The organism is Actinacidiphila glaucinigra (assembly GCF_900188405.1).
GTDB classification, from domain to species: Bacteria; Actinomycetota; Actinomycetes; order Streptomycetales; family Streptomycetaceae; genus Actinacidiphila; species Actinacidiphila glaucinigra.
The window spans coordinates 111,901-338,984 of sequence record NZ_FZOF01000001.1; the positions used below are offsets into that span (position 1 = coordinate 111,901).

Sequence of the window (227,084 nt, forward strand, 5' to 3'; positions counted from 1 at the left end):
GTCGAAGCCCCGGTCGCCGCCGTGCAGGCTGTTCGGGCCGTCGTTGACGGGCAGCTGGTGGGTGCGGCCGTCCAGGGTGAACTTCCCGCCCGCGATGCGGTTGCCGTAGCGCCCGATCAGCGCGCCGAAGTACGGGCTGCTCGCCACGTAGCCGGCCAGGTCGTCGAATCCGAGGGACACGTTGACGCGGCGGCCGCGCCGGTCGGGCAGCTCCAAGGTCTGGACGATGCCGCCGTACGAGAGCACCTTGAGGGTGATCCCGCCGTTGCTGACCGTCCAGATGTCGACCTTGGTGCCGTCCTCCAGGGTCCCGAAGTGTTCCTTGCTCACCTTGCTCCTGCCAGCGGGCCTGTGCCTGGCGTCGGCGGTCTGCCGCGCCGTGGCGGCCTCCCCGGCCGCCCAGGCGTTCGTCCCGCCGATCGCGGGCGCGACCGCCCCGAGTGCCGCGCCCGCGATCAATGTACGTCTGTTCACTTGCGGCTCCTTCTGTAGGTAGCTGCTTTACGAACCGACCTTGCGCTTGTTCCAGACGTCGAAGCCGACCGCCGCCAGGAGCACCAGACCCTTGATGACCTGCTGGTAGTCCGTGCCGATGCCGACCAGCGACATCCCGTTGTTGAGCACCCCGAGCACCAGGCCGCCGATGATGGCGCCCAGCACCGTGCCGACGCCGCCGGTCGCGGAGGCACCGCCGATGAAGGCGGCCGCGATGGCCTCGAGCTCGAAGTTGATGCCGGCCTGCGGGACGCCGGCGTTCAGCCGCGCCGCGTAGACCAGTCCGGCGAGGGCGGCGAGTACGCCCATGTTCACGAAGACCAGGAAGACGACCCGCTTGTCCTTGACGCCGGAGAGCTTGGCCGCCGCCTGGTTGCCGCCGAGCGCGTACACGTGGCGTCCGATCACCGCGTTGCGCATCACGAAGCCGAAGACGATGAGCAGCCCGGCGAGGATGAGCAGCACGATCGGCACGCCGTGGTAGCTGGCGAGGGTCATGGTGAAGGCGACGCAGCAGGCGACGATGGCGAGCAGCTTCAGCAGGAAGAAGTTGCGCGGCAGCACGTCCAGGTCGTACGCGAGCTGCTGGCGGCGGTCGCGGATCTCCTGGACGACGGCGATGGCGATCACCACGAGACCGATGAGCAGCGTCAGGTTGTGGTAGTTCGTGTGCGGTCCGACCTCGGGCAGGAAGCCGTTGCCGATCTTCTGGAAGCCGCGCGGGAAGGGCGAGATGGACTGGCCCTCCAGGAAGATCTGGGTGCCGCCGCGGAAGAGCAGCATGCCGGCCAGGGTCACGATGAACGACGGGATCCCGACGTACGCGATGAAGTAGCCCTGCCAGGCGCCGGCGATCGCGCCGATGAGCAGGCAGGCGACCAGGGCGAGCGGCCACGGGACGTGATGGTGGATGATCATCACGGCGGCGGCCGCGCTGACGAAGGCCGCGAGCGAACCGACGGACAGGTCGATGTGGCCGGCGATGATCACGACCATCATGCCGATCGCCAGGATCAGGATGTAGCTGTTCTGGCCGATGAGGTTGGTGACGTTCTGCGGTTTGAGCAGGATGCCGCCGGACCATATCTGGAACAGCGCCGCGATCAGCACCAGCGCGATGATCATGCCGTACTGGCGCATGTTGCGCCGTGCCGCCTGCAGCAGGAGGCCGGCGGCTCCGGCCGCCGCGCCGCCGTCCTTGACGGCCGCGGCCGCGCCCCCGGCGGGCGGCGGAGGATTCTTGTCGGTCTTCACCGGGCTGCCCATCTCAGTTACCTCGGTCCATGGTCATGTGGCGCATAAGCACTTCCTGCGTCGCGCTCTCGCGCGGGATCTCCCCGGTCAGCCGGCCCGCCGACATCGTGTAGATGCGGTCGCACATGCCGAGCAGTTCCGGCAGCTCGGAGGAGATGAAGACGACGGCCTTGCCCTGGGCCGCCAGGTCGTTGATCACCGTGTAGATCTCGTACTTGGCCCCGACGTCGATGCCCCGGGTGGGTTCGTCGAGGATGAGGACCTCCGGCCCGGCGAAGATCCACTTGCTCAGGACGACCTTCTGCTGGTTGCCGCCGCTCAGCTTGCCCGTGGTCTCGAAGACGGTCGGGGTCTTGATGTTCATCGTCGAGCGGAAGGACTCGGCGACGCGGGCCTCCTCGTGCTGGTTGACGACGCCGCGCTTGGCGACCTTGGACAGGGCGCTGAGCGAGATGTTGCGGCTGATGTCGTCGATGAGGTTCAGCCCGTAGTGCTTGCGGTCCTCGGTGACGTAGGCGATGCCGTGGCCGACCGCCTCCGGGACGGTGCGGGTGCGGATCTCCTTGCCGTCCAGGTAGACCCGGCCGCTGATGCCCCGGCCGTAGGAGCGGCCGAAGACGCTCATGGCCAGTTCGGTGCGGCCGGCCCCCATCAGCCCGGCGATGCCCACGATCTCGCCGCGCCGGACGTTGAGGGAGACCCCGTCGACGACCTTGCGCTGCTGGTCGATGGGGTGGTGCACGGTCCAGTCCTCGACGGCGAAGGCCACCTCGCCGATCTCCGGTTCCCGCTCGGGGAAGCGGTGGTCGAGGTCGCGGCCGACCATGCCGCGGATGATCCGCTCCTCGGTGACGGTGCTCCCGCCGTCCTCGTCGGTGGCCTTCATGTCGAGCGTCTCGATGGTCCGCCCGTCCCGCAGGATGGTGATGGAGTCGGCGACCCTGGCGATCTCGTTGAGCTTGTGCGAGATGATGATGCAGGAGATGCCGTGCTCCTTGAACTCCAGGATGAGGTCCAGGAGTTTGCGGCTGTCCTCGTCGTTCAGGGCGGCCGTCGGCTCGTCCAGGATGAGGAGCTTGACCTCCTTGGACAGCGCCTTGGCGATCTCGACGAGCTGCTGCTTGCCGACGCCGATGTCCGCCACACGGGTGCTCGGCTGGTCGGTCAGCCCGACCCGCTTGAGCAGCGAGCCCGCGTGCCGCAGCGTCTCGTTCCAGCTGATGACACCGCGTGTGGAGTGCTCGTTGCCGAGGAAGATGTTCTCGGCGATGGACAGGTAGGGCACCAGGGCGAGTTCCTGGTGGATGATCACGATGCCGCGCTGCTCGCTCGCGCGGATGTCGCGGAACTCGCATGTCTCACCGCGGAAGAGGATCTCCCCTTCGTAACTGCCGTGCGGATAGACCCCGCTGAGCACCTTCATCAGGGTCGACTTGCCCGCACCGTTCTCACCGCAGATGGCGTGGACCTCGCCCTCGGCGACAGTCAGGGTGACGTCGGAGAGCGCCTTGACCCCTGGGAAGGTCTTGGTGATGGAGCGCATTTCGAGGACGGGTCCGGCCATTCCTGCTTTCCGTTCTCCTCGGGTGGTGGGAAGGGGAAGATCGTCGGTGGTGTGCCGGCTCCGGGACTACTGGAGCTCGGACTCCTTGATGTAGCCGGAGTCGACGACGGTCTCCTTGTAGTTCGACTTGTCGACGCTGACCGGCGGCAGCAGGTAGGTCGGGACGACCTTGGTGCCGTTGTCGTAGGTCTTGGAGTCGTTGGTCTCCGGCTTGCCGCCGGTCAGCACCGCGTTGCCCATCTGGACGGCGACCTTGGCCAGTTCGCGGGTGTCCTTGTAGACGGTCTGGGCCTGCTCGCCCGCGATGATCGACTTGATCGAGGCGACCTCGGCGTCCTGGCCCGTGACGATCGGCAGCGGCTTCTTGCCGGTGCCGTAGCTCACGCTCTTGAGCGCCGAGATGATGCCGCGGGAGATGCCGTCGTACGGGGAGAGCACCGCGTCCACGTCGTCGGACGTGTACGACTTGCTGAGCAGGTCGTCCATGCGGGCCTGGGCGGTGGCGCCGTCCCAGCGCAGGGTGGTGACCTGGTTGAGCTCGGTCTGGCCGCTCTTGACCACCAGCTGCTTCTTCTCGATGTACGGCTTGAGGGTGTCCATCGCGCCGTTGAAGAAGTACTTGGTGTTGTTGTCGTCGGGCGAGCCGGCGAAGAGCTCGATGTTGAAGGGGCCCTTCTTGCTGCCGTCCTTCAGGCCCAGCTTCTCGATGATGTAGCCGGCCTGGAGCTCGCCGACCTTGTAGTTGTCGAAGGTCGCGTAGTAGTCGACGTTCTCCGAGCCCAGGATGAGGCGGTCGTAGGAGATCACCTTGATGCCGGCGTCGTGGGCCTGCTGCAGCACGTCGCTGAGGGCCGAGCCGTCGATGGCGGCGATGACCAGCAGCTTGTCACCCTTGGTGATCATGTTCTGGATCTGGGCGACCTGGTTCTCGACCTTGTCGTCGCCGTACTGCAGGTCGGTCTTGTAGCCCTGCTCCTTGAACTGCTTGACCATGTTGTCGCCGTCGGCGATCCAGCGCTCCGACGACTTGGTGGGCATGGCGATGCCGATGGTGCCCTTGTCCCCGTCCTTGCTGCCGCCGCCTCCGGTGTTGTCGCTCTGCCCGCAGGCGGTCGCGGTGGCGCCGAGGGCGAGGGTGGCCACCATCGCGGCGGCGGTGCGCAGACGTGCGGCTCTGGCGATGCGCATGGCTGATCAGATCCTTTCGGCGGCCAGGCGGGGGTCGGTCGCCTGGTCCGGGTCGGTCGCGATGTCCAGGGGGAAGCGGTGGAGCGGGCCCGGCAGCCGCGCGCCCAGCGGGGACTGCCCGCCGTCCGCGCCCAGCCGGGAGAGCAGGTCGAGCACAAGGCGGCCGCGCCGGACCCGCTCGCGGGCGGTCGACAGGGCGACCTCCCGCAGCTGGCGTCCGTACGGGTAGATGCCGGGGGCCTTGCTGAGCCCGAACTTGAGGTAGATCGGCGCGCCGCGGCGGATCAGCTCCGCCGCGTCGTAGAGGCGTACGAAGCCGCCGAGGTCGTCCGGGGCCTCGATGTAGAAGTCCATCGGCGCCCGGCTGACCCGGCGGATCTCGGTGATCTGCTGGAGGGTCAGGTCGGAGGGGATGTTGATGGAGTCGGCGCCCAGCCGCTCCCACACCGCGTAGGCCGCCGGGTTGACCGGGCCGACCAGCGCCGAGACCTTGAAGGTGGTGTCGGCCGGCAGCAGCCCCTGCTCCCGCAGCTGGTGCAGCAGCCACAGCACGCCCTCGTCGGCGACGAGCAGGCAGCGCACGCCCAGGGCGGCCGCCCGCAGCGCGTCCTCGACGCAGCCGGCCACCTGGTCGTGGCCGCGGGCGCGCAGGCCCCCGCCGCGGGAGTCGGTGCGGGTGGCGGCGCCGATGTCCCAGGTGCCGCGGGGACCGGTGAACAGGCAGAGCTCGACGTCCCGTTCGGCGCACGCGGCGACCATCTCGGTGATCTCCGCGTCCGTCAGCATCCAGATGCCGCTGCCCTGGCTGATCCGGTGCACCGGCACTTCCAGCCGTTCGCTCTCCTCCAGCACGGTGGCCAGGGCCTCCGGGCCCTCCACGGAGGGGATCTCGGTGCGCCAGGTGCCGCCGTCGGGGAAGGAGTGCGGGGAGGAGTCGGCGGGGTCGTCCGCCGGCGCGCCGTGACCGAGGAGTGTGAGCGCGTACTGTCCCGGGTGGCGGGGACCGGAGGCGGTGCCGGCCGTGCCGGGGCTCGGGGTGGGTGCGTCGGTCACGGTGCTCCTTCGTTCTCGCCGTTCGATATTTCGGACGACGTTCGGTTCATTGGGTGTGAGTGGGCACGGATGGGACATCGGGTGTCCGCCGCGCACGGAGCGGTCACGGACGCAGCAGCACCTTCCCCACCTTGGGATCCCGGCTCCCCAGCAGTTCCAGGGCGTCGGCGTACTCCTCCAGGGGCAGGTCGTGCGTGATCAGCGGTGCCGGGTCCAGGATCCCGGCGTCGAAGGCCCGTACGGTGTGGGCCCAGGCGGCGGGCGGCGCCCCGAAGACCGTGTGCACGGTCAGCTGGCGCACCACCAGGTCGGTGGGGTCGAGGCCGAGTGCCCCCGGCGCGGGGATGCCGGTCAGCGCCATCCGGCCGCCGCGGCGCAGCAGCCCCGCCGAGACACGGGCCGCGGAGGCGGACCCGGCGGCCTCGACCACCAGGTCGTACTCCCCCTCGGCATCGGCCAGTTCGGCGGACGTGCGGAACCGCGTGGCGCCGAACGAGGCGGCCAGCTCCTCACGGACCCGGCCGGTGCCCACCACCAGCAGCTCCGCCGGCGACACCGCGGCCAGGAACTGCACCGCCAGCATGCCGAGCGTGCCGGTGCCGACGACCGCCACCCGCTCGCCCGGCGCCGCCGGGGCCTTCAGCAGCGCCGCCGCCACGCACGCCGCCGGCTCCAGGAGCGCGGCGGTGCGCAGGTCGGCGGCGTCGTCCAGGACGTGCAGCAGCCGGGCGGGCAGCGTCAGGGTGTCCGCCATGGCGCCGGGCTGCGTGAAGCCGGTCTCCTCGTACGGGGCGCTGCACAGCGTGGTCTCCCCGGCGTGGCAGCGCTCGCAGACCTGGCAGTTGCGGAAGCCCTCGCCGACGACCTTGCGGCCCACCAGCCCGTCGGCCACCCCGGCGCCGACCGCCTCCACCGTGCCGGACCACTCGTGGCCCGGGGTGACGGGGTAGCGGACGTACCCCTCGGGGCGGGTGCCGGCGTACATCTCCCGGTCGCTGCCGCAGATGCCCGCGGCGTGCACACGGACCAGCGCCTCGCCCGGACCGGGCGGCACCGGTCCGGCCGGCGCGATCCGGTGCCGGCCGGGCCCGTCGAGGACGACGGCGCGGGGGGTGTGGACGGTCACTTCGCGCCCTTCGGCTGCCGGCGCTCCCAGCCCTCGGCCCACAGGTCGAAACGGGCCTGCTGCTGGGGGAACTCGGCGGCGGCGTCGACGTCGAGCTCGACACCGAGGCCCGGTGCGTCCGAGAGGGTGAAGTACCCGTCCTCGCCGACCACGGGGGCGCCCTTGACGACCTTCTTGATCTCGGAGTCCGCGAAGTCGTTGAAGTGCTCGAGGATCTTGAAGTTGGGGGTGCACCCGGCGAGCTGGAGGCTCGCGGCGGTGAGCACGGAGCCGCCGACGTTGTGCGGGGCGACCAGCACGTAGTGGGTCTCCGCGGTGGCGGCCAGCTTGCGGACCTCGTTGATGCCGCCGATGTGCCCGAGGTCGGGCTGGATGATGTCGGCGGCCTGCAGCTCGAACAGCTCGCGGAACTCGTAGCGGTCGTGGATGCGCTCGCCGGTCGCGATCGGCAGGTCCGTGTGGGCGGCCACCTTCGCCAGGGCCTTGAGGTTCTCCGGCGGCACCGGCTCCTCGATCCAGCTGGGCTTGAAGGGCGCCAGGTCCTTGGCGACGCGGATCGCGGTCGCCGGGCTGAACCGGCCGTGCATCTCCACCAGCAGCTCGGTCTCGGGGCCGATCGCGTCGCGCACGGCCTCGATGAGGGAGACGGAGTAGGCGGTCGCCGCGTGGTCCAGCTCGAAGTGGCCGGTGCCGAAGGGGTCGATCTTCAGCGCCCGGTAGCCCCGCTCCACCACGGCGGCCGCGGCCTTGTGGTAGGCCTCCGGGGTGCGCTCGGTGGTGTACCAGCCGTTGGCGTACGCCTTGACCTTCTCGTTCACCTTGCCGCCGAGCAGCTGCCAGACGGGCACGCCGAGGGCCTTGCCCTTGATGTCCCAGCAGGCCATCTCGATGACGGCGATGCCGGACATGACGATCTCCCCGGCACGCCCGTAGTCGCCGTACTTCATCCGGCGGACCAGGTCCTCGACCGCGAAGGGGTCCGAGCCGGCTATGTGGTTGGCCTCCGCCTCGTGGAGGTAGCCGAGCAACGCGTCGGTGTGGCCGAGCATGCGGGTCTCGCCGACGCCCGTGAGTCCCTCGTCGGTGTGGACGAGCACATAGGTGAGGTTCCGCCAGGGAGTGCCGACCACATGGGTGCTGATGCCGGTGATGCGCACGGAAGTTCGCCCCTTACAGGGTGTCGTTCGAGATTTCGTCACACGTTCGAAATGTTGAAGGGAACGTAGTTACGGGCTCCCGGCGGTGTCAATGGGTGTGCCGGGGAGGTGACGGCGATGTTGCCGAAGTGAGTCCGTCCGCCCGTGGCGCGTACCGCGCCGTGTCCGAAACCCCGAACGAGGAGCCGGCTCCTGCCGGCGGGTCCTAGCGTCCGACCGCGCCCGGCCCGAAGGCCGCCGCGTAGACCAGTCCCGCCAGCTTGGCCTGACCCTCGGTGCTCGGGTGGAACCAGTCCCAGGGGCTCAGCTCCTTTTGGGTGAACCGGTAGTCGAAGACCGTGCCGCCGTCGTAGCGGCAGCGCTGGAGGCGCGCGCACTCCTGCCGCAGGACGTCGTTGTACGCCATCACCCTCTCGCGTACGGTCAGCCGCCGTTCGCGGGCGGCCGTGCTCATCGACTGCGCGTCGGAGAGCATCGACGGGCACAGGCCGAGCTTCCAGATCTGCCGCCCCAGCGCGTTCTGCCGGCCGACGTCCCACAGGCGCATCAGGTCGGGCACGCTCGCGACGAAGACCTGGGCCTTGGGCAGTTCGCGGTCGAGAGTCTTCAGGGCGGCGGAGAAATCCCGGCGGTATTCGGCCACCGGGGTCATGCGGTCGGTGCTTTTCGCACACGCGTCGTTGGCCCCCATCAGGATCGTCACCTGCTGCGGCCGTCGTTCGACGGCCTTCTTCGCCTGTGCCGGCAGGTCGTGCATCTTGGCCCCGCTGGCCGCCAGGTTCCAGCTCTTGGAGGCCGGCTTGTCCAGCAGGCGGGTGGCCACGCTCTCCACGGAGCGGCGGCTGCCGGTCGCCCAGGACAGGTCCGGACAGTCCGTCAGGATCCCGCAGGCGTCGAAGGCGCGGGTGATGGAGTCCCCGAGCGCGGCCAGTGAGGCGGGGGTGGTGTCCCACACCGCCGCGGGGCGCTTCGCCGCGTCTGCCCGCCCGGCGGCGCCGGCCTCGGTGCTGCCCGGGCCGTCCTTCGCCGAGCAGCCGGCCGCGAGTGCCGTCGTGAGCACGGTGACCAGCGCGATCAGGGCGCCGCTGACCCCGCGCGAGAGCGACAGGCGCATCCGTTCTCCCTCGGACGAGTGGGTGACTTCTCGCTGATCCCGACAGTACGTCACTCCTCGCCTGACGCCGCGCGGTAGCTTTTTCCCTGACAGGTGGTGCGAAAGAGGTGATCCAAGGTCAGATCTTGTCTCATTCGTTATGATTAGTGCAGAATGTCCACTGCAGTCCCGGATGGCTCGGTTATGGGCATGAGGCCGCTGGGGAAGGCGTACCTCGTCCCACACTGGAGGTTCCGGTGACGACACGTGGAGTTCTGTACGTGCACTCCGCGCCACGCGCGCTGTGCCCGCACGTCGAGTGGGCCGTCGCGGGTGTGCTCGGCGTGCGCGTGAACCTGGACTGGATCCGCCAGCCCGCCTCGCCGGGCACCTGGCGGGCCGAGTTCTCCTGGCAGGCGGAACCCGGCACCGCCTCCAAACTGGCGTCCGCACTGCGCGGCTGGCACCTGCTGCGCTTCGAGGTCACGGCGGAGCCGTGCGCAGGCGCCGAGGGGGAGCGCTACAGCAGCACCCCCGACCTCGGCATCTTCCACGCCGTCACCGGCATCCACGGGGACATCCTCATCCCCGAGGACCGGTTGCGCGCCGCGCTCGCCCGCGCCCGCAAGGGCGAGGCCGACCTGGAGACGGAAGTCGCCAAGCTGCTCGGCAAGCCCTGGGACGACGAACTGGAGCCCTTCCGCTACGCGGGTGAGGGCGCCCCCGTGCGCTGGCTGCATCAGGTCGTCTGACGCTCCGCCACCCGCGGCGGTGCCGCGGCGCCTTCCGGCGCCGGCGGCCCGTCGCCCCGGCGTGCCGCGGCGCCCGGCCACCACACCTTCGGGCCGATGTCCCGTACCAGTGCGGGCAGCAGGAACGAGCGCACCAGCAGGGTGTCCAGCAGCACCCCGAAGGCCACGATGAAGGCGATCTGCACCAGGAAGGCCAGCGGGATCACGCCGAGCGCCGCGAAGGTCGCCGCGAGCACCACGCCCGCCGAGGTGATCACCCCTCCGGTGGCGGTCAGTCCGCGCAGGACGCCCTGCCGCGTGCCGTGGCGCAGCGTCTCCTCGCGGACCCGGGTCATCAGGAAGATGTTGTAGTCCACGCCGAGGGCGACCAGGAAGACGAAGCCGTACAGCGGCACCGAGGCGTCCGTGGCCGAGAAGCCGAACACATGGTGGAAGACCAGCGCCGACACCCCCAGCGTGGCGGCGAAGTTGAGGCCCACCGTGGCGACCATGAGCAGCGGCAGCAGCAGGCTGCGCAGCAGCGCCGCCAGGATCACCAGGATGATCGCGAGGACGACCGGGACGACGAGCGTGCGGTCGCGCTCCGCGGTCCGCTGGGTGTCGAGCTGCTGGGCCGTGTACCCGCCGACCACCGCGTCGGCGCCGGGCACCGCGTGCACGGCCGTGCGCAGCCGCTGCACCGTGGCCTTGGCGGCGTCGCTGTCGGCGGCGTCCCGCAGCGTCACCTCCAGCAGGACCCGGCCGCCGGCGACGAGCGGCTCGCCCCCGCCGGGCCGGCCCGAGGCGGTGAGCGGGGCGACGGAGTCGACGCCGTCGGTGCCGGACGCGGCCCGGGTGACGGGGTCGAGCCGGTCCGCCCGCGCGATGACCACGGCGGGGTTGCCCGAACCGCCGGGGAAGTGCTCGCCGAGGACGCGCTGGGCGGTCACCGAGGGCGCCTGGTGGACGAAGATCTCGTCCAGCGGCACGCCCCGGGCGGTCAGCACGGGGGAGAAGGCCGCACAGCCCAGCAGCAAGGCCAGGCTCGCGGCCCAGACCCGGCGCGGCGCGCGGTCCACCAGGGCCGCGATCCGCCGCCAGACGCCCTCCCCCTCCGGACGCCTCTCCCGCGGCCTGGCGGGCCAGTAGGCGGCCCGGCCGAGCAGCAGCAGCGCCGCGGGCAGGAAGGTCAGGCTGCTCGCCACCGCGCAGACGATCCCGACGGCGCCGACCGGGCCGAGGGCGCGGTTGTTGGTGAGGTCGCTGGCCAGCAGGGCGAGCAGGCCGAGGGCCACGGTCGCCGCGCTCGCCACGATCGCCCCGGCGGAGCGGCGCAGCGCGGCGCGCATCGCCGTGAACCGGTCGCCGCGGGCCGCGAGTTCCTCCCGGAAGCGGGCGGCGAGCAGCAGGGCGTAGTCGGTGGCCGCGCCGATGACGAGGATCGACAGGATGCCCTGGACCTGGCCGTCGACCCGGACGACGCCGTGGTCGGCCAGCACGTAGACCACCCCGCAGGCCAGGCCGAGCGAGAAGACCGAGCCGACGATGATGACCAGGGGCAGCAGCAGCGCGCGGTAGACCAGCAGCAGGATCGCCAGCACCACGCCGAGCGCGGTGAACAGCAGCAGCCCGTCGATGCCCGCGAAGGCCTCGCCCAGGTCGGCCTGCGAGGCCGCGGGTCCGGCGACGTGGGCGGTGGTCCCCGCGACCCGGGCCGCGGTGTCCTGGATCCGGCCGACGGCGTCCCCGATGTCCCGGCCGAGGTCGGGGCGGAGCTGTACGACGCCCTGCAGGGCCAGGCCGTCGTCGGAGCGCAGCGCGGGGGAGGGTTGCCCGCTCACCCCCTCGGTGCCCGTGAGCGAGGCCAGCGCGGCCGTGGCGGCCTGCTGCTGGGCGTCGGTCACCCGGCCGCCGCCGGCGGTCCAGACGACGATCGCGGGCACGGTCCCGTTCCGGCTGAAGGCGGTCCGTTCGGTGACGGCCTTCGTGGACTCGGCGCTGCGCGGCAGGAAGGCCGCCTGGTCGTTGGTGGAGACCTCGCCGAGCCTGCCGGCGTACGGGCCGAGGGTGCCACCGATGCCCAGCCAGGCGACCAGCAGCACTACCGGCAGCAGCCATCGGACGGCGCGCGGCAGGGATGTCATCGCTCTCTCCCGTGGGGTGCGGAACCGGGGGATCTCCCCGTGAGGAAGGATATATCTCAGCGATTGAGTATCTTAATAATCGAGATTATTTACGATGGGGGGGTGCCCGACAACCTCCAGGACGAGTCCCCGACCGGGCTGCACGCCTTCGCCGTGCAGCTGCGCCGGATGAACAGCGAGTTCAACCGCATCGCGCAGGACTTCGCGCAGAGCCAGAAGCTGCACCACACCGACGTGCAGGCGCTGGTCGCGATCCTGGACGGCGACGACCAGGGCGGGGCCATGACCCCCGGTCTGCTGCGCGAACGCCTCAACCTGACCTCCGGTGCCGTCACCGCCTGCCTGGACCGGCTGGAGCGCGCCGGCCACATCCGCCGTACCCGCGATGCCGCCGACCGCCGCGTGGTCCATCTGCACTACGCCCCGCGGGGGGTGGCGGTGGCGCGGGAGTTCTTCCGTCCGCTCGCCCGGAGCACCGACGCGGCGCGCGCCCGCTTCACCGAGGACGAACTCGCCGTCGTGATGCGCTTCCTGGGCGCGATGAACGACGAACTGACCGCCCTGCGCGCCCCCGCCCCGGAGTGAGCGGCCGCCGTCACGGCCCCGCCGCGCCCTCCCGGGCGGCCGCGGCTATGTTGCGCGCCATGCCGCCGAAGACCACCGAGTGGAACGGCGACACGCTCCACCAGTACGCGTGCCCGGCCAGCCCGCGCGGATGGAACAGCGCCCGCTGCCCGTAGACGGTGCGCCCGGCACCGTCCCGTCCGGCCGACAGCTCCAGCCAGGCCAGGCCCGGCAGCCGCATCTCGGCGCGCAGCCGCAGCAGCCGGCCGGGCTCGATCTCCTCCACCCGCCAGAAGTCCAGCGAGTCGCCCGCCCGCAGGTGCGCCGCGTCCCGCCGCCCCCGGCGCAGCCCCACCCCGCCCACGAAGCGGTCGAGCCAGCCGCGCACGGCCCAGGCCGGCGGGAAGGAGTACCAGCCGTTGTCGCCGCCGATGCCCTCGATGACCCGCCACAGCGCCTCGGGCGAGGCGTCCACGATCCGCGTCCGGTGGTCGCAGTAGAGGGAGCCGCCCGCCCAGTCCGGGTCCGTGGGCAGCGGGTCACTCGGCGCGCCGGGCACGGAGGCCGAGGACCAGCGGGTGACCACGTTCGCCTCCCGGATGCGCTGCAGCGCCAGCCGCAGCGCCGGCTCGACGCCGATCATGCCCTCGGCCGGGTCCGGCACCCAGCGCGCGATGTCGTGGTCGCGACAGACGACCTCGTACCGCAGCGACTCCGTCAGGGGCCGCGCGATGCCCGCGGGCACCGGGGTCACGAGCCCCACCCAGTGGCTCGACAAGCGCGGCGTCAGCACCGGCACCGGCACGATCAGCCGCGGCGGCAGCCCCGCCACCTCGGCGTACATCAGCATCATGGCGCGGTACGTGAGCACGTCGGGGCCGCCGATGTCGAAGGCGCGGCTCACCTCGGGCGGCAGCGTGGCGCAGCCCACGAGGTAGCGCAGCACGTCCCGTACGGCGATCGGCTGGATCCGGGTGCCCACCCAGCGCGGGGTGACCATCACCGGCAGCCGTTCGGTGAGGTAGCGCAGCATCTCGAAGGAGGCCGAACCCGAGCCGATGATCACCGCCGCCCGCAGCGCCGCCGTCGGCACGCCGGAGGTGAGCAGCACCCGGCCCACCTCGGCGCGCGAGCGCAGGTGCGGCGACAGCTCCCGCTCGGGCACCCCGGCGGGGGTCAGCCCGCCCAGGTACACGATCCGCCGGACGCCCGCGGCCCTCGCGCGGGACCCGAAGACCTCCGCGGCCTCCCGGTCCGTCCGTTCGAAGTCCCGCCCGCTGCCCAGGGCGTGGACGAGGTAGTAGGCGACGTCCACGCCCTCCATCGCCGCCGCCACCGAGTCCGGGTCGGTGACGTCGCCCTTGACGACCTCCACCTCGCCCGCCCACGGGTGGTCGCGCAGCTTGCCGGGCGTACGGGCCAGGCAGCGCACCCGGTGCCCGGCCTCCAGCAGCTCGGGGACGAGCCGGCCGCCGATGTAGCCGGTGGCGCCCGTCACCAGGCAGGTGAGGCTCATCGCGGGCTCCCCGCGTTCGGGCGCGGGCACGGGTTCATCGCGCTCCCTCCGTTCCCGGGGCGGTCAGCGCCCCCGCCACCTCCGGCGGCAGCGGGCCCAGCCGCAGCAGACCGGCGACCAGGCGCGCCGTCAGGGCGTGCCAGGTGCCCGCGCCGCGCAGCATCGCGTGGTCGCCGCCCGGTACCACCAGGTGGCAGGCCTGGGCGCCCGCGGCCCGCGCCCGGTCCGCCAGGGTCAGCGAGCCGGCCGGATCGGTGACCCGGTCCCGGTCGCCGTGCAGCAGCACCAGACGCCGCCCGGCCAGATGCCCCACCGGCTCGCCCTCGGGGCACCACGGCGCCAGCCCCACGACCGCGCCCACCAGCGGGTGCCCGGCCGCGCGCAGTGCCGCCCGGCCGCCCATCGAATGCCCCACCAGCACCACGGGCACCTCCCCGGCCCGTTGCCGCAGCGCCTCCAGCGCCCGCAGGGCGTCCCGCGCGGCGTCCTCCCGCTCGCCGTTCCAGCCGCGGTGCCGGTAGCGGACCCCGGCCAGGGCCACCCCGTGCCCGGCGGTGGCCCGGCCGATCGCACGGACGAACGGACGCATCCGGGCCCCCGGAAGGTTCAGCGCCGGGGGCGGTTCCAGGCCCTCCGCCCGGCCGCCGTGCAGCACCAGGACGGCGGCGTGCGGCCGCTGGGGCAGCACGTACGGGACCAGCGCCGGGCGCGGCCGCCCGCCGCCCGCTTCGTCACCGTACGTCATCGGATTCGCCCCTCTCGTGTGCTCTCGGTCATTATCCGCCGCCCCCCGCGGCCACGCCCGTCACATACCTCCACCCATGGATTCGCCGCCGCCGGCCCGGCGGATTGCCGTACGGACCAATCCGTCCGGCGACCGGCTCCGAACCACCGGCAGGGAGAGGAACGCGACGAAGGGACGGGATGTGACCGACAGAAGGCGAAGGGTGGCCGTCGTGGGCAGCGGCGTCGCCGGGCTCACCGCCTCCTACCTGCTGCAACGGCACTGCGACGTATCGCTGTTCGAGGCCGACGACCGGCTCGGCGGGCACGCCCACACGCACGACATACCCTCCTCCGACGGCCGGGTCACCGCCGTCGACAGCGGCTTCATCGTCCACAACGAGCGCACCTACCCCACCCTGCTGCGGATCTTCGCCGAACTCGGCGTCCCCACGCAGGAATCCGAGATGAGCATGTCCGTCCGCTGCGAGGGCTGCGGACTGGAGTACGCGGGCGCTCGCGGCCCGTCGGGGATCTTCGCGCAGCCGCGCAACGCGCTGCGCCCCGCCTATCTGCGTATGCTGGCCGAAGTGCCCCGATTCCACCGCCTCGCCCGGCGGCTGCTCGCGGAGGGCGGTACCGACGACACCACCACGCTGGGGGAGTTCCTCGGCGCGGGGGAGTTCTCGGCGTACTTCACGGCCCATTTCATGACCCCCCTGGTCGCCTGCGTCTGGTCCTGCTCGCCGCGGACCGCCGCCCACTACCCGGCGGTCTACCTCTTCCGGTTCCTGGACCACCACGGGATGCTCTCGGTGGGCGGCGCCCCCACCTGGCGGACCGTCACCGGCGGATCACGCGTCTACGTCGAGCGCATCGTCAAACGGCTCACCGCGATCCGCACCGCCACCCCCGTACGCGCCCTGCGGCGGCACGCCGACGGCGCCGACGTCGTCACCGGCGACGGGGAGACCGAGACGTACGACGCGGTGGTCGTCGCCACCCACCCCGACCAGGCGCTGCGGCTGCTCGCCGACCCCACCGCGGACGAGCGCCGGACGCTCGGCGCCCTCACGTACTCCCGCAACCCGACGCTGCTGCACACCGACACCTCGGTGCTGCCCCGCAGCCGTGCCGCCCGCGCCTCCTGGAACTACCTCATGCCCACCTGCGCGCCCGATCCCGGCGGGGTGCGCGTCAGCTACGACATGAACCGCCTCCAGCGGCTGGACACCCCCGAGCACTACCTCGTCACCCTCGGCGACGACGACCGCGTCGACCCGGCCCGCGTGCTCGCCCGCATGGTGTACGAGCACCCCGTCTACACCCCTAAGGCGCTGGCCGCGCGGCGGCGGCTGCCCGCCCTCACCACCCCCGTCACCGCCTACGCCGGGGCCTACCACGGCTGGGGATTCCACGAGGACGGCTGCCGCTCCGGCGCCGAGGCCGCCCGCCGGCTGGGGGTCCGATGGTGACCCCCGCAGGCCTGCCGCCGCAGGTGCCCGCCCTGTACGAGTGCACGATCACCCACGTCCGCACCCGCCCGCGGCGGTACGCCTTCACCCACCGCACCTACATGTGGCTGACCGACCCCGCCCGGCCGCCCCGGTTCCCCGCTGCGCTGCGCCCGCTCGCCCGCTTCGACCCCCGCGACCACTTCGGCGGCCGGCACGCCACCGTACGGGCCGCCCTCGACGCCTACCTCGCCGCGCAGGGCGTCGACCTGCACGGCGGCCCGGTCCGCATGCTCAGCCACGCCCGGGTCCTCGGCCACGTCTTCAACCCGCTGACCCTGTACTGGTGCCACGACCCGGCTGGCACCCTCGTCTGCGTCGTCGCCGAGGTCCACAACACCTACGGCGAGCGGCACGCCTACCTGCTGCACACCGACGAACGCGACACCGCCCGCGTCGCCAAGGACTTCTACGTCTCCCCGTTCTTCCCCGTCGACGGCGGCTACCGCATGCGGCTGCCCGAGCCGCAGGACCGGCTCCACCTCACCGTCCACCTGGAACGCCCCGGCGGCGGCACCCCGTTCACCGCCACCGTGCGCGGCGAACGGCGCCCGGCCACCGCGCCGGGCCTGCTGCGCGCCGCCGCGCGGCACCCCTGGTCCACGGCCGCGGTGTCGGCCGGCATCCGCCGGCACGGCATCCGGCTGCTGCTGCGCGGACTGCCCGTGCGGCACCGTCCCGTCCATGCGCCTCAGGAGGGTTTCGAGTGACCATGTCCACCACATCCGTCCCCCTCTCCGCCTCCGCACCCGCCGCCGGCGTGGACCCGCGCCGCTGGCCCGACGTCGCGGCCCGGCCGCGCTGCTCGCGCCTGCGCGCCGCCGTCGCCGGCGCCGTCCTGCGACGTGCCCTGAGCGGGCTCCCGCTGCGCTGCCGCCTCGGCGAAGGCGGCCCGGTCCTCGGCACCGGCGGCCCCGCCGTGCTGATCGCCGACCCCGACGCCTTCCACCGCCGGGTCGGCACCAACGGCCTCATCGGCTTCGGCGAGTCCTACATGGCCGGTGAATGGGACGCGCCCGACCTGACGGCCGTCCTCACCGTGCTCGCCTCGCACGTCACCGAACTCGTCCCGCAGCCGCTGCAGAGGCTGCGCTCCCTGTGGGCGCACCGGCAGCCCACCGAGCGGCGCAACACCCTCGACGGCGCCCGCGGCAACATCCACGACCACTACGACCTGTCCAACGACCTTTTCGCCCTCTTCCTCGACGAGACCCTGACCTACTCCTCCGCCGTCTTCCGCGGCTTCCCCGCCCGGCGCGCCCAACTGCCCGCCGCACAGCACCGGAAGATCGACCGGCTGCTCGACCTGGCGGGCGTCGGCGAGGGCACCCGGCTGCTGGAGATCGGCACCGGCTGGGGCGAACTCGCCGTCCGGGCCGCCCGCCGCGGCGCCCGCGTCGTCTCCGTCACCCTCTCCGAGGAGCAACGCCGGCTCGCCACGGCCCGGATCGCCGCCGCGGGGCAGCAGGACCGGGCCACCGTGCAGCTGCGCGACTACCGCCAGGTGACCGGGAGCTACGACGCCATCGTCAGCGTCGAGATGATCGAGGCCGTCGGCGCCGAGTACTGGCCGGTGTACTTCACCGCCCTGGACCGGCTGCTCGCCCCCGGCGGCACGGTCGCCCTCCAGGCGATCACCATGGCCGACGAGCGCATGCTCGCCACCCGCCACACCCACACCTGGATGCAGAAGTACGTCTTCCCCGGCGGGCTCATCCCCTCCCTGGAGGCGATCGAGCGGACCCTCGACGAGCACACCGCGCTGCGTGTCACCTCCTGCGACGGCTTCGGCCCGCACTACGCGGAGACGCTGCGGCTGTGGCGCGAGCGCTTCACCGAACGCGCCGCCGACGTCGCCGCCCTCGGCTTCGACGAGACCTTCCGCCGCATGTGGACCCTCTACCTCGCCTACTCCGAGGCCGGCTTCCGCTCCGGCTACCTCGACGTGTGCCAACTGCGGCTGGCCCGTGGGGAGGCCGCCGGGTGAAGGGCGCCGCGGACACCCTCGCCCCGCTGCTGGAGCAGTTCACGGGCGGCCCGCTGCCCGTACGGCTGCGAGCCTGGGACGGCAGCACCGCCGGGCCGCGCGACGCCCCCGTGGTCGTCCTGCGCTCCCGGCGGGCGCTGCGAAGACTCCTGTGGCAGCCCGGCGAACTCGGCCTCGCGGAGGCGTACATCACCGGCGACATCGACGTGCGCGGTGACCTCACCGAAGGACTGCGGGCCCTGTGGCACGCGGTGCGCGACGACGGGCTGCGCCCTCCCCGGCTGACCGCGGCCGACCGGCTGCGCGCCGCCGGCGCCGCCGTACGGCTCGGCGCGGTCGGCCCCCGGCCGCCCACCCCGCGCGGCCGCGCCAGGCTCAACGGCACCCCGCACACCAGGAGCCGGGACCGGGCCGCCGTCAGCCACCACTACGACCTGTCCAACGACTTCTACGAACTCCTCCTCGACCCCTCCATGGCCTACTCCTGCGGCTACTGGACACGCGACGGCGACCCCTCGTACGGCCTCGCCGACGCCCAGCGCGACAAGCTCGAACTCGTCTGCCGCAAGCTGGACCTGCGCCCAGGCACGCGGCTGCTCGACATCGGCTGCGGCTGGGGCGCGCTCGCCCTGTACGCCGCGCAGACCCATCGCGCGCAGGTCCACGCGGTCACCCTCTCCGCCGCCCAGCGGGACTTCGTACGGGACCGGATCCGCGAACGCGGTCTGGAGGAGTACGTCACCGTCGAACTGCGCGACTACCGCGACCTGGAGGGCAGCGGCGGCTACGAGGCGGTCACCGCGATCGAGATGGGCGAGCACGTCGGCGACGCGCACTATCCGCAGTTCGCCGGAGCGATCCACCGCATGCTGCGGCCCCGGGGCAGGGCGCTGGTGCAGCAGATGTCCCGCGGCCGTGCCGCCCCCGGTGGCGGCGCCTTCATCGAGACCTACATCGCCCCCGACATGCACATGCGGCCGCTCGGCCGGACCGTGGCGCTGCTGGAGGACGCGGGCCTGGAGGTGCGGGCCGTGGAATCGCTGCGCGAGCACTACGTGCGCACCGTGCGGGCCTGGCTGGCCACCCTGGAGCGGCGCTGGTCCGACGTCGTCCTCCTGGCCGGCGAGGAGACCGCGCGCGTGTGGCGGCTGTACCTGGCCGGCGGCGCGCTGGCCTTCGCCGAACGGCGCATGGGCGTCGACCAGATCCTCGCCGTACGGCCCACCGCCGACGGCACCTGCGGCACGGCCGGCACGGCCGCCGCCTGGTACGCGGGGTGGTGAGGGCGATGGACGGCTTCCCCTGGGGCGCGTTCGGGGCGGGCGTGGCGGTGGCGGCCGGGGCCGCGCTCGCCGTCATGCTCGTCACCTTCGCCTTCGCGCTGTCCCGCGGCAGGCACCGCTACGTCGACGTCGCCTGGGGCGTGGCCTTCACCGCGGTCGCCGGCTCCGCGTACGGCATGTCCGCCGGGCACGGCGACCCGGTGCGGCGCGCGCTGGTGCTCGCGCTGACCGCCGTGTGGGGCCTGCGGCTCGCCGTCCACATCGCCCGCCGCGGGCGAGGCCACGGCGAGGACCCCCGCTACGAGGCCTTCCTGGCCAAGGCCCGCGGCAGCCGGGCCGCCTACGCCCTGCGCGCGGTGTACCTGCTGCAGGGTGCGCTCGTCCTGGTCGTCTCGCTGCCCGTCCAGGCCGCCTCGTACATCCCCGGGACGGTCGGCCCGGCGGCCGTGGTCGGCGGGCTGCTCTGGCTCACCGGCCTGCTCTTCGAGGCCGTCGGCGACCACCAGCTGGCCCGCTTCAGGGCCGACCCGGCGAACCGGGGCCGCCTGATGGACCGCGGCCTGTGGAGCTGGACCCGGCATCCCAACTACTTCGGCGACTTCTGCGTGTGGTGGGGCCTGTTCGCGCTGGCCTGCGACGCCTGGCAGGCCGCGGCGGTGTCCGTCGTGTCCCCGCTGCTGATGTCGTACCTGCTGACCCGGGGCAGCGGGAAGGCCCTGCTGGAACGGCACATGGCGGACCGCCCCGGCTGGGCCGACTACGCCTCGCGCACCAGCGGCTTCTTCCCCTGGCCCCCACGGAAGCGGGGCGGTGCGCCGGAGAGGTGAGCAGGGGTGGGGCGTTGCCGGCAGCCCGGGATCTCTCCGGCAGGCCTCGCACAGGACGCCGGGGCCGACCGCCGGCATCGAGGCGGGCGATGGGGGTGGCTCCCGGCGGGCGGCACTGCCCGCGTGCCGGGAGCCGTGTCCGTCTCGGGGCGGGTGGCCCGGGGCCCGGCGCGGCCGGGCCGCCGCCGCGGCTCTAGACCCGCGGGGCGGCTACTTGCCGCGGGCACCGCGGAAGCGGGCGAGGGCCTCGTCGAGGTCGACGAGCGGGGCGGGGTAGTCCAGGGCCCCCCTCTCGGCCTCGGGAAGGCGCCAGGGGCGGTGCACGGCGCCGCCCCGCACCCCGGCCAGCTCGGGCACCCAGCGGCGTACGTAGGCGCCGTCCGGGTCGAAACGGCGGGCCTGCACCAGGGGGTTGAGCACCCGGTTCGGGCGCGTGTCGGTGCCGGTGCCGGCCACCCACTGCCAGTTCAGCTGGTTGTTGGCGACGTCGCCGTCCACCAGCAGCTCCAGGAAGTGCGCCGCGCCGATCCGCCAGTCCACGTACAGCGTCTTCGTCAGGAAGCTCGCGGCCAGCAGCCGCGCACGGTTGTGCATCCAGCCCTCGTGCCGCAACTGCCGCATCGCCGCGTCGATCACCGGGTATCCGGTACGGCCCGCGCGCCACGCGTCCGCCTCGGGGCCTTCGCCGTGCCAGCGGTCGCCGCGCGGCCGCAGGTCCCGGGAGGCGGCGTCGGGGCGGGCGGCGAGCACCTGGTGGTGGAACTCGCGCCACGCCAACTGCCGTACGAACGCGTCCGCGCCGGGCCCGCCGGCGTCGCGGGCGCTCCGCACCAGCTCGGTGGCCGACAGACACCCGAAGTGCAGGTGGGGCGAGAGGCGCGAGGTGGCGTCGCCCGCCAGGTCGTCGTGGCGCTCCTCGTACGCGGCGAGCCCCGACGCCCGCCAGGCGCGCCAGCGTTCGCGGGCCCGGGTCTCCCCGCCCGCGGGCAGCCCGGGCGACGTGCCCTTCGGGGCCCTGGGCAGCGGCCGGGACGCCACACCGTCCGGGACACGGACCACGCGCGGCGCGCCCAGCGGGTCGCGCAGGTCCGCGCGCTCCCAGCGCCGGAAGTACGGGGTGAACACCCCGAAGCTCTCCTTGCCCGCCGGGGTCACCGCACCGGGCGGCACCGCGGTCAGCACGGCGTCGTGCACCCGCAGTTCGCGCCCCGCCCCGGCCAGCGCCTCCCGAAGCCGCTCCTCGCGCCGCGCGGCGTAGCGGCTCACCCCGGCGGCGATGTGCACCTGCCCGGCACCGGTCTCCTCCGCGACCCGGCACGTCTCGCGCGCCACGTCCCCGCGGCGCAGCACCAGCCGCCCGCCGCGCTCGCGCAGCCCCGCGTCCAGGTCGGCGAGGCAGTCCGCGAGGAACGCGGCACGGTTCGGAGCGGCGAAGCCCGCGGCCTCGATGGCCTCGTCGAGCACGAACAGGGGGACGACCTGCTCCGCGGAGTCGAGGGCGGCCCGCAGGACGGGGTTGTCGTGCAGCCGCAGATCGGCGGTGAACAGGCAGATCGACGTCATCGTCACGTCCGGTGCACTCCTCCTGGCCGGTATGCGCGCCCGGCGAGCCTATGGCGCCGCCCGCCGACGCGGCGTGAGGCGCCCCGCGAGCGCCGGACGTCACCCGGGGAGCCACGCTTTCCCGTGGGCCCCGGCTCTCCTGGGGCTCCGGGCCTTCGGCCGGTCCGGGGTGTACCCCGGGCGGTCGGGGACGGCTGTGCCGCCCGTGGCGGGGGCTTTCCCGGTCCTCAGCCGGTGCCTCATCGCGGTGTTGCCACGGAGCGGCCGGCGACGCGGTGTGCTGTTCCCTCAGGTGTTCTCGCCGGGTTTCCGGGTTTCCGGGTTTCCTCAGGGACGGAATCCACCAGGGCCCCTGGGTGGCCGTGCCGTCCCCCACGGGGGCCCCGTAGCGCCCTGCGTTGGGCCGGGGCGGCCGGTGTGCGGCGGCAGCGGGCGCCCCCGCGAGGGGGCTCCCACGCTTCGGCAGGCGAGGCCGCACGCGTCGCGGCCCGCCCCTTCCGGGAGCGGCCCTCGGCCGGGCGGCCGGCCGCCGCGCACCGCACCGGACGGGGGCGGTCCGGTGCGGTGCGCGGCGCGGCTACGCCGGGAACTCCATCAGGGCCAGCGGGTCGGACGTGGGCCGGGCGGAGCCGCCGGGGGGTTCGACGGTGATGCCCATGCCGGAGGCGCCGTCGACGGCGCCCTGGAGGAGCACGGCCTGGGTGGCGTCGCGGCCGGCGGGCTTCGGCATGAGGCCCGCGGAGCGCATCGCGCCGCCGTCGGCGTACCAGAGCTGGTAGACCCGGTTCCCGCTCAGCGCGGGCATGCCGTGGGCGAAGAAGACCGCGCGGTCCTGACTGCGGGAGACGACGACCGTGCCGCTGGCGCCGCCCGCGAGCTTCGCGGAGGTCGTGACGGCGTCGGGGGCGGCCAGGACCCGGGAGATCTGCTCCGCCTGGGCCTGGGTCTGCCGGTTCTCCTGGCGCAGGTCGCCGAGCTGTTGCTGCTGCCAGACCGCCACCCCGCCCAGTGCCGCGGCTGCGGCGAGGCAGGCTGCCAGGGCGAAGCGGGCACGGCGCCGAGCGGGCTGCGGGGCGCGGCGCCGCGCCGCGCGTGTGGCGGCGCGCGGCGGCTCGGGCACCGACGGCGGCTCCTGCCGCACGTTGGCGATGAGCCGCATGACGTCGTCCTTCATGCGGGGCGGGACGGGCTCGGCCGCCGCGAGCCCGAGGCGGGCGGCGGTCGCGCCCAGCTCGCGCACCTCCAGCGCGCAGGCCTCGCACTCCGCGAGATGACGTTCGAACTCCGCGCGCTCGTGCCGGGCCAGCGCGTCGACGGCGTAGGCGCCGGTGAGGGTGTGCAGTTCGGCCTCGGTGCTCACGCGGTCACCCCCAGGCAGTCGCGCAGCCGGATCAGGCCGTCCCGGAGCCGGGTCTTGACGGTGCCCAGCGGCAGCGACAGCAGTTCGGCGACCTCCCGGTAGGTCAGCCCCCGGTAGTAGGCGAGCGTCACCGACTGGTGCTGCACCTCGGTCAGGGTGCGCATGCAGCGCCGCACCTGTTCGGCCTCCAGCCGGGCCTCGACCTGTTCGGTGACCTCGTCGTAGGCGGGGGTGCGCTCCAGCAGCGCCGCCTTCTGCTCGCGGTCCGCCGCCGCGCTGGCGGACCGCACGCGGTCCACGGCCCTTCGGTGGGCCAGGGTCATCACCCAGGTCATCGCGCTGCCCTTCTCCGGCCGGAAGCGGGCGGCGGTGCGCCACACCTCCACCAGCACCTCCTGTGTCACCTCCTCCGACTGGGCGGGGTCCCTGAGCACTCCGCGCACCAGCCCGAGCACCGGTCCGCTCACGGCGTCGTACAGCCGGGCGAAGGCCTCCTGGTCGCCGCGCGCGACGGCGAGCAGCAGCTCCGAGAGGTCCGGGCCCTGCCGTGCGGGCCTGCCGAACCGCAGCGGTTCCCTCACCACACCTCCAGCGTTCGATTCCGTGTGTCGCGGACAAGTCTCGCGTCCGGCATTCGGCGCCGCGAGCGTTTCGGATTGGTCCGTCGTACCGTGGCAGTCATGTCCGACACCACCTCAGCAGCAGTTCTCGGCACCGGCATCATGGGTGCCGCGATGGCCCGCAACCTCGTCAAGGCCGGCCTCGACGTCCGTGTGTGGAACCGTACGAAGGAGAAGGCCGAGCCGCTCGGCAAGGACGGCGCACGCGTCGCCGGCACCCCCGCGGAGGCGGTGGACGGCGCCGACGTGGTGCTGACCATCCTGCACGACGCGGACTCCGCCCTCGCGACCATGCGGCAGGCGGCGCCGGCGCTGCGGAAGGGCGCGGTGTGGGCGCAGTGCACCACCGCGGGCGTGGGCGCCCTCGGGGCGTTCGCGCAGTTCGCGCGCGAGCACGGCGTCGTCTTCCTGGACTCGCCCGTGCTGGGCACCCGGCAGCCCGCCGAGAACGGGCAGCTCCTGGTGCTGGCCGCCGGGCCGCAGGAGGCCCGGCAGGCGGTGGCGCCGGCCTTCGACGCGATCGGCAGCCGCACCGTGTGGGTGGGGGAGGACGCGGCCGAAGGCACGGCCAGCCGCCTGAAGCTGGTGATCAACAGCTGGGTGCTCACCGTCACCCACGGCACCGCCGAGGCCCTCGCGCTCGCGAAGGGCCTCGGCGTGGACGCCGCGGACTTCCTCCAGGCCGTCTCCGGCGGCGCCCTCGACATGGGCTACCTGCAGGCGAAGGCGGCGTCGATCCTGGCGGGCGACTTCACTCCCAGCTTCGCCGTGCACACCGCGGAGAAGGACGCCCGGCTGATCGTGGAGGCGGGGGAGTCCGTCGGGGTGCGGCTCGACGTGGCCGCGGCCGGTGCCGAGCGCTTCCGCCGTGCCGCCGAACTCGGCCACGGGGAGGAGGACATGGCGGCCTCGTACTTCGCGAGCTTCGAGAAGTGATCATCCGATGTGCGGGAAGAGGCTGGTGAAGGACGCCGCCGCCTCGGCGGCGTCCCGGCCGAACGGGGCGTCCAGGTCCCAGATGAGGAAGAGCAGGAAGGCGATCAGGGCGCTGTAGAGCCCGGCGAGGACCAGCTCGCGCCGGGAGCGCCGGATCTGCAGGCTGAAGATCAGTCCCACCGCGACGAGGGCGCCGGCGATCAGGCCGAACCACACCACCCCCGGCATGGTCGGTCCGGCGTTCTCGCCGCGTCCGGTGCGCGCGTCGTCGGCGGCCGCGACCTGGTCGACGATCGGCTGGTACGCCTGGTTGGCCAGCGGGGTGCGCGGTTCGAAGTCGGTGACGTCGCGGCGCACCTTGTCGAGGAGTTCCGAGCCGCGCTGCGTGTTCTCCCCGTGCTTGAGCATGTAGGGGATCTCCGTGTGCGCGACGTACGAGACGTACGAGTCCACATCGGCGCGCACCTGGTCGCGGACGGCCGCCGGATAGACCTGGACGCGCTGCCGTACCTCGTGCAGTGCCTGGGTCTCGCGATGGACGGTGTCCTCGGCGCCGCCGCGGGCCTCCCACACGCCGGCGATGGCGAGGCCGAGGACGATGGCGTACACCACGCCGATCATCATCGTCATGTACTCGATGACGTCGGGGGTCTCCGAGGGGTCGTCGTCATCGCCGATGCGGCGTTGGTTGATGAGCACGATGGTCAGCACCACGGCGCAGGCCGCGGCCATCGCGATGCCCAGGACGAGCCAGTCCGACATCGATCACCTCCGTGAGCGGGCTTGGGAGCGGGGCTTGAGCGCCGCGGCGGACAGGACCGCCGGGGCGGTGACGAGCAGCATGAGGTGGACGATGCTCGGCCCCTCGGGCGGGGGCGGCGCGCTCGCCTTGCGGTAGGCGACCGGCGGGAGTTCCGCGCGGTGTGTCGGGGTGGGCGTGGGCGTGGGCGTGGGCGTGGGTGTCGGCGTCGGCGTGGGGGTCGGGGTCGGCGTGGGTGTGGGCGCGGGAGCCGGTGCGCGGCGCACGGGGCGGGCGGGGGTGGGGCGCGGCGCCGGTCCGCAGGGGTGCCGCCAGGACACCGAACCCCGTGAACCACCGCTGTCCGTACGGGCGTTCACCGTCGACTCGTACGCGGGGCAGTGCCGCCGCCGGACGGTCGCGGACGAGCCGCCCTTGCCCGTGCGCGCGTCCACGGTGTCCCCGCCGTGGGTGACCCGGGCCCGTGTCTCCCCCTCGCGGGTCTCCACCCGGACGGCGCCGCCGCCGGTCTCGACACGTACGGTGCCGTCGGGCAGGAACCGGACCACGGGCGGGCCCGGTGGCCCCGGTGGATCGTGCGCGTACGCCGTCCCCCCGGCCGCCCACGGGCCCAGCACCGTCAGCGCCGCGGCCGCCGTGAGGCCGGCCCCCCTCAGCCAGATGCTCATGGACGAGATCCTGCGCGGTGCCGCGCGCGCCCATCCGGAGGACCGGGCCAATCCCCCCGAAGGGCTGATTCGTCAGCTCAGGACGCGCCGCAGCGCACGCCGGGCGCGGTCGGGGGCGGATGCGTCACCGAAGAGCTGGACGGCGTGGTTGAGGGAGAAGTAGATCCCGTTCAGCTCGAAGACGAGCTGTTCCGGGTCGGTGCCGGCGGGCAGTTCGCCGTGCTCGACCGCGGCCCGGATGTCGCGGGTCAGCCGGCGCCGCCAGACGGTGTAGAGCCGGGCGACCGCCTCGCGTACCGGCCCCTCGCGGCCGTCGAACTCCACGGCGGAGGCGGTGAACAGGCAGCCGCCGGGGAAGGCCTCGCGTTCCCGGTCCAGATAGGTCACCCAGGCCTCGCAGATCGCGGTCAGCCGGGCGAGGCCGGGAGCGGCCCCCGCGGCGGGCACCCACACGGCGCGCGTGAAGATCTCCGAGGCCCGCCGCAGGGCGGCGATCTGCAGGGCCTCCTTGGTACCGAAGTGCCCCAGCAGCCCGGACTTGCTGATCCCGAGGTCGGCCGCGAGCCGGCCGATCGTGAGGCCCTCCAGGCCCTCCACGGAGGCGACCGCGACGCTGCGTTCGATGATCCGCTCGCGGGTGTGGCGCGCCTCGGCGGCGGACTTGCGTGGGCTCATGCGGCCATCGTAGCCATCCCTCTCCCTTTAGAGTCCGACCGATCGGTCGCTATAGTGCCGCCATGACTGCATCCCGCATCGCCGCCCTGGGTCACCACCAGCCGCAACGTGTCCTCACCAACGACGATCTGGCCGCCATGGTCGACACCAGCGACGCCTGGATCCGGCAGCGCACCGGCATCGCGACCCGGCACATCGCCGCCGAGGACGAGACGGTCGCCGACATGGCGAGCGCCGCCGCCGGCAAGGCGCTCGCCGCGGCGGGCCTCGATCCCTCCGACGTCGACCTGGTCGTCGTGGCCACCTCCAGCGCCGTCGACCGCTGCCCCAGCACCGCCGCCCAGGTCGCGGCCAGGCTCGGCATGACGGCGCCCGCCTCCTACGACCTCAACAACGCCTGCGCGGGCTTCACCACCGCGCTCGCCGCCGCCGACCACTCGGTACGGGCCGGCGCCGCCCGGCACGCCCTGGTCATCGGCGCCGAGAAGATGTCCGACCTCACCGACTGGAGCGACCGCAGCACCTGCGTGCTGCTGGGCGACGGGGCCGGCGCGGCCGTCGTCAGCGCCGCCGATACCGCCCCGGGGACGCTCCCCGGCATCGGCCCGGTCGTCTGGGGCTCGGACCCCACCCGCGCCGACGCCGTACGGCTGGCCGGCGCCTGGCAGCCCCGCTTCGCCCAGGACGGCCAGGCGGTCTTCCGCTGGGCCACCACGACCCTCGCCCCGATCGCCGAGGAGGCCTGCAGGCGCGCCGGTGTCGCCGTCGGCGACCTCGGCGGCATCGTGACGCATCAGGCCAACCTGCGGATCATCGAGGGCGTCGTACGCCGGCTGGGCGCCCCGCAGGCGGTGGTGGCCCATGACGTCGTCGACTCCGGGAACACCTCCGCGGCCTCCGTGCCGCTGGCCTTCTCCAAGCTCGTGGAGCGCGGCGAGCTCACCCCGGGCGCTCCCGTACTGCTGCTCGGCTTCGGCGGCGGGCTGTCCTGGGCCGGGCAGGTCGTCGGCTGCCCCTGATCCGGGAACGGCGGAGGGCCGGCCGGCCGCGCGAGCGGCTGACCGGCCCTCAGGGGTGCCGTACGGCTCAGGCCTTGAAGGCCATGACCACGTTGTGGCCGCCGAAGCCGAAGGAGTTGTTGACGGCCACGATCGGGCCCTCGGGCAGCTTCCGCGCCTCGGTGGAGACCAGACCGGGGTCGATCTCGTCGTCCAGCTCGACGATGTTGATCGTCGGCGGGGCGATCCGGTGGTGCAGGGCGAGGACGGTGGCGACCGTCTCGATGCCGCCGGCGCCGCCCAGCAGGTGACCGGTCATCGACTTGGTGGCCGAGATGGCCACGTGGTCGAGGTGGTCGCCGAGCACCTTGCGGAGCGCCTTGACCTCGGCGACGTCACCCTGCGGGGTGGACGTCGCGTGCGCGTTCAGGTGCGCGATCTGCGCCAGGTCCAGGCCGGTCGCGGCGATCAGCTGCTCCAGCGCGGCGGCGATGCCGCGGCCGGTGGGCTCCGGCTGCGCGATGTGGTGGGCGTCGGACGACAGGCCCTGGCCCAGCACCTCGGCGTAGACCCGGGCACCGCGCTTGGCGGCGTGCTCGGCCGACTCCAGGATCACGACGCCCGCGCCCTCACCGAGGACGAAGCCGTCACGGCCCTTGTCGTACGGGCGGGAGGCGCCCTCGGGGTCGTCGTTGTTCTTCGACATCGCCATCATGTTGGCGAAGGCCGCGATCGGCAGCGGGTGGATGGCCGCCTCGGTGCCGCCGGCGACGACCACGTCGGCACGGCCGGAGCGGATCATCTCGTACGCGTAGCCGACGGCCTCGGCGCCGGAGGCGCAGGCGCTGACCGGGGTGTGCACACCGGCGCGGGCGTTGACCTCCAGGCCGACGTTGGCGGAGGGGCTGTTGGGCATCAGCATCGGCACGGTGTGCGGGGACACCTTGCGCGGGCCGGAGTTCTTGAGGTTGTCGTACTGGTCGAGCAGTGTGGTGACGCCGCCGATTCCGGAGGCGATGACCGTGCCCAGGCGGTCGGGGTCGACCGAGCTGTCCTCGCCGGCCTTGGCGGTGAAGCCCGCGTCGGCCCAGGCCTCACGGGTGGCGATCAGCGCGAACTGCGCCGAGCGGTCCAGCTTGCGGGCGAGCGGTCGGGGCAGGACCTCCAGCGGCTCGACGGCGATCTGCGCGGCGATGCGCACCGTCAGCTCGGTGGCCCAGTCCTGCTTCAGGGGGGTGACGCCGGAACGCCCGGCGATCAGCCCTTCCCAGGTCGACGCGCTGTCCCCGCCCAGCGGAGTGGTTGCGCCGATACCGGTGACGACCACGGTGTGATTGGTCGGGCTCACAGGGATTGTCTCTCCACGTCTAGAAGGGCGGGCGACAGACACGTCGTCCAGGGGTGGTTCAGGCTCAGGCCTGAGCCTTGAGGATGTAGTCGACGGCGTCGCCGACGGTCTTCAGCTGCTTGACGTCGTCGTCCGGGATCTTGACCTCGAAGCGCTCCTCGGCGGCGACGACGACCTCGACCATGGACAGCGAGTCGACGTCCAGGTCGTCGGTGAAGGACTTGTCCAGCTGGACGTCCTCGGTCGGGATGCCGGCGATCTCGTTCACGATCTCCGCGAGACCCTCGACGATCTCTTCCTGGGTGGCCATGGCGGCGCTCTCCTTCTTCGTGCTGGTTACTACGGGCTGCGGCGGGCGGGAGTGCGCGCCGCGTAGGTGTTGCCTAGGGGAGGGTAACGACAGTCGCGGCGTAGACGAGCCCTGCCCCGAAACCGATGATCAGTGCCGTGTCGCCGCTCTTGGCCTGTCCGGTGGCGAGCAGACGCTCCATCGCGAGCGGGATCGACGCGGCGGAGGTGTTGCCCGTGGTCTCGATGTCGCGGGCGACCGCGACGTGCTCCGGCAGCTTGAGCGCCTTGATCATCGAGTCGATGATGCGCATGTTGGCCTGGTGCGGGATGAAGACGTCCAGGTCGTCCGCGGTGATCCCGGCGGCGTCCAGCGCCTCCTGGGCCACCTTGGCCATCTCGAACACCGCCCAGCGGAAGACGGTCTGGCCCTCCTGGGTGATCGCGGGGAACTTCAGCTCCCCGTCCTCGCCCACCGGCAGCTGCGAGACGTCGCCCACGCGGAAGCGGTCCCACGCCACGGTTTGGGTGATGGTGTTGGACTTGTCGCCCTCGGAGCCCCAGACGGTGGGGCCGATCTCGGGCTCGTCGGCCGGGCCGATGATGACCGCGCCGGCGCCGTCGCCGAAGAGGAAGGCCGTGGCACGGTCCGTCTTGTCCGTCAGGTCGCTCAGCCGCTCGACGCCGATCACCAGGACGTGCTTCGCGCTGCCCTCGGTGACCATGCCCTTGGCGAGGGTCACCGCGTACGTGAAGCCCGCGCAGCCCGCCGAGATGTCGAAGGCGGCCGGCTTGCCGGCGCCGATCCGGTGGGCGATCTCGGTCGCGACGGCCGGGGTCTGCTTGAAGTGGGAGACGGTGGCGACGATGACGCCCCCGATGTCCTCGGCCGAGATCCCCGCGTCGGCGATGGCCTTGCCCGCCGCGGTGACCGACATCTCGGCGACCGTCTCGTCCGGGCCGGCCCAGTGCCGGGTGGCGATGCCGGACCGGGAGCGGATCCACTCGTCGCTGGAGTCGATGTTCTCCAGGATCACCTCGTTGGGCACCACACGGGTCGGCCGGTAGCCGCCGACGCCCATGATGCGCGCGTACGGGGACCCCTTGCTGGGCCTGATCTTCGCCATGTCTGCGGGGACTCCTATTCCTGGGTGCCGTGCTCGGCCACGATCGCGCGGGCGGCCTCGAGGTCGTCCGGGGTCTTCAGCGCCAGGGTCGCGACGCCGGGCAGCGCGCGCTTGGCCAGGCCCACCAGGGTGCCACCCGGCACCAGCTCGATGATCGCGGTGACGCCGAGCTCCTTGAAGGTCTCCATGCACAGGTCCCAGCGGACCGGGTTGGAGACCTGCGACACCAGGCGGGAGACGATCTCGGCGCCGGAGGCGACGACCGTGCCGTCGGTGTTGGACACGTACGGCAGCGCGGGGTCGGAGACCGCCAGCGTCTGCGCCAGCTCGTCGAGGACGGCCATGGCCGGGGTCATGTGGTGGGTGTGGAACGCGCCCGCCACCTTCAGCGGGATGACCCGCGCCTTCTCCGGCTTGTCCGAGGTCAGCTCGGCGAGCTGCTTCATCGTGCCGGCCGCCACGATCTGGCCGGCGCCGTTGATGTTCGCCGGGGTGAGGCCGAGGTTCTCCAGGTGGGCGACGACGACGTCCGGGTCGCCGCCGAGCACGGCCGACATGCCGGTCTCGGCGACGGCCGCGGCCTGGGCCATCGCGGTGCTGCGGGTGCGGACGAAGCTCATCGCCGCCTCGGCGCTCAGCACGCCGCCGACGGCCGCCGCCGTGATCTCGCCGACGCTGTGACCGGCCACGGCGCCCAGCGCGGAACGCGCGGCGGCCGGGTCGCCGAACAGCTGCTCCGCCGCGAGCAGACCGGCCGCGACCAGCAGGGGCTGGGCGACGGCGGTGTCACGGATCTCCTCGGCCTCGGCCTTGGTGCCGAAGTGGGCGAGGTCGAGCCCGGCGGTCGAGGACAGACCGGCGAGACGGTCGGCGACACCGGGTAGTTCGAGCCAAGGATTCAGGAAGCCGGGGGCCTGGGCGCCCTGGCCGGGAGCGACGAGTACGAGCACGCTTTCAACTCTCTCTTGAGCGAGGTGATCCCCGCCCGTGGGGACAGGGACCAAGAACCGACGGGCGATTTGTTGGTGTCCCACAAAAGCCCTCAGTGTATCTACGGTGTGTGCCCCGACTCGGAGAGTCGGCCCAGGATGAGCGCGATACGTAGGGTGAATGCGGAGCGCACGTCCGAGGGTGACCAGCCGGTGACGTCCGTCACACGTCGCAGCCGGTAGCGAACGGTGTTGGGGTGAACGAACAACATCCGGGCGGCCCCTTCCAGTGACGAGGCCTGTTCGAGGTAGACGGACAGAGTCTCAAGCAGTGCCGAACCAGCTTCCTCCAACGGCCTGTAGATCTCCTCCACCAGCTGATCGCGGGCGTGTCGGTCGCCCGCCATCGCGCGCTCCGGGAGCAGGTCGTCGGCGAGCACCGGGCGCGGCGCGTCGGGCCAGGCCGCGCAGGCCCGCAGGCCCGCGGCGGCGGCCTGCGCGGACTTCGACGCCGCCAGCAGGTCGCCCACCAGGGGCCCGGCCACCACCGGCCCGGCCGCGAACGGACCGATCAGCGCCTTGGCCACCCGCAGTGGGTCCCCGTCGCCGCCCGCGACCACGATCAGCCGGTCGCCCAGCACTCCGGTGAGCACCTGCAGCTTGGCGTGCCGTGCCGCCCGCCGGATCGCCTCGACGGTGAGCTCGCTGTCGCCGTTGGGCGCCGTGCCGAGCACCACCGCGATCTTGTCGGGGGAGCTCCAGCCGAGCGCCGCCGCCCGCGACAGCACGCCCTCGTCCGCCTCCCCGGACAGCACCGCGTTGACCACCAGGGACTCCAGCCGGGCGTCCCAGGCGCCGCGCGCCTCGGCGGCCTGCGCGTACACCTGGGCCGTCGCGAAGGCGATCTCCCGCGCGTACACCAGCAGCGCCTCGCGCAGCACCGACTCGTCGCCGGGGGCCGCGACCTCGTCGATCGCCGACTCCATGACCTCGATGGTGGTGCGCACCATCTCCACCGTCTGGCGCAGCGAGATCGCCCTGGTCAGTTCCCGCGGGGCGGTGCCGAAGACGTCGGTGCTGATGGCCTGCGGGGTCTCCGGGTGGCGGAACCACTCGGTGAAGGCCGCGATGCCCGCCTGCGCCACCAGCCCGATCCACGAGCGGTTCTCCGGCGGCATGGCCCGGTACCAGGGCAGTTGCGCGTCCATCCGCGCGATCGCGGCCGCCGCCAGGCGTCCCGAGGACTTCTCCAGCCTCTTCAGCGTGGCGGTGTGGGAGTGGTCGCGGGCGGGGTCGAATGCGTTCAGCGCGGGTTCTGGCACGGGTACAAGCCTGCCTTATCCGGGCGGATGCATGGCACGGACCCCTCATCTCCGTGCACCCGTGCTTCAGAGGCGGCCTCCCGAGGCGGAGTCGGCGGACAGCCGCTGCGCGAGGTAGACGGGGATCACCGACGCGATGATCAGCACCGCGGCCACCACGTTGACGACGGGCGCCTGCTGCGGCCTGGCCATGTTGCTGAAGATCCACACGGGGAGGGTCTGGATGCCGGGACCCGCGGTGAAGGTGGTGACGACGATCTCGTCGAAGGAGAGGGCGAAGGCGAGCAGCCCGCCCGCCAGCAGCGCCGTGCGCACCAGCGGGAAGGTGATGTCGCGGAAGACCTGGAAGGTGTTCGCCCCCAGGTCCATCGCCGCCTCCTCGTACGAGCCGGAGGTGCGCCGCAGCCGGGCCACGACGTTGTTGAAGACGACCACGACGCAGAAGGTGGCGTGCCCGACGACGACCGTGAACAGGCCCAGCCCGACGCCGAGCGGCTCCAGCACCGTGCGGAACGCGGTGTTGAGGGCGATGCCCGTGACGATGCCGGGCAGCGCGATCGGCAGCACGACGACGAAGGAGAGCGCCTCCCGCCCGAAGAAGCGGTACCGGGCGACGGCGAAGGCGATGAGGGTGCCCAGGACCAGGGAGACCGCCGTCGCGCCCAGGCCCGCCTTCACCGAGGTCCACAGCGCGGCGCGGGCGCCGGAGCTGTGCCAGGCGTCGGCCCACCAGTGCAGGGTCAGGCCCGAGGGGGGCCAGCCGAAGCCGCGGGCGGCGTTGAAGGAGTTGAGCAGGACGAGCAGCAGCGGCACGTAGATGACGGTGAAGCCCAGCGCGGCCGCGACGCGCAGGGCGATGCGGGCGGGACGGGAGAGTCGCATGGTCAGGGGCCTCACAGACTCCGGAGCGCGCCGGTGCGCCGCACGGCCAGCAGGTAGAGGACGATGACCGCGACCGGCACGGTGCCCAGCGCCGCGGCGAGCGGCAGGTCGAGGGTGATGTTGGAGTAGACGACGTTGCCGATCAGCTGGGTCTTGCCGCCGACGATCTGCACGGCGATGTAGTCGCCGAGGCTCAGCGAGAAGGTGAAGACCGAGCCGGCCGCGACCGAGGGCAGCACCATCGGCAGCACCACCGACCGGAAGGTGCGCCAGGTGCGGGCCCCGAGGTCGGCGGAGGCGTCCAGCAGGCCGGCCGGCAGCTGCTCCAGCCCGGCGTGGATCGGCAGGATCATGTAGGGCAGCCACAGGTAGGCCAGCACCATGATCGCCGCGGGCAGGCCGTAGCCGGGACCGCTCAGGCCGAGCGGCTTCAGCGCCCAGTCCAGCGGCCCGTCCTCGGAGAGCATGATCCGCCAGGCGTACGCCTTGACCAGGTAGCTCGCCCACAGCGGGGTGAGCACGGCGACGACCAGCAGGTGCCGGTACCGCGGGGCGGCCACCCGGGCGGTGTAGAAGGCGATCGGGAAGGCGATGACGATGTCGATCACGGTCACCGCGACGGCGACGCCGATGCTGCGCAGCGCGACGTCCCGGTAGACGTCCGTGGTGAGGACGGTGCGGAAGGTGTCGGTGCTCCAGACCTTGACCACGTCGGAGGTGAAGGGGTCGGTCGTCCAGAACGCGGAGAGGAAGAGCGCGGCCAGCGAGCCCAGATAGGCCAGGACCAGCCAGAGCAGCGGGGCGGACAGCAGCAGCGACAGCCGCAGCCGCGGGCGGCGGTGCAGGGAACCTGCCAGCCGCCGCCCGAGGATGCCGCCCGCCGCGGTGGACGTGGTGGACGTGGTGGTCACGGACGGCTCAGCCCTTGATCTCGGTCCAGGCCTGGACCCACTTGGCGTAGGGCACGCAACGGACGTCGGTGCGGCCGTCCAGGCACTGCGGGATCGGGGTGTTCCAGAAGTGGACCTGCTTCCAGTAGGGCTCGTCGGCCGCGTGGAAGACGGTGCAATGGTTCTTGTCCGAGGTCAGGGCGCAGGACTTCTCGTTCGCCGGGGCCTCGCCGAACCACTCGGCGACCTGGGCGTTCACCTTCGGCGAGACGATCCAGTCCAGCCACTTGTAGGCGCAGTTGGGGTGCTGGGCCTTGGCCGAGACCATCCAGGTGTCGGACCAGCCGGTGGAGCCCTCGCTCGGCAGGACCGCCTCGACCGGTGCCTTCTCGGCCTTGGCGAGGTTGGCGATGACCTGCCAGCTGGTGCCGATGACGGAGTCGCCGCTCTTGAAGGAGGAGATCTCCTTCAGGTAGTCGCTCCAGTACTCGCCGACGTTGGCGTTCTGCTCCTTCAGCAGGGCGACGGAGGCGTCGAACTGCTTCTGGTCCAGCGCGTACGGGTCCTTGATGCCCAGTTCCGGCTTGGTCTTCATCAGGTAGAGCGCGGCGTCCGCGAGGTAGATGGCGGAGTCGTACGCCGTGACGTGGCCCTTGTACGGGGAGGCCTTGTCGAAGACCGCCGACCAGGAGGTGGGGGCGGGGGAGACCTTGTCGGTGCGGTACATCAGCAGGTTGGCGCCGCGGCCGTGCGGGACGCCGTAGGCGACCCCGTTCACCGAGTTCCACTTCTGCATCTTCAGGCTGGCGAAGACGTCCTTGTAGTTGGGGACGAGGCCGGTGTTGACCGGTGCCGCGTCGCCCGAGGCGATGAGGCGCAGCGAGGCGTCGCCGGAGGCCGACACGGCGTCGTACTGGCCGGTCTTCATCAGGCTGACCATCTCGTCGGAGGTGCCCGCCACCTTGGTGTTGACCTGGCAGCCGGTCTCCTTCTCGAACGGGGTGACCCAGTCGACGGACTTGTCGTTCGAGCCGTCCTCGGCGTAGCCGGCCCAGGCGATCAGGTTGACCGCGCCCTCGGTCTCGCCCAGGGCCTTCGGCGCGCTGAGCTTGGGCGGGGTGAAGGCGCCGCCGGAGGAGCCGCCGCCCTTGCCGGGGGAGGACGACCCGCCGCAGGCGGTGGCCAGGGCGAGGACGGTACAGGCTGCGAGGGTACGGGTCAGGCGCACGTGGGCTCCGTTTCCGGGTGGGGGGACTGGACGGTGACGTTGTGCCTGCGGTGCCACTGGAGGCGCACGCGGGTTCCCCGGTAGGCGGCGACGTCGGCCGAGGAGGTCTCCTGGTTCTGCTGGAGGGCGGTCAGCCGGCCGCCCTCGTCGAGGTCGACCAAAAAGCGCGTGGTGTCGCCGAGGTAGATGACCTCGGCGACGGTGCCGGAGACGGTGCGCAGCTCGCCGTCCGGGGCGTCCCCGGGGTCCGAGGGGCCGCCGGGACCCAGCAGGCGGATCTTCTCCGGACGGACGCTGTAGGTACCGGTGCCGTCGGTGAGCAGGTTGGACGTGCCGACGAAGCCTGCGACGAAGGGCGTCGCCGGCCGCTCGTACACCTCGGCGGGGGTGCCGACCTGCTCGATCCGGCCCTGGTGGTAGACCGCGATCCGGTCGCTGAGGGTCAGCGCCTCCTCCTGGTCGTGGGTGACGAAGACGAAGGTGATGCCCACCTCCCGCTGGATCGCCTTCAGTTCGACCTGCATCTGCTCGCGCAGCTTGAGGTCGAGCGCCCCCAGCGGTTCGTCGAGCAGCAGCACCCGGGGACGGCCCACCAGGGCGCGGGCCAGCGCGACCCGCTGCCGCTGGCCGCCGGAGAGCTGCGCCGGGCGGCGCGCGCCGAATCCCTCCAGCCGGACCGAGGCCAGCGCCGCGCGGGCGCGCTCGATCCGCTCCGCCTTCGGCACCCTGCGGACCTTCAGCCCGTAGGCGACGTTCTGCTCCACCGTCATGTGCGGGAAGAGCGCGTAGTCCTGGAAGACGGTGTTGACGTCCCGCTCGAAGGGGGCGAGCCGGGTGACGTCCCGGCCGGCCAGCTCCACGGTGCCGGCGGTGGGGGCCTCGAAGCCCGCGATCATCCGCAGCACCGTGGTCTTGCCGGAACCGGAGGGGCCCAGCATCGAGAAGAACTCGCCGTCGGCGATCTCCAGGTCCACCCCGGCGACCGCGTGCACCTGGCCGAAGGACTTGCGCAGGTCCCGCAGGCGTATGGCGGGTGCGCCGGTGTCGGTTTCCTTGGCCGTTCCCTCCATCGGCGGGGGACCTTTCTCTTCGGCTGGAGCGTTGACCGGAAACCTATGAAGTTATATTTCAGAGGACAAGGCCTCGCCGGGGTAAAACTTTCGCCAAGTGAGAAGGTGTGCGGGTGAGCAAACTTTCGAATGGCGCACTGCACGCCGTCTTCGCACCGGTCGGCAACCTCGCCCGGGTCGACGCGGTCGTACGGCGTCTCGCGGACGCCATCGAACTGGGCCTGCTCGCCGACGGCGAGCAACTCCCGGGCGAGAGCGAGCTCGCCACCCGCCTCGGGGTCTCCACCGTGACCCTGCGCGAGGCGCTCATGGCCCTGCGCCAGCAGGGGCTGGTCACCACCCGCCGCGGCCGCGGCGGCGGCAGCTTCGTCACCGCCCCCGACCAGCCGCGCACCGCCCGGCTCGGCCACCGGCTGGCCGACTGGAGCACCGAGGAACTGCGCGACCTCGCCGACCACTGGGCCGGCGTCGCCGGCACCGCCGCCCGGCTGGCCGCCCACCGCACCGAGCCGGAGGACCTCGTCCCGCTGCAGCGCTCCCTGGAGGAGTTCGAGGCGGCCCGCGACCCCGCCGCCCGCGGCCGCGTCTACGGCAGGCTGCATGTGGAACTCGCCGCCGCCGCCCAGTCGGCCCGTCTCACCAAGGAGGAGATCCGTATCCAGGCGGAGATCGGAGCGCTAATCTGTCTCGCACTCGGGGAGGACGACGCCCGCGCGGCGGTCGTCGAGCTGCACCGCGCGCTGCTCCGCGCCGTGCGCGACGGCGACGCGGAGCTGGCCCGGTCCCTGGCCGAACGGCGGGTGCAGGACGCGATGGAGCGCCTGATCGGACTGCGTCTGACCGTCGCCGGCTGACCCGGGCGTCCGCACCTCCCGTCCTCCCGCACCGGAGGCAGCCGCCGTGGCCGTCAGCTCAACCGCCCTCGTCGACGAGGTCGTCGCCGACGTCGTGGACCGGGTCCGCGGCACCCTGGAGGACGTCTTCGCCGCCGTCGCCCAGGTCGCCGAGCGCACCACCGCCATCGCCGCCGTCCGTGCCGCCGGCCGGGCCCCCACCACCGCCGACCTCGCCGCCCTGCGCCCGCTGCTGCACGAGCGGCTGCGGCGCCGGCACGACCTGATCTCCGGCATCGGCTTCATCGCGGAACCCGGACTGCTCGGCGACGTACCGGCCTGGCTGGAGTGGTGGCAGAACCACGGGGAGGACGGTCTGCGGCCGCTCCTGCCCGACCTCGACCCGGGCACCTCGGCCTACTCCGACTACACCCACTGGGACTGGTTCGCCCTGCCCCGCGCCACCGGCGAGCGCGCCGTGGCCGGACCGTACGTGGACTACCTGTGCTCCGACGAGTACAGCCTCACCCTGTCGGTGCCGGTCCAGCACGGCGGGCGCTTCCTCGGCGTCGCCGCCGCCGACGTGTACCTGCGCCACTTCGAGGCCGCCGTGCTGCCCCTGCTGCGCCGGCTGCCCGCGCCGGCCGCCCTGGTCAACGCCCGCGGGCGGGTCGCGGCCTCCACCGACCCCCGGCACCTGGCCGGTTCCCTCCTGCGCAGCGTCAGCGGCCGGTCCTGCGGACCGATCCCGCTGACGCTGGTCACAGCTCTGCCAGCACCGCGTCCGTGAGCGCCGGCCACAACGGCAGGGCCCACTCGCCGAAGTCACGGTCCGTCAGGACGACGCAGGCCGCCCCGGCGTCCGGGTCGATCCACAGGAAGGTGCCGGACTGGCCGAAGTGGCCGAAGGTGCGCGGGGAGGACGAGGCGCCCGTCCAGTGCGGGGACTTGTGGTCCCGGATCTCGAAGCCCAGGCCCCAGTCGTTGGGGTTCTGGCCGCCGTAGCCGGGCAGTACGCCCTTGAGGCCGGGGAAGGCGACGGAGGTCGCCGCGGCGACGGTCTCCGGGGCCAGCAGCCGCGGTGCCTGCACCTCGACGGCGAAGCGGACCAGGTCGTCGACGGTGGAGACCGCACCGGCGCCCGCCGAGCCCGGGCAGTCGGTGGCGTGCATGCCGAGCGGCTCCAGTACCCCCTGCCGCAGGTACTCGGCGAAGGGGATCCCGGTGGCCTTGGCGATGTGGTCGGCCAGTGCGTCGAAGCCGGCGTTGGAGTAGATCCGCCGCGTGCCGGGGGCCGCCATCACCCGGTGCTCGTCGAAGGCGAGGCCGGAGGTGTGGGCCAGCAGGTGCCGTACGGTCGAGCCCTCGGGGCCGGCCGGTTCCTCGAGTTCCACCGCGCCCTCCTCGACCGCGACCAGCGCCGCGTAGGCGGACAGCGGCTTGGTCACCGAGGCCAGCCGGAAGCGCCGCCCGGTCTCGCCGTACGTCCCCAGGACCGTGCCGTCACGGCGGACGACCGCCGCCGCGGCCGTCGGGACAGGCCAGTTCTCGATCGCGCTCAGGCTGCTCAGGCTCCGCATGACCGTGAGCCTAACGAATGGCCTTGCCTGGAGTGCACTCCAGGGTTTTAGCGTGGAACCCATGACCGTGACGCAGGTGGCCAAGAGCAAGCCCGGAAGCGTGCCCGACTGCTCCGACGAGGCGCGGCAACCCCTCCCGGACGGCCGGGACCGCTACACGATCAGCGAGGTGGCGGCCTTCACCGGCCTGAGCGCGCACACGCTGCGCTGGTACGAGCGGATCGGGCTGATGCCGCACGTCGACCGCTCCCACACCGGGCAGCGCCGCTTCACCAACCGGGACCTCGACTGGCTGGCCTTCGTCGGCAAGCTGCGGCTGACCGGGATGCCGGTCGCGGACATGGTCCGCTACGCCGAGCTGGTGCGGCTGGGGGAGCACACCTTCTCCGACCGCCAGGAGCTGCTGGAGTCGACCCGGCGCGACGTGCTGCGGCGGATCGGCGAGCTGCGGGACACCCTCGCGGTCCTCGACCACAAGATCGACACCTACGCCGACGCCCGCCGGGCGTCCGAGAGGGCATGAGGCGCATGAGCGACAACAACGAGCCGATCGCCAAGGTCACGCTCGGCACGGGCGGCCCCCTGGTCGGCGTGCAGGGCCTGGGCTGCATGGGCATGAGCGAGTTCTACGGCCCCACCGACGAGGCCGCCGCCCGCGCCACCCTCGACGCGGCGCTGGACCTCGGGGTCACGCTCTTCGACACCGCCGACGTGTACGGCCTGGGCGCCAACGAGGAGTTCATCGCCCCCTTCGTGCGCGAGCACCGGGACGAGATCACCCTCGCCACCAAGTTCGGCATAGAGCGGAAGGCCGACGACCTGCGGTACCGCGGTGTGCGCAACGACCCGGAGTACATCCGCCGGGCCGTCGACGGCAGCCTGCGCCGCCTCGGCGTGGACGTCATCGACCTGTACTACATGCACCGCCGCGACCCCGCCGTGCCGCTGGCGGAGTCCGTCGGCGCGATGGCCGAGCTGGTGCGGGCCGGCAAGGTGAAGCACCTGGGCCTGTCGGAGGTGACCGGGGCCGAGCTGCGCGAGGCGCACGCCGTGCACCCGATCGCGGCCGTGCAGTCGGAGTGGTCGCTGTTCAGCCGGGACGTCGAGATCTCGCTGACCGGTGCCGCCGTCGGGCTGGGGGTGGCCCTCGTGCCGTACTCCCCGCTGGGCCGCGGCTTCCTGACCGGCTCCTTCCAGGACGCCTCCCAGCTGTCGGCGGACGACTTCCGCCAGAACCAGCCCCGCTTCTCCGGGGAGAACGCCAAGCGCAACCTCGACCTGCTGGAGCCGCTGCGCCGGGTCGCCGAGGCGCACGGCGCCACGCCCGCCCAGATCGCCCTGGCCTGGGTGCAGCAGCGGGCGCGGGCGCACGGGCTGGCCGTGGTGCCGATCCCGGGCACCCGCAGGGCCGAGCGCCTGCGGGAGAACACCGCCGCCACCCGGATCGTCCTCGACGAGGCCGAACTGGGGTGGCTGGAACCGCTCGCCGGGCAGGTCGCGGGTGACCGCTACCCGGACATGTCGTCCACGTCGGCGGCGCGCGAGTAGCCGTCCCGGTCCAGGGCGGGCCGCGTCCGCGCGGCCCGCTGGACCGCCGCCACGACCGCCGCCGCCAGCGGCAGCGACTCGTGGACGAGGCCGTAGCCCAGGCCGAACACCACGGTCGCCGGGTCGTCGTCGGGGTTGCCGGCGCGGTGGCCGTCGGCGTCGCGCGGCAGCAGCCGCAGGTGACCGCCGAGCATCTCGGGGGAGCGCCAGTCGACCCCGGACAGCTCGGCGACCGGGAAGTGCTGGTCACCCGCCTTCCACTTGGCGGTCGAGGCGCCCGTCCAGAACCAGCGGAAGGACACCGTCTCGCCGTCGAAGGACGCTTTGCCGTCGTACGCCTTGAACGACTGGGGCGCGGACGGCACCTCCACCAGGTGGCGCGGTGCGGGTTCGGCGTCCGAGCCGCCCCCGGCCGCGCCGATCGCGGACAGCAGCTCCTCGGCGTAGTACTCGGCGAGCAGCTCCCGCTCGGCGGGCAGCACCAGCCGGTAGGGGTCGGCGGCCTCCTTGAGCTGGCCCTTCGCGGCCTCCATCAGCGGATCGGCGCCCCGCCGCGGGAGCGCGCGCAGCACGACCGTGCCGCGCCGACCCGGGGCCAGCTCGACGCCCGCCAGGGCCTCGTAGGGCACACGCCGCCGCCCAAGGGTCTGCAGCAGCTTCGAGTTGCGCATCCCCCGCTCGTAACGGATGAGCACCGCGTCGGCATCGAACTCCCATACGGCGTTGGATCCGGCCAATACGTCACCCATACGGGTCATCGTAGGCCGCGCCGCCGTTTCGGGAACCGGCCGGGCACGGCCGGACTAGGCCACACCCGCCGTGCAGTCGCTGCCGTCGGCGCACCGGACGTCCGGGTAGCGGCCGAGGGCGATGCTGGTGAAGTTGGCGAGGCTGTCGGTGCCGGGGCGGAAGTAGCCCGCGTGCCCCTCGGCGGCCTCGGAGGTCACCACGCGGGCGCCGAAGGACCGGGAGACCGGGTCGGCGCCGTGGCCGAGCCCGGCGAACTCCATGTGCGGCACGTCGCCGATCCAGTCGGTGCTGTCCCGCGTGGCCCACACCCGGGCGGCCGTGCCCAGGTCGGCCGCCTTGTCCACCCGCATGCCGGGGCTGCCGAAGACGGCGATGTCGGAGACCCGCCCGGAGGGCAGGTCCGGGGCGGCGACGCCGCACAGCACCGAGCCGTAGGAGTGGCAGAACAGCGAGACGCCGCCGTGTGCCGGCAGGGACCGCACCAGTGAGGCCAGCCGGACGGCGCCCTGCTCGGCCAGTTCGCCGGTGGAGGCGTCCAGGCCGACGCCCTGCGGGGTGGTGTAGTCCGCCCAGGCGATGACGGCCGTGCGGGTGCGCGGGGCGGCGGCGTGCTCGGCCGCGTACAGCGAGCGGGCCATGCCGACGGGGGCGCGGGTCGGATCGTCCTCGCGTTCGAAGGAGAGCACGTCGGTGTCGACCCCGGGCACGACGAGCGACACCCGTTCGGCGGTGCCGAGGTCGCCGAAGACCTCGGCGGCGCGGCCGCGGCCGGTGGGGTCGAAGGCGAGGATCTGCCGTCCGCCGTCGAGCAGGGAGGCGTAGCGGTCGGCGCGTCGCGCGGCGTCCTGGCGGCCCTCGGTGGTCAGCAGGGAGCTGCGCGAGCGGGCGGCCTCCTGGGCGCGGGCCTTGACGAGCGAGCGCCGGTTGGCCTGGTAACGCAGGGAGACCGGGGCGCCGTTGAGGTTGCCGACGACGAGCGGGTAGCGGCGGGCGAGCAGTTTGGCCCCGTCCGGTCCGACCGAGGCGAAGAAGCGCGCGATGACGCCGGGGGCCGCCTGGGGGTCCGGGAGCGGACGTCCGCCGACCGTGCCGTGCCGCCACGCGGCCGTGGCCACCGCCAGCGCGTCGCCGCCCCCCTTGTGGTGGCGCAGCGCGGTCCAGCCGGTGGTCGCCAGCATCACGAAGACCACGGCCAAGGCCAGAAGGGCGCGCAGGGAGGGGGAGCTGAAGCGCTCGTCGACGAGGTTCACTGGGGGACACCCTAGGAGACGCCGGAGAGGCCCTGGGCGCGCCGTGACCCAAGTCACGTTTGGAACAAGGAGATTCCGGACACACCCTGGTGTTCGTCCCACGGTTGTGCGAGGACCGGGACCAGCATGTCCAGGTGTTCCTCGGTGATCCGGCGGATGGACTCCACGCTGGTCTCGTCGCCGTCGCCCCACAGGCGCTGGGCCACCCGGATGACCCCGCCGACGGCCGCCACGAGCACCCGCGGCCGCGGGTCGGCCGGGTCGAGGCCCTCGCGGGCGGCGATGACCGAGGCGAGCCGTCCCTCGACGAGCGCCGAATGGCGCATCTGGGCGGACAGCAGCGTGGGCGTGGACTCGATCACCCGGTACATCGCCATGTACGTGGACAGCGGTACGACGGCGGCGATGACGGCGCTGATGCTGTGCCAGGACTCGTCCAGCGCGGCGCGCAGCGCCTCGAAGGGCGGTTCGCCGGCCGGGCGCTCGGCCACCGCGGTGACGAAGGCCTCCTCGACGCTGTCCTCGAGCGCGAGCGCGACCTCCTCCTTGCCCGCGAAGTAGCGGAAGAAGGTGCGCTGCGAGACCTCGACCTCGGCGGCGATCTCGTCGACGGTCGTGCGCTCGTAGCCCTTGACGACGAACAGCTCGATCGCGGCCCGTATGAGCGCGTCGCGCGTGCGCTGCTTCTTGCGTTCGCGCAGGCCGCACACGGGCGTCGCGCGCATCGCGTGCTTCATCTGCCGTCCACCTCCAGGGGGCCCCACGATACTTCCGTGCTTCCTGACAGTTACCGACGGATGACTGCTTTGGTCAAATGTCAGGCACTGACATAATCTCTTGCCCATGACCCAAGGCTCCGTCGTCACCGACAAGGCCCCGGACTCGATACCGGCGCCTTCCAAGAAACCCCTTCGCGGCCACCCCTGGCTGACCCTGTTCTCGGTCGCCATCGGCGTCATGGTGGTGGCGCTGGACGGCACGATCGTCGCCGTCGCCAACCCGGCCATCCAGGCCGACCTGGGTGCTTCCCGTGAGCAGATCCAGTGGATCACCACCGGCTACATGCTGGCCCTGGCGGTGTCGCTGATCACCGCGGGCAAGCTCGGCGACCGCTTCGGCCACCGCCAGACCTTCCTCGTCGGCCTCGCCGGCTTCGCCGTCACCTCCGGCCTGATCGGCGTGTCCAGCGGCGTCGGCATGGTGATCGGGCTCCGTGTGCTGCAGGGCGTGTTCGGCGCGCTGCTGCAGCCGGCCGCGCTCGGCCTGCTGCGCGCCACGTTCCCGGCCGAGAAGCTCAACATGGCCATCGGCATCTGGGGCATGGTCATCGGTGCCTCCACCGCCGCCGGGCCGATCGCGGGCGGTCTGCTGGTCGAGCACGTCAACTGGGAGTCGGTCTTCTTCATCAACGTGCCCGTGGGTCTGGTCGCGCTGGTCCTGGGCCTGGTCATCCTCAAGGACGTGCGCGCCGAGAACGCGCCGCGGTCCTTCGACGTCCCCGGCATCCTGCTGCTCTCCAGCGCGATGTTCGGCCTGGTGTGGGGCCTGATCAAGGCTCCGGAGTGGGGCTGGGGCGACCCGCTGACCCTCGGCTTCCTGGCCGGCTCGGTCCTGCTGTTCGTCTTGTTCGCGTTCTGGGAGACCAAGGCCTCCGAGCCGCTGATCCCGCTGCGGATGTTCCGTTCGGTGCCGCTGTCCGCGGGCACCGCGCTGATGGTGCTCATGGCCTTCGCCTTCCTGGGCGGCCTGTTCTTCGTCACCTTCTACCTGCAGAACGTCCACGGCATGTCGGCGGTGGAGTGCGGCGTCCACCTGCTGCCGCTCACCGCGATGATGATCGTCAGCTCGCCCGTCGCCGGCGCGCTCATCACCAGGTTCGGCCCCCGGGTGCCGCTGGTCGGCGGCATGGTGTGCACGGCGGTCGCCATGTTCGGCATGACCGGTCTGGAGGCCGACTCCGGCACCGCCGTCATGTCCCTCTGGTTCGCGCTGCTGGGCCTCGGCCTGGCCCCCGTGATGGTCGGCGCCACCGACGTCATCGTCGGCAACGCGCCGCTGGAGCTGTCCGGCGTGGCCGGCGGCCTCCAGGGCTCCGCGATGCAGGTCGGCGGCAGCCTCGGCACCGCCGTGCTGGGCACGATCATGGCCTCGCGGGTCGACAGCGTGCTGCCCGAGAAGTGGGCCGGCGCCGGCCTGCCCCCGCTGAAGGGCGAGCAGGCCGCGCAGGCCGCCGACGCGGTCGTGGTCGGTGTGCCGCCGGTCGCCAAGGACACCCCGGCCGAGGTCGTCGCGCTGATCACGAAGGTCACCAACGAGACCTTCCTCTCGGGGATGGGCCTGGCCTTCACCGTCGCCGGCGTGGTGGCCGCCTTCGCGGCGGGCATCGCGTTCCTGACCAAGCGCGGCGTCAACGCGGACGCCGCCGGCGGCGGGGTGCACATCTGACACCGGACGTTTCCCTATCCGGGTGAACGAGGCCCGGGGCCCTTGGCGGCCCCGGGCCTCGGCGTTCACCGTGGAGCTCCGACCACCACGGGGGAGTGATCCACATGCGCAGTGCCGTCCTGACCGCCCTGACCCTTGCCCTGACCGCGGCAGCCGCGGCCCTGGCCGCCCCGGCGCCGCCCGTCGCGGCCGCTCCCGCGGCGGCCGGCCCCGCAGGGCGCTGCGACCCCGGGGAGCTGTGCCTGTGGGGCAAGCCGGGCTACCGCGGGGCACGCCTGGTGCACGAGCTCGCCGACACCGACGTCAACTCCTGCGTGCCACTGCCACCGGGGGCCTCCGCGAAGTCGTTCGTCAACCGGACCCGCAAGCTCGTGACGACCTATCAGAGCGCCGAGTGCTCCACCGAGGGCGACTTCGAGACGTTCCCCTCCGGTACCTGGGTGCCGGAGTCCCGGCACACCGTCCGCGCCTTCCAGATCGTCGACCAGTGACACGAGCCCGCGGGAAGCCGGGAAAGGCCGGGGCCCCCGCCGCGCGGAAGCGCGACGGGGGCCCGGTCGGGACGACGGTGTTACGCGTCGCCGCCCGCGGCACCGGGGTCGGCGGCGGCGACGTCGAGCAGCTGGTAGCGGTCGATCGCCTGCTTCAGCACGGAGCGGTCGATCTTCCCCTCCTTGGCGAGCTCGGTGAGCACGCCGAGGACCACCGACTGGGCGTCGATGTGGAAGAACCGGCGCGCCGCGCCACGGGTGTCGGCGAAGCCGAAGCCGTCGGCGCCGAGCGACTGCCAGGTGCCCGGCACCCAGCGGGAGATCTGGTCCGGGACGGCCCGCATCCAGTCCGAGACGGCCACGAACGGGCCCTCGGAGCCGCTGAGCTTCTGCGTCACGTACGGGACGCGCTGCTCCTCCTCCGGGTGGAGCAGGTTGTGCGCCTCGGCCTCCACGGCGTCGCGCCGCAGCTCGTTCCAGGAGGTCGCGGACCACACGTCGGCCCGGACGTTCCACTCCTCGGCGAGGATCCGCTGGGCCTCCAGGGCCCACGGCACGGCCACGCCGGACGCCAGGATCTGCGCCGGGATCGCGCCCGCCTCGCCCGTCCGGTACCGGTACAGGCCCTTGAGGATGCCCTCGACGTCCACGCCCTGCGGCTCGGCCGGCTGGACGATCGGCTCGTTGTAGACGGTGAGGTAGTAGAAGACGTCCTCGTTCGCCTCGGGGGTCCCGCCGTACATGCGGCGCAGACCGTCCTTGACGATGTGCGCGATCTCGAAGCCGAACGCGGGGTCGTACGCGACGACGGCCGGGTTGGTCGAGGCCAGCAGGTGCGAGTGGCCGTCGGCGTGCTGCAGGCCCTCACCGGTGAGGGTGGTGCGGCCCGCCGTGGCGCCCAGCACGAAGCCGCGCGCCAGCTGGTCGGCCATCTGCCAGAACTGGTCGCCGGTCCGCTGGAAGCCGAACATCGAGTAGAAGACGTAGACCGGGATCAGCGGCTCGCCGTGGGTCGCGTAGGACGACCCGGCGGCGATCAGCGAGGCGGTGCAACCCGCCTCGGAGATGCCGTCGTGCAGCATCTGACCGGTCGGGGACTCCTTGTACGCCAGCAGCAGCTCGCGGTCGACGGACTCGTACGTCTGGCCCAGCGGGTTGTAGATCTTGGCCGACGGGAAGAGCGAGTCCATGCCGAAGGTGCGGTACTCGTCCGGCGCGATCGGCACGAAGCGCTTGCCGATCTCCTTGTCCCGCATGAGGTCCTTCAGCAGCCGGACGAAGGCCATCGTGGTGGCGATCGTCTGGTTGCCGGAGCCCTTGCGGGTGCCCGCGTAGGCCTTGTCGTCCGGCAGCGCCAGCGGCTTCGCGCGCACGACGCGGGTCGGGACGTAGCCGCCCAGGCCCTTGCGCCGGTCGTGCATGTACTGGATCTCCTCCGAGTTCCGGCCCGGGTGGTAGTACGGCGGGGCGCCGGACTCCAGCTCCTTGTCGGAGATCGGCAGGTGCAGCCGGTCGCGGAAGCGCTTGAGGTCGTCGACCGTCAGCTTCTTCATCTGGTGGGTCGCGTTGCGGCCCTCGAAGTTCGGGCCGAGCGTCCAGCCCTTGACGGTCTGGGCCAGGATCACGGTCGGCTGGCCCTTGTGCTCACGGGCCGCCTTGTACGCCGCGTAGATCTTGCGGTGGTCGTGGCCGCCGCGGCCCAGGTGCAGGATCTGGTCGGCGGTGAGGCCCTCGACCATCTTCCGCAGCCGGTGGTCGTCACCGAAGAAGTGGTCGCGGATGTACTCGCCGGTCTCGGTGGCGTAGGTCTGGAACTGGCCGTCGGGCGTGGTGTTGAGCTTGTTCACCAGCACGCCGTCGCGGTCCTGCGCGAGCAGCGGGTCCCAGGTCCGGTCCCAGATCAGCTTGATGACGTTCCAGCCGGCGCCGCGGAACTGCGACTCCAGCTCCTGGATGATCTTGCCGTTGCCGCGCACCGGGCCGTCGAGCCGCTGCAGGTTGCAGTTGACGACGAAGGTGAGGTTGTCCAGGCCCTCGCGGGCGGCCAGGGAGAGCTGGCCGAGCGACTCGGGCTCGTCCATCTCGCCGTCGCCGAGGAACGCCCACACGTGCGACTGCTCGGTGTCGGCGATGCCGCGAGCCTGCAGGTAGCGGTTCATCCGGGCCTGGTAGATCGCGCCCAGCGGGCCGAGGCCCATGGAGACGGTCGGGAACTCCCAGAAGTCCGGCATGAGCCGCGGGTGCGGGTAGCTCGACAGGCCGTACGGCGCCTTGGACCTCTCCTGGCGGAAGGCGTCGAGCTGGGTCTCGGAGAGCCGGTCCAGCAGGAAGGCGCGGGCGTACACGCCGGGGGAGGCGTGGCCCTGGAAGAAGATCTGGTCCCCTCCCTTGCCGTCGTCCTTGCCCCGGAAGAAGTGGTTGAAGCCCACGTCGTACAGGGAGGCAGAGGAAGCGAAGGTGGCGATGTGCCCGCCGACGCCGATACCCGGCCGCTGCGCCCGGGACACCATGACCGCCGCGTTCCAGCGGGTCGCGTTGAGGATGCGCCGCTCGATGTCCTCGTTGCCGGGGAAGAACGGCTCGTCCTTGGTCGCGATGGTGTTGACGTAATCCGTGCTGCGCATCTCGGGCACGGCAACCCGCCGCTCGCGGGCTCGCTCGATCAGGCGGAGCATGAGGTAGCGGGCGCGCTCGCGTCCGCGTTCGTCGACGGCGGCGTCAAGCGAGTCGAGCCATTCCGCCGTCTCCTCGGGATCGAAATCCGGGACCTGGCTGGGAAGGCCGCCAATGATGATCGGGTTGCGATCTGATCCGGAAGCCACGCTATTCCTTCGCTTCTAGGGTCTTGCTCTGCTGGGTCGCGCCGCCTCCATCGTGTACCGCGCGTTCGGGATACGTCATCTCTACTGAGTGGTAACCATCACTAAGTGAGACAGACCCCTCTTACAGACCCTCTTGAGGCTCTCGCATGGCTGTCCGGTGGCCGTTCGACCAAACCGCAACTCTACGCCCACTCGGACGTACGACCGACCGCAACCCCGATTCGGGAGAAACCCTGGCATAGTGGAGTGAGCCACGTCACCCCTCACGGTTCGGGTTGCGGTGACACGTCAACGTTTGGGCGGGATGGGCGGCTGGGTACTTGCGCGAACCGCCGCGCCCGTGTGGACTACCGCCCATAACCCCGCACAGGAGCGGGAAGACAACCCCCATGACAGGAGGCAGAGCGTGAGCGCGACCGCGGGCCACGCGGAGGAGCAGACCAACCCGGCAAGCCGGCTTGGTTTTGAGCCCGGACAGGTGGTCCAGGAGCTCGGCTACGACGACGACGTCGATCACGAGCTCCGTGAGGGTATTGAGGGGATCACGGGCGAGGAACTCGCGGACGAGGAGTACGACGACGTCGCCGACGGCGTCATCCTCTGGTTCCGTGATGATGACGGCGATCTGACCGACGCCCTGGTCGACGCCACGTCCGCCATCGACGAGGGCGCCCAGATCTGGCTCATGACCCCGAAGACCGGCCGTGACGGGCACGTCGAGCCGAGTGACATCGGAGAGGCCGCGCAGACCGCCGGCCTGGCTCAGACCAGCAGTGTCAACGTCTCCAAGGACTGGACCGCCAGTCGTCTGGTGACTCCCAAGACGGCGAAGGCCGGCAAGCGCTGAGCCCTGCCGACCGGCACCGCGCCCCCGTGACCGAGCGTCGCGGGGGCGCGGTGCGTTGTGTGCCCGTGGCGGTGCGAGACTGACGGCGGGGCCCGGCCGCGGGTCCCGTCACCGTCCACCGGAGAGGTGTGTCCACCATGGCGCTCGCCGTAGGCGACCAGGCCCCCGACTTCGCGCTGCGGGACCAGCACGGCCGGACCGTGCGGCTGTCCGACTTCAAGGGCGCCAGGAACGTGGTGCTGCTCTTCTTCCCCTTCGCCTTCACCGGGGTCTGCACGGGCGAACTGTGCGCGCTCCGCGACGAACTGCCGGCCTTCCAGAACGACGACGTCCAGCTGCTCGCGGTCTCCAACGACTCGATGCACACCCAGCGCGTCTTCTCCGACCAGGAGGGCCTGGAGTACCCGCTGCTGTCCGACTTCTGGCCGCACGGCGAGGTCTCCCGGGCCTACGGCGTCTTCGCCGAGGACAAGGGCTGCGCGGTGCGCGGCACCTTCGTCATCGACAAGGAGGGCGTGGTCCGCTGGACCGTCGTCAACGGCCTGCCGGACGCCCGTGACCTGAACGACTATGTCAAGGCGCTCGAAGCCCTGTAGTCCCGGGGAACCGGGTACTAACCTCAGGGCGTTGATCCTGATACGAGCAGCACGCGATGACATGGGAGGACCCGTGGGAGTCAGCCTCAGCAAGGGTGGCAACGTATCGCTGACGAAGGAGGCCCCCAACCTCACGGCCGTCATCGTCGGCCTCGGATGGGACGCCCGCACCACCACGGGCTCGGACTTCGACCTCGACGCCAGTGCCCTGCTCACGGGCACCGAGGGCAAGGTCCTCTCCGACCAGCACTTCGTCTTCTTCAACAACCTCAGGAGCCCCGACGGCTCCGTGGAGCACACCGGTGACAACATCACCGGTGAGGGCGAGGGGGACGACGAGCAGATCAAGGTGAACCTGGCCGGTGTGCCGGCCGAGGTCGCCAAGATCGTCTTCCCGGTGTCGATCTACGACGCCGAGACCCGTCAGCAGTCGTTCGGCCAGGTGCGCAACGCGTTCATCCGCGTCGTCAACCAGGCCGACGACAGGGAACTGGCCCGTTACGACCTCACCGAGGACGCCTCGACCGAGACGGCGATGGTCTTCGGAGAGCTGTACCGGCACGGTGCGGAATGGAAGTTCCGGGCCATCGGCCAGGGTTATGCGTCCGGCCTGCGCGGCATCGCGCAGGACTTCGGCGTCAACGTCTGATTCGCCGGGGTCGCGCGGTCCGCGTCCGGCGGACCGCGAGCCCCCGCGGGGGAGGAGAACAGCATGGGCGTGACGCTCGCCAAGGGGGGCAATGTCTCCCTCACCAAGGCCGCACCCAATCTGACCCAGGTCCTGATCGGGCTCGGCTGGGACGCGCGCTCCACCACCGGCGCGCCCTTCGACCTGGACGCCAGCGCCCTGCTGTGCGCCTCGGGCCGGGTGCTCGGCGACGAGTACTTCGTCTTCTACAACAACCTCAAGAGCCCGGAGGGCTCGGTCGAGCACACCGGCGACAACCTGACCGGTGACGGCGACGGCGACGACGAGGTCCTGCTGGTGGACCTGTCGGCCGTACCCGAGCGGGTCGACAAGATCGTCTTCCCGGTCTCCATCTACGAAGCCGATGCCCGCGGCCAGACCTTCGGTCAGGTCAGCAATGCCTTCATCCGGGTGGTCAACCAGACCGACCAGAGCGAACTGGCCCGCTACGACCTCTCCGAGGACGCCTCGAGCGAAACGGCGATGATCTTCGGCGAGCTGTACCGATACGGCGGCGAATGGAAGTTCCGAGCCGTTGGCCAGGGGTATGCATCAGGGCTCCGGGGCATCGCCCTAGACTTTGGGGTCAACGTTTCGTAAAGGGATTGGATATCCAGTGCTCCTCCGAACTTTCGGCTGGTCGTTCGGTGTCACCGCCGCCGGCCTCGCCCTCGCCGGTTATCTGTGGGGTGCGGAGGGGCTTGCCCTCGTCGCCATCCTGTCGGTGCTGGAGATCTCGCTCTCCTTCGACAACGCGGTGATCAACGCCGGCATCCTGCGGAAGATGAATGCCTTCTGGCAGAAGATCTTCCTCACCATCGGCATTCTGATCGCCGTCTTCGGCATGCGCCTTGTCTTCCCGATCATCATCGTGTCGATCACGGCCAAGCTGGGACCCATCGAGGCCATCGACCTGGCGATCAACAACAAGGAACAGTACGAGCACCTCGTCACCTCCGCGCACCCGGCGATCGCCGCGTTCGGCGGGATGTTCCTGTTGATGATCTTCCTCGACTTCATCTTCGAGGAGCGTGAGCACAAGTGGCTCGCCTGGCTGGAGAAGCCCCTCTCCAAGCTCGGCAAGCTCGACACGCTCTCCGTGGTCGTCGCCCTGGTCGCCCTGCTGATCACCGCCACCACCCTCGCCACCGCCGTCCCGCACGGCGGCGGCGACAAGTCCTCCACGGTGCTGCTCTCCGGCATCGGCGGCCTCATCACCTACCTCGTCGTCGGCGGCATCTCGAGCTACTTCGAGGACAAGCTGGAGGACGAGGCCGAGGAGGCCGACGAGGAGCTCGAGGAGATGAGCTCGGGCGGCAAGCCGGCCGGCAGTGGCGCATCGGCCGTGGGCCTGGCGGGCAAGGCGGCGTTCTTCCTCTTCCTCTACCTCGAGGTCATCGACGCGTCGTTCTCCTTCGACGGCGTCATCGGCGCGTTCGCGATCTCCAACGACATCTTCATCATCGCCCTCGGCCTCGGCATCGGTGCGATGTACATCCGGTCGCTCACCGTCTTCCTGGTCCGCAAGGGCACCCTGGACGACTACGTCTACCTGGAGCACGGCGCGCACTACGCGATCGGCGCGCTGGCGGTCATCCTCCTGGTCACCATCCGGTTCGAGATCAACGAGGTCATCACCGGCCTCATCGGCGTCGTCCTGATCGGCGCCTCCTACTGGTCGTCGGTGGTGCGAAACCGCCGTCTCGGGGAAAGCTCCGAGCAGCGGGACGACAAAGCGGAGGTGACGAGCGGGGTCTGACCCCCGTCTCGTCACGGCAAACGGCTCACGCCGCCCCTCGCCGACCCGGCGGGGGGCGGCCTGCGTCCTGGGGAGGGACGGACATGTGGAACTTCCTGCGGCCGAGCGGCGGCATCAACACGCAGTTCGACATGGCGAACGCGCACACCATCGAACTCACCCGGCGGCACCAGGTCGTCTCGCTGTCCAAGCAGGGCGCGGCCGTCGGCAATCTGCGCATCAACCTGTCCTGGCAGATGCGCACCTCCGACACCGGCGGTTGGAACCAGCGCAGCGGCTCCTGGCTGAGCCGCCAGATGCACCTGTTCAAACCGGAGCCCGTGCAGGCCGCCGGCCCCGCCATGGTCAACGTCGACCTCGACCTGGCGTGCATGTACGAGCTGACCGACGGCACCAAGGGCGTCGTGCAGCCGCTCGGCAACTTCCTCGGCGACCTCGACGCCCCGCCGTACATCCAGATGACCGGCGACGACCGCTTCGGCGGCTCGTCCGGCGAGACGCTCTACATCAACCTCGACAAGCACGAAGAGTTCAAGCGCATGCTCGTCTTCGTCTACATCTACGACGGCACGCCGGCCTTCGACCGCACCCACGCCAAGGTGGAGATCTTCCCCAGTTCGGGCCCGCGGATCGAGATCCTGCTCGACGAGCGCGAGCCGCAGGCCCGCTCCTGCGCCGTGGTGCTCATCGAGAACAAGAAGGGCGACCTGACCGTGCGCCGCGAGGTGAAGTACGTCTACGGCTTCCAGGCCGAGCTCGACCGGCTCTACGGCTGGGGCCTGCAGTGGGGCCGCGGCTACAAGACCAAGGTCTGACCGCGCGGCCCCCTGCCGGGAACGCTCAGCGGCGTTCCTGGAACTGCGGGCCCATCGGCGGCAGCCGGAACCCCTGCACCGGCTGCGGGTAGCCGTACGCGGGAGCGGGGGCCGCGGCGGTCGGGGCCGGCTGCTGCGGCGGGTAGCCGTAGCCGGGGGCGGGTGCGGCCACGGTGGGCTGCGGCTCCTGGGGGTAGCCGTACGCCGGGGCGGCCACCGTCGGCTGCGGCTCCTGCGGGTAGCCGTAGGCGGGCGGCGCGGTGGGCTGCGGGGGCACCGGCGCCGGGGCCTGCAGGGTGTACGCGTCCGGCTCGCCGGTCACCGCGACGGTCGGCGGCACGGGCTGCGGCGCCGGGGCCTCGCCCTCGGGCCGCGGCGGCGGCGCCTCGTCGAGGTCGCCCTCCTCCACGGTGATGCCGAACTCGGTGGCCAGCGCCTCCAGCCCCGAGGCGTAGCCCTGCCCCAGCGCACGGAACTTCCAGCCGCCCGCCCTGCGGTACAGCTCGCCGCAGATCAGCGCCGACTCGTCGCCGGTGTCCGGGACGACGTCGAAGAGCGCCAGCGGCTCGGCGTCGGAGCCCGCGGCCGTGTCGTAGAGCAGCACCGTCAGGTCGGAGACGAGGGCGAAGGGGCCGCCGTCCGAGGAGGCCGCGACGACCACCCGCTCCACGCCCGCCTCGAGCGCGGTCAGGTCCACCTCGACCGCGTCCGTCAGCCCGGCCGGCTCGCTGCGCTTGGGCAGGTGCCGGGCGGCGCCCCCGGGGTGCCGGGGCTGGTTGTAGAAGATGAAGTCCTCGTCCGAGCGCACCCGGCCGTCCGCGCCCAGCAGCAGCGCCGAGGCGTCCACGTCCGGCACACCCGCCCCCGGGCTCCAGCGGAGCACCGCCCGCACCGCCGAGGCCGTCACCGGGATGTTGGAGCCCTTCACCATCGCCTGCGTCATGCGCGTAATCCTGCCCTCCCGGGGGCCGCGTCCACAACGCGGGGCGTGTGACGGGTGTGCCGGAGGGGAGAGATGCGGACAGGCCGACATGTACCGGACCCGAGGGGGTTACCTGATTTTCACGTACGCCGGGAACGTCCGCAGGGGGCTCGCACGTACGATAATCGGCCACACGGCGTCGGGGGACGCTTCCCACCTCTCCAACCACCACCTGCCACGGGGGAACGCATGCGCCACTTCGGGCACCTCGCACCGGACGTACGGAACGAGCTCTTCCACCGGGAGCCCGCGGAGTTCACCGCGGCCTCACCGGCCGGCACGCTGGCCGTCGCCCTCGGCGCCACCCTCTACTGCCCGGCCACCCGCTCGCGGCTCGCCGACGACGTGCTCAAGCAGGCCGCGCGCGGGGTCGTCTCGATGGTGCTGTGCCTGGAGGACTCCATCGACGACCGCGAGGTCGAGACCGCGGAGGAGAACCTGGTCCGCCAGTTCGGCGAACTGTCCCACCGGATCCCCGACGGCGACCCCCCGCTGCTCTTCATCCGCGTCCGCACCCCCGGCCAGATCACCGACCTCGTGCGCCGGCTCGGCGACGACGTCCGCCTGCTCTCCGGGTTCGTGCTCCCCAAGTTCACCGAGGAGTCCGGGGTCCCCTTCCTGGAGGCCCTCGCCGCCGCCGAGGCGGACTGCGGACGGCGGCTGTTCGCCATGCCGGTCCTGGAGTCCCCGCAGCTGCTCCACCTGGAGACCCGCACCGAGACGCTGTACGGCATCTCCCGCACCGTCGACAAGTACCGCGACCGCGTCCTCGCGCTGCGGCTCGGCGTCACCGACTTCTGCTCCGCCTACGGGCTGCGCCGCTCGCCCGACATGACCGCCTACGACGTCCGCATCGTCGCCTCGATCATCGCCGACGTGGTCAACGTCCTCGGGCGCGCCGACGGCACCGGCTTCACCATCACCGGACCGGTCTGGGAGTACTTCAAGCACTCCGAGCGCATGTTCAAGCCACTGCTGCGGCAGAGCCCCTTCATCCCCGCGGCCGTCGACCTGCGCGAGGCCCTGATCCAGCGGGACATGGACGGGCTGCTCCGCGAGATCGAACTGGACCGGACGAACGGCCTGCAGGGCAAGACCTGCATCCACCCCTCGCACGTCCAGCCCGTGCACGCGCTCAGCGTCGTCTCCCACGAGGAGTGGAGCGACGCGGCCGACATACTCCACGAGGACCGCAGCGGCGGGGGCGTGCTGCGCTCGGCCTACACGAACAAGATGAACGAGGTGAAGCCGCACCGCGCCTGGGCCGAGCGCACCGTGCGGCGCGCCGAGGTCTTCGGCGTGGCACGGGAGGAGATCGGCTTCGTCGAGCTGCTCTCCGCGTGCGTGCCGTCGTGACCGGCCACGAGAGGGAGAGTGCCGAGCGCATGGCAGTAGAGGACGTCTGGTCCGGGCAGTGGGTCGCCGACCGGCTCGGTGTCACCCTGCGGGGAGAGGGCCTGAGCGGACTGCTCGGCCTCGCCCTGCGCCGCAACCCCAAGCGGGCGCACCTGCTGGTCTCCAATGTGCTGGGCAAGCACGTGCCGCAGCGCCCGCAGGTCGTCTACGACGCCGGGTACGGGCTCGGCGTGCGTGTGCGAGAGCTGCTCGGCGAGGAGGAGGCGGCCCGGGCCGTGGTGCTCGGCTACGCCGAGACCGCGACCGGCCTCGGGCACGCCGTGGCCGACGGCGTCGGCATCGCCCCGTACCTGCACTCCACGCGGCGCCCCGTCCCCGGGGTCGAGGCGGTCGGCGGCTTCGAGGAGGAGCACAGCCACGCGACCTCGCACCTGCTGCTGCCCGAGGACCGCGGCCTGCTGGCCGGGGACGGGCCGCTGGTGCTGGTCGACGACGAGTTCTCGACCGGCCGGACGGTGCTCAACACGGTGCGCGCGCTGCACGCCCGCCACCCGCGACGCCGGTACGTCGTGGTCGCCCTGGTCGACATGCGCTCGGAGGCCGACCGCGCACTGCTCGCCCGCTTCGCGGCGGACCTCGGCGCGGGCGTCGACGTCGTCGCCCTGGCCTCGGGCACGGTCGGCCTGCCGGACGGGGTGCTGGAGCGGGGCCAGGCGCTGGTGGCCGCGCACGGCGCCGCGGCACCCGCGCGCCCGGCCGCGGCCGCGGCGCCGCACCGGGTGCACCTGGACTGGCCCGCCGGGCTGCCCGACGGCGGCCGGCACGGCTTCACGCCCGTACACCGCGCGCGGCTGGAGGCGGCGCTGCCCGCGATGGCGGCCCGCCTGGCGGAGGGCCTGGGCGTCGTCGGCGACGGCCCGGCACCCCGCGTCCTCGTCCTCGGCAACGAGGAGCTGATGTACGCCCCGCTGCGGCTGGCGCAGGCCCTCCAGGACGCCCTGCCCGCCGTGGAGGTGCGCTTCTCCACGACGACCCGTTCGCCGGTCCTGGCCGTGGACGACCCGGGGTACGCGATACGTACCCGGATCACCTTCCCCGACCACGACGACCCGGCCGACGGGCCCGGTGAGCGCCACGCGTACAACGTGGCGGGCGCGGGCTTCGACGCCGTCGTCGCCGTCGTGGACAGCGCGGGCGACACGCCCGCCCTGCACGCTCCCGGAGGGCTGCTCGCGCAGCTCGCCGGCCACACCGAAAGGCTCCTGCTGGCCGTGGTGCCCTCGTACGAACCCCGCCCGCCCGCCCCGACGCTCCCGGAGCCGCTGCGCGGGCCCGCGTTCTCCTCGTACGCGCCCGACGAGGTCGGCTGGCTGCTGAAGGACCTCTCCGACGTCGAGCTGGAGGCGCCCACCGAGGAGCGCGAGGAGGCCATCCAGAGCGGCGGGGCGCACTACGCGGAGTCGCTGCCGGTGGAGTACCAGCCCAGCGCGGAGTACCAGGAGCTGTTCCGGAACGCGCTGGCGGACTCCGCCGGCCGGATCGCCCGCGCCGTCGGCGCCGTGACCGAGCTGGTGCTCGCCGAACGCGGCCCGCAGGCCGTCCTGGTGTCGCTGGCCCGCGCGGGCACCCCCGTCGGTGTGCTGATGCGCCGCTGGGCCCGTCACGCGCACGGCCTGGACCTGCCGCACTACGCCGTGTCCATCGTCCGCGGCCGGGGCATCGACACCACCGCCCTGCGCTGGCTGGCCGAACACCACGACCCCGCACGGGCGGTGTTCGTGGACGGCTGGACGGGCAAGGGCGCCATCACCCGCGAACTGGCCGACGCCGTGGCCCCGTTCGGGGGCTTCGATCCGGAGATCGCGGTGCTGGCCGACCCCGGGTCGTGCGTCCGCACCTTCGGCACCCGCGACGACTTCCTCATCCCGTCCGCGTGCCTGAACTCCACCGTCTCCGGCCTGGTCTCGCGCACCGTGCTGCGCGCCGACCTCATCGGCCCCGACGAGTTCCACGGCGCCAAGTTCTACCGCGAGCTGGCCGGTTCGGACGTCTCCGGCCTCTTCCTGGACGAGGTCTCGGCCCGCTTCGGCGCCGTGGCCGACGAGGTCGCCCAGGACGTCAAGGAACTCCAGGCCGGCGACCGCACGCCCACCTGGGAGGGCTGGGCCGCGGTCGAGCGGATCAGCGAGGAGTACGGGATCGGGGACGTCAACCTGGTCAAGCCGGGCGTCGGCGAGACCACCCGGGTGATGCTGCGCCGCGTGCCGTGGCGGGTGCTCGCCCGGCGCGGCGCGGGAGCCGACCTGGCGCACATCCGGCTGCTCGCCGAGCAGCGCGGCGTCCCGGTGGAGGAGGTGGACGACCTGCCGTACTCGTGCGTCGGGCTGATCCACCCGCGCTTCACCCGGGGCGCGACCGGCACGGACGGCAAGGCGGTGGAGGCCAAGTGAAGCAGCGCCCGGAGATCGTGAAGTCCCTCGTCGCCAGCGACCTGGACCGCACCCTCATCTACTCGCCGTCGGCCCTGGCCCTGTCCATGGCCGACGAAGAGGCGCCGCGGCTGCTGTGCGTCGAGGTGCACGAGGGCCGGCCGCTGTCCTTCATGACCGAGACCGCCGCCGCGCTGATCCAGCGGCTCGCGGCAGCCGCCGAGTTCGTCCCGGCCACGACCCGCACCCGCAAGCAGTACCGGCGCATCAACCTGCCGGGCCCGGTCCCGCGGTACGCGATCTGCGCCAACGGCGGGCACATCCTGGTCAAGGGCCACACCGACCACGAGTGGAACGCCGAGATGCGCCGCCGCCTCGCCGAGGGCTGCGCGCCGCTGGACGAGGTCCGCGCCTACATGGCCCGCACCGCGGACGAGTCCTGGCTGCGCAAGGAGCGCGTCGCCGAGGAGCTGTTCGTCTACCTGGTCGTGGAGCGGTCGCTGCTGCCCGAGCTCTGGGTGAAGGACCTCGCCGAATGGGCGGACGAGCGCGGCTGGACGGTGTCTCTGCAGGGCCGCAAGATCTACGCCGTGCCCAAGCCGCTCACCAAGTCCGCGGCCCTGGCCGAGGTCGTCCGCCGCACCGGCGCCGACCACGTGCTCGCCGCGGGCGACTCCCTCCTGGACGCGGAGCTGCTGCTCGCCGCCCACACCGCCTGGCGTCCCGGCCACGGCGAACTCGCCGACACCGGCTGGGGCGCGCCGCACGTCGACGCGCTGGCCCTGCCGGGCGTCGCGGCGGGGGAGGAGATCCTGCGCCGGATGCTCAGCGTGGCGCGCCGCTGACCCCGTCCGGCCGCACCACCCGCGTGCACGCGCTGCGCGTCGCCTCGACGCGCAGCGCGTTCGGCCGTTCGCTGGCCTCGATGAAGGCCCGGGCCTCCGTATCCGTGCGACCGCCCGTCACATGCCGTGCCAGCAGCCGCTCCTCGCGGACCGCGGGATCGGCCTCGACGAACCACAGCTCGTCCAGCAGGTCCCTGACCTCGTGCCAGCCGGCGGCGTCGTCGGCCAGGTAGTTCCCCTCCGTCACCACCAGCCGGGCCTGCGGCGGCACGGCGATCCCCGCCGCGACCGGCTCGTCCAGGGCACGGTCGAAGTCCGGCGCGTAGACGGTGCGGTCACGTGACGAGCGCAGCCGCCGCAGCAGATGGACGTAGCCGTCCACGTCGAAGGTCTCCGGCGCGCCCTTGCGGCCGCGCAGCCCCAGCCGGTCCAACTGGGCGTTGGAGAGGTGGAAGCCGTCCATCGGCACGTACGCCGCCGTGCCCGCGCCGAGGCGCGCGTCGACCCCCTCCACCATCGCCCGGGCCAGGGTCGACTTGCCCGCCGCGGGCGCGCCCGCCAGCCCCAGCAGCACCCGCCTGCCTGGCATGCTGGGCACCAGGGCGAGGACGTCATCCACGTACATGCCGCCACCTTAAGGAGCAGCCGTGCCCGAGACCAAGAACCCGCAGCTCACGCCCGAACTGTACGCGTATGTCCTCGACCACAATCCGCCCCTGGACCCGGTCCAGGAGGAGCTGGTGGAGATCACGCGCGCCCGCTTCGGCACCGCGGCGGCCATGCAGTCGGCGCGCGAGCAGGGCCCGCTGCTGGCCTTCCTGGTCCGGCTGACCGGGGCGCGGCAGGTCGTCGAGGTCGGCACCTTCACCGGATTCTCCGCGCTGTCCATGGCGCAGGCGCTGCCCGCGGACGGGCGGCTCATCGCCTGCGACATCTCCGAGGAGTGGACCGCGGTCGCACGTGAGGCCTGGGCCAAGGCCGGTGTCGCCGACCGTGTGGACCTGCGGATCGCGCCCGCGCTGGACACACTGCGGGCGCTGCCGCGCGAGCCGTGGATCGACCTCGTCTACCTCGACGCCGACAAGGGCGGCTACGTCGACTACTGGGAGGAGCTGGTGCCGCGGATGCGGCCCGGCGGGATCATCGCCGCCGACAACACGCTCTTCCACGGGCGGGTCGTGGACCCGCGCCCCACGGGTGACACGGCGGGGATCCGGGCGTTCAACGACCGTGTCGCGTCCGACGGGCGCGTCGAGGCGCTGCTGCTGACGGTGGCGGACGGGCTGACCCTGGCGCGCAGGCTGTGAGCCGTGGTTAATCTGTGCCCATGCCCCGTTACGAGTACCGCTGCCGCTCCTGCGGCACCACGTTCGAGCTGAGCCGGCCGATGGCCGAGTCCTCCGCGCCCGCGGAGTGCCCCGCCGGGCACGACGACACCGTCAAGCTCCTGTCGACGGTCGCGGTCGGCGGCACCGCCGCCGGCTCCGCGGCGACGGCCCCTCGCCCGGCCGCGGGCGGCGGGGGCTGCTGCGGCGGCGGCTGCTGCGGCTGAGGGGCCGCGGGATGCGGTGACGCCGGCGGGAGTGCTGCCGGCGGTGGTGGTTCGGCTGTCCCGCCGTCTCGCGCCCTTCGGGTGCAAAGCGGCCGGCTGCGGACGGGGAGGGTGGATGCCTGGGGCCGGCCTTCGCTGTGCGGGCGGTGGGCGGCCGGGGGCCAGGCGCCGGAGCGGGGCCGGTTGTTCGTACGGTGCGGTCTTGTTGCCGTCCGCGGGTGCGGATGGCTGGTTGCCACGCCCACCGTTCGTGGGTGGTTCGCCCGCCGCAACCGGCGTCTGCGGGTGATTCCCCGACATCGGGTTCTGTTCCGCCGTGTATGCCGGCGAAAGCGAGCCCGATGTCCCTCAGCTCCCTCAACAGCACCCCGAAGCACCCGCAGACGCCGGTCACGGCGGCGCGCCCACCACCGGGGGTGGGCGTGGAAGCGACCGACTGCACCCGCGGACGGCAACGAGACCCCCGCCAACGGAAAGGCGACCGGACCTGCGCCACACCCGCAGCCCGCTGCTTTGCGCCCGAAGGGCGCGGGACGGCGGGACAGTCGAACGGGCGGGGGCGGTCAGGGGCGTTTCGAGGCGCGGTCCTCGCGGATGGCGGCGGCGACCCGGGCCGCTGTGCCGCGTACCGCCGGCCGGCCAAACGCCCCACTCTCCCCTTCCGTAGCCCGCATCCTTGCACCCGAAGGGCGCGAGATGGCGCGGACAGCCGAACGGCCGGCGCGGTCAGGGCCGCCCCGTGGCGCGGTCCTCGCGGATCGCGGTGACGACGCGGGCCGCCGTCTCGCGTACCGCCGCCGTCTCCGTGAGGAAGTGCCACCAGTCGGGGTGCCGGCCCTGGAGGCCTTCGACGGCGCGGTCGAGCCGGGCGACCGCCTCGTCGAGGGGGCGCGCGTGCCGCTGCTCCGGTGTCGTACGGCCCTGCATGGCCAGCCGCTGCGCGTCCCGGACGGCGAACCGGGTCCGCTCGATCTCGCCCTGCGGGTCCTTGCTGACCTCGTTGAGCCGCCGCAGCCGGTCCCCGGCCGCGGACACCGCCGCGTCGGCGTCGTCGAGCAGCGCCCGTACCGTGCCGAGCAGGGCCGTCGCGTCCGGCCAGCGCTGCTCGTCCCGGGCCTTCGCGGCCTCCTGGAGCTTCTGTTCCGCGCGGCCCACGGCCTCCGTCGCCCGCTCCGGCACGTGCTGCAGGTCCTGCCAGCACGCCATGCTGAAGCGGCGGCGCAGCTCGCTGAGGACCGGATCGACGCCCTCGGTGCGGGTGGCCAGGGCCTGGGTCCGGGTGCGCAGCGACACGATCCGCTTGTCGATCTCACGGGCCCGCTCGGGCAGCCGCTCGGCCTCGGCGCGGATGGCTTCGGCCGTGCGCAGCACCTCGTCGCCGCGGCGGATGGTCTCCTGGACGCCGTGCGTTCCGGCGCCCTGGTTGAGTTTGGTCAGTTCCGGGCCTAGGGCGGCCAGCCGGGCCGCGAGGTCGTCCGCGCGAAGGCCCGAGGCCCGTACCGCGTCCAGTGCGTTGGACGCGGCGAGCAGGGCCTGCCGGGCCCGTTCCACGGCCGGGGCGAGACGGGCGAGCTGGGTCTCGGCCTTGTCGAGCAGCGGGCCGAGCCCCCGGGCGAAGGCGTCCAGGTCCTTCCTGGCACGGACCAGGTCGTCCTTCGCCTTGGTGAGCTCGGTGCGGGCACGGGCCGCGGTGGCGGCCTCCAACTCGTCGCGGTCCAGGTCGTAGGCGTCGACCGCCGCGATGTAGGCGGCGCTGACCTGGTCGATGCGTTCGCCGAGGGCCCGGAAGTCCTCGCTCGCGCGCCGCGCGGCGGGGGAGCTGTCGACCGCGGTGATGGTCTCTATGGAGATGACCAGGTCGCGCTGGGCCGTGTCCAGCTCGTAGAACGCCTCGGCGGCGGCGTCCTTCGCGGCCTGGGCGTCGGCGCGCAGATTGTCCCCACGCCGCCACCACGAGCGTGCCGTCGTCACAGTCGCCCTCTCCCGCAGGTCCGCCGCCGGTGGTTGTCCGCTCCAGTCTCCCACCTGGCTGGGACGAATACACGGGCCGGGCGGTTGCGGTCAGCGGCCGGCTTCCGTGACGCTCACCGAGCCGTCGCCCGTACGGACCGTCACGACGTGGCCGCTGGTGTCGTCACGGGGAACGTCGACACTGACGTGCCCGTCGCCCGAGCGCGCGGAGACCCTGTAGTTCTCGTGGGGCAGCGCGACGCTGACCCGGCCGTCGCCGCTCGTCGCCTCGACGAGGTCGGGCACCTTGTCGAAGGCCAGCTTCACCGAGCCGTCCGAGGTGTGGGCGCTGACCTCGCGGGAGCCGATGCCGCCCGCGTCGATCCGGCCGTCACCGCTGGAGAGCCGGAGCGGTCCGGTCACGTCCCGGACGACGACCGAGCCGTCGCGGGTGGTGAGCTTCAGCGGGGTGCTGAAACCGCTCGCCTCCACGCTGCCGTCGCCGTTGACCACCGTCAGGCGGACCCCGCGCGGCACCAGCACCTCGTGGCGCACCGAGCAGTTCTGCACCGCGCCCTGGCACTTGGTGCGGAAGGTCAGGGTGTGGCCGTGCATCGACCAGGTGGCCTTCGGGGTGTCGCCGAACACGGCCCAGCCGTCGAACCACCGGGTGACCCGGACCTCGTCCACGTCGGCCGGCCGCACCACGACCTTGCTGTCGGAGGAGTCGATGGTCAGCTCGCTCCCGTCGAGCGCGAAGCTCTTGCGCTCCGGCTCGCTGTCGTCGGAGGCGTTCGCGCAGGCGGACGCCGTACCGATCAGCGCCACGACGCCCGCGGCGGCGGCGAATGTCCTCAACGTGCGGGTGCTCTTCGTCATACCCAGGACGCTACGGAGCGCCCGTTGTGCCCGGAATCAGGCCGCCCACCGGAAGCGGGGTGGGGAAAACCCCCGCCCCGTCCGGGGGTTCCGCGAGCACGCGGCCGCCGCTCCCGCCGGCCGCGTGCCGGCCGGGGCTACGCTCCGGGACGTGCGATGTCCACGTTCTCCAGGACGCCGAGGGCGTCGGGGACGAGGACGGCCGCGGAATAGTAGGTGCTGACGAGATAGGAGATGATCGCCTTCTCGTCGATCCCCATGAAACGCACCGAGAGCCCGGGCTCGTACTCGTCCGGAATTCCCGTCTGGTGCAGGCCGATCACACCCTGGTTGTCCTGGCCGGTACGCATCACCAGGATCGAGGTGGTGTTCTCACGGGAGATGGGGATCTTGTTGCAGGGGAGGATCGGGATTCCACGCCACGACGGAACGTGCTGGCCGTGGAAATCGATGCTGTGCGGTACGAGACCGCGGCTGTTGAATTCCCTTCCGATGGCCGCGATGGCCCGCGGATGGGCCAGCAGATACTGGGCGTTGCGGCGCCGGCTGATCAGTTCGTCGAGGTCGTCGGGGGTGGGCGGGCCGGAGTGCGTGGTGATGCGCTGCCGGTAGTCGGCGTTGTGCAGGAGCCCGAACTCCCGGTTGTTGACCAGTTCGTGCTCCTGCCGTTCGCGCAGTGCCTCGATGGTCAGCTTCACCTGCTGCTCGACCTGGTTGTAGGGCTGGTTGTACAAATCGGCGACGCGGGTGTGGACCTTCAGCACGGTCTGGGCGACGCTCAGCTCGTATTCGCGCGGGGAGAGGTCGTAGTCCACGAAGGTGCCGGGCAGGTCCGGCTCCCCGACGTGGCCCGAGGCCAGTTCGATGGCCTTCTCGCCGTACTTGTTCTGTGCCTGCTGGGTTCCGGTGACGAAGCCCGCGACGTGCTCGCGCAGCCCGTCGGCCTGCTGCATGACGGACTGGAAGGCCTGGCGCGGCAGCGCGAGCGCGGTGACCGGGGTGGCCGCCCTGGCGGTGTACTCCCAGGTGCTGTCGGGGCCGGCCAGGCCCTCGGAGCCGAAGTGGTCGCCGTCGGCGATGCTGCCGATCACGCCCTGGCCGTCCCACTTGGCCGGGGCCAGCTTGTTGATCTTTCCGTGGGCGACGAGGAAGACGTGGTCGGCCGGTTGCCCGGCGGCCACGATCGTCTCGCCGGCCGCGTACTCCCGTTGCTCGAACTGCCCGGCGAGCGAGGCCAGTACCGCCTCCTCGGTGAAGCCGCGCAGCAGGGGCAGTTCGCCGAGCTCCGCCGGGATCACCCGGACCTCGGAGCCGGTCTGGATGAAGTCCACCCGCCCGTCGCCCACCGAGTAGCTGAGCCTCCGGTTGACCCGGTAGGCGCCGCCGGCGGCCTCGACCCACGGCAGCACCCGCAGCAGCCAGCGCGACGTGATTCCCTGCATCTGCGGCGCGGATTTGGTGGTCGTCGCCAAATTCCGCGCGGCAGCGGTGCCCAGACTCCGCTGCGACTGGCCGTTCTCCGTCGCCGCCTCCGGCGCGACACCCGGCTCAACCGTCATGAATGGTCCTTCCCTTGCGGCCTGATGGCCCACGCCCACAAAGGCGCGGTTAGAACAATCAATTCACGCTGAAACGAGGTTTGTTGTGCGGTGGTCCCCCTGCCTTCGGCCGCTTTCCTCTCGGAAACTACCCACCGGGCGGAGTGCCCTGCACTCACTCATTCGGGTGAGCGTGGATTTCCGGGCCGCCGGAGCGGGCCGGCCGGTCCGCAGGCGTACTCGTGTGCGACTTCCGGGCGCGGGCCGGCGGGGCGCCGAATGTGTGGCATGTCCATGATGTGAACCGGGACCCGGGCGGAACATCTCGTTCCGGGGACGTTCTGTCCTCCCTCCCGGTTAATCGCGTGCTATTCCCGATGCTCACCATCGAAGATGAGGAAAACGTCACGCGCCCCCGAGGGGATCACAGGAGCATGGCTGGCGTACGCTGTACGGCTGAGAGCGGATCGCAGAAGAACCGCTTCTGCGCGACACCGCCTCACACCCCGAAGGCGCCGCGCACTCGCCGGGAGAGGAGGACGCGGTGTTCATCGGAGCAGGTTCCCTGTTCGATTCACCGTGGATCTACGCCCTGGTAGCCGCATCCATCGTGCTCGACGTCTTCCTGCCGGTGATGCCGAGCGGCGTCCTGCTGATCTCGGCCGTCACGGCGGGCACCGCCGCCGGCGGCAACGACCTCCTCGATGTGCTCGCCCTGCTGATCTGCGCTGCCGTCGCCTCCACCCTCGGCGACCTGGCCGCGTACCGCCTCGCCTGGCGCGGCGGCGACTGGATCGACCAGCACGTGGCGCACTCCCGCCGGCTCTCCACCGCCCAGGAGATCCTCGGCGCGGTCCTGTCCCGCGGCGGCGGCGCGCTCGTCGTGCTCGCCCGCTTCGCCCCGGCCGGCCGCTCCGTCGTCAGCCTCAGCGCGGGCGCCGCGCACCGCCGCATCCGCGAGTTCCTGCCCTGGTCGGCGCTGGCCGGCCTGGCCTGGGCCGCGTACAGCGTCGGGCTGGGTTACGCGGGCGGTCAGTGGCTCGGCGCCGGCTGGCTCGGCACCGCCACCTCCGCCATCGCCCTGGTCGGCTCCGGCTCCCTCGCCGCGTACGTCTTCCGCCGGGAGCGCCGCGCCCAGACGGTCGTCCAGGTGACGCTGCCCGCGCAGGCCGCGGCCACGCCCGAGCGGGCCGCCGTCGCCGAGGCCCTCTGAGCCGTACCGGACCCGCCCCGGGTGGGCGCCGCCGGTGGGCGGCCCCACACGAGCCGTGACAGCATCGGTACGGACATCCACCGGTCTGGGGGGCCAACGGACGGATCGGAGACCCCCGATGCGACTCGGACCGCTCACCGGCTTGGCGGCCGTGATCCTCGCCGCCGTCTCCTACGCGCTCCAGGGGGACACCCCGGGGATCGGCAGTTCCGGGGTCGCGGTCAGGGCGTTCTACCTCACCCACGACACCAGGCAGGGCGTCGGCCTCTACCTGCTGCTCGTCGCCGGACTCTTCCTGGCGTTCTTCGCCGGCTACCTGCGGCACGTCCTGGCCGCGTCCGACCGCACCGGCTGGCTGCCCCAGGTCGCCTTCGCCGGCGGCATCCTGGCCGCCCTCGGCTTCTGGATCAGCGCCGGGCTCACCCTCAGCCTCGTCGAGGCCAGCGACCGCCCCCTGGTCGGCGGGGGCGCGCTCCAGGCACTCAACGCCCTCGGCAGCGACCTGTTCATGCCCATCCTGGCGGGCATCGGCGTCATGCTGCTCGGGGCGGGACCGGCCGTCTCCCGCAGCGACGGCGGTCCGCTGCCGCACTGGCTGGGATGGGCGGCCTTCGTCCTGGGCGTGCTGATGTTCATCCCGTTCGCCGGCTTCATCGGCCTCGGGCTCGCCGGGCTCTGGGTCATCGCCGTGTGCGTCCTGCTGCTCGCGCCGGGGCAGCGGCAGCCCGCGCCGGGCGGTCCCGGCGCCGCCGGTCCCGACGGCCCGGGCCGGCCGCGGGACAGCGCCACCCGCTGACGGCCGGACCGGCCCCGACCGAGTCCGCTCGGGCCTCGGCTCAGCGCTTCCGGCGGTACGCGGACCCGTCCGCCGACCGTTCCAGCCAGCCGCCCTCCACCAGGTAGCGGCGCAGGGCCGCGCAGTCGTCGTGCACCGTCCGCAGCGCCTCGTTGACCTCGCGCTCGTGGTAGTCCCGTCCCGGCCGGAACAGGGTCTCGGTCAGATGCCGCAGCAACTGCTCGCGCCGCGCCGCCCGGCGCGGGACGACCGTGAGCCGCCCCTGCGAGAACAGGGCCGACACCGCATGCGAACCGCTCTCGGGCACAGCGCACTCCTCCAGGTCGGGGACGACGACTCCGCCGGGCAGCGTGACACGCGGGCCGGCCGTGAGCACCCGATTTTCCGCCGGCACGGGTGCTCACGGCGCGCGGACGCCGAGGCGGTCGGCCGCCTCGATCACCTCACCGAGCAGCCCGAGCCACCGGTCGACGTCGGCGGCCTGGAGCCCCTCGTCGAGCCCGAGGCCCTGGCCGCCGGCGAGGTACACCTCGGTCGCACCGCTCTCGCGGGCGGCCATGAGGTCCTCGGCGACCTGCCGCGGCGATCCGCCGAGGAAGGGCCGGCCCTCCCCGATCGGTTCACGGGTCAGGGGGGTCGGCCAGGGCGCCTGGTTGACCACCATGAGGTCCCCGGGGTCGCGGCCCGCCTCCTGGGCGGCGTCGTGCAACGTGGACACGATGCCGCGCAGTTCCCCGGCCGAGGAGGTGATCGGGATCAGTCCGTCCGCGATCCGGCCGGCCCGCTTGACGGCGGCCGGCGCATTCGCGGCCAGCAGTACCGGAACGCGGGCCTGGACCGGCTTGGGGTTCACCTGCGACGGCGCGATCCGGTAGAACTCGCCTTCGTGCCGGACCGGGTCCGGGCCCCACGCGGCCCGCATGGCCGCGATGAATTCCTCCGTGCGGGCGCCCTTGCGGGCGCTCGGCACGTTCGCCGTCTCGAACTCGATGTGCTGCCAGCCCTGCCCCAGGCCGGCGACGACCCGGCCGCCGCTGAACCGGTCCAGGGTGGCGAGCCTGCGGGCGAGCATCACGGGAACGTGCAGCGGCGCCACCAGGATCGCGGTGCCCAGCTTGATGCGCTCGGTCACGGCGGCGACATGACTCAGCGTCTCCAGCGGCTCGTACACCGAGCCGTAGAACTCCGGCAGCATCGCGGGTTCGCCCCCCGTCCACAGCACGACCTTTTCGAGCGGGCGGAGCAGGCGCTCGAACGTCCACAGGGAGGAGTAACCGAGCCGTTCGGCCTCCCTGGCGACCTTGACGATGGTCTCCGGCGAGGTCTGCGGCCCGGCGGTGGGCAGTGCGAGACCGATGTCCATGGGTCCTCCAGCAGGTGGAATCGGGTTGTCGGAGATCGGCGGTCCCGACGGGCCGGTTCTGCCGGCCGGGCACGGTGGCCGTGCCCGGCCGCCTTCTTTCTTATATAGTAGAAGCTGTGTCCAATATAGTAGATCCGCTGGTCGCGCAGATCGCAGCTCGCATCCGCAGTGAACGGGAGCGGCACCGGTGGACCCTGGCCCAGGTCGCGGACGCCTCCGGTGTGTCCCGCGCGATGATCAACCGGATCGAGCGCGCCGAGAGCAGCCCCACCGCCGTCGTCCTCGGCAAACTGGCCGCCGCCTTCCAAATCCCCCTCTCCGCCCTGCTCACCCCCGCCGAGGCCCCCGGGGTGCACCGGACGGCCGACGCCGCGGAATGGCACGATCCGGCCACCGGATACCGCCGGCGCCAGATCACCGGGCCGAGGTTCCCCGCCGACATCGCCGAGGTCCACCTGCCACCCGGCGCCCGCGTGCCGTACCCGGCGGCGTCCCTGGCCTTCCAGCGGGTGGCCGTCTGGGTGCTCGACGGCCGGCTGACCTTCCACGAAGGCGATGCGGTGCACGAACTCGACGCGGGCGACTCGATCGAGATCGACGAACCCGTCCCGCACGTCTTCGCCAACACCGGAGATGCCGAATGCCGCTACGCGGTCGTCCTCACCCGCGTCGCGCAGCCGTGACCGACGCAGCCGGACGACTTGCCGTCGCCCTCGCGCTTCCCGGGCCGCCGGATGTAGGAGACTGCACGCACATGGTCCGGATCGGGCGCCCGACCGGGTCCCTTCTTGGTGAGAGGTGTCATGTGCCCAGCGTGGTAAAGATCAACGTACTGACCGTCCCGGCCGAGCAGCGCGAGGTCCTGGAGCAGCGGTTCGCCTCGCGCGCGGGCGCCGTCGAGAGCTCGGACGGCTTCGAGTGGTTCGAGCTGCTGCGCCCGGTCGAGGGCACCGACCAGTACCTCGTGTACACGCGGTGGCGCAGCGAGGAGGACTTCCGCAACTGGATGTCCGGCCCGATGCAGGCCGCGCACCGCGAGGGCGGCGAGGGCGGCGGCGAGCGCCCCAGGCCGGCCGCCACCGGATCCACGGTGTGGTCCTTCGAGGTCGTCCAGCAGGCCGCGCCGAAGCAGGCCTGAACCCGCGTGGCGCCCCGTCCCCGGGGCGCCGCCCACCGGTCGCGGAAATCGCCTTGCCGTCGGCGATCACCGGACGCCAGGCTGTGGCCATGGAAAGGCCGCTGCTCTTCCTCGACGTCGACGGGCCGCTCAACCCGTACGCGGCCAAGCCAAGCCGGCGCCCCGAGGGCTACACCACGCTGCGCGTCCCGGTTTCCGGCATCGCCTCCCGCCCGCTGCGGGTGTGGCTCAACCCCGCCCACGGCGAGGCCCTGCTCGGGCTGGGCTTCGAACTGTGCTGGGCCACCACCTGGATGGCGGAGGCCAACCACTGGATCGGGCCGGTCGTCGGCCTCCCCGAACTGCCGTACGTCGACTTCGGCGCCGCGCTGTCGGCCCACCGCCCCGACCTCGTGCACTGGAAGACCGAGGCGCTCGTGGCGTACGCCGCGGGCCGCCCCTTCGCCTGGGTCGACGACGAGCAGAGCCCCGCCGACAGGGACTGGGTCGCCGCTCACCACCCCGGCCCGGCGCTCCTGCACCACGTCGACCCGCGGGTCGGGCTGCGCGAGGCCGACTTCACCGCGCTCGCCGCCTTCGCCGCGTCACCCCGGTGACCTTCCCGGCTGTCCTGGCTGCTCACGCCGCCGGGCGGCGGGGGCCGGGGCGGTCCTGGTCCTGGCCGCACAGCTCGGTGGTCAACCGGGTGAGCAGGGCCGCCAGGTCGGCGTGGCGTTCGGGGTCCCAGTCGCCGAGGAGTTCGGCCAGCACCTTGCGCCGGGCCTCGGTGAGCAGCGCCACGACCTCCTGGCCGCGTTCCGTGAGGTACAGCGGGTTGCCGCGGCGGACGGCGTAGCGGCGTTCCTCGATCTCGAAGGCGGCGCCCTCGATGACGTTGTACGGCACCGTGGTCTGCACGGCGAGGTCGACGGGGTCCGCGGAGCCGGTGCGGGCGATGTACAGCAGCAGCCAGCCGGCGGCGGGCTGCAGGCCGAGGCCGGTCAGCTCGGTGATCCGTGCGTACAAGTCGCGGCGGGCCTCGCGGCTGCCGAGGACGCTCAGGCCGCGGGCGATCTCGTCGAGGGAGGAGCGGTCGACGGGGTTGGTGCCGATCGTCTCGCTCGCGTCGGGCACGGTGACCGTGCGCCGCAGCGGCTGCTCCTTCAGGAACCAGGCCAGGACGAAGGCCAGCGCGCAGACCGGCACCGCCCACAGGAAGACGCTGGTGATGGCGGTGGAGTAGGCGTGCAGCACCGGGTCGCGCAGGGACGGCGGGAGCTGCCGCACACCGCGCGGATCGGACTGGACCATGGCCGGGTCGAAGCCGGGCGGCAGGGTGAGCCCGGTGAGGGCGGCGGTGATCCCGCGGGCGAGGTTGCTCGCGAAGATCGCGCCGAAGATGGAGACGCCGAAGGCCGCCCCGATGGAGCGGAAGAAGGTGGCGCCGGAGGTGGCCGCGCCCAGGTCTGCGTAGCCCACGGCGTTCTGCACGGCGAGGATCAGCACCTGCATGACCAGGCCGAGCCCGAGGCCGAAGACGAGCAGGTACACGCTCAGCACCCAGACCTCGGTGGTCTCGTCGAGCCGGTGCAGCAGGAACAGCCCGAGGATCGTGACGGCGGTCCCGGCGATCGGGAAGACCTTGTAGCGGCCGGTGCGGGAGACGATCTGGCCGGAGGCGGTGGAGGCCACCAGCATGCCCACCACCATCGGGATCATGTGCACGCCGGACCAGGTCGGCGAGTAGCCGTGCACGACCTGCAGGAAGGTCGGCAGGAAGGTCAGCGAGCCGAACATGGCGAAGCCGATGACGAACGAGATCACCGAGCACAGCCAGAAGGTCCGGATGCGGAACAGCCGCAGCGGCAGCACGGGTTCCTCGGCCCGCCGCTCGACGAGGACGAAGAGCCCGACCAGCAGCGCGCCCAGCACCGCGAGCCCGACGACCTGCCAGGAGCCCCAGGCCCAGGTCGTACCGCCCAGTGACGTCATCAGCACCAGAGCGGTCGCCGCGGCCGCCACCAGCACCATGCCCCGGTAGTCGATGCGGTGCGTGGTCCGCCGGACCGGGATGTGGAGCACGGTGGCGATGACGGCGAGCGCGACGATGCCGAGGGGGAGGTTGACGTAGAACACCCAGCGCCAGCTGAGGGTGTCCACGAACAGCCCGCCCAGCAGCGGACCGAGCACGCTGCTCGCGCCGAACACCGCCCCGAACACGCCCTGGTAGCGCCCCCGGTCGCGCGGCGGCACGATGTCGCCCACGATCGCCATCGACAGCACGATCAGCCCGCCGCCGCCGAGGCCCTGCAGCGCGCGGAAGGCGATGAGTTCGCCCATGCTCCGGGAGAGGCCGCACAGCGCGGAGCCGATCAGGAAGATCACGATGACGGACTGGAAGAGCTTCTTCCGCCCGTACATGTCGCCGAGCTTGCCCCACAGCGGGGTGGCGGCGGTGGAGGCCAGCAGATAGGCGGTGACCACCCAGGAGAGGTGCTTGAGGCCGCCCAGGTCGCTGACGATCGTCGGCAGCGCGGTGGAGACGATCGTCTGGTCCAGGGCGGCGAGCAGCAGACCGAGCGCGAGCGCGCCGATCGCGACGTACACGGCCCGCTTGTCGGTCACCTCCGCCGGGCCGTCCGCCGTGGCCCGCCCCCCTGGGGCAGCGGTGTCGTCCTGCGCCATAGGGACTCGTTCCGCTCGGGTACCGGGGGCTCCGATACCGCGTTCACGTCACTTCTTTATAAATATTCACACCCTTTCCACGAGATTGGCTCCGTTTGTACGACCGTCGGGGCCGGAGGCGCCTGGGCAGCGGGCCGCCGCGGTCTGCATAATCACTGCGTCTGTCAGGGGATGGGGAGGGGGCGCCGGTGGCGTCTGACAAGCCGGGGTCACCGGCTTCGCAGGAGGAGCACGAGTACGAGTCACTCCGGGTGCGGCCGTACGTGCCGGGACCCGAGGACTACGCGGACGAGCCCGTCCCGGCCGCCGTGTCGGCGGGGGCCGCGGAGGCCTTCCCGCCGCAGGCCGCGGATGATCCGCCGACCGCGCCCATGGCGCCCGTGCCTCCCATGCCGCCGGAGGGGGCCGGCGGGGCGGCGGGGCAGGAGGAGGACACCGACCTCATCGACCTCGGCACGGTCTCCTCGGACCGGCTGCTGCCGGTGCCGGTGGCCGCCACGTCGCGTGACCTCGTGCCCTACCCCTCCCGTGCCGAGGGCCGGCGCCGCGCGGGGGCCCATCGCCGCCGCCGCGGCGCGCTCGTCGCGGGCGCGGGCATCGGGGCCGTCGGACTCGCCGTCGGCGCGGTCTTCCTGACCGCCCAGCTGACCGGCATACCGGACCGCACCGAGGCGGCCCCCGACCGGGGCGCCTCCGAGCCCGCGGTGGAACTGCCCTCCTCCGCGCGGCCCTCGGCCTCGGCCTCCGCCTCGCGCTCGGCCTCACCCAGCGTCAGCCCGTCCACGCTCGCCTCCGCGAGCGCCTCGGCGTCGGCCACGACCGGCGCGCCGACGCCCAGCGTCAGCGCGTCCCGGCCGACGGCCTCCGCCAGCGGCCAGGTCTCCCAGGCGCCCAGTTCGCCGCCCCCGCCGGCCCCGCCCGTGACGCTGCAGCGCGGCGACACCGGTCCCGCCGTCGTGGACCTCCAGAACCGCCTCAAGGCGGTACGGCTCTACTACGGCCCCTCGGACGGCGACTACAGCCGGAAGGTGAGCGACGCCGTCGCCCGCTTCCAGTTCTTCAACGGGGTCAAGGGCGACCCGCAGGGCGTCTACGGGCCCAACACCCGTGCGGCCCTGGAGGCGAAGACCGGCACCACGCCGGGCGACGACGACAACAACGGCAACGGAAACGGCTGGGACTGACCGGCCGCCGCATCCCGCGCACGGCGCCCGCCCGGGACCCGGTCCCGCGGCGGGCGTTGTCGTGCCCGGCCTTCCGGGCGCTCCGGCAGGATGGGGGCGTGGCGATCGACGACTTCGGGCCGAGGGGCTTCCAGCTCGTACTGCTGCGGCGCATGGCCGACCACCGGCCCGAACTGGTGGAGGAGGCGCTGCGCACGCTCGGGGCGAGCCGTACCGAGATGCGGGAGGCGAACCGCCGCTGGCAGGCCTGGGGGCACGCCAGGGGCTTCCCGCGCGGCGAGCGCCGCTACCGTGCGGTGCTGGGGCCGCCCGAGGCGGTGCTCAGGCGGGCGGTGGGGGATCTCACGTGCCCGGCGCTGCTGTGGCCGGTCCCGCTGTGGCCGACCCTGCGCTTCGAGGTGCTGTGTGCTCCGGGCGGCGGGGCGGTCTGGAACGAGTGGCTGGTCCGCGCCCCGGGGGAGCAGGGGCCGCGGCTGTCGGACCTCGACGACCTCACGCCTTGGTCTTGCACCGTCGACGAGGTGGCCCGGGCCTTCCCGCCGGCCCGGCCGCTGGAGGGCGACGCCCCCACCCGCTGGCGGCTGGAGTTCACCGACCCGCAGGCCCCGCCCGGGGCCGCCCGCCGGAGCGCCGGCTTCACCTACGGACTGCTGCAGTACGTGGACGGGACGGGCGCCGCGCCGTGAGGCCGGCGGGGCGCGGGCGGGCCCCGTCGCCGGCCGCGTCACGGCACCCCCCCTGGCGGAACCACCGCACGGTTTTGTATCGTGTAGGAACAAAGTGGTTCCGCCCGTTTCCCCTGACCGGCGGGCGGGCCACTTGCTTGTACGTCCGAGGGAGTTCCATGCTGTCGCCGTCCACCGTCGTCCCCGCCCGCGCTCTGCTGCTGGACATGGACGGCACGCTGGTCAACTCCGATGCCGTGGTCGAGCGCTGCTGGCGCCGGTGGGCCGCGGCGCACGGGCTCGACGGCGACGCGGTGATGAAGGTCGTCCACGGCCGCCAGGGCTACGCCACGATGGCAGTTCTGCTCCCGGACCGCCCGATGGCGGAGAACCACGCCGACAACGCCCGCATGCTCGCCGAGGAGACCGCCGACGTCGACGGCGTGGTCCCGGTCGAGGGCGCCCCGGCCTTCATGGCCGCCCTGCAGGGCCGCCCGCACGCCCTGGTGACCTCCGCGGACGACGCCCTCGCCCGGGCCCGCATGGGTGCCGCCCGCCTCCCGCTGCCCGCCGTCATGGTCACCGCGGAGAGCGTCAGCGCCAGCAAGCCGGACCCGGAGGGCTTCCTCAAGGGCGCCGCCGAACTGGGCTTCGGCCCCGAGGACTGCGTGGTCTTCGAGGACTCCGAGGTCGGTATCGCGGCCGCCAAGGCGGCCGGTATGCGCGTGGTCGGCGTGGGCCCCCGTGCGGCGGCCCACGAGCCGACGGTTCACGTGGACACCCTTGCGGAGGTCCGCGTCGAGGTCGCGGCGGACGGGGCGCTGCTGCTGCACGTCGGGTAGCGCCTTCGGCGCCCGGACCGGGGTGCGTTCTTGTGTGCCGGTCCGTGGTTGTGTGCGGGTGCGTTGCGCCTGCGGGCGGCTGCGCCGGGCTGCCCGGTGGGTGTGTGCGGGTTGTTTGCGCCTGCGGCGGGCTGTCTCCCGCCCTCCCTCCCTCCCCCAGCCTTCGGCCGGGGGGACCCCCATCCGGCGCGGTCAGTGCGGGTCCCGCAACGTGTGCCTGGGTCGGGGCCGCGCCGGCGCGCTCCCCCAGCCTTCGGCCGGGGGGGACCCCCAGAACGCTCGCGGTTTACCCCTGCATCATTCGGCGCTGGGTCCGCCGCTCGTCTCCCCCAGCCTTCGGCCGGGGGGACCCCCATGGGCGCACCCCGCCACACCCCCTCCGGTGGTGTGGGCGCATGACGGCCGGTGGGGGGTGATGGGGTGCGCCCCTCCCCGGATCGCTGGGAGCTGCCCTCAGCTGGGGTCCCCGGCCGGAGGCCGAGACGGGGTGCGCGCCGTGGCGGGGGCGTCATCCGCCCGAGTGCCCCGAGCCCTTCTGGTCCGCAGTGCGCCTGATGGCCGTGGGCGTCCAGTAGGGCGCGTGCGGCAACCCCGGACCGCTCTCACCCCATCCGGCCGTTGGTCGCCCGACGATACGGAGGGGGCGGGGTCGGAGGGGTGGGCGTTCTGGACGCTGACGTGTATTTGTTGTGCGGCACAGACGGCACCGACCTGGACCGCCCGCCATGCACATAAATATGCGGTACAGAATGCCCAGCCCCGGAGGCCCCGACCCCGGCCCACCACGAACCGCGCGAGGCCCGCACCAACCGCCCGGGCAATCGGGAGGGCGGGCGGGGAAACAGCCCGCCGCAGGCGCAAGCAACCCGCACACAACCACCGGCCGCAACCACGGAACCCCCCGGCCAACCCGCCAGGGTGACATCCTGGCGGGGTGAGCGTCTTGAACGGACCCGAGATCGGCATCAGCTTCGCCTCCGCGCTGCGGCTCTTCGCCGCGGCCCCACGACGGGAGGGGCGGACGACCGTCGTCACCGACGGGGTGTCCACCCTCGGGCACGTCGTGGAGTCGCTCGGGGTCCCGCTCACCGAGGTCGGCCGGTTGCTGGCCGACGGCCGCGAGGTCCCCGTCTCGTACGTGCCGGCCGCCGGCGACCACGTGGAGGTCGAGCCCGTCACCCGGCCGCAGTCGGTGCCGGGCGCACCCCTGCGCTTCCTGCTGGACGTCCATCTGGGCACGCTCGCCCGGCGGTTGCGCCTGCTGGGGGTCGACGCCGCGTACGAGAGCGAGGACATCGGCGACCCCGCGCTGGCCGCCCGGTCGGCCGCCGAGCGCCGGGTGATGCTCTCGCGCGACCGCGGCCTGCTGCGCCGCCGGGAGCTGTGGGCGGGCGCGTACGTCTACAGCGACCAGCCCGACGAGCAACTGCGCGACGTGCTCGGCCGGTTCGCGCCCGCCCTGGAGCCCTGGACGCGCTGCACGGCGTGCAACGGGCGGTTGCGGGAGGCCGACAGGGAGGCGGTCTGGGAGAAGCTGGAGCACGGCACCCGGCGCAGCTACGACGTGTTCGCGCAGTGCGCCGAGTGCGAGCGCCCGTACTGGCGCGGCGCGCACCACGCCCGGCTCGAGGCCATCGTCCGTGACGCGGTGACCGAGTTCGGTGCCGCGCAGGCCGCCCCGCACGGCCGGCTCGCCGACTGAACGACGGCTTACAACCGGTCGCCGATGCGGACCGGCGCCGGGGGGTGCGGCCCGCCGCCGTCCTTGATGTCCTGCTCGCAGGTTCGCCTGTCGTAGGACCGGTCGTTGGGTATCAACAGCACTCCGGCAACCTGCTCGGGGTGCCCGACGGCGAGCCAGTCGGTGCCGGTGGGGTCGCCGTTCGGTCCGAACGCCTGGGACGCGGAGACCGTCTGACACCCCAGCGCCACGCGCTCCTCGTCGACCGCGCAGGCTTCCAACACGGGGTCGGATCCCCCGTCGGCGCCGTCGAAGCGGTAGCGGAAGCGGACCCGGTCGCCTTCGGAGGGCACCTGCGGGTGGGGCTGGAGGCGCCAGCCGACGACCTCGGCGGTGACGCCGAGAGGCTGCCCGTACGTGTCCTCGACCCGCACCCTGACTCCGGCCTCACCGCGCTCCGCGGTCGTGTCGGTGCAGCCCCAGGGGAAAGAGCAGCCGGACAGGGCGAGAATCACCAGAGCCGACGTGACTCCGGCACGCAGCCGTGCGGGGAACACCCGGGTGACCTCCAGTCGGGGCGGAGCGGGGCAGTGTATCCCGGCTCGCCGGGCTTCTGACGCTCCGGCACATACGCCCACCGCGTCCGGTCCGTAGGGGAATCGGCCCGCGCGTGGGGCGGATCCGGTGCGGTCCGACCTCTAGACATGACGTGTCCATGTCGCCAACCTGTTACCTGCCGCTTGTCCCGCAGAAACGTCCCAGCAGAAGGATGGCCAGCGGTTTCAGCGGCCAAACACCCCCACAGCAAAGGGAGTTCCCTATGTCCCGGATACGCAGTGCTCTCGCGCGGCGCAGTGTCTACGCGCGTCGACGCCTGGGCTTTCTCATGGCTCTCACCAGCCTGTTCGCCGGCTTCGCGACCCTGAACGGCTCCGCCGCCCAGGCGGCGCTCCCCACCCCCGTCAGCGCGGCCACCGCCCGCACCTACCTGGCCTCGCTCAAGGTGGCCACCGAGAACCGCACCGGGTACAACCGCGACCTCTTCCCCCACTGGATCACCATCAGCGGCGCCTGCAACACCCGTGAGACCGTGCTCAAGCGCGACGGCAGCGGTGTGGTCACCGACTCGGCCTGCGCCGCCACCAGCGGCTCCTGGTACTCCGTCTACGACGGCGCCACCTGGAGCGCCGCCTCCGACCTCGACATCGACCACCTCGTGCCGCTCGCCGAGGCCTGGGACTCCGGCGCCTCCGCCTGGACCACCGCCAAGCGCCAGTCGTTCGCCAACGACCTGACCCGCCCGCAGCTCATCGCCGTCACGGACAACGTGAACCAGGCCAAGGGCGACCAGGACCCGGCCACCTGGATGCCGTCGCGCACCGCCTACGCCTGCACCTACGTCCGCGCCTGGGTCCAGGTCAAGTACTACTACGGCCTGTCGGTCGACTCCGCCGAGAAGAGCAAGCTCAGCAGCGTGCTCAGCGGCTGCTGATCCCGCGTCCCGGCTCCGCCCCGGCCGCCGGGACCACGGCCGGGGCGCGGTCGGGAACTCACGCCTTCCCTCCGACGTCCACAACTCACGACGACGGAGGGAAGGCCGACCGCCATGGCACAACTGCGCCTGGGCCCGCTGCTGAGGTACGTGGACGAGGACACGGCCACCGTGTGGGTCGAGGCCGACCGCCCCGCCACCGTGACCGTCGTGTGCGACGACGGGGCCGACGGCACCGAGCACACCTGGCAGATCGCCGGCCACCACTACGCGATCGTCACCGTGGGCGGGCTGCGCCCCGGCACCACCACGGCGTACCGCGTCCTCCTGGACGGGCAGCAAGTCTGGCCGCTGCCCGACTCCCCGTACCCGCCGAGCACCATCCGCACCGCGGCACACGACGGCGAAGGGGACGCAGAGGCGGACGGACGGCCGCTGCGCGTCGCGTTCGGCTCCTGCCGCTGGGCGGCACCGCCCCCGGACGAGCCCGACCCCCTCGGCCCGGACGCACTGGACACCCTGGCCCACCACATCGCCTCCGGCGACGCGCCCCGCCCCGACCTCCTGCTGCTGCTCGGCGACCAGATCTACGCCGACGAGACCTCCGCGGCCACCCGCCGCTGGCTCGCCCGGCGCCGCGACCTGAACGAGCCGCCCTGGGACCAGGTCGCCGACTACGAGGAATACACCCACCTCTACTACGAGTCCTGGCTCGACCCGGACATCCGCTGGCTGCTGTCCACCGTGCCCAGTTGCATGATCTTCGACGACCACGACGTCATAGACGACTGGAACACCTCCCACACATGGCGCAACACCATGCGGGAGACGGCCTGGTGGCACGAACGCGTCACCAGCGGCCTGACCTCGTACTGGGTCCACCAGCACCTCGGCAACCTCACCCCCGCCGAACTCGCCGCGGACAAGCTGCTCGCGGCGGTACGCGCGGCCGACGACGGCACCGAGACCCTGCGCGCCTTCGCCGCCCGCGTGGAGGCCGACCCGGCGCACACCCGCTGGAGCTACCGCCGCGACCTCGGGCGCACCCGCCTGCTGATGGTCGACTCGCGTGCCGCCCGCGTCCTGGACGAGCACGAACGCGCCATGCTCGACCCGGAGGAGCTCGACTGGCTGCGCCAAAACGCCCGCCCCGACGGCAGCTTCGACCACCTGCTTGTCGGCACCTCCCTGCCCTGGCTCCTCCCGCACGCCGTCCACGCCGCCGAGGCCTGGAGCTCCGCCCTCTGCCGAGGCAGCCGCGGCCACCGCTGGACCCACCGCGGCGAACGCCTGCGCCAGGCCGGAGACCTCGAACACTGGTCGGCCTTCCCCGACTCCTTCGACGACCTCGCCGGGATCCTCACCGACGCCGCCGACGGTCCCGAGGCCCCCGCCACGATCTGTGTCCTGTCCGGCGACGTCCACCACGCCTACACCGCCGAGGCCCACCGCTCCGGCACGCCCCTGCGCTCGCGGCTGCTGCAACTGACCTGTTCCCCCGTCCACAACACGATCCCCGGCTACATGCGGCTCGCCTTCCGCTTCGCCTGGACCGGCCCCGCGCGCCTCATCGGCCGCGTCCTCACCCGGCACGGCCGTGCCGACGCCCCCGCGCTGAGCTGGCGCAAACTGGACGGCCCCTGGTTCGGCAACCAGCTCATGACCCTGACCCTGCGCGGCCGCGCCGCGGCGCTGCGGCTCGACCAGACCCGTGCGCCGAAGGGGGCTTCGCAGCGGGCGGCGCTGGTGACGGTGATGGACACGCACCTCACGACGGACTGACCCACGGCAGGAGGGCCCGCGGGGAACGCGGGCCCTCCTGCCGTGGTGCGCTTACGGGATCAGAACCTGCTGGTGCTGTTGAACTTCGCGGTCGCCCACAGGTACCCGAGGACGGTGAGGCCGACACACCAGGCGGTGGCGATCCAGCCGTTGACGCCGATCGGGGTGCCGAGGAGGAGGCCGCGGAGGGTCTCGATGGCGGGGGTGAAGGGCTGGTACTCGGCGACGGGCCGGAACCAGTCGGGCATGGCGTCGAGGGGGACGAAGGCGCTGGAGAGGAGCGGGAGGAGGATCAGGGGCGTGGCGTTGTTGCTGGCGGCCTCGGCGTTGGGGCTGACCAGGCCCATGCCGACGGCGATCCAGGTCAGCGCGGTGGCGAACAGGACCAGGAGGGCGAGGGCGGCGAGCCATTCCAGGGGCGTGGCGCCGGTGGAGCGGAAGCCGATGGCGACGGCGACGGCGCCGACGAGGACGACGCTGACGACGGACTGCAGGACGCTGCCGACGACGTGTCCGACGATCACGGAGCCGCGGTGGATGGCCATGGTGCGGAAGCGGGCGATGATGCCCTCGCTCATGTCGTTGGAGACGGAGACGGCGGTGCCGATGGTGGTGCTGCCGATGGTCATCAGGAGCAGGCCGGGGACGAGGTAGGCGATGTAGGCGGAGCGGTCGGGGGTGCCGCCGCCGATGCCGGCGCTCATGGTGTCGCCGAAGACGTAGACGAACAGCAGGAGCAGCATGATCGGGGTGAGCAGGAGGTTCAGGGTGAGGGAGGGGTAGCGGCGGGCGTGCAGGAGGTTGCGGCGCAGCATCGTCGAGGAGTCGCGCAGGGCGAGGGACAGGGTGCTCATCGCAGGGCCTCCGTGGGCTGGTGCGGGACGCGGGTGTCGTTGCCGGTGAGGGCGAAGAAGACGTCGTCGAGGTCGGGGGTGTGGACGGTCAGTTCGTCGGCGTGGACGGCGGCGGTGTCGAGCCGGTCCAGGAGGGCGCGCAGGGCGTGCTGGCTGCCGTCGTTGGGGATGTGCAGGGTCAGCGCGTCGTCGTCGCCGGTCGCGGTGGGCAGGGCGGTGGCGGCGTCGCGGTAGGCGGCCGGGTCGGTGAAGCGGAGGCGGACGTGTCCGCCGGGGATGAGGCGCTTGAGCTCTTCGGCGGTGCCCTCGGCGGCGATGGTGCCGTTGTCGAGCACGGCGATGCGGTCGGCGAGTTCGTCGGCCTCGTCGAGGTACTGGGTGGTGAGGAGGACGGTCACGCCGGTGGTGACGAGTTCGCGGATGATCTGCCACATGGTGTGGCGGGAGCGGGGGTCGAGGCCGGTGGTGGGTTCGTCGAGGAAGATGATGCGGGGCCTGCCGACCAGGGTCATGGCGATGTCCAGGCGGCGTTTCATGCCGCCGGAGTAGGTGGAGGCGGGCTTGCCGGCGGCGTCGGTGAGGTCGAAGCGCGCCAGGAGTTCGGCGGTCACCCGCCTGCCCTCGCTCCGGGACAGGTGGTGCAGGTCCGCCATGAGGAGCATGTTCTCCTCGCCGGTGATCAGCCCGTCGACGGCGGAGAACTGGCCGGTGACACCGATCGCCGCGCGTACGGCCTGCGGTTCGGTCGCCAGGTCGTGGCCGGCGACCTGCGCCTGCCCGCCGTCGGCGGTGACGAGCGTGGACAGGATCTTCACGGCCGTCGTCTTGCCCGCACCGTTCGGACCCAGCAGCGCGAACACGGAACCGGCGGGGATGTACAGGTCGATGCCGTCGAGGACGGTCTTGTCGCCGAAGGACTTGCGCAGTCCGACGGCGGAGACCGCGGCCGGCGACGCGTGGCCGTCGTGCTTCCTGGGCGTGGGCATGACAGATGAAGGCATGGGGCCCTCCGATCGAAGGCTGGAGTGGGTGGGGGACGGGCGAGGTCGGCGTCGTGCGGCTCAGACCTGGGCGCGGTGGATCTCGATGTTGCCCCAGCGGGTCCTGGCGTGGACCTCGACGGTGTCCTCGGTCTTCTGCGGGGGTTCGGAGCCGGCGAGCGTGTTGCGCACCTGTCCGCGCTCGGAGCTGACGTCCAGCCAGGCGGCCGTGCCGTCGCGGACGCCGATCTCGATGGCGCCGTACGAGGTCTCCAGCCGGACGGCGCCGCGGGCGACCTCGGCGACGCGCAGGTTGCCGTGGGCGACGGTGGCCGTGACCGAGCCCTCGGCGCGCGCGATGTCGACGTTGCCGTGCGCTCCGCGCACCCGAAGCTCGCCGAGGGCGGCGCCGACGGTCGTGGTGCCGTGCGAGTTCTTCATGTCGGCGGGGCCGTCGATGGTGCCGACGCGCAGGCTGCCGGAGCTGGTGGTGATCTCGGCCGGACCCTCGACCCGATCCACGGTGACCGTGCCGTGGGAGGCGGTCAGCTGCAGCGGGCCGGTGGTGTCGAAGCGCACGTCGTTGGACGAGGTCTTCACCCGGACCTCGCCGAGCCGGCCCTCGCCGAGCACCTGGGTCCAGGAGCCGGTCACGTCGACGCCCGAGCCCGTGGGCAGCTCGACCGTCACGTCGACGACGCCGCTGGGCCCGATGAGGAAGCGCTCCTTCGTCCTGACGGTCAGGACACCGCTCGCGTAGGTGACCTCGGTCTGCTCGGCGGCCCGTACGTCCTTGTCCCGTTTCGGCTCGCGCGGCCGCACCTCGACGACGGTGTCGGCGCGGTCGCCCGCGGCGAACCGGATGGAACCGGCGCCCACGTGGGCGGTGACCGAGATCGGTCCGGGGGTGTCGAAAGTAGGCATGGCTGTCCCGTCCTTCTGAGTCCTTGGGTCGTCCCCGCTGGTGGGACGTGGTGTGGGTGAAGTGGGGCGCGGTGCGGGCGCGGTTAGCGCACCCAGCCCCGGAAGCTCTGTCCGGTGGTGCGGGCCTTCTCCGTCGCCCGCGGCTGGGGCGCGCCGTCGACCGCGGCCGACACGGCGCGTACCAGCCACGCGTTGACCGACAGGCCCTCGCGGCTCGCGGCCTCCTCGGCGCGGGTCTTGAGGTGCGCCGGCAGGCGCAGGTTGACGCGGGCGGTGCCGCCCTCGTCGCCCTCGGCCGGGGCGGGGGTCCTGAGCGGTTCGACGGGCGCGGCGCCCGACTCCGCGGGGCCGCCGCCGGTGGGCGGCAGCGTCACCACGAAGTCGGGGTCCAGTCCGCGAAGCCGTACGTCGACCGAGCCGGGGGCGAGTTCGCGGGTGATCTCGTCCATCGCCGCGGAGAGCACGTTGAGCATGGTCAGGCGGGTCGCCGACTCCAGGGGAGCGGTGAGCCGCTCGGCCAGCTCGCGGGCTTCCTCCCCGCCGGCTTCGGCGGCCACCGCGAGTTCGCGGCGGAGGGTGTCGACATACGGGGTGAGGTCCATGACGCCATCATGGCACCACTATGGCGCCATGCGCAAGCCCCCGCGGTGCCATGTGGGGCGCGGGTGGGTTGTTTGGTGCTCTGAGCTGGGAATATGCAGTGGTGGCAGCCTGAGTCACCGTGGTGCCATGCGGGCCGGATACGCCATCCGTGGTGCGATGTGGCGCCAGCTGGCACCAGATGGCACCGAGTGGCATCACGTGCTGCCATGTGGCGCCACCACGGGCGCGCGATCAGCCCGCGCGCTCCGAGGCGACGGCGCTGCGCACGGGCGTGGCCCGCCACATGGCGGCCAACTGCGGATAGGACTGGATCAAGCGGAGCGTCTCCGCGAGCGCGGCGGTCCTGGGCGCACCGATGGCGTGGTGGTCGAATCCGGTGTCCTGGAGGCCCAGGTCGTCCAGTTCGGCCCAGGCCGGATCCTCGGCGAAGCAGAGCTGCAGCTCCACCTTCCAGTACTCCGGTTGCCGGTGGGCGGAGTCGCCGTCGCCGCCGGTGTCCCGGACCGCGAGCAACCGCCCGAACGAGAGCGCGGGCAGGTCGTCGTTCCAGTCCCACCGGCCCCATTCGACGATGAAGCCGTCGCCGTCGGCCTCCATGACTCCGTCGACCTCGACGGCCAGGAATTCGGCGAACGCATCCCAGGCCGCGCCGACGTCGTGGACGGCGTCCGGTGCGGCGTCGTGGCGGCGCAGGGTTTCGGCCAGGGCATCGGCGGCGGATCGCCAGGGGACGGACACCGGGGGATGCTAGCCCGCGTGCTCGTCCAGCCAGAGGACGATCCCGGTCACGCCGCCCAGCACGGCCGCGACGCCCGCGCGGATCGCCGCGGCGCAGCGGGCGGGGGTGAAGGTGGCGGGGTCGTACGTCGAGGACATGCCGAGGCCCTCGCCGCGGAACGACGCGCCGGACCAGTCGACAGCGGTGACGTTGGCGGTGGGCTCGGCCAACTCCGCGCCCACCACGAGGAACTGCTGGGAGAGGTGGTTGGGGGTGACCGTGGCGAGGGGGTCGATCAGGGTGTTGCCCGCGCTGACGATGAGGTCCGCGTGCATGTCCAGGGCCCGGGTGACGGTGGGCAGGAGGTCGGCGGGGTGGTCGGCGACGACCTTCCTGAGGTCGACGTGCTCGGCCTCGGCCCACTCCTCCACGGCGGCCACGAGCCGCTTGGTCGGGCGGTCGTCGCCCGAGGTGAGCAGGACGACGCGGTAGCCCTTCGAGGGGTGGACCCCCGACCAGGATCCGGGCCGCGGGGTGGCGGTGGCCTCGGGGGCGGGCGGGGCGGCGCGGTCGACGAAGCCGGGGCCGGGCGTTCCGACGGCGCTGGGCCGGGGATGCGGTTCCGACCAGTCGTCGCCGGAGCCGCATCCGGTGAGCAGCGCGGCGGCCGCGGCCAGGGTGGCGGCGGCCCGAAGCGGGGGGCGCAAGGCGATCGACCTCCGGGTGGTGACGGGTGGTGCCGCCCCCATCCTGCAATCCGTCCCGCTTCGACTCCATCCGCGGGGGCCTGTTCTCGAACTTGTTTTCGCACGATTCGCCGACCGGCCGGTTCCGGTTCACCCATGACGTGCACCGTGCAGTGGCAACCTGAAGGAGCCACATGTCACATCGCCTCCGCCGCACCCTCGTCGGGATCACCGCGGCGGTGATCGCCTTCCTCGGCCTCGGGCAGCAGTCCGCGTTCGCGCACGGGTTCACCTCGACGGTGTACGCGGACGTCGCCCCGGCCGACGGGGGCCGCATACGGACCACCCTGGAGCTCGAGTACGACCTCTTCGTCGTGTCCGCCGCCGACTACCAGCACGACGACGCCCTCTTCCGTGAGGGGACCGCCGCGTTCGACGCCGGCGACTCCGCCGCGCAGGCCGCGGCGCTGGAGGCGCACGCGAAGTCCGCCGTCGCGTACGCCAGGGACCGCTTCACGGTGGCCTCGGACGGCAAGGCCTGCACCGCGACCCCGGCCGGCGGCTTCACGATGGGCAGCCGGGAGGGCGTGCCGTACGCCACCCTCCGGCTGGACTGGAACTGCCCGCAGGGCGAGGACCGCGAGGTGCGCAGCGGACTGTTCCCCGACTCCGAGGGCTACGTCAAGGGCACCAAGACGATCGTCACCTACGCGCTCGACGGCGGCTCGGGCAGTGCCGCGCTCGACGCCGAGCACCCGTCCTTCTCCCTTGGCCAGTCCTGGTACGAGCGGTTCTGGGAGTTCTTCCGGCTCGGCGCCGAGCACCTGCTGACCGGCATCGACCACATCCTGTTCCTGCTCGCCCTGATCGCCGGTTCGCGGCGGCCGCGCGAGATCGTGCTGGCGGCCACCAGCTTCACCCTGGCGCACTCGGTGACGTTCATGCTCGCCGCGCTGGGCGCGGTCGACGTGCCCGCGCGGATCGTGGAGCCCGTCATCGCGCTGTCGATCGCCGTGGTCGCCGGCTGGTACCTGTGGCGGATCTGGCGGCGCGGCGACCACGCGACCGAGCTCGAGGCGCCCGGGCAGGGGCACTTCAGCCTGGACCGGGCCGGCTGGACCCGCCTCGGCGTCGTGTTCTGCTTCGGCCTCGTGCACGGCCTGGGCTTCGCGGGCGCGCTGGGGATCGACGAGGCGTGGTCGTGGACGCTGCTGTGGTCCCTGCTGGTGTTCAACGTGGGCATCGAGGCGGTCCAACTGGCCATCATCGCCCTCGTCTTCCCGCTGCTCATCGTGCTGCGCCGCCGCTCGGCGCGGGCCGGGCTGTGGGCCACGGGCGGGATATCGGCAGGGGTGTCCGTGATGGGGCTGGTGTGGTTCGTGCAACGAGTGTCCGGATTCTGAGACTCCGTCCAGGGCTCCTGCGTTGTTCAACTATCACGTAGCTCGCATTTATGTTCGCTTTACCTGCCGAGGTGAGCGTGGGGTTCTCCACTCGATGCACACGATTCGTGCACAGAAGGAAAAGACAAACATGAGATCGAGCAACTCCTCGCGGACCCCCGGGTCCGCGCGGCGCCGTGTGGCCACCGGGGCCACCGCGGCGTTCCTCGGCCTGACGGTTGCCCTCGGCAACGGGCTGGTGACCCAGGCGTCCGCCGCCGACACCGCCACCCTCAGCGGCATCGTCCTCGGTGTCGGCGCCAACGAGACCCAGCGCACCGTGACCTGGTACTCCTCCGCCGACACGGCGCAGCAGATCCAGGTCGCCCCGACCGCGCAGGTGACCGACGGCCAGTTCCCGGCCGGCTCGGCCACCTTCGACGCCATCGGCGCCGCGAACATCGCCACCAGCGGCGGCTTCAACCGCCACGCGACGATCACCGGCCTGAAGGAGAACACCCAGTACTCCTACCGCGTCGGCAGCGAGGGCAACTGGTCCACCGCGTACTCCTTCAAGACGCAGGACTTCGAGGGCGAGTACGACTTCCTGTTCTACGGCGACCCGCAGATCGGCTCGTCGGGCAACCTGGCGAGCGACCAGGCCGGCTGGCAGGACACGGTCGACGTCTCGCTGCGGGCCAACCCGAACGCCGAGATCCTGGTGTCGGGCGGTGACCAGGTCGAGACGGCCAACACCGAGTCCCAGTGGAACTCCTTCCTCGCGCCCGACGGACTGCGCCAGTACCCGTGGGCCGCCACCATCGGCAACCACGACGTCGGCGGCAAGGCCTACGAGCAGCACTTCACCACCCCGAACACCGACCGCTCGGCCCCGTACTACGACAACGGGAACCCCGCGGGCACCAAGTCGGGCGGTGACTACTGGTACATCTACAAGGACGTGCTGTTCATCGACCTGAACAGCAACAGCTACAACTCCGCCAACGGCGGCGGTGACGCGGCGCACGTCAACTACGTGACCGACGTCATCAACAAGCACGGCAACGAGGCCAAGTGGAAGGTCCTCGTCTACCACCACGCCATCTACTCGCCGGCCTCGCACGCCAAGGACGGCGACAACAAGCTGCGTCGTACGGACTTCCCGACGACCTTCTCCAAGCTGGGGGTGGACCTGGTCCTGCAGGGCCACGACCACAGCTACTCCCGCAGCTACCTGATCAAGAACGGTGAGAAGGAGAACCCGGCCGAGCAGCCCGGCGCCTCCGACGTGTACCCGGGTCCCGGCGGCGTCCTCTACGTGACGGCCAACTCCGCCTCGGGCTCGAAGTACTACGACATCACCAAGCCGGACAGCAGCGGCACCAGCGGCGCGGGCAACGGCGCCGACCCGCTGAACCCGGACAGCTACTGGTACAACTCGGTTCAGAACCAGGAGCACGTCCGCACCTACGTCAAGGTCCAGGTGCGCAACGACAAGCTCGTGGTCGAGAACATCCGCAGCGCCGCCAACGGCCCCGACCAGCCGGTCGGTTCGCACGTCGACGACGTCACGGTGCACCCGTACCACGGGGACAAGCAGGACCTGCAGGTCGACGTCCCCAACCCGGCTCCGGGCGAGTTCGGCTGGACCATCGACGGCTACAACGGCCTGGTGGACCTCGGCACGGCCAAGGAGGAGAACGGCGACCACTTCGTCGCGGGCGGCAAGATCAACCCGATCCTCGTCTCCGACAGCCGCCGTTCGCTCGCCCCGTGGTCGATCTCGGCCAACGTGGGTGACTTCAAGGACGCCGACAAGACGTTCTCCGGCTCCTACCTCGGCTGGACGCCGTACGTCCTGGACGGCGGCGCCGGTGCCAAGGCCGGCGACCCGGTGACCTCGGGCTACGACGACCACGGCCAGGGCCTGTCCGTCTCGCGCGGCCTCGGTTCCGCCGAGCAGGGCCACTCGCGGGGCTCCGCCAAGCTCGGCGCCGACCTGGATCTGAAGATCCCGGACAGCGTCGAGAAGGGCGGCTACCGCGCCACCCTCACGATCACTGCGCTGAGCAGCTGACCGTACCCGTTTGACGGCGGGGCAGGCACCGTCGGTGCCTGCCCCGCCTCCCGCTCCAGGAGAACCCCGACATGCTCCCGTCCGCACCGCGCCGCACGACGCCCTTCGCCCGCACCGCCGTCCTGGTCCTGCTCGCGGCCCTCGCCCTCGTGGGCCTCCACGCGGGCCCCGCCCGGGCGGCCGACGGCGACGTCACCTGGACGGTCAGGACGGCCGCGAACGGGTTCGGCGGCGACCGGTCCAGCTACAGCTACTCCGCGAACCCCGGCGGACAGGTCAAGGACGCCATGGTGGTGGCCAACCGCAGCACCACCCCGCTGCGGCTCGCGCTCTACGCGTCCGACGGCTACACCACCGACACCGGGCAGCTCGACCTGCTCACCAAGGACAAGAAGTCCGTCGGGATCGGCGCCTGGGTCCACGCCGACCGCGACAGCGTCGTCATCAAGCCCGGCAAGACCGCCGAGATCCCCTTCACCGTCACCGTCCCGGACAACGCCACCCCCGGCGACTACGTCGGCGGCATCCTGACCTCGCTCAAGCAGTCCGACGAGGCCCAGGGCATCAACGTGGACCGGCGCCTGGGCATCCGGGTCAAGCTGCGCGTCAGCGGCGCGCTCAAGCCGAAGCTCGCCGTCGAGGACCTCCACGTCGACTACAGCGGCCCGGCCAACCCCTTCGGCACGGGCGACGCCACCGTCACCTACACGATCCACAACACCGGCAACGCGATGCTTTCGGCACGCCAGTCCGTCTCGGTGGCGGGCCCGTTCGGATGGCTGCGGGCGAAGGCCGGCGACATCGCCGCTCCGCCGGAGCTGCTGCCCGGGGAGAGCTGGAAGGTGAAGGTGCCCGTCCACGGCGTGGCACCCGCGGTCAGCCTGACCGCCACCGCCACCCTCACCCCGCTGCTCACCGACGCGTCGGGCTCCATCAACCCCCTGGACCCGGTCGAGGCCACCGCCCACGGCTGGGCCGTGCCCTGGATCCTGCTCCTGCTGCTCGTCCTCCTCGCCGCGGCCGTCGCCGCCGCGATCGTCCTCGGGCGCCGCGGCCGCGCACGACGCAAGCAGCGCGAGGACACCCGGGTACGGGACGCCGTGGAGAAGGCACTCCGCGGGCAGGACGCGCAGCCGACGCAGCCGGAGAAGCCGACGCAGCCGGAGCAGAAGGCCTGACCAGGCCGGTCAGTCCCTGACGACGGCGGGGTCCCAGGGCCACGAGGCATCCCGCCCGGCCTCCAGGAGCGGGACCAGCCGGAACGCCGCGTCGCCGAGGCCGCCGAAGGTGTGCCGGTGCGGCCCGGTCGCGCCGTGGCCCATGGCGTACCCCGCCAGGTTCCACGTGTAGACCGGGACGTGCCTCGGGACGGCGGCCAGCGGGTCGCCCAGCGGCGACCAGAAGGCCTGTTCGTCGGTGACCACGACCACCCGGTCGTGCCCGGCGTAGTGCCGGGTGACCGCGGCGGCGGTGTTCGTGCCGCCGAGGTCGCCGAACCGGTCCAGCGCCCGCAGGACGGACTCGTCCCGCGCCGGTTCGACGCGCAGGCTGGCGGTGCCGAACTGGACGAGGTCGGCCCGTTCGGCCCGCATCGCCAGCGCGGTGCCGAAGATCGCGGCGGAGTCGGCCCGGTTGAGCTCGGTGTCCGCGCTCGGCCGGTCGAACATCGAGCCCGACCGGTCGACCAGGACCAGCGTCCGGCCGGGCAGCGCGGGCACGTTCGCCAGCGAGTGCCCGAGGGCCGTCTCCAGGGCTTCCTCCCACCGCCGCGAGGGAACGTTGCGGTGCGCGGCCAGGTAGCGGAACGGGAACTGCCGGGAGCGGAGCACCTCGGCGGGGTCCGAGATCCGGCGGGCCACCTCGGCGGCCGCCTCGTCGCCGATCCCGGCGAGATCGAAGTTGCGCAGGTTGCGGACGAGCGCCATCGCCCCCATCGAGGGGATCACGGCCTCCCACACCGCGGCGTCCAGCGGCCCCTGCAGCCAGCCCGCCAGCGCCTCCCAGGTCATCCCGGCCGCGGCCAGCCGCTCGGCCCCGTCCGCCCCGGTGACCAGCGCGTACCGCCGCTCGAGCGGTACGGAGAGCAGCGCGTGGTGCGCGGCGAGTAGCGGTTCCCCGGCCGGCGGTACGGCGCGGTCCGGACGGTGCCGCCGGTCCAGCGCGTACCGGAACAGCCCGCCCTGCCACGGACGGCCGGGCGCGGGGGCGGGGTGGGTGAGCTCCAGCACGTCACCGAAGCGGAAGGCGTGCGAGGCGGTGTCGAACTTGAGCAGCGCGCGGCCGGTGTAGAGCCGGCGCACCGCGTCCGCGACCCCGCGCTTGAGCGGCTGCGGCAGCTTCCGCCCGTACCGGGAGGTCCAGTACGCCAGCAACTCGCCCGGCTCGTCGGGGCGTTGCAGCACGGCCTCGACGGCCTGCCGGGAGGAGCCGGCGGCCTTGGCGTCCAGCCGGCCGCGGACGAACTCGGCCGCGCCGACCACCGCCGCCGTTCGTATGTGGGCCTGCGTGCGGAGCCAGCGCAGCAGACCGAGAGTCCACTGCGGGTCCTCGACGGCGAGTTGCCGCACCAGCCGGACGTAGCGCTCGTCGCGGGACCCGGCGTCCTCGTAGAAGCTGCTCTGACCGGCCATGTGGGAGACGGCGAGCAGGAACAGCTCTGCCTTCGGCTCCCGCGCGTACCCGGCGCCCGCCTCGTGGTTGAGGCCGGGCGGGGGGAACACCGTCCGGAACACGGCCCGTGCGGACCGGGGAGGCGCCACGACCCAGCGGCCGTGCGTGGAGAGCGGGGAGGTGGCACCGCCCGCGGTGACGCCCGGCATCTCGGCCCGGATCTCCTCCCTGGCCTCGGTCTTGGCCCGCTGACGGTTGAACCGGGTCATGCAGATGTCCCCCTGGCGGGTGGCGGTCGGAGGGCGCGCGGCGGGAACACACGCGCGGCACGGAACACGCGCGATCAGGGGCATCGCCTGACGCACGCGAGAACGCCGCCTCCCGAGATCAGGGGTGTGCACCGGTGGGTACTTTTTTCGCAGGAAGTAACCGGGGCACGGCGCATCGGAAGGCGTCGGACCGGGACGCTACCGGGCCCGGCGCGCCGGCGCATCCGAATTAACGCGGCGGCGTCGCGCGGCGATTCCGCCCCGCGCGCTCTCCACCGACGCGATGGCGCACGGGAGTTGTTCGCGGCCTCCCCGGCGGTTCGAACTCGGCGTTCCCGCCGCGGGGTTGGAGCGATACGCGGGCGCCGGGCCCGCGGCCGTCGGGCGGTCCTCCGCCCCCGGCCGGTGCCCGGCGCCCGCATCGTTCGTGTCAGAGGATGTACTCGCCGAGGGCGTAGCCCTTGGGCTCCGTGATCAGTTCGATCCTCAGCCCGTTGGGGTCGGCCAGGAACATGCTGTCCGCGACCTCGGTCGGGAAGACCGCGTACGCGATGCCCTGCTCGTCGAGGCGTGCCTTCACGGTGGCGAAGACCTCGGGTGTGACGGACAGCGCGACGTGGTGGCCGCCGCCGACCGTCTCCGCGTAGTCCGGGTGGGGGTGGCCCGGGAAGTCGAAGAAGGCGAGCATGTTCTCGCCGCCCATGTCGAAGAAGAAGTGCGTCGACCCGCGGTAGTCCCGGTTCTCGATCAGGTCCACCAGCGGGAGTCCGAGGACGTCCCGGTAGAAGAGGATGGTCTCCTCGACGTCCCGGGCGATGAACGCGGCGTGGTGGACACCGAGCGTCGTGGGCGCGGGGCGTTCCCCGGCCGGGAGGAGGTAGCGGTCCCTCAGCTCCGCCTGACGCTCCAGGATCGCCTGCAGTTCCTCGCCGTGCGGCTGTGCCATGGTCGTGACTCCTCATCCTGCGGACTGCGCGGAGTGCGCGGGCTGCACGGGCGGGCCCCCGGGCGACGGTGCGGGGCCCGCCCTGCTCCATTTGTGCTTGACGCGTCAACCGAACTTAGAGGTATTTATTTGACACGTCAAGGACGAGGAGGGCGGCCGGGGACGGACGGCCGCCGCCGCCCGTCCCCGGCCGCGGTCAGATGACGGTGAGCGTCAGGACCGACGTGTAGGTGCCGGGCCGTGTGCCGGTCGGTGCGTCGAGGTCCAGCCTGGCCCCCACGTCCACGGTGCCGGGACCGGACCCGGTGGCCAGGGTCCGGGCCCGCCCCAGCCCGTCGCCGTCGCCGGCGGGGACCGGGGGGCCCGCCGTGACCTCCCGGATGTTCCCGGGATCCACGACCACGGGAGCCCAGGTCAGGCTGCTCGCGGGGATGCCGGCGCCGGCCGGGCCCGCGAAGTCGCCGGCCTGGCCGGAGGCCGTCCAGCCGACGTTGCCGGGACGGCTGTCGGTGACGGTGACCGGGGTCATCGGCCCCGAGGTGTGCAGGTGCTCGCCCGACGGGTCGGGCACCGGAGCCGGCAGCACGACGTGCGGGCTGCCCTCGATCGAGATCACCAGCGCCCCGGGCTCCACGGTCGTCACGATCGACTGCTCGTGCCCGCCCGGGGCCGTGCTCCCGCACGCGGGGACGCCCACCCGGTCGCACGCCCGCGGCTGCGGAGCGCCGCGCAGCGCCGCGGCGGCCGAGGCGGCACAGCCCGACGTGTCCACGTCGCCGGGCACGGCGCCGGGGATGCGCGCCGTGGTGCGCAGGCCGTCCCCGACCAGGTTCGGCGGCAGGGGGCTGTTGCCGAGGTACGTCGAGGTGTCCTGGTCGCACAGCGCGAGTGAGGCGAGCGAGGCGAGCGTCCGCCCCTTGGCCGTGGAGAAGTAAGTGCCCGTCGCCGTCGGGACGATCAGATGGGCGACGATCGGCAGGGGATACGTCCGTGGATCCGGGTCGGTGTACGCGTCGCCGGTCCTGACGAAGCCGGACGGGTCGGTCGCCGCCCTCGCCAGCCCCGCCGTCACCCCGCCCTGCGTGGGGGAGGTGTAGAAGCCCGCGTGGTTGAGCACCCTGGCCATCACCGTGCGCCCGGACTGCGCGTAGCTGGACTCGGCATACGTGATCGCGCCGTCGGACCCCGGCCGCGAGACGTAGCCGGTCACGCCGTTGGAGCCCGCCACGGCCACGTCCCCGGGGGCCGTCGGGAACAGCGAGGTCGTGCCGCAGCCGGCGCCGCGCCCGGCCGCCGCGCAGTAGGCGCCCCACACCGCCGGCTGCCGGTCGGCCAGCCACTGGGTCAGCGCGGCCGTGGTGCCGCTAGCGTCGGCGCGGACGACCGGGACGACCGGGGTGGCGGGCAGCCGGGTCCCCGGGTTGTCCGCGCGGATCGCCGGGTCGTCCCACCGGGTGATGGTCCGGGTGAAGATCCCGGCGACCGTCGCGGACGACAGCCGCAGGTCCGTGACGGGCTCGCCGTCGACCCGCAGGTTGTAGTGGAGGCCGAGGGCGCCCGCCACCACCGGCACATAGGCGAAGGGCCTGGTGGGCGGCTTCTCGGTCACCCCGCCCTCGGTCAGGCCGTACGGCAGTTCCGACACCGCGTAGTCCAGGATGCCGTACCCGAACTGTTTCCGCCCCTCGGCCGAACCGAGGCCGCTGTAGGCGACGATGCCGTGTCCGGAGGCCGCCATGGCGTACCGCCACTCGTCCATCGGGTTCAGCGCCCATGTGGAACCGGCCCCGGCCACGGGCGTGCCCGCCGCCGCGCGCGCCGGGAGCGCGGTGCCCAGGGCGACCAGGAGCAGCGCCGCCGCCGAGACGACGGCCCCCCTCATCCGGCCGCGTGGGCGCGTCCGCGGGCAACCACCCCGTACCGCCGCCCGGTTCACTCGTGCCACGTCCGGTCCCCCTCCCGCGGCACGGCGCTCCGGTCCGCACCCGCACGTCCGCGCGATCCCCGGCCCGGGCCTCGATCGCATCGCGCAAGAGTGCGCGTCGCGCCGCAACCCGGCGCGACGGGGGGATGAAGGACGAACGAACGCGCCGTCACGTCACCGGCGTCGGACACGGTGGATCGCGTGCCGCGGCCGACGGCGGCACGGGTACGGCCGGCGGCCACGGAGGGTGACACCGGACCCCTTGCCATGGCCATGGGATGCTCGTGCGTGACCGCCCTCCCGGGCGGCCCGAAGATTTCCGGCGAGCCGGTCACACAGGCTCTGACCTGCGGAAAAGCAGCCCCGATGACGCTGCGTCGCGGCGCTTTCTTTTGACTCCGGGCCCCACCCGTGTCACGGTCGTTTCCTCGGCGTTTGCCGCCTTGCATCACGGCGTCCCTGCCCGGTGAGCGAGAACGCGTGGGTCACGTGCCCCTCGTCCTACCGGCTCCAGGCACACGAAGCCGGTTCGACGACGGTCGGAAATGGCACGGCCGTTGTCCACCAATCTTCCCGTACGAAGGAGATTGACATGCGCGCAAACATCACCGTCCGCCGGACTGTCGCCGCGGCGCTCGCGGCACCGATGCTCGCCTTTGTCGCGGCGGGCACCGCCGAAGCGGCACCGCAGACCGTGACCTCAGTCGCCCCCCAGGCAGCCGTGACGAACTACGTCCAGGGCGGCGGTGGCTTCGGAGGCGGCTTCGGAGGCATCGGCGGCTTCCGCGGCAACGGGTTCTACGGCAACAACTTCTACGGCGGCTTCGTCCCCGCCGTCGTCGTCCCCGTGGTCGTCCCCGTCGGCGGCTTCGGCGGAGGGTTCTTCCCCTTCCGCTAAGGGCTCGCCGCTCCTGGCGGCCAACGCGGCACGCCCCACCCGGCCGGAAGCCCCGTGACGAACGCCACGGGTCCTCCGGCCGGCGCCGCGCCCGCGTCGCGGGTACAGCCAGGCCGTCCGGGCCGGCGAAACGCGTCACATCTCAGGGCAGTTGTCCCACGACAGCGCCGACGCCCTCATCGGGAGCGGTGACTTCGAACCGCGGATGAGGACGACCCTCGGCAACCTCGACCGCGTGCTGGAGCACTTCGGCGCCCGCCGCGACCAGATCGTCGAGACCACCGTCCTGGTACGGGGTCTGCGGGACCACTTCGGCACCGTCGCCCGCCTGCACGCCGCGTACTGCGGCGACGTCGAGATCGGCGCCGCCGTCCGCCTCGACGTCGACCACTGACTCACGCCCGCGCGCGGGCTAGGATCCGGGCCATGGCCCTGACCCCGCACGACGTGGAACGGTTCGAGGCGTCCAGGCCCCGCCTGGAGGCCGTCGCCTACCGTCTGCTCGGCTCCGCGAGCGAAGCCGAGGACGCCGTGCAGGAGACCTTCCTGCGCTGGCAGGCCGCCGACGTCGACCGTGTCGACGTCCCCGAGGCGTGGCTGACCAAGGTGCTCACCAACCTGTGCCTCAACCAGCTCACCTCGGCCCGGGCACGGCGCGAGACCTACGTCGGCGAGTGGCTCCCCGAACCGCTGCTCGCCGGGGACCCGATGCTCGGCCCGGCCGACACCGCGGAGCAGCGCGAATCGGTCTCGTACGCCGTCCTCGTCCTGCTGGAGCGCCTCACCCCCAACGAGCGCGCCGTGTACGTGCTGCGGGAGGCCTTCGCGTACCCGCACCGCGAGATCGCCGAGATCCTCGACATCACCGAGGCCGCCAGCCAGCAGATCCACCACCGCGCCAAGAAGCACGTCGCGGACGGCAGGGCCCGCGGGGCCGGCGCCGGGATCGACGAGGCGGCGGCCCGGCGGGTCGTCGAGGAGTTCCTGGCGGCCGCCACCAGCGGCCGGACCGAGCCGCTGGTGCGGCTGCTCACCCAGGACGCCGTCGCGGTCGGCGACGGCGGCGGGAAGGTGCCGGCCCGCGCGAAGGCGTTCGAAGGCGCCCTCGCCGTGGCGAAGTTCCTGCGGGGCCTGTTCAAGCCCGGCACGGCCAAGCGCACCCTGGTCGGCGGCACGGCCGAGATCCACGCGACGGACGTCAACGGCGCCCCGGCCGTTGTGGCGGTCGTCGACGGCCGGGTCGTCGGCGTCATGTGCCTGGAGGTCACCGCCGACGGCGTCGCGGCCGTCCGCAACCAGGTCAACCCCGACAAGCTCGAACGCGCCACCCGGCGATGGGCGGCCGGCGACCACGGGGAACCCCTGCTCCACGCCTTCTGATGCCCTTTTGATCCCGTTCCGATCCCCGTGTGACGTGTGTCACATCACATTCCTGTCAGGAAACGGCGGGCCGCCCGGTTCAAGTGGCGAATCCGCTGGAGAGCAGACAGGAGCCAGGCCATGCAGCACCGCATCGTCGTCCTCGGAGCCGGGTACACCGGAGCCAGCGCCGCCGGGCGCCTCGCCCGGCGGCTGCGCCGCGAGGACGTCGCCATCACCCTTGTCAACGCCGAGCCCGACTTCGTCGAGCGCGTCCGGATGCACCAGCTCGCCGCCGGCCAGGACCTCACGCCCCGGCCCCTCGGCGAGATGTTCGCGGGCACCGGCGTCGAACTGAAGGCGGCGAAGGTCACCGGTGTCGACGCCGACCGCCGCACCGTCGCCGTCCACGGCGCCGACGGCACCGAGGAGTTGGCGTACGACACCCTCGTCTACGCCCTCGGCAGCGGCTGGAAGGACCAGGGCGTCCCCGGCGCCGCCGAGCACGCCCACGAGATCGCCGGCCGCGCCGGGGCGCTGCGCGCACGCGAGCGCCTGGCCGGCCTGGAGGCCGGACGCCCCGTCCTCGTGGTCGGCGGCGGCCTCACCGGCCTGGAGGCGGCGACCGAGCTCGCCGAGGCCCGCCCGGACCTCGACGTCGCCCTCGCCGCCCACGGCGGCCTCGGCGACTGGCTCTCCCCGAAGGGCGCCCGGCACCTGCGCAAGGTCGTCGACCGCCTCGGCATCACCGTGCACGAGCACACCACCGTCACCGCCGTCGAGGCCGATCGCGTCACCACCGCCGACGGCACCTCGCTCCCGGCCGCGGTCACCGTGTGGACGACGGGCTTCGCCGTCCACCCCATCGCCGGAGCCACCACCCTGGAGACCGGCGAGACCGGGCAGATCGTGGTCGACGGCACCATGCGCTCGGTCTCCCACCCGGACGTCTACGCCATCGGCGACGCCGCCCTGGCGATGGGCGCCGGCGGCAAGCCGCTGCGGATGTCGTGCGCCTCGGGCATCCCCACCGCCTGGCAGGCCGCCGACGCCATCGCCGCCCGCCTGACCGGCGGCAAGCTCCCCGACATGCCGCTGCGGTACTTCAACCAGTGCATCTCGCTGGGCCGCAAGGAGGGCCTGATCCAGTTCGTCACCGCCGACGACCGCGCCGTCGGCGCGGCCATGACCGGACGGTTCGCCGCCGTCTACAAGGAACTCGTCTGCAAGGGCGCCGCCTGGGGCGTCGCCAACCCGACGATGGGCATCCCCACCCGCCGCCGCCGCGTCGCCCCCCGGCCCGCCGCGGCAGCACCCGCCGTCCGTACGCCGGCCTGACCCGGCCCACGGGCCACCCACCGTCACCAGGGGGATCAGGAGTTGGCGATCAGCGCCGCCGTCGGCAGGAGCGTGGCCAGGGCGCTGAGCAGCCAGAAGCCGCGCGCGGTGAGCGCCGTCCGTGCGGCGAGGGGCCGGTTCGCCATCCACCAGAGCACGGCGTACAGGAGCACGACCGGCCCGAAGAGCACCAGCGCGGGCATGATGCCGTCGTTCTCCGTCGGCTCCCGCCGGGTCAGCCCCAGCTCGGCGAGCGGCCAGTTGGAGGCGATGTACCAGAGCATCCAGAAGGGGACCACGCCCGGGATCCCCAGCAGCAGGTTCACACCCAGGGCGGTGTACCACCGTCTCGCCATGTCCCTCGCCCCCGTGATCGTCTGCCGAGACGGTACACCGGGGGAGACGGCAGCCGACCGCCGCGTCCACAGCGGGCATCCCGCGTGGAGCGGCGGTCGGGACACGCGAACCCGCCGACGGGCGGGTGGTCAGCCGATCTCCACCGCCATGCCCTTGACGTTGGTGGCGTCCAGCGCCTTGCGGATCCCCTTGGCGAGCTTGACCGCGTCACCCACGGCCCAGAAGTGCACGAAGAAGAGCCTCGGTTCGTCCACGAGCCCGTGGTTGTGCAGCTCGACGAGCTGGCACCCGGCCTTCCTGAGGGCCGCCAGGACGTTCTGGACCTCACTGGCGATCATGGCGCAGTCGCCGCTGACCGCGGCCCGGCCGTTGCCCAGCGGCTGGTAGTTGATCGCACTCGTGGATCCGAGGCCCGGCGGCAGCACCATGCCGGCGTCGGTGATGGTCTCCCGGCGCACGAAGGTGTTCTTGTAGACCCCGTCGTCGATACCGCCCTTGACACCCATCACCTTGTCGATGGCGGCCACGTCCATGTCGAGCTCGCGCGGCTTGCTGTGGTCCGGCCGTCCCGGGGGCGGGGCGCCGGTACGGTCGAGCGCCGCGCGCAGGCCCTTGGCGATGGCCACGGGGTCCTTGCCGTGCGCGTGGACGTGGACCCACCAGATCTCGGGCGTCTGGGACAGCAGGTGCTTGTGGATCGCGGTCTGCTCGATCTTGCGTTCGTGCAGCACGTCGGCGAACGACTGCATCTCCTTCTCGGTGACGACCACGTCGCCCATCAGCAGCGTGTTCCCGTCGGCGTACCGGACGAAGGACACGTGCGAGCCCAGCGCGAGCCCCGGTTTGACGGTGACGCCCTGCGAGACCACGTTGAGGTCCCGGCGCGGCAGGCCCGTGTGGTACATGAACTCGCGCCTGATGTCGCCCGTCCGTCCCAGCGCGAGGGCCACCTCCTTCCAGTCCGTCAGGGCGGTGCGCACGGGCATGACCGACGGGTGGTTGTGCTGCTTCGACGTCCCGGTGGGCGCGCACGCGGAGATCGCCCCGCCCAGCAACGGCGCCAGAGTGGCCGCGGCGAGCAGATGCCGCCGTGACGCACCTGCCTGCGGGTGGGTGTCCTGCTGTCGGTCCTCACGCATCATGTGTGCCTCCTGACGGGATGGAAGCACGGCGAACGGCGGACACACCCCAGCACCGCCAGCACTGCGGCCAGGTGGGTGAAGCGCCCGTCGGCAAACGGGTGAGCCCACCCGGCGGAACGGCTTCCGGGCCGGGTCGCCCGCGCGGGCGCCGAGGCTCCCCGGGACGGCACTCTGGGACCCTCCGGTCATGCCGACGCACCGCTTCACCGAGATCCCCGCCGACGCCCTGGCCGTCATCGAGACGCACACCGGGCCCGTGCGGAGGACGCAGCCGGTCCCGACGGGCCTCAACTCGGAGATCGCGGCCCGCGTCCACACGGCGACCGGCACCGTCTTCGTCAAGGGCCTGCGGCTGGAGCACCCGCGGGTGTGGACGCAGCAGCGCGAAGCCGCCATCGCCCCGTACGTCGCCCCGACGGCCCCCGCCCTGCTCTGGCACGCCCGGGGCGACGGCTGGGACCTCCTCGGCTTCGAGGACCTCGCCGGCCCCCACGCCGACTACGCCCCCGGCTCGCCCCACCTGGCCCTGGTCGCCGAGGCGATGGGGACCCTCGCCGGGCTGCCGCTACCCGGCCTGCCGCTCAGGACCATGGCGGACCGGATGCGGGCCTACGCCGGCGATGACGCCGCGCTGTTCCACGGGGACCGGCTGCTCCACACCGACTGGAACCCGCACAACGTCCTCATCGCGGGGCGGGCCCGGATCGTCGACTGGGCCTGGGCGGCACAGGGCGCGGGATGGATCGACCCCGCCCTCTGGGCGATCTGGCTCATCGCCTGCGGCCACACTCCCGAGGGGGCCGAGCGGTCGGCCGCCGGACACGCCGCGTTCGCCGACGCCCCCGCACGCGGACTCGACGCGCTCGCGCGAGCCCAGCACCGGCTCTGGGACGAGATCGCCGGCGATTCCCCCAACGACTGGACAGCGCGGATGCGGACGGCGGCCGCCGCATGGCACCGCCACCGACACGGCTGACGGACCCCGCACCACCCGCCCCGCACGGCCCACCCGTCCCGCACCACCCGGGCGTGAACGCCGGAGGCCCCACCGCGTGCGGTGGGGCCTCCGGCGTTCCCCGGTCCCCGGGGTTCGCTGACGCGGCATTCCGGGCCGGGACGGGCCTACTTGGTGAAGACGAAGTACTTCCAGGCGCCGTGCGTCGTGGAGTTGACGTTGTCGCCGGAGGAGCCGTTGACGTACGACGAGCGCATCCGGGCGCGGATGCCGGACTCGCCCGCCGCCTCGAGGCGCACGGCCGACTTGCCGTTCTTGGCCAGGGCGAAGTACTGGGAGCCCGCGCCGTACCAGGAGCCCTGGTAGTACACCTGGAGCTCGAAGCGCTGCTTCCGGCCGGTGTAGTAGTTCATCGTCGTGGTGAACACCGGGTCGGTGTTCTTGTGGAACCAGTAGTACGTCGTGGAGCCAATTTTGCCCGTCTTGTAGTGCTTGGAGACGGCCGTGGAGACCTTGGCCCGGGCGTACGACGTCGACTTCACGGTCTTGGAGGCCGAGCGGGCGTCGCCGGCGAAGACCGCGGTGACGTTGGTGTCACGGGTCATGTCGACCGTCACCGACACATTGCCCTTGGAGTTGACCTTGGCGCTCTTCAGCAGCCTCTTCGGCTTGTCCGTCCCGAAGGGGTCCGCGTAGATCGCCACGGTGCGGCTCTTGTACGTCGTCCCGAGGTGCGCGGTGAAGACGACGTCCTTGCCGTACGAGTACAGCTTGCCGTTGTTGTTCAGGGTGAGCGCGGTGGCCTTGCGCGAGACCTCCACCGCGTCCGAGCCGGAGGCGGCCGTGTGCGTGGCGTCGCCCGCGTAGGAGACCTTGTAGGTGACCTTGCCGCCGGCGGTGGGGGTGTCCGTGAAGGAGAAGCTGCCGTCCGCCTTCGTCGTCACGGTGGGCAGCGCCCTGCCGTTCGGCGACTCGATGTCCGTGCGGGTCACCTTCAGGACGGTGCCCGCCGCCAGGAGCGTCTTCGAGGTCAGCTTGCCCGTGACCGTGAGCTTCTTGGCCCGCTCCGACTTGCCGGGGGCCGACACCTTGAGGGTGGGCAGCTCCTTGGTGGGGTCGGTCAGGGCGCGAAGGGTGTAGGTGCCATAGGTGTTCACGGAGACGGCGAAGAGCCGGCTCGCGTCCGGCGCCCAGGCGAGTGCCCCGTCCACGAGGGTGTCGGCGCCGCTGCTGTTGCCGGTGTTGGGGAAGTCGTACTCCCGCGTCGGCGTGGGGTCACCGGGCCGGTGGATGTGGACGTCGGGTTCGTACCAGGAGAAGCTGCCGCCCGCGACGCTGCCGTCGGGTGCGACCCGCACGGCGTTCGGATAGGCGTCGATGGGGTAACCGGCCTGCTCGGTGAGGTCCGTGGTCGAGTAGGCGCCGATGGCGTACCCCATGTCGGGGTCTCCCCACGACGTGAGGACCTGGCTGCCGTCGGGTGTCAGGTCCAGTTGCCGCACGGCGGTGTCCATCTCGCCCTTGACCCGCAGCGTGGCCCCGTCGGCGGAGACGTCGTACACCGCGAGGTCGCCGCCGTTGCCCGCCGCCAGCACGCCGGGGACGGCCGGATCGGACGCCAGGAACATCCCGAAGGCGCCGGAGAAGTCGATGTCGCCCCGCTGGGCGAGGTGGACGACGGGCTCCGCTCCGGAGACGTCGAGGGAGCCGAAGTCGGTGCCGTAGGCGAACCAGATCCGGCCGTCCACCACCTCCAGGTCGAGGGGAGCCGCGCCGACCGGGTAACTCGCGGTCTGGGTGTAGGTGCCCGTCTCCACCGAGATGATCCGGTTGGCGTTCTTCACGGCCGCGTACACCTGGCCGGAGTCGGCGGACAGCGCGAGGCCGGTCACGCCGGAGAGTCCGGTCAGCGTCGCCTTCACGGTGCCCGCGTAGTCCGTGACGACGATCTTGCCGCCGGTCGGATCGGAGACATACACCCGCTGGTGGGCGCCGTCCACGACCATGGCGCCGATCGATTTCACGGGAAGGGTTTTCGCGGAGTCGGCCGCGGCCGGCCCCGCCAGGCCCGTTACCAGGGCCGCGGAGCTGAGAACGAGCGCGAGTGCCGTCGCGGTCGAGATGCTGCGCCTGCGCACAGTGATGTGACCCCCACAGAAGAAGCCCGGTGCTCGCCGGGCGGAGAAGAACAGGCCGCGCGTCCCCCCTCGCACCGACACAGGTGCGCGGACGCCGGAGTGGCAGCGTATGGCATGCGAGTGACAATTGAAGACTGGAATACCGCGACCCCACGGTATGGGCGGAGCGCACCCGCGCCCCGGTGACCAGGGATTCGGGCCCATCGCCGCCCGCGATGCGACGACGCCCGCCGGGCTTCCGTGCGCGCCGCCGGCGCGGCGGGCACGTGAGCTTCTGCGCCATGCTCTTCTCTGCGGCAGCGTGGCCCACCTGAGGCGTGACCCGGATTCTTCGAAGCCGGCGGTCCGCGGATGTCGAGAACGTGACACCGGCTCCGTCCCAGGGGCATCAGCGGCCACCACCGGCCGCACGAGGAAGAAGGAGAGACCAGCATGGCGATTCAGCGGATGGACAACGTCGGCATCGTCGTCGAGGACCTGGACGCCGCGGTCGCGTTCTTCGTGGAACTCGGTATGGAGCTGGAGGGCCGGGCGGAGGTCGAGGGCCTCGTCGCCGACCGGTGCACCGGACTCGACGGCGTCCACTGCGACATCGCGATGGTCCGGACCCCGGACGGTCACAGCCGGCTCGAGCTGGCGAGGTACCGCAGCCCCGCGGCGACCAGCGCCGGGCCGCGCGACCGGCCGCACAACATCCTGGGCACGCACCGCGTCATGTTCGCCGTCGACGACATCGAGGACACGGTTGCCCGCCTGCGCCCTCACGGCGCCGAACTCCTCGGCGGGATCGCCCGGTACGAGGACAGCTATCTGCTCTGCTACGTCCGCGGCCCGGAGGGCATCATCGTCGGACTGGCCGAGCAACTGGGCTGAGGGGGAAGATGCTGCCCATGACACGCATACGAAGGAGCCGTGCCGCGTAGAGGACCGGCTTCGCTCCGGTCGCGAGATCGCGGACGGGGAGGGCCCTGGATCCGTTATCGCGATGTTCCGGGTCTGTCGGGGGCGGCGAATGCCGCCATCCGTGTGCTCGAACGGGAGCGGTTGGCTCCGGGGATCGTGTCCGTGGCGCTGAGTGTGTGGTCCGTGCGCGTCCACGGCACCAAGCGCCGGTGGAGGTGTTGGGAGGCGGAGTTCACGTGCCCTTGCTGTGGCGAGGGCTGGGCCCGGGACAAGCTGCAACAGGCTCTGCTTCTGCTTCCGCGGGGGGCCGCCACCGAACTCCGAGGGCAGGTCGAGCGCCTGGACGCGGTCCTGCTCAGGCGAACGCACCACGAGCCTTCGGCGGATCCGGATCTGGCGTGGTGGCATCGCAGGTGCTGAACCCGTCCGTGTCGGTGGACCGGGCGGTCGACGGGGGCACGGCGGGGCACGGCGGGGCCCGGCTTCCATCGTGATCAGGACTGAGCGGCGGCGACTCGGCGGTCGGTGGAGCACGAAAGAGACGGAAGCTCACGTTCTATGACATCGGTCACAGCGCTCCGCCCACCAACCGGTGCACTTAGTAGATACGACATGGCAGAGATCTAGGTATTTGTCCATCTTTGCCCGAATGCGGATCCTGCCGCGCATCCCGGAACTCCACCCGGCCGACCCGCATGTCCACGCCCCGGTGACGTAAGGCTTCTGACGGTACGCCAGCTTTTTCCTCCCGCCCCGACGCGCGCACCGGCGGCCCGCGCACTGCCCTGGCGAGGTCCCGGGACCTACGAGGCGACGTAGTGGCGGGACCCTTTGCGCTCCCTGTCGAGCCGTCCTAACAATGACCACCCACAGGACGTCGCTGCAGTTCGGAACCGGTGTTCACGCGGAGTCGACCGCGCACCGGGCGCTCGATGTCACCGAGTGAGTAGGAGCCCTCACATGAAGTCGTCACGAACGTCCGCGAGGCTCCTCGCCCTCGCTCTCGGCCTGGGTCTGGCCTCCAGCGCTCTGGGTGCGGTGGCGAGCGCCCAGACGGCCGCCACCCCGTCCGCCTCCGCCGATGGCTCCGTGGCCCGGTACGACGGGTCGGTCGGGGAGGCCGCGAACAACAAGGCGTTCTTCGACGCTGTGCTCAAGTCGGTCGCCGACAAGCGCGCCGCCCAGCCCAACGCGCAGGCCGTGACCATCTACTACGACGACTCCCGGGCACCGAGCTTCCGTTCGCAGATATCGAGCGCGGCCTCGATATGGAACAGCTCCGTGTCCAACGTCAAGCTCCAAGAGGCGTCGAGCGGTGCCGACTTCTCCTACTACGAGGGCAACAACTCGCGCGGGTCGTACGCCTCCACCGACGGCCACGGAAGCGGCTACGTCTTCCTTGACTACACGCAGAACCAGCAGGACGACTCGCTCCGTGTCGTCACCCACGAGACCGGGCACGTGCTGGGCCTGGCGGACGACTACAGCGGGCCGTGCAGTGAGCTGATGTCGGGCGGCGGCCCCGGCCCGTCCTGCACCAACCGCTATCCGGACGCCACCGAGCGCTCGCGCGTCGACCAGATGTGGGCCACCGGAGCCGTGCAGTCCCCGGGCACGGTGAACCAGCCCGGCGACCACCTGAACCCCGCGCCGCCGGCAGGGACCGTGCCCCCGGGCAGCCAGGATCCGGGGCGTCCGCTCCACGGCCGACCCGGAGGTAATCGCATTCCCACGTGGGAAGCGGCTCGCTGACGGCGTCCGAGCACTCTCGTAGAGCGGCCGACAGGCGGCTGGTGGCTTGAACGGCCTTTCGGGGCGGCGGACTTGGCGGGTCATCTCGCCGGGTCCGCCGCCCCGGCGCGTACAGGTCCGGTCTTCGCCGGGCCGTACCGGGGGAGCGCGACGGCGAGAGGCGGGAAGGGCCGCGGGAGCCCGCTCGCTCGGTGACCGTTGAGCGCCGCCGGGCTCCGTGCCTGTCCCCGGCCTCCGGGACGGGGCCTTGCCCGACCAGGTCGCCGACGGCGTGGCGTTCCGCTCCCTCACCCAGCCGCACGCGTTGGGCGGATCCGGTCGCCCACCATGCCGACTTCGCGCCATGTCGTCGGAGCCCCGGTCATCCGAGGGCCCGGCGTTGGTGCGTTCGCTGTTCGTCCTTCACCCGCCTGTCGCCCCGGCTTGCGGTGATGCGCGCATTGTTGCGCGATGCGATCAAGGATCAGGGGGCCCTCGGTCGCGCTCCGGGCACGGACACCGTGCTCCGTGACAGGGGGGAGCGATGAAGCCTTGGCAGCGGTCGGCAATCAACGGCACCGGCCTGTCCCGGCCCCGCGCCGGGACGCCGAGCGCATGAGTAGCCGAGCCCACCTCAAGTCCGAAACCACCGCCCCGGGCGCCGTGTAATCGCTCCACCGCCACGGCCCGCTCTCATCACCACTGACCAGGAGTCACCAGCCATGCCCGGATCGCCTCCGGCACCCTTCGCACGCCTGACAGTCGTCAGTGCCCTCTCCCTTCTGGCCGCCCTTCTGTTCGGTGCCACCCCGGCGGTCGCCGCGACATATGTGCCGATCTCGGGTGTCGGGTCGACCTGGAGCCAGAACGCTCTCGACCAGTGGCAGGCCAACGTCCGCCAGTACGGCATGTCCGTGAGCTACGCCGGCACGGGCTCGTCGGACGGCCGCGACCAGTTCCGCAACGGCACCGTGGACTACGCCGTCTCCGAGATCCCCTACGGTGTCGAGGACTCGAGCGTCGTCGACTCGCCGCCGTCCCGCAGGTACGCGTACGTGCCGAACGTGGCCGGTGGTACCTCGTTCATGTACAACCTCACCATCGGCGGCAAGCGGGTGGACAACCTGCGGCTGTCCGGCGAGGTCATCGCCAGGATCTTCACCGGGCGGATCAAGGTCTGGAACGACCCCGCCATCAAGGCCGACAACCCCGCGCTCGCCTCCGTGCTGCCCGCCCGTCCGGTCGTCCCGGTGGTGCGTTCCGACGGATCCGGTACCACGGCGCAGTTCAGCACCTGGATGAGCAAGCAGTACCCGTCGCTGTGGGACGACTACTGCGGCCGGGCCGGCCGCAGCACCCCCTGTGGGACGACCTCGAACTACCCGAAGGTGCCGGGCGGCACCTTTGTCAGCCAGTTCGGCTCGAACGGCGTCTCCGGCTATGTGGCGCAGACCCGCAACGTGGGCACCATCACGTACGTCGAGTACTCGTACGCGGTGTACACGACCCGTTTCCCGGTCGCCAAGGTGCTCAACAAGGCCGGCTACTACGTCGAGCCCACCGCCCGGAGCGTGGCGGTGGCGCTGCAGAAAGCGCGGATCAACGAGGACAGCTCCTCGCCCGGTTATCTGACGCAGAACCTCGACGACGTCTACGACACCACGGACCCGCGCGCCTATCCGCTCTCCAGCTACAGCTACATGATCGTCCCGACCGGGCTGCAGTCGAACTTCACCGCCCAGAAGGGCAAGACCCTCGGTGCCTTCGCGTACTACTTCCTCTGCCAGGGGCAGCAGCACGTCGACAGACTCGGCTACTCACCGCTGCCCGTCAACCTCGTGCAGGCGGGCCTGGACCAGGTCCGCAGGATCCCGGGCGTAGACGTCCAGAACATCGACATAAAGAGCTGCCACAACCCCACCTTCTCCACCGACGGATCCAACACGCTTGCCACGACGGCGCCTTACCCGTCCGCGTGCGACCGGGTGGGCGGTCCTGTGTGCGACGGCACCGCCCCCGGCGGCGGGAGGCAGTCGATCACGACGACCCTCGAGCCCGGGGCGCTGCTGATCTCCGTCGAGGGCAACCCGCACGTCGAGTTGCCCAGTCCGGTGCTCGACCCGTCGGGCGAGTTCCTGCACACCTCGGGGCAGATGACCCCGGTCACCGTCACCGACACCCGCCCGGGCAACATCGGCTGGACGGCATCCGGCCAGGTCGGCGACTTCACCGGCCCGGCCGGAAGCGTCATCGACGGGAGCAGCCTGACCTGGGCCCCCACGATCGTCGACCGCGGCAATGTCCCGTCCCTCAGGCCGGGCGCCCCGGTCGTACGCGGCGACGGCTACGGGCTCAAGGAACCGAGGACGCTGGCCACCGGCATCGGCCCCGGCACCGCGGATGCCGGAGCCGGGCTCGACCTCGACGCACCGACCTCCACGCCGCCCGGTACGTACACGGCGGTCCTGACGCTGACCGTCATCTGATCCCAATCCGCGGGAGGGCCGGCCGCGGCTTCTCACGCACGCCACGCGGCCGGAGCCCGGCCTTGGCGGTACGAGGCCCAGGCTTCCGGAATCATCCCGGTTGACCTGGGCCTTCGCCATGCGCTGGGGCGTGGGCGTGGACGGCTTCGAACCGCCGACATCGGTCTTGTAGGTTCGGGTCAGGCTCCGTGTGACCCGCCGGCCGGACCGGGCCGGCGGCGACATGCGGCGGACGGGTCGGTAACCGCCCCGAGCAAATCCGATGGCACCGACAGCGTTCCGGCGACAAGACTGCCCCGGTGAACACCCTGCCGCCGGTGCCCGGCCCGCTCTCTACACCCCTGCCGGACCCACGTGGCCGCGACATGGTTCCGGACTACAGCGGCATGCACGCCCTGGTCTCGGACCTGGTCTTGCCTCGTGGGGCGTCGATGTATGTCATGAGCGCGATGGAGACGTCCCGTGAGCTCATCCGGCACTCCTACTACCGGTACGAGTTCGCCACCGTAGCCGTCACACACTCCCTGTTCGCCCTGGAGCACGTCCTAGCCGAGCGTCTGGGCTCGAACGACCCTCTCCACGCCCTGATCCAGCGGGCCACCAACGCAGGGCTCATCACGGCCGGACTCGCCGCCGAACTCGACCGCAGCCGACAACTGCGCGACCGGCTCACGCAGGGCGCCGTGTCAAGTGCCGCCATCGGCCAGGCCCAAGCGGTCGTAATGGTGCGTGCCGTCTTCGATGCCGTCGCCCTGCTCCTTCGCCCACCGTCCGCAGCAGAGGCGACAGCCACCCCGGTGGGCGGAGCACAGCCCGCCGGCGGACTCGCGCGGCTGTGGAAGGACCACCTGCGCGCTCTGTTCCCCGACGGCTTCCGCGGCGTGGACTTCGACGGCGTGGACCTGGTCCTCCTGGACGCCGACGTCGCCGGCCTCGTGCACAGAGAACTGAACGGCGGACTTGACGACAGGGGCATCGCCTCCCTCTGGCGCTGTATCGCCGACCTGGACAAGATCGTGCCCCTGATCAACGAGGAGTACTGCGCCTCCTACTTCACGAAACTTCGGACGATGGCACAGGTCGCAGCATCGCCCCACACCCCCACGGCGATCTGACTGCGGGGTTGAAACAGACTCGGGTGTGTTCCCACGCCCCTTGTCAGGGTCTGGCCAGGTCCCGCTCCATCAGGCTCTCTGGACGCAGGGGCCGCGTGAAGTTGGTCAGCGGCTTTGGGCTGCAGCTGCGATGGCGGCGAGATCCGGGGCCCGTAGGCTGCCAGCGAATCGGGCCGGCTCCTTGCCTGGCGGCCCTCACCCAAGCAAAAGGTCACGGCCCAGGCACCCCGAGCCATATCGGTTCACCTGGGTCTTTGCCACGCGCGCTGGGGCTGGTGGGCGTGGACGGATTCGAACCGCCGACAGTTGCCTTGTAGGCCTGGCGGTCAGGGTCGCCGAGGGTGCGCAGGTCAAGCCAGGTTTGCAGGCATCCCAGCTCAGCGGGTCGTGTCGACTGCTGTCTGCGCCCACGAGACGTCCACGATGACGCTGCGTGAAGCGCAACAGAAACATTCCTGAGCTCATGAGAGAAGTCCCGGGAACCGGTCACGTTCAGCGCATTCCGGCTGGCAGAGCACCGTGGCGGCCCAAAGGATGTGCATTGACGGACGGCGGGGCACTTATTTCTGCTCAGCCGTCGCAATTCATCATGACGGCTCCCAGGAGCCGACCGGCCTGGAGAAACAATGTCCCTCATCTCCCCTGCGCTCATATCCGGCGGCGTCTTCGCAGACTTACGCCGTAGCGCACGGCACCAGTGGCTCACCCGGTTGAGCGTCATCCTGGCAGCCCTTTCCCTCGCCCTCCTGCCCACCGCTGCTCCTCACGCCTTCGCAGCAACACAGAAAGACCTGCCCCGCAATCGCTTGAACCCCGCGGGTGGATCTGAGGTGCCCGCTGTACAGGGGCGTGTGGCCGCGCCGTTGAGCGCGGCGTTCTCCACAGTGACGATCCCGGCGGGCACGACCCCGATCCCGGTGGCGGTGGCGCAGAACGGCAACGTCTACGTCGGCAACGCCAATTCCGGCAACGTGACGGTGATCAGCAGCACCACGAACACCGTCTTGGCCACCGTCCCCGTCGGCTCAGACCCGGCCATGATCGCGGTGGCGGCGAACGGCAACGTCTACGTCACCAACCAAAGCTCGAGCAACGTAACAGTGATCGACAGCACCAGTAACACGGTCCTGGCCACTGTTCCCACCGGCGGGGGCCCGTTCGCGTTGGCGGTGGCGCCCAACGGCAGGGTCTACGTCGCCAACTCGACGTCGAACAACGTGACGGTGATCGACAGTACCAATAACACGGTCCTGGCCACCGTCCCCGTCGGCGCGGTCCCGGACGCGGTGGCGGTGGCGCAGAACGGCAACGTCTACGTCGCCAACCGAAACGCGGGCACCGTGACGGTGATCGACAGCGCCACGAACACCGTCCTGACCACCCTCCCCACCGGCGGGTTCCCCGGCGCGGTGGCGGTGGCGCAGAACGGCAACGTCTACATCGCCAACCAGACCTCGAACAACGTGACAGTGATCGACAGTGCCACGAACACCGTCCTGGCCACCGTCCCCGCCGGCACGGTCCCGGGGGTGGTCGCGGTGGCGCAGAACGGCAACGTCTACGTCACCAACACCGTCTCGAACAACGTGACGGTGATCGACAGTGCCACGAACACCGTCCTGGCCACCGTCCCCACCGGCGGAGGCCCGTTCGGGATAGCGGTGGCGCCGACCGGCAAGGTCTACGTCGGCAACTCAAATTCGAACAACGTGACGGTGATCGACAGTGCCACGAACACCGTCGTGACCACCGTCCCCGCCGGCGCGTTCCCGTTCTACGTGGCGGCGGCGCAGAACAGCAACGTCTACGTCACCAACGCCAATTCGGCGAACGTGACGGCGATTTCGCCATTGACGGTGACGACCTCAACCACGTCGCCGAAGTGCGAGCAATCGGTGACGTTCAGCATTTCCGGGGGCACTCCGAGCGGGACAGCGGTGGTGGACTTCGGGGACGGCAGCCCCACGGTCACCGTCGCCCTGGACGCCACCGGGAGCGGGCAGACCAACCACACGTACGCCGCCGGTACGTTCACCGCGACCGTGAACGGCAACCCCACCTCCGTCACCGTGGCGAGCGGATCCGACAAGCCGTGCTGTCGCGGTTGGTCCCCCGCGGGCGATGACGCGAGGCCTTCGCAGTCACCCCGACCGCACTGCTGCGCCGGCATGGGCAACTCGCCGCACGCAGACGGACCTTCGTCCAGCACCGTCGCCCCGGCCGCCCATCCGTCACCCCGGCCGTCCGGTTCATCCTGCCCTCGGCCCGCGAAAACAGCAGCCGGGGCCACCGCCGAACACAAGGCGAACCCGCCTGCCCCGGCTACCCGATCGCCCCGTCCACAGTCTGGGAAATCCTTCATGCAGCCTGAATCGACCCTGCCCCGCAACGCTCCGGCCCGACCGGGCGCCAGTTCCTCACCGACCAGGCCCGCGGCATCATCGCCGCCGACTTCCTGAACCTCGGCACCGTCTCACTCAAGCGCCTGTACGCCTTGATCTCCATCGAGATCGAGCACGGCACGCGGCGCGTCCACCTCGCCAGGCGTCGCGCCTCGCGTAGTGGTGGAGATCCCCGGGCACTCCCGGATCGCCGTCACGATGAACGTCCACACCCACGTGGTGCAGGACACCCGGCGTGAGGCCGTGAGCCACATGGACCGGCTGCTCCGGAGGCATCCCGGCCGCGAGTGAGCGTGGCCGTTGATGTCGGATCCGGATGTCGAAGACCCCCAGCCATGACCGGCTGGGGGTCTTCTCATGGGTGGGCGTGGACGGTTTCGAACGGCCGACATCTGCCTTGTAAGCCTGGTGGTCAGGGTGGTCGAGAGTATGCAGGTCAGGACAGCCTTGAAGGCTCCCCAGCTCGGCCGGTCTTCGTGACTGCTACGAGCCGCTGGTGACCGTGACTGACCGCTCGATGTGGCACGGTTGTGGCACGCGCAGGTGTCGAGAGCCGGCCTCCAAGCCGGTGAGAGTGGGTGCGCCTGCTAAGACCGCTCGGCTTCGGGGCTGGCTCAGCGAGCAAGGAGTCGCGCTGGTGCGCCTCTGCCCCGCATATTCACGCTCAAGAACATCGAGATCACCTGCGTGAGCTTCACATTTCACCGGCATCGATCTTGTGGTGGGGAGCTCTCGGCTCGACCATGGGCGGAGACCAGGTCAGAACTCGTGTTCGTGGGGGGACTCTTGTGATCGCTGCGAGGGAAGCAGGCACCGTGCTGATGCTCGGCAGACTGGTAGGGGTTTTCCTCGGGGCGATCGGGCTCATCAGTCTGCTGTTGGCACTCCTTCTCCTGGCCTCGGCGCGACGCGACAAGGCGGAAGGGGCCTTCGAGACCGCGAAGACCGTGAGACGAAACGGCTTCATCGCCCTGACGCTGGGGGGCCTGCTCGTCGGCGTCGACACAGCCCTGTGGGTCCTGTAGGACGCTGCCCATCGACCGCGCTGATCTGCCCCTGCGCCGTGACCACAGCCTTGTAAGTTCGGGCCGGGCGCCGTACGAACTGCCAGAAGGCGCCTGCATGGGCGGTCTCTGGCCGGTCTTCGGCTGCCTCGTTCCGTGGCTGTCCATCGGCGTTGATGTCATCTGGTGATGTCAGCTCCCACCCGAGTCGGCGCTGATAAGGCACTGCAAGCGGCGTCACCCCGCTCCAGTCGGAGCTATCAGGAGTGCGTCGATCAGGAGACCTTGACGACCCACTGTCGACAGTCGGGGACGCTCATGAGCCCGGCACCGGGCAGGCGGCCCACACCCTTGATCTGCGAATGCTGGGAGAGGCGGATCGGCTCGCCGCCCGCGGCCCGGTTGAACACCAGGGAATTGGCCGTGATCTCGGAATGGAAGTCGAAGCTCACACCGGCCGGTCCGCCTTCGTAGCGGAACACAGCGGCTCCGTTGCCGGACACCGTTCCTGAAAGAAGCGGCAATTCCGCCCCGGAGAGCACCGTCAGCCGCCAACGGGCGAACCCACCGACACTGCGCCCCGGGCACCGGCGCACCACCCGCAGGGAGTTGAAGCCGGCGGGCACGACGGCTCGGATCGGCCGGGCACCCCTGGTCCAGCCCAATTCGCCTCCCGTGACGATCTCGTGGGACGCCTTTCGTACCGGAAATATCTGGAAGTTACTCGTCCACCCTCCTCTTATCTCCACCGGTAGCGGGCTTTCCAGCATGTTCTCCGCGATCTCGATCTCCCGGCTGCGCCATCCACCCCACCTGGTACGCGCCTCATTACGGTTCATATCCCCGCCTCTCGGTGAAGCCGCCACCACACGCGCCGATTGCTGCACTTCCACAGCCACTCATCAGCTGGCCGCACTCGGGGCAGGCGAGGGCATCGTTGGTCACGTCGACACCCTAACTGAGCGGCCTCTTCGTCCCGAAGTAACGGGAGCGCCTGTGTGACCTGTGGCCGGAGTGCCGGTGACCTGCGCGAACTGTACGCGAGTGTCCGTGGTTGTGCGCCTGCGTGCGGGGCCGTTGTAGCGCAGTTAGACACTCAGCCAGCGCTGGCCATGCTGCTCGTTTAGATGAAATCATTCTCCCCGCGCGGCGACATCGCGGAACAGTTCTGCGAGCGTATGCAGCTGCTGCTGTCGTGCTTGCTCAGCCTTGCGCCTCGCTTGCCGCGCGTGAGCGATGAGGCCGCACAGCCATACAACGAGAGACGCGATCACCAGAACGCCGGCCCAGAACACGAGGTCCTGCAACGTACCGTCGAGGTCAAGCGAGTCATGGGCCCAGAGTGCATGTACAAGAGCCCCCATGACCCCCTGGAACGCATCCCAACAGGCCAGCACCGCCAGGACGGCCACACAGCCCCAGCCATTGTTTCGCCTTTTCCCAGTCACGGTTTGTTGCTCCGCTTCGCCACACCCCACGCCTTCGTCGACGGCAAGGCCCCTCTCGGCGGCACACTACCGTGCGGCTGGTGCGGAGAGGCTTTGGGCTGGAGCTGGCGTGGGGCGAGAGATCGGGGCCCGTACGCTGGCCGCGAATCGGGCTCGCTCCTTGCCTGCCCGCAATAGCCCGATGTGGGCCCCGATCTTTGAGGCTCGCCCCACGGTGGCTGCGTAAAGCATCGGAGCGCCGGCCGCCCCAGCCACCGCGGTTCTGACCTCATGCCCGGGCCTACCTATGTGGGCGCGCGGCGGGGGACGGCCGTGCCGAGCGCGACGGAGGCAGGAGCGTGGGCGCGGCCGGACGCGGGCCGCGCGCCCGGCGGAGCGTGAGCGACGCCGGGTGTCTTGATGAAGTAGAGAAAGTCTTACCGCACTACGCGCAGGGAGCCTTGTCCTGACACGTGACGCGTGACGCGTGACGCTGGTGGTGCCGCAGTTGATTGCGCGGTCGTCGCAGGAGAGATGGCTCTGACAGGATGCCGTCATGGGGAACACACGTGCGTGGCCCGTGTTGCGGACCACGAACCTCGGAGAGGCGCTGAGTCTCGCTGAAAGGCTGCTGTCGGTTGCGTCCTGGCGCGATCCGACCAGCTTCCTGCATGCCTCGGCGAGCAGTGATGATGATCTGCTGCGTCTTACCGCAGCTCTGCCTGGAGCCGAGATTGAGTCTCGCGGGAAGGGTGGCGTCGGTCTGCCGGTCAGCTTTCTGGGATATGCCAGGACATTTGCAGAGGCCGGCGAAGCGCTGCGTACCTGGGCGGACGTCACCCAGTGCTACCTCCTCTGGTCCGATATGAAATGGCCTGCTGTGCCCGAGCTTGGGCTGGGCGAGGAGTACAAGTACGCGGAATTGGAGATCGCTTGCCACGGCAGTGACATTCACTGTTTTGACTGGGCTGCCGAGCACACGGTCTTCGTCCATTCACGTCCTGGGGATGACGACCGGGCTGCTTGGCTGGCGGCGCAGGTTGGTGCCGGCGTTGTCGGACCGCCTGAGTTCGGGTGGTAGGCCGCTCTGCTTCCGAAGGATGGTCCAAGCGGTCTCAAGCATCCCGACCGTGACCGTCTGTGGACTATCGAGGCCCTAGACCTGGTTCAGTCGTTTACCGTCGTGGCTCCTGACGTGCGGAGCGTTAGCGTCGAGGGCGTCGAGCAGTCGGACCGCGAAGACCTCGGACATGCGCTCTGCTACCTCTTCGGGCATGAGCCAGTCGACGGCTGTGGACTCCTCGGAGGTGCGCTCGGTGCCGCCGGAGGGCTTGCATCGGAAGACCAGGGCGACGATGCCGCGGGTGGTGTTCTTGTAGACGCCGGTGAGTTGGTCGACCTCGATATGGACGCCGGTCTCTTCCCAGGCCTCGCGCTTGACGCCGTCCTCGGGTGCCTCGTCAAGTTCGAGGACTCCTCGTGGGAGCTCCCAAGTGCCGTTGTCGGCACTGCGGATCGCCAGTCCTCGCGTACTACGGCTCCGGCCACGGCGCATCTGGCTGCGGGCCATCGCTACGGCCGGCCTCGGGGACGTCCACTTCCACGATCTGCGGCACACCGGCAACACCCTCGCCGCGACGGGCGGGGCCTCCACGCGGGAGCTGATGCACCGCATGGGGCACTCGTCGGTGCGGGCCGCGCTGATCTGTCAGCACCTCGTCAACGGCTGCGACCACGAGATCGCGGGGCACGTGGACGACCAGATCCGGCGGGTGAAGGGGCCCGGCACTGATCCATCTGGCACGTGAGTGGCACGGCGGCCCTCACGCGACGCAAAAGATCAAGGCCCAGGCATCCGGACTCACACCGGACGACCTGGGCCTTTGCCATGCGCTGGGGCTGGTGGGCGTGGACGGTTTCGAACCGCCGACATCTGCCTTGTAAGGGCAGCGCTCTACCGCTGAGCTACACGCCCGCTGGACATGCGAAAGCACACCCTACCCTGCCATACCCGGTGACCGGTAAACGCACGCCCGGGGTCAGGTGTAGGTCACACGGAGTTCCTTCACGCCGTTGAGCCACGGGGAGCGGAGGCGGCGGGGCTCGGCCGCGAGGCGGATGGCGGGGAGGGTGTCGGCGATGGCGTTGAAGATGAGGTCGATCTCCAGGCGGGCGAGGCTGGCGCCGAGGCAGAAGTGGGGGCCGCCGCCCCCGAAGCCCAGGTGGGGGTTGGGGTCGCGGGTGATGTCGAAGGTGTCGGGGGCCGTGAAGACCTCGGGGTCGTGGTTGGCCGAGGCGTAGAAGATGCCGACGCGGTCGCCCTCGCGGATCTTCGCGCCGCCCAGCTCCGTGTCCTGGGTGGCCGTGCGCTGGAAGGACGTCACAGGCGTGGCCCAGCGGACGATCTCGTCCGCGGCCGTGCGCGGGCGCTCGGCGCGGAACAGGTCCCACTGCTCGGGGTGGGTGAGGAAGGCGTGCATGCCGTGGGTGATGGCGTTGCGCGTGGTCTCGTTGCCGGCGACGGCCAGGACGAGGACGAAGAAGCCGAACTCGTCGGTGGTGAGGTTGCCCTCGTCCTCGGCGGCGACGAGCTTGGTGACGATGTCGTGCGCGGGGCAGGCCTTGCGCTCGCTCGCCATGTTCATCGCGTAGGAGATCAGCTCGATGGAGGACTCGGTGCCGACCTCCTCGGTGATGGCGAGTTCCGGGTCGTCGTAGCCGATCATCTTGTTGGACCACTCGAAGATCTTGCTGCGGTCCTCCTGCGGGACGCCGATGAGTTCGGCGATGGCCTGGAGGGGCAGTTCGCACGCGATGTCGGTGACGAAGTCGCCGGAGCCGTGGGCGGTGGCGCCGGCGACGATGAGTTCGGCGCGGCGGCGCAGGGTGTCCTCGAGGGCGCGGATGGCGCGGGGGGTGAAGCCGCGCTGGACGATCTGCCGCAGGCGGGTGTGCTCGGGCGGGTCCATGTTGAGGATGATCAGCTGCTGGGCGTCGATCCGGTCCCGCTGCATGTGCTCGTTGAAGCGGATGATCGCGGTGTTGGTGCGGGAGGAGAAGGTCTCGGGGGTGGTGGAGACCGTCTTGACGTCGGCGTGGCGCGTGACGGCCCAGTAGCCGTCGTCCCCGAAGCCCGCGATGCCGTGGGGCTGGGGGATCCAGGAGACGGGCGCGGTGTGCCGGAGCGCGGCGAACTCCGGGAGCGGTATGCGCTCCTGGTTGACGTCCGGGTCGGTGAAGTCGAAGCCGTCGGGGAGGGCGGGGCAGGAGGGGGGCGGCGGCGTGGCGGACATCGGCGGCTCCTGGTCCGGGTGGTCCGGTGGTCCGGGTGGTCCGAATCGTGGTCCTGGTCGTGCTCCGGCTGGTCCGGTGGCCCGGATCTCCGTGGTGGTCTCCGGGGTCTCCCCGGGTGGCGGTCCGCGAGCGTCCCCGCACACCGTTCCCTGACGCCCCATCAGATGTGCCTGTGGACGGTAGCCCCGCCCCCTTCAAGTCGCAAGGCCCGCGACGGTGCGGATCGGCCGGTTTGGTGCACGACCCTTGCGCCCGCGTACCGCCGGTAATCAGACTGCTGGGCGGAACTAGAACGCGTACTAGTTCTGCCGTGGGCGCCGGGACGCCCCGCGGCCGAGGAGAGGACGAGGTACATGGCCGCTGAACCCGTCATCGTCGAAGCTGTACGCACCCCCATCGGCAAGCGCGGCGGCGCGCTCGCCAATCTGCACCCCGCCTACCTGCTCGGTGAGACGTACCGCGAACTGCTCGGCCGCACCGGCATCCAGCCCGACGCCGTGGAGCAGATCGTCGGCGGTACGGTCACCCATGCCGGGGAGCAGTCGATGAACCCGGCGCGCAGCGCCTGGCTGGCCTGCGGGCTGCCGTACGAGACGGCCGCGACGACCGTGGACTGCCAGTGCGGCTCCTCGCAGCAGGCCAACCACATGGTCGCCAACATGATTGCGGCCGGCGTGATCGACATCGGCATCGGCTGCGGCGTCGAGGCGATGTCGCGGGTGCCGCTGGGCAGCGGCTCCAAGAACGGGCCGGGCAAGCCCTTCCCGGACGAGTGGAACGTGGACCTGCCCAACCAGTTCGAGGCCGCCGAGCGCATCGCCCGGCGCCGCGGGCTGACCCGGGAGCACGTGGACCGGCTCGGGCTGCTGTCGCAGGAGCGGGCGGGACGGGCCTGGGCCGAGGAGCGCTTCAAGCGGGAGACCTTCGCCGTGCAGGTGCCCACGACGGAGGAGGAGCAGCTCGCCGGCCAGGGCATGTGGCGGCTGGTCGACCATGACGAGGGCCTGCGCGACACCAGCATGGAGGCGCTGGCCGGGCTGAAGGCGATCATGCCGACGGCCGTGCACACCGCGGGGAACTCCTCGCAGATCTCGGACGGCGCTGCGGCCGTGATGTGGGCGTCCAAGCGGATGGCGCGGGCACTGAAACTGCGGCCGCGGGCCCGGATCGTGGCGCAGGCGCTGGTCGGCGCGGACACGCACTACCACCTGGACGGACCGATCGACGCGACGCGCACGGTGCTCGGCAAGGCCGGCATGACGCTGAACGACATCGACCTCGTCGAGGTCAACGAGGCCTTCGCCTCGGTGGTGCTGTCCTGGGCGCAGGTCTTCGACCAGGACCTGGAGAAGGTCAACGTCAACGGCGGCGCGATCGCCCTCGGCCACCCCGTGGGCGCCACCGGGGCCCGGCTGATCGCCACGGCGCTGCACGAACTGGAGCGTGCCGACAAGGAGTTCGCGCTGATCGTGATGTGCGCGGGCGGGGCCCTCGCCACAGGCACCATCATCCAGCGGATCTGACCCGGCGGGGCCCGCCCGCCCCGCCCTCCCGCCCGCCCCCTCCCGGCCGGCACCGGACCGTCCCGCCGCCGAACCGTCCCTGCCGCAGAACCGTCAGCGCGACCGCGGCGGCACGCCCGGCGCACCGGGCACGTCCCCCTCGCCGAAGGCCACCGGCGCGCCGAACGCGGCGCGCCGGGTGGCCCGGCGCAGGGCGCGCAGCACGAACGGGCCCAGGGTCAGGACGAGGACCGCCGTCAGCACCGCACGCGGGACGTCCCAGCCCAGCGAGGTGGCCAGGCAGTACGCGACGAAGCGGGCGAGGTTGTCCGGGAGCGGGTCGCCCGGCACGAACGAGACCCCGGAGGACGCGCCGCCGAGGTACGGCCAGCCCTGCAGGTTCATGATCGTGCCGTACGCGATCGAGGACGCCGCCCCGTACCCGGCGAGGAGGGCGAGTTCGCCCCGGCCGCGCAGCCGGGCGGAGCCGGGGAGCAGGCCCGCGCCGAGCGCCACCCAGCCCATCGAGAGCATCTGGAACGGCATCCACGGCCCGACCCCGCCCGTGAGCAGGGCCGAGGCGAACATCGTCAGCGCCCCCAGCGAGAAGCCGAAGCCGGGGCCGAGCACCCGGCCGGACAGCACGACGAGGAAGAACATCGGCTCGATGCCCGCCGTGCCGCCGCCGAGCGGCCGCAGGGCCGCACCCGCGGCGGCCAGCACGCCCAGCATGGCGACGGACTTGGCGCTCAGGCCGTCCCCGTCGTCGGCGATCGTCGCCATGACGACGGCGAGCAGCAGCGGCAGCAGCAGCGCGAACAGCCAGGGCGCGTCCTCGCTGTGGGCGAGTCCGGAGCCCGGGTCGGCGAGCAGCGGCCAGCCGAACGCGGCGACGCCGATGGCGGAGACCAGCGCCAGCGCGGCTACGGCCCGTCCGCCCAGCCGGACGGCGCGCGGCGGACGCGCGGTCACGCCGTACCCGCCAGGGCCGCCCCGACCTGGCCGACCGTCAGCCAGGGCAGCGGGCCGAGCACCTTGGCCACCTGCGGGGCGAAGGCGGGGGAGGAGACGACGACCTCGGCGGTGGGGCCGTCCGCGACGAGGTCGCCGTCGGCGAGGACGACGACGCGGTGCGCGAGTTCGGCGGCGAGTTCGACGTCGTGGGTGGCGAGGACGACGGCGTGGCCGTCCGCCGCGAGCGCGCGCAGGTGCGCGGCGAGACGGGCCTTGGCGGCGTAGTCCAGGCCGCGGGTCGGCTCGTCGAGCAGGATCAGCGGGGGCCGGGCGGTCAGTACGACGGCGAGGGCGAGCGCCAGGCGCTGCCCCTCCGACAGGTCGCGCGGGTGGGTACCGTCGGCGACCCCGGGCAGCAGTTCGCCGACCAGGGCGCGGCAGGTGCCGGGCGTGGCGCGGGCGTCGGCGTCGGCGGTGGCGCACTCGGCGGCGACGGTGTCGGCGTACAGCAGGTCCCGGGGGTCCTGCGGGACGAGGCCCACGCGGCGGATCAGCTCCGCGGGCCGGGCGCGCGACGGCTCCAGGCCGCCGACGCGCACGCTGCCCGAGGTGGGGGCCCGCATCCCGGCGAGGGTGGACAGCAGGGTGGACTTGCCCGCGCCGTTGCGGCCCATGAGGGCCACGGTCTCGCCGGGCCGTACGGCCAGGTCGACGGCGCGCAGCGCCTCGACGCGGCCGCGGCGGACGGTGAGCCCGGAGACGGCCGCGACGGGCTCGCCTGTGGCGGGCTTCGGCGGCGCGGGCGGGGTGCGGCCGGCGAGGCGCTCGCGCAGCGGGGCCGCGGCGCGGCGGGCGTCGCGCACCGACAGCGGCAGCGGCGACCAGCCCGCGAGGCGGCCGAGCGCGACGACCGGCGGACGCACCGGCGAGAGCGCCATCACCTCGGCCGGCGGTCCGGACACCGGGGCGGCGCCCCCGCCGGGGAGGAGGACGACCTGGTCGGCGTACTGCACGACCCGCTCCAGGCGGTGCTCGGCCATCAGCACGGTCGTCCCCAGGTCGTGGACAAGGCGCTGCAGGACGGCGAGCACCTCCTCGGCCGCGGCGGGGTCCAGCGCGGACGTCGGCTCGTCCAGCACCAGCACCCGCGGGTGGACGGTGAGGACGGAGCCGATGGCGACGCGCTGCTGCTGCCCGCCGGAGAGCGTGCCGATCGGGCGGTCGCGCAGGTCGGCGAGGCCGAGCAGGTCGAGGGTCTCCTCGACGCGGCGGCGCATCACGTCGGGGGCGAGGCCGATCGACTCCATGCCGTAGGCGAGTTCGTCCTCGACGGTGTCGGTGACGAAGTGCGCCAGCGGGTCCTGGCCCACGGTGCCGACGACATGGGCGAGTTCGCGCGGCCGGTGGGTGCGGGTGTCGTGCCCGGCGACGGTGACCCGGCCGGTGAGGACGCCTCCGGTGAAGTGCGGCACGAGGCCGGAGACGGCGCCCAGCAGCGTGGACTTGCCCGTGCCGGAGGGCCCGACGACCAGGCACAGCTCCCCCTCGGGGACGGTCAGGTCGACACCGGCGACGGCGGGCCCGGAGGCGCCGTCGTACGTGACGGAGACCTGCTCGAAGCGGATCACGGGCGGGCTCCCTTCAGGTGCGCGGGCAGCAGCCCCAGCAGGACGGCCGCCGCGGGCCACAGCGGCAGCGAGGGCGCGGTCAGCGGCACCACGGGCGGGTCCAGGCCGGCGGGGGAGGCCGCGGCGGCCCAGATCGTCAGCGCGGCGACGGCCACCCCCGAGGCGGTGATCAGCCATGCCGTCGCGTCCCAGCGGTCGGGGCGGTAGCGGGTGCGGACGGAGCGGCGCCCGCCGAGCCGCAGCCCGGCGACGGCGGCGGCCAGTCCGGCCAGCAGCAGGGGCAGGCCGTACGCGGCCCCGGTGGCGGCCAGCAGCGCGTACGTGCCCGCGCACAGTCCGAGCAGCCCGCCGAGGGTGAGCGCGGCGGTCGCCCGGCGCACGGCCGTCGGCACCGCGGCGGTGCGTCCGTATCCGCGGGCGTCCATGGCGGCCGCGAGGGCGACGGAACGCTCCAGAGCGCCCTCGAGCACGGGCAGGCCGACCTGGAACAGCGCCCGGACGCCCTTCTCCGTGCGGCCCCGCAGTCTGCGGGCCGTCCGCAGCCGCCGCACGTCGGCGACCAGATGGGGCGCGAACGTCATCGCGACGACCACGGCGACACCCGCCTCGTACAGGACGCCGGGCAGCGACTTCAGCAGCCGGGCCGGGTTGGCCAGGGCGTTCGCGGCACCGAGGCACGCCAGGAGGGTGGCCAGCCGCATGCCCTCGCGGAAGGCGAACCACAGCCCCTCGGCGGTCACCCGCCCGCCGAGACGGACGCCCTGCGCCCAGTCGGGGAGCGGCACTTCGGGGAGGGTCAGCACGGTGTGCGTGCCGGGGACCGGCGATCCCAGGACGACGGCGAAGACGAGCCGGATGGCGACGACCACCAGGCCCAGGCGCAGGAACGCGGCGTACGACCGCGACCAGGGCGTGTCCGGCACCCGGCACACGGCCACGACGTAACCGGCGACGGCGGCGAGCAGCGCGAGCAGCGCGGGGTTCGTCGTCCGCGACGCGGCGGTGGAGAGCCCCAGCGCCCACAGCCACCACGCCCCGGCGTGCGGCCCGCGCGCCCGGCCTCCCCGTCCGCCTGCCGGGCCCGCACCACCTGCGTGGTCAGGCCGCCGTAGCCGCGACAGCGCGCGCAAGCGGGCGGAACCGCCGCCGTCCACGCCGCGGGCGACGGCGTGATGGCCGGCCTCCGCAGGCGGCGTGAGGATCCGTCGGATCCGCACCGTCGCGCTCCGCACGGCGGTTGCGCTGCCCGTGGCGATGGCCTCCGGCAGGAGCCGCGCCGCCGTGACGGCAGCGCGGGTGGCCGGGGTGGGCGAGTCGCCGTGGCTCCGCGCCGCGGCCCGCGGGATCGATGCCTGGGTGCCGGTGTGGGGTGACCGGCTTGCGGCAGCGACCTCCGCCGGGGCGGGCGGTATGACTGACCGGCCGCAGGCACGTGCCGCGGCCCGCGCTTGGGGTGGGGTCCGCTTTGCCGTGACGGCAGTATGGGTGGCCGGGGTGGGCGAGTCTCCGCGCCCGCGCAGCCGGGCGAGCAGGGCGAGGGCCCGCGATGCGGTGGCCGGCGTGATGGCCGGCCCGTCCGCGCGTCCGCCGGTGCCGGCGCGGTGGCGTCGGCCCTCACCGGCGGGCGCCGCGGGCGGTCGCTCCGGCGCCGTCGGGCCTGCCGAGTCCTCCCGGGTGCGCGGATGCAGCCGGGCGAGGGCGCCCGATACCTCGGCCTGCGCGGCGGTTGCGTCGCCCGTGCGTGGTTCGGCGGGGGTGCCGGCGGAGGGGAGGTCCGTCCGCCGGGGCCGGGTGGCCGGGCCGGTCAGGTTGTCGCGGTCGCGCGGGCGCAGCCGAGCCGGCAGCGTGAGGGACCGGGGCGGGCGGGGCAGGGGTGTTGGGGCGGTCACGGGCGTTCGCTCCGGCGGCGGCGGACCTGCCAGGCGGCGGCCGCGGCGACGAGGAGGACGACTCCGGCGGCGCCGTACGTGCCGAGCGCGGGGCCGGGGGAGGAGGTGGGGGCGGGGGGTGCGGCGGCGTCGGCGACCTGTTCGCCGCAGCCCTTGGCGGGGTAGCCGGCGATGGCGCAGACCAGGCCCGCGGAGTTGTAGCGGAGCGGGGGCGCGACCGCGGCCAGGGCGTCGGCGGAGGTGGCGTCGGCGGGGACGCGGGCGCAGGCGGTGCGGGCGGCCGGGGCGTCGGCGGCGGTGCCGAAGTCGAGCAGCAGGGCGACGCGCTTGGTGCCCGGGCGGGCCGGGGTGCCCTCGCAGACGGCGGCGAACCGGGCCGCGCCGCGGGGGCGGGCGGCCGAGTCGGCGTCCGGGCTGACGCCGAAGCGCCAGCCCTCCACGGCACCGTCGGCGGGGCGGCTGAGTGCGGGCCCGGTCGTGGCGTACGTCCAGGCGCCGGTGGCGGCGTCACGCTGCCAGAAGGACCAGTACCGGTAGCTCGCCGCCTGCGCGGGCGTCGCGACGAGGGCGGCCAGCAGGGCCATGAGGAGTGCCGCCGCCGTGAGGGGCGGCCGCCTCACAGCCGGTGCTTCCGGCCGGCGAGCAGCACCCCGATGCCGATGCCGGCGACCAGGCAGGCGCCGACGATCCACCACACCGAACCGCCGCCCGAGGAGTCGGGCTTCTGCTGTTCGACCGGGCCGAGGGCGCTGAGCCGCGTGATGTGGTCCCGCATCGGGTTGCCGGTGGCGTACGCGGCGAGGGAGAGCTGCGCGAGGGCGGTGGGGTTGTCCTTCGCCCAGGCGCCGGAGTTGGCGGCGAGCCAGTTGTAGGCGCCCTTGGCGGCGTCGAGATGGCCGCCGGCGGAGAGGGCGACGACGGCGTCGGCGGTGGTGCCGAAGTCGGGGGTCTTCTCGTCGGAGCCCGGGGTGACGGCGTCGAAGTGGCCGCCGCCGGCGGTGAGCCGGGCCGCGAGCCAGGCGGCGCCCGCGTCGGAGGCGCCGCCGCCGCACCCGTCGCGCACGGGGACGTCCCGGCCGGGGGCCTCCACGACGAGGCCCGCGCCCTCGGCGCCGCGCACGGCGTCGGCGGTGGCCTTGGCGTTGGCCGCGAGGTCACCCGACGTGGGGTCGGGCTGGTAGGCGAACGCGCCGCCGTCCTTCTTGCCGCAGGCCAGCTGGAGGGAGCGCAGCGCGTCGTAGGGCGACAGGCCGTCGGTGGTCACGGACTTGACGTCGGCGCCGGCGGCCTTGAGGCCGCCGATGACGACACCGGTGGAGTCGGCGTCGGAGGCTCCGCCGGGGTTGTAGGACCAGCCGCCGTCGCGGTTCTGCACCTTGGCGAGCCACTCGGCGGCGCGCTTGACGGGGAAGTCCTGCCCGTGGACGGCGAGCGCCTGGACGGCTAGGGCGGTGGCGTTGGTGTCCTCGGTCTTCGGGTCGCAGGGCGCCGTCGGATCGGCACGGTACGAGGCGAATCCGCCGTCCGCGCACTGCTGCCCGGCCAGCCACTTCACCGCGTCACCGGCCGGTTCCGTGTCGGCCGCGTGCAGCGCCAGCAGCGCGTACGACTGGCGCCACACGCCGTCGTACGTGGGATCGGCGTCCCCGTACAGCGCGGCGGGGGCCGCCGCGGGCGAGGGTGACGGCGACGCGGCTATGAGGAGCGTGCTGAAGGCGGCCAGGGCGGCCGCGGCGGTGCGGCGCAGGTGCATCGGGTGGTGCCTTTCGGGTGAGCGGTCGCGCAGACGGATGCGGGCGCGCGGTCACGGCACCGGGCTCCGGCTCCGTGTACCTCGACGGAAGAGCCGCTCCCGTCCGCGCGGGTGCTCCGGCTGGGCCCTCCCCGGGCGGGGACGGCTCACGGTTGCGGGTCAGCGCCGGATTCGCACCGGCTTCCCCCGCTCGGACGTGATTGGACTTGGTTGTGTCGAGCACACCTTAGCCGGGCCCGCGTGCCGCGCCGTGCCCGGCCTTGTGCGGTCTGCCTCACACCGCGGTGTACGCGACCGGGTCGGATCCGGGAACCGGTTCGGCGTGCCCGAGCTTGACCAGCCGGCGCAGGTGGGCCTCGGCCTCGGCGACCGCGATGTTCCGGGAGGGGAAGGGGATCTGCTCCCAGGGGCGGTTCCACTGCATCGCCTCGGCGAGCTGCCACGGGGTGCGGGGGGCCTCGGCGATCAGGGCGCGGAGCGAGGCGAGGCGCGCGGTGTGGTGGTCCAGCAGCTCGCGTACCCGGGCGCCGGCGCCGGTGAAGGCGTGCTCGTGGGCGGGCAGCACCTCGGCGGGGTCGAGCCGGGCGACGCGTTCGAGGGAGTCGAGGTAGTCGCCCAGGGGGTCGCCGGCGGTCGCGTCGTCGGGGTCCTCGTACAGGCCGATGTGCGGGGAGATGCCGGGCAGCAGGTGGTCGCCGGAGAAGAGACGGCGGCCGTCCTCCTCGAAGAGGCAGACGTGGCCGGGGGTGTGGCCGGGGGTCCACATGGCGCGGACGGCGCGGCCGGCCAGCGGCACCCGCTCGCCGGGGACGATCTCGCGGTCGGGGAGGGCGGGCCGCAGGCCGGGTACGTCGGCGGCGCGGCGCTCGGCGCGCACCGCCCGCAGCGGGGCGAGGTGCTCCTCGGGGGCGCCGGCGGCGGCGAGTTTGGTGGCGAGGTAGTCCAGCCACAGGCCCGGCCGGGCGCCGCGGGCCCGGCGGACGACGGCGGTGTCGGCGGGGTGCATGGCGATCCAGGCGCCGGAGGCCTCGCGGACCTTGCCGGACAGGCCGTGGTGGTCGGGGTGGTGGTGGGTGACGAGGACGCCGTGGACGTCGGCGAGAGAGGTGCCGAGCGAGGTGAGGCCGTGGGCGAGGGCGTCGTAGGAGGCGGGGTCGTCCCAGCCGGTGTCGACCAGGACGGGGCCGCGGTCGGTGTCGACGACGTAGACGAGCGTGTGGCCCAGGGGGTTGTCGGGGATCGGGACCGGGATGCTCCAGATGCCGTCGCCGTGCTCCATGAGGTCCCCTCTCAGCTCCGGTCGCGTGCATTGCCCACCATAACTAGAACTGGTATCAGTTCTGAAGCAGAGTCACTTTCTGACGAGGCATCAGCCAAAGGCGGGACGGGACAGGCATGGACGGGAACGGGATCGTCGCACACGAACAGCTCTTCATCGGCGGGCAGTTGGTGGACCCGCTGGGCACCGGCACCATCGAGGTCGTCTCGCCCCACACCGAGCAGGTCTTCGCGCGGGTGCCGCACGCCTCCAGGGAGGACGTCGACCGGGCCGTCGCCGCGGCCCGCAGGGCCTTCGACGAGGGCCCGTGGCCGCGGGCGACCCTCGACGAGCGCATCGAGGTCGTCACCCGGATCAAGGACGCGATCGCCGTACGGCACGAGGAGATCGCCCGCGTCATCAGCTCGCAGAACGGCTCCCCCTACTCCTGGAGCGTGCTCGCCCAGGCGCTCGGCGCGATGATGGTCTGGGACACCGCGATCACCGTCGCGCGCGGCTTCACCTGGGAGGAACGGCGGGCCGGTGTGCTCGGCCCGATCCTGGTGCGCCGCGAGCCGGCCGGCGTCGTCGCCGCCGTCGTCCCGTGGAACGTCCCGCAGTTCACCGCGGCCGCCAAGCTCGCCCCCGCGCTGCTCGCCGGGTGCGCGGTGATCCTCAAGCCGTCGCCGGAGTCACCGCTCGACGCCTACCTGCTCGGCGAGATCGCCGCCGAGGCGGGGCTGCCCGAGGGCGTGCTGTCGATCCTGCCCGCCGACCGGGAGGTCAGCGAGTACCTGGTCGGACACCCCGGCGTCGACAAGGTCTCCTTCACCGGCTCGGTCGCGGCCGGCAGGCGCGTCATGGAGGTCGCCTCCCGCAACCTCACCCGCGTGACCCTGGAACTCGGCGGCAAGTCCGCCGCGCTGATCCTGCCGGACGCCGACCTGGACACCGCCGTCCCCGGCATCGTCTCGGCCGCCTGGATGAACAACGGCCAGGCCTGCGTCGCCCAGACCCGCATCCTCGCGCCCCGCTCCCGCTACGACGAGACCGCCGAGCGGCTCGCCTCGGCGGCCTCGGCCCTCGTCGTCGGCGACCCCCTCGACCCCGCCACCCAGGTCGGGCCGCTCGTCGCCCGCCGCCAGCAGCAGCGCTCCCTGGACTACATCGCCCTCGGCCAGCAGGAGGGCGCCAAGGTCCTCACCGGCGGCGGCCGCCCGCAGGCGCAGCCCACCGGCTGGTACGTCGAGCCCACCCTCTTCGGCGACGTGTCCAACTCCATGCGGATCGCCCGCGAGGAGATCTTCGGCCCGGTCATCTGCCTGCTGCCCTACGAGGACGAGGCCGAGGCCGTCCGCATCGCCAACGACTCCGAGTACGGGCTGTCCGGCAGCGTGTGGACCGGTGACGTCGAGCACGGCATCGACATCGCCCGCCGGGTGCGCACGGGCACCTTCAACGTCAACACCTTCAGCCTCGACATGCTCGGCCCCTTCGGCGGCTACAAGAACTCCGGGCTCGGGCGCGAGTTCGGGCCCGAGGGGCTGGGCGAGTACCTGGAGCACAAGATGGTCCACCTGCCCGCCGGCTGGGAGGGCTGACCCCGTGGGGGACCGCTGGCACATCGAGGTCGACCGGGGGGTGTGCATCGGCTCGGGCATGTGCGTGAGCTCCGCGCCGGGCGGCTTCACCCTCGACTCCGCCCGGCAGTCCCACCCCGCGGCCCCGGACACCGACGCCGCGGAGGCGCTGCTGGCGGCGGCGGAGGGCTGCCCGGTGGAGGCGATCAGCATCACGCTGGCCGACTCCGGCGAGGCCGTCTTCCCGCCCGAGGAGTGACCGGGCAGGAGGGGTCAGGGCTGCGCGCGGCGCGGATCGGTGAGGTCGATGAGGCGGCAGACGGTCTCGATGTCGATTTTGACCTGGGCGATCGAGGCGCGCCCGGACAGCCAGGTCACCAGGGCCGAGTGCCAGGTGTGCTCGATCACGCGCACCGCGGAGAGCAGTTCGGGCCCGGGCGGCCCGTCCAGCCGCATCGCGTCCAGCACGATCGCGGTCGTCAGCCGCGACACGGCGTCCACCTCCGGGCTGACGGAACGGTCGGCGAAGGTCAGCGCCCGCACCATGGCGTCCGCGAGATGCGGCTCGCGCTGCATCGCGCGGAACGCGCGCATCAGCGTCTCCGCCACGCGGTCCGCGGGCTCGGCGGCCGAGGGCGGACGCTTGCGCAGCGCCTCGTGGAGGTGCTCCAGCTGGTCGCGCATCGTGGCGACGAGCAGATGGATCTTGGACGGGAAGTAGCGGTAGAGAGTGCCGAGCGCGACGTTCGACTGCTCGGCGACCTCGCGCATCTGGACGGCGTCGAAGCCACCCCGCACGGCGAGCTCGGCGCTGGTGCGCAGGATGCGGCGGCGCCGGGCTTCCTGACGTTCGGTCAGCGGCACGGGGGACGGCGTCGGCTGAGGAGCTGCGGTCATCTGTCCCAATCCGAATCTGTGCGCCGTGCGGAACCGTCCCCCAGCGTACTGCGGCCCTTTCTGCGGGGGGTGCGTCTGTGCGGGTCCGGGTGCCCCGGGGTGCCTCTTGCGGTCGGTTGTTGTGTGCGGGTTGTTTGCGCCTGCGGTCCGGGTGCCGCGGGGTGCCCCTTGCGGCCGGTTGTTGTGTGCGGGTCGTTTGCGCCTGCGGCGGGCATCCCCCGCCCTCCCGCCCGATTGCCCGGCGCGGTCAGTGACCGCCTCGCTGCGTACGTTTGGGGTCGGGGCCGCGCCGGCGCACGTCCTCAACGCTCGCGGTTTGGCCCGACATCATTCGGCGCCCGGGTCCGCCGCTCGTCGTTTCCGGGCGCACCCCGCCACACCCCCTCCCGTGGGTTGGGGCGCATGACGGCCGGAGGGGGGTGATGGGGGGCGCTCCTCCCCACACCGTTGGGAGCTGCCTCCAGCAGGGGGTCTCCCGGCGGGAGGCCGAGCAAGGGTGCGCGCGGCACCGGTGGCCGCTGGCGGCCGATGGGGATTCAGCAAGGCGTGTGCGGCACCCCCGGACCGCCTTCTCACCACCCTCCGGCCGTTGTCGCCCGGCGATACGGAGGGGGCGGGGTCGTAGGGGTGGGCGTTCTGGACGCTGACGTGTATTTGTTGTGCGGCATCCGGGGAACCGAGCGCGGGTGCCCGCCATGCACATAAATATGCGGTACAGAATGCCCACCCCGGAGGCCCCGACCCCGGCCCACCACGAACCGCGCGAGGCCCGCACCAACCATCCGGGTGGGGGTCCCCCCGGCCGAAGGCTGGGGGAGGGAGGGCGGGTGGGCGAACCCCCCAACCGCAACCACGACGGCGTGGCGGGAATCACCCGCACCAGCCAGAACCCCCCGCACGGCTACAGGTATCTTCGTGCCTCTCGGGCCAACTCCCGAGTAACCGATTCTGAAACTTGTTCTACCAACGCACGGGCGGCTACGCTCCCGCTGAAGTGCAGTGAGAAGGGGGCCGTGAGTGACCGCAGAGGCCAGGCCGCTCCGGATCGCGCTGCTCACCTACAAGGGGAACCCGTTCTGCGGGGGCCAGGGCGTCTACGTGCGCCATCTGTCCAGGGAACTCGCCCGCCTCGGCCACAGCGTCGAGGTGATCGGCGCCCAGCCCTACCCCGTGCTCGACGAGCTCGGTGACGGGGTACGCCTCACCGAGCTGCCCAGCCTGGACCTCTACCGCCAGCCGGACCCGTTCCGCACCCCGAAGCGCGGCGAGTACCGCGACTGGGTGGACGCGCTGGAGGTCGGCACGATGTGGACCGGGGGTTTCCCGGAGCCGCTGACGTTCAGCCTGCGGGCCCGCCGCCACCTGGCCGCCCGGCGGGGGGCCTTCGACGTCGTCCATGACAACCAGACCCTCGGCTACGGCCTGCTCGGCGGCCCGGACGCCCTCGGCGCGCCGCTCGTGACGACGATCCACCACCCCATCACCGTCGACCGGCAGCTCGAACTCGACGCCGCACAGGGGTGGAAGCGCCGGGCGTCGGTCCGCCGCTGGTACGGCTTCACCCGGATGCAGAAGCGGGTCTCGCGCCGGCTGCCGTCCGTGCTCACCGTCTCCGGCAGTTCCCGTCAGGAGATCGTCGACCACCTCGGGGTGCGCGAGGACCGGGTGCACGTGGTGCACATCGGCGCCGACACCGGGCTGTTCTCGCCGGACCCGTCCGTGCCCGAGGTGCCGGGGCGGATCGTGACCACCTCCAGCGCCGACGTGCCGCTCAAGGGCCTGGTCCACCTCGTGGAGGCGCTCGCGAAGCTGCGCACCGAGCACCCCGACGCGCACCTCGTCGTCGTCGGCAAGCGGGCCGACGACGGCCCGGTGGCCGCCGCCATCGAGCGGTACGGGCTCGGCGGCGCCGTCGACTTCGTCAAGGGCATCAGCGACGAGGAACTGGTCGACCTGGTGCGCGGCGCCCAGGTGGCGTGCGTGCCGTCGCTGTACGAGGGCTTCTCGCTGCCGGCCGCCGAGGCCATGGCCACCGGGACGCCGCTGGTCGCCACCACCGGCGGCGCCATCCCCGAGGTCTCCGGGCCGGACGGGGAGACGTGCCTCGCCGTGCCGCCGGGGGACCCGGGCGCGCTGGCCGCGGCGCTGGGCCGGCTGCTGCGCGACCCGGAGCTGCGCCGCCGCCTCGGCCTGGCCGGCCGGCAACGCGTACTGGCCCGCTTCACCTGGGAGCGGGCCGCCATCGGCACCGCCGAGCACTACCGTGCGGCGATCGAGGCCGCCGCGGGGCCGCGGCCCACTGTCCAGTCACCGTCCCGGACGAAAGCAGACTCCACGTGCTGACCGTCGACTTCACCCGCTTCCCGCTCGCCCCGGGCGACCGCGTGCTCGACCTGGGCTGCGGTGCCGGCCGCCACGCCTTCGAGTGCTACCGGCGCGGCGCGAACGTGGTGGCCCTGGACCGGAACGGCGACGAGATCCGCGAGGTCGCCAAGTGGTTCGCCGCGATGAAGGAGGCCGGGGAGGCCCCGGCCGGGGCGACCGCCACGGCCATGGAGGGCGACGCGCTGAGCCTGCCGTTCCCCGACGACACCTTCGACCGCGTCATCATCTCCGAGGTCATGGAGCACATCCCGGACGACAAGGGCGTGCTCGCCGAGATGGTGCGCGTCCTCAAGCCGGGCGGGCTGATCGCGGTCACCGTGCCGCGCTACGGGCCGGAGAAGATCTGCTGGGCGCTGTCCGACGCCTACCACGAGGTCGAGGGCGGCCACATCCGCATCTACCGGGCCGACGAACTGCTGGGCAGGATCCGCGAGGCGGGCCTGCGCCCGTACGGCAGCCACCACGCGCACGCGCTGCACTCCCCGTACTGGTGGATCAAGTGCGCCGTCGGCGTGGACAACGACAAGGCCCTGCCGGTGAAGCTCTACCACAAGCTGCTGGTCTGGGACATCATGAAGAAACCGCTGGCCACCCGGCTCGCCGAGAACGCGCTCAACCCGCTGATCGGCAAGAGCTTCGTCGCCTACGCCACCAAGCCGCACACCCCGAAGGCGGGCGTCGACGCGTGAGGCGGACCGAACACCTCGTCCTGCCCGGCGTCCTGACCTCGGAGCAGGCCGCGCAGACCGTCGCCGGGATCCTCGCCGTCCAGCGGCCGGACGGCGCCATACCGTGGTTCGAGGGCGGCCACCTCGACCCCTGGGACCACGTCGAGGCCGCCATGGCGCTGGACGCCGCGGGCGAGCACGAGCACGCCGAGGCGGCCTACACCTGGCTGGCCCGCCGGCAGAACCCGGACGGCTCCTGGTACGCCGCGTACGGCTGGGCCGACGGCGCCGAGGGCGAGCCCACCGACCTGGGGCGGGAGAGCAACTTCTGCGCCTATGTCGCCGTCGGCGTGTGGCACCACTACCTCTCCACCGGTGACGACGCCTTCCTGGAGCGCATGTGGCCGGTGCTGTACGCGGCCGTCGAGTACGTCCTGGAACTCCAGCTGCCCGGCGGCGAGATCGCCTGGAAGCGCGAGGACGACGGGACGTATCCGCAGGAGGCGCTGCTGACCGGCTGCTCCTCGATGTACCAGGCGCTGCGCTGCGCGCTGGCCGTCGCCGAGCACCGCGAGGACCCGCAGCCCGACTGGGAGCTGGCCGCCGGTGCCCTCGGGCACGCCATCGCCCACCACCCCGAGCGGTTCCTGGACAAGGACCGGTACTCGATGGACTGGTACTACCCGGTCCTCGGCGGGGTGCTGCGCGGCGAGGCCGCGCGGGAGCGCGTGCTGTCCCGCTGGGACGAGTTCGTCGTGCCCGGCCTCGGGGTCCGCTGCGTGGTGCCCAACCCCTGGGTCACCGGCGGTGAGAGCGCGGAACTCGCCCTCGCCCTCTGGGCGATGGGCGAGTCCGACCGCGCCGTGGACATCCTGGCCGAGATCCAGCACCTGCGCGCCGAGGACGGCATGTACTGGACCGGGTACGTCTTCGAGGCCGACGCGCAGGCCGGCACCGAACCCTCGGTGTGGCCCCGGGAACGCACCACGTGGACGGCCGGGGCCCTGCTGCTCGCCGTCGCCGCCCTGGGAGGGGACGAGGCGACGACGGCGGTCTTCGGGGGCGACCGGCTGCCGCTCGGGCTGGCGCCCGAGGCGGCGGGGTGCTGCGCCGGCCGGTGAACGGGCGTCAGGCCCGGTTGACGCGACCCGCCACGGCATGCCCGACGATCAGGTAGACCGCCGCCGGCAGGCCGTAGTTCAGCAGGGTGCGCGCCCATGCGGACTGGGTGGAGAAGATGTTGTGGGCCCAGCCACCGAGCCAGGACGCCATGTCGTGGATCCACTCCACGAGGTCGTTCGCCCGGTTGGCGTCGAGCATCCACAGGACGATCCACAGGATCAGGATGAATGCCGCCACGTCCGCGGCCACCATGATGATCGTGGCCGCCAGATTGCCGCGATATCGTCTGGACATACCTGCCGTCTTGCCCCGATCGGCGGACTGAAACGTCGTCGGCGTCACACCGCCTGACGCCCCGTACGGCCCTGTGCGGTGGCCGGTGCCGGGGCCCCGGGCGAGGATGCGATCACCCACCGCATCCTCCCGGGAGAGACCGTCATGCCCTTGCGCCGCGCCCTGACCGCCCTCCTGCTCTCCGGTGTGCTGCTGCTCGTCCCCGCCTGCGGCGGCGACTCCGGTGACACCGCGAGCGGCGGCACCGCGAGTCCCACCTCCTCCGTGCAGAAGCAGAAGCTCGCCAAGACGCGCTTCGTCGCCAACGCCGGACTGGCCGCCGGCGCGACCTACCAGTGGATCGTCAAGCCCTACCGCGAGGGCAAGTTCGAGAAGGAGGCCGACGGCCGCAAGCTGACGCTGGTGAAGGCGGGCCTGGCCGGGGCCTTCGCCTACAACCGGCTCAAGGCGGCCGCGGAGAACGCCAAGGGCGACCCGACCCTCTCCAAGCTGGTGGCGCCGCTGACCGCGGGCATCGACTCGCTCAAGGACCTGCCGGCCAAGCTGCGCAGCGGACAGGGCACGGACGACATCGTGGGCACCTTCCAGGACACCATCAGCGGCGTCAAGTCGGCCGGCGAGGGCGCCGGCGCCAAGGTCACCGACAAGGTGCCCTCGCTGTCCCAGCTCAGCGGCGGATGAGCTCGGCCAGCACCCGCAGGGTGGCCGGGTCGGGCGCGGTGACCAGCAGGTCGGTCACCGGGCCCGACCGCCACATCTCCAGCCGCTCGGCGATCCGCTCCCTCGGGCCGACGAGCGAGATCTCGTCGGCGAAGGCGTCCGGCACCGCCGCCACGGCCTCCTCGCGCCGCCCGGCGAGGAACAGCTCCTGGATGCGCCGGGCCTCCTCCTCGTAGCCCATCCTGGCCATCAGGTCGGCGTGGAAGTTGCGGGAGGCGGCGCCCATTCCGCCGATGTAGAAGCCGAGCATCGCCTTGACCGGCAGCAGCCCTTCCGACGGGTCGTCGCAGAGCTGGGCCCGCGCCATCGGGGCGATCATGAAATCCTTCGGGGCGTCCGCCAGCGACACCTCGTACACATCCGTGCGGAAGGGCGACCAGTACAGCGGCAGCCAGCCGTCGGCGATGCGGGTGGTCTGCGCGATGTTCTTCGGGCCCTCGGCGCCCAGCAGGATCGGCAGCCCGGCCCGCAGCGGATGGGTGATCGGCTTGAGCGGCCTGCCGAGACCGGTCGCGTCGGGCCCCGCGTACGGCAGCGGATGGAAGCGCCCGTCCAGTGCCACCGGGCCCTCGCGGCGCAGCACCTGCCGTACGACGTCCACGTACTCGCGGGTGGCGGTCAGCGGACTGCGCGGGAACGGCCTGCCGTACCAGCCCTCCACCACCTGCGGCCCCGACAGCCCCAGCCCCAGCGCGAGCCGGCCGCCGGAGAGGTGGTCGAGGGTCAGCGCGTGCATCGCGGTGGCCGTGGGGGAGCGGGCCGCCATCTGGGCGATGCCCGTGCCGAGCCGGATCCGGCTGGTGTGCGCGGCGATCCAGGTGAGCGGGGTGAAGGCGTCCGAGCCCCAGGCCTCGGCCGTCCACACCGAGTCGTAGCCGAGCCGCTCGGCCTCCTGCGCCAGGGCCAGGTGGCCGGGGGAGGGGCCGCGCCCCCAGTAGCCGAGGGCCAGACCGAGCCGCATGCGCACGCCTCCCACCGGAACTGACGGTACGTCAGTTGTACGGTACGGCAACCGCACCCCGCCCCGGAAGGGAAACAGCCGTGCCCCGGACCGTACGGTCCGGGGCACGGCTCGTGCGGAACGCGCGCGTCAGCCGTTCTGCGCCGGGTTCCCCACGGGGGCGGCGGGCGGAGGCGGCATGTCGGGAGTGCCGTACGCGGGCGGCGCCGGAACCATCTGCTGCGGGGCGGCGGGGGCGCTGCTCCGGGCGGCCATGGCGCGGAAGAAGTTCACCACCACCAGGCCGGGCACGATGAACGCCTTGAAGAAGATGAAGTACTCGCCGCCCTCGAAGATGAATCCGAGGTAGATGCCGTAGCCGGTGAAGGCGAGGCCGGCGATCACGTTGAAGGCGCGCCAGCCGTTGCTGAGGCCGGAGGAGTTGACCGCGCCAATGATGATCATCGCGATACCGCTGATGATCAGGAGTACGACGTACCAGGAGAAGAGCGGCTCGGCGCTGAAGTCGAGGTTCACAGACATTCCCGTGTGCAGACGTGGCGATCACATGATCGGGGGGCAGTCGCGCACGTTACTGGCCGCACGAACGTATGTGCGTATTCTTTACCCGGGCTTTGGACAGCACTTCGCCCCACCGGCCGAGCCGGTGGGGCGAAGGGTGTCCGGGATCAGCCGCGCTGGAGGCCGCTGACGTCCTGCAGGACGCCGCGTCGGCCGTCCTGGGTCTGGGCGACCAGGGCGCCGCCCCGCTGCTCCACCGCCAGGTACCAGGTGCCTGGGGTCAGCTCGGCGATCTGCTGGGCCGAACCGTCCTCCGCGTACAGCGGCCGCGCCACGGGCACCGCGAACCAGAAGGCCGCGAACTCCGCCGAGGGCTGCTGCGGGGCCTGGGGCTGCTGGGCCTGCGGCTGCTGCGGCTGCTGCTGGCCCTGCGGGTAGCCGTACTGGCCGCCGCCGAACGACTGGTCGGCCGGCGTGCCGTGCCCACCGGTCTGCTGCCCCGGGTACCCGTAGCCGCCCTGCTGCACGCCCGGGTACGGCTGGCCCTGCTGGCCGCCGTACGGCTGCGCCTGCTGGGGCTGCTGCGGCCGGGGAGCGGGCAGCAGCGGCGCCTTCAGCACGGGAAGGCCCTGCAGGGTGAGCAGCATGGCCGCGGCGAGAGCGGCCGCGGCGACGAAGGAGAGGTAGGCGCCGGCGGCCAGCTCGAAGGCCTCGCTCCCGTGGAACAGCGACCACAGCGCGTCCCAGGCGGCGGCGACGGAGAGCACCGCGCCCCAGTGCGCGAGCCCGATGCCGAGCAGCTTGCGGCCCTCGGGCTGGAAGCGCGAGGCGACGAAGAGGCCGGCGGCGATCAGGCCCAGGAGGTGCACCGAGGGCAGCAGCGGGAACAGCTCGCTCTTCCACGCGCTGGCTCCGCACTCGTCGGAGCTGCATCCCTTGAACGTGTAGAAGTTCAGGAACGAGGCGATCAGCAGCAGCAGCGCCGCGCCGATCACCGCGCCGTCTCCTCGGGTGAGGGAGCGGTTATTCACTAGGAGTCCTTGTCAGTCGTCTCGTTGTCGCTGTCGCCGAGCGGTTCCCCATCGTATGAGGGCCGTTGTCGCCGGGTGGGACCGGTACGCCCCTCGGTGACACGATCGGGACCCAATGCTCACCGGCCGATCACTCGCGGTCTTCCAGGAATGCGCTGATGCCGTCCGCGATGCCCTCCGCGGCACGCTGCCGCCAGGCCGGGCTGGTCATCAGTACCGCGTCCTTGGGGTCGCGCATGTTGCCGCACTCGATCAACACCTTCGGCCTGGTGCTGAGGTTGAGCCCGCCCAGGTCGCGGCGGACGTCCAGGCCGGTGCCGCCGCCGATGTAGTTGGACGGCCGCGTGCCCGTCTCCGCCGCGAAGTGCCGCTTGAGGGCGGTGCCCAGCAGCTTGGACGGCCCGCTGATCGTGCGGGTGTCCGCGATGCCGCGGTGCACCGGGGCGGGCAGGATCACGTGGAAGCCGCGGTTGCCGGCCGCCGAGCCGTCGCCGTGCACCGACACCACCGCGTCGGCCTTCGCCTTGTTCCCGATCCGGGCCCGCTCGTCGATGCAGGGGCCGTAGGCGCGGTCGCCGTCGTACGTGAGCCTCACCGTGGCCCCGCGGGCCTCGAGCAGCGCCCGGGCGCGCCGGGAGACGTCCAGGGTGAACACGGCCTCGGCGTAGCCCGCGTTGGTCGCCGTGCCCGTGGTGTCGCACTCCTTGCGGGCGGTGCCGATGTCGACCAGGCGGTTGATCTCGGAGGTGTGCCGGCTGTTCTGCGCGTTGTGCCCCGGGTCCAGCACGACGACCTTCCCCGCGAGCGGCTTCGCGGCGCCGGAGGACGGTGCGGCCGAGGACGGCGCGGAGGCCGCCGCGGAGCGGTGCGGGCGCACGTTCTGCGGGAGGTCGCCGTTCCGTCCGGGGTCGTCCGGTCCGCTCGTGGCGTCCCACACCAGCCACGCGGCCGCGCACGCCGGCACCAGCGCGGCCACGACGACCACGGTGGAGCGGCCTTTCCTCTTGAACACGTCAGCGATGCTATCCGCCGTCTCAGGTCCCGGCGCCCGTACGCCGGAGGACGTGCAGCGAACCGGTCACGGACACTTCCGTGAACGCGCCCGAGTCCAGTGCCCGCCGGTAGATCCGCCAGGGCGCCTGGCCGCCGTCGGCCGGGTCCGCGAAGACGTCGTGGATGACCAGGAGGCCGTCCTGCGCGAGGTGCGGCACCCAGCCCTCGTAGTCGTTCCCGGCGTGCTCGTCGGTGTGCCCGCCGTCGATGAAGACCAGGGCGAGCGGCTTCCCCCACACCGCCGCCACCTGCGGGGAACGGCCGACGACCGCGACGACGTGGTCCTCCAGCCCGGCGGCGTGCAGGGTGCGCCGGAAGGCGGGGAGGGTGTCCATCAGGCCGACCTCGGGGTCGACGAGCGTCGTGTCGTGGTACTCCCAGCCGGGCTGCTGCTCCTCGCTGCCGCGGTGGTGGTCGACGGTGACGGCGACGGTCCCGGCCTCGCGGGCGGCGGCGGCCAGCAGGATGGTGGAGCGCCCGCAGTACGTGCCGACCTCCAGCAGGGGCAGGCCCGGGAGGCGCGCGGCGGCGCCGGCCGCTGCCGTGTGGAGGGCGAGGCCCTCGTGGGTGGGCATGAAGCCCTTGGCCGCCTCGAACGCGGCCAGTGCGTCCGCGGGGACCTCGGCGGGGGGTGGCGTGCTCATGCCCTCCATCGTCCCGCACGGCCGCGGTGCCGTTCCGCGCGGGGTGCGCCTGGCGGCGGGCGGTCCGGGGCGCGGGCCGTTCTGGTTGAATGGTCACCATATGACTGATCTGCTGCCGGGCGGGGTGCCGTCGGACCTCGATCTGGTGCGGGCCGCGCAGTCGGGCGACGCGGCGTCCCTCGGGCTGCTGCTCGCCAGGCACCGGGCGGCCATGTACGGGGTCGCCCTCGCCATGCTGGGCCACGGCCCGGACGCCGAGGACGCCGTGCAGGAGGCGGCGCTCATCGCGCTGCGGCGCATCGGTGACCTCCGCGACCCGGACGCGGCCGGCCCATGGCTGCGGATGGTGGTCCGCAACGTCTGCCGCGCCCAGCTGCGCAGGACGTCGGCGGTCCCGGTGGCCGAACTCGAAGGACTCGTCGCCATGGACCGCTCGGGCGGGCCGCCCGACCCGGCGGACGTACTCGACGGGCAGGTGCTGCGGGACTGGATCTGGAGTGCGCTGGAGCAGCTGTCACCCGGGCTGCGACTGGTGACGATGCTGCGATACTTCACCGACGTCACCTCCTACGAGGAGATCGCGCTGCTGTGCGGCATCGCCGTCGGCACCGTGCGCAGCAGGCTCAACCAGGCGCGGGCCAAGCTGGCCGCCGCGCTGCTGGACCTGGGCGACCGGGTCCACGACGACGCCGCCTCCCTCACCGCGCACCACCGCCTTCTGGCCGAGCAGACCTTGGTCGCGGCCCATCGCGGCGAGCTCGCCTCGGCCTGGGCCGGGTGGCGGTCATCCCGGCTGGAGGTGACCTGGCCGACCGGCAAGCGCTCCGACCTCGGCTACCTGGGATTCTCCTTCGGCCGCGACGTCTCCGAGGGCGTCCGCCAGCGGCTGCTGAACGTGGTGGCGAGCCGCGAGGTCGTCATCTGGGAGACGGCCATCGTCAATCCGCCGGAGGACCCGTTCCACTGCCCGCCCGGCGTGGTCTGGGTGCATTTCCTCGACCGGGACCGCGACGACAGGCTGCGTCTGTACCACCCGCGCCGCCGTCGGACCGGCCTCGCAAAAGATCATGGCGGCTGATCGAACCTTTCCGCTCCTCACCGCATCGTGCGGGTATGAACGTCATCCATCACGAGGCGGAGCACGGCACACGTGCCGCCACCTCTCCAGCACGCCCGGCCCGCACACCGGCGCGGTACCGCAGCGGTGCGGCGCCGGCCCCGCTGCCCGCCGGCGGCCACGGCTTCGTCACCACCGAGGACAAGGGGAGCACGGCATGAGCACCACGGTGCCGACCGGCCTCGCCGAAGAGACCGAGATCGCGGCGTACTTCGATTTTGTGAGCGGTGCGCCGGAGGACGTCCGCAGGACACTGGGCATCGGCACACGGCGGATCGGCTCCGTGCGGGCGCTCGCCGTTCGCGAGGACCCGAGCCGCTTCTTCAACCGGGCCGGGGGTTTCGGGCCCGACGCACCGGTCACCGCGGACGTCGTGGAGCAGGTGTGCGGCTTCTACCGCGAGCAGGGTGTGCCCGCCGGCTCGTTCGCGATCGCGCCGTCGCTGCTGCCCGCGGACTGGGCCTCGATCGCACAGAAGTGGAATCTCGCCGAGGGCGGGCGTCTCGCCAAGCTCGGCTGCGAGGCCGGGACGGTCCTGGCCGCCGCGGACGGTGTCACCGCGCTCGACCCGGGCCTGCGTGTCGGCCTCGTCGGGCGCCACCAGGCGCACGAGTGGGCCACCGTGATGATGACGACCTTCGGTTTCACCGCGCCGGCCATGATCGACATGGCGGCGGCGTGCGTGGGCAGGCCGGACTGGCGGCAGTACGCCGTCTGGGAGGGCGAGCGGATCGTCGCCGTCGGCAGCGTCTTCCTGAACGGCGACTGCGCCGACATGTTCGGCGGGGCGACGCTCCCGCAATGGCGCGGCCGCGGCGCCCAGTCGGCGCTCCTCACGGCCCGCGCCCGGGCGGCCCACGACGCCGGCTGCCGATGGCTCGTCGCCGAGACGGGAGCGGAGGGCCCGGGCGACCGCAACACCTCCCTGCGCAACATGCTGCGCGCCGGCTTCGAGCCGCTGTACGAGCGGGTCACCCGGGTGTGGCACGAGTGACGGGGTAGGCGGCGCGGTCAGAGCCAGCCGTTGTGGCGGGCGGTGCGGACCGCCTCCGTGCGGTTGCGGGTGCCGGTCTTCCCGATGGCGGACGACAGGTGGTTGCGCACCGTCGACTCCGACAGGTGCACGCGCGCCGCGATGTCCGCCACCGTCGCCCCGTCCGCCGCCGCGTTGAGCACGTCCTGCTCGCGCGGCGTCAGCGGGCTGGGCCCGGTGCTGAGGGCGGCGGCGGCCAGCGCGGGGTCGATGACGCGGTGCCCGTCGAGGACCCGCCGGATCGCGGCGGCGAGGTCCTCGACGGGGCCGTCCTTGACCAGGAAGCCGCGGGCCCCGGCCTCCATGGCGCGGCGCAGATAGCCGGGGCGGCCGAACGTGGTCAGGATGAGCACCTTGCACTCCGGGAGGCGCTCGCGCAGTTCCGCCGCGGCGTCGAGCCCGCTGCGCCCGGGGAGCTCGATGTCGAGGAGCGCGACGTCGGGCCGGGCCGCCAGCGCCGCGGCGACGATCTCGTCGCCCGCCGCGACCTGTGCGACGACCTCGATGTCGTCCTCCAGGTTCAGCAGCAGGGAGAGCGCCCCGCGCATCATGCCCTGGTCCTCGGCCAGCAGGACCTTGATGGCGCTGCTCATGCGGTCTGCTCCTCCTCCACCGGCAGTTCGGCGACCACGCGGAACCCGCCCCCGGGTCCCGGGCCGGTGCCGAGGGAGCCGCCGACCGCGGCGAGCCGCTCGGTGAGCCCCTTCAGACCGGAGCCCGAGCCCGATCCGGGCGCCGAGCCTATGCCGTGGCCGTCGTCGGTGATCCGCAGGCGTACGTGCCCGCCGGTGCCGGCGAGCTCGATGGCGCAGCTGGTCGCCCCGCTGTGCCGTACGACGTTGGTCACCCCCTCCCGCACCACCCAGCCGAGGAGCGCCTCGGTCTGCGAGGGCAGCGGCGGGCCGGACTCCTTGACGACGGCCTCGATCCCGGCGGCCGCCAGGGCCGAGCGGGCGCGGTCCAGCTCGGTGGACAGGCTCCCCTCGCGGTATCCGGTGACGGCCTCGCGGATCTCGGTGAGCGCCTGGCGTCCGACCGCCTCGATGTCGGCGACCTGGGCGAGGGCGGCGTCCAGGTCGCGCGGGGCGAGCCGGCGGGCGGCCTCCGCCTTGACGACGACCACGGACAGGGTGTGCCCGAGCAGGTCGTGCAGGTCGCGGGAGAACCGCAGCCGCTCCTCGGCGACGGCGTTGCGGGCCAGCTCCTGGCGGGTGGCGCGCAGCTGGGTCACCGCGTCGAAGAGGGTGAGCATGGCCGCGGTCACCAGGCCCGAGATGAGGCTGCCGTACCCGATGGACACGCCCTCCCAGATGTCGCCGCTGCGCAGCCCGGAGACGATCCCCGCGGACACCGCGAGGGCGACGAGTACCGGACCCATCCGCCGGCCGCGCACCACGATCCCGACGGCCAGCGACAGCAGCGGGAAGAACACCAGCCAGCTGCCGCCGTAGCCGATGGCGAGGGCGTAGGTGACGGCGGCCAGCGCGAGGAGGTAGCGCCGGGGCACCTTGCCGCGGGCGGTGCGCGGGTCGAAGGAGGTGAAGACCACGCCGATGTAGAGGGAGTTGAAGGCCAGCAGGCCGAGGCCGCCGAGCCAGGGGTTGGCGGCCTCGCCCTGCAGGAGGTGCGACAGGGCGCCCACGCCCATCAGCAGCCAGGGCAGGAAGGTGAAGCGGGTCGGGGGCTTGAGGTCCTCGATCTCCTCGGAGAAGGACCGGGTCACCCGCAGCTGCCGCCACTCGCGCCAGATGCGTGTCGGCAGCGGGGGCCGGGATTCCGTCGTGGTCGCCATGTCCGTCGTCTCCTCCTCTTCCGCGGTGCGGGCGGGACTCACGGGGTGCGTGCCGAGCGGCGGTAGGCGTACACGGCGTACGCGCCGAAGAGGGCCGTCCACGCGGCGAGCACGGCGACGGTACCCGCCCGGGGGGCCGCGCCGTCCGCGATGCTCCAGCCGAGCTGCCCGAAGCGGTGGGACGGGGTCCACTCGGAGACCGCCCGCAGCCAGCCGGGGAAGACGGCCGAGGGGATCCACAGCCCGCCGACGACGGACAGGCCCAGGTTGCAGGCCATGTTCACCACGCCGGTGGTCTGCCCGGACAGCCGGTAGCCGTTGCCGAGGCCGAGCAGGGTGAAGGGGGCGGTGCCGATCCACAGCAGCCCGCCGACGGCGGCCCACTGCCAGGGCTCCAGTTCGACGCCGTTGACGAGCCCGCCGGCCAGCAGGACGGCCAGGATGGCGGGCAGCACGGTGACGGAGCCGCTGATGCAGCGGCCGGTGACGACCAGCAGCGGCGACATCGGGGTGATCCGCAGCTGGCGGAGCCAGCCGAGGCCCTTGTCCTCGGCGACGCTCGACCCGGTGGACACCGCCGAGCCCAGGGCGCCGTACGCGGCCATGCCGATCATGGCGGCCAGCGAGGCGGCCTTGTCCTCCTCCGAGCCGGAGACCCCGAGGTTGGTGAAGAGCAGGTACATCATGACGGGCATGCCGACGCCGAAGATCACGAATCCGGCGTCCCGCAGGGTGCGGCGGATCTCCAGCGAGACGTAGGCGAGCAGCATCAGACCTTCTCCTCGGCGAGGGCGGTGGTGTTCTCGACGGTGGTGTCCGCCGCGGGGGCGGGGGCGGCGTCCTCGCTTGAGGACTGCGCGGTGAGGGAGAGGAACGCGTCCTCCAGGCTGGCGGCGGTGACCGTCAGGCCGCGGACCATGCCGCGGTCGGCGAGGGCGAGGACGGTGGCGTCGGAGTCCGCGGAGCGCAGCAGGGCGCGGTCCCCGCGGACCTCGACGGACACCACCCCGGGCAGCTGCCGCAGGCCCTCGGTGGGGGTTCCGGCCAGGTCGAAGGAGACGAGGTTGCCGCCGACCGCGCGCTTGATGCGCTCGCCGCTGTCGTCGGCGACGACCCGGCCGCGGTCGATGACGACGATGCGGTCGGCGTTCTCGTCCGCCTCCTCCAGGTAGTGGGTGGAGAACAGCACCGTGTTGCCGCGGGCCGCGTAGGCCCGCATCGAGTCCCAGAAGGCGCGCCGGGCCTCGACGTCGAGGGCGGCGGTGGGCTCGTCCAGCACGATCAGCTCGGGGTTGCCGGCCAGGGCGACGGCGAAGCGGACCCGCTGCGCCTGGCCGCCCGAGAGCCGGTCGGCGCGGCGGCCGGCGACCTCGGTGAGGCCGGCCAGTTCCAGGGCCTCGGCCACGGGCAGGGGGGACGGGTAGGTGCGCGCCACGAAGGTGATCAGCTCCCGGACGGTCACCCGGGGGATCGGCCGGCCGTCCTGCAGCATCGCGCCGACCCGGCCCGCGCGGACCGCGGTGTGCGGGGTGCCGCCGAAGAGCCGGACCTCGCCGTCGTCGGGCTCGTTGAGCCCGAGCAGCAGGCTGATCGCGGTGGACTTGCCCGCGCCGTTGCGGCCGAGCAGGGCGACGGACTCCCCCCGCCGGATCTCCAGGTCGACGCCGTCCACCGCGCGTACCGCGCCGAACGCCTTGACGGCCCTGGTGAAGCTCACTGTCGTCGTCATGTCACCGACACTACGGCCGGGCAACCCCGCGGGGTCAGTGGGGAATGTACGGACCCGGGCAGGACAAATGTCACTGGCGGAACGCTATTCTGACGGTGTGTCAGCTATTCCCAGGGCCCGGGCGATGCGTTATACATGGGCTGGCTAGAACGCGTTCTAGTGCACGCCCTGGCGGGGCCGACGGTGCGGACGGCCGCGCCAGGGCCCACCGCGCAGCGAAGGAGCCGCCGGACATGCCGATCGACGTCGCAGCCGCCACCTCGGCCGAACCCCGCAGCGCCGAACTCGTCTGGGACCACAGGGACGTCATCCTCTACCACCTGGGCCTCGGCGCGAACACCCTCAACTACGCCCTCGAAGGCCCCGGCCTGCAGGTCCTGCCCAGCTTCGCCACCGTCGCCGGCGGCTCGGCGGCCGCCGGGGAGGCGCGCGGCGGGCTGTCCCTGCCCGGCATCGAGGTCGACCTCGCCGCCGTCCTGCACGGCGCCCAGCGCATCGAGGTGCACCGCCCGGTCCCCGTCCGCGGCCGGGCCGTGCAGACCTCGCGCGTCGCCGACGTCTACGACAAGGGCAAGGCCGCCGTCCTCGTGCTGCGCCGCGAGGTCGCCGACGAACAGGGCCCGCTGTGGACCTCCGACGCGCAGATCTTCGTCCGGGGCGAGGGCGGCTTCGGCGGCGACCGCGGCCCCTCTGCCCGCACCACGCCGCCCGGCACGGCCCCCGACCGCACCGTCCTGCGTGCCACCCGCGAGGACCAGGCCCTGCTCTACCGGCTCTCCGGCGACTGGAACCCCCTGCACGCCGACCCCGAGTTCGCCAAGCACGCCGGCTTCGACCGGCCGATCCTGCACGGCCTGTGCTCCTACGGCATCACGCTCAAGGCCGTCGTCGAGACGCTGCTCGGCGACGACGCGGGCCGCGTACGGTCCTGCTCCACCCGCTTCGCCGGGGTCTTCTTCCCCGGCGAGACCCTGTGCATCCGGATGTGGTCCGAACCGGGCCGCGTCCTGGCATCGGCGACCGCCGTCGAACGCGACGACGCGCCGGTCCTCGCCGACACCGTCGTCGAGCACTCGTAAGTCCTTGAGGGGAGAGGGGAACACCCATGCGCGCAGCACTCCTGCAGGAGATCGGCCAGGACAAGCTCGAGGTCGTCGACGACATCGAGACGGTGGGCTTCGGCCCCGGCAAGGTGCGCATCCGGCTGCGGGCGACCGGGCTGTGCCACTCCGACCTGTCCGCCATGAGCGGCGTCCTGCCGCAGCCCGCGCCCTTCGTCCCCGGTCACGAGGGTGCCGGGGAGATCACCGAGACCGGCGAGGGCGTCACCGGCCTCAAGGCCGGCGACCGCGTCCTGGTCTGCTGGCTGCCGGCCTGCGGTGCCTGCCCGGCCTGCCGGCGCGGCCAGTCCCACCTGTGCCTGGCCGGCTTCATGAACGCCGGCACGCCCAACTTCCGCCGCCCCGCCGGGGACGTCTTCGGCTTCGCCGGCACCGGGACCTTCGCCGAGGAGGTCGTGGTCTCCGCCTCCTGCGCCGTACCCATCCCCGACGACCTGCCGTACGAGATCGCCGCCCTCATCGGCTGCGGCGTCACGACCGGCATCGGCGCCGCGCTGAACACCGCGCGGGTCACCCCCGGCTCCTCCGTCGCCGTCATCGGCTGCGGCGGCGTCGGCATCAGCGTCATCCAGGGCGCCCGCGCCTCCGGCGCCTCGGAGATCATCGCCGTCGACCCGGTGGAGTCCCGCCGCGACGCGGCGCTGCGCTTCGGCGCCACCGACGCGGTCGCCCCGGAGGAACTGGCCGACGCCAAGGCCCGGATCACCGGCGGCGAGGGCTTCGACTACGTCTTCGAGGTCGTCGGCCGCAGCGCCACGGCCCGCACGGCCTACGAGAACACCCGCCGCGGCGGCACGCTCTGCGTCGTCGGCGCCGGCGCGATGGACGACCTCCTGCAGATCAACATGTTCGAGCTCTTCTTCGACGAGAAGCGCATCCTGCCCTCGCTGTACGGCGGCGGCGACGTCCTGCGGTCCTACGACCGCGTCATCCGCCTCTGGCGCGCCGGGCGCGTGGACCTGGAGGGGCTCATCACCCACCGCGTACGGCTCGACCAGATCAACGAGGCCGTCGGCCAGATGCGCAGCGGCGAGGCCCTGCGCACCTGCATCGCGGTCTGACACCGGGACGGGGGAACCAACCCATGGGCGTGCTGGACGGCAGGACCGCCGTCGTCACGGGGGCGGGACGCGGCCTCGGCCGCGCCGAGGCGCTGGAACTGGCGCGGCTGGGCGCCAACGTGGTCGTCAACGACTACGGGCAGCCCGGCCGCGACGGCTCCGGCGAGGCGTCGGCGAGCCCCGCGGACGAGGTCGTCGCCGAGATCACCGCCGCCGGCGGCCACGCGGTGGCGCACCACGGGGACGTCGCCGACTTCGACCAGGCGCAGGACCTGGTGCGGCTGGCGGTCGGCACGTACGGGGCGCTCGACGTCCTGGTCAACAACGCCGGCATCCTGCGGGACCGGATGGTCTTCTCGATGACCGAGGACGAGTGGGACTCCGTCGTCCGGGTCCACCTGCGGGGCCACTTCGCCACCACCCGGTTCGCCGCCGCCCACTGGCGCGAGCGCGCCAAGACCACGGACGCCCCGGTCTACGGCCGGATCGTCAACACCTCGTCCGAGGCGTTCCTCGCCGGCTCGGCCGGCCAGCCCAACTACGCGGCCGCCAAGGGCGGCATCGTCGGCCTCACCTCGTCGACGGCCGCCGCCCTCGGCAGGTACGGCGTACGCGTCAACGCCATCTGCCCCCGGGCGCGCACGCGGATGACCGAGGACGTCTTCGCGGGCCTCGGCCGGCCCGAGGACGGACCGGACCCGCTGGGGGTGGAGCATGTCGCCCCGCTCGTCGGCTACCTGTCGTCACCGGCGGCCGACCGGATCACCGGCCAGCTGTTCGTCGTGCACGGCGGGATGGTGGCGGTGATGGACCGCCCCCGCGTCGCGGCGAAGTTCGACACCGCCAAGGAGGCGTTCACCCACGACGAGCTGGACGACCTGCTCACCCCGTACTGGGCGGGCCGTGACCCCGGTGACACCTTCGCCGCCACCGACGTCCTGGCCCTGCGCCACGAGGGCTGAAACGGGCCCGGGGCCCGTCAGACCTCCATGGCGGACGGCCCGGAGGGGCGGCGGTGGCGGCCGTGCGGCGCCTCGACCACCTGGGTGTTGTCGTCTTGGGCGGAAGCCGTACCGCGGTGGCGGCCGGCGTGCGGGCCCTCGGCGGAACCGTCCTCGAGGCGGGCCTCGGCGGCGGTGTCGTGTCGGGCATCGGACATGGGAAGACTCTCCGTCGACTAGCTTGCAGGGTGCGCGGAACGCCGGAGGAGTTTACCGTTTCAAGATCCTGTGGCCAGCGGCGCCTTCTGCAACGGGAGCACGGGGCTGGTCCTGCCGCCGTCCGGGAAGGCCGGGGGAGCGCCCTCCGCCGCGCTCCCCGCCGGGGACGGCGAGGACACCGCGGCCGGCGCCTCGTACTCCACCGTGCCGCACGGGCAGTGCGCGCAGGCGTACGGCAGGCGCAGCACGCCCCGGGCCGACCACAGGCCCGCCCCGGCCAGCCATCCCTCCGGCGCCGACAGCCAGGAGGCGCGGCGTTCCCCGGGGCGCCAGACCGCCAGCGACGTCCCGTGCGGTCCGTCCGCGCGCAGCGCCACGGCGCACGCCTCGGGCATCAGCACCTGGCCGGGCTGCGCCGCGAAGGGGGTGAGCACCGCGTCCGGGACGCGCAGGCACTCGGCGAACCGCATCGGCTGACGGCTGCCCAGCACGCCCCAGCCGATCCGGTCCTCGCCGGTGGCGTCGCTGCGCACTATCAGCAGCCCGCTGTCGGGCTCCGCGAGCAGCAGCCGGTCGTTGCTCTCCTCGGTGATCTGCAGCAGCGGGCTGACCGCACCGGCCCGCTCCAGGTCGACGGCGACCGTCTTGACCGTCCCCTCCGCCTCGCGGTCCAGCGCGAGCAGACGTCCCGCACGGTCCAGCCACGCGCCGCCCCCGCAGCGGCCCGGGACCTCCGCGAGCCGGCGCGGCCGCAGGTCCCGGTCGTCGTGCACGAGCCACACCGCCGACACCTCGCGCGCCGGGTCGTAGGTGAGCGCGTACGCCTCGCCGGAGGCGATCGGAGGCAGCAGCCGCGCCTCCGCCTCACCGCCCGGCAGCGAGCCGACGAGCAGTTCGCCGGTGCCGGGACCGGTCGGGTAGAGCAGGGCGAGGTCGAACCGGTCGGCGACCCGCCGGCGGATCAGCACGCGGCCGTCGGGCAGCGGCATGACCTCGGAGCACTGTTCCTCGGGCTGGTTGCCGGGCAGCGGCACGGTGTACGGCTCGGGCCCGCCGAGCGTCCAGCGCTCGGGGTACCAGCCGTCGTCCCCTTCGGGTCCCTGGGCCAGGCAGGCGGCGTAGGAGCCGTCCGCGGCGATCGTGAACCCGGCCCGTCGCACGGTGGTGGTCTCGGTGGCGCAGGCTGTCATGGTGTGGCTCACCTCCGGGCCACGACGCTAGTTTTCGCACGCCCGGGCGTCCGACACGAGTTGGTGGTCTTCACACGTAAGGGTGGCTCTCGTCCCGTTCCGTCGGACTTCGGATGCTCGGTGTGCTCATGACCAGCCCGGGATTCCGGCCGTCCGGCACCGGCGCGGTAACCTCGACCCGTGCCGAAACTGTCCGACGTCATCGCCGCCCTCGAAGCCCTCTGGCCCCCGGCGTGGGCCGAGCAGTGGGACGCCGTCGGGCTCGTCTGCGGGGACCCGGACGCCGAGGTCGGACGGGTGCTGTTCGCCGTCGACCCGGTCCGTGAGGTCGTCGACGAGGCGATCGCCACCGGCGCCGACCTGCTGGTCACGCACCACCCGCTCTACCTGCGCGGTACGACGACGGTCGCGGCGACCGGCTTCAAGGGCCGCGTCGTGCACACCCTGATCAGGAACGACATCGCGCTGCACGTGGCGCACACCAACGCCGACCGGGCCGACCCCGGGGTCTCCGACGCCCTCGCCGAGGCCGTCGGCCTGCGCGTCACCGGCCCCCTCGTGCCCGACCCCGCCGACCCGGCCGGGCGCCGCGGCCTCGGCCGCATCGGCGAACTGCCCGAGCCGATGTCACTGGCGGACTTCGCCCGCCGGGCGGCGGCCGGCCTGCCGGCCACCGCGACCGGCCTGCGCGTCGCGGGCGACCCCGGGCGGCCGGTCCGCACCGTCGCGGTGTGCGGCGGCTCCGGCGACAGCCTCTTCGACGACGTACGCAGGGCCGGGGTGGACGTCTACCTCACCGCCGACCTGCGCCACCACCCGGCGTCCGAGGCGCAGCAGGCGGGTCCGCCGGCACTCGTCGACGCCGCCCACTGGGCCACCGAGTGGCCCTGGTGCGAGCAGGCCGCGCGCCGGCTCGACGAGGTCTCCGAACGGCACGGCTGGGCGCTGCGCACCTTTGTGTCACGCGCCGTCACCGACCCGTGGACGGCCCATGCCCAGGCACTTCCCCTTGACGAACCCACGACCTCAGGAGCCCCCCGCTGAAAGCCGCGCCCGCAGACCAGATCCGACTGCTCGAGGTCCAGGCCCTCGACTCGCGCCTCGCGCAGTTGGAGCACAAGCGCAAGACCCTTCCCGAGCACGCGGAGATCGAGCGCCTCGGCTCCGACGTGACCCAGCTGCGCGACCTGCTGGTCGCCGCCCAGACCGAGGAGAGCGACACCGCCCGCGAGCAGACCAAGGCCGAGCAGGACGTGGACCAGGTGCGCAAGCGCGCCGTCCGCGACCAGGAGCGGCTGGACTCCGGAGCGGTCTCCTCCCCGAAGGACCTGGAGAACCTGCAGCGCGAGATCGCCTCGCTCGCCAAGCGGCAGAGCGACCTCGAGGACGTCGTCCTGGAGGTCATGGAACGCCGCGAGGGCCTGCAGGAGCGGGTCCAGGAGCTGACCGGCCGCCTGGAGTCCGTGCAGGCCAAGGCAGGCGAGTCCGAGGAGCGCCGCAGCACCGTGCTGCAGGGGATCGATGCCGAGGGCTCCACGGTTGTCAAGGAGCGCGAGATCATCGCCGGTTCGGTCCCCGCCGACCTGCTGAAGCTCTACGACAAGCTGCGCGGCCAGTCCGGCGGCGTCGGCGCCGCCCGGCTCTACCAGAAGCGCTGCGAGGGCTGCCGGCTGGAGCTGAACATCACCGAGCTCAACGAGGTGCGGGCGGCCGCGGCCGACGAGGTCGTGCGCTGCGAGAACTGCCGCCGCATCCTCGTCCGCACCCCCGAGTCGGGCCTGTAATGGCCCGTACGTTGGTGGTGGAGGCCGACGGAGGGTCCCGGGGCAACCCGGGACCGGCCGGGTACGGCGCCGTCGTCTGCGACGGCGCCACGGGCGAAGTGCTCGCCGAGGCCGCCGAGTTCATCGGCACGCACACCAACAACGTCGCCGAGTACCGGGGCCTGATCGCCGGGCTGCGTGCCGCGCACGCGATCGACCCGCAGGCCCGGGTACGGGTGCGGATGGACTCCAAGCTGGTCGTCGAGCAGATGTCCGGCCGCTGGAAGATCAAGCACCCGGACATGCGGCCGCTGGCCGCCGAGGCGAAGACGGTCCTGCCGGCGGAGCAGGTCAGCTACGAGTGGATCCCGCGCGAGAAGAACAAGCACGCCGACCGGCTCGCCAACGAGGCGATGGACGCCGGCAAGCGCGGCAAGCAGTGGGAGCCCGGCCGCTCCTCCGCCGCGCTGGTCACCGCGGCGCGCCAACCCGCGGACGAGGCCGTGGACGAGGCCCCCAAGGCCCCGCCCGTCGGCTGGGCCGAGGCGGCCGACCTCGGCACGCCGACGACCTTCGTCCTGCTGCGGCACGGGGAGACCCCGCTCACCGCGGAGAAGCGCTTCTCCGGCAGCGGCGGCGACGACCCGGACCTCTCGGAGAAGGGCCGCTGGCAGGCCCAGCGTGTCGCCGACGCCCTCGCCGCCCGCGGCACCGTCCAGGCCGTCGTCACCTCGCCGCTGGCCCGCTGCCGGCAGACCGCGCAGACCGTCGCGGACCGGCTCGGCCTCGACCTGCGCGTCGACGAAGGGCTGCGCGAGACCGACTTCGGCGCGTGGGAGGGGCTGACCTTCGCCGAGGTGAAGGAACGCCACCCGGCCGAACTCGACGCCTGGCTCGGTTCCGCGAAGACCGCCCCGCCCGGCGGGGAGAGCTTCGCCGCCGTCGCCCGCCGGGTCTCCCTCACCCGGGACAAGCTCATCGCCCGCTACGCCGGCCGCACGGTGCTGGTGGTCACCCACGTCACGCCGATCAAGACCCTGGTCCGGCTCGCCCTCGGGGCCCCGCCGGAGTCGCTGTTCCGGATGGAGCTGTCGGCGGCGGCGCTGTCGGCGGTGGCGTACTACGGGGACGGGAACGCGTCGCTGCGGCTGCTCAACGACACGTCACACCTGCGCTGACGGCGCACCCAGTGCGGCCGCCTCGCGGGCGAGCCGCTCCACCCGGTCCCAGTCGCGGTCCCGCAGGGCGTCCTGCGGGACCATCCAACTGCCGCCCACGCAGGCGACGTTCGGCAGGGCGAGGTAGGCCGGCGCGCGGGCCGCGTCGATGCCGCCGGTCGGGCAGAACCGGATCTCCGGCAGCGGGGCGGCCAGCGCCCTGAGGTACGCCGTGCCGCCGGCCGCCTCGGCGGGGAAGAATTTCAGCTCCCGCACGCCGCGTTCGGCCAGGGCGACCACCTCGGAGGCGGTCGACACCCCGGGCAGGAACGGCAGCCCGGACGCGGCCATCGCGTCCAGCAGGCCGCCAGTCCACCCCGGGCTCACCAGGAACCGCGCCCCCGCCCGCGCCGCCGCCCCCACCTGCTCCGCCCGCACCACGGTCCCGGCCCCCACGACCGCCTCCGGCACCTCGCGGGCCGCCGCGGTGATCGCCTCCAGCGCGGCGGGCGTCCGCAGCGTGATCTCCACCGCGGCCAACCCCCCGCGGACCAGGGCCCGGACGAGCGGGGGTGCGTCGGCGGGGTCGTCCAGCGTGAGCACGGGGATGACGGGGGCGCGGGGGCCGGGGCTCAGCACCCCCGCATCGTGCCGCCCCCGCACGCCCCCCGCAACGCGGGTTGCACCCGGTGCAACGGGGTGCCCCTTGCGGCCGGTTGTTGTGCGCGGGTCCGTTGCGCCTGCGGCGGGCTGTCCCCCGCCCGCCCTCCCGATTGCCCGGCGCGGTTGGTGCGGGTCTGCGCGCGTGCGTGGTGGGCCGGGGGCGGGGCCTCCGGGGCTGGGCATTCTGTACCGCATATTTATGTGCATGGCGGGCGGTCCAGGTCGGTGCCGTCTGTGCCGCACAACAAATACACGTCAGCGTCCAGAACGCCCACCCTCCCCCAGCCTTCGGCCGGGGGTGCCCCCAACTCCCCCGCCCCCTCCGTATCGCCGGGCGACAACGGCCGGAGGGTGGTGAGAAGGGCGGTCCGGGGTCGGCCGGTGTGGAGGTGGGCGCCCTCGGCGCGCGCATGACGGGCGGCGGCTTCGGTGGTTCGGCGATCGGTGCTGGTGGAGGAGTCCGCGGCGGAGATGACCGCCGAGGCGATCGTCGGCGCCTTCGCCACGGCCGGTCACCGTGAGCCGCGGGTCTTGTCCGGCTGTCGCGCCGTCTCGCGCCCTGCGGGCGCAAAGGCGCCGGCTGCGGAGGGGAGGGTGGGGGCGGGGCTTGTCCGCCGTGTGCGGGTCGTGGGCGGCACGGGTTCAGGCGCCGGAGCGGGTCTGGTTGCTCGTCTGGTTCCGGTCTCGTTGCCGTCCGCGGGTGCAGACGGCCGGTGACCACGCCCACCCTTGGGTGCGTGGCGCGCCCGCCGTAACCGGCGTCCGCGAGTGCTTCGAGGTGCTGTCGAGCGATCGGAACGACATCGGTGGTTGCCACACGCGTCACTCGACGCCCACACCATCCGGCTCGACGCCGGCAAGTCGGCCACGCCACCGGTGCACGCACCCTTGCCCGGCCTGCGGCCGAAAGACCCCCCGCTGAGGGCAGTTCCCGGCGGTGCCGGGAGGGGTGCCCCCCATCACCCCCCTCCGGCCGTCATGCGCTCATACGACCGGAGGGGGTGTGGCGGGGTGCTCCCATGGGGGTCCCCCCGGCCGAAGGCTGGGGGAGACGAGCGGCGGACCCGGCGCCGAATGATGTGGGGTTCAACCGCGAGCGTTCTGGGGGTCCCCCCGGCCGAAGGCTGGGGGAGTGCGCCGGCGCGGCACCGACCCAGGCACACGGTGCGGGACCCGCACTGACCGCGCCGGGCAATCGGGAGGGCGGGCGGGGGACAGCCCGCCGCAGGCGCAGACAACCCGCACACAACAACGGGCCGCAACCACAACCCACCCGCACAAAACTCAGTGGACGTCGGTCACCAACACGTCGAGCCGCCCCGGCGCAGCCACCTCCACCGTGAAGCCCAGATCCCGCAGTGCCGCGACGAGCGCGTCGGGGTTCTCGGGGCGCGCCCCGGACTCCAGCAGGGCCCGCACGATCCGCCCCTTCGTCGCCTTGTTGAAGTGGCTGACGACCTTCCGCGTCTCCGCCTGCACCACCCGCACCGTCGCCGTCCGCCCCGCCAGCGCGCTGCGCGGCGCCGGCTTCCACGCCGCCCCGTACGCCGACGACCGCAGGTCGAGCAGCAGGCCGCCGCCCGCGGCCTCCGCCGCGTCCGGGAGGGCCTCGGCAAGGTGCGTGCGCCAGTACGTGGCGAGCGCCCCGAGCGCCGGCAGTCTCACGCCCATCGAGCAGCGGTACGCGGGGATCGCGTCGCGGATGCCGACCGCGCCCCACAGCCCGGAGAAGACCAGCAGCGACCGGGCGGCGCGGCGCCGGGCGGCGGCGTCCAGGGTGTCGAGGCCGAGGGCGTCGTAGAGCACGCCGGTATAGATCTCGCCGGCCGGCCGGGTCCGTGCGTCGCGCAGCCCCGCGTTGCGGGCGATCTCGCCGCGCAGCCCGGGGCTGAGCCCGAGCACATCCGCGGCCTTGTCCTCGTCGCCGCCCGCGCAGAGCCCGACGAGCTCGTCCAGCACCGTCGCGCGGGCCGTGGTGAGCCCGGGCAGGGAGAGGGAGCCCAGGTCGACGGCGGGGCCCGTGCCGTCGGTGGCCTTGCCCTCGGACGGCGGTAGCAGGACGAGCACAGTTGTTCTCCTTCGCGTTTCCCCGGTGCAGTGCAGCCTACGACCGTGCGACTTACGCTCGCTCCATGCCTCGTCGTCCCCTCCGCGTCACCACCGCCGACGGAGTCCGGTTGCGGTCCGCGCTCGACGCGCTCCGCGCGGACCTGCATGTACGGCGGGACTTCCCGGCGGGTGTGCTCGCCGAGGCCGAGGAGGCCGCGCGCGACCCCCGGCTGCCGGGGTACGACGCCACCGACGTGCCGTTCTTCACCGTCGACCCGCCCGGGTCGCTCGACCTGGACCAGGCGATGCACCTCGCGGTCCGCGAGGGGGGCCGCGGCTACCGGGTGTCGTACGCGATCGCCGACGCCGCGGCTTTCGTCGCCCCCGGCGGCGCGCTGGACGCCGAGGCGCACCGGCGGGTGCAGACCCTGTACTTCCCCGACGTCCGGGTGCCGCTGCACCCGACGGTGCTGGGCGAGGGGGCGGCCAGCCTGCTGGCCGGGCAGGACCGGCCCGCCGTGCTGTGGCGGATCGACCTCGACGCGGACGGGGCGGTCACCGACGTCGACGTCCGCCGTGCGCTCGTCCGCAGCCGCGCGCGGCTCGACTACGCGGGTGTGCAGCACGCGATCGACGCCGGTACCGCCGAGGACCCGGTGGCCCTGCTGCGTACCGTCGGCCGGCTGCGCGAGGCGCAGGAGCGGGCCCGCGGCGGCATCTCCCTCAACGTGCCCGAGCAGGAGGTCGTGGAGCTCGACGGCGGCTACGCGCTGCGGTACCGGGCGCCGCTCCCCGCCGACGCCTGGAACGCCCAGATCTCCCTGCTCACGGGCATGGTCGCGGCCGGCGTCATGCTCCGCTCCGGCACCGGCATCCTCCGTACGCTCCCGCTGGCCCCGCACGGGGAGGTGGCCAGGCTGCGCAGGGTCGCCGCGGCGCTGCGCATCGACTGGCCGCACATGACCTCCTACGCCGAGCTCGTCCGCACCCTGGACCCGGAGCGCACCACCCACGCGGCCTTCCTGCACGAGGCCACCAGCCTGTTCCGCGGCGCCGACTACACGCCCTTCTGGCCCGGCCACCCCGCCGAGCCGGCCGTGCACGCCGCCGTCGCCGAGGCGTACACGCACTGCACCGCGCCCCTGCGGCGCCTGGTCGACCGCTACGCCGCCGAGTTCTGCCTCGCCGCGGTGGCCGGCCAGGAGCCGCCAGAGTGGGTCGAGGCGGCCTTCCGCGACCTGCCGGGCGCCATGCGCGGCGGCTCGCACTTCGCGGGCACCATCGAGAGCGCCTCCCTCGACCTCGTCGAGGCCGCCCTGCTCAAGGACCGCGTCGGCGAGGTCTTCGACGCGTACGTCATCGACGTGAAGGACTCCGACCCGACCGCGGGCACCGTCCACCTCCGCGACCCGGCCGTCGTCGCCCGCGTGCGCGGCGGCACCGCCCCCCTCCCGCTCGGCGAGCCGCTCGCCGTCCGCCTCACGCAGGCCGACCCCGGCCGCCACACCGTGCTTTTCACCCCGGCGTGATCGGCCGGTAGCATGGTCGCCACGGCAGACGAGCCGAGCGGGCGGCCGCGTCAGGACCCTGGTCCTGCCGAGGAACGTCCGGGCTCCACAAGGCAGGGTGGTGGGTAACGCCCACCCGGGGTGACCCGCGGGACAGTGCCACAGAAAACAGACCGCCGGGGCCGCGAGGCTCCCGGTAAGGGTGAAACGGTGGTGTAAGAGACCACCAGTGCCCAGGGTGACCTGGGCAGCTAGGTAAACCCCACCCGGAGCAAGGTCAAGAGGGTCCGTCGCGAGACGGACCTGCGCGGACGATCGAGGGCTGCCAGCCCGAGTCCGCGGGTAGACCGCACGAGACCGGCGGCAACGCCGGTCCTAGATGGATGGCCGTCGCCCGGCCGGCCGCGAGGCCGACCGGGAACAGAACCCGGCGTACAGCTCGACTCGTCTGCCTCACTCCTCCCCGCCGGCTCCGCCGGTCCCGGCCAGCAGTGCGGCGCACTCCGCGGCCAGCCGTGCCATCCCGTACTCCTGCGCGACAGCGTGGGCCGGGCGCAGCAGGCGCGGGGCCTCGGCGGCGGCGCCCGGACGGCCGGAGGCGCCCAGGGCGCGGGCCTGCCAGAGGCGCAGGCGGGCGAGTTGCGGGGCGGAGGTGCGGGCCGGAGTGGCCGCCTGGCGGAAGTGCGCGAGGGCGGTGTCCGGTTCCCCGGCGGCCAGGGCGAGCACACCGCACGCCTGGGCCGTGGGCGCGACCAGCACCGTGGGCCAGCCGGCGAGGGCGATGCCGGTGCCGTTGTGCGGGGCCAGCCGTTCGCGCAGCCGCGCCACCAGGGGCCGCAGCTCGGCCCGGTCGCCGATCGCGGCGCAGGCCTCGGCGAGCAGGGCGAGGGTGGGCACCGCCCAGCCGTGCGGCGGCAGCGCGCGGAAGCCGTCGGTGTCGTCGGCGAAGGCCTGCAGCAGGTCGGCGGCCTGCTCCCGGGCGCCGGTCTCGCACAGCGCGAGGACGAGCCCCGCCCGCCAGACCGGGAAGTAGCCGTGCTCCTGCACGTCGTCCGCGAGTCCGCCGGCGAACAGCTCCCGCATCCGGCCCTGCTCGCGCAGCAGCCAGTACGCCTGGCCCATCCGGGTCTGCCGGAAGTTGCCGGCCGGCACGTCCAGGTCGGCCGCGAGCCGCTCGGCGTACTCGGCGGACTCCCGCAGGATCCAGTCGGCCGCGGCCGCGAACCGGCCGTGCCACAGGTCGAGCGTGGTGTCGAGGGTGCGCTGCTGCCAACGGGCCAGTTCACTGCGGCTGGCGGCGGCGTGCCTGCGGTGCTCCTGGGCCGTGGACAGCGCCGGGTAGACCCTTCCCATGCGCAGCTGGTCGACGGCCAGCGCCATCAGCGACTCGCCCCGGAAGTGCGCGGAGCCGTGGCGTACGGCGGCGTCGCGCAGCCGTTCCGACAGCGCCAGGGAGGCGGCGGCGGGCGCGAAGTCGTACAGGCCCCAGCGGCACTCGGTCAGCACCTCGCAGCGCACCTCCTCGCCGAGGCCGGCGACGCCCGCGGAGTCCGCGCGTTCCAGGCCGTGCAGCGTGTGCCGGGCCAGGGCCGCGCCGCTGTCCGGGCCGGCCCGGGCCACGGCGGTGTCCGCGCTGACCGCCATGGAGAGCTTCTTCGCCCGGTGCGCGTTGAGCTGCAGGCGCAGCGCCCCGGCCTCGGGGCCGGGGTCGTCGCGCAGGGCGGCCAGGCTGTCGCCGATCAGGTGCAGCAGCTCGCGGTCGACCTGGCCCGGGTCCGACCAGCGGCGGCAGATCCGCACCACGGCCAGGGCCTGGGCGCGCGGCCGCCCCTCGGCCAGCCGGTGCGCCTCCCGGTAGCAGCGGTCCGCCTCGCGCATCCGGCCCGCGGCGTGCCGCAGGTCGCCGCGCCGGACGAGCCGGTCGAACTCCTCGCCGTGCCCGGAGGCCGGGGAGGGGGCGTCGGGCGGCACCGCCGCGGCGCGGTCGACCAGCTTGGACGCGGTACGGGCCGGGCCGCGGATGCCGTCCCGCTCCTTGCCGCCGCGGGGCTCGCGGGCGGGACGCGGTCGCGGGGCGAGGCTGAGGAGTTCGCCCCCGGCCTCCAGGAAGTCGTCGCACCTCTCGGCCAGTTCGTACGTCGGGCGGCGCCGGCCGTTCTCGACCCGGCTGAGGAAGCTGCGGCTGCACGGCACACGCTCCGCCAGTTCGCTCAGCGACCTGCCCGCCTCCTGGCGCCTGCGGCGCAACTCCTGCCCGAAGCCGTTCTCCTGCGCCTCCAAGGGCCGCCTCCGTCTTCCTCCGCCGGTGCCCGCCCGGCCGCTGTTGCCAAATATGCCCTGGCAACACCCGGGCCCTCCGGATAACTGCGGAATTGGGACAGCCTGTCAGGTGCGGGGCGGGTACGGACGCCCCATGACCGGGGGGAGTTGACCGATGAGCGGCTTCGACACGTCGGGGGCGGCGGGCAGGCCGAAGGTGGTGGCCGCCGTCGACTTCGGCACACACGGCACGGGCTTCGCCTGGTCGGTGGTGACCCCGCTGAACGACGATCCGCAGTCCCGGCGGATCACCTTCTACAGCCGGTTCCCCGAGCACCGCGTGGACTACCCGAAGAACCTGACCGCGCTGCTGGTCGACGCGGACGGCGCCACGGTGGCCTGGGGACACAAGGCGCGCAAGCAGTGGTCGGACGCCTCCGACGGCGGCCGGACGGACGGACTGGGCTACGCCTACGCGTTCAAGATGGCGCTCAAGGACGACGGGGGCCCGGCGGACATGCCGACCACCGGCGGCATCGTCGACCTCGGCGACCGCGGCCGGGTGCGCGAACTGATCACCGCCTATCTGCGGGAGATCAGGGAACTGGCCGTGGCGCAGATCAAGGACGCGGGCTACACCGAGCGGGAGATCCGCTGGTGCATCACCGTCCCGGCGATCTGGGACGACGAGGACCGGGCCGCGATGCGGCGCGCCGCGGTGGACGCCGGCTTCCCCGACGACCCGGAGCGGCTGCTGCCGTCCATCGAGCCGGAGGCCGCGGCGCTCTACTGCTACCTGCGGATGGCCGACCTCACCGACGGCACCGGCATGCGGGACCGGCTGCAGCTCAACGTGGACGGCTTCCGCTTCATGGTCGTCGACTGCGGCGGCGGCACCGTGGACATCACGGCGTACGAGACCTCCAGCGACGCGGCCGAGCTCATCGCGCTCCGCGAGATCGGCGTGGCCACCGGCGGCCGGCTCGGTTCGGAGTACGTCAACCAGGCCTTCCGCGAGCAGGCACTCGGCAAGCGGCTGGGGCCCGAGCTGCTCAAGCGGCTGGAGCGGGAGCACTCGGGCGACCTGCTGGAGCTGTCCGAGCAGTGGGAGCGGGCCAAGACCACCGCCGAGGTGGAGTGGGACGAGGACGGCACCCCGCACATCATGGACACCGTCCGGATCGATCTGCCCGTCACCGTATGGCAGTTGCTGGACGAGGGGACCCGGGCCCGGCTGGCGGAGGAGGCGGGCGGCCGCCCGCAGCGGCTGGTGCTGGCGCCCGAGGAGGTGGAGGTGCTCCTGGACAGCGTGGTCGAGGGCATCCTGGACAAGGTCGAGGAGCAGCTCGCCGCCATCCGCCGCACCAGCGGCGAGGCCGCGGGCGCGGGTGCCACGGGGTCGGAGACCCTGGTCCTGGTGGGTGGGTTCGCCAAGTCCCAGTGGCTGCGGGAGCGCATGCACCGGCACTTCGGCTCCCGGCACCGCATCCTGGTGCCGCCGGACCCGGCGCTGGCGGTGCTGGAGGGCGCCACCCACTTCGCGTACAACCCGCGGGTGTTCCTGTCGCGGCAGGCCAAGTACACCTACGGCTTCGAGACCTCGAAGCTGTTCGAGGAGAGCGTCGACTCGCCGATGCGGATGTTCCGCGACGACGACGGCGACATCCTCTGCGTCGGCCGCTTCGCGGTGGCCGTGCGGCGGCTGGACAGCGTGCGGGTCAAGGACGCGTTCCCGTTCACCATCCTCCCCACCCGCGAGGACCAGACCCAGATCGAGCTGCGGGTCTACCGCACCGTCAAGGCCGAACCCCGCTACGTGGACGAGGACGGCTGCGAGGAGATCGGCCGGCTCACCGTCGACATCGGGGAGACCGTGGGGCGGCCGCTGCGGGAGCGGCCGATCCGGCTGCTGTTCTACTTCGGCCGCTCGGAGATCGAGGTGGAGGCCTTCGACCCGGCGAGCGGCGGCAGCCACAAGGTCCGTGTCGACTTCGACCGCATGTAGGGACGAGCGCAGATGAGCGGTGCGGACCCCAGGGAAGAACGCGCCGAGGACGAGGGGGACAGCATGTTCGGTTGGTTCCGCAGGACGGAGCCGGCGACGCCCGCCGGTGAACACGAGGGCGGCGGCCGAGGTGGTCGCGGCGGTGACGGCGGTGACGGCGGTGACGCGACGGCGGAGCGGCGCACACCGCCGCGGACGGGGCAGGGGAGCGGGGCGGGCACCGGAACGGCGGCCGCCAGGCCCCCCGGGACGGTGGCGGTGCCGCGCGCCGAGTGGGAGCGGCTGTCCGCACTGCTGGACCGGATCGCCGAACTGGACAAGCTGGAGAGCCGGCTGACCGCACTGGAGCAGGACGCCGCACGCCGCGAGGCCCGTCTCGGGGCCCGCATCGGCGCCCTGACCGGGCTCCCCGCCCGCACCGAGAGCGCCGAGGCCGCACTGGAGGAGCTGGCCGCGCGCGTGGAGTCGGGACTGAGCCGGATCGACGGGCTGTCGCGCCTGCACGAATCCCTGTCCGCACGCATCGGGGCCGGCGAGGCGGCGGCCGAGGCCGCGGCGCGCAGGCTCGCGGAGCACGACGAGGTGCTGGACCTCATGCGGGCCGGCCAGGTCAGCGAGCGCACCGACCTGACCGACGAACGGGCCCTGAGCCACTACGCGTTCGCCGACCGGCTCAAGGCGCTGTTCACCCAGCGCCTCCCCGAGGTGATCGGCCCGCGCACCGCCGCCGACGGCGGCGACGACGTGGTGCTGCGGGAGGCCGAACTGGTACGGCAGATGTGCGGCGCGCTCTTCGGCACCGGCACCGGAGAGCCGGACCTGGCGGAACTGAACCGGATCGTCACCGACGGCGGCCGGATCGAGCCGGACCGGCGCGGCCGCAGGCTGCTGGACCGGGTCGGGCAGGAGGCCGCCGACCTGATGCGGGCGATGTCCGCCACCGGCCACCCCACCGAGTTCGTCTTCGACCTGCCCGCCGGCACCACGGCCGACCCCGACCGGCACATCCTGTGGCCCACCTGCGAGCCGGGGCGGCCCGTCGCGTTCGTGGTGTGCCCCGCCTACCGGGCGGCGGGACTGCGCGTCCTGGAACCCACGGTGTTCGCCCTGCGCGGCGGGCAGGGCTGATCCGCCGTGCGCGACGTCGACCTGCGGGAACTGCGCAGGCGCATCCCGATCGCCGGCAACCGGGCGCTGGCCGAGATCGTCGACGGCCTGGAGACGGCCGAGAACCTGACCGCCGCCCGGGTGGAGCACGGCTTCTTCAGCCGGGTCATCCTGGGCTGGAACCGCAAGGACCGGCAGCGCGCCCTGGAGTCGCAGGCCGCGCTCGCCCTCACCCAGCGGCGGATGGTGGCCTGGGCCCAGGAGACCGCCCGGCACCTCGCGTTCACCGACCTCACCGTGGGGCTGCTCGCCATGGAGGTCGAACAGCTCCAGGACAGCGTGCTGGAACTGCGCGAGGCCAACCGCCAGGCGTTCCGGGAGATCCGCGAACTGGCCGCGGTGCTCGCCGAGTTCATCGACGCCGTGGACCTCCGGTTCGCCGAGATCGACGAGCGCCTCGACGGACACGAGCGGATCCTCGACACGCACGCCCGTGCCCTGCTGGAGCTGGACCGGCGGGTGCTCGCCACCGAGCTGTGGCAGTCGGCCTGGGCCGACGGGGACCTGGCGGTGCGGCGCTGGCGCCACCAGGGCGCGTACGCCGGGCTGCCCTGGCCGTGCCAGGTGCTGCTGCTGGCCCGGGAGTGCGCGACCGGACGGCAGGGGCTGCACGAGTTCGTCACGGGCGACGAGGCCTGGCGGGAGCGCCTGGCCGACGACGTCCTCGCCGACCCGCGCGCGGCAGCGGCGGCGCAGGCCTACTGGCCGGCCAGGCCGGCGGCGGATCCCGGGCCGGGGACGGGACCGGCGGTGCCCGCGGCGCCGTCCTACCGCGAGGTCGCGGAGTCCGTACGCCGGGCGCGGGGCCCGCGCCCGGCGCCCGGCGGCCGCACCCCGGCGGACGATCCGCTCCCCGTGCCGCACCGCCGGCAGGTGCGGTCCCTGCTGGAGCGGATCATCGCCGACATGCCGGACGCCGACGAGCGGCGGATGGTCGCGGAGGTCGCTGGCATCGGCCTGTCCGCGCGGCTGCGGCCGCCGCACCGGCCGATCGGCTACGCCGTCGCCCGCGCGCTGGACCTGTCCACCCGGCCGCCCGCGCGCCGTCCGGAGGACCCGGCCCGCGTGGCCGTCGAGGACGCCCGCCGCGACTGCGGCCACGTACCGGCCGTGACCCAGGAGGAGTTCGTCCGCGGCGTCGTCCACGAACAGGCCGACGCCGCCCGTCAGGCGCGGGCCGCGCTGCGCACCGAGACCGAGAAGCGACGGGGGACGGGGGAAGGGGGAGGGCCCGATGCCTGAGCACCAGGGGGAGGTCCGGGGGGCGGGGGCCGTGGGGCCCGCCGGACCCGGTCCGGGCATCGGGCCCCACGGCGGGAGCGGTCCGCGGCCGGACCGCTTCGGGGACCTGCGGCGGCGCGCCGCGGGCATCGGGTCCGCACCGCTGCCGCAGTACGGCACGGCCGCGGACCCGGGCACGGGGGCGGTACCGGCCCCGGACCGGTGGGAGACCGCACAGGGGACGGCCTCGCACCGGTTCGGGCTGGTACTGGCGGGCGGCGCCGCCAAGGGCGCCTACCAGGTGGGCGCGGTCGAGTGCCTGGCCCACCACGGCGCGCGGATCACCGCGATCGCCGGGACCAGCATCGGGGCGCTCAACGGGGTCGCGCTGGCCGGCGCGCCCAACCTGCGGGAGGGGGCGGCGCGGCTGGCGGACCTCTGGCGCGACTTCACCTCCCGCATGGGCGACGCCCCGTTCGGAGGCCGGGCCGCAGCGGACGGGGCCGTCTCCGAGTCGCTGCTGCAGCGGTTCGGCAACCTCGCGCCCCGGGTGGCGCGCCTGCTCGGCGCGCACGGCGACCTGGAACGGCTCGCCGACCGCGCCATCGACGCGGCCGCGCTGCGGCACCCCGCGGCCGTCACCATGAGGGTCGCGGCGTACCCCGTCCTGGCCCCGCACCCGCTGCCGCACCTGCGGGCCGGCCAGATGGCCGCCGAGTGGCTGGCCGGACTCCTCGGCAGCCGCTCGCGGATCCTCCACCTCAACGGCCTGGAGCACGCGCAGATCAAGGAGGCGGTGCTGGGCAGCGCCGCGCTTCCGTTCCTGTTCGCGCCGCGCCAGGTCGCGGGGGAGTACTACCGCGACGGCATGCTCGGCCGGGACAACACGCCGATCCGGGCGCTGGCCGATCTCGACCGCTGCGACATCGTCGTCGTCGTCCAGCTCGCCCCGGGCGAGACCGTCCGGCAGATCGAGCACCCGGGGCTGACCCTGCTGCGCGTCCGCCCGTCCCGCCCGCTCACCCCCGAGGGCACCCTGGGCACCCCCAGCGGGCTGCTGGACTTCTCACCGGCCGCCTTCGAGCGGCTGCGGGCCCGCGGCTACGAGGACACCGAGCGCCTGCTCGCCAGGACCGCCGGCCTGCTGGGCGCGGCGCACGAGGTGCGGGCGGCCGAGGAGTTCATGGCGGACGCGGTGCAGCGGGTCGTCGACAAGGGCCGCCGGCTGCGCGGCGGCCCGTGAGGCGCGGGGTCACGGGGGCCCTGCCGCAGGTTCCGCGGTGGGTGCCCGGAAGCCGGGGGCGGGCGGTCACCGGGCGGTGGACGCCGTCGGTGACGTGCGCAGGCCGGTCCGGGGGCCGGGGCCGGGGCCGGCGCCGTTCGCCGCCGATCCGGCGCCGGGCACGCGTGCACACTGCCGGGAACGGGCAATGCCCGCGGGCACGCGGACCTGCCACCCTCGCCGTGGCGGCGGCGCAGGGGGAGGAGCCCAGATGGCAGGCGGCGGTGACGGCGGCGCGTTCTTCTCGGTGATCTGGGGGCTCGGGGCGAGCGGCTTCGGCTGGATCCTCGTGACGGACTTCCGGGGCGCGGCACGTCGCTTCCACGCGATGTCCGCACGGTCGGTGCCCTTCGGCGGAGACCGGCCCCCGGTCGTGGGCGTCGGGTTCGTCCGCTTCGTCGCCGGGGTGTTCGCCCTCGCCGGACCCGTGGTCCTGGTCACCGGCCTGCTCGACCTCGTCCGGGACCCGGCGGCGCCGGAGCCGATGCCCCGGCCGCCCCTTCCCCTGGCCGTGTTCGCAGTCCTCGGTGCCGGGGTGGGGCTGTGGACCTTCTGGCGGCGCTCCGGCGTGCTCCGCCCCGAATGGGCGCAGGGCGGAACCCTCCGGCGGGCGGCGGCGGTCGTGCTCACGGGGGTGCTCGTCGCCTTCCCGGCCCTGCTCGTGCTCGGCCGGACGACGCCGATGCTCCTGGTCTGGCTGCTCGGCGGAGCCGCGGGCGTCGTCCTGCTGCCCGGCCGGCGGGACGGGACGGGGTCCGGTCCCGGCGCGGACGACGTCCGGGCGCCGCGCTGACTCAGCGGGCCCCGGCGGCCCGGCCGCGGGCCCGCCGGCCGCGTTTCCTGCCGCCCGCCGGCCACAGGCGCGGCCGGCGCCGTGAGGCGAGGTCCTCGGTCCAGCCGACCAGCACGACGGCCGCCCCGATGAGCGGCCAGACGACGAGGAACTGGAACCAGGTCGCGTCGAGCGGGAGATGGGCCTCGAAGAAGGGCACGTCCCACATCAGGTCGATCAGCGGGACGCTGGCGAAGAGCGCGACCTCGTGCCACAGGTAGACCGTGACGGCGCGGGCGTTGAGCAGGCCCACCGCTCCGTCCGCGCCGGGCACCCGGCGCATCCGGCGCGGCCGGAAGCGCAGCAGCAGAAGGACGAAACCGGCCGACCACAGTGCCTGGGCCAGCGGGATCTCACCGAGGTCGATGCCCTCGTCGGTGGGGTGGGTGTACGCGAACCAGCCGCCCGCGACGAGGCAGAGCGCGGCGGCGGCGACCACCGTGCGGGCCCGCAGGGCGTCCAGCAGGCCGTCGCGGTGCGCGAAGCCGAGCAGCCAGCAGGCCGCGAAGGTGACGAGGTCGACCACCGGCGTGAGGGCCGGCTCGGCGAGCGGCAGCCGGTCGTACTGGGCGAGGACGACGAGTGCGCCGCACGCCGTCAGGCACGACCGCGGCGCCGCCCGGAAGGCCTTGAGCAGCCACGGGGAGAGCAGCACGAGCCACAGGTAGGTGCGGATGTACCAGAGCGGGGCGATGATCTGCTCGGCCCAGGCGGTGCCGGGCGGGTCCGCCAGCGGCAGGATCCACAGCAGCATCCGGTGCCAGGAGTGCGGCCGCCAGCCGTGGAGCAGCATCAGGACGGTCACGGCCGCGGCGAACAGCCAGAAGGGCACCAGCAGCCGCCGCAGCCGGCCGCGTACCACGGACAGCGCGGGCCGCTGCAGCGAGTGCGCCGCCAGGGACCCGGCCAGGGCGAACATGATGCCGATGGACGGGAAGAGCAGGGTCAGCCAGGCCCAGCCGAAGGTGTGGTAGACGACCACTCGCACCAGGGCGAGGGCGCGCAGCAGGTCGAGGTAGCGGTCCCGGCCGCCGCCCCCGCCGCCGCTCCCGGAGGAGGCGGCGGCGGGGGCGGCCGGGGCGGCGCCCCGTGGACCCGGCAGGTGCGTCCCGGCGCCGTCCGCGGGCCGGGGCGGGGCCGCCGGGGCTCCCGCCTCGCGTGCTTCGGGCATGGGGTGACTCCTCGGGAGGGTACGGGTGTTCAGACGCGGCCTGCGGTGCCGCTGCCGACGGTCGGCGCGCCGACCTCGCCGGTGCGCCGCAGCTTGTGCCAGCCCAGCCGACCGCCGTTGACGGCCGTCACACAGGACTGCAGCAGCACCAGGTACATCAACTGCCGGTACAGCACCTGCTGGAGGGGCAGCGGCCACAGGTCCCGCAGCGGTTCGCCGTCCAGCCGGAAGGCGTACGCCGCACAGGCGGCCTGCACAGCGAGCACGCCCGCCCACGCGAGCGCGGTGCGAAACGGGTCCATGAAGACCAGCCCGTAGATCGCGAACACGTCGATGAGCGGCGCCAGCAGCGGCGCGAGCACCTGGAAGAGGACGACCAGCGGCAGCCCGACCCGGCCGAAGCGCCCGGAGTGGCCGCGGTCCAGGACCGCCCCGCGGTGCTTCCACATCGCCTGCATGGTGCCGTAGCTCCAGCGGTACCGCTGCTTCCACAACTGCCGCACCGAGGACGGAGCCTCGGTCCAGGCGCGGGCGTTCTCCGCGTACACCACGTGCCAGCCGGCCCGGTGCATCGCCATCGTGACGTCCGTGTCCTCGGCGAGGGTCTCGTCGCTCATGCCGCCGACGTCGCGCAGCGCGTCCCGCCGGAAGGCGCCGCACGCGCCGGGGATGGTGGGCATGCAGCGCAGCAGGTCGTACATGCGGCGGTCGAGGTTGAAGCCCATCACGTACTCGATGTGCTGCCAACGCCCGATCATCCGGGTGCGGTTGCCGACCTTGGCGTTGCCGGCGACCGCGCCGACCCGCGGGTCGCCGAAGGGCTGCACCAGTTCGCGGACGGTGGCCGGCTCGAAGACCGTGTCGCCGTCCATCATGACGATCAGGTCGTTCCTGGCGTGCGCCACCCCGTTGTTGAGGGCCGCGGGCTTGCCGCTGTTGGGCTGCCGCACGACGGTGACGCCGGGCAGGTCCAGGGCCTCGACGATGTCGGCGGTGCCGTCGGTCGAGCCGTCGTCGACGACCACGATCTCCACGGGGTGGTCGCTCGCGGCGAGGGAGCGCACGGTGTGGGTGATGCACTCCTTCTCGTTGTACGCGGGCACGATGACGCTCACCGGTTCGGTGACCGTCGGCCCCCAGGTGAAGCCGGGTGCCCGTCGCCGCCGCGCGTGCCGGCGCGCCAGCACCAGCATGGCGGCGAACCGGGCCAGGACCAGCAGGCCCACCCCGGCGAGCACGACGGCCAGCGTGGGGACGGCGGCCTCGGAGAGCTCCACCGCGGCGACGAAGACCCGCCCCTTCCACAGTTCCGAGCCGGTGACCTTGCCGTTGGTGGACGTGGCGCCGACCGCCCCGCCCACGGTGTCGAAGCGGTAGCCGCGCTCCTTGAGCAGCGGGATCAGCCGGTCCAGCGCCGCCACGGTCTGCGAGCGGTCGCCGCCGGCGTCGTGCAGGAGCACGATCGCGCCCTGGCCCGGCTTCGCCGGCACGGAGGCGTCCACGATCGCCTGCACGCCGGGCCGCCGCCAGTCCTCGGCGTCGCGGTCGATGAAGGCGGTCACGTAGCCCTGCCTGCCGACCCGCTGGACGACCGGCCAGGACAGGTCGTCCAGCGCGTCGGCGGTCGAGGAGTACGGCGGACGGAACAGGGAGGTGTGGATGCCGGCGGCCCCCGCGAGCGCCAGCTGGGTCTGGGACAGCTCCCGGTCGATCCGCCCCGGCGACTGGTACACCAGGTCGGGGTGGGAGAAGGTGTGCACGCCGATCTCGTGGCCCTCGGCGACCATCCGCCGGATCAGCCCCGGGTGCCGGGCGGCCATGCCGCCGGTCACGAAGAAGGTGGCGCGTACCTGCTGCCGCTTGAGCACGTCGAGCACCTCCGGCGTCCAGACCGGGTCGGGTCCGTCGTCGAAGGTGAGGGCGATGGTGCGGTCCGGGGTGCGGTACGAGCGGGGCTTGTCGCCGGTGGCGTCGACCACCGGGCCGCCCTCCAGCACCGCCTCCGGCACCTTGTCCGCCGAGACCGGCGGGTGGACCCGGTGGTCGGCCTCGAAGTCGCCGCGTACGTAGCCGCCGAGCAGCAGGACGCACACGAGCACCACGAGGGCGAGCAGGGGTATGACGAGGCGGGGGCGCAGGGCGGTCACTGTCCGCCCTGCGGCTGCTGGTCGACCGGGGCGTCGGAGACACCCGGTGCGGGGGACGCGGAGGTGCTGGGCTGCCCCGACGGGGAGCCGGACGGCACCGGTTCGGTCGCGGTCGCGACGGTGGTCGGGGTCGGGGCGGCCGGGCTGCCCGCGGTCGCCCGCGGGGTGCCGGGGGCCCCGCCGCCCTTGGCCGGGCGCTTGGTCGGGGAGGCGCTGGGGCTGGCGGAGGACACGGAGCGGACCGCACCGGACGGGGACGGCGCGGCCGCCGCCCCCGCCCGGATGAAGCCCGCCGTCGCCGGGGGTGCGGCCTGGTCGGCCGGTTCGTCGAGTTCTCCCGTCCCCGAGGAGCCCGCGTCGTCCGGCGCTGTGCTCGGCACCCCCGGCAGCGGCAGCAGCGTCTTCGGCGCGATCGGCGTCGCGCCGGAGAGGCTGAGCCCCAGCGCCGCCGTGTAGACGGAGCATGCCGCGGCGACCAGCCAGCCGGCCCTGCGTACCGCGCGGGCCCGTCTCCCGCTGGAATCGACGAACACGGGACCGGGCAGCGCTATCAGCTCGGTCTCCGGCTCGGGGGCCCCGGCCTCGGACCCGACTTCGTCTGCGGGTGGTTCTGACCATACGTCGCGGTGGTGCTTGGAGAGCATGCCGCAACGTAACGCGACGCAAGCAGTCCTATGGGACGTATTTCGGACTTGACCATTTTCGGGGGTGAAGTGGTCGAATCCGGCCGCGGGTGGCTGTGGCCCGACCCCTGCCCCGGGCCCTGCCCACGGCCGCGCCCCTCGGTCGTGTCCTCAACCGCGGCCGATGTAGGGCATGTTCGTCGCCATCACGGTCGCGAACTGCACGTTCGCCTCCAGCGGGAGCGAGGCCATGTGCGCGACGGTACGGGCCACGTCGCCGACGTCCATCCGCGGCTCGGTCGTCAGCCGCCCGTCCGCCTGAAGGGTCCCGGCGGCCATCCGCTCCGTCATCTCCGTGGCCGCGTTGCCGATGTCGATCTGGCCGCAGGCGATCCGGTACGGGCGGCCGTCCAGCGACAGGGACCGCGTCAGCCCGGTGACGGCGTGCTTGGTCGCCGTGTACGGCGCGCTCAGCGGCCGCGGCGCGTGCGCGGAGATCGACCCGTTGTTGATGATCCGGCCGCCCTGCGGCCGCTGCGCGCGCATCGCCCGGAAGGCGGCCTGCGCGCACAGGAACGCCCCGGTGAGGTTGACGTCGACGACGCCACGCCACTGCTCGTACGTCAGCTCGTCCAGCGGAACGGCGGGCGCGCCCGTACCGGCGTTGTTGAACAGCAGGTCGACGCGGCCGAAGCGGGCGTCCACGGCGGCGAACAGCGCGGCCACCGCCTCCGGGCGGGTGACGTCCGTCGGGATGACCGCCACCGCCTCGTCCGGCAGCCCCTCGGCGGTACCGCGCAGCGCCGCCTCACGCCGGCTTGCCAGGGCCACGGCCCAGCCCGAGGCCGCCAGTTCGCGTGCCACCGCCCGCCCGATGCCGGACCCGGCCCCGGTGACCACCGCGACCCGGAGCGCCGCGCCCGTTCCATTTCCCGCGATCTCAGTCATGGCTCCGCAGGGTATGCGGTGCCACGATGAAACCATGTCACCCTACGCCGAGCCCCTGTCGCACAAGGAGATCGAGGACCGCCTCGCCGAGCTGCCCGGCTGGTCCCTCACCGAGGACGGCATGAGCCTGCAGCGCACGTACCGGCTGCCGCACATCCCGGCTGCGGTCCTCGTGATGCACATCGCGCAGATCCAGGACGAGCTGAACCACCACAGCGACCTGACGCTGGGTTATAACTCGGTCGACGTCTCCGTCACCACGCACGCGGCGGGCGGCCGGCTCACGGAGCGGGACTTCGGCCTGGCCCGGCGCATCGAGGACATCGCCCCGGCCCACGGGGCCGCGTAGCGGCGCTGTCCGCGGCCTGGGGGTTCTTCCGGTCGTCCACCTCTTCCGGGCGCGAGGTGTGCGGTGCCTTGGCGGCGGTGCGGTCCTTGCTCCGGCGTGGCCATGCCGTGGTCGCCCGAGGGATGTACCGGCTTTCCGGCCTCCGCGCCGGCGAGGGACGGGGTGGCCGGTGACGCCCGCGCCGCTGTGCCGGCCGGCGTCCGCGCAGCGGGATTCGGTCTGGCCCACGGGGCCGCGTAGCGGCGCAGTCCGCGGCTCGGGGGGTTCTTCCGGTCGTCCACCTCTTCCGGGCGCGAGGTGTGCGGTGCCTTGGCGGCGGTGCGGTCCTTGCTCCGGCGTGGCCGTGCCGTGGTCGCCCGAGGGGTGTACCGGCGGGGTCGCCCTCGCGGTCCGGCCGCACCATGCGCGCCCAAGGGGAGGTCGGGACCGCCGGTCCACCGTCGCCTTCCGCACCCTGCGCCCTGTATGCGAGCCGTCGCGTACTCGCCGTCCTCGACGTCGGTCGCCACGCGATTCGTGACGTACCGTCACCGACACTGTCAGGACCGGGCCGGAGGTCCGCGGCCGGGGGCGGGCGGGCCCGCCCCGTGCATCCGATCCCGCGCCACACGCGTGGTGACGACCCGTCATGCCAGTCCCCCGCAGGGGTGACCTGCGGCGCCCGCTGTCACCGGTCGGGGTGATCTTGGCCGGGGCGTCCCGCCCGACGTGCCAAGTGGGGGGCTCCCCGGACGGAGGGCTTCGCGTCGCGGGGGTGGAGCGCGGCGGTTAGGGTGGCCGTTCCGGGTCGCCGAGGTGACGCGGCGTCAACAGCGTGGCAGGGGCGCCGTGGTCCGAACGGGGGGTTCCGGGAGCTCGTGCGCACGTGAACATCCCCCTGGCGACCGGACCGGGGCCGCGCAACCGATCGCCGGGGAGGGGCACATGACGCACCCGCAGGGTCACGGCCGTCACGACCGCATCCTGCGCGCCGCCGCCGCGCTCCTCGACCGCCGCCGCTTCCTGACCGTCACGGGGGCCGCCGCGACCCTCGCGTTCAGCACGAACCTGCCCGTCGCCGGTGCCGCCCAGGCGGCCGAGGCGGTGCCCGGGGCGCTCACCGAGTACCCGTTCACGCTGGGCGTCGCCTCGGGCGACCCCACACCCTCGGGGGTCGTGCTGTGGACACGGCTCGCGCCACGCCCGTACGAGCCGGCGCCGGGCAACGGACTCCCCGAGGCGGCCCGTGTGCCCGTCCAGTGGGAGATCGCCCGGGACGACCGGTTCAGGCGGGTCGTCCTGCGCGGCATCGCGACGGCGCACCCGGAGTTCAACCACACCGTGCACGTCGACGCCCAGGGCCTCGCACCCGACCGGGTGTACTACTACCGCTTCCGCGCGGGCCCGTGGATCAGCCCCCCCGGCCGTACCCGCACCGCCCCCGCGCCGGGCTCCCTCCCGTACGAGATGCGCCTGGCCGCGGTGAGCTGCCAGGCATACCACGACGGGTACTTCACCGCGCTCGGCCACCTCGCGGACGAGGACGTCGACGCCGTCTTCCATCTGGGCGACTACCTCTACGAGTACGCCGTCGGCGCCACCGGCGGCGCCCGCGCCTACACCGACCGCACCTTGCCCCCCTGGTTCGCCAAGGAGACGGTCACGCTGGAGGACTACCGGCTGCGGTACGCCCTCTACAAGTCCGACCCCGACCTGCAGGCCGCCCACGCGGCCTTCCCCTGGTTCGTCACCTGGGACGACCACGAGACCGAGAACAACTACGCGGGCGGTTCCGACGAGAGCGGCGGCCCCGGCGACGAGTTCCTCGTCCGCCGCGCCGCCGCCTACCGCGCCTACTGGGAGAACCAGCCGCTGCGCCTCCCGCAGCTCCCGCAGGGCCCGGACATGACGCTCTACCGCCGCTTCCACTACGGACGGCTCGCGCAGTTCGACATCCTCGACACCCGTCAGTACCGCACCGACCAGGCGTACCGCGGCCGCTGGCACCCCCCGGGACCGGAGTCGCAGGACCCGGCGCGCACCATCACCGGGGCGACCCAGGAGCGCTGGCTGCTGGACGGCTTGCGCAACTCGCACGCCACCTGGAACGTGATCCCGCAGCAGGTCGTAATGTCCCGGCGGAGGAGCGGCACCGCCGCCGCGTCCCCGCTCAGCATGGACGCCTGGGACGGCTACCCCGGCTCCCGGGACCGCGTGCTGGCCGGGGCGGGCGCCGCCGGCGTCGAGAACCTGCTGGTGCTCACCGGGGACGTGCACGTCCACTACGCGATGGACATCAAGGCGGACTGGGACGACCCCACCTCGCGCACCATCGGCACCGAGCTGGTCACCAGCTCCGTCACCAGCGGCCGCGACGGCTCCCCGCGCCCGTCCGACTGGTCGGCGGTCATGACGGCCAACCCGCACCTGCGGTTCTACGACGGCCGCCGCGGCTATGTGACCGTCCGGCTGGACGCCGAGGAGGCGCGGGCCGACTTCAAGACCGTCGACTCCGTGACCACCCCCGGCGCCGCCCTGACCACCGCCGCGTCCTTCGTGACCGAGGCCGGGGACCCCGGTCTGCGGGAGACCTGACGGGGGTCAGTGCTCGCCGGGGTAGCGGACGCCGATCCGGTCCCGGACCGTGTCGAGCGTCCGCATGACGGCGAGGCTGCCCTCCAGCGGCACCAGCGGGGACTCCCGCTCGCCCGCGCGCAGGCAGCGCATGACCTCGGCCGCCTCGTGCTGCAGCCCGCGCAGGCCGTCGTCCGGGGCGCCGAACTCCTCGGGCTCGCGGCCCTCGCGGTGCAGCACGAAGCGGTCCGGGTGGAAGAAGCTCGCCGGAACCTCGATCCGTCCCGCGGAGCCGGTGACCACCGCGGTCTGGGCGGTGTCGGCGGTGAGGGAGCAGCTGAGCACCGCCATGGCCCCGCTGTCGTAGCCGAGCAGCATGCCGGTGTTGTCGTCCACGCCGTCCTCGGTCAGGTGGGCCCAGGCCTGGACCTCGTCGGGCTCGCCGAGCAGCAGGTGGGCGAAGGAGACCGGGTAGACGCCCAGGTCCAGCAGGGCGCCGCCGCCGAGTGCGGGGTCGAGCAGCCGGTGGCCGGGGTCGAAGGGACCGGCGAGGCCGAAGTCCGCGTGCACGCTGCGCACCTCGCCGATCGCCCCGTCCGCGACCAGCTCGGTCAGCTGCCGCACCACGGGGTTGCAGTAGGTCCACATCGCCTCCATCAGGAAGCGTCCGTGGGCCCGGGCGAGGTCGGCCAGCTCGCGCGCCTCGACCGCGTTGACGGTGAAGGGCTTCTCGCACAGCACCGACCGTCCGGCCCGCAGGCACAGCCCGGCCGCGACGCGGTGCGCCGAGTGCGGGGTGGCGACGTACACCACGTCCACGCCCTCGTCGTCGGCGAGTTCGGTCCAGCTGCCGTACGCGCGCGGGATGCCGAAGCGGTCCGCGAAGGCACGCGCGGAGTCGAGCCGGCGCGAGCCGACCGCGACGATCTCGGCCTCGTCCTTCAGCTCGCGCAGGTCCTCGGCGAAGGACGCGGCGATGCCACCGGTGGCCAGGATGCCCCAGCGCACTTTCCTACCGGAACCGACCGATTCCGTCATGAATCTGCCCCCACCTGGCCTCGACCACCTCGTGATTGCTGAGAGCATAGAGAACGATTCACACACCACGGAGAGAGACCCATGCCGGAAGCCGGCGCGACCCCGCCCGACCAGATATCCACACCGGGGCCGTCAACCCCGGTACGACGCGCCGGAGAGATCCCAGGAGCTCGCACCAGCCTGATGGTGACGTTCCTCCTCGGCGCACTCAGCGCGCTCCCCGCACTCTCCATGGACATGTATCTGCCGGCCCTGCCGCAGGTCACCGAGGAACTGCGCAGCCCCGCCGTCACGGTGCAGCTCACGCTCACCGCGTGCCTGGCCGGACTCGCCCTGGGCCAGCTGGTCGTCGGCCCGATGAGCGACCGCTGGGGCCGCCGCCGCCCGCTGCTGGCGGGGATGGTGCTCTACGTCCTGGCCACCGCCGTCTGCGCCCTCGCGTCCACCACGGAACTGCTGATCGGCTTCCGGCTGCTGCAGGGCCTCAGCGGCGCGGCGGGCATAGTGATCGCCCGCGCGATCGTCCGCGACCTCTACGACGGCGTCGCGATGGCGCGCTTCTTCTCCACCCTGATGCTGATCTCCGGGGTCGCGCCGATCGTCGCGCCGCTCATCGGCGGCCAGGTCCTGCGGCTCACCGACTGGCACGGGGTCTTCGTCGTGCTGACCGTGGTCGGGGTGCTCCTGACCCTCGTGGTGTGGCGCTGCCTGCCGGAGACGCTGAACCCCGGGGAGCGGCACAGCGGCGGGCTGGGCGAGACGCTGGGGGCGATGCGCGGCCTGCTCGCGGACCGCGCGTTCACCGGCTACATGCTCACCGGCGGCTTCACCTTCGCGGCGCTGTTCGCGTACGTCTCCGCGTCCTCGTTCGTCGTCCAGGAGATCTACGGGGCCTCCCCGCAGACCTACAGCCTGCTCTTCGGCCTCAATTCCGTGGGCCTGGTCGCGCTGGGCCAGGTCAACGGCAAGATCCTGGTCGGGCGGGTCAGCATGGACAAGGTGACCGGGGTGGGCCTGGCGGTGATCACCGCGGCCGCGGCGGTGCTGCTGGCGCTGACCTCGGGATGGTTCGGGCCGGTGGGGCTGCTGCCGGTCGCCGCGGGGCTCTTCGTGCTGATGGCGGCGATGAGCCTGGTGCTGCCCAACACCAACGCGCTCGCGCTGATGCGCACCCGGCACGCCGCCGGATCGGCCTCCGCGCTGCTCGGCACGACCTCCTTCCTGGTGGGCGCCGTCGCCTCGCCGCTCGTCGGCATCGCGGGCGAGCACACGGCGGTGCCCATGGCCGTGGTGCAGCTGGGCAGCGCCCTGGCCGCGGTGGTCTGCTTCGCCGGGCTGTGCCGACCGTGGCGACGTAGTGTGGATGCACGGTGATTCGTGCCGTCATTGCCGCGCCGACTCAGGAGGCAGCGATGTCCGAGCCGATCGACGAGAGCAAGTGGGCCTGGAAGACCGCAGACAGCTGCCTGCACACCGGGTCCGAACATATGATCGATCCGGAGGACCTGGTCATGGCCTCCGGCCGCGAGCCGACGCCGGCCCTCATCGAGAAGGCCCGCAAGTTGCTGGAGGAGCATGGCCCCGCAGCTGTCGAGAGGTACCTCCCGTGATGCGGAGCTGCGCGGCGACGAGCTGAGCCGGCTCGTCACGGACATCACCCCATATCTGGAGCCCGTGCCCCCCTCCGTGCATCCCTGGTGCGCGGGCGCGGTGGTCCTCGCGGGCCGCGGCGGCACGGTCGCCGTCCACGAGGCGGTGGGCTGGGCGGAGCGCTACGCCTCCTACGACGAGAACACCGACCGCGGTGTCGAACTGCCGCGTGAGCGGTGGGTGCCGATGCGGCCGGACACCGTCTTCGACCTGGCGTCGCTGACCAAGCTCTTCACGGCCGTCGTCGCGGTGGGACGGCTGGAACTCGGCCGGGAGGTCGCGGCCTACGTGCCCGAGTTCGGCGCGGCGGGCAAGCGGCGCATCACCGTGGGGCAGCTGCTCGACCACACCTCGGGGCTCCGTCCCGAGCTGCCGTTCCACGACCACGCCGACGCCGAGTCCCGGGCGAAGCTGCTCTGGGAGGAGGCCCCGGTCGTGGCGCCCGGCACCGAGCGGATCTACTCCGACCTCAACCTCATCGCGCTCCAGCACGTCCTGGAGCGGACCACCGGCGAGGCCCTGGACGCCCTCGTGCGGGAGGACGTCACCGACCCGTTCGGGATGTACGACACCCGCTACAACCCGCCCGCCTCCTGGACCCCGCGGATCGCCGCCACCGAGGACCAGCGCAGGCCCTGGGCCCGGCTCGACCGCGGCCCGCTCCGCGGGACCGTGCACGACGAGAACGCCCACGTCATGGGCGGGGTCGCCGGTCACGCGGGCCTGTTCTCGACCGCCTGGGACCTCGCCCTGTTCTGCCGGGCGCTGCTCGACCGCGGCGGCCCCTACCCGGGCTTCGAGGTGGACCGGCCCTGGTTCATGGGCGCCCTCGCGGGGCGCGGCGCGGCCGGCCACACCGGGTTCACCGGCACCAGCCTGGTGATCGACCCCGGTACCGGCGGCTTCCTGGTGCTGCTCGCCAACTCGGTGCACCCCTGCCGTACGTGGCGCGACGGGAGCGCGCCCCGGGCGGCGGCGGGTACCCGGTTCGCCAGGGCCCTCGGCGTGGCGTGAGCCCGGTGGGGCGCATGGGGTGTGTGGGGCATGTGGGGCCACAGGGGCGCGGCGTGCACGGCGGGCGGCGGGGCCGGGCGCCCGAAAGGTGAACAATGCTGTTCATCGGGTAGTTTGGCAGCTGACGTGGGGTGGGGATCCTTCCCGGCAGCCGCGTCGGCCGGCCGGCCCCCACGGCGGAACGGAGGCGCAGGAGGCGATGGTCCCCCAGGTCAGGACGCGACCGGGCCCGGCGACGGCCGGAGGGCGGTGAGGGCATGGCGCCGGAGCTCGCCGGTCTCGTCGCCGCGGACCCCGGTCCGGCGCTGCTGGACTCCCCGCTGAGCCAGGTGGTGCGCGACACGGGCGCCTCCATGGGCCTGATCTACCTGATGACCCCCGAGCAGGACATGCTGCGGCTGACCGTGGTCGTCGGCGTCTCCCGCAAGATCGACACCATCTGGGGACGGGTCGTGCCCAGCGCCTCGAGCCCGGTCGCCGACGCGGTCCGGGAACGGCGCATGGTGCTGCTGGGCGGCCACGAGGACACCGCGCGCGCCTACCCGAGGCTCGCCCTGGTCCTGCCGTACGACTTCCCGCTCGCCGCGGCCCCGATCACCAGCGGCTCCACCATCTGGGGCGCACTGTGCCTGGTGTGGCCGGGCGGGCACCACGGGCACCCCGGGCGGATCACCCGGCGGACCCGCGACGCGTACCGCGGGGCCTGCGACCGCATGGGGCGGCTGCTGCGCAGGGCCGCCGAGGACGGCAGGCCCGTGCTGCCCCCCGACGAGCCGAGGGTGCTGCCCGTGCTCCGCAACCGCACCCACGGCCCGAACGAGGCGATGGCCGCGGCCGACCTCGCCGAACGGCTCCCGGAGGGCTCCTTCGCCCTGGACCTGGAGGGCCGGATCACCTTCGTCACGCAGACCGCCGCCGCGCTGCTCGGGGCCCAGGTGCCCGACCTCCTGGGCACCGAACCCTGGGAGCTGCTGCCCTGGCTGGACGACCCGGTCTTCGAGGACCGCTTCCGCGGCGCGATGATCAGCCGCCGTCCGGGCTCGGCCACGGCGCTGCGCCCACCGGACCGCTGGCTCACCTTCGAGTTCTACCCGGACGGCACGGGCGTCAGCGTCCGCGTCACCCCCGCCCCCACGCCCGAGGCCGCGGAGACGCCCGCGGCGCAACTCCCCGCGGGCCCCACGCCGGACCGGGCCATCGCCCTGTACCACCTGCTGCACATGGCGGCCACGCTCACCGAGGCCGTCGGCACCCAGGACGTCATCGACCTGGTCGTCGAGCAGATGCTGTCGGTCTTCGGCGTGCAGGCCGTGGCGCTGATGACGGCCGAGGAGGGGCGGCTGCGGGTCATCGGGCACCGGGGCTACCACGAGGACTTCATGGAGTCCGTCGACGCCATGCCGATGGACGTCGACAACCCGGCCGTGCGCACCCTCAAGACCGGCGTCCCGGGCTTCTTCGCCAACGTCGACGAACTGCTGCGGATCTACCCGGAGACGGTCGTCCGGGACCGCAAGGCCGCCTGGGCGTTCCTGCCCCTGATCACCTCGGGCCGGCCCGTCGGCTCCATGGCCCTCGCCTACGACCGCCCCCACCCCTTCTCCTCGGGCGAGCGCAGCGTCCTCATCTCGATCGCCGGCCTGGTCGCCCAGGCCCTGGACCGGGCGCGGCTGTACGACGCCGAGCACAACCTCACCATCAGCCTGCAGGCACGGCTGCTGCCCCGGGCCCTGCCGGACGTCCCCGGCCTGGAGGTGGCCGCCCGCTACATGCCGGCGACCCGAGGCATCGACATCGGCGGCGACTTCTACGACGTGATCCGGCTCGACACGACCACGTGCGCCGTGACGATCGGCGACGTCCAGGGTCACAACGTCAACGCCGCCGCGCTCATGGGGGAGGTCCGCACCGCCGTGCGCGCCGTCGCGGGCGCCTCCCCCAGCGAGGTGCTGACCCGCTCCAACCGGCTGCTCGTCGACCTCGACCCCGGCCTGCTCGCCAGCTGTCTCTACGCCCAGCTGGACCTGGAACGGCACACCGCCTGCATCGCGACCGCCGGCCACCCGCCGCCGGTCCTGCGGCATCCCGACGGCAGCACCGAGGTGCTGCCGCTGCCGCCAGGACCGCTGCTGGGCGTGGACCGCGACGCCCGCTACCCGACGACGGAGATCGCGCTGCCGCCCGGAGCGGTGCTCGCGCTGTACACCGACGGCCTGGTGGAGACCCCGGGCGTCGACCTCGACGCCTCCGCCGCCGACCTGGCGGCCCAGGTCGCGCGGGCCGGGCCGGACGCCTCGATGGACGCCCTCGCCGACAGCCTCCTCGGACACGCCCAGCGGTCCGGCCCGCGCAACGACGACATCGCCCTGCTGCTCACCCACGTGACGGGACCGGCGAACCGGCCGCCGGAGTGACGGCCCCTCAGGAGACCGACCGGCCCCCCACGCGGGGCCGCGTCCTGCCATGATGTGATGCGCACGAATGTCGCATTGCTGGGGGATCACGTGACGCTGACCATCGGTGGCGCGCTGCGCGAGCTGCGCACGGCCCAGAAGTCCGCCAAGGGCGTGTCGCTGTACTCGCGCCACATCAACCGCCCGGCCGGCCGGGTGCTCGCCGCCGGCGCCTACCGGGCACGGCTGACGCCCAACCAGGTCACCCTGGTCAGTGCCGCCTTCAGCCTGGGCGCGGTGCTGGCGCTGGCGCTGGCGCGGCCGTCCTGGCCGCTGGCTCTGGCCGTGTACCTCGGGCTCGTCGTCGGCTTCGCCTTCGACTCCGCGGACGGGCAGCTCGCCCGGCTGCTGGGGCGGGGCAGCCCGGCGGGGGAGTGGCTGGACCACGTGGTCGACGCCGGGAAGATCACCGCGATCCACGCGGCCGTCCTGATCTCCTTCCACCGCTTCTTCGACCTGCCCTCCGAGGGCTGGCTCCTGCTGCCGCTCGGCTTCCAGTTCGTCGCCGTGATGATCTTCAGCGGCGGCCTGCTGGCGGACAAGCTCAAGCCGAAGCCCCCCGCCTCCGCGCAGGCGGTCCCGGCCGCCGCGCCGTCACGGCTGCGCGCCGTCGCGCTGCTGCCCGTCGACTACGGGGTGTTCTGCCTGGTCTTCCTCACCCTCGGAGCGCCGCGGGTCTTCCTCGTCGCGTACGCCGCGCTGTTCGCCGTGCACGCGCTCTTCCTCGTCGCCTTCCTCGCGAAATGGTTCCGCGAACTGAGCGCGCCCGCTGCTGGCATCGAGGCATGATCGCGAACCCGCACCACCGGCGAATGACGGCCCCCACCCGGGGCCGCTGACACCGGACGCGTCCGCGTCTTCCGAGGCCCCCTTCCGGGGCCTCGTTCCTTTTGTGCTCGGAGCCCCGCCCCCGTCCCTCCCGGAGGTTCCGATGACCGCACCCCAGACGTCCCGTTTCTACGTCACCACCACCATCCCGTACGTCAACGCCCGCCCCCACCTGGGCTTCGCTCTCGAACTGGTGCAGGCGGACGTACTCGCCCGGCACCACCGCAGGCGCGGCGAACCGGTGCGCTTCCTCAGCGGCACGGACGACAACTCGCTGAAGAACGTGCTGGCCGCCGAGGCCGAGGGCATCCCCGTCCAGGACCTGGTGGACCGCAACGCGGCCGCGTTCGCCGCACTGGACGCCCCGCTCGCGCTCTCCCTGGACGACTTCATCCGCACCAGCCGCGACCCCCGCCACCGCGCCGGCGTGGAGCGGCTGTGGCGCCGCTGCGCCGCCGCGGGCGACCTCTACCGCGAGCACTACGAGGGCCTGTACTGCGTGGGCTGCGAGCAGTTCTACACCCCGGACGACCTGGTCGGCGGCCGCTGCGCCGAGCACGGCACCGAGCCGCAGACGGTCGCGGAGGAGAACTGGTTCTTCCGGCTGTCCCGTCACACCGACGCGCTGCGCGCGCTGATCGAGGACGGGCGGCTGCGGATCGAACCGGCCGCGCGCCGCAACGAGGTGCTCGCCCTGCTCGCCCGCGGGCTGCGCGACTTCTCCGTCTCCCGCTCCCAGACCCGAGCCCGCGGCTGGGGCATCCCGGTGCCCGGCGATCCGGGGCAGGTGATCTACGTCTGGTGGGACGCGCTCGGCAACTACGTCACCAGCCTCGGCTACGGCGGCCCCGACGGGGACGGCGGAGCCGCGTACGACCGGTGGTGGGCGGGCGACGGGCGGCGCGTGCACCTGGTGGGCAAGGGCGTGCTGCGCTTCCACGCCGTCTACTGGCCCGCGATGCTGCTGTCGGCCGGGCTGCCGCTGCCGACGGACATCCTCGTCCACGACTACCTCACGGTGGAGGGGCGCAAGATCAGCAAGTCTTCGGGAACGACGGTCGACCCGGAGGAACTGGCCGCCGAGCACGGCACCGACGCGGTGCGCTGGTGGCTGCTGCGCGAGGTGCCGCGGGTCGGCGACGCCGACTTCACGCGCGAACGGCTGGTCGCCCGCGCCGACGCGGACCTGGCCGGGGGGCTCGGCAACCTGGTGCACCGGGTGGTGACCATGGTCCACCGCTTCCGCGACGGGGTGGTCCCCGCGGCGGAGGGGCCCGGCGAGCCCGGTACGGAGGCCGTGCTGGCGGCCTGTCAGGAGGCGCCGGACGCCGTCGCGGCGGCGCTGCACGACGTGGACTTCCGGCGCGCCACGGCCGCCGTGTGGCGGATCGTCGACGAGGCCAACCGCTGCATCGACGAGACCCGGCCCTGGGAACTGGCCCGCGCCGAGCGCCGCCACCGCAGCGTCGGCGCCGGACGCCGTCTCGACGCGGTGCTGGCCGCCCTCGTACATGCCTGCCGCACCCTCGCCGGCGAGCTGGAACCCTTCCTCCCCGACGCCGCGGCCCTGATCGCCCGCCGCTGCGCCGCCGGCCCGGGCGAGCGGCTTCCGCCCCCCGCCCCGCTGTTCCCGCACTCCACCCACCGGGAGGCCGCCGCGACACCCGGCCCGTGAGGTCGGGGCGGGCCCGTCCGGGCCGGGGCTCGTCGGCGTGTGCGGGTACGCCAAAGCCTTTTTCGCGGCCCTTGCACGGCAGCTCGACTGGGCGCAGGTTGTTCCGCTTCGGAAGCCCGTCCGTACCCGCGGACGGCGACGGGACCCGAGGCCACCGGAAAGGTGACCCGCTCCGGCGCCTGAACCCCGGCCGTCAACCCGCCCGCACCGCCTCCGGGAGCGCCGGACCCCGCCCTCCCGCCCACGCCCCCGCGGTGCGCTACGCGGGGGCGGGTTCGGTGCGGGTTCCGGGGTCGTCCGCCGGGGCGGACTCGCGGCGGACGACGGCCACACGGCCCCAGAGGACCAGCGCCTTGAGGGTCGAGCCGAGGGCGAGGCCCCAGGCGGCGCCGAGGACGCCGCCGAGGGCGTAGCCGCCGATCATGAAGCCGACCGAGGCGAGGGAGAAGACCACCTGGATGGGCAGGGTGGCCTTCGGGCGCAGGACGCGCAGGGTGAGCAGGGCGCTGGTGCCGGCGGCGATCGCGGCGTACTGCGTGCCCGTGGCGGGCAGCAGGCGGGACGCCGCCGACCAGGTCTCGCCGAGCAGTTCACGGCCGGCGCGGTCCGGCAGGGCCATGAGGACGGCCGTCCAGCCGGCGGCGACGCCCGCGAGGACGGCGGCGAGGACGGCGGTGGCCCTGACCTGGCCGCGCATGCTCGGGACGCGGCCCAGCAGCGGGGGCCCGAAGGCGGTGGCGGAGTTGAAGAGCACGTTCATCGGGCCGAAGAGCGTCGTCGTACCGCGCAGCGCGCCCACCGCCAACTGGCTGGCGAAGACGCCGAGTCCGACCACCGCGAGCTGGCTGGAGGCGTTGCCCACGCCGTACTCGACGACGAAGCGCTGCCCGAGGTGGCCGCGGCGTACGAAGCGCCGCAGGTCGGCCCTGGTGCCGCGCAGCCTGGGGGCCAGCAGGGCCGCGCCGACGAGCAGCGCGGGCACCGCGGACAGTCCCCACACCGCCACCAGCCGCGCCGGGCCGGTGCCGTGCGGCTGCAGCGCGAGCGCGGGGAGCGCGACGGCCAGCCGCAGCACGTCGCTGGTGAGGGCGAGATGGGGCAGCCGCAGGGTCGAGAAGCAGTAGCGCAGCCCGTCCTGGGTGAGCACCAGCGGCAGCACCATGCCGAGCACCGCCAGCGCCCAGGCCGTCTCGCCGGGGACGAAGGCGAGCACCGCCGCCATGGCTCCCCCGGCCACCGCGGAGGCCACGGCCACGAAGGACGCCGCCGAGCGGCAGGCCGCGGCCACCGACGCCGCCTCGCCCCGTTCCAGCACCAGGGCCTGGCCGACGTACGACACGCTCACGCCCAGCAGCACGGAGAAGACCGTGTAGACCATCGAGAAGACCGAGAACCCGGCGGCGCTGGACAGCCGGGCGGCGACCACGAGCACCAGGATGTTCGTGAGCGCCGCCACGCCCTGGTCGAGCACGGAGCAGACGATCGCGGTCTTCGCGCCCGGCGCCGGGCGCACCGTCACCGCGTCACCGTGCGCAGCGGGATGGTGTCGGTGGTCGGCGCCGGGGTGTCGTCACCGGAGGGGAGGGACGTCCTGGCCGTGGCGGCCGTCGCGACCGTGACGCCGCCCTCCGGGGCGGACGCCGTCCCGGCTGCCGGGGCGGCGGCCGGGGCCGCGGCCTCGGACCGCGCCGCCGCGGCGTTCCGCTTGCGCGCCGCCCTGCGGGACCGCCGGGCCCACCAGCCGCGGCCGGGCGAGGTGTGCAGGACGGCGCCGAGCACGGTGCTGCCCGCGCCGCTGATCAGCTGGCGCACCCGGTCGAGGTCGGCGCGGTGGACCGCGTGCGGGTCGGCGACGACCAGGACGCCGTCGATGCGGTCGGCCAGCGCGAGCGCGTCGGCGTACGTGAGGACCGCCGGGGCCAGCACGATCACCGCCGCTCCCGGGGCGTCCGCCTCCGCGAACAGCCGGCTCGCCGCCGACGAGGTGAGCGCCCGCGCCACGTTGCGCACCCGGCGCCCCGGCACGAGGTCGAAGGAGCCGGACTCGCCCGCGTCGATGGGCACCTGGAGACCGGCCGGCCAGCCGCCCTCGCTGAGGTGCGGGGAGCGGGCCCAGCCGGGCCGGGAGCCGTCCGCCGCGCGCAGCCGCGCCGACAGCCCGGGGGTGCGCAGATCGGCCTCGATCAGCAGCACCTCCATGCCCATCTCGGCGAAGGACGCGGACAGGTTGACGGCGACCGAGGCCGCCGTGTCGCCGCCGCCGCGCGGGGCGACCACGAGCAGCCGGCGGTGCTCGGCGAACCGCTGGTCGTACGCGAGCCGGAAGGCGACCGAGCGGAACTCCTCGGCCAGCCGGGGGTCGGCGTGGTCGACGGCGAGCAGCGGCCCGCCCTTGCTGCGCGGCAGGGTGCCCAGCACGGGTGCGCGCAGCGCCCGCACCACGTCGCCCTCGGAGCGCGCGGTCGGGTCGAAGACCAGCCGCACCCAGGCGGCCAGCAGGCCGATGGCGACGCCGACGAGCGCGCCGAGCCCGAGCATCATGGGCAGCCCGGGGCCGGAGGCCGCCGCCGGCGGGGAGGCGACCCGGATCCACTTGCCGGGCGTGGTGTCGAGGGTCTGCAACCTGGTGATGTTGGTGCTGAGTTCGGAGATGCGGCCGACGAGGGTGGCCTGCACGGTGGTGGCCGCGTCGAGGGTGGGGCCCTCGCCCAGCCGCAGGATCTGCTCGTCGAGTTCCTTGCGCTGCTTGACCACCGGGTCGAGCTGCTTGCGCAGGTTGTGGACGGTGTTCTTGATGGTGTTCTCGGTGGCCTCCTGGCGCGCGTCCATGAACGCCTGGGCGAGCGCGTTGGCGCGGCGGGCCGCCTGGTCCGGGTCGGTGTAGGTGTACGCGAAGCGCAGCACCAGCGTGTTGGGCGGGTTGGTGACCTGGAGGTCGGACTGGAGCGCGGAGACGGAACGTGCGCTCAGGTGCAGCTTCTTGGCGGCGCGCTTGGCGATCTCGTTGCTCATCGCCGTCTGCCGCTCGGTGCCTATGTTGATCGCCTTGTCGGGCGCCGTGCCGCCGGCCGCGAACTCGTCGACGGTGGCCGCCCGCAGCACGACCTCACTGGTCGCCACGTAGGTGTCCTTGCCGGAGACGGCCAGGTATCCGCCGCCGAGCAGCCCGATCAGCACACCGGCCACCAGCAGCGCGCGGTAGCGGACGAGCTGACGGAACTGGTCCCGCAGGAGGTCCGGTTCGTCGTGGGCCTCGGACATCTGCGATGCGTGCGGTTGATCACTCACGTGCGTGGAACCCCCCATACGTCCGATCCCTCAGGATCGACAGCTTCTGCGGCCGTGTCCAGTGCCTCCGAGAGGAGCGCACTGATCCGTGACAATCCGGCCTCACGACTCAGGTGCGCCGCCACGTACGCGGGCCCCCGGCCCCCGAGTTCGGCGGCCGCCCCCGGGTCCTGGGCGAGGGCGCGCACGGCCTTCAGGAACGCCCCCGGGTCCTCCGGTTCCACCAGCAGCCCGGCCTCGGAGCGCAGCACCTCCTGCGCGGTGCCGCCCTCCGCGGCGACGGAGGCGACCACCGGCCGCCCGGCGGCGAAGTAGGAGGTGAGTTTGGACGGGATGCTCATGTCCAGCACCGAGGCGCGCTGGGTGACCGCCAGGACGTCGGCGGCGGCCAGCACGTCGGGGAAGTCGGCGTCGTCGGCGGGCGGGGCGAACTCCAGGTTCGGCACGTCCGCCGCGAGGTCCCGCAGGTGTTCGCGCTGGTTGCCGTCGCCCATCAGGACGATGCGCACCGAGGGGTCGAGACGGGCCGCCTCGACCAGCACCTCCAGGCCCTGCTTGAGCCCCATGTTGCCGGAGTGCAGCACGACCGTCTGCTCCCGGCCCCAGCCCAGCCGGGCCCTGGTCTCCTCGCGCGGCCGCGAAGGGCTCGCCACATGGGACCAGTTGGGGACCAGCCGGATGCGTCCGCGGTCCACGCCCATCGCGGCGACCTTGTCCACGAAGCTCTCGTGGATCACCCCGACCAGCGTGGCCCGCTTCAGCGCGTATGCCTCCACGGCCCCCGCGGCCGCCGCCGCCCGGTCGCCGCCGCGGATGCCGCTCTGCGCGGCGGCGGCGCCCATCAGGTCCTGCACGATCGGCACGTACGGCACCTTGTGCCGGGCGGCGATGCGCGCGCCGATCACGCCGCCGGCCAGGCTCGGCATCTGCGCCACCACCGCGTCCGGCCGGACGCGGGGCGCCGCGACCAGCCCGTGGGCGAGGATCGAGGCCTCGAACAGGGCACGCTTGAGCGCCGTCTGACGTGGCGGCACGGTGTGCCGCCGACGGTGCACGCGCACCCCGGCACGCCGCTCCTCGATCCGCCACACGCCCTTGTACGCCGGGTCGAGCCGCCACGACGGGTAGTGCGGCATCCCGGCGAGCACGTGCACCTCGGCGCCGCCGCCGTCCGCGGCCGCCCAGTGCTCGGCGATCTGCGTGGCGTACGGGCCGATGCCCGCGTGCTCGGGCGCGTAGTTGGTGGAGACGAGTAGCAGAGTGCGGCCCTTGAACTCGGGCACGGAAGGACCCCTTCCCCCCAGAAGTGACCAGATGCTCACCTTATCCGTTCACCAGAGAAACACACTGGCTTCACGCTAATGTCTGAGACTCCGCAACTCGCGGAACGGTTGTATTCCTGTGGGGGGATTCGCAACATGGCGCACCGTGTGGGGTATGCACCTGGTGTCTACGACCTGTTCCACGTCGGCCACCTGAACATCCTGCGGCACGCCCGCAGCCAGTGCGACTACCTGGTGGCCGGAGTGGTCTCCGACGAGATGGCCGCCCTCGCCAAGGGGCGCAAGCCGGTCGTCCCGCTCATCGAACGGCTGGAGATCGTCCGCAGCGTGCGCTTCGTCGACGCGGCGTTCGTCGAGACCGTCCCGGACAAGCTGGAGACCTGGGAGCAGGTCCGGTTCGACGTCATCTTCAAGGGCGACGACTGGCGCGGCACCGAGAAGGGCGCCAGGCTCGAACGGGACTTCGCCACGGTCGGCGTCGAGGTCGTCTACTTCCCCTACACGGTGCACACCTCCAGTACGCAACTGCGCCGCGCGCTCGACGCGCTGACGGCCCCGGCGGCGGGTGCGGCCGGGCGCTGACCCCGGCCCGGCCCGCTCAGGCCCGCTCCGGCGCGGCCCGCTCAGCGCAGTTGCTTGCCCTCGTCGGAGCGCAGGGTCGTGACGAGGGCGAAGCAGATCAGGGCGACCCCGATGCGGCCCGAGGCCTGGAGCAGCGGCCCGCGCAGGAGGATGAACGAGTAGCCCGCGACCAGCGGGATGACGATCGCCATCACATTGCCCGGACGCGGGTCCACCGAGGTGCGCAGGGCGTAGCGGCGGTCACCCCGGGCGGCGAGGTAGCCGAGGGCGACGAAGCCCACGACGACGCCGCCGGAGCCGAAGTCGATCCAGACCTCCGCCCACATGGGGGAGGAGAGGTTGACGTTCTTCATCCCCATCCACTGGCCGATCATGACGCCCGTGTCGCGGGGCTTGCCCTGCCAGACAGACCGCGGCACGAAGAAGAACACGGAGCCCGCGAGCTGGCGGCCGTAGAAGTGGCCGGGGCCGGTGTCCGAGAAGGTGATCGTGTTGGCGAACATCCCGACCTGGTCGTAGTCCTTGATCGCCAGCGGCTCGAAGACGGACGTGGTCTGCACCGGCTTGTAGCCGCCGTCGTCGTAGCGGAAGCGGTCGGCGAACGGGAAGACGACCAGGGCGGCCAGCACGCCCAGTGCCAGGGCCGTCCGGTACATCGTCGGGCTCTTGGGGAAGGCGGTGAACAGGAACGAGAACAGCACCGTCAGGAACCAGTAGCGCGGATTGCTGATCGGGTTGTTGACCACCCCGTTGAGCAGCAGCAGCGCACCCCAGGTGGCGATCACCAGCGGCCGCCGGCGGGCCCGTCGCGAGGTCACCAGCCAGCGGGTGAAGACGAGCAGCGCCAGCAGCGCCGGGACGGTGCCGAAGCCGCGCAGGAAGGCGGAGCCGACGTTGGACTCCGCGGAGGCGGCGCCGTCGGCCCGGATCGTGTCGGTGATGGCCTGACGGCTGCTGAAGAACACCGCGGGACCGCCCAGTTTGACCACCAGCAGCGCGCTGCCGACGAACGCGATCGCCGCCAGCAGGAACACCCGCCTGCGGTGGAAGGAGGCGGAGCGGTCCTTGCGCCGGGCCCGGCGGATCGGCCGGTGCCGCGACAGCAGGGCGCCGACGTCGAAGGCCGCGCAGCCGATCAGCACCAGCGCCACCGCGACCAGCAGGTCGGCGCGGGTCCCGACGACCGGCGTCGGCGTCTGGTCGAGGACGTTCTGCACGAGCGGGGCGACACCCATCGCCACGTACACGAAGAGCCAGAACGAACCCTGGATCAGCTTGCGGTGGGCCGTCAGCGCCATCACCGCCAGCCGCGTGCCGGAGTAGCAGGTGAGCACCATCTGCAGCCAGAAGACGCCGTCGCGCACGCCCGGACCCGGCTGCACCGCGACCACCGCGGGCAGGAACAGTCCCAGGCCCAGGATCAGCGGTACGGCCAGCGCGCGGGAGAGCAGCGCCCGCGGCGAGACCGCCGGGACCTCGACGTCCCCCGCCGCCGGACCGGCCGGACCCTCCGGGCCCCCCGGCCCCCGCGACGGGATTCCGCGCGGCTGGATTTCGTGTGCCTGAACGGCCATGCAACAGCCCCCCAACGATTCCCCTCGCGCAGTCTATAGATCCTGCCTCCCCGGAAGCGTGTCCACGGATAATCTGTGCGAACGGTGCCGGGGAGGGCACACGGGACGGGGGTTCTTGGGGGTGCGTCCGTGACGGCACGTGATCTGTCGGCCTTCACACTGGCCGGGTACGACAAGGGGCGGAGCAAGGCCGTCCAGGCGCTGTGGTTCGCGGTGATGAACACCGTGTTCTCCGCCTGGTTCTGCCCGGCCCGGCTGCGGGTGGCGATCCTGCGGGCCTTCGGCGCCACGATCGGCGAGGGGGTGCTCATCCGGCACCGCGTCCGGGTGCTGTGGCCCTGGAAGCTGACCGTCGGCGACCGGACCTGGATCGGCGAGGGCGCCTGGCTGCTCAACCTGGAGCCCGTCACCATCGGCGCCGACGTCTGCGTCTCCCAGGAGGCGCTGCTGTGCACCGGCAGCCACGACCACCGCACCGTCGACTTCCGCTACCGCAACGCGCCGATCACCGTGGAGGACGGCGCCTGGGTCGCCGCCCGCGCCATCGTGCTCGCCGGGGTGACCGTCGGCCGCCACGCCGTCGTCGGCGCCGGCACCGTCCTGTCGAAGGACCTGCCCGAACTCACCCTGCACACCGCCGACGGCACCCGGACGCTCAAGGAGCCCCAGCAGTGAAGGAGCCCCAGCCGTGAAGGTGCTGCACGTCGTCACCCTGCACACGCCCACCAACGCCTTCGGCGGCCCGACCCGGGTCGCCCTCAACCTCGCCCGGGGGCTGCGCGGCCGCGGCGTCGACGCCGAACTGGTCACCCTGGGCGACGGGTTCCCCGAAGGGGCGCTGCCGGACGAGGTGGAGGGCGTGCCGGCACGGATCTTCCGCGCCCGGCACGTGCTGCCCCGCTTCGAGGTCTCCGGGATCACCTCGCCGTCCCTGCTCGCCGGCGCGCGGCGGCTGGTGCGCTCGGCGGACGTCGTCCACGTCCACCTGATGCGCGACCTGATCACCCTGCCGGTCGCCGTGGCGGCGCTGCAGTGCGGGCGGCCGCTGGTGCTGCAGACCCACGGGATGGTCGACCCCAGCGACAAGCCGCTGGCCAAGGTGCTCGACGCGCTCGCCACCAAGCGGCTGCTGCGGCGCGCCGACGCCGTGCTGCACCTGACCGAGTGGGAGCGCACCGACCTGGAGGCGGTCGTCGGCGAGGGCAACCTGGCCCGGCCGGTACGGCTGCCCAACGGCACCGCACTGCACCAGCCCCGGGTCCGCAGCGGCCCGCCCACCGTGCTCTACCTGGCCCGCTTCCAGACCCGCAAGCGCCCCAAGGCGTTCGCCGAGGCGATCCCCGAGGTGCTGCGGCACTACCCGGACGCGCGTTTCGTCCTCGCCGGGCCGGACTCCGGGGAACTGGCCGGCACCCTGGAGACCGTGCGCACGCTGGGTGTCGAGAAGTCCGTGCGGCACGTCGGCCCGCTCAGCCACGCCGAGGCGCTGGAGGCCTTCCGCGCCGCCGACGTCTACGTCCTGCCGTCCGTGGACGAGCCGTTCGCGATGTCGCTGCTGGAGTCGATGTCGGTGGGCACGCCGGTCGTCGTACGGGAGTCCAACGGACTCGCCCCCGACATCGAGCGGTCCGGCGCCGGCCGGGTCGTGCGGCGCCCCGAGGACGTCGGCAAGGCGGTCCTGGAACTCCTCGACGACGGGGCGAACCAGGCGGCCTCGCAGGCCGCCTGGCGCCTCATCCGGGACGAGCTGTCGCTCGACGCCGTCCTCGACGTCCTCCAGGACGTGTACGGGACGGCTACGAGGGAACGTTCTCCCGCGTCTTCACCCCGATCTGCCAGCGGTAGAAGCTGAGCGCGAGGGCGTAGTCGAAGCCGGCGCGGCCGTCGAGGAAGCCGCGCCGGGCGAGGTAGGTGTAGCCGAAGAACAGCAGCGGCTTGAAGGGCACCTTCTGGAAGATCCGTCCCTGCCGGGTCTTCAGCCCCCGCACCTGTTCCTTGGCGCCCGGGTGGTGCTCCAGCCAGGCCTCCCAGTCCGAGTAGCGGTTGTGCCGCTCGAACCAGGTGCGCACCGGGTCCAGGTCGCGGTGCTCGATCCGGGCCTTGAGCTGCCCCACCGGCCCGTCCGCGCGCGGCTGGTAGTGGCCCTCCTGCTCCCCCATGCCGGGTGCGCCCAGGTCGTCGACCTCCGGGTACGACACCCGGGTGCGGTCCAGCAGCGACCGCTTGACCACGGTGTAGCCGCGCCGCAGCGGCCGCCCGGCGAACCAGTACAGCAGCGGGATGTCGAAGGCCGCGGGCAGGACGGGCTGCCGGGCGAAGACCTCGCGGAGTTCGTCGATCAGCTCCGGCGTGGGCACCTCGTCCCCGTCCAGGAAGAGCAGCCAGGGGATGTCCGGATGGACGTTGTCCAGGCACCACTGCTTCTTCTTGGGGTACTTGCCGTCCCAGGTGTACGGGACGACCTGGGCGCCCAGCGACTCGGCGATGGCGCGGGTGTCGTCGGTGCTGTCCGAGTCGACGACCACCACCGCCTCGAAGTGGCCGATGACCGATCCGACCGTGGCGGCGATGTTCTCCGCCTCGTTCTTGGTCGGGATCGCCACCACGACCGGGAGCCTGCTCTCGAGTTCCGTCATCGGCCCTCCCGTGCCCAGGCGAAGCAGCCGCGCGAGTCGAAGGTCTTCGTGCCCGCGGTGATGGTGACCTTGTGGGCCGTGCCGGTCTTCGTCCCGGCCGTCCACGTGCACTCCTTGGTGGGGGTCAGGGCGCGGTAGGTGCCGGGCACGACGACGCTGCCGGCCTTCGCCCTGGCCCCCACGGCGTAGGAGCCGTCGGCGAAGCCGGTCTCGGCGGCCGCCAGGACGTCCTCCTGGTCCGGGCACAGATGGGTGACGGCGCCCTTGGCGCCGCCGATCTGCCCCGTGATGATGCCGCCGATCGCGGCGTCCTCGTCGACCTCGGCGACGCGTGCGATGCGGTCGCAGGTCTCCTGGCCCAGTTGCAGGACCGCCGCGGGATCGGTGCCCTTGGGTACCCGCCCCGACAGATAGTCCTTCTGCTTCTTGGTGAAGGAGCCGGTGACCGGGGTCAGTTCGCCCTTGGGGACCTTGGGCCCGCTGGGGACCGCGTCCGAGGCGGGGTCGGTGGGCGTGGCCGGCTCGTCCGGGACCGGCACCGAGGTGGCGGCGGTCGGCGCGGGCGTGGCCCCGGCCGCGGTGTTCTTGCCGTCCGAACCGCTGGAGCAGCCGGTGAGCAGCACCGCCGCCGCCGTCACGAGGACGGCGGCGGCGGTGGCGACCCGGCGGGGCGGGTGGGTCATCCGTTCTTCCCCAGGTTGTAGTGCTGGGCGATCTGCGAGGCGGACAGCACGCTCGGGTAGATCGCGGTCTCGTCGATGGAGCCGGCGAAGTAGTTGCTCGTCGGGCGGCTGGTCCAGCCCGACAGGTTGTCGCCGCCGACGTGCCAGTAGCCCACGTAGTCGTTGCCACCGGTGATCAGGAAGTTCGACGCCTGCAGCGAGCCGTCGACGTACAGCCGCATCCCGTTGGACCCCTGGGTGGCGACGACGTGGTGCCACTCGCCGTCGTTGTAGGCCCCGGAGGTGGTGATGGTGCGGTTGCTGCCGCTGCGCACGCCGAAGATCAGCCGGCCGGCGTTGGTCATGTAGACGTGCTTGTCGGTGGTGGCGCTCGCCTCGGTGGTCCGGTCGCCGAAGCCGACGATCTTGCCGCCGGTGGTGGTCGTCGTCCGGAACCAGGTCTCGATGCTGTACGAGTTCGGCCGGTTGCGCTTGGCGTCGCTGTACGACCACTGGGTCGTGCCGTTGTAGGTGACGGCGGTGCTGCCGTTGCCGGCGATCGCGCCGGGGCTGACGCCGCGGGTCGGGCCGCCGACGTGGTTGCCGCCGTCGTCGGCGGGCGAGTTGTCGGCGACGAAGGTGTTGGCGGTCTCGTTGTAGCGCCAGTACAGCGTCGCGCCGTCCGTGAGGACCTGCGTCGGGTACGCCTCGGGCGTGGTCGCCGCCGTGACGGTCTGGGTGGGCGACTTGACCGTGGTGTTGGTGCCGTCGCTCGCCGTGACCCGGTAGGTGTAGGTGGCGCCGGCCGTCACGTCGGTGTCGGTCCAGGTCAGCTGCGGCCGCACCCACGGCAGCGAGGAGGCCGTGGTGGTGTACACGGGCGTGGCGGCGCCGTTCTTGTACACGCGGTAGGTCAGCGAGCTGTCGTCCAGGTCCAGGCTGGTCTGGATGCGGACCTTGACCGAGCCCGGGGTGACGCTGGAGGCGTTGACGTTCGGAGTGGTCGGCACTCCGGTGTCCGGCCCCGAGGAGAAGCGGGTCAGGCCCTGCTGGGCCACGCCGTTGACGGTGGTGAACTCCCCGCCGACCCACATGTAGTCGGTGCCGCCGGACGAGGAGACGGCCATGACGCGCGGGCCGATGCCCTCGCCCAGGCCGTCGTTGGTGTCGGGGAACCAGCCCAGCTTCGCGGGGTTGTCGACGGACTCCGCGAGCAGGTGCTTGCGCCGCTGGTTCGGGTACTCGTTCATGGTGCTGCAGTCGTGCGCGTGGGAGCCGCTGTACAGCACGGACTTGTAGACCTCGACGGACTGGGTGGCGCCGAGGCAGGTGTCGCGCCAGCGCTGGTTGAAGTCGCTGAGGTTGAGCGCGATGCGGCCGTCGAAGACCCCGCCGCCGGTGCCCTCGTTGCCCGTGTAGACCCCGGTGGCGTCGGTCGTGATGTCCTTGACGACGGACGTCGACGGGATGAAGGAGGACCCGTAGCCCTTCACCACGGTGCCGGTCGTCGCGTCGACCACGGCCAGGGCGTGCGAGGAAGTGCCGTTGACGCGGTCGAAGTCGCCGCCGATGACGACGTTCGCCCCGTCCGGGGTGATCTCCAGGGCACGGCCCGGCGCGTCGCCGTTGGCGGTGAAGGAGGTGGCGTCGCCGGAGGTGGTGACGGCGGCGAAGTTGTCGTGCGGCTGGCCGTCGACGGAGCTGAAGTCGCCGCCCAGGTAGACGGTGTCGGCGGTGGCGGCCAGCGCGCGGACGGTGGCGTTGACCGCGACCGCGAAGTCCGTCCTGACGGTGCAGGTGGCGATGTCGATCGCGGCGAGGCTGCTGACCGGGGTGCCGTTGACAGCGCCGAAGAAGCCGCCCGCGTACAGCGTGGCCCCGTCCGGTGACACGGCGAGCGCCCGCACGGTGGCCGTGCCGGAGCCGACGGTGAAGGACAGCCTGCAGTCCGTGGGCGCGCCGGTGGCCGCGTCGAAGGCGGCGAAGTTGACCGCCTCCCGCTCGTTCGGGCCGCCCGCCGCCTCTCCGGACGGGCGGACCGAGGAGAAGGTGCCGCCGGTGAAGACGGTGCCGTTCGCCTGCGCCATGGCGAAGACGATGCCGTTGGTCTGCCAGGTCGGCAGGCTGTCGGCCGTCATCGCCACCGGCGGCGTCAGCGCCACCGCCGGCTGCGGCGCCATCGCCCCTGCCGCCAGGGACCCCGCCGCCATGGTCAAGGCGGCGGAGATGGATCTGAGCTTGCGCATGTGCCCCCCAAGGCCCCAATGCCCCCGAGCGTGCCCCTTGGCCGCCCGTGCACCGCAGGGTATGGGTTGACATACGGCTGATGGACGGTGTTTGAAGAAAATGTGAGCACTAAGGTGCGCCGAATGTCAGTACGAGTACGGGGTGGTTGCCCGCTCCCGCCGCCTCGCTCGACCACAGCCACAGCGCGTCGGTACCCGCGCTGGTGAGCGCGAGGTCGTAGGAGCCGCCCAGGGCCCCCGCCAGCGCACCGGCGTCCAGCGCCGTCTCGTAGCCGCTCTGGGCCGCGGTGGCCCCGGTGAGGGTGCCGAGCACCGTGGAGGAGAGCGCGGGCCGGCCCGTGTACGTCACGCCGGTCTCGCTCCAGCTCCCGGTGACCGGCACGACGCTCTGGCTGTCGGCCGATCCGGCACTGGCCTCGGAGCTGGTGTGCACCCGCAGCCGCGCGCTCTTCAGCACCGTGCCGGAGGGTGCGGCGGGCAGCGGGAAGCGCAGGTAGGTCAGGTACGCCGAGCTGCCGCGCACCGCGAGCGAGCCCGAGGTGCCGTAGTTGGCGGACGGCGCCCCCGCGTTGACGTACGAGTCCTCGGCGGCCTCGACGGTGACCTCGGACTCGGGGGGAGCGCCGCCGCCCCCGGTGCCCAGCGAGTGGTGGTCGGCGACCTGGGCGGCGGTCAGCGCCGACGGGTACACGGCCGTCTCGTCCAGCTGCCCGGCGAAGTAGTTGCTGCTGGGACGGTTGGGCCAGCTGCTGAGGTTGTCGCCGCCGACCCTCCAGAAGCCCGAGTAGTTCTGGCTGGTGGTGGTGGGGTCGGTGCCGGCGAGGGCGCCGTCCACGTACAGCCGCATGCCGCCGCTGCCCTGGGTGGCGACGACGTGGTGCCAGCCGCCGTCGTTGTAGGTGCCCGTGGTGGTGATGGTGCGGGCCCCGCCGTTGTAGACGCCGAAGGCCAGGCGCCCGTTGTTGGTCATGTAGACGTGCTTGTCGTAGCTGCCGCTCAGGTTGTCGTCGACGTTGCGGTCGCCGAAGCCGACGAGCTTGCCGCCGGCCGTGGTCGTGGTCCGGAACCAGGTCTCGACGCTGAACGCGGCCGGACGGCTGTGGCGGGCGTCGCTGTAGGCGTAGTCGTTGGTGCCGTTGAAGCCCATGGCGGTGCTGCCGGCCACGGCGCCCGGGGTCTGCCGGTACGACGGGCCGTTGAGGTAGACCGCGTTGTCGTTTCCGGGGGAGGAGTCGGCGCCGAACTGGCCGGACGCCTCGTCGTAGCGCCAGTACAGGGTGGCGCCGTCGGCGAGCACCCGGGCCGGGTAGGCCTGGGTCGCCGACGCGGCGGTCACCGACTGGGCGGGGGACAGGGCGCTGGTGTTGGTGCCGTCGCTCGCGGTGACCCGGTACGAGTAGGTGGTGCCGGCGGTGACGGACGTGTCGGTGAAGGCCAGCTGCGGGCGCGCCCACGGCAGGGAGGACCCGGTGGCGGTGTGGATCGGCGTGGCCGAGCCGTTGCGGTAGACGCGGTAGGTCAGCGGGCCGTCGTCCAGGTCGAGGCTGGTCCGCCAGCGCACGGTGACCTGGCCCGGCCGGATGCTCGCCACGTTCACCTCGGGCACGCTCGGCGCCCCGGTGTCCGGGCCGGAGGCGAAGCGGGTCAGGCCCTGCTGGGCCGCCCCGGCGACCGTGGTGAACTCGCCGCCGACCCACAGGTAGTCGGTGCCCCCGGAGGAGGCCACGGTCATCACCCGCGGGCCGAGGCCCTCGCCGATGCCGTCGTTCGTGTCGGGGAACCACGGCAGCAGCTTCGGGTCGTCGACCGACTGCGCCAGCAGGTGCTTGCGCCGCTGGTTGGGGAAGGCGCCCATGCTGCTGCAGTCGTGGGCGTGCGAACCGCTGTACAGGACGGTCCTGTAGACCTCGACGGACTGTGTGGCGCCCAGGCAGTTGTCCCGCCAGCGCTGCCCGAAGTCACTGGTGTTCAGGGCGATGCGGCCGTCGAAGACACCGCCGCCGGTGCCCTCGTTGGCGGTGAAGACCCCCGTGGCGTCCGCGGTGAGGTCCTTGGTCACCGAGGTGGCCGGGATGAAGCCCACCGGGTAGGCCCTGGTCAGGGCACCGGTGTCGGTGTCGACCACGGCCAGGGCGTGCGAGCCGGTGCCGCCGACGGTGTCGAAGTCACCGCCGAGCACCGCGTGCGCGCCGTCCGGGCTCAGCTGGACGGCCCGGCCCGGCTTGTCGGCGTTCGGGTTCCACGCGCGCAGCGCGCCACCGGTGGACAGCGCCGCGAACCGCGACCGGGACTGGCCCGCGACCGAGGTGAAGTCACCGCCGACGTAGACGGTGTCGTCGCTGACGTCGATCGCCCGTACGGTCGCCGAGAACGAGGGCCGGAAGGAGGCGTTCGGCGTGCAGCTCGCGATGTCGATCGCGGCGAGGCTGCTGACGGCCACTCCGTTGACGGCGTTGAACCAGCCGCCCGCGTAGAGCGTCCGCCCGTCCGGCGAGACCTCCAGGGCGCGCACGGTCGCGGTGCCCGAGCCGATGGTGAAGGAGAGCCGGCAGCCGGCGGGGGCTCCGGTGGCGGCGTTGAACGCCGCGAAGTTGACGGCGGACTGCGTGGTGCCGCCGGAGCCGGAGGACCTGACGGTGGAGAAGGTCCCGCCCGCGAAGACCGTACCCCCCTGGTGGGCCATCGCCCACACCACGCCGTTGGTCTGCCAGGTCGGCAGTGGATCCGCGGTGATGGCCACGGGCGGTGTGAGCGCCCCGGCGGTCGGCGCCGCCGCCATTCCCGCGCCGGCCAGTGAGGCCGCCGTCAGAACCAGTGCAGCGGACAGTCTTCCCCAAGTGCGCATGAGCCCCCCAGCCCTCGCCGCCCCCGGCGGTGCGGGAACGGACCGCCTGCCACGGCAGCGTACGCCGTGACGGGCGGCCCGGAGGAGACCCCGGCGGGCACTTTCGGCCTCAGGCGGTGTGCGCGTCCCGGCCCTTCTCCCAGCGGCTCGGGAAGGGGAAGTAGCTGTCGAGGAACGTCCGCACGCGGGAGCTGACCGTCTCGCGCAGGTCGGCGGGGGTGTCGGACTCGTTGAGGCAGAAGAAGTCGAAGCGGCGGGTGGCCAGGAGGTCGTCCAGCCTGGTCTCGGCGTCGGGGCGGGCGACGTCCACGTAGCGCAGCTTGTACTCGCCCGGGACGGCCCGTCCGGTCATCAGGGCGCGGTGGTGGTGGAAGCTGGCGCCCATGGCGATGTCCGTCGTCGCCCGGAACCGGGAACCGCTGGTGGCACGCACCTGCTCGGCGAAGTTCTCCTCGATGTCCCGCATGACGGAGCGCAGTTGCGGGTGCGGGGTGTGCATGAACTTGTTGGTGATCAGGCGCTCGTGGGCGTCCCAGAGCAGTGCGCGCACGTTCTTGCCGGCCGAGTTCGGTGCCGGTTCGTCGGCGTGCCCGGCGCCCAGCCCGAACTGGAAGGGGGAGAAGGGCAGCTTGGCGATGCCGTTGGCGTAGAAGAACTGTTCGGCGGTGGCGGGGCGGCCGAGGAAGACGTCGTCGTTGAAGTACAGGTAGTGGTCCGACAGCCCGTCGATGTGGTGGAGCTGCGTGCCGATGGCGTGGGAGTTGAAGACCGGGAGCACGCTGGGATCGGCGAAGATCTCCTTGTGGTCCACGACCCGGACGCCCGGTGCCGAGGTGTCCAGCCAGGAGGGGGTCTGGCCGTCGGTGACGATGTGGATGTTGCGCACGAACGGCGCGTACATGTCCAGCGAGCGCAGGGAGTACATCAGCTCGTCGTGGCTGGCGAAGCGCGAGGCGCCGGACGCGAGGGCGTTGACGGTGCGGACGTTGCCGCCGGGGCGGTGCAGTTCGCGCTTGGCCGCCAGCTCGGGGTCCGCGCCGTCGACCCAGGTGTAGACGACGTCGATCGGGAAGGCGACCTCGTGGACACCGCGCCGGAAGAGGTCGCGGTAGGTGGGGTGGCTGCGCCCGGCCACGGTGCGGGTGGCGGGGACGCGGCCGTCGGCGGGTATCGCGTCCGCGACGGCGTTGGGGCGCGGGGCGATCAGCGCACCGGGCATCCGGGACTCGGGCAGCTGGGTCTTCAGGGTGCCCAGGCGCCACTTGGCGCGGGCCGCCTTCTCGAGGTCCTCGTCGGCGATCCTGGCGAGCAGCTCCTCGCCCTCCAGCCAGAACTCGACGTCGCAGCCCTGGGTGAGGTCGGAGAGGATCTGGCCGCCCGGGCCGAGCAGGATCTCCCCGAACCGCAGCACCCACTGCTTCTTGAGGAACGTCGGCAGGGAGCCGTCGATGTACGGGACGGCCTCGACGGGCCAGTCCATGTCCTTGTTGAACTTGGCGGCGTACAGCGGGGTGTCCGGGTACAGCTTGCGCATCGAGGACAGGAACGCCTTGCGGTCGTGCAGCCGTACGGCGACCACGTGGTTCATCGGGGAGCGGCTGGGGATCAGCAGGTACTCCACGCCCGCTTCCTGCAGCGCGTCGGTGACCAGGTGCAGGTTGCGGGCCCGGGCCTCCGCGGCGTTGAACGAGGTCACCACACGGCCGTAGTAGGTGATGCCCTCGACCTCCAGCGGGCGCACGGCCGGATCGGCGGCGAGCATCGCCTGCCGCCGCGCCATGCGCTTGGCCTCCGCCGCGGCCTCCTTGCGGAGGGCGCGAGCCTCGGCCCGCCGGTCACGGACACGGGCGGGGACGAGACGCTTGGCGAGGGCGGGCGCAGGGGCAGCGGGCATGGAGGGTCCCAGTTCTCGATGCGGTCATCCGCGGGCGGATGGACAAGGGTCGGATTGCAGCTGAACGACAGGATAATTGAGAATCCGGCCCGTAAACCCGGTGCCGCTTGTCACGGCTCCGTGACATCCCAGGTCAGGACCTTCCCTGGAGCCGCTGTCCCCGAGGTGAAAGCGGAGGTAAAAGGGGAGGTAAAGGGGAATCTGCGCCATTGGTGCAGGTTGCACCTGCCCTCGGCGGCCGGGTGTGACTTTCTCCACACAATTCTTGTGAAGCGGAAATTCCGGTTCGGCGTGCGGGCGCGACGCACGTGCGGCCCCCGGCGGATCGGACACGATCATGGTGATCTGTCCCCGCCGGGGGCCGCAGGTGTCGGGCAGGACGCCGCTACGAGCCGAAGGTGAGCACCAGCCGCGGCCCGTTCGCCTGGGACGCGGCCTGACGTGACCAAAGCCACATCGCGTCCGTGCCGGTACTCGTCAGCGCCAGGGCGTACGAGCCGCCCAGCGAGCCGCCGAGCTGGGAGACGTCCAGCGGCACCGTGTACGAGGTCGAGACCGTCGTCGCGCCGCTGAGCGTGCCCAGCACGGTCGAGGACAGCGCCGGCCGGCTGTTGTACGCGACCCCCGTCTCCGTCCACGCGCCCGTGACGGGCACGACGGAGACGGTGTCATTGGTGCCCGCCGTCGGGTCGCTGCTGGTCATGACCCGCAGCACGGCGCTCTTCAGCGTCTGGCCGGCCGGGGCCGGCGGCAGGCTGAAGCGCAGGTACGTCAGGTAGGCCGAGCTGCCGCGGACGGCCAGCGAGCCCGAGGTGCCGTAGTTGGCCGACGGGGCCCCGGCGTTGACGTAGGTGTCCTCGCCCGGGGTGAGCGTGGTGACGGTGTCGGCCGGCGCGCTGGCCAGGGTGAAGTGGTTGGCGACCTGGGCGGCCGTCAGCACGGACGGGTAGACGGCGGTCTCGTCGATCTGCCCGCTGAAGTAGCCGCTGGACGGCTGGTCCGGCCAGCCGTTGAGGTTGTCGCCGCCCGCCCGCCAGTAACCGGTGTAGTTCTCGTTGGAGGTCTGCGGGTTGCTGCCGACGAGCGTGCCGTCGACGTACATCTTCATGCCGTCGGCGCCCTGGGTGGCCACCACGTGGTGCCAGGCGCCGTTGTTGTAGGCGGCGCTGCTCGTGACGGTGTTGGTGGCGCCGGTGTAGACGCCGAAGACCAGCCGGCCGTTGTTGGTCATGTAGATGTGCTTGTCGTACTGGCTGCTGGTGCCGTTGGTGGTGTTGCCGAAGCCGACGATCTTGCCGCCCGAGGTCGTGGTCGTCCTGAACCACGACTCCACGCTGAAGGCGGCCGGACGCGGGTGGCTGCGGTCGCTGTAGACCCACTGGTCGGAGCCGTTGAAGCCGATCGCCGTGCTGGAACCGCTGACCGCCCCCGGGCTCTGGCGGTAGGACGGGCCGCCGACGTAGTCGCCGTTGTCGTCCGCGGGTGAGGCGTCGGCGGCGAAGGTGCCGCCGCTCTCGTCGTAGCGCCAGTAGAGGTTGGCGCCGTCGGAGAGCACCGCCGCGGCGTAGCTGTTGCTGCCGGAGGCCACGGTGGCCGTGGCGGTGGAGGAGAGCGGGCTGGTGTTGGTGCCGTCGCTCGCGCTGACCCGGTAGCTGTGGGTCGAGCCCACGGTCAGTCCGGTGTCGGTGAAGCTGAGCTGCGGCCGCACCCACGGCAGCGAGTTGCCGGAGGTGGTGTACACCGGGGTGGACGAGCCGTCCCGGTAGACCCGGTACGTCAGCGCGCTGTCGTCGTCGTCCAGGCTCGCCTGCCAGCTCACCTTGACCTGCCCGGCCGCCAGGCTCGCCGCGCTCGCCTCGGGAGTGGTCGGGTTGCCGGTGTCGGGGCCGTTGGAGAAGCGGGTCAGGCCCTGCTGCGGGGCGCCCTGGACGGTGGTGAACTCGCCGCCCACCCAGAGGTAGTCCTTGCCGCCCGCGGACGACACGGACATCACCCGCGGGCCGATGCTCTCACCGAGGCCGTCGTTGGTGTCCGGGAACCAGCCGAGCAGCTTCGGGTCGTCCACCGACTGCGCCAGCAGGTGCTTGCGCCGCTGGTTCGGGAAGGCGCCCATGCTGCTGCAGTCGTGCGCGTGCGAACCGCTGTACAGCACCGTCTGGTAGACGGCGAGCGACTGCGTCGCGCCGAGGCAGGTGTCGCGCCAGCGCTGGTCGAAGTCGCTCAGGTCGAAGGCGGTGCGGCCGTCGAAGACACCGCCGCCGGTGCCCTCGTTGGCCACGTACAGGCCCGTCGCGTCGTCCGTGATGTCCTTGACGACCGAGGTGGCCGGGAAGAATCCCACCGGGTACGCCTTCGTCAGCGCGCCGGTGCCGGTGTCGACGACCGCCAGGGCGTGCGAGTCGGCGCCGCCGATGGTGTCGAAGTCACCGCCGATCATCACGTGGGAGCCGTCCCGGGCGGCCTGGACGGCCCGCCCCGGCTCGTCGCCCTGCGGGTCCCAGGCCTTCAGCGCCCCCGCAGTGGTCAGCGCGGCGAAGTACCGCCGGGACTGGCCGGCGACGGTGGTGAAGTCGCCGCCCATGTAGACGGTGTCCGCGGTCACGTCCAGCGCCCGTACGGTCGCGGAGATCCCCGGGTGGAAGGAGGCGACCGGCGTGCACGTCGCGATGTCGATGGCGGCCAGGCTGTTGACCTGGACGCCGTTGACGGAGCTGAAGTATCCACCCGCGTAGAGGGTGTCGCCGTCCGGCGAGACGGCCAGGGCGCGCACGGTTGCCGTGCTGCCCGGGCCGATCGTGAACGACAGGTGGCAGTCGGTCGGTGCGCCGGTCGCGGCGTCGAACGCCGCGAAGTTCACCGCGGACTGCTCGTTGGTGCCCGCGGCGCTGCCGGGCGGACGGACGGTGGAGAAGGTCCCGCCGGCGAAGACGACCCCCTCCGACTGGGCCATCGCCCAGACGATGCCGTTGGTCTGCCAGGTCGGGAGTTCGTCCGCGGTCATCGCCACCGGCGGGGTGAGCGCGGTCGCGGCCGGAGCCGCGGCCACCCCCATCCCCGCCAGAGCCCCCGCCACCAGTGTCCCGGCGGCGGTCATCGCCCCAAGTCTTCGCATGTGCCCCCCAAGGCCTCACTCGTGCACAAGCGGCCCATTCGCCCGCCTGTGGACGGCAGCGTAGGGGGATGTGAAGCTCCTCACGTGAAAGTTTGACGAAATTGTGTTCACTCTTGGCTCGACCGGTCGTTGCCAGGGCTTAACTCGGCATCCCCCGGCGCGTGTTCAGCGGTCGATGCGCACGGTCACGCCGGCGAGCTGGTCCTCGACCTGCTTGCGGTCGGCGTCGACCATGATCCGGGCCAGCTCGTCGACCCGCACGGAGGGCTTCCAGCCGAGCAGTTCCTCCGCCTTGCTCGCGTCGCCGATCAGGGCGTCGACCTCGCTGGGGCGCTCGTACTTGGGGTCGTAGCGGACGTACTCCGCCCAGTCGAGGTCCACGTGCGCGAAGGCGGTCTCCACGAACTGCCGTACGGTGGCGGCCTCGCCGGTGGCGACCACGTAGTCGTCCGGCTGGTCGCGCTGGAGCATCCGCCACATCGCGTCGACGTACTCGGGGGCGTAGCCCCAGTCCCGGACGGCGTCGAGGTTGCCCAGGTAGAGCCGGTCCTGCAGACCGGCCTTGATGCGGGCGACGGCGCGGGTGATCTTGCGGGTCACGAAGGTCTCTCCGCGGCGCGGGGACTCGTGGTTGAAGAGGATGCCGTTGACCGCGAACATGTCGTACGCCTCGCGGTAGTTGACCGTCGCCCAGTAGCCGTAGACCTTGGCGCAGCCGTACGGGCTGCGGGGGTGGAAGGGCGTCTGCTCGTTCTGCGGCGGCGGGGTGGCGCCGAACATCTCGGAGGAGGAGGCCTGGTAGATCCGGGTCTCCACGCCGCTGGCCCGCACCGCCTCCAGCAGCCGCATCGAGCCGAGGCCGGTGACGTCCCCGGTGTAGAGCGGGGCGTCGAAGGACACGCGGACATGGGACTGGGCGCCCAGGTTGTAGACCTCGTCGGGCCGCAGGTCGCGCAGGAGGTTCACCAGGGCCACGCCGTCGGAGAGGTCGGCGTGGTGGAGCACGAAGGAGCGGTTGGCCTCCTGCGGCCCCTGGTATATGTGGTCGATCCGCTCGGTGTTGAAGCTGGACGACCGTCTGACGAGGCCGTGCACGGTGTACCCCTTGCCCAGCAGCAGCTCCGCCAGATAGGAGCCGTCCTGGCCGGTCACGCCGGTGATCAGGGCGCTCTTGCCCATGCGATCTCCCCCCTTGGGTCGGTTATGTTTCTTTTGCGTACTGATGTTTGGAATCACCCCCGGTGGGGTGAACCCTCCTGGCAGAATTCGCTTCCATGAGCGAAGCGAACGCACTCCTGCCCGACCGCGCCCGGATCTTCGTCGCGGGCCACCGCGGTCTGGTCGGATCGGCGGTGACCCGGCGGCTGACCGCCGACGGGCACGAGGTGATCACCCGCGGCCGCGGCGAACTCGATCTGCGCGACGCGGCGCGCACCGAGGCGTTCCTGAGGGAGCAGCGACCCGACGCGGTGGTGCTGGCGGCCGCCAAGGTCGGCGGCATCATGGCCAACAGCACCTACCCGGTGCAGTTCCTCGAGGACAATCTGCGCATCCAGCTGAGCGTGATCGCCGGGGCGCACGCGGCCGGGGTGGGCCGGCTGCTCTTCCTGGGCTCCTCGTGCATCTACCCCAAGCACGCGCCGCAGCCGATCAGCGAGGACGCCCTGCTGACCGGCCCGCTGGAGCCGACCAACGAGGCGTACGCGCTCGCCAAGATCGCCGGCATCGTCCAGGTGCAGTCCTACCGGCGGCAGTACGGCGCCTCGTTCGTCTCCGCGATGCCGACCAACCTGTACGGTCCCGGCGACAACTTCGACCTCGAGACCTCGCACGTGCTGCCCGCGCTCATCCGCCGCTTCCACGAGGCGCGGCGCGACGGCGCCCCCGAGGTGGTGCTCTGGGGCTCCGGCAGCCCGCGCCGCGAATTCCTGCACGTCGACGACCTCGCCGCCGCGTGCGCGGTGCTGCTGCGCGCGTACGACGGCGAGGAGCCGGTCAACATCGGCTGCGGCGACGACCTGACGATCCGTGAACTGGCCGAGACCGTACGGGAGGTCACCGGCTACGAGGGCGCCGTCGCCTGGGACACCTCCAAGCCCGACGGCACCCCGCGCAAGCTGCTGGACATCTCCCGTCTCTCCTCCCTCGGCTGGAAGCCGCAGATCCCGCTGCGGGACGGGATCGCCGCCACCTACCGCTGGTGGAGGGACGATTGCGCTGTCTGACATTCAGTACGCTCCGCGGCCGTCCACGACGGCCCGGAACGTGCGGGCCATCACGTCGACGTCGCTGGTGAAGGTCCAGTTGTCGACGTACCGGAGGTCCAGCTGAAGCGTTTCGTCCCAGGAGAGGTCCGAGCGCCCGCTGACCTGCCACAGGCCCGTCAGGCCGGGCTTCACCGACAGCCGGCGCAGCGCGATCTCGTCGTAGCGGGCGACCTCCTCCGGCAGCGGGGGGCGCGGGCCCACGAGCGACATCTCGCCCCGCAGCACATTGATCAGCTGCGGCAGTTCGTCCAGTGAGCAGCGGCGAAGGATCCGCCCGATCCGTGTCACGCGCGGGTCGCGGCGCATCTTGAACATCAGGCCGTCGCTCTCGTTGGCGGAAGCCAGTTCGGGCTTGCGGTCGTCCGCGTCCGTCACCATCGTGCGGAACTTCCACATGGTGAAGGGCACGCAGTCCACCCCGTGGCGGATCTGCTGGTAGAACACCGGCCCCTTGGAGCCGAGCCGGATGGCCGCCGCGATGAGGCCGAACAGCGGGGAGAGCAGCAGCAGTCCGACGCCGGCGCCGGCGCGGTCCAGTACCTCCTTCAGGCCCACCTGGACCCCGCGCCGCAGTGGCGGGCTGATGTGCAGCAGGGTGAGCCCGGCGGCGGAGGTGAGTTCGACCCTGCGCACCGCGACGTCGGTGAGGCCCGGGAGCACGGCCAGCGGGATGCCCGCGTCGTGCACGGCCCACGAGAGCTGCCGCAGGCGTTCACCGGCCATCCGCGGTCCGGGTGCGACCAGCACCAGGTCGGCGCCGAGTTCCCGCGCCGCGGTCAGCACCGCGCCGGAGTCGGCGCTCGGCCGCGCCGGTGCCAGCGACTCCAGCCGGGCGGCCACGGGGGCGCCGCACTCCAGATTGGCCAGCCCGACGGGGATGGCGCCGACCACGACGTACTCGTGGTCGGTGCGCGCGGCCAGCTGGTCGACGACGTAGTCGGCCGCGCTCGGCTCGCCGATCACCAGGATGCGGCGCACCGCGTGCGCCTCACGCCGGGAGGCCAGCAGGTGACGGTAGGTCAGTTTGCGGCAGGCTGTGGTCAGCAGCAGACCCGGGGTGAGGGCGAGGAGGGCCACGGACGGTTCGGACTGTTCGCCGAGCAGCGCGCGGACGACCGCGAGCACGCCGAGCAGGACCATCCAGTCGTAGACCACGGACAGTCCGCTGCGCGACTCGCCGAGTGCGCGCTGGGTGTACCGGCGCCGGGCGGTCTGGACGATCAGCCAGGCCGCCGCGGCGGTCACGGCGCACAGCACCGGGTGCGGCTGGAACGTTGCGTCGAAGACGGCCCCGACCGGGAGCGCGATCCCCATCGCGTCCGTGACGAGCGCCGCCGGCAGATACCAGCGCGCCTTGTCGCTCAGCCCGCGCGGGGTGGCCGTGCGGCCGCGCGCGGGAGACGTATCTATCGGGCCTGAATTGGGTATACCGACACGCCGCATGGACCCCCCTGGCACAACGCGACAAAAGTGGCACACCCGCTACTTCCCCAAGCAGCCGTGCGCCGTAGTAACCCGGAACGCTATGCCAAACAGTTGTGCGTTCGCTGCGGTTTACGAAATTTCGGAGGCCAGTTGTCCTGAAGTTCACATTCGGCTTGATCTGTCCGCTGGAGGGTCCTGTGATGCGGTACGTCGCCGTCTGGGGATCGTTCCTGATCGTAAGGGGTTGAGGGCGCCCTGTCCGCGCTCCTGACACGCTCCGGCGGGCGGTTCGCGCGCCCCCCGCCCGAGGGCGGTGCCCGCCGCCCTTTCGTATACGGGCGCGCGCTGTCGGAACCGCTCGTTCCGGGACGGGTGGGGGGAGGGTGACAGAGCGGACGGACCGGGTCAGTATGGTGTGGCCATGCCAGGCAGTCACACTGCTCCCACCGCCAGGGACATCGGCAGTCCGGTCCGGTTCCTGTGGTGGCTGGTCGTCAGCCAGCGCCGCCGCGTGGCCCTCGGCGCGCTGCTGGGCAGCACATGGATGGCGAGCCTGGCCCTGTCGCCCTACCTGCTCTCACGCGCCGTCGACGACGGCCTGCGCGCCGACGACCGCGGCGCCCTCGCCGGGTGGTCCGCGGCGCTCCTCGCCGGCGGCGCGGTCACGGCGTGGCTCGGCATCGCCCGGCACCGGACCATGACCAAGGTCCGGATGGACGCCTCCTTCCGCACCGTCCGGGTCACCGTGGCGCACGCGACGCGCCTCGGCGCCACCCTGCCGCGCCGGGTCACCGCGGGCGAGGTCGTCGCCATCGGCATGAGCGACGTGCAGGCCATCGCCCAGTCGCTCACCGTGACCGGACCCGGGCTCGGCGCCGTCGTCGCGTACGTGGCGGTCGCGGTGCTCCTGCTGTCCATATCCCCGCTGCTCGCCGCCGTGGTGCTGGCCGGAGTGCCGCTGCTGGCCGGCACCGTCGGGCCGCTGCTGCGCCGGCTGCAGGGCGTCGGCGCCGGCTACCGCGAGCAACAGGGCGCGCTGACCGCTCGGTTGGTCGACGTGGTGACCGGACTGCGGGTACTGGGCGGCCTCGGCGGCAAGGAGGCGTACGCCGTGCGCTACGGCGCCGACTCCGCGGCGCTGCGCGAACAGGGCTACCGGGTCGGCGCCGTGACCAGCTGGGTCGGCGCCCTCGGCAACGGGCTTCCCGCGCTCTTCCTCGCGGTCGTGACCTGGCTGGCGGCGCGGATGGCCGCGGAGGGCACGATCAGCGTCGGCGACCTCGTCGCCGTCTACGGCTACGTCGCCGTGCTGGTCGTCCCGGTGGCGTCCTTCATCGAGGGCGGCGCCGACCTGGCCCGGGCCACCGTCGCCGCCCGGCGGGTCACCCGCTTCCTCGCCCTGCGGCCCGAGCACGCCGACGACCCCGAACGGGCCCCCGCCCCCGCCCCCGCCCCCGTCCCCGGCGCACCCGCCGTCCTGCGCGACCCCGGCTCCGGCGTCGAGGTCCGCCCCGGACTGCTGACCGCGCTCGCCGCCACCCGCCCCGAGGACGCCGTCGCCGTCGTCGACCGGCTCGGCCGCTTCGCCCCCTCCGACGCGACCTGGGGCGACGTCCGGCTGGACGCCCTCCCCGTCGGGCCGCTCCGCGACCGGGTCCTCGTCGCGGACAACGAGGCCGACCTCTTCGCCGGCACCGTCCGCGAGGTCGTCGCCGGACGCCACGAGCCCGCCGACGACGCGATCCGCGCGGCCGTACGTGCCGCCGCGGCGGGCGACGTCGTCGACGCCCTGCCCGACGGCCTCGGTTCCGCCGTCGCCGCGCAGGGCCGCGACCTCTCCGGCGGCCAGCGCCAGCGCCTGCGGCTCGCCCGCGCCCTGCACGCCGCCCCGGACACCCTGCTCGCCGTCGAACCCACCTCCGCCGTCGACGCCCACACCGAGGTCGCGATGGCCGCCGGGCTCCGCGCCGCACGGCGGGGCCGCACGACCCTGGTCACCACGACGTCCCCGCTCGTGCTCGAACAGGCCGACGTCGTCGTGTTCCTCGTCGACGGCAAGGCGGCCGCCACCGGCGCGCATCACGACCTGCTGCGCGACGAGGCCGGCTACCGGGCGCTGGTGGCGCGGGGCGCGGGCGAGGTGGCGGGGTGATGGCGGACGTACTGCCGGTCGCCGACCGTGCGCGGGTCCGCCGTGCGGCCCTGGGCGAACTCCGCGCCGACCGCCGCGCTTTCATCGGCGTGCTCGTCCTCAACGCGCTGGCCGCGGCCGCCGGCCTCGCCGGGCCGCGGCTGCTCGGCGCGATCGTCGACACCGTCAAGGACGCGCCCGGCCGGGCCGCCCTCGCCTCCGTGGACCGGCTGGCGCTCGCCATCGCCGCCTGCACGGTGCTGCAGATCCTGCTGTCCCGGCAGGCGCTCAGGGCGGGCGCCCGCTTCGGCGAGCGCACCGCGGCCCGGATCCGCGAACGCTTCCTCGACCGCACCCTCGCGCTGCCCGCCGCCACCGTCGAGCGGGTCCCCACCGGCGACCTGGCCGCACGCGGCACCACCGACGTCACCGCCGTCGCGGTCACGCTGCGCGACGCGGTGCCCGAGGTCCTCGTCTCCTGCGTGCAGGTGCTGTTCGTCGTCGGCGCCGTCGTCCTGCTCGACCCGCTGCTCGGGCTGTGCGGGTCGGCCGGCATGGCGGTGATGGGGGTCGCCCTGCGCTGGTACCTGCGCCGGGCCCGCGCCGCCTACCTCGCCGAGGGCGGGGCCAACTCGGCGCTCGCCGAGGAACTGTCGGCCACGGCGGCAGGGGCCCGCACCGTCGAGGCGCTCGGTCTGCAGGCACGCCGCGTCGCGAAGGCCGAGACGGCCATCGAGGAGGCCCGCCGCACCCGGCTGCGCACGCTCCGGCTGCGCACGGTGCTCTTCCCGGCCGTGGACGTCTCCTACACGCTGCCGGTCGTGTGCGTGCTGCTGGCCGGCGGCGCCCTGCACCAGCGGGGCGCCGTGTCCCTCGGCACCGTGATCGCCTCGGCGATCTACCTGCGGCAGCTGGCCGGGCCGCTGGACAACCTGCTGCTGTGGGTCGAGCACCTGCAGGGCAGCGCCGCGTCGTACGCACGCGTCGAGGGCCTGGCGATGGTCCCCGCGGCCGGGCCGCCCACCACGGCCGTGCCCGCCGGCGGCCGCATCGAGGTCACGGACGTCCGGTACGCGTACGGCCACGGCGGCGACGTGCTGCACGGCGTCGACCTGGACGTACGGCCCGGGGAACGGCTCGCCGTGGTCGGCCCGTCCGGGGCCGGCAAGTCCACCCTGGGGCGGCTGCTCGCGGGCGTCGACCGCCCCCGCAGCGGGGCGGTCACCGTCGGCGGCGTGCCGGTCGCCGACCTCGCCCCGGACGAACTGCGCCGCCAGGTCGTCCTGGTCACCCAGGAGCACCACGTCTTCCACGGCACGCTCCGCGACAACCTCCTCATCGCCGCGCCGGCCGCCGCCGACACCGAGCTGCGCGCGGCGCTCGCCGCCGTCGACGCGGCCTGGGCCGACGACCTGCCCGACGGTCTCGACACCGCACTCGGCGCCGGCGCCCACTCCCTCGGCGGCGCCCAGGCGCAGCAACTCGCCCTGGCCCGGGTCGTCCTGGCCGATCCCCACACCCTGGTCCTGGACGAGGCCACCGCCCTGCTCGACCCGACGACGGCGCGCAGCACCGAGCGCGCCCTCGCCGGCGTGCTGCGCGGCCGCACGGTCATCGCCATCGCCCACCGGCTGCAGACCGCCCACGACGCGGACCGCGTGGCCGTGATGGACCGCGGGGTGGTCACCGAACTCGGCACCCACCACGACCTGGTGGCCGCCGGCGGCGCCTACGCCGCGCTGTGGCGCTCCTGGCACGGTACGGCGGACGCCCCGCGGACCTCGGCCCAGGGCGCCCGCCCGGTCTAGCCGACCAGCCGCTTGCGCCAGTCCATAGGGGTCACCGTGATGACGTCGTCCGGGTCCCCGTCCCACTCCGACGGCAGCCCGGCCGCCGCGAGCGCGGCGACGACCTCCCGGCCGATCGCCGTGGTCGTCCCGGACGAGCCGTCGAAGCCCCCGTAGAAGAGGGGCAGTCCGCGTCCGGCGGCCGCCGAGTCCGTGCACCCGGAGTGGAAGTAGACGAATCCCCGGGCGTCCGGCGCGCCCACCGCGCGGATCCCGGAGTCACGGGGCGATCCGGTGGCGGCGAAGTCCTCCCGCGCCGTGATGCCCGCCCGCTCCAGCGCCGCGAACGCGCCGGTGAGCCGCTCCGGGTCGGTCTCGCCCTCCCAGCGGGCCTGCTCCGCCAGGCGCTCCAGCCACATCCGGTCGACGAGTTCCCACGCCTGCTCGGGGGAGACCCTTCGCCGCCACCCGGAGACGGGGAACCGCTCGGCGGCCTCCACCAGTTGAGCCCGGGTGGCGTACCCGCCGACCAGCAGTTCGCGGACCCGCCCCTCCAGGCGCGCCCGCTCGTGGTCGTCGAGCTTCAGCGGGCGGACCCGTTTGGGGGCCCGGAGTTTCAAGCGCTCCCAGGCGAGCCCGTCACCCCACCCCTCCTCGCCGCGGGCCCAGCCGGCCATCGCGGCCACGACGTCCGCCACGGGATCCGGGGTGTCCACGAACACCACGTGGTGACGGTCGTGCCCGCCGTCGCGGTGCTCCAGCTGGTAGTAGTCGTCCCCGGCCATGTGCCACACCTGCAGGAAGTGGTTCGGCAGGTCCGGTATCCGCTGGACGACCAGGAACAGATCACCGCCGGCCCCGATCCCGCCCACCAGTTCCGCCAGTTCGCCCACGGAGACCCGGACGTGCCGCCGCCCGTCCTCCCTGCACACGGTGATGGGAAGCATGCGCCCCACCCTGGCACGGACCGCCGCCCCGGGGCCATGCCCGCGGAGCGAGGACACTCACGCCGAGGCGGGTTTTCCCGTGGGCTCGTTCTCCTCCCGTGCCCCCGCCCGCCCGGCGCCGCCGGCCGCTGACGGCAGTGCACGCCAGGGCAGGAGCAGAGCGCTGGCCACGCACAGCACCCCCGCGACGAGGATCGCCACACGGACACCCCCCACGGCGGCGACGGCTCCGCCGACCAGCATGGACAGGGGCTGGGCCGTCTTGGAGCCCACCGACCACGCGGTGACCACCCGGGTCATGACGCCGTCGTCCGTCGCGGCCATGCGGTACGTGGTGAAGGACGGGTTGAAGACCCCGGCGGCCAGCAGTAGGAAGGTGTCGGCGGTGATCATGACGACGGGCCCGAGAGCGCCGGCCGGCGCCCAGGCGAGCAGCAGGAGCCAGGGTGTGCGCAGCACCCCGAACAGGAGCAGCACCCGGTGCGGGCCGAGCCGGCGGGTGAGCGGGGCGGTGAGCCGGGCACCCAGGGCGCCGCCGAGGCAGGGCAGCCCGAGCGCCAGACCGTACTGCCAGGGGGTGAAGTGCAGTTCGCGGAGCATCAGGACGGTCAGCAGCGGACTGCCCATCATGATGGCTCCGCCGAAGAGCATGGCGTTCCAGAAGAGCGGCCGCAGGCCCCGGTGCCCCAGGACGTAGGCCCAGCCGGCCAGGAGGTCCCGGCCGCGGCCGGGCGACCCGGCCCGCGCCGGGGGTTCCGGCTCGGGCCGGCGGATCAGGCGGACACCCAGCGCGGACAGCAGGAAGGAGAACGCGTCCACGGCCAGCGTGACCGTCGCCCCGAAGGCGGTCACCAGCAGCCCGCCGAGCGGCGGGCCCGCGCTCAGACTGAGCCAGTTCGTGGTCTCGAACCGGGAGGCCGCCCGGAGGCGGTCGCCCGGCGGGACGAGGCCCTTGAGGTGCGCGGTGCTCGCCGCGCCGAACATCATGGCCGCGGCCGCCTGGACGATGCCCACCAGGCACAGTTGGGCGAAGGTGAGCACGCCGAGCGCCGCCGCCACCGGGACGCTGAGCAGCGCGAGGCAGCGGAGCAGATCGGCGGCGATCATCACGGGGCGCTTGCGGCGGTGCTCCACGCGGCCGCCCAGGGGGAGGGTGATGGCGGCGGCCGCGAGCGCGGACAGCGCCGCGAGGAGGGAGACCTGGAAGGTCGTGACCTCCAGCGCCAGGACGGCGACCAGCGGCAGGGCCCCGGCGCCGATCGCGCTCCCCGCCGCACTCACCGTGTAGGCGCCCCACAACCGGCCGAAGTCACGGCGCACGTCATCCGATTGATCATCCGACGAGGTCATGGCGGCTGAGCCTAGGGCCTGGCTTCCGGAGTGCCCGGGCGCCGGGCGCCGGATGCCACACCTTGTCGTGCGGCTGTCCCACCGTCTCGCGCCCTCCGGGCGCACAGCGGCGGGCTGCGGAGGGGGAGGGGTGCGCGCGGGCCTTCGCCGCGGTCTGCGGGTGGGTGCGGGGCGGGGTTCAGGCGCCGGAGCGGGGTGCGTTGACGGTGGCTGGGGTCTCGTCGCCGTCCGCGGGTAGAGACAACCGCTTCCACGCCCACTCGTGGTGGTGGGCGCGCCCGCCGTAACCGGCGGCCGCGGTTGCTTCGAGGTGCTGTCGAGGGGACATCGGGCTCCCTTTCGCCGATATAGGTGGCGAAACAGAGCCCGATCTTGGAGCGGAGGAAGATCGGGCCCGCTTTCGCCGACATGTTCGGCGGAGCAGAGCCCGATCTCGGAAAGGCCCGCGGGGGAAGCACCCGCAGACGCGGGTCGCGGCGGGCGCGCCACCCACCAAGGGTGGGCGTGGCAACCGGCCATCCATACCCGCGGACGGCGACGAGACCCCGGCCGCCGTAAAGCCCGCCCGCTCCGGCGCCTGAACCCCCGCCGACCACCGACCCGCACACCGCCGAGAAGGCCCGCGCGCACCCTCCCCGTCCGCAGCCCGCATCTGTGCGCCCGCAGGGCGCGAGACGGCGGGACAGCCGAACGCGGCTCGAAGCCCCGTCCCGCCTGCCCGAACGGTCGCCAAGCCCGGGCTCGGCCCGTCAGCCGCGGCCGTGGAGGCGCAGGCGGTGCCGCCGAGCGGCCCGGTCCGCGTCCCGGCGAGCCTTACCCTTGACCTTTGTGTACTCTCTGCAATCCGCCCTCGCCGGACTCCTCGACGGGCTCCCGCCGGGCCGCGCCACCCAGGCCGTCGACCGGCTGATCGCCACCTACCGCGGGCGTACGCCCAGCAGCACCCCGATCCTGCGCGACCGCTCCGACGTCGCCGCCTACGCGGCGTACCGCATGCCGGCCACGCACGCCGCGGTCGGCGCGGCGCTCGCTGAGTTCCGGGCCCGGGCGGGGGAGTGGGCGCCGGCGAGCCATCTGGACGTGGGCGGCGGGACCGGCGCCGCGACCTGGGCGGTCGCCGACGCCTGGGAGGACGGGACGCACACCAGCACCGTGCTCGACTGGTCGGACGCGGCGCTCTCGCTCGGCCGCGAACTGGCCGCGGACTCCGAGTACGCGGCGGTGCGGGACGCGCGCTGGCAGAAGACACCGCTGGGCAGCGGCGCCCGGCTGCCCGAGGCGGACCTGGTCACGCTGTCGTACGTCATCGGCGAGCTCACGGGCCCCGACCGCGACGCGGTCGTCGCCGAGGCCGCCAGGGCGGCGCGCGGCGCCGTGCTCGTCGTCGAGCCGGGCACGCCCGACGGCTACGCGCGGGTCCTCGCGGCGCGCGAGAGGCTCGTCGCGGACGGCTTCCACGTCCTCGCCCCCTGCCCGCACGACGGCACCTGCCCGGTGCAGGCCCCGGACTGGTGCCACTTCGCGGCGCGGGTCGCCCGGACCTCGCTGCACCGGCAGGTCAAGGGGGGCTCGCTGCCGTACGAGGACGAGAAGTTCAGCTACGTCGCCGCCGCCCGCTTCCCCGCGGCACGGGCCGGCGCACCGGACCGGGTCGTCCGGCACCCGCAGATCCGCAAGGGGCAGGTCCTCATCGACCTGTGCACGGTCGAGGACGGCCTGCGCCGCGACACCGTGACCAAGCGGCAGGGGCCGCTGTACCGCGCGGCCCGCGACGTCGCGTGGGGCGACGCCTGGCCGCCCGAGGCCGAGCAGGAGTAGCGCCCGGCGTCAGGCGCCCAGCACCGCCATGGCCGCGTTGTGGCCCGGGACGCCGCTGACCCCGCCGCCGCGCACCGCGCCCGCCCCGCACAGCAGCACGTTCGCGTGCCCGGTCCCCACGCCCCAGGCGCCGCCGCCCGACTCCGCGTACGGGAACGCCAGGTCCCGGTGGAAGATGTGCCCGCCGGGCAGGCCGACCTCCCGCTCCAGGTCGAGCGGGGACTTCGCCTCGATGCACGGCCGCCCGTCCGCGTCCACCGCCAGGCAGTCCGCCAGCGGCTCCGCGAGCACCGCGTCCAGCTGCGCCAGGGTTGCCTTGAGCAGGGACTCCTTCGCCTGCGCGGGGTCGTCCGCGAAGAGCCGCGCCGGGGCGTGCAGGCCGAAGAGGGTGAGGGTGTGCACGCCCTGGGCGGCCAGCTCGGGGGAGAGGATCGAGGGGTCGGTCAGCGAGTGGCAGTAGATCTCGGAAGGCGGCGCCGTGGGCACCGTGCCCTCGGCCGCCTCGCGGTAGGCCCGGTCCAGCTGGGTGTACGACTCGGCGATGTGGAAGGTGCCGGCGAAGGCGTCGCGCGGGTCCACCGCGGTGTCGCGCAGCCGCGGCAGCCGCCGCAGCAGCATGTTCACCTTGAGCTGGGCGCCCTCCGGTTTCCGCGGGGCGGGTTCGCTCAGCAGCCCGGCCAGCGCGTACGGGGAGGCGTTGACCAGCACGTGGCCCGCGCCCACCAGGCCGCCCTCGAAGGACACCTCGGCCCGGGTGCCGTCGGTCTCGACGGCCGTGACCTCGGTGCCGGTCACGATCTCCGCCCCGGCCGACCGCGCCGCGTCCGCCAGGGCGTCGGTGAGGGCGCCCATGCCGCCGACGGGCACGTCCCAGTCACCCGTGCCGCCGCCGATGACGTGGTAGAGGAAGCAGCGGTTCTGCAGCAGGGAGGGGTCGTGGGCGTGGCTGAAGGTGCCGATCAGGGCGTCGGTCAGCACCACGCCGCGCACCACGTCGTCCTCGAAGACGGACTCGACGGTCTCGCCCAGCGGCCGTTCGAACAGCGCCGACCAGGCCTCCGGATCGGCCACCGTCCGCTCCAGCTCGGCCCGGGAGGGCAGCGGCCCGGTCAGCGTCGGGAAGACGCGCTCGGCGACCCGCTGCGTCATGCCGTAGAAGCGCTGCCAGGCCTCGAAGTCGCGGTCGGAGCCGGTCAGCCGGACGAAGCTCTCGCGGGTCGCGGACGGCGACTCGGCGTCGACGAGGAGCCCGCCGTCGCCGTGCGGGGTGTACGAGGAGATGCGCCGCCGCCGCACGGCGAACCGCAGCCCCAGGTCGTCGACGATCTTCCGGGGCAGCAGGCTCACCAGGTACGAGTACCGGGACAGCCGTGCGTCCAGACCGGTGAACGCCCGCGTGGAGACGGCGGCGCCGCCGGTGCCCGGCAGCCGCTCCAGCAGCAGCACGGAGCGGCCCGCGCGGGCCAGGTACGCGGCGGCGACCAGGCCGTTGTGGCCGCCGCCGACGATCACGACGTCGTACGAGGTGCGGAGGGGCAGCTGCTGCGACATGCGCCCCTTCGTATCACGCTCAGTCGCGCAGCTCCATGGTGCAGCACTTCACGCTGCCGCCGGCCTTGTGCAGTTCGGACATGTCCACCGGCACCGGCTCGTAGCCGCGCTCGCGCAGCCGCCGCAGCAGCCCGGTGGCCCCGGAGGGGACCAGGACGTTCAGGCCGTCGCTGACGCAGTTGAGCCCGAAGGCCGCGGCGTCCTGACGGGTGGCGGTCAGCGCGTCGGGGAAGAGCCGGCGCAGCACCGCGCGGCTGCCGGGGGAGAAGGCGTCCGGGTAGTACATGATCTCGTCCCCGGAGAGCACGCACAGCGCGGTGTCGAGGTGGTAGAAGTGCGGGTCCGTGAGCTCCAGGCCGATGACGGGGCGGCCGAAGAACTCCTGGAGCTCGGAGTGTGACAGCGGGCTGCTGCGGAAGCCCTTCCCGGCCAGCAGCCAGCTCTCGGTGACGGCGAAGTCCCCCTCGCCCTCGTTGACGTGGTGCGGGTCGTGCACCTCGCCGTAGCCGCGGTTCAGGAACCACTCGCGGTGCGCGGGAGCCTCCGCGGCCCGCTCGGGGTTGGCGAAGCGGGCGCCGAAGACCCGGCCGTCGACCACCGTGGCGCCGTTGGCGGCGAAGACCATGTCCGGCAGGCCGGGGAGCGGCTGCAGGATCTCGACGGTGTGCCCCAGCGAGCGGTAGCGGTCGCGCAGGTCCTCCCACTGCAGCAGGGCGAGCGCGGGGTCGACCGGTTTCGTGGGGTCCATCCAGGGATTGATGGAGTACGTGACGCGGAAGTACGTGGGAGGACACATCAGATACCGGCGGTACGAGGCGGTTCGCGCTGCGCTCAATGAAGGCTCCTCGCGGTGTGGTTGAGGCCGTAGTGACATGGTGGACCCACAGCGGACACCGCGCACCGGATTGCGGACGCAAACACCCCCCGGCGCAGTGGTCCCAGAAGCACCAGGAGGCCCTGTGCCGGGTCACCCCAAGTTCCTCTTATGATTCATGCGTGTTCGATTCCAGGCACATCAAGACGTTCCACACCGTGGTGACGGCCGGCTCCTACTCGGCCGCGGCCGTGGCGCTGGGCTACACGCAGCCCGCCGTCACCCAGCAGATGAAGGCGCTGGAGCGCTCGGTGGGCACCGCGCTCTTCGTCCGCGTCGGGCGGCGCATGCGGCTGACCGAGGCGGGCGAGGCGCTGGCCCGGCACGCCGAGACCATCCTGGACAGCATGTCCGTGGCCTGGGAGCAGATAGGCGCGGTGACCCGGCTGGAGACCGGCCGGGTGAGGCTGTGCGCCTTCCCCAGCGCCAACGCCACCCTGATCCCCGAGGCGCTCGCCCTGCTCGCGGCCGAGCACCCCGGCATACGGGTCGAGCTGCTGGGGGACGAACCTCCCGACTCGCTGGAGCGGGTCACCCGCGGCGAGTGCGACATCACCCTCGCCTTCACCTACCCGGGGCTGCACGAGGCCGTGCCGGACGACCTGGTCGAGATCCCGCTGCTGGAGGACCAGCTCATGGTCCTGATGCCGGCCGGGCACCGGCTGGCGAGGTCCCGTTCGGTCCGGCTCGGCGACCTGGCCGGCGAACGCTGGATCGCCGGCTGCATGCGCTGCCGGGTCAATTTCCTCCACGAGTGCGCCGAGCTGGGCTTCGCCCCCGACATCGCCTTCGCCACCGACGACAACCTCGTGGTGCAGTCGCTGGTCGCCGAGGGGCTGGGGGTCGCGATGATGCCCGGGCTGGTGCTGTCCTTCATGCGGCTGGACCGGGTCACGGGCCGGCCGCTGGACCCCGTCTCCCGCCGCCGGGTCGCGGCGTACGTGCCGCGCGACCACCTGCGGATCCCGGCCGCGGCCCTGGTGCTCGACGCGCTCCGGACGGTCGCCGAGCGGCGCAGCGGCTGCTGACCCGGACCCCATCCATAAGGAGGGGCACAGCGGGGTGAAGGAACTGTCAGTGGACGCGCGGGCCCGCGCGCACGGACGCTGCGGGCATGACCTCCGCGACCGTTCCGGTGCTCTCCGCGCCCACCGCCAGGCTGGCCCGCCTCGTCGACGAGGTGCGGGAGGCGGTCGGCCGCGGCCTGGCGCCCGGCCCCACGGCCCACCTGGTGGGCGAACGGCTCGCGCCGCACCTCGGCGCCCCCGACCTGCTGGCCGGGCGGCACACCGAGGGCGACCCGGACCGCTACCGCCAGCACGTCCTGCACGCCGAGGAGGACGGCAGCTTCTCCGTCGTCGCCCTGGTCTGGCTGCCGGGGCAGCGGACGTCCATCCACGACCACGTCTCGTGGTGCGTCACGGGCGTGCACCAGGGCCGGGAGCACGAGCGCCGCTACCGGCTGGTCCCCGACGGGGCCGGCTCCCGGCTCGTCCCCACCCAGGACGTCGTCAACGCCCAGGGCGAGGTCTGCGGATTCGCGCCGCCCGGTGACATCCACGAGGTGTGGAACGGCGGCCCCGGCAAGGCGATATCGCTGCACATCTACGGGGCCGACATCTCCCGCCTGGGGTCCAGCGTGCGGCGTGTCTACCGGCTGCCGGTCGGCGAACGGTGAACCTCCGCACCCCTACGCGGACCCCCGCGACCGCCCCCCGCGGGGCGACGCCGGACGCCCGCCCCGCCGCGCCCCCCGCCGGAGCCGGTGCGGGCCGCCGCCAGGCCGCGGCGGCCGTCCTGCCCGGCCTGCTGGTGGCCGCCGCCGGTGCCGCCCTGGCGACCGCGCTGCACCTGCTGCTGCCCGTCGTGCCGGTGCCCACCGGCGCCGTCGTCCTCGGCATCGCCGCCGCCAACCTGCCGGGCCTGCGCACGGTCCTGCGCGGCGGGGCCCGGCCCGGGCTGACCTTCGCCGGGAAACGGCTGATGCGGGTCGGCATCGTCGTCCTGGGACTGCAGCTCGGCCTGGACGACGTGCTCGGCCTCGGCTGGGCCACGGCCGGCATGGTGGTCTGCGTCGTGGCCGCCACCTTCTGGGGCACCGTCTGGCTCGGCCGCCGCATGGGACTGCGCGGCGACCAGCCCCTGCTCATCGCCACCGGCTACTCCATCTGCGGTGCCTCCGCCATCGGCGCGGTGAGCCAGGTCACCGGCAGCGACGAGGAGGACGTGGCCGCGTCCGTCGCCCTGGTCACGCTCTGCGGCACCCTCGCCATCGGCGTGCTGCCGCTGCTGCACCACCCGCTCGGTCTGGACGACGTCCAGTTCGGCCGCTGGGCCGGGGCCGGCGTGCACGACGTCGGGCAGGTCGTCGCCACGGCGCAGACCGCGGGCCCCGCGGCGCTCGGCGAGGCGGTGCTCGTCAAGCTGATGCGCGTCGCGCTCCTGGCGCCCCTGGTCGCGGCGGTCGCCTACTCGGTGCGCCGGCGGCGCGCGATCTCGGGAGCCGCGGGGCCGGACGCCGCGGCCTCCGCCCGGCGTACCCCGCTGCTGCCGCTGTTCGTCGTCGGCTTCCTCGTCATGATCGCGGTGCGCAGCACCGGAGTCCTGCCGGCCGGCGTGCTCGACGGCGCGCAGCAGCTGCAGCAACTGCTGCTGGCCATGGCCATGGTGGGGCTCGGGAGCATGGTGCACCTGCCCGCCCTGGCGCGGACCGGGCCGCGCGTGGCCGCCGTCGGCCTCATCTCCTGGACCCTCATCGCCACCGTCTCCTACGCCGGCGTGCTCCTCACCGGCTGACGCCCGCGACCGGGCCGCGGCGAGGTCCGCCTCCTGCGCCGGGGCGGCGGAGGGCTCGGGGCCGACGCCCGCCCCTCCCCGACCGCGGCCGGTATCGCCAGGCCCGCGCCCACGCGATGTCGTCACATGCCTTGCCCAGCCTTCGGCCCGGGGGAGTTGTCGGATCGTCCGAGGGCCCCCTGCGAGGACGATTCTCGGCCTTGCGATGCACCGCACGGGGGGGCACCTCCCAGCGAAGCCGGGGGAGTCGTCGGGCCCGCCGTTCGGGCGGTGGGGACACTTCCCAGCGGTGGCCGGCGGAGTTCGTTCGACGACACGGCCCGGGCCGAGGGCGACCGCGGGTACGGGATGGCAGGTGCCGTGCGCCCCGCACCCCGTCCGGGGCGACCTCTAGGGTGAGCGCATGCCGACACCGCAGACCGAGCCCGACGACGACCTGCTCCCCGACACCCGCCGGGCCCTGCTGCACCGCGTCGCGGTCGCCCAGTCCCGCAGCCGCACCCCCTCCCTCGTGGCGGCCGTCGTCCGCGACGGCCGGGCCGTGTGGACCGGGGCGCGCTCCTGCGTGGACGGGCACGCACCGGACGGGGACACCCAGTACCGGATCGGCTCCATCACCAAGACCTTCGTGGCCGTCCTGGTGATGCGACTGCGCGACGCGGGGCGCCTCGGGCTGGACGACGCCGTCGAGAAGCACATCGGCGGCACCCCCGCCGACGGGGTCACCGTGCGCCAACTCCTCACGCACACCGCGGGACTGGCCGCCGAGACTCCCGGCCCCTGGTGGGAGCGCACGCCCGGGGCGCTGCGCCCCGAGACGGCCGACCTCCTCGGCGAGAGGCCGAGGCTGCACCCCGCCGGCGAACGCCACCACTACTCCAACCCCGGGTTCGCCCTGCTCGGCGCCGTCGTCGAGGCCCTCCACGACGGCGCGCCCTGGGACGAGGTGCTGACCTCCGAGGTCCTCGAACCGCTGGGGATGACCCGTACGACGCGCCGCCCGCGCGCCCCGCACGCCGGCGGCTGGGCCGTCCACCCGTACGCCGAGCTGATGATGGCCGAGGCCGTGCAGGACACCGGGCTGATGTCCCCCGCGGGCGAACTGTGGGCGACCGCCGACGACCTGTGCCGCTGGGCCGCCTTCCTCGCCGCGGGCGACGAGCGCGTGCTGGCGCCCGCGACGCTGGAGGAGATGCGCCGGCCGGCCGCGCCGGGCGGCGACCAGGGCCTCGGCGTACAGCTGCTGAAGGGCCCGGGCGACCGGGTGCTGGTCGGCCACGGAGGCTCCATGCCCGGTTTCGTGGCCGGGCTGTGGTGCGACGTCGACGAGGGCCTCGGCGCGGTCGTCCTCGCCAACTCCACCACCGGCGCCCCGACCACCTCGATCGCCGCCGACCTGCTGGGCCTCGTCGCCGAACGCGAGCCCCGCATCCCCGAGCCCTGGCGGCCCGTCTCCGACCCCGACCCGGAACTGCTCGCCCTCACCGGCCACTGGTACTGGGGCACCGCCCCGTACGTGCTGCGCGTGCGCACCGGCCGCGACCTGGAGCTGACGGCCCTGTCCGGCACCGCCCGCGGCGCCCGCTTCCGCGCCCGGCCGGACGGCGGCTGGACCGGCCTGGACGGCTACTACGACGGCGAGACCCTCCGTGCCGTCCGTACGGACGACGGCGCCGTCAGCCACCTCGACCTCGGCTCCTTCGTCCTCACCCGCACCCCCTACGACCCCGCGGCCCCCGTCCCGGGCGGAGTCGACCCCTCCGGCTGGACCGTCCCCCTCGGCTGACGCGCGGCACCGATCCGTCAGGCCGTCAGGGGGAACTCGCGGCCGAGCGCGGCGAAGACGGCCGAGTTGTGGGCGAAGGCCCGCCGGCACTCGTCCACGACGCGCTGCTTCTCGAGCTCGTCGACCGGCAGGGCGTCCAGCAGGCTCCGGTACTCGCGCTTGAACGCCGCGGGGTTGCCGATCGCGTCGAAGACGTAGAAGCGCACGCCGTCGCCCTTGCGGGCGAAGCCCCAGGTCCGCTCCGCGATGCCGCGGATGACCTGGCCGCCCGAGAGATCGCCGAGGTAGCGGGTGTAGTGGTGGGCGACGTAGCCCGCCGGCCACGCGCGGGCGGTCTCGGCGATGCGCCCGGTGTAGCCGAGGGTCTCGGGCAGCGGGGCGGCGCGGTCGCGCCAGCCGGGGGCGAGCAGGTGGTCCAGGTCGCGTTCCAGGGCGGCGACGCGCAGCAGTTCGGGACGGAGGAAGGGGCCGGCCACGGGGTCGCCGGCGAGTTCCGCGGCGGCGTCCTCCAGCGCCCGGTAGACGAACCAGAGCTGCTCGGTGTAACGCGCGTACGCGGCGACCCCCAGGCGGCCGCCGAGCAGGTCGCCGATGAACGTCGAGGTCTCCGCCTCGGTGTGCCGGTCGTGGCTGGCGGAACGGATGACGGCCGAGAACGGTGCGGTCGCGGAGCGGTGGGCTGGCGTCAAGGGAGCCTCCTGCGTCGGGCCTGCAGGATCGTCGCGACTCGGGGACCCCGAGCCGACGGGTTGCCGACAACCTGTCGGAAACCAGGCTAGCGCGGATCCGCCTTCCGGGGTGGTCGGCGCGTCGCGCCGCGGGTGACGGTGGTCACCAGGCCGCGGCCCTCGCCGGTCGCCGCCCCGGGTGCCGCGAGCAGTGGCGACGAGAAAAACATTCCCCGATATCCGCAAAGTCCCTCATCGGAGGCTCGATGCTCTTTGCCCCGATATGGAAGGCCGCGTCAACCGTCAACGGGTTCCTCCGCCAGGGGGACCCCGCGTACGAGCGGAATGCGCACGGGGAGCAGGATGGTTTCAACCATCCGTGGATTCCGCTTACGGCCTTTCCCTCGTTACGTAGGGTGGAGCAAGGGTTCACGGGGCGAGGAAAGGGGCTCGATGGTCACCAAGGGCAGGCTGTCCGACTGGCTGCGCCGCAAGACGGGGGAGCGCGGTGCCGGAGTGGACGGGGCCGCGGTCCGTGCGGCCGCCGGTGGCCGGAACGGGGACGACCTGCGCCGGGACGAGCTCCTGCTGGAGGCCGCGGACGCGGGCCTGCCCCTCGCGCCGGCCGCCCATCCCTCGCCCGTCTCCGGCTACCGATGTTCCTGCGACCGGATCGGCTGTCCCACCCCGGGCACGCACCCCGTCTCCTTCGCCTGGCAGACCCAGGCCACCACCGACCCGGAACAGCTCAGGCGCTGGCTGCGCACGCACCCGCTGGCCAACTTCATCACCGCCACCGGCATCGCCCACGACGTCCTGGACGTACCCGCCGAGGCGGGCCGGATCGCCCTGGAGCGGCTGGCCGCTGAGGGCTCCGAGGGCGGGCCCGTCGCGGTCTCCGACGGGCGGATGCTGTTCTTCACCGCCACCCGCGCCACGGCCGACGAGGACGAGTGGTGGCCGTGCGAGCTGGACTGCCATCCCGAGACCCTCGACGAGCACCCTGGCCTGCGCTGGCACTGCCGCGCCAGCTACGTGCTGCTCCCGCCCTCGCGCCTGCCCTCCGGCGCCGTCGTCGCATGGCTCCCCGGTCACGGCCCGGACCGGGCGCTGCCCGATCCGCTGCCGCTGCTCGGGGTGCTGACCGACGCCTGCGCCCAGGTCGAGCCCGAGCCGGAGACGGTGGGCTGGCTGCACTGACCCGCGCTGGCTGCACTGACCCGCGCCGCACCGGCTCGGGCCGGGCGGCCCCCGCGGGTCACTCCCCGCGCGCGGCGACCAGGCCCACGGTGCGGGTGAGGAAGACGACCTGACCGCCGCCGTCCTTCTTCGCCGGGACGAGCACGGTCTGCCGGGCGATCCGGCCCAGCGTGACCGACTTCTTCGGGGTGCCGGTCATCAGCGCCCTGGTGTACGTGTCGACCTGCGGTGTGACGCCCGGCCGCAGCATGGTGATCTTCGCCGTGTGGTGCGTGGCGAAGAAGACCAGCGCTCCGCCGTCCTTGGTGCGCAGCCCGAGCGGCGCGAAGTCCCCCTCCGTGGCGGGCTGGTCGGCGTACTGGGTGGCCGACTGGGCGGTACGGGCGGTCTTCGCCCGGCTGCTGACCAGCTCCGAGGTGGACGACCCCGGGGCGAACACGGACGCGTCCTTCGCGTCGCCCTCGGCCAGGTATCCGGTGTAGGCGCCGCCCAGCTCGCCGGGGTCCACCACCAGCCCGGAGCCCTCGGCCGCCACCGGCTGCACGTACCCCTGCGCGTCACGGGTGAACTCCGGGACGGCGGAGGCCCGGACGGAGGCGACGTACGACACCCGCCACGCCTCGCGGGCACCGCCCCGCTCGAAGACCATCAGCCAGCGGTTCGTGCCGGAGCCCGATTCGCCCAGTTCCGGCGCGACGTCGGCCACGAACCACTTGGGCCAGCCCACCTGGCGGGGTATCAGAAAGCGCGGGTCGCCGAGGCCCAGCGCCTTGAAGTCGGGGTTGCCGCCGGGGGCGACGGTGTTCCGGGCGCGCAGACCGGCCCCGTCGACGGCGCCGAGGGGGCCGGACTCGACGGTGGCGATCAGCTTCGCGTCGAGGTTCTTGTTCGCCTCGTTGTTGACCTCGGTGAAGCGGTCCAGCGCCTTGGCGGCCTCAGCCTTCGTCACCGACGGGATGAGCGCCCGTTCCCCGTGCACCGTCACGCACCCGGTCAGTGGCGCCGCCGTCAGCGTCAACAGCGCGAGCGCCGGCAGGAATCGCGGCCTGCGGGTCATCGGACGTGGGCTCCTTCGGGGCTGCGGCGGACGGCTTCACGGCCGGCGCGGCAACCCTACCGGGGCGGAGGAAGAGGAACATCGTGGGCGCGAGATACAGCGCCCAGACCGTGACCTGCAGCCAGGTCGGGTCGGGCTGGAAGTTGAACACGCCCTTCAGCAGCGTCCCGTACCAGGAGTCGGCCGGGACCACGTCGCTGATGTCGAAGGCCTGTGGCTTCAGCCCCGGCAGCCAGGCGGCCTCCTGCAGGTCGTGGAAGCCGTACGCGAGCACGCCCGCCGCGACCACGACCAGCATCGCGCCGGTCCAGGTGAAGAACTTGGCGAGGTTGATGCGCAGCGCGCCCCGGTAGAACAGCCAGCCCAGCACCGCCGAGGTCAGCAGCCCCAGCACCGCGCCGACCAGCGGGCGCACGCCGTCGTCGGTGGCCTGCACCGCGGTCCAGATGAACAGCGAGGTCTCCAGCCCCTCACGGCCCACGGCGAGGAAGGAGGTGACGACCAGCGCGCCGGTGCCCATGGCGATCGCGGCGTCCAGCTTTCCGTGGAGCTCGGCCTTCAGGTGCCGCGCGGTGCGCCGCATCCAGAAGACCATCCACGTCACCAGGCCGACCGCGACGATCGACAGCGAACCGCCCAGCGCCTCCTGCGCCGTGAAGGTGAGCTCGGAGGAGCCGAACTGCAGGGCGGCGCCGAAGGCCATGCTCACCAGGACCGCGGAGCCGACGCCCAGCCAGACCGGCGGCAGCTTGTCCCTGCGACCGGTCTTCACCAGGTACGCGACCAGGATGCAGACGACCAGGCTGGCCTCCAGGCCCTCCCGGAGCCCGATCAGGTAATTGGCGAACACCGCCGGTCACTTCCTCTCAGTGGTTCTGGAAGAGCTCGCGGCCCCACCAGTCGTCCTCGTCGCGGACGCCCGGCGGTACGGCGTAGACGGCCGAACCCACGTGCTGGATGTACTCGTTGAGCGAGTCGAGCTTCGCCAGCCGCATCTGCAGCGGCACGAAGCCGTCCCGGACGTCGCGCTGGTACGCGATGAAGAACAGCCCGGCGTCCAGGCGGCCCAGGCCGTCGGTGCCGTCCGTGAAGGAGTAGCCGCGGCGCAGGATCGTCACACCGCTGTTGTCCGGGTGCGCCAGCCGGACGTGCGCGTCCGGGAGCATCGCCTTGAAGTCCGGGGCGTCGTGCTCGCGCTGCCTGCCGATCGGGGCGCCCTCGCCCTTCGTCCGGCCGAAGATCTCCTCCTGCTCCCGCAGGGGGGTGCGGTCCCAGGTCTCGATGTGCATCCGGATGCGGCGGGCGACCAGGTACGAGCCGCCGGCCATCCAGGAGGGGCCGTCCTTCGCGGACACCCACACGTGCTTGTCCTGCGCGGCCCGGTCGGAACCCGCGACGTTGTGCGTGCCGTCCTTGAAGCCCATCAGGTTGCGCGGGGTCTGCTCCTCGGGCGTGGTCGAGGAGGTCTTGCCGAAGCCGAGCTGCGACCAGCGCATCGCGACCTTGCCGAAGCCGATCCGGGCCAGGTTGCGGATGGCGTGCACCGCCACCTGCGGGTCGTCCGCGCAGGCCTGGATGCACAGGTCGCCGCCGCTGCGGTTCGGGTCGAGGGCGTCGCCGGGGAACTTGGGCAGGTCCACCAGCGCCTCGGGCCGGTGCGCCTTCAGGCCGAAGCGGTCCCCGCCGTCCTTCGTGGTGAACAGCGAGGGGCCGAAGCCGATGGTGAGGGTGAGCCGCGAGGACGGCAGGCCCAGCGCCTCGCCGGTGTCGTCCGGCGGGGCCTCGGCGAGGCCGCCGACCGCGCCCTCGCCGACCGGCCGGCCCTGCGTCATCTTCCGGGCGGCGTCGGTCCATTCCTTCAGGAGCGCGACGAGCTCCTCGCGGTCCTCGGTCTTGACGTCGAAGGACGCGAAGTGGAGCCGGTCCTGGACCGGGGTCGTGATGCCGGCCTGGTTCGCCCCGTGGAAGGCGACGGCGGCGCCCGCGGCGCCCGCGGGCTGCACGTCGTCCCCGGAGCGGACAGCGGCCACGGCGCCGCCGGCGGCGGTGGCCGCGACGACGACGCCCGCACCGGTCCAGCCGAGCACCTTGCGACGCGACGTGACGGTCTCCTCGGACATGGTCCGATGCCCCCTCGGGTTACTTGGCGACGGCCGCGGCGAGCTTCGACAGCGGCTCGGCGAGCGCGTTGACCGCGTCCGAGAGCTCCTTGCGCTGGTCCTTGCCGACGGTGTCGTAGGACACGAACTCCGTCGAGCCGCCGCTCTTGCGGTACTTGTCGAGCAGCGTCGTCAGGGCCGGGAACTGCTTGTCCAGCTCGGCGGTGAGCGCGGCGTCGTTCTCGGCGGCGACCGGCTTCAGCAGCTCGTACGCCTTCAGCGCGCCCTCGACGTTGGCGTCGAAGTCCGACAGGTCGGTGTGGGAGTAGCGGTCCTCCTCACCGGTGATCTTGCCGGTGGCGACCTCGTCCAGCAGCTCCTTGGCGCCGTTGGCCATGCTGGTGGCCGTGATGTCGGCCTTGCCGACGCGGGTCTGCCAGTCCTTCAGGTCGGAGACCAGCTGGTCGGCGAGGGCGCCCTCCTCCGGCCCGGCCTTCTTGTCCTGCCACAGGGACTTCTCCAGCCGGTGCCAGCCGGTCCACTTCTGGCCGTCCTCCAGGCCGTCCTCGCGGGTGTCGGTCAGCGGGTCGATGTCGCCGAAGGACTCCGCCACCGGCTCGGTGCGCTCCCAGCCGACTCGGGAGGGCGCGAAGAGCGACTTGGCCTTCTCCACGTCGCCCGCCTTGACGGCGTCGGCGAACTGCTGGACCACCGGGACGGTCTGGTCGGCCTGCTCCTGGACGTAGGTGCGGTACGCGGCCACCGCGGCGTCCAGACGCGCGTCGCCCTTGGCGGCGCCCTTGCCGGTGACGGTTATCTTCTGGCGGATGCCGTCGCCCTTCATGCCGGGCTTGCAGGCGATCTGGTACGTACCGGCCTTGATCTCAGCGGTGATGGTGGCCTTGGTGCCGGGGCCGATGTTCTCCCGCTCGGTCACGATCTGGTCGCTGGGCGTGTAGACGTAGACCTCGGTGACCTTCGAGCCCTTGTTCTCCACGGCCAACCGGATGTGACCGGCCGGGAAGGTGGTCCTGGAGACCTCGCACGTGCTGTCCGTCGCGGTCACCGTGATCGCGTCGGAGGCCTTGCCGTCCGCCTTCTCCGCGCACCCGGTGACGGCGGTGACGGCGACCACCATGCCGGCGGCGGCTACTGCGGACATGCGGACGGCGGACATGCGATCTCCAGGCGGCTCAGGGACAGCGGCTTAGGCAAGCCTTTCCTGTGAAAGGCTTGCCTAACCTATCCGAGGCGCCCCGCGGCTATTCATCCTTTTCGCAAAGGAAAGGCAATGGAAAGGTCAAGGGAGCGTCAGCACCTCCGCGCCTGTGTCCGTCACCACAAGGGTGTGCTCGAACTGCGCGGTGCGCTTGCGGTCCTTTGTGACGACCGTCCAGCCGTCGTCCCAGATCTCGTACTCGTGCGTGCCCAGGGTCAGCATCGGCTCGATGGTGAAGGTCATCCCGGGCTTCATGATCGTGGTGGCGCGCGGGTCGTCGTAATGCGGGACGATCAGGCCGGAGTGGAAGGCGGTGTTGATCCCGTGGCCCGTGAAGTCGCGCACGACGCCGTAGTCGAACCGTTTGGCATAGGACTCGATGACCCGGCCGATCACATTGATCTGCCGTCCCGGCTTCACCGCTTTGATGGCGCGATTCAGGGATTCCCGGGTGCGTTCCACCAACAGCCTTGATTCCTCTGCGACTTCACCGACGAAGTAGGTGGCGTTGGTATCGCCGTGCACTCCGTGGATGTAGGCGGTGACATCCAGGTTGACGATGTCGCCGTCGCGCAGCTCGGTGGAGTCGGGGATGCCGTGGCAGATGACCTCGTTGACGGAGGAGCACAGCGACTTGGGGAAGCCCCGGTACCCGAGGTCCGAGGGGTAGGCCTGGTGGTCGCACATGTACTCGTGGGCGATCCGGTCCAGCTCGTCGGTGGCGACACCGGGCGCGATGGCCTTCGCCGCCTCCTCCATGGCCTGTGCGGCGATCCGCGAGGCGATCCGCATCTTCTCGATCGTCTCCGCCGACTGCACCTCCGGGCCGTCGTACGGCCGCGGGGCCGGCCTGCCCACGTACTCCGGACGCGGGATCGAGGCGGGCACGGAACGGGTGGGGGAGAGCTTGCCGGGAACCAGGACAGACATGTCGGCGAGTGTATCGGCGGCCGGTCGGGCAGCATGGCGGCAGGACGTCGTACGAGGAGGGACGATGGCGCTGTTCAGGCGAGTCCGCAAGCCCGCGGGGAAGCCCGGCGAGTGGTTCTACTGCATCGAGCACCACAAGGTCGAGGAGGGGCCCGAGTGCCCCGCCAAGGACCGGATGGGGCCGTACCCGAGCCGCGCGGACGCGGAGCGGGCGATGGAGACGGCCGCCGAGCGGAACCTGCAGTGGGAGAACGACCCGCGGTGGAAGGACCGCGCGCGGGAGGAGGGGGAGGACTGACCCGGCCGCCTGTGCCGGGTGCACGATGGAGGGGTGAAACTCGGTCTGGCCGGTGACACCATGCTCGGCCGCATGGTCGCCGCGCGGCTGGCCGAGGCCCCGCCGGAGGCGCTCTTCTCCGACGAGGTCGTGGCCGTCGCGCGGGAGGCGGACCTCTTCGTCCTCAACCTGGAGTGCGCGATCTCCGACCGCGGCGAGCCGTGGCCCGACCCCCTCAAGCCCTTCTTCTTCCGTGCCCCGCCGGTCGCCGTGCGCGCCCTGACGCACCTGGGCGTGAGCTGCGTCAACCTGGCCAACAACCACGCCCTGGACTACGGCCGCACGGCGTTGCTGGACACCCTGGAGCACCTGGCCGCCGCCGGGATCGCCGCCGTCGGGGCCGGGCCGGACGAGGCCGCCGCGCGCGCCCCGGCGGTGCTGGCCGGCCGGGGCGGCCCCGCGGGCTCCCCGGGCCTGGGCGTCGTCGGCGTCACCGACCATCCGGCGGAGTACGCGGCGGGACCGGACCGCCCCGGGGTCGCCTACGCTGACCTGGGCGAGGGCGTCCCGCGCTGGCTCACCGACGGCGTCGCGAGCCTGCGCACGCGGACCCCGGCGGTGCTCGTCACCCCGCACTGGGGGCCCAACATGACCACCGGCCCGGCCCGCCGCATCCGTGCCGCGGCCGCCGCCCTGCGCACGGCCGGCGCCGCCCTCGTGGCGGGCACGTCCGCGCACGTCTTCCACGGCGTGACGGACGGGGTGCTCTACGACCTCGGCGACTTCGTCGACGACTACGCGACCGACCCGAGGCTGCGCAACGACCGCGGTCTGCTCTTCCTCGTCGCCTTCGACCCCGCCGGCCGGCGCCCCGTCCGGCTGGAGGCGGTGCCGATCGCCCTCGACTTCTGCTTCACCCGCCTGGCCGACCGCGCCGAACGGGCCTGGATCGCGCGGCGGTTCCGGCGCGCCTGCGCGGCGTTCGGGCACGAGGTCACGGAGGAGCGCGGCCGCCTCGTGGTCTGCTGGGACGGGGAAGCTACCCGCCCGTAGCACAGACACCCCCTTCCTGTCCGAGATTCCGAACGGATTGAGGTCCAGACCAGCGGCGCTCCGTTTCCCAAGGCACGTGGACCGGATCCGACCGACGGCCGGTCGGAGGAAAGGGGCCCCATGTCCAGGAAACGCACGATGAGCACCAA

201 protein-coding genes, 2 tRNA genes, 1 other RNA gene, 4 pseudogenes and 1 riboswitch (2 of these 209 only partly in view) are annotated in these 227,084 nt (G+C 72.9%); of the genes and pseudogenes, 100 read left to right on the forward strand and 108 right to left on the reverse strand.

The window, feature by feature from the left end; genetic code table 11:
* The 8 genes from CHF15_RS00555 to CHF15_RS00590 form a co-directional block, all read right to left on the reverse strand.
* Positions 1-459: the 5' portion of an aldose epimerase family protein gene (locus CHF15_RS00555; RefSeq protein WP_089221571.1), read on the reverse strand. Its footprint begins 723 nt before the window's first position; only the first 459 of its 1,182 coding nucleotides appear in the window; it begins with the start codon at positions 457-459; its stop codon lies off the left edge, out of view.
* Between the two features lie 42 nt (positions 460-501).
* The gene (gene mmsB, locus CHF15_RS00560; protein ID WP_089221572.1) at positions 502-1,761 is read right to left on the reverse strand and encodes a multiple monosaccharide ABC transporter permease; all 1,260 of its coding nucleotides are present in this window, start codon (positions 1,759-1,761) and stop codon (positions 502-504) included.
* Between the two features lies 1 nt (position 1,762).
* Complete coding sequence (mmsA, locus tag CHF15_RS00565) at positions 1,763-3,313, reverse strand: multiple monosaccharide ABC transporter ATP-binding protein (RefSeq protein WP_089221573.1); 1,551 nt, start codon at positions 3,311-3,313, stop codon at positions 1,763-1,765.
* Between the two features lie 66 nt (positions 3,314-3,379).
* Positions 3,380-4,501: a multiple monosaccharide ABC transporter substrate-binding protein gene (chvE, locus tag CHF15_RS00570; protein WP_089221574.1), complete on the reverse strand. Its 1,122-nt coding sequence runs from the start codon at positions 4,499-4,501 to the stop codon at positions 3,380-3,382.
* A gap of 6 nt (positions 4,502-4,507) precedes the next feature.
* A complete protein-coding gene (locus CHF15_RS00575; protein ID WP_089221575.1) occupies positions 4,508-5,554 on the reverse strand; it encodes a hypothetical protein in 1,047 nt (348 codons plus the stop codon).
* Positions 5,555-5,657: 103 nt separating this feature from the next.
* Positions 5,658-6,680, reverse strand: a complete 1,023-nt coding sequence (locus tag CHF15_RS00580; protein WP_089221576.1) for a zinc-dependent alcohol dehydrogenase — start codon at positions 6,678-6,680, stop codon at positions 5,658-5,660.
* Positions 6,677-7,837: a mandelate racemase/muconate lactonizing enzyme family protein gene (locus tag CHF15_RS00585; RefSeq protein ID WP_089221577.1), complete on the reverse strand. Its 1,161-nt coding sequence runs from the start codon at positions 7,835-7,837 to the stop codon at positions 6,677-6,679. The genes CHF15_RS00580 and CHF15_RS00585 overlap by 4 nt, the downstream gene beginning before the upstream one ends.
* Before the next feature lie 205 nt (positions 7,838-8,042).
* Entirely contained in the window at positions 8,043-8,951 is a 909-nt protein-coding gene (locus tag CHF15_RS00590) for an SGNH/GDSL hydrolase family protein (RefSeq protein WP_089221578.1), read from the reverse strand.
* Between the two features lie 236 nt (positions 8,952-9,187).
* Between CHF15_RS00590 and CHF15_RS00595 the strand changes: the two genes are divergently transcribed.
* Complete coding sequence (locus tag CHF15_RS00595) at positions 9,188-9,682, forward strand: DUF3145 domain-containing protein (protein WP_026250557.1); 495 nt, start codon at positions 9,188-9,190, stop codon at positions 9,680-9,682.
* Here CHF15_RS00595 and CHF15_RS00600 read toward each other — a convergent pair.
* Positions 9,670-11,805, reverse strand: coding sequence for an MMPL family transporter (locus CHF15_RS00600; RefSeq protein WP_089221579.1), 2,136 nt, complete (start codon positions 11,803-11,805; stop codon positions 9,670-9,672). The genes CHF15_RS00595 and CHF15_RS00600 overlap by 13 nt on opposite strands.
* 102 nt (positions 11,806-11,907) lie before the next feature.
* Here CHF15_RS00600 and CHF15_RS00605 point away from each other — a divergent pair, with 102 nt between their 5' ends.
* Entirely contained in the window at positions 11,908-12,390 is a 483-nt protein-coding gene (locus CHF15_RS00605) for a MarR family winged helix-turn-helix transcriptional regulator (RefSeq protein ID WP_089221580.1), read from the forward strand.
* Positions 12,391-12,400: 10 nt separating this feature from the next.
* Here the strand turns inward: CHF15_RS00605 and CHF15_RS00610 are convergent, their stop codons facing one another.
* Both CHF15_RS00610 and CHF15_RS00615 read right to left on the reverse strand, forming a co-directional pair.
* Positions 12,401-13,885 carry an SDR family oxidoreductase gene (locus CHF15_RS00610; protein WP_089221581.1) on the reverse strand — a complete coding sequence of 495 codons (1,485 nt, stop codon included), beginning with the start codon at positions 13,883-13,885 and terminating at the stop codon, positions 12,401-12,403.
* 34 nt (positions 13,886-13,919) lie between these two features.
* On the reverse strand, positions 13,920-14,630 hold the full coding sequence (locus CHF15_RS00615; RefSeq protein WP_089221582.1) for a dienelactone hydrolase family protein: 711 nt from the start codon (positions 14,628-14,630) through the stop codon (positions 13,920-13,922).
* 181 nt (positions 14,631-14,811) lie between these two features.
* Between CHF15_RS00615 and CHF15_RS00620 the strand changes: the two genes are divergently transcribed.
* The 5 genes from CHF15_RS00620 to CHF15_RS00640 are packed head-to-tail and all read left to right on the forward strand — an operon-like array spanning position 14,812 to position 20,219.
* The gene (locus CHF15_RS00620; RefSeq protein WP_089221583.1) at positions 14,812-16,083 is read left to right on the forward strand and encodes an NAD(P)/FAD-dependent oxidoreductase; all 1,272 of its coding nucleotides are present in this window, start codon (positions 14,812-14,814) and stop codon (positions 16,081-16,083) included.
* Positions 16,077-16,832, forward strand: coding sequence for a DUF1365 domain-containing protein (locus CHF15_RS00625; protein WP_089221584.1), 756 nt, complete (start codon positions 16,077-16,079; stop codon positions 16,830-16,832). The genes CHF15_RS00620 and CHF15_RS00625 overlap by 7 nt, the downstream gene beginning before the upstream one ends.
* 2 nt (positions 16,833-16,834) lie before the next feature.
* The gene (locus CHF15_RS00630) at positions 16,835-18,109 is read left to right on the forward strand and encodes an SAM-dependent methyltransferase (protein WP_089221585.1); all 1,275 of its coding nucleotides are present in this window, start codon (positions 16,835-16,837) and stop codon (positions 18,107-18,109) included.
* A complete protein-coding gene (locus CHF15_RS00635) occupies positions 18,106-19,392 on the forward strand; it encodes an SAM-dependent methyltransferase (protein ID WP_089221586.1) in 1,287 nt (428 codons plus the stop codon). Before CHF15_RS00630 ends, CHF15_RS00635 begins: the two co-directional genes overlap by 4 nt.
* A 5-nt stretch (positions 19,393-19,397) precedes the next feature.
* Positions 19,398-20,219, forward strand: coding sequence for a DUF1295 domain-containing protein (locus CHF15_RS00640; protein WP_089221587.1), 822 nt, complete (start codon positions 19,398-19,400; stop codon positions 20,217-20,219).
* Between the two features lie 210 nt (positions 20,220-20,429).
* Here the strand turns inward: CHF15_RS00640 and CHF15_RS00645 are convergent, their stop codons facing one another.
* The 3 genes from CHF15_RS00645 to CHF15_RS00655 all read right to left on the reverse strand — a co-directional run bounded on the left by CHF15_RS00645 (position 20,430) and on the right by CHF15_RS00655 (position 23,723).
* Entirely contained in the window at positions 20,430-21,782 is a 1,353-nt protein-coding gene (locus CHF15_RS00645) for a cryptochrome/photolyase family protein (protein WP_089221588.1), read from the reverse strand.
* A gap of 577 nt (positions 21,783-22,359) precedes the next feature.
* A complete protein-coding gene (locus CHF15_RS00650) occupies positions 22,360-23,142 on the reverse strand; it encodes an anti-sigma factor (RefSeq protein WP_089221589.1) in 783 nt (260 codons plus the stop codon).
* Complete coding sequence (locus tag CHF15_RS00655; RefSeq protein WP_089222145.1) at positions 23,139-23,723, reverse strand: sigma-70 family RNA polymerase sigma factor; 585 nt, start codon at positions 23,721-23,723, stop codon at positions 23,139-23,141. Before CHF15_RS00655 ends, CHF15_RS00650 begins: the two co-directional genes overlap by 4 nt.
* A 99-nt stretch (positions 23,724-23,822) precedes the next feature.
* Between CHF15_RS00655 and CHF15_RS00660 the strand changes: the two genes are divergently transcribed.
* Entirely contained in the window at positions 23,823-24,698 is an 876-nt protein-coding gene (locus CHF15_RS00660) for an NAD(P)-dependent oxidoreductase (protein WP_089221590.1), read from the forward strand.
* On the opposite strand, the gene CHF15_RS00665 is transcribed toward CHF15_RS00660, so the two are convergent.
* The 3 genes from CHF15_RS00665 to CHF15_RS00675 form a co-directional block, all read right to left on the reverse strand.
* Complete coding sequence (locus CHF15_RS00665) at positions 24,699-25,460, reverse strand: bestrophin-like domain (protein ID WP_089221591.1); 762 nt, start codon at positions 25,458-25,460, stop codon at positions 24,699-24,701.
* Between the two features lie 3 nt (positions 25,461-25,463).
* Positions 25,464-26,126, reverse strand: coding sequence for a hypothetical protein (locus CHF15_RS44665; RefSeq protein ID WP_089221592.1), 663 nt, complete (start codon positions 26,124-26,126; stop codon positions 25,464-25,466).
* Positions 26,127-26,198: 72 nt separating this feature from the next.
* Complete coding sequence (locus CHF15_RS00675; protein WP_089221593.1) at positions 26,199-26,801, reverse strand: TetR/AcrR family transcriptional regulator; 603 nt, start codon at positions 26,799-26,801, stop codon at positions 26,199-26,201.
* 62 nt (positions 26,802-26,863) lie between these two features.
* Here CHF15_RS00675 and CHF15_RS00680 point away from each other — a divergent pair, with 62 nt between their 5' ends.
* Positions 26,864-27,820, forward strand: coding sequence for a beta-ketoacyl-ACP synthase 3 (locus CHF15_RS00680; RefSeq protein ID WP_089221594.1), 957 nt, complete (start codon positions 26,864-26,866; stop codon positions 27,818-27,820).
* Positions 27,821-27,887: 67 nt separating this feature from the next.
* Here the strand turns inward: CHF15_RS00680 and fabF are convergent, their stop codons facing one another.
* The 9 genes from fabF to CHF15_RS00725 form a co-directional block, all read right to left on the reverse strand.
* On the reverse strand, positions 27,888-29,147 hold the full coding sequence (fabF, locus tag CHF15_RS00685; RefSeq protein ID WP_089221595.1) for a beta-ketoacyl-ACP synthase II: 1,260 nt from the start codon (positions 29,145-29,147) through the stop codon (positions 27,888-27,890).
* A 64-nt stretch (positions 29,148-29,211) separates the two neighbouring features.
* Entirely contained in the window at positions 29,212-29,457 is a 246-nt protein-coding gene (locus CHF15_RS00690) for an acyl carrier protein (RefSeq protein ID WP_018556746.1), read from the reverse strand.
* A 73-nt stretch (positions 29,458-29,530) separates the two neighbouring features.
* Positions 29,531-30,562, reverse strand: a complete 1,032-nt coding sequence (locus CHF15_RS00695) for a ketoacyl-ACP synthase III (RefSeq protein ID WP_089221596.1) — start codon at positions 30,560-30,562, stop codon at positions 29,531-29,533.
* Positions 30,563-30,576: 14 nt separating this feature from the next.
* On the reverse strand, positions 30,577-31,512 hold the full coding sequence (locus CHF15_RS00700; RefSeq protein ID WP_089221597.1) for an ACP S-malonyltransferase: 936 nt from the start codon (positions 31,510-31,512) through the stop codon (positions 30,577-30,579).
* Between the two features lie 101 nt (positions 31,513-31,613).
* The gene (locus CHF15_RS00705; RefSeq protein ID WP_089221598.1) at positions 31,614-32,813 is read right to left on the reverse strand and encodes a PucR family transcriptional regulator; all 1,200 of its coding nucleotides are present in this window, start codon (positions 32,811-32,813) and stop codon (positions 31,614-31,616) included.
* A 66-nt stretch (positions 32,814-32,879) separates the two neighbouring features.
* On the reverse strand, positions 32,880-33,695 hold the full coding sequence (locus CHF15_RS00710; RefSeq protein ID WP_089221599.1) for an ABC transporter permease: 816 nt from the start codon (positions 33,693-33,695) through the stop codon (positions 32,880-32,882).
* A gap of 11 nt (positions 33,696-33,706) precedes the next feature.
* Complete coding sequence (locus CHF15_RS00715; protein WP_089221600.1) at positions 33,707-34,606, reverse strand: ABC transporter permease; 900 nt, start codon at positions 34,604-34,606, stop codon at positions 33,707-33,709.
* Positions 34,607-34,613: 7 nt separating this feature from the next.
* A complete protein-coding gene (locus tag CHF15_RS00720; protein ID WP_089221601.1) occupies positions 34,614-35,813 on the reverse strand; it encodes an ABC transporter substrate-binding protein in 1,200 nt (399 codons plus the stop codon).
* Positions 35,804-36,883 (reverse strand): ABC transporter ATP-binding protein, encoded by a 1,080-nt coding sequence (locus tag CHF15_RS00725; RefSeq protein ID WP_089221602.1) that lies wholly within the window; start codon positions 36,881-36,883, stop codon positions 35,804-35,806. The genes CHF15_RS00720 and CHF15_RS00725 overlap by 10 nt, the downstream gene beginning before the upstream one ends.
* 107 nt (positions 36,884-36,990) lie before the next feature.
* On the opposite strand from CHF15_RS00725, the gene CHF15_RS00730 reads away from it, so the two are divergent.
* Together CHF15_RS00730 and CHF15_RS00735 are read left to right on the forward strand one after the other, a co-directional pair.
* Positions 36,991-37,737 carry a FadR/GntR family transcriptional regulator gene (locus tag CHF15_RS00730; RefSeq protein WP_089221603.1) on the forward strand — a complete coding sequence of 249 codons (747 nt, stop codon included), beginning with the start codon at positions 36,991-36,993 and terminating at the stop codon, positions 37,735-37,737.
* A gap of 46 nt (positions 37,738-37,783) precedes the next feature.
* The gene (locus CHF15_RS00735; RefSeq protein WP_089221604.1) at positions 37,784-38,506 is read left to right on the forward strand and encodes a cache domain-containing protein; all 723 of its coding nucleotides are present in this window, start codon (positions 37,784-37,786) and stop codon (positions 38,504-38,506) included.
* On the opposite strand, the gene CHF15_RS00740 is transcribed toward CHF15_RS00735, so the two are convergent.
* Positions 38,478-39,296: a serine hydrolase domain-containing protein gene (locus tag CHF15_RS00740; protein WP_089221605.1), complete on the reverse strand. Its 819-nt coding sequence runs from the start codon at positions 39,294-39,296 to the stop codon at positions 38,478-38,480. The two genes, CHF15_RS00735 and CHF15_RS00740, sit on opposite strands and share 29 nt — an antisense overlap.
* A 61-nt stretch (positions 39,297-39,357) precedes the next feature.
* On the opposite strand from CHF15_RS00740, the gene CHF15_RS00745 reads away from it, so the two are divergent.
* Entirely contained in the window at positions 39,358-39,819 is a 462-nt protein-coding gene (locus tag CHF15_RS00745; protein WP_089221606.1) for a MerR family transcriptional regulator, read from the forward strand.
* A gap of 5 nt (positions 39,820-39,824) precedes the next feature.
* Positions 39,825-40,844, forward strand: coding sequence for an aldo/keto reductase (locus CHF15_RS00750; RefSeq protein WP_089221607.1), 1,020 nt, complete (start codon positions 39,825-39,827; stop codon positions 40,842-40,844).
* Here the strand turns inward: CHF15_RS00750 and CHF15_RS00755 are convergent.
* The 3 genes from CHF15_RS00755 to CHF15_RS00765 are packed head-to-tail and all read right to left on the reverse strand — an operon-like array spanning position 40,805 to position 43,581.
* A complete protein-coding gene (locus CHF15_RS00755) occupies positions 40,805-41,593 on the reverse strand; it encodes a DUF4429 domain-containing protein (RefSeq protein ID WP_089221608.1) in 789 nt (262 codons plus the stop codon). The two genes, CHF15_RS00750 and CHF15_RS00755, sit on opposite strands and share 40 nt — an antisense overlap.
* Before the next feature lie 54 nt (positions 41,594-41,647).
* Entirely contained in the window at positions 41,648-42,844 is a 1,197-nt protein-coding gene (locus tag CHF15_RS00760; RefSeq protein WP_089221609.1) for an alpha/beta hydrolase, read from the reverse strand.
* 53 nt (positions 42,845-42,897) lie between these two features.
* Complete coding sequence (locus CHF15_RS00765; RefSeq protein WP_089221610.1) at positions 42,898-43,581, reverse strand: TetR/AcrR family transcriptional regulator; 684 nt, start codon at positions 43,579-43,581, stop codon at positions 42,898-42,900.
* A gap of 106 nt (positions 43,582-43,687) precedes the next feature.
* Between CHF15_RS00765 and CHF15_RS00770 the strand changes: the two genes are divergently transcribed.
* On the forward strand, positions 43,688-45,289 hold the full coding sequence (locus CHF15_RS00770) for an MFS transporter (protein WP_089221611.1): 1,602 nt from the start codon (positions 43,688-43,690) through the stop codon (positions 45,287-45,289).
* Between the two features lie 104 nt (positions 45,290-45,393).
* A complete protein-coding gene (locus CHF15_RS00775) occupies positions 45,394-45,780 on the forward strand; it encodes a peptidase inhibitor family I36 protein (RefSeq protein ID WP_089221612.1) in 387 nt (128 codons plus the stop codon).
* 80 nt (positions 45,781-45,860) lie between these two features.
* Here CHF15_RS00775 and aceE read toward each other — a convergent pair whose 3' ends face one another.
* Entirely contained in the window at positions 45,861-48,602 is a 2,742-nt protein-coding gene (gene aceE, locus CHF15_RS00780; RefSeq protein WP_089221613.1) for a pyruvate dehydrogenase (acetyl-transferring), homodimeric type, read from the reverse strand.
* Between the two features lie 406 nt (positions 48,603-49,008).
* On the opposite strand from aceE, the gene CHF15_RS00785 reads away from it, so the two are divergent.
* From CHF15_RS00785 to CHF15_RS00810, 6 genes are all read left to right on the forward strand, one after another.
* Positions 49,009-49,449, forward strand: a complete 441-nt coding sequence (locus CHF15_RS00785) for a DUF3052 domain-containing protein (protein WP_026250565.1) — start codon at positions 49,009-49,011, stop codon at positions 49,447-49,449.
* 137 nt (positions 49,450-49,586) lie between these two features.
* Entirely contained in the window at positions 49,587-50,045 is a 459-nt protein-coding gene (locus CHF15_RS00790; RefSeq protein ID WP_089222146.1) for a peroxiredoxin, read from the forward strand.
* 73 nt (positions 50,046-50,118) lie between these two features.
* Positions 50,119-50,694, forward strand: a complete 576-nt coding sequence (locus tag CHF15_RS00795) for a TerD family protein (RefSeq protein ID WP_089221614.1) — start codon at positions 50,119-50,121, stop codon at positions 50,692-50,694.
* 63 nt (positions 50,695-50,757) lie between these two features.
* Entirely contained in the window at positions 50,758-51,333 is a 576-nt protein-coding gene (locus tag CHF15_RS00800) for a TerD family protein (protein ID WP_089221615.1), read from the forward strand.
* A gap of 16 nt (positions 51,334-51,349) precedes the next feature.
* A complete protein-coding gene (locus CHF15_RS00805; protein ID WP_089221616.1) occupies positions 51,350-52,492 on the forward strand; it encodes a DUF475 domain-containing protein in 1,143 nt (380 codons plus the stop codon).
* A gap of 83 nt (positions 52,493-52,575) precedes the next feature.
* Positions 52,576-53,307, forward strand: coding sequence for a TerD family protein (locus tag CHF15_RS00810; RefSeq protein ID WP_089221617.1), 732 nt, complete (start codon positions 52,576-52,578; stop codon positions 53,305-53,307).
* 25 nt (positions 53,308-53,332) lie between these two features.
* Here the strand turns inward: CHF15_RS00810 and CHF15_RS00815 are convergent, their stop codons facing one another.
* Positions 53,333-54,250 (reverse strand): TerD family protein, encoded by a 918-nt coding sequence (locus tag CHF15_RS00815; protein WP_089221618.1) that lies wholly within the window; start codon positions 54,248-54,250, stop codon positions 53,333-53,335.
* Positions 54,251-54,478: 228 nt separating this feature from the next.
* Here CHF15_RS00815 and CHF15_RS00820 point away from each other — a divergent pair, with 228 nt between their 5' ends.
* From CHF15_RS00820 to CHF15_RS00830, 3 genes are read left to right on the forward strand one after another with little or no spacing between them, the layout of a single operon-like run.
* A complete protein-coding gene (locus CHF15_RS00820) occupies positions 54,479-55,645 on the forward strand; it encodes an HpcH/HpaI aldolase/citrate lyase family protein (protein ID WP_089221619.1) in 1,167 nt (388 codons plus the stop codon).
* Positions 55,646-55,674: 29 nt separating this feature from the next.
* Positions 55,675-58,095, forward strand: a complete 2,421-nt coding sequence (locus CHF15_RS00825) for a phosphoribosyltransferase (RefSeq protein WP_089222147.1) — start codon at positions 55,675-55,677, stop codon at positions 58,093-58,095.
* Positions 58,092-58,919, forward strand: coding sequence for an HAD family hydrolase (locus CHF15_RS00830; protein ID WP_089221620.1), 828 nt, complete (start codon positions 58,092-58,094; stop codon positions 58,917-58,919). Before CHF15_RS00825 ends, CHF15_RS00830 begins: the two co-directional genes overlap by 4 nt.
* On the opposite strand, the gene CHF15_RS00835 is transcribed toward CHF15_RS00830, so the two are convergent.
* Positions 58,900-59,544 carry a nucleoside/nucleotide kinase family protein gene (locus CHF15_RS00835; RefSeq protein WP_089221621.1) on the reverse strand — a complete coding sequence of 215 codons (645 nt, stop codon included), beginning with the start codon at positions 59,542-59,544 and terminating at the stop codon, positions 58,900-58,902. The genes CHF15_RS00830 and CHF15_RS00835 overlap by 20 nt on opposite strands.
* A gap of 22 nt (positions 59,545-59,566) precedes the next feature.
* On the opposite strand from CHF15_RS00835, the gene CHF15_RS00840 reads away from it, so the two are divergent.
* Both CHF15_RS00840 and CHF15_RS00845 read left to right on the forward strand, forming a co-directional pair.
* Positions 59,567-60,226, forward strand: a complete 660-nt coding sequence (locus tag CHF15_RS00840) for an O-methyltransferase (protein ID WP_089221622.1) — start codon at positions 59,567-59,569, stop codon at positions 60,224-60,226.
* Positions 60,227-60,246: 20 nt separating this feature from the next.
* Positions 60,247-60,471, forward strand: coding sequence for an FmdB family zinc ribbon protein (locus tag CHF15_RS00845; protein ID WP_179279600.1), 225 nt, complete (start codon positions 60,247-60,249; stop codon positions 60,469-60,471).
* 726 nt (positions 60,472-61,197) lie between these two features.
* Here the strand turns inward: CHF15_RS00845 and CHF15_RS00850 are convergent.
* The 3 genes from CHF15_RS00850 to CHF15_RS00860 all read right to left on the reverse strand — a co-directional run bounded on the left by CHF15_RS00850 (position 61,198) and on the right by CHF15_RS00860 (position 64,859).
* A complete protein-coding gene (locus CHF15_RS00850) occupies positions 61,198-62,442 on the reverse strand; it encodes a hypothetical protein (protein WP_089221624.1) in 1,245 nt (414 codons plus the stop codon).
* Between the two features lie 90 nt (positions 62,443-62,532).
* Complete coding sequence (locus CHF15_RS00855) at positions 62,533-63,300, reverse strand: DUF4097 family beta strand repeat-containing protein (RefSeq protein ID WP_089221625.1); 768 nt, start codon at positions 63,298-63,300, stop codon at positions 62,533-62,535.
* A gap of 137 nt (positions 63,301-63,437) precedes the next feature.
* Positions 63,438-64,859, reverse strand: coding sequence for a family 2B encapsulin nanocompartment shell protein (locus CHF15_RS00860; RefSeq protein WP_089221626.1), 1,422 nt, complete (start codon positions 64,857-64,859; stop codon positions 63,438-63,440).
* Between the two features lie 523 nt (positions 64,860-65,382).
* On the opposite strand from CHF15_RS00860, the gene CHF15_RS00865 reads away from it, so the two are divergent.
* Together CHF15_RS00865 and CHF15_RS00870 are read left to right on the forward strand one after the other, a co-directional pair.
* On the forward strand, positions 65,383-66,051 hold the full coding sequence (locus CHF15_RS00865; protein WP_089221627.1) for a DedA family protein: 669 nt from the start codon (positions 65,383-65,385) through the stop codon (positions 66,049-66,051).
* A 118-nt stretch (positions 66,052-66,169) separates the two neighbouring features.
* On the forward strand, positions 66,170-66,847 hold the full coding sequence (locus CHF15_RS00870) for a hypothetical protein (protein WP_089221628.1): 678 nt from the start codon (positions 66,170-66,172) through the stop codon (positions 66,845-66,847).
* Positions 66,848-66,887: 40 nt separating this feature from the next.
* On the opposite strand, the gene CHF15_RS00875 is transcribed toward CHF15_RS00870, so the two are convergent.
* Positions 66,888-67,169, reverse strand: coding sequence for a DUF2087 domain-containing protein (locus CHF15_RS00875; protein ID WP_089222148.1), 282 nt, complete (start codon positions 67,167-67,169; stop codon positions 66,888-66,890).
* Positions 67,170-67,247: 78 nt separating this feature from the next.
* Positions 67,248-68,210, reverse strand: coding sequence for a TIGR03619 family F420-dependent LLM class oxidoreductase (locus tag CHF15_RS00880; protein ID WP_089221629.1), 963 nt, complete (start codon positions 68,208-68,210; stop codon positions 67,248-67,250).
* Between the two features lie 116 nt (positions 68,211-68,326).
* Between CHF15_RS00880 and CHF15_RS00885 the strand changes: the two genes are divergently transcribed.
* The 3 genes from CHF15_RS00885 to CHF15_RS00895 all read left to right on the forward strand — a co-directional run bounded on the left by CHF15_RS00885 (position 68,327) and on the right by CHF15_RS00895 (position 69,944).
* Positions 68,327-68,893 (forward strand): helix-turn-helix domain-containing protein, encoded by a 567-nt coding sequence (locus tag CHF15_RS00885; RefSeq protein ID WP_245938611.1) that lies wholly within the window; start codon positions 68,327-68,329, stop codon positions 68,891-68,893.
* Between the two features lie 122 nt (positions 68,894-69,015).
* Positions 69,016-69,348: an antibiotic biosynthesis monooxygenase family protein gene (locus CHF15_RS00890; protein WP_089221630.1), complete on the forward strand. Its 333-nt coding sequence runs from the start codon at positions 69,016-69,018 to the stop codon at positions 69,346-69,348.
* Between the two features lie 89 nt (positions 69,349-69,437).
* Complete coding sequence (locus tag CHF15_RS00895; RefSeq protein WP_089222150.1) at positions 69,438-69,944, forward strand: HAD domain-containing protein; 507 nt, start codon at positions 69,438-69,440, stop codon at positions 69,942-69,944.
* A 22-nt stretch (positions 69,945-69,966) separates the two neighbouring features.
* Here CHF15_RS00895 and CHF15_RS00900 read toward each other — a convergent pair whose 3' ends face one another.
* Positions 69,967-72,012 carry an MFS transporter gene (locus tag CHF15_RS00900; protein WP_089221631.1) on the reverse strand — a complete coding sequence of 682 codons (2,046 nt, stop codon included), beginning with the start codon at positions 72,010-72,012 and terminating at the stop codon, positions 69,967-69,969.
* A gap of 188 nt (positions 72,013-72,200) precedes the next feature.
* Here CHF15_RS00900 and CHF15_RS00905 point away from each other — a divergent pair, with 188 nt between their 5' ends.
* The 4 genes from CHF15_RS00905 (at position 72,201) to CHF15_RS00920 (ending at position 76,405) form a co-directional block, all read left to right on the forward strand.
* Positions 72,201-73,196 (forward strand): peptidoglycan-binding domain-containing protein, encoded by a 996-nt coding sequence (locus CHF15_RS00905; RefSeq protein ID WP_143681502.1) that lies wholly within the window; start codon positions 72,201-72,203, stop codon positions 73,194-73,196.
* Between the two features lie 152 nt (positions 73,197-73,348).
* Entirely contained in the window at positions 73,349-73,882 is a 534-nt protein-coding gene (locus tag CHF15_RS00910) for a hypothetical protein (RefSeq protein ID WP_089222151.1), read from the forward strand.
* 158 nt (positions 73,883-74,040) lie between these two features.
* The gene (locus CHF15_RS00915; protein ID WP_089221633.1) at positions 74,041-74,703 is read left to right on the forward strand and encodes an HAD-IA family hydrolase; all 663 of its coding nucleotides are present in this window, start codon (positions 74,041-74,043) and stop codon (positions 74,701-74,703) included.
* A gap of 943 nt (positions 74,704-75,646) precedes the next feature.
* The gene (locus CHF15_RS00920; RefSeq protein WP_089221634.1) at positions 75,647-76,405 is read left to right on the forward strand and encodes a Mut7-C RNAse domain-containing protein; all 759 of its coding nucleotides are present in this window, start codon (positions 75,647-75,649) and stop codon (positions 76,403-76,405) included.
* An 8-nt stretch (positions 76,406-76,413) separates the two neighbouring features.
* Here the strand turns inward: CHF15_RS00920 and CHF15_RS00925 are convergent, their stop codons facing one another.
* Entirely contained in the window at positions 76,414-76,941 is a 528-nt protein-coding gene (locus CHF15_RS00925) for a hypothetical protein (protein ID WP_179279603.1), read from the reverse strand.
* A gap of 263 nt (positions 76,942-77,204) precedes the next feature.
* Between CHF15_RS00925 and CHF15_RS00930 the strand changes: the two genes are divergently transcribed.
* Together CHF15_RS00930 and CHF15_RS00935 are read left to right on the forward strand one after the other, a co-directional pair.
* Positions 77,205-77,876, forward strand: coding sequence for an HNH endonuclease family protein (locus CHF15_RS00930; protein ID WP_089221635.1), 672 nt, complete (start codon positions 77,205-77,207; stop codon positions 77,874-77,876).
* Positions 77,877-77,990: 114 nt separating this feature from the next.
* A complete protein-coding gene (locus CHF15_RS00935; RefSeq protein WP_089221636.1) occupies positions 77,991-79,658 on the forward strand; it encodes an alkaline phosphatase D family protein in 1,668 nt (555 codons plus the stop codon).
* Between the two features lie 59 nt (positions 79,659-79,717).
* Here the strand turns inward: CHF15_RS00935 and CHF15_RS00940 are convergent, their stop codons facing one another.
* From CHF15_RS00940 to CHF15_RS00965, 6 genes are all read right to left on the reverse strand, one after another.
* Entirely contained in the window at positions 79,718-80,512 is a 795-nt protein-coding gene (locus CHF15_RS00940) for an ABC transporter permease (protein WP_089221637.1), read from the reverse strand.
* Positions 80,509-81,498 carry an ATP-binding cassette domain-containing protein gene (locus tag CHF15_RS00945; protein ID WP_089221638.1) on the reverse strand — a complete coding sequence of 330 codons (990 nt, stop codon included), beginning with the start codon at positions 81,496-81,498 and terminating at the stop codon, positions 80,509-80,511. The genes CHF15_RS00940 and CHF15_RS00945 overlap by 4 nt, the downstream gene beginning before the upstream one ends.
* A gap of 75 nt (positions 81,499-81,573) precedes the next feature.
* Complete coding sequence (locus CHF15_RS00950; RefSeq protein ID WP_089221639.1) at positions 81,574-82,416, reverse strand: DUF4097 family beta strand repeat-containing protein; 843 nt, start codon at positions 82,414-82,416, stop codon at positions 81,574-81,576.
* Positions 82,417-82,499: 83 nt separating this feature from the next.
* Positions 82,500-83,018 carry a hypothetical protein gene (locus CHF15_RS00955; RefSeq protein ID WP_089221640.1) on the reverse strand — a complete coding sequence of 173 codons (519 nt, stop codon included), beginning with the start codon at positions 83,016-83,018 and terminating at the stop codon, positions 82,500-82,502.
* Between the two features lie 232 nt (positions 83,019-83,250).
* Positions 83,251-83,757 (reverse strand): hypothetical protein, encoded by a 507-nt coding sequence (locus CHF15_RS00960; protein WP_089221641.1) that lies wholly within the window; start codon positions 83,755-83,757, stop codon positions 83,251-83,253.
* 9 nt (positions 83,758-83,766) lie between these two features.
* The gene (locus tag CHF15_RS00965; RefSeq protein ID WP_089222153.1) at positions 83,767-84,444 is read right to left on the reverse strand and encodes a type 1 periplasmic-binding domain-containing protein; all 678 of its coding nucleotides are present in this window, start codon (positions 84,442-84,444) and stop codon (positions 83,767-83,769) included.
* Between the two features lie 173 nt (positions 84,445-84,617).
* Here CHF15_RS00965 and CHF15_RS00970 point away from each other — a divergent pair, with 173 nt between their 5' ends.
* The 3 genes from CHF15_RS00970 (at position 84,618) to CHF15_RS00980 (ending at position 89,060) form a co-directional block, all read left to right on the forward strand.
* The gene (locus CHF15_RS00970; RefSeq protein WP_089221642.1) at positions 84,618-85,826 is read left to right on the forward strand and encodes a HupE/UreJ family protein; all 1,209 of its coding nucleotides are present in this window, start codon (positions 84,618-84,620) and stop codon (positions 85,824-85,826) included.
* Between the two features lie 130 nt (positions 85,827-85,956).
* Positions 85,957-87,882 (forward strand): purple acid phosphatase family protein, encoded by a 1,926-nt coding sequence (locus tag CHF15_RS00975; protein ID WP_089221643.1) that lies wholly within the window; start codon positions 85,957-85,959, stop codon positions 87,880-87,882.
* A gap of 71 nt (positions 87,883-87,953) precedes the next feature.
* Positions 87,954-89,060, forward strand: coding sequence for a WxL protein peptidoglycan domain-containing protein (locus CHF15_RS00980; RefSeq protein WP_089221644.1), 1,107 nt, complete (start codon positions 87,954-87,956; stop codon positions 89,058-89,060).
* A gap of 9 nt (positions 89,061-89,069) precedes the next feature.
* Here the strand turns inward: CHF15_RS00980 and CHF15_RS00985 are convergent, their stop codons facing one another.
* The 3 genes from CHF15_RS00985 to CHF15_RS00995 form a co-directional block, all read right to left on the reverse strand.
* Positions 89,070-90,761 (reverse strand): TROVE domain-containing protein, encoded by a 1,692-nt coding sequence (locus CHF15_RS00985; RefSeq protein ID WP_245938612.1) that lies wholly within the window; start codon positions 90,759-90,761, stop codon positions 89,070-89,072.
* A gap of 430 nt (positions 90,762-91,191) precedes the next feature.
* On the reverse strand, positions 91,192-91,707 hold the full coding sequence (locus tag CHF15_RS00990) for a VOC family protein (RefSeq protein WP_089221645.1): 516 nt from the start codon (positions 91,705-91,707) through the stop codon (positions 91,192-91,194).
* Positions 91,708-91,903: 196 nt separating this feature from the next.
* Positions 91,904-93,589: a substrate-binding domain-containing protein gene (locus tag CHF15_RS00995; RefSeq protein ID WP_179279604.1), complete on the reverse strand. Its 1,686-nt coding sequence runs from the start codon at positions 93,587-93,589 to the stop codon at positions 91,904-91,906.
* Between the two features lie 634 nt (positions 93,590-94,223).
* On the opposite strand from CHF15_RS00995, the gene CHF15_RS01000 reads away from it, so the two are divergent.
* The 4 genes and pseudogenes from CHF15_RS01000 to CHF15_RS01015 all read left to right on the forward strand — a co-directional run bounded on the left by CHF15_RS01000 (position 94,224) and on the right by CHF15_RS01015 (position 97,226).
* Entirely contained in the window at positions 94,224-94,529 is a 306-nt protein-coding gene (locus CHF15_RS01000) for a hypothetical protein (RefSeq protein ID WP_089221647.1), read from the forward strand.
* Positions 94,530-94,623: 94 nt separating this feature from the next.
* Positions 94,624-94,923, forward strand: a pseudogene (locus tag CHF15_RS01005) (RidA family protein); the annotation flags it as partial.
* Positions 94,924-94,955: 32 nt separating this feature from the next.
* On the forward strand, positions 94,956-95,909 hold the full coding sequence (locus CHF15_RS01010; protein ID WP_089221648.1) for an RNA polymerase sigma-70 factor: 954 nt from the start codon (positions 94,956-94,958) through the stop codon (positions 95,907-95,909).
* 120 nt (positions 95,910-96,029) lie between these two features.
* The gene (locus tag CHF15_RS01015) at positions 96,030-97,226 is read left to right on the forward strand and encodes an NAD(P)/FAD-dependent oxidoreductase (RefSeq protein ID WP_089221649.1); all 1,197 of its coding nucleotides are present in this window, start codon (positions 96,030-96,032) and stop codon (positions 97,224-97,226) included.
* Positions 97,227-97,261: 35 nt separating this feature from the next.
* Here the strand turns inward: CHF15_RS01015 and CHF15_RS01020 are convergent, their stop codons facing one another.
* Both CHF15_RS01020 and CHF15_RS01025 read right to left on the reverse strand, forming a co-directional pair.
* Positions 97,262-97,582, reverse strand: a complete 321-nt coding sequence (locus tag CHF15_RS01020; RefSeq protein ID WP_089221650.1) for a hypothetical protein — start codon at positions 97,580-97,582, stop codon at positions 97,262-97,264.
* Positions 97,583-97,711: 129 nt separating this feature from the next.
* On the reverse strand, positions 97,712-98,725 hold the full coding sequence (locus CHF15_RS01025; protein ID WP_089221651.1) for a DUF1259 domain-containing protein: 1,014 nt from the start codon (positions 98,723-98,725) through the stop codon (positions 97,712-97,714).
* 187 nt (positions 98,726-98,912) lie between these two features.
* Between CHF15_RS01025 and CHF15_RS01030 the strand changes: the two genes are divergently transcribed.
* Entirely contained in the window at positions 98,913-99,701 is a 789-nt protein-coding gene (locus CHF15_RS01030; RefSeq protein ID WP_089221652.1) for a protein kinase family protein, read from the forward strand.
* A 146-nt stretch (positions 99,702-99,847) separates the two neighbouring features.
* Here CHF15_RS01030 and CHF15_RS01035 read toward each other — a convergent pair whose 3' ends face one another.
* On the reverse strand, positions 99,848-101,704 hold the full coding sequence (locus CHF15_RS01035; RefSeq protein WP_322975658.1) for an Ig-like domain repeat protein: 1,857 nt from the start codon (positions 101,702-101,704) through the stop codon (positions 99,848-99,850).
* Between the two features lie 546 nt (positions 101,705-102,250).
* Between CHF15_RS01035 and CHF15_RS01040 the strand changes: the two genes are divergently transcribed.
* The 4 genes and pseudogenes from CHF15_RS01040 (at position 102,251) to CHF15_RS01060 (ending at position 108,053) form a co-directional block, all read left to right on the forward strand.
* Entirely contained in the window at positions 102,251-102,691 is a 441-nt protein-coding gene (locus tag CHF15_RS01040; RefSeq protein WP_089221654.1) for a VOC family protein, read from the forward strand.
* Between the two features lie 990 nt (positions 102,692-103,681).
* Positions 103,682-104,317 (forward strand): annotated as a pseudogene (gene snpA / locus CHF15_RS01050) (snapalysin); the annotation flags it as partial.
* A gap of 857 nt (positions 104,318-105,174) precedes the next feature.
* Positions 105,175-106,938, forward strand: coding sequence for a phosphate ABC transporter substrate-binding protein PstS (gene pstS, locus CHF15_RS01055; RefSeq protein WP_089221657.1), 1,764 nt, complete (start codon positions 105,175-105,177; stop codon positions 106,936-106,938).
* Positions 106,939-107,237: 299 nt separating this feature from the next.
* Positions 107,238-108,053, forward strand: coding sequence for a hypothetical protein (locus CHF15_RS01060; RefSeq protein WP_245938613.1), 816 nt, complete (start codon positions 107,238-107,240; stop codon positions 108,051-108,053).
* Positions 108,054-108,326: 273 nt separating this feature from the next.
* On the opposite strand, the gene CHF15_RS44670 is transcribed toward CHF15_RS01060, so the two are convergent.
* Positions 108,327-108,462, reverse strand: a tRNA-OTHER gene (locus CHF15_RS44670).
* 217 nt (positions 108,463-108,679) lie between these two features.
* On the opposite strand from CHF15_RS44670, the gene CHF15_RS01065 reads away from it, so the two are divergent.
* The 3 genes and pseudogenes from CHF15_RS01065 (at position 108,680) to CHF15_RS01075 (ending at position 111,480) form a co-directional block, all read left to right on the forward strand.
* The gene (locus CHF15_RS01065) at positions 108,680-110,512 is read left to right on the forward strand and encodes a YncE family protein (protein WP_245938614.1); all 1,833 of its coding nucleotides are present in this window, start codon (positions 108,680-108,682) and stop codon (positions 110,510-110,512) included.
* Between the two features lie 75 nt (positions 110,513-110,587).
* Positions 110,588-110,746: pseudogene (locus CHF15_RS01070) on the forward strand (site-specific integrase); the annotation flags it as partial.
* 524 nt (positions 110,747-111,270) lie between these two features.
* Positions 111,271-111,480 (forward strand): hypothetical protein, encoded by a 210-nt coding sequence (locus CHF15_RS01075; protein ID WP_089221659.1) that lies wholly within the window; start codon positions 111,271-111,273, stop codon positions 111,478-111,480.
* Between the two features lie 254 nt (positions 111,481-111,734).
* On the opposite strand, the gene CHF15_RS44305 is transcribed toward CHF15_RS01075, so the two are convergent.
* Complete coding sequence (locus CHF15_RS44305) at positions 111,735-112,352, reverse strand: hypothetical protein (RefSeq protein ID WP_143681503.1); 618 nt, start codon at positions 112,350-112,352, stop codon at positions 111,735-111,737.
* 240 nt (positions 112,353-112,592) lie between these two features.
* The gene (locus tag CHF15_RS01085; RefSeq protein WP_089221661.1) at positions 112,593-112,871 is read right to left on the reverse strand and encodes a hypothetical protein; all 279 of its coding nucleotides are present in this window, start codon (positions 112,869-112,871) and stop codon (positions 112,593-112,595) included.
* 571 nt (positions 112,872-113,442) lie between these two features.
* Between CHF15_RS01085 and CHF15_RS01090 the strand changes: the two genes are divergently transcribed.
* Positions 113,443-113,967 carry a hypothetical protein gene (locus CHF15_RS01090; RefSeq protein WP_143681504.1) on the forward strand — a complete coding sequence of 175 codons (525 nt, stop codon included), beginning with the start codon at positions 113,443-113,445 and terminating at the stop codon, positions 113,965-113,967.
* A 75-nt stretch (positions 113,968-114,042) separates the two neighbouring features.
* Here CHF15_RS01090 and CHF15_RS01095 read toward each other — a convergent pair whose 3' ends face one another.
* Positions 114,043-114,456 carry an NUDIX domain-containing protein gene (locus CHF15_RS01095; RefSeq protein ID WP_179279605.1) on the reverse strand — a complete coding sequence of 138 codons (414 nt, stop codon included), beginning with the start codon at positions 114,454-114,456 and terminating at the stop codon, positions 114,043-114,045.
* Between CHF15_RS01095 and CHF15_RS46890 the strand changes: the two are divergent.
* Positions 114,434-114,694 (forward strand): annotated as a pseudogene (locus CHF15_RS46890) (tyrosine-type recombinase/integrase); the annotation flags it as partial. The gene CHF15_RS01095 and the pseudogene CHF15_RS46890 overlap by 23 nt on opposite strands.
* A 92-nt stretch (positions 114,695-114,786) precedes the next feature.
* Here the strand turns inward: CHF15_RS46890 and CHF15_RS01105 are convergent.
* Together CHF15_RS01105 and CHF15_RS01110 are read right to left on the reverse strand one after the other, a co-directional pair.
* Positions 114,787-114,861 (reverse strand) — tRNA-Val (locus tag CHF15_RS01105).
* Positions 114,862-114,925: 64 nt separating this feature from the next.
* Positions 114,926-116,179, reverse strand: a complete 1,254-nt coding sequence (locus CHF15_RS01110; protein ID WP_089221663.1) for a cytochrome P450 — start codon at positions 116,177-116,179, stop codon at positions 114,926-114,928.
* A 354-nt stretch (positions 116,180-116,533) separates the two neighbouring features.
* Between CHF15_RS01110 and CHF15_RS01115 the strand changes: the two genes are divergently transcribed.
* Positions 116,534-117,703, forward strand: a complete 1,170-nt coding sequence (locus CHF15_RS01115) for a steroid 3-ketoacyl-CoA thiolase (RefSeq protein WP_089221664.1) — start codon at positions 116,534-116,536, stop codon at positions 117,701-117,703.
* 93 nt (positions 117,704-117,796) lie between these two features.
* Here the strand turns inward: CHF15_RS01115 and CHF15_RS01120 are convergent, their stop codons facing one another.
* The 6 genes from CHF15_RS01120 to CHF15_RS01145 form a co-directional block, all read right to left on the reverse strand.
* A complete protein-coding gene (locus CHF15_RS01120) occupies positions 117,797-118,699 on the reverse strand; it encodes an ECF transporter S component (protein WP_410169616.1) in 903 nt (300 codons plus the stop codon).
* Entirely contained in the window at positions 118,651-120,264 is a 1,614-nt protein-coding gene (locus CHF15_RS01125; protein ID WP_089221666.1) for an ABC transporter ATP-binding protein, read from the reverse strand. The genes CHF15_RS01120 and CHF15_RS01125 overlap by 49 nt, the downstream gene beginning before the upstream one ends.
* The gene (locus tag CHF15_RS01130) at positions 120,261-121,418 is read right to left on the reverse strand and encodes a CbiQ family ECF transporter T component (RefSeq protein ID WP_410169617.1); all 1,158 of its coding nucleotides are present in this window, start codon (positions 121,416-121,418) and stop codon (positions 120,261-120,263) included. The genes CHF15_RS01125 and CHF15_RS01130 overlap by 4 nt, the downstream gene beginning before the upstream one ends.
* Before the next feature lie 731 nt (positions 121,419-122,149).
* On the reverse strand, positions 122,150-122,773 hold the full coding sequence (locus CHF15_RS44310) for an SCO2322 family protein (RefSeq protein WP_179279606.1): 624 nt from the start codon (positions 122,771-122,773) through the stop codon (positions 122,150-122,152).
* Positions 122,770-123,906, reverse strand: coding sequence for a prenyltransferase/squalene oxidase repeat-containing protein (locus CHF15_RS01140; RefSeq protein WP_089221667.1), 1,137 nt, complete (start codon positions 123,904-123,906; stop codon positions 122,770-122,772). The genes CHF15_RS44310 and CHF15_RS01140 overlap by 4 nt, the downstream gene beginning before the upstream one ends.
* Before the next feature lie 110 nt (positions 123,907-124,016).
* Positions 124,017-124,092, reverse strand: a riboswitch (cobalamin riboswitch).
* A gap of 88 nt (positions 124,093-124,180) precedes the next feature.
* Positions 124,181-125,185, reverse strand: coding sequence for an MBL fold metallo-hydrolase (locus CHF15_RS01145; protein ID WP_089221668.1), 1,005 nt, complete (start codon positions 125,183-125,185; stop codon positions 124,181-124,183).
* Between the two features lie 116 nt (positions 125,186-125,301).
* On the opposite strand from CHF15_RS01145, the gene CHF15_RS01150 reads away from it, so the two are divergent.
* Positions 125,302-126,765, forward strand: a complete 1,464-nt coding sequence (locus CHF15_RS01150; protein WP_089221669.1) for an aldehyde dehydrogenase — start codon at positions 125,302-125,304, stop codon at positions 126,763-126,765.
* A gap of 4 nt (positions 126,766-126,769) precedes the next feature.
* On the forward strand, positions 126,770-127,003 hold the full coding sequence (locus tag CHF15_RS01155) for a ferredoxin (RefSeq protein WP_089221670.1): 234 nt from the start codon (positions 126,770-126,772) through the stop codon (positions 127,001-127,003).
* 14 nt (positions 127,004-127,017) lie between these two features.
* On the opposite strand, the gene CHF15_RS01160 is transcribed toward CHF15_RS01155, so the two are convergent.
* On the reverse strand, positions 127,018-127,641 hold the full coding sequence (locus CHF15_RS01160) for a TetR family transcriptional regulator (protein WP_089221671.1): 624 nt from the start codon (positions 127,639-127,641) through the stop codon (positions 127,018-127,020).
* A gap of 1,017 nt (positions 127,642-128,658) precedes the next feature.
* Here CHF15_RS01160 and CHF15_RS01165 point away from each other — a divergent pair.
* The 3 genes from CHF15_RS01165 to CHF15_RS01175 are packed head-to-tail and all read left to right on the forward strand — an operon-like array spanning position 128,659 to position 131,815.
* The gene (locus CHF15_RS01165; protein WP_089221672.1) at positions 128,659-129,984 is read left to right on the forward strand and encodes a glycosyltransferase family 4 protein; all 1,326 of its coding nucleotides are present in this window, start codon (positions 128,659-128,661) and stop codon (positions 129,982-129,984) included.
* On the forward strand, positions 129,978-130,715 hold the full coding sequence (locus CHF15_RS01170; RefSeq protein ID WP_089221673.1) for a class I SAM-dependent methyltransferase: 738 nt from the start codon (positions 129,978-129,980) through the stop codon (positions 130,713-130,715). The genes CHF15_RS01165 and CHF15_RS01170 overlap by 7 nt, the downstream gene beginning before the upstream one ends.
* Entirely contained in the window at positions 130,712-131,815 is a 1,104-nt protein-coding gene (locus CHF15_RS01175; protein ID WP_089221674.1) for a prenyltransferase/squalene oxidase repeat-containing protein, read from the forward strand. The genes CHF15_RS01170 and CHF15_RS01175 overlap by 4 nt, the downstream gene beginning before the upstream one ends.
* A 7-nt stretch (positions 131,816-131,822) precedes the next feature.
* Here CHF15_RS01175 and CHF15_RS01180 read toward each other — a convergent pair whose 3' ends face one another.
* On the reverse strand, positions 131,823-132,110 hold the full coding sequence (locus CHF15_RS01180) for a hypothetical protein (RefSeq protein WP_051101917.1): 288 nt from the start codon (positions 132,108-132,110) through the stop codon (positions 131,823-131,825).
* Positions 132,111-132,254: 144 nt separating this feature from the next.
* On the opposite strand from CHF15_RS01180, the gene CHF15_RS01185 reads away from it, so the two are divergent.
* On the forward strand, positions 132,255-132,791 hold the full coding sequence (locus CHF15_RS01185; RefSeq protein WP_089222159.1) for a hypothetical protein: 537 nt from the start codon (positions 132,255-132,257) through the stop codon (positions 132,789-132,791).
* Here the strand turns inward: CHF15_RS01185 and CHF15_RS01190 are convergent.
* The 5 genes from CHF15_RS01190 to CHF15_RS01210 form a co-directional block, all read right to left on the reverse strand.
* Positions 132,778-133,791, reverse strand: coding sequence for an LLM class F420-dependent oxidoreductase (locus CHF15_RS01190; RefSeq protein ID WP_089221675.1), 1,014 nt, complete (start codon positions 133,789-133,791; stop codon positions 132,778-132,780). The two genes, CHF15_RS01185 and CHF15_RS01190, sit on opposite strands and share 14 nt — an antisense overlap.
* Before the next feature lie 129 nt (positions 133,792-133,920).
* Entirely contained in the window at positions 133,921-134,313 is a 393-nt protein-coding gene (locus CHF15_RS01195) for a hypothetical protein (protein WP_143681506.1), read from the reverse strand.
* Positions 134,314-134,459: 146 nt separating this feature from the next.
* The gene (locus tag CHF15_RS01200) at positions 134,460-135,323 is read right to left on the reverse strand and encodes a DUF5336 domain-containing protein (RefSeq protein WP_089221677.1); all 864 of its coding nucleotides are present in this window, start codon (positions 135,321-135,323) and stop codon (positions 134,460-134,462) included.
* Positions 135,324-135,453: 130 nt separating this feature from the next.
* Positions 135,454-136,335 (reverse strand): N-acetylmuramoyl-L-alanine amidase, encoded by an 882-nt coding sequence (locus CHF15_RS01205; protein ID WP_089221678.1) that lies wholly within the window; start codon positions 136,333-136,335, stop codon positions 135,454-135,456.
* A 22-nt stretch (positions 136,336-136,357) separates the two neighbouring features.
* Entirely contained in the window at positions 136,358-137,029 is a 672-nt protein-coding gene (locus tag CHF15_RS01210) for a class I SAM-dependent methyltransferase (protein ID WP_410169612.1), read from the reverse strand.
* 91 nt (positions 137,030-137,120) lie between these two features.
* Between CHF15_RS01210 and CHF15_RS01215 the strand changes: the two genes are divergently transcribed.
* The 3 genes from CHF15_RS01215 to CHF15_RS01220 are packed head-to-tail and all read left to right on the forward strand — an operon-like array spanning position 137,121 to position 139,131.
* Positions 137,121-138,098, forward strand: a complete 978-nt coding sequence (locus tag CHF15_RS01215) for an RNA polymerase sigma factor (RefSeq protein WP_089221679.1) — start codon at positions 137,121-137,123, stop codon at positions 138,096-138,098.
* A 35-nt stretch (positions 138,099-138,133) separates the two neighbouring features.
* A complete protein-coding gene (locus CHF15_RS44675; RefSeq protein ID WP_179279607.1) occupies positions 138,134-138,298 on the forward strand; it encodes a hypothetical protein in 165 nt (54 codons plus the stop codon).
* The gene (locus tag CHF15_RS01220) at positions 138,295-139,131 is read left to right on the forward strand and encodes a GNAT family N-acetyltransferase (RefSeq protein WP_089221680.1); all 837 of its coding nucleotides are present in this window, start codon (positions 138,295-138,297) and stop codon (positions 139,129-139,131) included. The genes CHF15_RS44675 and CHF15_RS01220 overlap by 4 nt, the downstream gene beginning before the upstream one ends.
* Before the next feature lie 17 nt (positions 139,132-139,148).
* Here the strand turns inward: CHF15_RS01220 and CHF15_RS01225 are convergent, their stop codons facing one another.
* The 4 genes from CHF15_RS01225 to CHF15_RS01240 are packed head-to-tail and all read right to left on the reverse strand — an operon-like array spanning position 139,149 to position 142,691.
* Entirely contained in the window at positions 139,149-139,763 is a 615-nt protein-coding gene (locus tag CHF15_RS01225) for a response regulator transcription factor (RefSeq protein WP_089221681.1), read from the reverse strand.
* Positions 139,760-140,962: a sensor histidine kinase gene (locus CHF15_RS01230; protein ID WP_089221682.1), complete on the reverse strand. Its 1,203-nt coding sequence runs from the start codon at positions 140,960-140,962 to the stop codon at positions 139,760-139,762. Before CHF15_RS01230 ends, CHF15_RS01225 begins: the two co-directional genes overlap by 4 nt.
* 38 nt (positions 140,963-141,000) lie before the next feature.
* Complete coding sequence (locus CHF15_RS01235; protein WP_179279608.1) at positions 141,001-141,732, reverse strand: ABC transporter permease; 732 nt, start codon at positions 141,730-141,732, stop codon at positions 141,001-141,003.
* A complete protein-coding gene (locus CHF15_RS01240; protein ID WP_179279609.1) occupies positions 141,732-142,691 on the reverse strand; it encodes an ABC transporter ATP-binding protein in 960 nt (319 codons plus the stop codon). Before CHF15_RS01240 ends, CHF15_RS01235 begins: the two co-directional genes overlap by 1 nt.
* Positions 142,692-142,924: 233 nt before the next feature.
* On the opposite strand from CHF15_RS01240, the gene CHF15_RS01245 reads away from it, so the two are divergent.
* Genes CHF15_RS01245 through CHF15_RS01255 form a run of 3 tightly spaced genes read left to right on the forward strand, consistent with a single transcriptional unit; the run spans position 142,925 to position 145,835 of the window.
* Positions 142,925-143,770: a MaoC/PaaZ C-terminal domain-containing protein gene (locus tag CHF15_RS01245; protein ID WP_089221684.1), complete on the forward strand. Its 846-nt coding sequence runs from the start codon at positions 142,925-142,927 to the stop codon at positions 143,768-143,770.
* A gap of 26 nt (positions 143,771-143,796) precedes the next feature.
* Positions 143,797-144,873, forward strand: coding sequence for a Zn-dependent alcohol dehydrogenase (locus CHF15_RS01250; protein WP_089221685.1), 1,077 nt, complete (start codon positions 143,797-143,799; stop codon positions 144,871-144,873).
* 23 nt (positions 144,874-144,896) lie between these two features.
* On the forward strand, positions 144,897-145,835 hold the full coding sequence (locus CHF15_RS01255; RefSeq protein ID WP_089221686.1) for a 3-oxoacyl-ACP reductase: 939 nt from the start codon (positions 144,897-144,899) through the stop codon (positions 145,833-145,835).
* Positions 145,836-145,852: 17 nt separating this feature from the next.
* Here CHF15_RS01255 and CHF15_RS01260 read toward each other — a convergent pair whose 3' ends face one another.
* Together CHF15_RS01260 and CHF15_RS01265 are read right to left on the reverse strand one after the other, a co-directional pair.
* Positions 145,853-146,032 (reverse strand): hypothetical protein, encoded by a 180-nt coding sequence (locus CHF15_RS01260; RefSeq protein ID WP_089221687.1) that lies wholly within the window; start codon positions 146,030-146,032, stop codon positions 145,853-145,855.
* A gap of 60 nt (positions 146,033-146,092) precedes the next feature.
* Positions 146,093-147,223, reverse strand: coding sequence for a hypothetical protein (locus tag CHF15_RS01265; RefSeq protein WP_089221688.1), 1,131 nt, complete (start codon positions 147,221-147,223; stop codon positions 146,093-146,095).
* A 180-nt stretch (positions 147,224-147,403) separates the two neighbouring features.
* Here CHF15_RS01265 and CHF15_RS01270 point away from each other — a divergent pair, with 180 nt between their 5' ends.
* From CHF15_RS01270 to CHF15_RS01280, 3 genes are read left to right on the forward strand one after another with little or no spacing between them, the layout of a single operon-like run.
* The gene (locus CHF15_RS01270; protein ID WP_089221689.1) at positions 147,404-148,267 is read left to right on the forward strand and encodes a Nif3-like dinuclear metal center hexameric protein; all 864 of its coding nucleotides are present in this window, start codon (positions 147,404-147,406) and stop codon (positions 148,265-148,267) included.
* On the forward strand, positions 148,264-149,007 hold the full coding sequence (locus CHF15_RS01275) for a zinc ribbon domain-containing protein (RefSeq protein WP_089221690.1): 744 nt from the start codon (positions 148,264-148,266) through the stop codon (positions 149,005-149,007). The genes CHF15_RS01270 and CHF15_RS01275 overlap by 4 nt, the downstream gene beginning before the upstream one ends.
* On the forward strand, positions 149,007-150,164 hold the full coding sequence (locus tag CHF15_RS01280) for a bifunctional RNase H/acid phosphatase (RefSeq protein WP_089221691.1): 1,158 nt from the start codon (positions 149,007-149,009) through the stop codon (positions 150,162-150,164). Before CHF15_RS01275 ends, CHF15_RS01280 begins: the two co-directional genes overlap by 1 nt.
* Here CHF15_RS01280 and eda read toward each other — a convergent pair.
* Both eda and yaaA read right to left on the reverse strand, forming a co-directional pair.
* Positions 150,150-150,782 carry a bifunctional 4-hydroxy-2-oxoglutarate aldolase/2-dehydro-3-deoxy-phosphogluconate aldolase gene (gene eda / locus CHF15_RS01285; protein WP_245938615.1) on the reverse strand — a complete coding sequence of 211 codons (633 nt, stop codon included), beginning with the start codon at positions 150,780-150,782 and terminating at the stop codon, positions 150,150-150,152. The genes CHF15_RS01280 and eda overlap by 15 nt on opposite strands.
* A gap of 1,308 nt (positions 150,783-152,090) precedes the next feature.
* Positions 152,091-152,873: a peroxide stress protein YaaA gene (gene yaaA / locus CHF15_RS01295; protein ID WP_089221694.1), complete on the reverse strand. Its 783-nt coding sequence runs from the start codon at positions 152,871-152,873 to the stop codon at positions 152,091-152,093.
* Between the two features lie 65 nt (positions 152,874-152,938).
* Between yaaA and CHF15_RS01300 the strand changes: the two genes are divergently transcribed.
* Together CHF15_RS01300 and rnpB are read left to right on the forward strand one after the other, a co-directional pair.
* Positions 152,939-154,384, forward strand: a complete 1,446-nt coding sequence (locus CHF15_RS01300) for an RNB domain-containing ribonuclease (protein WP_089221695.1) — start codon at positions 152,939-152,941, stop codon at positions 154,382-154,384.
* A gap of 29 nt (positions 154,385-154,413) precedes the next feature.
* Positions 154,414-154,814: RNase P RNA component class A (rnpB, locus tag CHF15_RS01305), an RNA gene on the forward strand.
* Positions 154,815-154,816: 2 nt separating this feature from the next.
* Here the strand turns inward: rnpB and CHF15_RS45590 are convergent.
* On the reverse strand, positions 154,817-156,643 hold the full coding sequence (locus CHF15_RS45590; RefSeq protein WP_245938616.1) for a helix-turn-helix domain-containing protein: 1,827 nt from the start codon (positions 156,641-156,643) through the stop codon (positions 154,817-154,819).
* 154 nt (positions 156,644-156,797) lie between these two features.
* On the opposite strand from CHF15_RS45590, the gene CHF15_RS01315 reads away from it, so the two are divergent.
* The 5 genes from CHF15_RS01315 (at position 156,798) to CHF15_RS01335 (ending at position 163,090) form a co-directional block, all read left to right on the forward strand.
* Positions 156,798-158,627: an Hsp70 family protein gene (locus CHF15_RS01315; protein ID WP_089221696.1), complete on the forward strand. Its 1,830-nt coding sequence runs from the start codon at positions 156,798-156,800 to the stop codon at positions 158,625-158,627.
* A gap of 12 nt (positions 158,628-158,639) precedes the next feature.
* Entirely contained in the window at positions 158,640-159,755 is a 1,116-nt protein-coding gene (locus tag CHF15_RS01320) for a hypothetical protein (RefSeq protein WP_089221697.1), read from the forward strand.
* Positions 159,756-159,761: 6 nt separating this feature from the next.
* Positions 159,762-161,036 carry a hypothetical protein gene (locus tag CHF15_RS01325; protein ID WP_089221698.1) on the forward strand — a complete coding sequence of 425 codons (1,275 nt, stop codon included), beginning with the start codon at positions 159,762-159,764 and terminating at the stop codon, positions 161,034-161,036.
* Positions 161,029-162,258, forward strand: coding sequence for a patatin-like phospholipase family protein (locus CHF15_RS01330; protein WP_089221699.1), 1,230 nt, complete (start codon positions 161,029-161,031; stop codon positions 162,256-162,258). Before CHF15_RS01325 ends, CHF15_RS01330 begins: the two co-directional genes overlap by 8 nt.
* Positions 162,259-162,508: 250 nt before the next feature.
* Positions 162,509-163,090, forward strand: coding sequence for a hypothetical protein (locus tag CHF15_RS01335; protein ID WP_089221700.1), 582 nt, complete (start codon positions 162,509-162,511; stop codon positions 163,088-163,090).
* A 1-nt stretch (position 163,091) separates the two neighbouring features.
* On the opposite strand, the gene CHF15_RS01340 is transcribed toward CHF15_RS01335, so the two are convergent.
* From CHF15_RS01340 to CHF15_RS01355, 4 genes are all read right to left on the reverse strand, one after another.
* Positions 163,092-164,300: an acyltransferase family protein gene (locus CHF15_RS01340; protein ID WP_089221701.1), complete on the reverse strand. Its 1,209-nt coding sequence runs from the start codon at positions 164,298-164,300 to the stop codon at positions 163,092-163,094.
* Positions 164,301-164,329: 29 nt separating this feature from the next.
* A complete protein-coding gene (locus CHF15_RS01345; protein ID WP_089221702.1) occupies positions 164,330-166,447 on the reverse strand; it encodes a bifunctional polysaccharide deacetylase/glycosyltransferase family 2 protein in 2,118 nt (705 codons plus the stop codon).
* Positions 166,444-167,091, reverse strand: a complete 648-nt coding sequence (locus CHF15_RS01350; RefSeq protein WP_089221703.1) for a hypothetical protein — start codon at positions 167,089-167,091, stop codon at positions 166,444-166,446. Before CHF15_RS01350 ends, CHF15_RS01345 begins: the two co-directional genes overlap by 4 nt.
* 150 nt (positions 167,092-167,241) lie before the next feature.
* Positions 167,242-168,018, reverse strand: coding sequence for an SDR family oxidoreductase (locus CHF15_RS01355; RefSeq protein ID WP_089221704.1), 777 nt, complete (start codon positions 168,016-168,018; stop codon positions 167,242-167,244).
* Positions 168,019-168,052: 34 nt separating this feature from the next.
* On the opposite strand from CHF15_RS01355, the gene CHF15_RS01360 reads away from it, so the two are divergent.
* Both CHF15_RS01360 and CHF15_RS01365 read left to right on the forward strand, forming a co-directional pair.
* On the forward strand, positions 168,053-168,367 hold the full coding sequence (locus CHF15_RS01360) for a 4a-hydroxytetrahydrobiopterin dehydratase (protein ID WP_089221705.1): 315 nt from the start codon (positions 168,053-168,055) through the stop codon (positions 168,365-168,367).
* A gap of 924 nt (positions 168,368-169,291) precedes the next feature.
* On the forward strand, positions 169,292-170,941 hold the full coding sequence (locus CHF15_RS01365) for an alkaline phosphatase D family protein (protein ID WP_089221706.1): 1,650 nt from the start codon (positions 169,292-169,294) through the stop codon (positions 170,939-170,941).
* Between the two features lie 6 nt (positions 170,942-170,947).
* Here CHF15_RS01365 and CHF15_RS01370 read toward each other — a convergent pair whose 3' ends face one another.
* Complete coding sequence (locus tag CHF15_RS01370) at positions 170,948-171,958, reverse strand: Gfo/Idh/MocA family protein (protein WP_089221707.1); 1,011 nt, start codon at positions 171,956-171,958, stop codon at positions 170,948-170,950.
* 81 nt (positions 171,959-172,039) lie between these two features.
* On the opposite strand from CHF15_RS01370, the gene CHF15_RS01375 reads away from it, so the two are divergent.
* The 6 genes from CHF15_RS01375 to metG all read left to right on the forward strand — a co-directional run bounded on the left by CHF15_RS01375 (position 172,040) and on the right by metG (position 179,578).
* Positions 172,040-173,332 carry a multidrug effflux MFS transporter gene (locus CHF15_RS01375; protein ID WP_375817157.1) on the forward strand — a complete coding sequence of 431 codons (1,293 nt, stop codon included), beginning with the start codon at positions 172,040-172,042 and terminating at the stop codon, positions 173,330-173,332.
* Positions 173,333-173,370: 38 nt separating this feature from the next.
* A complete protein-coding gene (locus CHF15_RS01380) occupies positions 173,371-173,568 on the forward strand; it encodes a hypothetical protein (RefSeq protein ID WP_018556880.1) in 198 nt (65 codons plus the stop codon).
* A complete protein-coding gene (locus tag CHF15_RS01385; RefSeq protein ID WP_089221709.1) occupies positions 173,534-174,622 on the forward strand; it encodes a serine hydrolase domain-containing protein in 1,089 nt (362 codons plus the stop codon). Before CHF15_RS01380 ends, CHF15_RS01385 begins: the two co-directional genes overlap by 35 nt.
* A 257-nt stretch (positions 174,623-174,879) precedes the next feature.
* Complete coding sequence (locus CHF15_RS01390) at positions 174,880-177,036, forward strand: SpoIIE family protein phosphatase (protein WP_089221710.1); 2,157 nt, start codon at positions 174,880-174,882, stop codon at positions 177,034-177,036.
* A 57-nt stretch (positions 177,037-177,093) separates the two neighbouring features.
* The gene (locus tag CHF15_RS01395) at positions 177,094-177,864 is read left to right on the forward strand and encodes a CDP-alcohol phosphatidyltransferase family protein (RefSeq protein ID WP_089221711.1); all 771 of its coding nucleotides are present in this window, start codon (positions 177,094-177,096) and stop codon (positions 177,862-177,864) included.
* A gap of 142 nt (positions 177,865-178,006) precedes the next feature.
* The gene (gene metG / locus CHF15_RS01400) at positions 178,007-179,578 is read left to right on the forward strand and encodes a methionine--tRNA ligase (protein WP_089221712.1); all 1,572 of its coding nucleotides are present in this window, start codon (positions 178,007-178,009) and stop codon (positions 179,576-179,578) included.
* A gap of 259 nt (positions 179,579-179,837) precedes the next feature.
* Here the strand turns inward: metG and CHF15_RS01405 are convergent, their stop codons facing one another.
* The 3 genes from CHF15_RS01405 to CHF15_RS01415 are packed head-to-tail and all read right to left on the reverse strand — an operon-like array spanning position 179,838 to position 184,149.
* Positions 179,838-181,097, reverse strand: coding sequence for an MATE family efflux transporter (locus tag CHF15_RS01405; RefSeq protein WP_107418519.1), 1,260 nt, complete (start codon positions 181,095-181,097; stop codon positions 179,838-179,840).
* Positions 181,094-182,839 carry a tyrosine-protein kinase domain-containing protein gene (locus CHF15_RS01410; RefSeq protein WP_089221713.1) on the reverse strand — a complete coding sequence of 582 codons (1,746 nt, stop codon included), beginning with the start codon at positions 182,837-182,839 and terminating at the stop codon, positions 181,094-181,096. The genes CHF15_RS01405 and CHF15_RS01410 overlap by 4 nt, the downstream gene beginning before the upstream one ends.
* 23 nt (positions 182,840-182,862) lie before the next feature.
* On the reverse strand, positions 182,863-184,149 hold the full coding sequence (locus CHF15_RS01415; RefSeq protein ID WP_089221714.1) for a glycosyltransferase family 4 protein: 1,287 nt from the start codon (positions 184,147-184,149) through the stop codon (positions 182,863-182,865).
* A 135-nt stretch (positions 184,150-184,284) separates the two neighbouring features.
* On the opposite strand from CHF15_RS01415, the gene CHF15_RS01420 reads away from it, so the two are divergent.
* Entirely contained in the window at positions 184,285-184,731 is a 447-nt protein-coding gene (locus CHF15_RS01420) for an adenylyltransferase/cytidyltransferase family protein (protein ID WP_089221715.1), read from the forward strand.
* 41 nt (positions 184,732-184,772) lie between these two features.
* Here the strand turns inward: CHF15_RS01420 and CHF15_RS01425 are convergent, their stop codons facing one another.
* On the reverse strand, positions 184,773-186,305 hold the full coding sequence (locus CHF15_RS01425; RefSeq protein WP_089221716.1) for a hypothetical protein: 1,533 nt from the start codon (positions 186,303-186,305) through the stop codon (positions 184,773-184,775).
* Positions 186,306-186,434: 129 nt separating this feature from the next.
* Here CHF15_RS01425 and CHF15_RS01430 point away from each other — a divergent pair, with 129 nt between their 5' ends.
* The gene (locus tag CHF15_RS01430; RefSeq protein ID WP_089221717.1) at positions 186,435-186,980 is read left to right on the forward strand and encodes a WcaF family extracellular polysaccharide biosynthesis acetyltransferase; all 546 of its coding nucleotides are present in this window, start codon (positions 186,435-186,437) and stop codon (positions 186,978-186,980) included.
* Positions 186,981-186,993: 13 nt separating this feature from the next.
* Positions 186,994-188,157 (forward strand): glycosyltransferase, encoded by a 1,164-nt coding sequence (locus CHF15_RS01435; RefSeq protein ID WP_089221718.1) that lies wholly within the window; start codon positions 186,994-186,996, stop codon positions 188,155-188,157.
* On the opposite strand, the gene CHF15_RS01440 is transcribed toward CHF15_RS01435, so the two are convergent.
* The 7 genes from CHF15_RS01440 to gmd form a co-directional block, all read right to left on the reverse strand.
* Positions 188,102-188,941, reverse strand: a complete 840-nt coding sequence (locus tag CHF15_RS01440; RefSeq protein WP_089221719.1) for a glycosyltransferase family 2 protein — start codon at positions 188,939-188,941, stop codon at positions 188,102-188,104. The genes CHF15_RS01435 and CHF15_RS01440 overlap by 56 nt on opposite strands.
* Positions 188,938-189,624: a hypothetical protein gene (locus tag CHF15_RS01445; RefSeq protein ID WP_089221720.1), complete on the reverse strand. Its 687-nt coding sequence runs from the start codon at positions 189,622-189,624 to the stop codon at positions 188,938-188,940. The genes CHF15_RS01440 and CHF15_RS01445 overlap by 4 nt, the downstream gene beginning before the upstream one ends.
* Complete coding sequence (locus tag CHF15_RS01450; RefSeq protein WP_089221721.1) at positions 189,621-191,849, reverse strand: LamG-like jellyroll fold domain-containing protein; 2,229 nt, start codon at positions 191,847-191,849, stop codon at positions 189,621-189,623. The genes CHF15_RS01445 and CHF15_RS01450 overlap by 4 nt, the downstream gene beginning before the upstream one ends.
* Before the next feature lie 109 nt (positions 191,850-191,958).
* A complete protein-coding gene (locus CHF15_RS01455; RefSeq protein ID WP_245938617.1) occupies positions 191,959-194,694 on the reverse strand; it encodes a LamG-like jellyroll fold domain-containing protein in 2,736 nt (911 codons plus the stop codon).
* A 109-nt stretch (positions 194,695-194,803) separates the two neighbouring features.
* Positions 194,804-196,588, reverse strand: coding sequence for a stealth family protein (locus tag CHF15_RS01460; RefSeq protein WP_089221723.1), 1,785 nt, complete (start codon positions 196,586-196,588; stop codon positions 194,804-194,806).
* 385 nt (positions 196,589-196,973) lie between these two features.
* Positions 196,974-199,682 carry a CBM96 family carbohydrate-binding protein gene (locus tag CHF15_RS01465; RefSeq protein ID WP_089221724.1) on the reverse strand — a complete coding sequence of 903 codons (2,709 nt, stop codon included), beginning with the start codon at positions 199,680-199,682 and terminating at the stop codon, positions 196,974-196,976.
* Positions 199,683-199,865: 183 nt separating this feature from the next.
* Complete coding sequence (gmd, locus tag CHF15_RS01470) at positions 199,866-200,879, reverse strand: GDP-mannose 4,6-dehydratase (protein WP_089221725.1); 1,014 nt, start codon at positions 200,877-200,879, stop codon at positions 199,866-199,868.
* Positions 200,880-200,974: 95 nt separating this feature from the next.
* Between gmd and CHF15_RS01475 the strand changes: the two genes are divergently transcribed.
* Positions 200,975-201,925, forward strand: coding sequence for a GDP-L-fucose synthase family protein (locus tag CHF15_RS01475; RefSeq protein ID WP_089221726.1), 951 nt, complete (start codon positions 200,975-200,977; stop codon positions 201,923-201,925).
* Between the two features lie 3 nt (positions 201,926-201,928).
* Here the strand turns inward: CHF15_RS01475 and CHF15_RS01480 are convergent, their stop codons facing one another.
* Positions 201,929-203,410 (reverse strand): sugar transferase, encoded by a 1,482-nt coding sequence (locus CHF15_RS01480; protein ID WP_375819199.1) that lies wholly within the window; start codon positions 203,408-203,410, stop codon positions 201,929-201,931.
* A gap of 403 nt (positions 203,411-203,813) precedes the next feature.
* Here CHF15_RS01480 and CHF15_RS01485 point away from each other — a divergent pair, with 403 nt between their 5' ends.
* Positions 203,814-205,544, forward strand: coding sequence for an ABC transporter transmembrane domain-containing protein (locus CHF15_RS01485; protein WP_089222163.1), 1,731 nt, complete (start codon positions 203,814-203,816; stop codon positions 205,542-205,544).
* The gene (locus tag CHF15_RS01490) at positions 205,544-207,331 is read left to right on the forward strand and encodes an ABC transporter ATP-binding protein (RefSeq protein ID WP_089221728.1); all 1,788 of its coding nucleotides are present in this window, start codon (positions 205,544-205,546) and stop codon (positions 207,329-207,331) included. Before CHF15_RS01485 ends, CHF15_RS01490 begins: the two co-directional genes overlap by 1 nt.
* On the opposite strand, the gene CHF15_RS01495 is transcribed toward CHF15_RS01490, so the two are convergent.
* The 3 genes from CHF15_RS01495 to CHF15_RS44680 all read right to left on the reverse strand — a co-directional run bounded on the left by CHF15_RS01495 (position 207,328) and on the right by CHF15_RS44680 (position 209,935).
* Positions 207,328-208,257 (reverse strand): DUF6891 domain-containing protein, encoded by a 930-nt coding sequence (locus tag CHF15_RS01495; RefSeq protein ID WP_089221729.1) that lies wholly within the window; start codon positions 208,255-208,257, stop codon positions 207,328-207,330. The genes CHF15_RS01490 and CHF15_RS01495 overlap by 4 nt on opposite strands.
* 57 nt (positions 208,258-208,314) lie before the next feature.
* Positions 208,315-209,607, reverse strand: coding sequence for an MFS transporter (locus CHF15_RS01500; RefSeq protein ID WP_089221730.1), 1,293 nt, complete (start codon positions 209,605-209,607; stop codon positions 208,315-208,317).
* A gap of 178 nt (positions 209,608-209,785) precedes the next feature.
* On the reverse strand, positions 209,786-209,935 hold the full coding sequence (locus tag CHF15_RS44680) for a hypothetical protein (RefSeq protein ID WP_179279610.1): 150 nt from the start codon (positions 209,933-209,935) through the stop codon (positions 209,786-209,788).
* Positions 209,936-210,435: 500 nt separating this feature from the next.
* On the opposite strand from CHF15_RS44680, the gene CHF15_RS01505 reads away from it, so the two are divergent.
* Positions 210,436-211,425 carry a small ribosomal subunit Rsm22 family protein gene (locus tag CHF15_RS01505; protein ID WP_089221731.1) on the forward strand — a complete coding sequence of 330 codons (990 nt, stop codon included), beginning with the start codon at positions 210,436-210,438 and terminating at the stop codon, positions 211,423-211,425.
* A 9-nt stretch (positions 211,426-211,434) separates the two neighbouring features.
* On the opposite strand, the gene CHF15_RS01510 is transcribed toward CHF15_RS01505, so the two are convergent.
* The gene (locus tag CHF15_RS01510; protein WP_245938618.1) at positions 211,435-212,976 is read right to left on the reverse strand and encodes a phytoene desaturase family protein; all 1,542 of its coding nucleotides are present in this window, start codon (positions 212,974-212,976) and stop codon (positions 211,435-211,437) included.
* 19 nt (positions 212,977-212,995) lie between these two features.
* Positions 212,996-213,850 (reverse strand): dimethylargininase, encoded by an 855-nt coding sequence (gene ddaH / locus CHF15_RS01515; RefSeq protein WP_179279611.1) that lies wholly within the window; start codon positions 213,848-213,850, stop codon positions 212,996-212,998.
* 122 nt (positions 213,851-213,972) lie between these two features.
* Here ddaH and CHF15_RS01520 point away from each other — a divergent pair, with 122 nt between their 5' ends.
* The 4 genes from CHF15_RS01520 (at position 213,973) to CHF15_RS01535 (ending at position 218,432) form a co-directional block, all read left to right on the forward strand.
* Entirely contained in the window at positions 213,973-214,878 is a 906-nt protein-coding gene (locus CHF15_RS01520; protein WP_089221733.1) for a LysR substrate-binding domain-containing protein, read from the forward strand.
* 86 nt (positions 214,879-214,964) lie between these two features.
* Positions 214,965-215,528: a cysteine dioxygenase family protein gene (locus tag CHF15_RS01525; RefSeq protein ID WP_089221734.1), complete on the forward strand. Its 564-nt coding sequence runs from the start codon at positions 214,965-214,967 to the stop codon at positions 215,526-215,528.
* Positions 215,525-216,646, forward strand: coding sequence for a YeiH family protein (locus tag CHF15_RS01530; protein WP_089221735.1), 1,122 nt, complete (start codon positions 215,525-215,527; stop codon positions 216,644-216,646). The genes CHF15_RS01525 and CHF15_RS01530 overlap by 4 nt, the downstream gene beginning before the upstream one ends.
* A 403-nt stretch (positions 216,647-217,049) precedes the next feature.
* Entirely contained in the window at positions 217,050-218,432 is a 1,383-nt protein-coding gene (locus CHF15_RS01535) for a serine hydrolase domain-containing protein (RefSeq protein WP_089221736.1), read from the forward strand.
* A 17-nt stretch (positions 218,433-218,449) separates the two neighbouring features.
* On the opposite strand, the gene CHF15_RS01540 is transcribed toward CHF15_RS01535, so the two are convergent.
* The gene (locus CHF15_RS01540; protein ID WP_089221737.1) at positions 218,450-219,121 is read right to left on the reverse strand and encodes a biliverdin-producing heme oxygenase; all 672 of its coding nucleotides are present in this window, start codon (positions 219,119-219,121) and stop codon (positions 218,450-218,452) included.
* 432 nt (positions 219,122-219,553) lie between these two features.
* Between CHF15_RS01540 and CHF15_RS01545 the strand changes: the two genes are divergently transcribed.
* Positions 219,554-220,300 (forward strand): bifunctional DNA primase/polymerase, encoded by a 747-nt coding sequence (locus tag CHF15_RS01545; RefSeq protein WP_089221738.1) that lies wholly within the window; start codon positions 219,554-219,556, stop codon positions 220,298-220,300.
* A 58-nt stretch (positions 220,301-220,358) separates the two neighbouring features.
* On the opposite strand, the gene CHF15_RS46675 is transcribed toward CHF15_RS01545, so the two are convergent.
* From CHF15_RS46675 to map, 5 genes are all read right to left on the reverse strand, one after another.
* Entirely contained in the window at positions 220,359-221,318 is a 960-nt protein-coding gene (locus tag CHF15_RS46675) for a hypothetical protein (protein ID WP_375819207.1), read from the reverse strand.
* Positions 221,236-222,207 (reverse strand): iron uptake transporter permease EfeU, encoded by a 972-nt coding sequence (gene efeU, locus CHF15_RS01555; protein WP_089221740.1) that lies wholly within the window; start codon positions 222,205-222,207, stop codon positions 221,236-221,238. Before efeU ends, CHF15_RS46675 begins: the two co-directional genes overlap by 83 nt.
* Positions 222,208-222,223: 16 nt before the next feature.
* Positions 222,224-223,477: an iron uptake transporter deferrochelatase/peroxidase subunit gene (gene efeB, locus CHF15_RS01560; RefSeq protein WP_089221741.1), complete on the reverse strand. Its 1,254-nt coding sequence runs from the start codon at positions 223,475-223,477 to the stop codon at positions 222,224-222,226.
* 19 nt (positions 223,478-223,496) lie between these two features.
* Entirely contained in the window at positions 223,497-224,633 is a 1,137-nt protein-coding gene (gene efeO / locus CHF15_RS01565) for an iron uptake system protein EfeO (RefSeq protein WP_089221742.1), read from the reverse strand.
* Between the two features lie 123 nt (positions 224,634-224,756).
* Complete coding sequence (gene map, locus CHF15_RS01570; RefSeq protein ID WP_089221743.1) at positions 224,757-225,605, reverse strand: type I methionyl aminopeptidase; 849 nt, start codon at positions 225,603-225,605, stop codon at positions 224,757-224,759.
* A 64-nt stretch (positions 225,606-225,669) separates the two neighbouring features.
* Here map and CHF15_RS01575 point away from each other — a divergent pair, with 64 nt between their 5' ends.
* From CHF15_RS01575 to CHF15_RS01585, 3 genes are all read left to right on the forward strand, one after another.
* Entirely contained in the window at positions 225,670-225,903 is a 234-nt protein-coding gene (locus CHF15_RS01575) for a hypothetical protein (RefSeq protein WP_089221744.1), read from the forward strand.
* A gap of 33 nt (positions 225,904-225,936) precedes the next feature.
* A complete protein-coding gene (locus tag CHF15_RS01580) occupies positions 225,937-226,935 on the forward strand; it encodes a CapA family protein (protein ID WP_089221745.1) in 999 nt (332 codons plus the stop codon).
* Positions 226,936-227,055: 120 nt separating this feature from the next.
* A protein-coding gene (locus CHF15_RS01585) for an RlpA-like double-psi beta-barrel domain-containing protein (protein WP_089221746.1) crosses the window boundary here: on the forward strand, positions 227,056-227,084 show its 5' end (the start). It continues 640 nt past the right edge of the window; only the first 29 of its 669 coding nucleotides appear in the window; its start codon is at positions 227,056-227,058; the stop codon falls past the right edge of the window.

What these genes read in the sequence shown, in the direction of transcription:
- mmsB (WP_089221572.1), bottom strand. Translation starts at nt 1,761, where the DNA reads ATGGGCAGCCCGGTGAAGACCGACAAGAATCCTCCGCCGCCCGCCGGG.
- mmsA (WP_089221573.1), bottom strand. Translation starts at nt 3,313, where the DNA reads ATGGCCGGACCCGTCCTCGAAATGCGCTCCATCACCAAGACCTTCCCA.
- chvE (WP_089221574.1), bottom strand. Translation starts at nt 4,501, where the DNA reads ATGCGCATCGCCAGAGCCGCACGTCTGCGCACCGCCGCCGCGATGGTG.
- CHF15_RS00590 (WP_089221578.1), bottom strand. Translation starts at nt 8,951, where the DNA reads ATGCGCCTGTCGCTCTCGCGCGGGGTCAGCGGCGCCCTGATCGCGCTG.
- CHF15_RS00600 (WP_089221579.1), bottom strand. Translation starts at nt 11,805, where the DNA reads ATGACATCCCTGCCGCGCGCCGTCCGATGGCTGCTGCCGGTAGTGCTG.
- CHF15_RS00610 (WP_089221581.1), bottom strand. Translation starts at nt 13,885, where the DNA reads ATGAGCCTCACCTGCCTGGTGACGGGCGCCACCGGCTACATCGGCGGC.
- CHF15_RS00615 (WP_089221582.1), bottom strand. Translation starts at nt 14,630, where the DNA reads ATGACGTACGGTGACGAAGCGGGCGGCGGGCGGCCGCGCCCGGCGCTG.
- CHF15_RS00625 (WP_089221584.1), top strand. Translation starts at nt 16,077, where the DNA reads ATGGTGACCCCCGCAGGCCTGCCGCCGCAGGTGCCCGCCCTGTACGAG.
- CHF15_RS00630 (WP_089221585.1), top strand. Translation starts at nt 16,835, where the DNA reads ATGTCCACCACATCCGTCCCCCTCTCCGCCTCCGCACCCGCCGCCGGC.
- CHF15_RS00640 (WP_089221587.1), top strand. Translation starts at nt 19,398, where the DNA reads ATGGACGGCTTCCCCTGGGGCGCGTTCGGGGCGGGCGTGGCGGTGGCG.
- CHF15_RS00645 (WP_089221588.1), bottom strand. Translation starts at nt 21,782, where the DNA reads ATGACGTCGATCTGCCTGTTCACCGCCGATCTGCGGCTGCACGACAAC.
- CHF15_RS00660 (WP_089221590.1), top strand. Translation starts at nt 23,823, where the DNA reads ATGTCCGACACCACCTCAGCAGCAGTTCTCGGCACCGGCATCATGGGT.
- CHF15_RS00665 (WP_089221591.1), bottom strand. Translation starts at nt 25,460, where the DNA reads ATGTCGGACTGGCTCGTCCTGGGCATCGCGATGGCCGCGGCCTGCGCC.
- CHF15_RS44665 (WP_089221592.1), bottom strand. Translation starts at nt 26,126, where the DNA reads ATGAGCATCTGGCTGAGGGGGGCCGGCCTCACGGCGGCCGCGGCGCTG.
- CHF15_RS00675 (WP_089221593.1), bottom strand. Translation starts at nt 26,801, where the DNA reads ATGAGCCCACGCAAGTCCGCCGCCGAGGCGCGCCACACCCGCGAGCGG.
- CHF15_RS00680 (WP_089221594.1), top strand. Translation starts at nt 26,864, where the DNA reads ATGACTGCATCCCGCATCGCCGCCCTGGGTCACCACCAGCCGCAACGT.
- CHF15_RS00690 (WP_018556746.1), bottom strand. Translation starts at nt 29,457, where the DNA reads ATGGCCACCCAGGAAGAGATCGTCGAGGGTCTCGCGGAGATCGTGAAC.
- CHF15_RS00695 (WP_089221596.1), bottom strand. Translation starts at nt 30,562, where the DNA reads ATGGCGAAGATCAGGCCCAGCAAGGGGTCCCCGTACGCGCGCATCATG.
- CHF15_RS00710 (WP_089221599.1), bottom strand. Translation starts at nt 33,695, where the DNA reads ATGCGACTCTCCCGTCCCGCCCGCATCGCCCTGCGCGTCGCGGCCGCG.
- CHF15_RS00725 (WP_089221602.1), bottom strand. Translation starts at nt 36,883, where the DNA reads ATGGAGGGAACGGCCAAGGAAACCGACACCGGCGCACCCGCCATACGC.
- CHF15_RS00740 (WP_089221605.1), bottom strand. Translation starts at nt 39,296, where the DNA reads ATGCGGAGCCTGAGCAGCCTGAGCGCGATCGAGAACTGGCCTGTCCCG.
- CHF15_RS00745 (WP_089221606.1), top strand. Translation starts at nt 39,358, where the DNA reads ATGACCGTGACGCAGGTGGCCAAGAGCAAGCCCGGAAGCGTGCCCGAC.
- CHF15_RS00750 (WP_089221607.1), top strand. Translation starts at nt 39,825, where the DNA reads ATGAGCGACAACAACGAGCCGATCGCCAAGGTCACGCTCGGCACGGGC.
- CHF15_RS00755 (WP_089221608.1), bottom strand. Translation starts at nt 41,593, where the DNA reads ATGGGTGACGTATTGGCCGGATCCAACGCCGTATGGGAGTTCGATGCC.
- CHF15_RS00765 (WP_089221610.1), bottom strand. Translation starts at nt 43,581, where the DNA reads ATGAAGCACGCGATGCGCGCGACGCCCGTGTGCGGCCTGCGCGAACGC.
- CHF15_RS00770 (WP_089221611.1), top strand. Translation starts at nt 43,688, where the DNA reads ATGACCCAAGGCTCCGTCGTCACCGACAAGGCCCCGGACTCGATACCG.
- CHF15_RS00775 (WP_089221612.1), top strand. Translation starts at nt 45,394, where the DNA reads ATGCGCAGTGCCGTCCTGACCGCCCTGACCCTTGCCCTGACCGCGGCA.
- CHF15_RS00790 (WP_089222146.1), top strand. Translation starts at nt 49,587, where the DNA reads ATGGCGCTCGCCGTAGGCGACCAGGCCCCCGACTTCGCGCTGCGGGAC.
- CHF15_RS00800 (WP_089221615.1), top strand. Translation starts at nt 50,758, where the DNA reads ATGGGCGTGACGCTCGCCAAGGGGGGCAATGTCTCCCTCACCAAGGCC.
- CHF15_RS00810 (WP_089221617.1), top strand. Translation starts at nt 52,576, where the DNA reads ATGTGGAACTTCCTGCGGCCGAGCGGCGGCATCAACACGCAGTTCGAC.
- CHF15_RS00815 (WP_089221618.1), bottom strand. Translation starts at nt 54,250, where the DNA reads ATGACGCAGGCGATGGTGAAGGGCTCCAACATCCCGGTGACGGCCTCG.
- CHF15_RS00820 (WP_089221619.1), top strand. Translation starts at nt 54,479, where the DNA reads ATGCGCCACTTCGGGCACCTCGCACCGGACGTACGGAACGAGCTCTTC.
- CHF15_RS00825 (WP_089222147.1), top strand. Translation starts at nt 55,675, where the DNA reads ATGGCAGTAGAGGACGTCTGGTCCGGGCAGTGGGTCGCCGACCGGCTC.
- CHF15_RS00835 (WP_089221621.1), bottom strand. Translation starts at nt 59,544, where the DNA reads ATGTACGTGGATGACGTCCTCGCCCTGGTGCCCAGCATGCCAGGCAGG.
- CHF15_RS00845 (WP_179279600.1), top strand. Translation starts at nt 60,247, where the DNA reads ATGCCCCGTTACGAGTACCGCTGCCGCTCCTGCGGCACCACGTTCGAG.
- CHF15_RS00855 (WP_089221625.1), bottom strand. Translation starts at nt 63,300, where the DNA reads ATGACGAAGAGCACCCGCACGTTGAGGACATTCGCCGCCGCCGCGGGC.
- CHF15_RS00860 (WP_089221626.1), bottom strand. Translation starts at nt 64,859, where the DNA reads ATGACGGTTGAGCCGGGTGTCGCGCCGGAGGCGGCGACGGAGAACGGC.
- CHF15_RS00870 (WP_089221628.1), top strand. Translation starts at nt 66,170, where the DNA reads ATGCGACTCGGACCGCTCACCGGCTTGGCGGCCGTGATCCTCGCCGCC.
- CHF15_RS00880 (WP_089221629.1), bottom strand. Translation starts at nt 68,210, where the DNA reads ATGGACATCGGTCTCGCACTGCCCACCGCCGGGCCGCAGACCTCGCCG.
- CHF15_RS00895 (WP_089222150.1), top strand. Translation starts at nt 69,438, where the DNA reads ATGGAAAGGCCGCTGCTCTTCCTCGACGTCGACGGGCCGCTCAACCCG.
- CHF15_RS00900 (WP_089221631.1), bottom strand. Translation starts at nt 72,012, where the DNA reads ATGGCGCAGGACGACACCGCTGCCCCAGGGGGGCGGGCCACGGCGGAC.
- CHF15_RS00910 (WP_089222151.1), top strand. Translation starts at nt 73,349, where the DNA reads ATGGCCGACCACCGGCCCGAACTGGTGGAGGAGGCGCTGCGCACGCTC.
- CHF15_RS00915 (WP_089221633.1), top strand. Translation starts at nt 74,041, where the DNA reads ATGCTGTCGCCGTCCACCGTCGTCCCCGCCCGCGCTCTGCTGCTGGAC.
- CHF15_RS00930 (WP_089221635.1), top strand. Translation starts at nt 77,205, where the DNA reads ATGTCCCGGATACGCAGTGCTCTCGCGCGGCGCAGTGTCTACGCGCGT.
- CHF15_RS00935 (WP_089221636.1), top strand. Translation starts at nt 77,991, where the DNA reads ATGGCACAACTGCGCCTGGGCCCGCTGCTGAGGTACGTGGACGAGGAC.
- CHF15_RS00940 (WP_089221637.1), bottom strand. Translation starts at nt 80,512, where the DNA reads ATGAGCACCCTGTCCCTCGCCCTGCGCGACTCCTCGACGATGCTGCGC.
- CHF15_RS00945 (WP_089221638.1), bottom strand. Translation starts at nt 81,498, where the DNA reads ATGCCCACGCCCAGGAAGCACGACGGCCACGCGTCGCCGGCCGCGGTC.
- CHF15_RS00950 (WP_089221639.1), bottom strand. Translation starts at nt 82,416, where the DNA reads ATGCCTACTTTCGACACCCCCGGACCGATCTCGGTCACCGCCCACGTG.
- CHF15_RS00955 (WP_089221640.1), bottom strand. Translation starts at nt 83,018, where the DNA reads ATGGACCTCACCCCGTATGTCGACACCCTCCGCCGCGAACTCGCGGTG.
- CHF15_RS00970 (WP_089221642.1), top strand. Translation starts at nt 84,618, where the DNA reads ATGTCACATCGCCTCCGCCGCACCCTCGTCGGGATCACCGCGGCGGTG.
- CHF15_RS00975 (WP_089221643.1), top strand. Translation starts at nt 85,957, where the DNA reads ATGAGATCGAGCAACTCCTCGCGGACCCCCGGGTCCGCGCGGCGCCGT.
- CHF15_RS00980 (WP_089221644.1), top strand. Translation starts at nt 87,954, where the DNA reads ATGCTCCCGTCCGCACCGCGCCGCACGACGCCCTTCGCCCGCACCGCC.
- CHF15_RS00985 (WP_245938612.1), bottom strand. Translation starts at nt 90,761, where the DNA reads ATGACCCGGTTCAACCGTCAGCGGGCCAAGACCGAGGCCAGGGAGGAG.
- CHF15_RS00990 (WP_089221645.1), bottom strand. Translation starts at nt 91,707, where the DNA reads ATGGCACAGCCGCACGGCGAGGAACTGCAGGCGATCCTGGAGCGTCAG.
- CHF15_RS00995 (WP_179279604.1), bottom strand. Translation starts at nt 93,589, where the DNA reads ATGAGGGGGGCCGTCGTCTCGGCGGCGGCGCTGCTCCTGGTCGCCCTG.
- CHF15_RS01000 (WP_089221647.1), top strand. Translation starts at nt 94,224, where the DNA reads ATGCGCGCAAACATCACCGTCCGCCGGACTGTCGCCGCGGCGCTCGCG.
- CHF15_RS01010 (WP_089221648.1), top strand. Translation starts at nt 94,956, where the DNA reads ATGGCCCTGACCCCGCACGACGTGGAACGGTTCGAGGCGTCCAGGCCC.
- CHF15_RS01015 (WP_089221649.1), top strand. Translation starts at nt 96,030, where the DNA reads ATGCAGCACCGCATCGTCGTCCTCGGAGCCGGGTACACCGGAGCCAGC.
- CHF15_RS01020 (WP_089221650.1), bottom strand. Translation starts at nt 97,582, where the DNA reads ATGGCGAGACGGTGGTACACCGCCCTGGGTGTGAACCTGCTGCTGGGG.
- CHF15_RS01025 (WP_089221651.1), bottom strand. Translation starts at nt 98,725, where the DNA reads ATGATGCGTGAGGACCGACAGCAGGACACCCACCCGCAGGCAGGTGCG.
- CHF15_RS01030 (WP_089221652.1), top strand. Translation starts at nt 98,913, where the DNA reads ATGCCGACGCACCGCTTCACCGAGATCCCCGCCGACGCCCTGGCCGTC.
- CHF15_RS01040 (WP_089221654.1), top strand. Translation starts at nt 102,251, where the DNA reads ATGGCGATTCAGCGGATGGACAACGTCGGCATCGTCGTCGAGGACCTG.
- pstS (WP_089221657.1), top strand. Translation starts at nt 105,175, where the DNA reads ATGCCCGGATCGCCTCCGGCACCCTTCGCACGCCTGACAGTCGTCAGT.
- CHF15_RS01065 (WP_245938614.1), top strand. Translation starts at nt 108,680, where the DNA reads ATGTCCCTCATCTCCCCTGCGCTCATATCCGGCGGCGTCTTCGCAGAC.
- CHF15_RS01090 (WP_143681504.1), top strand. Translation starts at nt 113,443, where the DNA reads ATGGGGAACACACGTGCGTGGCCCGTGTTGCGGACCACGAACCTCGGA.
- CHF15_RS01095 (WP_179279605.1), bottom strand. Translation starts at nt 114,456, where the DNA reads ATGGCCCGCAGCCAGATGCGCCGTGGCCGGAGCCGTAGTACGCGAGGA.
- CHF15_RS01110 (WP_089221663.1), bottom strand. Translation starts at nt 116,179, where the DNA reads ATGTCCGCCACGCCGCCGCCCCCCTCCTGCCCCGCCCTCCCCGACGGC.
- CHF15_RS01115 (WP_089221664.1), top strand. Translation starts at nt 116,534, where the DNA reads ATGGCCGCTGAACCCGTCATCGTCGAAGCTGTACGCACCCCCATCGGC.
- CHF15_RS01140 (WP_089221667.1), bottom strand. Translation starts at nt 123,906, where the DNA reads ATGCACCTGCGCCGCACCGCCGCGGCCGCCCTGGCCGCCTTCAGCACG.
- CHF15_RS01145 (WP_089221668.1), bottom strand. Translation starts at nt 125,185, where the DNA reads ATGGAGCACGGCGACGGCATCTGGAGCATCCCGGTCCCGATCCCCGAC.
- CHF15_RS01150 (WP_089221669.1), top strand. Translation starts at nt 125,302, where the DNA reads ATGGACGGGAACGGGATCGTCGCACACGAACAGCTCTTCATCGGCGGG.
- CHF15_RS01160 (WP_089221671.1), bottom strand. Translation starts at nt 127,641, where the DNA reads ATGACCGCAGCTCCTCAGCCGACGCCGTCCCCCGTGCCGCTGACCGAA.
- CHF15_RS01180 (WP_051101917.1), bottom strand. Translation starts at nt 132,110, where the DNA reads ATGTCCAGACGATATCGCGGCAATCTGGCGGCCACGATCATCATGGTG.
- CHF15_RS01185 (WP_089222159.1), top strand. Translation starts at nt 132,255, where the DNA reads ATGCCCTTGCGCCGCGCCCTGACCGCCCTCCTGCTCTCCGGTGTGCTG.
- CHF15_RS01190 (WP_089221675.1), bottom strand. Translation starts at nt 133,791, where the DNA reads ATGCGGCTCGGTCTGGCCCTCGGCTACTGGGGGCGCGGCCCCTCCCCC.
- CHF15_RS01195 (WP_143681506.1), bottom strand. Translation starts at nt 134,313, where the DNA reads ATGTCTGTGAACCTCGACTTCAGCGCCGAGCCGCTCTTCTCCTGGTAC.
- CHF15_RS01210 (WP_410169612.1), bottom strand. Translation starts at nt 137,029, where the DNA reads ATGGAGGGCATGAGCACGCCACCCCCCGCCGAGGTCCCCGCGGACGCA.
- CHF15_RS01215 (WP_089221679.1), top strand. Translation starts at nt 137,121, where the DNA reads ATGACTGATCTGCTGCCGGGCGGGGTGCCGTCGGACCTCGATCTGGTG.
- CHF15_RS44675 (WP_179279607.1), top strand. Translation starts at nt 138,134, where the DNA reads ATGAACGTCATCCATCACGAGGCGGAGCACGGCACACGTGCCGCCACC.
- CHF15_RS01220 (WP_089221680.1), top strand. Translation starts at nt 138,295, where the DNA reads ATGAGCACCACGGTGCCGACCGGCCTCGCCGAAGAGACCGAGATCGCG.
- CHF15_RS01225 (WP_089221681.1), bottom strand. Translation starts at nt 139,763, where the DNA reads ATGAGCAGCGCCATCAAGGTCCTGCTGGCCGAGGACCAGGGCATGATG.
- CHF15_RS01230 (WP_089221682.1), bottom strand. Translation starts at nt 140,962, where the DNA reads ATGGCGACCACGACGGAATCCCGGCCCCCGCTGCCGACACGCATCTGG.
- CHF15_RS01235 (WP_179279608.1), bottom strand. Translation starts at nt 141,732, where the DNA reads ATGCTGCTCGCCTACGTCTCGCTGGAGATCCGCCGCACCCTGCGGGAC.
- CHF15_RS01240 (WP_179279609.1), bottom strand. Translation starts at nt 142,691, where the DNA reads ATGACGACGACAGTGAGCTTCACCAGGGCCGTCAAGGCGTTCGGCGCG.
- CHF15_RS01245 (WP_089221684.1), top strand. Translation starts at nt 142,925, where the DNA reads ATGCCGATCGACGTCGCAGCCGCCACCTCGGCCGAACCCCGCAGCGCC.
- CHF15_RS01250 (WP_089221685.1), top strand. Translation starts at nt 143,797, where the DNA reads ATGCGCGCAGCACTCCTGCAGGAGATCGGCCAGGACAAGCTCGAGGTC.
- CHF15_RS01255 (WP_089221686.1), top strand. Translation starts at nt 144,897, where the DNA reads ATGGGCGTGCTGGACGGCAGGACCGCCGTCGTCACGGGGGCGGGACGC.
- CHF15_RS01260 (WP_089221687.1), bottom strand. Translation starts at nt 146,032, where the DNA reads ATGTCCGATGCCCGACACGACACCGCCGCCGAGGCCCGCCTCGAGGAC.
- CHF15_RS01265 (WP_089221688.1), bottom strand. Translation starts at nt 147,223, where the DNA reads ATGACAGCCTGCGCCACCGAGACCACCACCGTGCGACGGGCCGGGTTC.
- CHF15_RS01280 (WP_089221691.1), top strand. Translation starts at nt 149,007, where the DNA reads ATGGCCCGTACGTTGGTGGTGGAGGCCGACGGAGGGTCCCGGGGCAAC.
- CHF15_RS01300 (WP_089221695.1), top strand. Translation starts at nt 152,939, where the DNA reads ATGCCTCGTCGTCCCCTCCGCGTCACCACCGCCGACGGAGTCCGGTTG.
- CHF15_RS01315 (WP_089221696.1), top strand. Translation starts at nt 156,798, where the DNA reads ATGAGCGGCTTCGACACGTCGGGGGCGGCGGGCAGGCCGAAGGTGGTG.
- CHF15_RS01320 (WP_089221697.1), top strand. Translation starts at nt 158,640, where the DNA reads ATGAGCGGTGCGGACCCCAGGGAAGAACGCGCCGAGGACGAGGGGGAC.
- CHF15_RS01330 (WP_089221699.1), top strand. Translation starts at nt 161,029, where the DNA reads ATGCCTGAGCACCAGGGGGAGGTCCGGGGGGCGGGGGCCGTGGGGCCC.
- CHF15_RS01335 (WP_089221700.1), top strand. Translation starts at nt 162,509, where the DNA reads ATGGCAGGCGGCGGTGACGGCGGCGCGTTCTTCTCGGTGATCTGGGGG.
- CHF15_RS01340 (WP_089221701.1), bottom strand. Translation starts at nt 164,300, where the DNA reads ATGCCCGAAGCACGCGAGGCGGGAGCCCCGGCGGCCCCGCCCCGGCCC.
- CHF15_RS01350 (WP_089221703.1), bottom strand. Translation starts at nt 167,091, where the DNA reads ATGCTCTCCAAGCACCACCGCGACGTATGGTCAGAACCACCCGCAGAC.
- CHF15_RS01355 (WP_089221704.1), bottom strand. Translation starts at nt 168,018, where the DNA reads ATGACTGAGATCGCGGGAAATGGAACGGGCGCGGCGCTCCGGGTCGCG.
- CHF15_RS01360 (WP_089221705.1), top strand. Translation starts at nt 168,053, where the DNA reads ATGTCACCCTACGCCGAGCCCCTGTCGCACAAGGAGATCGAGGACCGC.
- CHF15_RS01365 (WP_089221706.1), top strand. Translation starts at nt 169,292, where the DNA reads ATGACGCACCCGCAGGGTCACGGCCGTCACGACCGCATCCTGCGCGCC.
- CHF15_RS01370 (WP_089221707.1), bottom strand. Translation starts at nt 171,958, where the DNA reads ATGACGGAATCGGTCGGTTCCGGTAGGAAAGTGCGCTGGGGCATCCTG.
- CHF15_RS01375 (WP_375817157.1), top strand. Translation starts at nt 172,040, where the DNA reads ATGCCGGAAGCCGGCGCGACCCCGCCCGACCAGATATCCACACCGGGG.
- CHF15_RS01380 (WP_018556880.1), top strand. Translation starts at nt 173,371, where the DNA reads ATGTCCGAGCCGATCGACGAGAGCAAGTGGGCCTGGAAGACCGCAGAC.
- CHF15_RS01385 (WP_089221709.1), top strand. Translation starts at nt 173,534, where the DNA reads ATGGCCCCGCAGCTGTCGAGAGGTACCTCCCGTGATGCGGAGCTGCGC.
- CHF15_RS01390 (WP_089221710.1), top strand. Translation starts at nt 174,880, where the DNA reads ATGGCGCCGGAGCTCGCCGGTCTCGTCGCCGCGGACCCCGGTCCGGCG.
- CHF15_RS01395 (WP_089221711.1), top strand. Translation starts at nt 177,094, where the DNA reads ATGCGCACGAATGTCGCATTGCTGGGGGATCACGTGACGCTGACCATC.
- metG (WP_089221712.1), top strand. Translation starts at nt 178,007, where the DNA reads ATGACCGCACCCCAGACGTCCCGTTTCTACGTCACCACCACCATCCCG.
- CHF15_RS01410 (WP_089221713.1), bottom strand. Translation starts at nt 182,839, where the DNA reads ATGTCCGAGGCCCACGACGAACCGGACCTCCTGCGGGACCAGTTCCGT.
- CHF15_RS01420 (WP_089221715.1), top strand. Translation starts at nt 184,285, where the DNA reads ATGGCGCACCGTGTGGGGTATGCACCTGGTGTCTACGACCTGTTCCAC.
- CHF15_RS01425 (WP_089221716.1), bottom strand. Translation starts at nt 186,305, where the DNA reads ATGGCCGTTCAGGCACACGAAATCCAGCCGCGCGGAATCCCGTCGCGG.
- CHF15_RS01440 (WP_089221719.1), bottom strand. Translation starts at nt 188,941, where the DNA reads ATGACGGAACTCGAGAGCAGGCTCCCGGTCGTGGTGGCGATCCCGACC.
- CHF15_RS01445 (WP_089221720.1), bottom strand. Translation starts at nt 189,624, where the DNA reads ATGACCCACCCGCCCCGCCGGGTCGCCACCGCCGCCGCCGTCCTCGTG.
- CHF15_RS01450 (WP_089221721.1), bottom strand. Translation starts at nt 191,849, where the DNA reads ATGCGCAAGCTCAGATCCATCTCCGCCGCCTTGACCATGGCGGCGGGG.
- CHF15_RS01455 (WP_245938617.1), bottom strand. Translation starts at nt 194,694, where the DNA reads ATGCGCACTTGGGGAAGACTGTCCGCTGCACTGGTTCTGACGGCGGCC.
- CHF15_RS01460 (WP_089221723.1), bottom strand. Translation starts at nt 196,588, where the DNA reads ATGCCCGCTGCCCCTGCGCCCGCCCTCGCCAAGCGTCTCGTCCCCGCC.
- CHF15_RS01465 (WP_089221724.1), bottom strand. Translation starts at nt 199,682, where the DNA reads ATGACCGCCGCCGGGACACTGGTGGCGGGGGCTCTGGCGGGGATGGGG.
- gmd (WP_089221725.1), bottom strand. Translation starts at nt 200,879, where the DNA reads ATGGGCAAGAGCGCCCTGATCACCGGCGTGACCGGCCAGGACGGCTCC.
- CHF15_RS01475 (WP_089221726.1), top strand. Translation starts at nt 200,975, where the DNA reads ATGAGCGAAGCGAACGCACTCCTGCCCGACCGCGCCCGGATCTTCGTC.
- CHF15_RS01480 (WP_375819199.1), bottom strand. Translation starts at nt 203,410, where the DNA reads ATGCGGCGTGTCGGTATACCCAATTCAGGCCCGATAGATACGTCTCCC.
- CHF15_RS01485 (WP_089222163.1), top strand. Translation starts at nt 203,814, where the DNA reads ATGCCAGGCAGTCACACTGCTCCCACCGCCAGGGACATCGGCAGTCCG.
- CHF15_RS01490 (WP_089221728.1), top strand. Translation starts at nt 205,544, where the DNA reads ATGGCGGACGTACTGCCGGTCGCCGACCGTGCGCGGGTCCGCCGTGCG.
- CHF15_RS01495 (WP_089221729.1), bottom strand. Translation starts at nt 208,257, where the DNA reads ATGCTTCCCATCACCGTGTGCAGGGAGGACGGGCGGCGGCACGTCCGG.
- CHF15_RS01500 (WP_089221730.1), bottom strand. Translation starts at nt 209,607, where the DNA reads ATGACCTCGTCGGATGATCAATCGGATGACGTGCGCCGTGACTTCGGC.
- CHF15_RS44680 (WP_179279610.1), bottom strand. Translation starts at nt 209,935, where the DNA reads ATGTCCCCTCGACAGCACCTCGAAGCAACCGCGGCCGCCGGTTACGGC.
- CHF15_RS01510 (WP_245938618.1), bottom strand. Translation starts at nt 212,976, where the DNA reads ATGTCGCAGCAGCTGCCCCTCCGCACCTCGTACGACGTCGTGATCGTC.
- ddaH (WP_179279611.1), bottom strand. Translation starts at nt 213,850, where the DNA reads ATGTCACTACGGCCTCAACCACACCGCGAGGAGCCTTCATTGAGCGCA.
- CHF15_RS01525 (WP_089221734.1), top strand. Translation starts at nt 214,965, where the DNA reads ATGACCTCCGCGACCGTTCCGGTGCTCTCCGCGCCCACCGCCAGGCTG.
- CHF15_RS01535 (WP_089221736.1), top strand. Translation starts at nt 217,050, where the DNA reads ATGCCGACACCGCAGACCGAGCCCGACGACGACCTGCTCCCCGACACC.
- CHF15_RS01545 (WP_089221738.1), top strand. Translation starts at nt 219,554, where the DNA reads ATGGTCACCAAGGGCAGGCTGTCCGACTGGCTGCGCCGCAAGACGGGG.
- efeB (WP_089221741.1), bottom strand. Translation starts at nt 223,477, where the DNA reads ATGTCCGAGGAGACCGTCACGTCGCGTCGCAAGGTGCTCGGCTGGACC.
- efeO (WP_089221742.1), bottom strand. Translation starts at nt 224,633, where the DNA reads ATGTCCGCCGTCCGCATGTCCGCAGTAGCCGCCGCCGGCATGGTGGTC.
- map (WP_089221743.1), bottom strand. Translation starts at nt 225,605, where the DNA reads ATGTCTGTCCTGGTTCCCGGCAAGCTCTCCCCCACCCGTTCCGTGCCC.
- CHF15_RS01575 (WP_089221744.1), top strand. Translation starts at nt 225,670, where the DNA reads ATGGCGCTGTTCAGGCGAGTCCGCAAGCCCGCGGGGAAGCCCGGCGAG.